The sequence below is a fragment of the Janthinobacterium sp. SUN118 genome, from assembly GCF_030397695.1.
Lineage (GTDB): Bacteria > Pseudomonadota > Gammaproteobacteria > Burkholderiales > Burkholderiaceae_D > Janthinobacterium.
Genome location: NZ_JAPUBV010000001.1, coordinates 2807588 through 3038273 on the forward strand (window position 1 = coordinate 2807588; position 230686 = coordinate 3038273).

Here is a 230686-nt window from a genome sequence, read left to right on the forward strand (position 1 = left end):
CGCGGATGCGCGGCGCGCGCTCCGCCAGCCAGGCATGGCGCTCTTGCGGCGCGATTTGCCAGGCGTGGTGGCACGTGTAATCGTGCTCAAGCTGCGCGTTGACGGCAGCCGAGGGGCTGGGAGCGAGGATCAGGAGTTCGGGGGGCATGGGCGTCCAGGATGGTGTCGGCATAGGGGAACGGGAAACAAACGCAGACGCAACTTAGCATATTTGACGCCCTGCCGGGGCCGCCTGCCCCGTAAATGCCCTCAAAACCCTGATCGCAACGCGGGCTTTGCCTCGCTCTTCAGCCCGGGCAAGCCACGCGTTTCAGCTTGCCGCCCGTCTTGAACGGGTCGGCGCCCGCGCCGGGATTGTCGCCCATGGCAAAGCAGGTCGAGCCGCCCGGCGTGCGCACGCGCGAGGCGGGCCGGCCGTCGGCCGTCAGGTAGTCGTCGACCGCCAGCACGGCGCCGCCGCGCCGGGCGGAGGCGACCAGCTTCTGAAAGGTCGTCTGGCTGTCGATCTCGGGCGCGGCCAGCCACGGCTTGTCTTTCTGCAATTCGGCGCGCAGGGCCTTGTCGGCGGCGCCCGCCGCCAGCCTGGCGCGCGTGCGCAAGTCTTCCGTGGGCGCGGCAGGCGGCGCATCGACGGGCGCGGTGATGGTTTCCGCCGGCGCGGCGACGGATTCGGCCAGGACGGGCGGCAAGGCGGGCGGCGCCACGGGCGCAATCGCGCGCGCGCGGGGCATCGGCAAGGGCATCGGCGGCGTGCGCGGCAAGGGCCGGGGCGGCATCAGGGTCAGGAAGGCCACTTCCGTGTATTGCTTGAGCTGGCGCGCCGGCAGCAGCAGGAAATACAGGCCCAGCGCATGCATGGCGAGGATCAGCGCGACGGCGGCGCCTTTCAGGCTGAGCCAGCGCGGCAGGCGCGTGCGCGGCGCATCAGGCGGGGAATGGCGAAGCATGGGCATGCGGTGTCCTGTGGGCGCAAGGCGCGATGCTGCATTTTAGCGGGAGCGCCTGGCATGGGTTGATGAATTCGCAAGGTATCGTCTGGCGCGCCTTTTTCATGCAGAATCCGGTGCCTGATGCGTCAAGTGTTGTGCTACGCACCATTTTTTGACTGCCAGGCGCACGATTTTGCACGCTATCCCGCGTGGCGGAATATAATGATAATCATTCTCATTACTATCCAAACAACATCATGCGCAAGTTCCACCTCGCTCCTACCCCGTTCGCCCTGGCCGCCTTCCTGCTGGCCAGCACCGCCGCCCACGCCCAAACCAGCGCTGCCGCGCCAGCCAGCGGCGACGCGCAAAGCATGCCCACCGTCGTCGTGAATGCATCGGCCGATGCGTCGGCGGAAGGCTTGTCGAAGGCGTATGCGGGGGGACAGGTGGCGCGCGGCGGGCGTCTGGGCTTGCTGGGCAACGTGGACATGATGGATACGCCGTTCAGCAGCACCAACTACACGCAGGCGCTGATCCAGGATCAGCAGGCGCAAGGCGTGGGCGACGTGCTGCAAAACGATGCCGGCGTGCGCGTCACGCGCGGCTTCGGCAATTTCCAGGAGATGTATGTGATCCGCGGCTTCGCCGTGAACTCGGACGATCTGGCATATAACGGTTTGTACGGATTGCTGCCACGCCAGTTTGTCGCCTCCGAGTTGCTGGAACGGGTGGAAGTGTTCCGGGGCGCCAATAGCTTCATCAACGGCGCCGCGCCAGGTGGCGGCGGCGTTGGCGGCACCATCAATCTGGTGCCCAAGCGCGCCACGAATGCCCCGCTCACGCAGATTACGGTGGGCACGGAAAGCGGCGGCCAGGGCTATGTGGCAGCCGACATCGGCCGTCGCTTCGGCCCCGACAACAATACCGGCATCCGCATCAACGCCGTGCGCCGCGATGGCGACACGGCCGTTGACCGCGAAAAGCGCGAACTGAGCGTATTCTCGATCGGCGCCGATTTCCGCGGCCGCGATTTCCGCCTGTCGGCCGATGCCGGCTACCAGGAACACAAGCTGCGCAATCCGCGCCCCAGCGTCAGCGTGGCCAGTGGCGTTGCCGTGCCCGCTGCTCCTGATTCCGGCAGCAATTTCGCGCAGAACTGGACGCAATCCAACGAGCGCGATACCTTCGGCACCCTGCGCGGCGAATACGACGTCGCCAAGGATGTCGTGGCCTGGGCAGCCATGGGCTTTCGTAACGGCGACGAGTCGAACGTGCTGGCAGCGCCCACGGTGAACAGCGTATCGGGCGCGGCCAGCTCGTATCGTTTCGACAATACCCGCCACGACAGCGTGCGTACGGGCGAAATCGGCGTGCGCGGCAAGCTGCGCACGGGCGCCGTCGGCCATACCGTCAGCGCCACCGCATCGACGTTCTGGTCGCAATCGAAGAATGCCTATGGCATGAGCGATTTTGTGACGGGCTTTGGCACGAACATCCATGCCCCCGTGCAGGTAGCCGCGCCTGCGCCAACCTGGTTCATGGGCGGCGACCTCGCGCATCCGCTGGTGACGGCGCGCACCATGCTGTCGAGCTTTGCCATCGCCGACACCATGGCCTTTGCCGATGACCAGGTATTGCTGACCGTGGGCGCGCGCCGCCAGACCATCAAGGATGATTCCTACGACTACAACACGGGCGTCCGTTTTGCGGACAGCAGCTACAGCGAAAGCATTACCACGCCTGTGCTGGGCCTGGTGTATCGCCCCGTCAAGGAAGTGACCGTCTATGCCAACTATATCGAAGGCCTGCAAAAGGGCGCTGTCGCAGGCGGCGCGGGAGTGACCAATGTCGGCGATGCATTCGCTCCCTACAAGTCGAAACAGAAGGAAATCGGCGTCAAGTATGACGGCGGCCGCATCGGCGCCAGCCTTGCCCTGTTTACCACCAAGCAGCCATCGGCCTATGTGGAAAACGGCATCTTCGGCGTCTTTGGCGAACAGCGCAACCGTGGCATCGAATTGTCGGTATTCGGCACGCCGGCCCGGGGCCTGCGCCTGCTGGGCGGCCTGACCCTGCTCGACACGAAGCAGATCAGCGCCAAAGAGCCCGCCAACGTGGGCAAGGATGCGATCGGCGTGCCTGGCACCCAGCTGAACTTCGGCGCGGAATGGGACGTGCCGGGCGTCCGCGGCCTGGCCTTGACGGGGCGCACCTTGTACACGTCGAAGCAGTACCTCGATGGCGCCAATGCGCAGAAAGTGCCGTCCTGGACGCGCCTGGACCTGGGAGCACGCTACCTGACCACCATCGCCGACCGCGCCGTCACCTTGCGCGCGCGCCTGGACAACGTGACCGACAAAAACTACTGGGCTTCCGCCGGCGGCGCGTCCGGCGCTGGCTATCTGGTGCTGGGCGCACCGCGCACCGTCGTGGTGTCAGCGTCCGTCGACTTCTAAGCCTCCTCACGATAAAGCTGCCCGTCCCCGTGGCAGCTTTTTTTTCGCGTGCGCGCCTGTGCCGGCACGCCCGGTTCGGCGACAATGCCCGCATGAAACTCTCCCCTGCCCTGCTCGTGTCACTGGCCCTGTCCCTGCCCGCAGCTGCCCAGCAGCAAGTTGCCTGTCCGTATGCTGCCTGGAAAAGCGGCTTCAAGGGCGATGCGCGGGCCCAGGCCACGTGCTTGCTGCGCCCCGTCAAGCTGTATGCGCGCCTGGGCGCCAGCGCGCCGCTGCCCGCCTTTCTCGACAGCCACGTCGGCCAGCACACGGACATCGCCCCGGCCAGCCTGCGCGCGTATCTGTCCACGCACGGCATCGATGAAATGGACGTCGGCGGCGCCGTCGACGCGCCGCTGTCGCGCGCCGTGGGACGGCTGGTGGCGCCCGTGGCCCGCTATTTCGTCATCCACGACACCAGTTACCCGAATTTCCTGCTGGACGCGATTCCCGCCCACGTCAACGACGCCAGCTGGGATTTCAACGACTTTACGCTGCGCAATCCCGCCCTGGGCGGCGGTCCGAAAGGCCATGTGTATGTGAACCGCCTCGGCGATTCGCTGGCGGTGCGCGACTTTGGCACGGCCGGCTACGCCAGCAAGCTGGAAAAGGACAAGCCGTCGCTGACGGGCCTGTTCCTGCACGTGGAGCTGGTGCAGCCGCGCCGTTCCGTGCCCGCCGGCGGCAAGGGCAACGATGGCCTGGCGCCCGACCCCGGTTTCACGCCGGCGCAGTATGACCGCCTGGCCCTGCTGTACCTGGCCGCCAGCGTGCGCAAGGGCACGTGGCTGATTCCCGCCTTCCACGCCGTGCTCGACACGGGTTTTGCGAACGGTCATGATGATCCACAGAACTTTTCCCTGGCCGATTGGTCAGCCTCGCTTGCGCGCCTGGAGGCGGCCCTGCGCCAGGCCAATACTGGACAATAATGCGTTTCCCTGACGGCTGATTTGGCGCATACTATTAAGCGCATAGCCATTCCTGCCAGGGAGTTCAGGTGAGTAACACCACGCATCATCACGCGGATCGTCGGGCAGCCGCAGGCCCGCCGCTGGCGCGCGCGCAGCGCATCTTTGCCATGCGCGACGCCGTCCTCACTGCCTGGGAAGACCGCGTGCGCGCCTGCGTGCGCGGCGCCGACCAGCTGCTCACGCCCATCCTCATCAATACCTTGCCGGCCTTTTTCGACAACCTGGCCGAGGCCCTGACGCCCGGCCATCCGCGCGAAAACGCCGCCAGCAACAGCAATGTGCCGGCCGTGCATGGCAACGAGCGGGCGCGCATGACCAATTACGGGCCGGAACAGGTGATCCAGGAATACCAGATCTTCCGCGACTGCTTCGCCGCCGTCGCCCACGAGTCCGGCATCACCTTGCGCCGCAAGGACTGGTGCGTGATCAACGAATCGATCGACGTGGGCATCCGCGAATCGATACGCGAATTTACCAGCATGCATGAAGGCTTCCGCCGCCGCATCGCGGCCGGCCTGTCGCACGACATGCGCAATCCGCTGGCCGTGATCAGCACCAGCGCCCAGTTGCTGCTCAGGCCAGCCGAACCGGAACGGGTGGCCGTGCTGGCGCACAAGATTGCCGAACACAGCAAGCGGCTCGACAGCATGATCGAGGAATTGCTCGACACCCTCAGCTACCACCAGGGCCAGCAGCTGCCGCTGGTGCTGAGCCAGTTCGACGTGCTGCCGCTGGTGCGCGCCGTGGCCAGCCAGGTCAACCTGCAGCGGCCCGATAAATGTATTGTCAATGGGCAATCTGTCGTCGGCTGGTGGTGCGAGAATTCGCTGCGGCGCGCGCTGGAAAACCTGCTCAGCAATGCCCTCAAGTACGGCGATGACGCCGCCATCGGCTTGCATGTGGAACAGACGCACGAACGCATGATCATCACCGTGCACAATGGCGGCCACCCGATCGCGCCGGAACAGGCCGAGCGCATCTTCGACTACCTGCGGCGCGAAAACCATGGCCCGGCGCCAGGCTGGGGCATCGGCCTGCCCTTCGTGCAGAACGTGGCCGAAAGCCATGGCGGCAGCATCGCCGTCGACAGCTCGCCCGAGACGGGCACGAGCTTCATCTTCGACTTGCCCGTCGATTGCCGGCCCTTCGTCCATCCGGCCGACTTCCCCATAAACTGACAAGTAACGCACCAATACGGTGCAGATGACGGATTTACGCCACAAAAGTGGTCATTTTTTACACAATTTCACGCGTGCGGCATTGCTGCGGCATTGGCACACTTCCTGCTGAGCTATAGTCAGACCAAGGCTCAAGGGGAAATCACAACATGGCAAATTTTTTCAATGAAATGACTGCAGATGACGTGGGTACGGACGGCAAGGTACGTGAACACTATCGTGAATTTAATAGCTGGCTGGAGCAGCAATCCCCCGACACCATCGCCCGCAAGCGGGCCGAAGCCGACCTCACCTTCCGCAGGGTCGGCATCACTTTTGCCGTGTATGGCGACGATGCCGGCACGGAACGCCTGATACCGTTCGACACCATCCCGCGCATCATCCCGGCCGCCGAATGGGCGCAGATGCAGACGGGCCTGGTGCAGCGCGTGCAGGCGCTGAACATGTTTATCCATGATATTTATCATGAACAAAACATCATCAAGGCCGGCATCATTCCCGCCGAGCAAATCTACAAGAATGCCCAGTACCGCCCGGAAATGCAGGGCATCGCCGTCGCTTCCGACATTTACGCCCACATCGCCGGCGTCGACATCGTGCGCGCCGGCCAGGGTGAATTCTATGTGCTCGAAGACAATCTGCGCGTGCCATCCGGCGTCTCCTACATGCTGGAAGACCGCAAGATGATGATGCGGCTGTTCCCGGAACTGTTTGCGCGCAACCGCATCGCCCCCGTCGACCACTATCCGGACATGCTGCTCGACAACCTGCGTTCCGTGGCGCCGATGGGGATCGATGATCCCACGGTCGTCGTCATGACGCCCGGCATGTACAACTCCGCCTACTTCGAGCACGCGTTCCTGGCCCAGCAGATGGGCGTGGAACTGGTGGAAGGCAAGGATTTGTTTGTCAACGATAACTCGGTCTACATGCGCACGACGCGCGGCCCGAAGCGCGTCGACGTCATCTACCGCCGGGTCGACGACGATTTCCTCGATCCGCTGGCGTTTCGGTCGGACTCGTCGCTGGGCGTGCCGGGCCTGCTGTCCGTCTACCGCGCCGGCAGGGTGACGCTGGCCAACGCCATCGGCACGGGCGTGGCCGACGACAAGTCGGTCTACCCTTTCGTGCCCGACATGATCAGGTTTTACCTGTCGCAGGAGCCGATCCTCAACAACGTGCCCACCTACCAGTGCCGCAAGCCGGCCGATCTGTCCTACGTGCTGGCGAACCTGGCGCAACTGGTCGTCAAGGAAGTGCATGGCGCCGGCGGCTACGGCATGCTGGTGGGCCCGGCGTCGAGTGCCGCGCAGATCGAGGACTTCCGCCAGCGCCTGCTGGCCAATCCGGGCGGCTACATCGCCCAGCCCACCCTGGCCCTGTCAGCCTGCCCCACGTATGTCGAGGCCGGCATCGCGCCGCGCCACATCGATTTGCGTCCATTCGTGCTGTCCGGCAAGACGATTTCCATGGTGCCCGGCGGCCTGACCCGCGTGGCGCTCGGCGAAGGTTCGCTGGTGGTCAATTCCTCGCAGGGCGGCGGCACCAAGGATACGTGGGTGCTGGAACCATCGTCCGTCTTTGCAGGAGAAAAAACATGCTGAGCCGCACCGCCGATCATTTGTTCTGGATGGCCCGCTACACGGAGCGGGCGGAAAACACGGCGCGCATGCTCGACGTCAACATGCAGACCTCGATGCTGCCGCAGTCCGAGCAGGATGCCGAACAGGGCTGGCGCGCCACCCTGGGCATTTCCGAACTGCAGAGCGCGTATGACCACAAATATGGCCGCTTCCACACGCGCGACGTGCTCGACTTCATGGTGCGCGATCCGAACAACCCGTCGTCCATCCTCGCCTGCCTGACGGGCGCGCGCGAAAATGCCCGCGCCGTGCGCGGCACCCTGACGACGGAAGTGTGGGAAATCCAGAACGCCACCTGGCTCGACATGCAGAAACGCCTGAAAAGCAATCTGCTGGAAACGGACCCCAGCCAGTTCTTCGAATGGGTGAAATACCGCTCGCACCTGTCGCGCGGCGTGACCCTGGGCACCATGCTCAAGGATGAGGCCATCCATTTCATCCGCCTCGGCACCTTCCTCGAGCGGGCCGACAACACGGCGCGCATCCTCGACGTGAAGTTCCACGGCGCGCGCGACACGTCGAAAGACATCACGCAGCGCGATTTTTACTACTGGGCGGCGCTGCTGCGCTCCGTCTCCGGCTTTGAAATCTACCGCAAGGTGTACCGCGACGTCATCACGCCGGCCAGGGTGGCGGAATTGCTGATGCTGCGCGGCGACATGCCCAGGTCCCTGCTTGCCTGCATGGAAGACGTGGTGGAAAACCTGAAACATATCCGCAACGATGTCTCGGCCGATACGGAGCGTTTCGCCGGCAAGCTGCATGCGGAGCTGAAATTCGGCCATATCGACGACATCATGAAGGCGGGCCTGCACCTGACCCTGACGGAGTTTCTGGAAAACATCTATGACCTGGGCAACCGGGTCAGCCGCGACTTCCTCGTTCCCCTGGCGGCCTGATGCAGCTCACCATCCGCCACGAAACCCATTACGCCTACAGCGCGCCGCTGGCCTACACCATCCAGCAGCTGCACCTGACGCCGCGTATCGAGCCGCAGCAGCGCGCCCTGTCCTGGCAGATCACGACGCCGGGCCGGTGCCACGCCTACACGGATGCCTACGGCAACCTGTCGCACATGCTGACCATCAATGGCAGCCATCATTCGCTGAGCCTGGTGGCCCAGGGCGTGGTGGAAACCATCTACCCGCACAAGGGACGGCTGAACCTGGTCGATACCCTGTCGCCGCTGTTGTTTACCATGCCGACGCCGCTGACGCAGGCCAACCCGGCCATCCTGGAGCTGGCTTGCGCCAGCCTGCCGGACCGGCGCGTGACGGCCGGCACGGGCCACTTGCTGCGCCTGGCCGAAAGCATCGTCGGCAAGGTGGCCTATGAAAGCGGCGCCACCATGGTCACCACCACGGCCGGCGACGCCCTGGCCCTGGGCCGCGGCGTGTGCCAGGACCACGCGCACCTGTTCCTGGCCTGCTGCCATGCGTGGGGCATCCCGGCCCGCTATGTCTCCGGCTATATCGACCCGGAAACGACGGGCCACGCGGCCAGCCACGCCTGGGTCGATGCCTGGGCCGAGGACACGGACTTCGCGGGCTGGGTCAGCATCGACGTCACGCATGCCCGCCTGATGACGGATGCGTATTGCCGGCTGGCCATCGGCCGCGACTACGATTCGGCCGCCCCCGTGCGCGGCGTGCGCCAGGGTGGCGGCACGGAAACGTTGCGCGTCGATGTACAGATTGTGCCCGTGTAACCCTGCAGGAATGAGGCTGGCCGGGCCTTGCGGCGGATCGCCTGGGCCCGGCTGGTGTAGAATGCTTCCCCTTTTACTCGATTTGCTACGATGACTTATTGCATAGGCGTGCGCCTGAACGAAGGCCTGGTCTTCCTGTCCGACTCCCGCACCAACGCTGGCGTGGACCAGGTGGGCACCTTCCGCAAGATGAGCGTGTTTGAAAACCCGGGTGACCGCATGCTGGTGTTGATGACGGCAGGAAACTTGTCGATCTCGCAAGCCATCCGCCAGCTCGTGTCCGAGCACGTGGATGCGGACGGACGCAGCATCTGGAACGTGGCCAGCATGTACGACGCGGCCCGTATCGTGGGCGAAGCCGTGCGCACCGTGCACCAGCGCGAAGCGAAGGCCCTGGCCGAGTGCGGCATCGACTTCAATGTCAGCATCATTTTAGGGGGCCAGATAGGCGCCGAGCGCTGCCGTTTGTTTCAGGTGTATTCGGCCGGCAATTTCATCGAATCGCACGATGAAAACACGTATTTCCAGATCGGCGAAGCCAAGTACGGCAAGCCCATCATCGACAGGGTCATCAACCCGACCACGCGTCTGGACGAGGCGGCCAAGTGCGCACTCATTTCCATGGATTCCACCTTGCGCTCGAACATTTCCGTCGGTTTGCCGCTGGATCTGCTCGTCTACGGGACGGACAGCCTGGCCGTCACGCGCTTCGTCACCATCGATGAAAAGAACCAGTATTTCCGCATGATCCGCGACACGTGGGGCGAGCAATTGAAACATGTGTTCGAAGGCATCGCCGATCCCGTATGGAATGCCACGCCGGAAACCACCACCAACGTGCTGTCGTCGACGAATATGCACAGCAAGCCCGTGCGCGTCAGCATTCCCGGACACGTCAGCCGTGGCGGCCTGAGCGTGGCGCCCCTGCAATCGCTGGCGCAGCAATTCAGCGACGACAAGCAGCATTGATCTGCCGCGCACCGCCTGCGCGCGGTGCTGGACAAGTCGCCTTCCGCGTGCTTTTATGGCAATATGGCTAGCTAGGCTATCCATATTGCATAGAGAGGCAGGTGGCGCATGGACTTGATCACTTCCGCCGTCGTCGCGGCCATCGGGCATGGCGCCCCCGGCCACGCCGCCGAGGCCATCAGCAGCCGCTACCGGCAGCTGAAGACGGCCATCGCAAAGTTCGACGGTGCGGCTACCATCCTGGCCGCCATCGCCGCGCTCGAGGCGGACCCGGCCCATCCCCAGCTGCGCCTGGCGCTGGCGGCCGCCCTCTCCACGGCGAAGGTGCCGGACGACATGGAAACCCTGTTCGCCGCGCAAGGCTTGCTCGATGCCCTGCAACGCCCCGTCACCGCCATCGACATCACGCCGGCCAGCGTGCCCACGCCCGCCGACAAAAGCGCCGTCGTCTCCAACTATGCCGTCGTGAAAGTATATTTCGCCACCGACCGCCAGCGCGACGTGGGCAAGCCGGCGGCCCTGCGTTTCAGCGGCGAACGCAGCACGGGCGGCGGCGATGCCCCGCTCAGCTATGGCAGCTGCGACATCAGCATCCCGCGCGACCACCGCATGGGCCAGCTGGAATCGCCGTCGCTGTGGCGCCTGGAATTGCGCGAAGACCCGGCCAAGCACGTCGTGCTGCTGGAAACCGAGGTGCAGGACCGCGATAATTTCTTTGCGGCATTGAGGACGCAAGTGCGCGCCTCGGCCGGCAAGAGCGCCTTTGTCTTTGTGCACGGCTACAACGTGACGTTCGAGGACGCGGCGCGGCGCACGGGGCAGATGGCCTACGACCTGGGCTTCGATGGCGCGCCCGTGTTCTACAGCTGGCCGTCGCGCGGCGAACTGGCGGCCTACACCGTCGATGAAAACAATATCGAATGGAGCACGCCGCACATCGCCGCCTTCCTGGCCGATTTCCTCGCGCACAGCGAGGCGGCGCACGTCTATCTGGTGGGCCACAGCATGGGCAACCGGGGCCTGGCGCGCGCCGTGGCCGAGCTGATGGGGGCGCAGCCGCAGCTGGCGCAAAAGATCACGGACATCATCCTGACGGCGCCCGACATCGACGCCGCCATCTTCAGGCACGATATCGCGCCGAAACTGGCCGGCGCGCGCAACCCCGTCACCCTGTACGCCTCGTCGCAGGACCTGGCCCTGGCCGCCTCGAAAACCGTGCACGGCTACGCGCGCGCGGGCGACAGCGGCGCCGGCATGCTGATCATGGCCGGCGTGGAGACCATCGACGCCAGCGGCGTCGATACCAGCTTCATCAAGCATTCCTACTTCGCGGAAAAGCGCTCGGCCCTGTCCGACATGTTTTATTTGATACGCAACAATGCGCGCGCCGACCAGCGCTTTCTCGACCCCGTCGATACCGTGGCCGGCCGCTATTGGACATTCAAACCGTGACGCGGCTTCATGCACGGGGGCACGCATGCTAAGATACGGCCATGAGGGTGCCAAAGGCACGGCGATGACGCCGCCAGCCCGTCCACCCGTAAGCAGGCCATATCATGTTGACATCTTCTTTTACACCGCAAGCCGAGTCGCTGATCCGCAACACCAACGCCCGCGTCACCAAGACGCGCGTGAAGGTGCTCGACTTTTTAATGGCGCAAAGCCGCTCGCTGACCCACCATGAAATCCAGCAGGCGCTGTCGCAGGACAGCGATATCGATTCCGTGACCCTGTACCGCGTGCTCGAGTGGCTGACGGAAAATGAACTGGTGCACCGCATCGCGGGTGCCGACCAGGTGTGGCGCTTCAGCGCGGGCGCCGGTCACCAGGCGCACGAACACGCGCACTTCCAGTGCACGAAATGCGCGAACGTCACCTGTTTCAACGAGGTCAAGCTGCCCACGCCCGTTGCCCTGCCAGAAGGTTTCAGCGGCGACGAGGTCGATTACCTGATCAAGGGCCTGTGCCCGCGCTGCAAGTAATTTCCCAAAAGACATCACCTGTAGACATCACCTGAGCAGCAAGGCCAGGTGATGCTCGTCATAGAACAGCTCGCCGACGCGCATCGAGCGCGGTTCCGTGCCATAGCCGATAAAGCCCAGCGATTCATACAGGCGCAAGGCGGCATTGTTTTCCGCGTTCACGCTCAGATGCACTTGCAGGATGGCGGGATCATGCTCGGCCAGCGCGATGCAGGCATTGACGAGGCGGCGCGCCACGCCCTGGCCCCGGTAAGCGACGTCCACGAAGACGCCCCACAGCAGGGCCTTGTGCGACAGCTGGCGCATCGGCTCGCGCCGCAAGCCCGCAAAACCGACGAGCCGTTCGCCGTCGAAGGCGCCAAACGCCCGCTGCATGGCGCCGCCGGCGATGCGCTGCACGTGTTCGTCTGGCGTGCGGGCCAGTTCATCCTCGCGCGACGAGGAAAACGCACTGGGCGCCTCCTGGATGGCGCGCAGGCGCAGCGCGCAAAAGGCGGTGGTGTCGGCCGGCGTCAGCAGGCGGATGGCGATATCGTGGGCGCTGGCGTTTGTCATGGCGGGATCCGGCTGTTTTTGCCCATTATACCCACGCCGCCCGCCCCTGCAGCGCACGCCTAGTGCACCTTGTCCGCGCGCAAGCCGTACAGGGTCCAGCCGTACAGGACCGCCATCAACAGCACCATGGCCGCGCCCAGCGCCACGGTCCAGCTTTCCGGCATGGACCACGCAGGCTCCAGCTTGCCGGCCGCCATGTAGCCGGCCATGGCCACGCAGATGGCGACGATGGGCCAGCCCAGGCGGCGCCGGAATGCGCGCACGATATCCTCCTTGCCGGTGCGCATGACCCTGGCCGTCACCCAGCCATCGAAGGTATCGGTCACGCCCATGCCCACGGCAAACACCAGCGCCGTCAGCAAGGCCGGCCCCATGCCACCGAGGGCCACGGCCGCATAGCCCCAGGCGGCCGCCTGCAGGGCCGTATCGAAGACTAGCGCGAACAGCATGCCGACGAGGATGCCGCCCAGCGGGCCGGCAGCGCCTTTCAGCCATCCGGGCAACATCCGGGCGCGCACATTGGCCAGTTGCGCGCCGGCCAGCAAGGTGCGCGCATTCATGGCGGCGATGAGCAGCAGCAAGGCGATGGGCAGCCACTCGAGCCAGCCGAACACAGCTTCCGACGGCGTGAACTGTTCCGCCGCCAAGGCGGCCACGGCAACGATGACCAGCACGGTGATGCCATGCCCCAGCGCAAACATCGCGCCCATCCACGGTGCCCAGCGCGGGTGCGCGGGCAGGCTGCGCAGGGTCAGGCCATCGACGGCGGCCAGGTGGTCCGGTTCCAGGCCGTGCCGCATGCCCAGCAGGAAGATCAGCGCCAGGGCGGGCAAGCCCGCTTCCACGCTCATGCGGCCACCCCGACTGCCGCCCCCGCCACGACCTCGGCCATCATGCTGGCCGGACTGGCGGCGCCAGCCACGCAGCGGTCCAGGCCACGGATCAGCATATCCTGCGGCAAGTCGCGGCCGATGAAGATCATGGTGCTGGCGCGCGTTTCATCCTCGCGCCACGGCGCACCCAGTTCCGAGCCCATCAGCATGTGCACGCCCTGGAAGACGGCGCGGCATGGCAGGTCGGCGACATGCAGGATACCCTTGTAGCGCATCAGCTGGGTGCCGAACAGCTGCACCACGGCATCGAGAAAATTTTCCACCTGCAGCAGGTCGAGGGCCTGGGACTGGTGATACACGAACGATTGCACGCCGTCGCCATGGCGATGGCCCAGTTCGCCGAGGAAATCCGGCTCCAGCTCGACGATGGCGTTCAGGTTGAAGCCGCGGATGTCCAGGATGTCGCGCAGCGGCACGTTACCAAAACTCAGCTTTTGCATGCCGGCGCGGCAATTGATGGCCGCCAGGCGCTGGCGCAACGCGGCCAGCTCGGCCTTGCTGACCAGGTCCGTCTTCGACAGCAGCAGGCGATCGGCAAAGCCCACCTGCTCCTGCGCCTCCCTGTGCGCCGTCAGTTGCTGCTGCGCGTGGCGCGCGTCGACCACGGTCAGGATGGCGTCGAGCATGTAAAACTCGCTGACGGATGGTTCCGCAAAGAAGGTTTGCGCCACGGGACCCGGCGCGGCCAGGCCCGTCGTTTCGATGATCACGTGGTCGAAATCGATGGCGCCCGCCGCGCGCCTGGCGTGCAGTTCGCCCAGGATGCGGATCAGGTCGCCACGCACGCTGCAGCAGATGCAGCCATTGTTCATTTCCACGATCTGCTCGTCGCTGTCCTGCACCAGCAGTCCATGGTCGATGCTTTCGGCGGCGAATTCATTTTCGATCACGGCGATGCGGTAGCCGTGATCGCCCTGCAATATGCGCTTGAGCAAGGTGGTTTTCCCGCTGCCGAGAAAACCCGTGATGATGGTGACGGGGATCAGTTCTGTCATGCTTTTTTCCTCTTCAAGGTTAGTCTTCCAGTTCTTCCATGCGTTGCCATTGGGGAAACGGGTCGGGCAAGCTGCGCCAGGCCGCCATGCCCTTGCGCGTTTCCGTATAGTTCAGTTGGCATTTTTTCAAGTCCGCCTCGATCGCGGCCTGGTCCATGTCCTGGCCGATGAAGACGATTTCCTGGTAGCGATCGCCATACGTCTCGTTCCAGCCCGCCTGCATTTCCGCCAGCGACTCGGCGTCCGTCGGCCAGCGCTCGCGCGGCACGGCGGCCCACCACAGGCCCACCGGTTCGATATTCATCAGCTTGCCCGCGCCGGACAGGCTGGCCACCCATTCGGGGCGGTTGGCCAGCCAGAAATAGCCCTTGCTGCGCACCACGCCGGGTATCGGCCGGGAAATGTAATCGTGCAGGCGCTGCGCGTGGAACGGTTCCTTCGCCCGGTAGACGAAGCTGGCTATGCCATAGGCTTCCGTTTCCGGCGTATGGATGCCCGCCAGCTCTTGCGCCCAGCCCGGCATGCTGGCCGCCTGCTCCAGGTCGAACAAGTTCGTGCCAAGGATGGCGTCCAGCGGTACGACGGACTGGTTGGTTTCGATGACCGTGGCGCCCGGATTGAGGGCGTGGAGGATGGCCAGCACGCGCCGGCGCTCGTCGGCCCCCACCATGTCGACCTTGTTGAGCACGATGACATTGGCAAACTCGATCTGTTCCGTGAGCAAGTTGGCCAGCTGGCGGTCGTCGCCCTCGCCCGCGATTTCGCCGCGCTGCTCCAGGCTGTCTTCGCTGTGGAAATCGTTGAGCAAGTTGGCGCAGTCGACCACGGTCACCATGCAGTCGATGCGCGCCACGTCGTTCAGGCTGTCGCCATGCTCGTCCTCGAAGTCGAAGGTGGCGGCCACGGGCATCGGCTCGCCCACGCCCGTCGATTCGATCAGCAGGTAGTCGAAGCGGTCTTCCGCGGCCAGGCGCCGCACTTCCAGCAGCAGGTCGTCGCGCAGGGTGCAGCAGATGCAGCCGTTCGACATTTCCACCAGTTTTTCTTCCGTGCGCGACAAGGCCGCGCCGGCCGCCTCGGCGCTGTCCTTCACCAGCGAAGCGTCGATATTGACGTCGCTCATGTCGTTGACGATGACGGCCACGCGCTTGCCTTCGCGATTGCGCAGTATGTGGTTGAGCAAGGTGGTCTTGCCGGCGCCGAGAAAGCCGGACAGGACGGTGACGGGGAGTTTGCGCTGGGTCATGGGTATCTTTCGGATGGGGGTGTTGATAGGGGCAAGCAAGGGCTGCAATGGACGCGGATTTTTAAATGCAAGTCTATTGCGTTTTGAATTATAATGCAGCTCACTTGCATTTGTGCGGCAATCTTCGTTTGTTTGCTACCGGAAAGAGAAACCATGCTCCACCTCGCCTCACTGACGTACGGCTATGACGACGCGTGCCCCGTGCTCGACATCGCCGCCTTCCACTTGCCGGCCGGGCGCCACGCGCTGCTGCTGGGACCATCCGGCTCGGGCAAATCGACCTTGCTGCATCTGCTGGCAGGCATCCTGGCACCGCAGCAAGGCCGCCTGGAAGTGGCGGGCACGTCGCTGGCGGGCCTCTCGCCGCGCCAGCGCGACAGCTGGCGCGGCAGCACCGTCGGCTTGTTGCCACAGCAACTGGCGCTGGTGCCCAGCTTGAACGTGCTCGACAATGTTTTGCTGCCCGCCTATGCCAGCGGCAAGCGGCCCGACCGGAACCGCGCGGCCAGCCTGCTGGGCCAATTGGGGCTGGCCGACAAGCTGGCCGCCTATCCGCACGCTTTGAGCGGCGGCCAGCGGCAACGAACCGCCATCGCGCGCGCCGTCTTCATGCGCCCGCGGCTAATCCTGGCCGACGAGCCGACGGCCAACCTCGATGACGGCGCCTGCGCGGCCGTCGTCAACCTGCTGGCGCGGCAGGCGGCACAGGCTGGCGCCTCGCTCGTCATCGCCAGCCACGACGCGCGCGTGCTGGCCGCCTTGCCGGACGCCGCCGTGCTGCGCCTGCCTCGCGCCGGGCTGGCGCCATGAACGCGGTGACGCTGGCCTGGCGCGCCCTGCGCCACAAGCCGCTGGCATCGGGCCTGAATCTGCTGCTGGTGGCGATCGGCATCGCCATGATGACCTTCATCCTGGCCGTCTCCAGCCAGCTGGAGGAGCACGCCGGGCGCGATGCGCAAGGCATCGACCTCGTGGTGGGCGCGAAAGGCTCGCCGCTGCAGCTGATCCTGTCGTCCGTGTATCACGCTGACATTCCGACCGGCAACATTCCCGAGACCACGCTGGCGGCGGTCGCCGCGCAGCCCTTGGTGAAGTCGCTCATCCCCCTGGCCCTGGGCGACAATTTCCACGGTTTCCGCATCGTCGGCAGCACGACGGCGCTGCTCGATCATTACGGCGCACAACTGGCGCAAGGCGGGCCGCCCTCGCAAGCGATGCAAGCCGTGTTCGGCGCCCGGGCGGCGCGCGCCACGGGAGCGACCCTGGGCGCCACCTTCGCCGGTTCGCACGGGCTGGCGGCGGGCGGCGAACTGCATGACCACGCGCCCTACACGGTGGCGGGCATCCTCAAGCCGACGGGCACGGTGCTCGACCGCCTGATCGTCACGCCGGTCGCGTCCGTGTGGCGCGTGCACGAAACGGACCCCGACGAGCAGCCGGCCGAGCCAGCCGCGACGGCCCCCGGGCGCGAACTGACGGCCGTGCTGCTGCAATACGCATCGCCGCTGGCCGCCATCAGCCTGCCGCGCTGGGTGAACGGCCAGCCAGGATTGCAGGCCGCCCAGCCGGCGTTCGAGGCGGCGCGCCTGTTCAACCTGCTGGGCGTGGGCATCGCCGTGCTGCGCGCCATCGCCGCCGGCGTGCTGCTGGTGGCGGCCCTGTCGCTGTTCGTTGCCCTGTATGGCGCGCTGGAAGAACGCAGGATGGATCTGGCCATCCTGCGCACCCTGGGCGCCTCGCCCGCCAAACTGCTGGGCCTGCTACTGATGCAGGGCTTGCTGTTGTCATCGACAGGGGCGGCGCTGGGCTGGCTGCTCGGGCATGGCGGCGTCGCGCTGTTGCAGTGGAGCATGGATGGCGAGCAAACGCTGAATTTGCAGGCCTGGCGCCTCGCGCCCGATGAAGCGTGGCTGCCCGTCATCGCCGCGGCCGTGGGCTTGCTGGCGGCCGCCCTGCCCGCCGCGCGCGCCTACCGCACCGATATCGCCGCCACCCTGGCGCGCCCGTGAAAGGAAAATGCAATGTTGCATCGCCTCTTGTTGAAACGCCTCGTACTGGGCGCTGGCGCACTGGCCGGCGCCAGCCTGCTGGCCAGCGCCTCCGCTTCCGCGCTGGCCGGCGCGCTGAACGAGCCGCCCTCGTTCTTCGCCCCCTTGACGGATATCCCGGGAGTGGTCTCGTGGAAACTGCTGGGCAAGGCCACCACCGTGAAGGCAAGCAAGGGCCGCATGGTGCCGAAGTACACGCCGGACATCCGCGCGCTCGACAACACGGACGTGAAAGTGCAAGGCTTCATGATGCCCCTGGAACCGGGCCAGAAGCAGAAGCATTTCCTGCTGACCGTCACTTCGGCCAGCTGTCCCTTTTGCCTGCCTGCCGGCCCGGAAGGCGTAGTCGAGATCAAGAGCCGCACGCCGGTCAAGTTCAGCTACGCGCCCTTCATCCTGCAGGGCAAGCTGACAGTGCTGGCCAGCGACCCCATGGGCCTGTACTACCGCATGACGGACGCCACCGTGGTGCCGCCATGAAAGCGTGGCTGCTGCCGCTGCTGATCGCCGGCAGCGCGACCGCCGCGCCGCTGCGCTTCGACCTGCCCCGCCTCGATGCGGACGGCAGCCTGGGCCTGCGCCAGTACCGGGGCCAGGCCGTGGTGCTCAATTTCTGGGCCAGCAACTGCCCGCCCTGCGTCCGGGAGTTGCCGATATTGAATGCCTACGCCGCCAGCGCGCCCCGGCAACGTCTGATCGGCATCGCCATCGATACGCGGGCAGCCGCGCAAGCGTTCCTGCGAAGCCACCCTGCCAGCTATCCCCAGGCCTTGGCCTGGCCAGACTTGTTGCCCATCTTTGGCAATCAAATCAAGGGCTTGCCGTACACAGTGATTCTGAACTCTCAACATCAGGTCTGCACGCGGCGGCTGGGGGCCGTCGATGCGGCCTGGCTGGCCGGCGCCGTGGCCGCCTGCGCGCACCCCTGATTCCATGCGCCCCGCGCGGCTGTCATGGTGGCGTCACATGGCGGCGTTACAGTCGCGTCCTTTGAATCTTTCCGAGGGCGGTAATGAAAACAAATTGGGTCATGCTGGCGGCGCTGGCAAGTGTGGGTCTCGTCGGTTGCAACGGCAGTTCGAATACGCCGGCGGTGCCGGCCATTCCCGAAGGCACGACGGTCACCGTGGCGCTGCTGGAAACGACGGACATCCATTCGAATGTCCTCAGTTACAACTACTATGCGCTGGCCGAGGACACGAGCCTGGGCCTGGAGCGCACATCAACCCTGATCCAGGCGGCGCGCGCGGAAAATCCGAACAATGTCTTGCTCGACGATGGCGACGTCATCCAGGGCACCCTGCTGGCCGACCTGCAGGCCGTGGCCGCGCCCGTGCCTTGCAGCGGCACCCTGGCCGTGCACAAGGCCATGAACGCGCTGAAATACGACGCGGGCGGCATGGGCAACCATGAATTCAACTATGGCCTGGTTTACCTGAGCCAGATCACCAATACGGACTTCGGCATCCCCGGCGTGGTCAAGCCGACGGGCACTTGCGGCGCTCCCGCCTTCCCTTCCGTGCTGAGCAATGTCGTCGGCGTGGCCAGCGGCAAGCCCATCTTCCAGCCCTATACCGTGCTGCCCCGCGATTTCGATGCGACCGCGCCCGATGGCAGCAAGCTCAAGGTCAAGATCAATGTGGGCGTGCTGAGCTTTGTGCCGCCGCAAATCCTCGAATGGGACCAGAAGGTGCTGGCTGGCAAGGTCAGCGTAACGGGCGTGCAGGAAGCGGCGAAACAGTACGTGCCGGAACTGCGCAGCAAGGGCGCCGACCTGGTCGTGGCCCTGTCGCATGGCGGCCTGGACACCAGCGCCTACAGCCCGAAGATGGAAAACGGCAGCTATCACCTGACCAGCACCGGCATCGATGCGCTGATGATCGGCCACTCGCACTTGATCTTCCCGAAAGGCAAGGAAGTGGGCGCGGCCGCGCTGGACGCCTCGTTTGCCGCCTTCCCCGCCAGCGCCAAGATCGACGCCGTCAACGGTTTCGTCAACGGCGTGCCCACCGTCATGGCGCAAAGCTGGGGCCGTCGCCTGGGCATCATCAAGCTGACGCTCGCCTACCAGGGCGGCAAGTGGGTGGTGCAGCCGGCCAAGACGACGGTCGAGTCACGCGGCTTCAAGTACACGGATGGCACGACCCTCGTGAAAGCCGACCCGGCCATCGCGCCGCTGGTCGCCACCGAGCACGCGGCCACCATTGCCTACGCCAGGCAGCCGCTGGGCATCAGCACGGACTTCGAGATGTCGGCCTACTTCGCGCTGGTGGGCGATGTCAGCGCCATCCAGCTGGTGAACCAGGCGCAGCTCGACTACGTGAAGAACTTCATCGCCACCAGCACGGACGCCACTTTGTCGAGCTACAAGGACATCCCCGTCATCTCGTGCAGCGCGCCGTTCAAGGCGGGCCGCAACGGGCCGTCGGACTTCACGGACGTGGCCGCTGGCGCGACGCCGGCCGCGCCGATCGGCTTGCAGGTGCGCAATCCGGGCGACCTGTACTTATATAGCAACAACAACTTGCAAGCCGTGAAGATCAAGGGGGCGGACTTGAAGGCGTGGCTGGAAACGTCGGCCAAGCAATTTGCCCAGATCGACCCGGCCAAGACGGCCGAGCAGGACCTGGTGCCGTCGTATGGCACGATCTATAACTATGACGTGTTCTATGCGGAAAACAATGCCCTGACGTACCAGATCGACGTGACGAAACCTGCCGGCAGCCGCATCGTCAACCTCAGCTACAAGGGCGCGCCCGTGGCCGACAGTGCCGACTTCATCGTCGCCACCAACGACTACCGCGCCGGCGGCGGCGGCGCCGTGCCCGGCATCGACGGCAGCAAGACCATCATCAAGTCGCCCGATGCCAACCAGGCCGTGGTCAGCAACTACCTGGCCTCGCTCAGCACCAAGGGCGGCAAGGTGACGCTGGCGGCGAACGGTAGCGCGCGCAGCTGGAGCTTCGTCAAGACGGCCACGGCCGGTCCCGTGATCCTGCGCTCGGCGCCGGGCCACCTGGCGCTGGCGCAAGGCAGCGGCATCGTCAACGTGGCGTCCGAAGGCGGTCTCGACGCCAGCGGCTTTGCCAAGTACAAGATCGACCTGTCTAAATAATCCGTTGTGCAACTCAGGCGGGCCGGGACAGCAGTGGTTCCGGCCCGCCTTGATTGAAGGTGATCATGATGAAACACGCACTCTCCCTGCCCGCCGTCGTGCTGGCCGCAGCGCTGGCCGCCTGCCAGGCGTCGCCGCCGCCCACCTCGGCCGAGATCGAAGCCGTCGCCATGCATGCGCGCCAGGCGGGCGACCACAAGGCCGAGCGCCGCGTGCGCGGCTGGGCCAGCAAGGACATGCCCGTCGCCGAGCGCGAACTGGCGTTGATTTACCAGGCCAGGCCCGAGCGCCGCGCCGATGCCCTGCCCCTGTTCGAACAGGCGGCCCGCGCCGGCGACACGGAAGCCGCGTTCGAACTGGGCCAGATGCTGCGCGCGGCCGCGCCGGAACAGGCGTGGCCATGGTACCGCCAGGCGGCGCAGCAAGGCCACGCGAAAGCTGCGCTGATGCTGGGCCTGCTGGCGGCGAATGGCGAAGGCGTGCCGAAAGACCAGGCGGAGGCGGCGCGCTGGCTGGACAAATCGAGCGCGCTGGGCAATGCACACGCCATGTTTTTGCTCTACAACGCCTACCGCGAAGGCCGCGGCGTGGCGCGCGACCCGGCCAAGGGCCGCGAGCTGCTGGAAGAAGCGGCCCACCACGAATACCCGCCCGCCATCCAGGAACTGGCCATGACGCTGCAGGCCGACGATGCGCTGCGCGCCGGCCACCTGATGAAGGAAGCGACGGAACACCGGCACAACAACTGGAACCGGTTTTAAGCCGGCTCAAGGCCAGGCCGCATTTCCAAGTGGAAGGCAGCTTGCAGGCATAAGCTGGCCCGGCACGCGCAGGTGTCCGTGCGCCATCGGATCGCGAGGCAAGCATGGCAGACCATCGGACGGGCCCGATGAAGCATGGCGACTTGCCATTCAGCTATCCAGACGGCCCGGTCCCGGGCGACGACCCGGCACGGCGCGCCATCCGCGACAGCGCGCTGCTGAACCGCCACCATGGCATGCGGTGCGATACAGCGGCAACAGCTGGTCGGGCGGCAGCCGGCAGACGGCATTGAAATGCGAACGCCTGATCCGGCGCCACTTGCCGGCAGGAATACACGGCCATGCGGGCGTGCCGGACTGGCTGCGAACGAACTGGGCCAACTATCGCCGACACGGCAGGAATGCTGCTGCAGCTTTGCGCTGCGTCAATGGTGTTGGGGTAGACATTGCCGAAGGGCTATGATGGACGCGCCGCCTCCACGGAGGCGGCGGGGCTGCTGCCGGCCCCGAAATGGATTACACTGAATTTGCTTTTTAGAAATTGATTGCTCTGGACCAGCCTCGGTGAGTCGGTACGTATCAGTACCGCATGCTCAACCCAGCCAGTGTTTGGGTAGGCGCCTTGGCTCGTCCGTTGACCTCCCTATAAAGAAAGAGTCCAATGAAAAAGCTGACCACCGCCTTTGGCGCGCCTGTTGTAGACAATCAAAACATCCAGACGGCCGGCCCGCGCGGCCCGGCCCTGTTGCAAGATGTCTGGTTCCTGGAAAAGCTGGCCCACTTCGACCGCGAAGTCATCCCGGAACGCCGCATGCACGCCAAGGGCTCGGGCGCACACGGCACGTTTACCGTCACGCACGACATCACGCGCTATACGCGGGCGAAAATCTTTGGCGCAGTGGGCAAGAAAACGCCGATGTTTGCGCGCTTTTCCACGGTGGCCGGCGAACGGGGCGCGGCCGATGCGGAACGCGACATCCGCGGCTTCGCCCTGAAGTTTTACACGGAAGAAGGCAACTGGGATCTGGTCGGCAACAATACACCCGTCTTCTTCATGCGCGACCCCTTGAAATTTCCCGACCTGAACCACGCCATCAAGCGCGACCCGCGCACCGGTTTGCGCAGCGCCAACAGCAACTGGGACTTCTGGACCTCGCTGCCGGAAGCCCTGCACCAGGTCACCGTGGTGATGAGCGACCGCGGCCTGCCGCGCAGCTTCCGCCACATGCACGGCTTCGGCAGCCATACCTTCAGCTTCCTGAATGCGCAAAACGAGCGTTTCTGGGTCAAGTTCACGTTTAAAACCCAGCAAGGGATTCAAAACCTGACGGATGCCGAAGCTGAGGAACTGGTGGGCAAGGACCGCGAAAGCTCGCACCGCGACCTGTATGAAAGCATCGAGAACAAGGACTTCCCGCGCTGGACCCTGTACGTGCAGATCATGCCGGAAAAAGAGGCAGGCACTTACCACATCAACCCGTTCGACCTGTCGAAAGTGTGGCCGCACGGCGACTATCCATTGATCGAAGTGGGGGTGCTGGAATTGAACCGCAATGCCGACAACCACTTTGCCGAAGTGGAACAGGCAGCCTTCAACCCGGCCAATGTGGTGCCCGGCATCAGCTTTTCGCCGGACAAGATGCTGCAGGGCCGCCTGTTCTCGTATGGCGATGCGCAGCGCTACCGCCTCGGCGTCAACCACAGCCACATTCCCGTCAACGCGCCGAAGTGCCCGTTCCACAGCTACCACCGCGACGGCCAGATGCGCGTCGACGGCAACCAGGGCGGCACCCTGGGCTATGAGCCGAACAGTCAGCAGGAATGGGCCGAGCAGCCCGATTTCCGCGAGCCGCCGCTCAGCATCGAGGGCGCGGCCGATCACTGGAACCACCGCGTCGACGAGGATTACTATTCGCAGCCGCGCGCCCTGTTCCGCCTGATGACGCCGGCACAGCAGCAAGCCCTGTTCGAGAATACGGCGCGCGCCATCTCGGGCGCATCCGACGAGGTCAAGCAACGCCACATCGGCAACTGCACCCTGTGCGACCCGGCCTATGGCGCCGGCGTGGCCGAGGCGATTAGCCGCCTGAGCAAGTAAGACCCGCACGCAAGACCCGTACCTCCTGCCGCGGCGACAGCCTGCGGCAGGAAATGCCTGCTCGCGCCTCGGGCAATACGGGACGGCGGCCAGGCAGCGATCGGATAAGCATCCGATGGATGGCGATTTGATAACGCGAGCTGGCGACGCGAGCTGACAACGGCCAGGCAAACACACGACAAGCTGCAGCGGCAGCCGCCGCGTGCGAGGACCCCAGTCCGGAGCCTGACCAGGCGCCCGCGCACGCCATGGTGCCGGAATGCCGCTTACCAGCGCTGGATATCGATCTGGCCCGTGATGCTCGTTTCCACCGGATAACCTTCTACTTGCAGCGGCACGCGCGGCTTGACGGACGAGTCGCGCAGGTACACGACGATGGCTTCCCGGCCGATGGCCGTTTGCCCAAGGCTGACGCCTTCGACGCCGTCGATGGCCATCAGTGCCCGCTCATTGCGCCGCTTTGCCGCTTCCAGCCGGCCGTGCGGCTGCGTTTGCCCGCCCAGGCCGCCGCCCGCCGCGGCCTGTCCGCCGCCGTCCGGCAGGTAAGGCATGGCCGCATCTTCAAAGACGGCGTACGGCGCCTGTACGAATTTACTGTTTGACATGACAAGCCCTCCTGATGCTGTCCATGATACACCCGGCAAACCGGCGTCGCCACCGCCGCCGCCTGCCGGGCAGCAGCATGCGCGGCAGGCGCCACTGACAAGTTCATCATCGTGCAAGGAGCGGCGTTATGCAAGGTGGCGTAACGCCGCCGCGTCACTGCATTCAGGTGTACAGGTTGATGTCGAGGGCCACCACCACCCGGCGCATCTGGTTGGCGAACGTGATGTTGCCGCCGCCGGCAAACAGCAGGCCGACGGGATTGCGCTGCTGGTTCCAGGTCCAGATGGACGAGCCGGAATCGCCGCCCGCACTGAAGGCCCCGCTGACGCCCGTGATGGCGATCTGGTCCTGGAACAGCGCGATCCTGCCGCCGCCATAGTTGACGTTGATGGTGGCGCCCAGGCCCGTGATGCGGCCCTGCGTCAGTTGCGTCGTGCGCCCTGACTTGCCGACAAGCATGCCCAAGGCGGGCGCCACCAGCGCGTTGCTGATGCGGAAATAGGCAGGCACGCCGCCGCTGAGGAAGACCAGTTCGGGGCGCACGCGGTCTGGCCAGGCCCAGCCGGTGGCACAGTCGACGAAATTGACGCCGCCGCTGAAATTGATGGGCACGAAGCGCTCGAGTACCGCCACCTGGTCTTGCGGACACCTGCCGCCATCGATGGGGCCAGGCTGCACGATGCAATCGTTGAACACGGCATTGTTCGAGTTGGCCAGCACGTGATTATTGCTCAGTATCATCAGGCGGTTGTTGCGCGGCGCGCTGCGGCCCACGGCCAGGCAGCCGATGGTGCCGGCCGTGATGCGGAAATGCCCGACCGAAACCCCGCCCGGCGCCGGGCGCAGGCGGAAACGGTGCGGCTGCGCATCGATGATGCCCGTGACGACGATATTCACGGGCACACTGTCGCTGGCCACGGCGCGCACGCCCATGGCACCCACGATGGCCGCCTTGGCGCGGTCGACGGAGGTCGGCTCGGCTACATACAGGGTCAGGGCCGGCATGCCCGGCTCGCCGGACGAACTGTCGCTGGCGCCCTCGCCCAGGCCGATCGACACGCCCTGGATATTGCCCGAATCGCTGAAGGCGTCGGCGGCGCGCACGCCCCCCGCCTGCAGGATGGCCTGGCGCATGCCGTCCTCGATGCTGCGCTTGATTTCCAGTAACTCCATGCTGACGCCGCTCAAGGCATCGGATGCTTCCGATACGGACGCGCTCTCGATATTGCCGTCGCCGTCGCCGGGATCGGCAAACTGGTTCACTGCCTCTTCGTCGTCCGCACTCTGTCCCTTGCCCGCCGCGCCGCCCGGCGGCGCGCTGAAACCATTGTCATTGCCGATCATGTCGTTCTCCTCGTGGGTCGCTCTGGAAGTCCAGTGTGGGCCGGCCACGGCACCCGGTATTGATCTGGATTCAACTGTGCTGCGCAGGAGCGCCGTGCGCCACCTGTGTTCAATGCGCCGGAAATAGTTCCGTTTTTAAGCTTGAGCGAGATCAGGCGTGCGGCTAGAGGCTGCGCCGTATACTGGGTCAATCAACTAGCCGCAGCGCCACCGCGTGACGGCAGGGATGGAAAAACAATGACGAGCCCAGGCAGCACTCACCAGCCTCCCGACGATGCGCGCAAGTCTGCAACGCCGGCAATGGCACCGCTACTCGATGGCGCCCCACAGGCGGGACATCAGGACGATGCGCCGCGCGCCCGCTTCGCCCATGACATGGCGGCCTATGCGGCGCAACACCGCATCACGCCCTGGCGCGGCCAGTTTGCCGATTTTCTCGAGCAAATCCTGCCCACGGGCGCCACTCTGCTGGCACGCAACGCCCACCAGTACCTGTGGGACATGATGCGCTGGAACGGCCAGACGGATGGCGGCGGGCGCTTCCGATGCCGCCTGTTCGACGACGAACTGTTCGGCATCGACGAAGCGATCGACCGCGTTGCCGCCTATTTCAAGGCGGCCGCCGCCGGTTCCGAAGTGGGCCGGCGCATGCTGCTATTGCTGGGGCCGCCGTCGGGCGGCAAGTCGACCATGGTGATCCTGCTCAAGCGGGGACTGGAGGAATACAGCCACAGCAGCGAAGGCGCGCTGTACGGCATCGATGGCTGTCCCGTGCATGAATCGCCGCTGCACCTGGTGCCGCACGGCATGCGCGCCGACTTTCGCGCCAGCTACGGCGTCGAGCTGCAGGGCGAACTGTGCCCCCATTGCCGCGCACGGCTGGAAGAACAGTATGCGGGCGACTTCCTGCGCATGCCCGTCGAACGCATCCACATCTCCGAGGCGGGCCGCTGCGGCATCGGCACGTATGCGCCGCATGACCCCACCACGGCCGACCTGGCCGACCTGGTCGGTTCCGTCGACCTGTCGAAGGTGGCGCAATACGGCGACGAAGGCGATCCGCGCGCCTGGTCGTGGTCGGGCGCCGTGTACGCGGCCAGTCGCGGCATGCTGGAAATGATCGAAATCCTCAAGGTCAAGCGCGAATTCCTGTACACGCTCGAGCACTTCCCGAACCACCACCGGGCGCTGGCCTCGATGGCGAAGCTGGGCTTGCGCCAGAAAAGCGCGCAGCCGGGCGGCGCCCGCTACACGGTCAGCTGCTTTTTCGAGCGCGCCATCGCCTACGCGCCGCACGACGTGACGGCGCGCATGGTGTACGGTAACTACCTGCTGGCCACGGGCCAGGACACGGCCGCCCTCGAGCAGCTGGACGCGGCCAGCCGCCTGGCGCCCGAGCAGGCCACCATCCAGTACAACCTGGGTCTGATGTATGTGAAAAAGAAGGAATACGAGAAGGCCGGCGTCCATGCGCACAAGGCCTATGCGCTGGGCTTTCCGCTGCCCGGACTGAAGAACAAGCTGAAGGCGGCCGGCAAGTGGCGCGAAGCGCCGCCGGCGCCGCCCGCCACGGAAGCGGCGTCCGTGCCCGATGCCGTGGCGCCGCCCGCCAGCGCCGCCGAACCGGCGGTGGCGCCGGTGGAGGAAACCGTGCCGGCGCCGCCTAGCGGGGCATGACGGCAGCGCGGCCAGCCACGCTCAGATGGCCCGCCGGCGACGCGGCCAGCGCGGCGGCCAGGTCGCGGCGCGACTGCGCCTTGTCGTCGGCCTCGCTGATGAAGGCCAGTTCCGCCGGCTGCAGCACGGTGGCCGTCAGCAGCAGCACTTCGCCATACGGCGTGTCGAACGATGGTGGAATCGTGCTTGCCGACTGGTGCAGCAGCACGCCCACCTGTTCGTTCCCGTCTTCCAGTCCGGCCGGCGCATCGCGCAGGTCGAGCACCATGGAGACGCTGCCATGGCGCTGCAGCAGCAGGTCGATGGAGCCGTGATCGGCCGCGTTCTGGCTCACCTGGTAGATCAGGTCGAACAGCCAGGAGCGCGACACGTCCGCGCCGTCGAAGGCGGCCAGCGGCGCTTCCACGCACACTTCCAGCAGATGGCCGCGCGGCACGAAGACGTCGTCGTCATCCTCGAACGGGTCGCTCAAGCCATCGCTGGCGAGGAGGATGGAGCCGGGCCGGCGGATCACGCGCCAGGCCTGGCGCAGCGACGGCCAGCGCGGACCGCCCATGAAGGCGGGATTGATCGCCGGCGCCAGCACGTCGGCGTCTACCGTGCCCAGCGTGGCATAAAAAGCGTCGCGGGCGGCGCAGGCCGCGGCCAGCATCTGCGCGCCCGCTTCCTTGCCGACGACGGCGTCGTCCGGTTGCGGTACTTGCGGAATATCGTGTTCGTTGTCAGTCATGCCTATGCTCTTTGCTTATTAATTAGTCAGCAGGTGGAAAGTCATCATAACTGCGCGGCAAGTAGCCCCAGATGCGCGCCACCCTGTCGCGCACCTCGAAATCGAAGCCGATGCGTTCCAGCTCCGGCACGATCCACGCGCCATGGTCGATGATGGTCTTCGGCAGCAGCATGCCCACGTGTTCTTCCGAGTACAGGCCGATGTCGAACCACTCCACGCCCATGAAGGGAAACGGCGGGTGGTAATCCCATTCCGTATCCCAGCGCGAGACAAAACCGGAGACGGAGCCATAACGGTACGACGGCACCCAATCGGTCCGTCCGCGCATGAAGGCCAGCAGTTCGTTCCACTTGCAGTCGTTGGCGGCGCCGGCCAGGTTGCGCCGCGCGATGTGGCCGCGCAGCTTGCGCTTGATGTCGTCGCCGCCGGCGTCGGCCAGCGGCAGGCTGGGGTCGGCCATCAGCGGGCGACCGGCTTGACTTTCGAGGCGGCCAGCACGGCCCGTTCCCGCGCCGTGGCAATATCGTCGGCCGTGGCCAGCGCCACGCCCATGCGGCGGCGCGCGAACGATTCCGGCTTGCCGAACAGGCGCAAGTCCGCGCCCGGCACGTTCAGGGCGTCCGCCACGCCTTCGAAGGCGATGCCCTTCGCTTCGACCTGGCCGTAGATGACGGCCGAGGCGGCCGGCGAGCGCAGCGCCACGTTGACGGGCAGGCCGAGGATGGCTTTGGCGTGCAGCTCGAATTCGCTCTGCACCTGGCTGGCCATGGTGACCATGCCCGTGTCGTGCGGACGCGGGCTCACTTCCGAGAACCACACCATGTCATCCTTGACGAACAGCTCGACGCCAAACAGGCCCAGGCCACCCAGGTTGTCCGTCACCTTGCGCGCGATCTCGCGCGAGCGCTCGAGGGCCAGCGGCGCCATGCGGGCCGGCTGCCACGATTCCACGTAGTCGCCCTGCACCTGCAGGTGGCCGATCGGCTCGCAGAACTGCGTTTCAATGTGGCCCGAGGCGCCCACGGCGCGCACGGTCAGCAGGGTGATTTCGTAATCGAAGTCGATGAAGCCTTCGACGATCACGCGGCCCGTATCGACCCGGCCGCCGCTGGCCGCATACGCCCACGCCGTTTCCACGTCGTGTGCGCCATCGAGCTTGGACTGGCCCTTGCCCGACGAGGACATCACGGGTTTCACCACGCACGGGAAGCCGATTTCCTGGCACGCCAGCTGCAATTCCTGCAGGCTGCTGGCGAAGCGGTACGGCGACGTGGCCACGCCCAGGGTTTCGGCCGCCAGGGTGCGGATGCCTTCGCGGTTCATCGTCAGCACGGCAGCGCGCGCGTTCGGGATGCAGGTGATCTGCCCGGCCGCTTCCAGCGCGGCCAGCGTGTCGGTGGCGATGGCTTCGATTTCCGGCACGATCAGATCCGGCTTTTCCAGCTCGATCAGGGCGGCCAGCGCCGCGCCGTCGCTCATGTCGATCACGTGCGAGCGGTGCGCCACCGGGTGGCCCGGCGCGTTCGGATAGCGGTCGACGGCGATCACTTCCACGCCCAGGCGCTGCAGCGAGATGATCACTTCCTTGCCCAGCTCGCCGGAACCGAGCAGCATGACCTTGATGGCGGTGGAAGACAGGGGCGTGCCGAAGGTGCGGGGCGCGATGGTGCTGCTGGTAAGGGTGCTGGTCGTCATGGCGGTTCAGTCAGGCGGTGGAAAGATGGCTGGGACTATAACAAATGCCGGCCATCTTGGACAGGGCGCGCGACTGCCGTGCGCCCGCACGCGGACGCACTCCCCCCTGCGAAACCTGTCCGGCGGGCAAGCTAGCCCGCGTAGGCGCGCTTGATCTGCTCGATGTCGATCTTTTTCATGCCCATCATGGCTTTCATCACGCGCTGGGCCTTGACGGGATCGGGATCCGTCAGCAGCCGGATCATGATGGTGGGCACGATCTGCCACGATACCCCGAACTGGTCCTTGAGCCAGCCGCATTGCTGGGCTTCCTTCGGCCCCCCTTCGGACAACTGCTTCCAGTAATGGTCGACCTCGTCCTGCGTCTCGCAATTGACCTGGAACGAGATGGCTTCGGAAAACTGGAACAGGGGGCCGCCATTCAAGCCGGTAAACGTCTGCCCGTCCAGCTCGAACGCCACCGTCAGCACGCTGCCCGGCTCCTGACCGTGGATTTCCCTGCCTTCCTCGCCATAGCGCAGGATTTGCCCGATCTTCGAATTGGGAAAAATCCCCGTATAAAACAGGGCCGCCGCCTCCGCATGGCCGTTGAACCATAAACACGGGGTAATCTTTTGAACGCTGTGCATGATGTCTCCCTTGGTCAAAATAGCAACACCTCCCCGCGCGGGAAGGACCAGCCTCAATATAGACATTTTCACACCGTCGTGGCGCGCACTAGCCGCCCCGGGATGGCTAGTGCGGCGCATCCCGGCCCGCGATGGCGTCGCGCCCCAGGATGCCGGCGCTGGCCAGCAGCCGCAGCCGGGACGCGCGCCATTCCGCCTGGCAACGGACGCGCTCCTGCCGCGCCTCGAGCAGCGCGGACTGCGTGGCCAGCATTTCCAGGATGTCGGCCGCACCGAGGCCGAACTTGCGCTGCACGCTGGCCAGCGCTTCCTGCGCCGCGTCCTGCCACGCCTGCGCCGCCGCCAGGTTCCCCAGCGCCGTGCCGGCTTCCGCATGCGCCTTGACGAGGTCCATCAGAGTCTGCTGCTGCGCTTCCTCGGCCTCGGCCTGGCTTTGCTCGGCCTGCGCCAGCGCGCCGCGCACCTTGTAGTTGCGCGCAAAACCGTCGAACAGCGGAATGTTCAGCGACACGCCGACCAGCGTTTCGCGCGTCGAGGCCGGCGACAAGCCCTGGTTCGGACGGCCATTCTGGTAGATATTCGCCGTCAGGTCGATGCTGGGGCGGCCCTCGGAGCGCGCGATGGCCACCCGTTCGCGCGCCGCCTGCAGGCGCGCCTGCGCCGCGACGATGGCCGGATGCCGCTGCCGGGCCATCGTCAGCCAGGCGTGCAAGTCGTCGCGCAGTCCCGCCGTCGCGCCGCCGGCATCCGCCTCCTCGTTCAGCACCACGTTCGTGCTGGCCGGCAAACCGAGCGTGTAGACGAGGACTGCCCTGGCCTTGCGGTAATCGCCATCGGCGCGGCTGGCGCCCAGCGTCGCCTTGGCCAGGGCGCTCGTCGCCTGCAGGGTGTCGCTGTGGGAACCCAGCCCGCGCTGCGCCCGACGCTGCGTGGCCGCCACCGTTTCCTCGGCCAGGGCCTGGTATTCCTGCCGCACGCGCACGCCGGCCAGCGCCGTCTGCGCATCGAAATAGGCGCCGATCACGGCTGCCAGCGTCCGTTGCAGCACCGCGTCGCGGTTGGCCAGGGCGGCATCGAGCAGCGCGCCGGCCGCACGCTGGCCCGCCGCGCGGCCGCCGAAATCGAACAGGCGCCAGGACAGGCTCAGCGAGCCGGTATTGCTGCTCAAGCTGCTGGCGCCCGTGCGTGAACCGGGATAGGCCGTGCGGTCATGCACGCGGCTCACTCCCCCGTTCACGGTGGGCAGGTAGGCGGCCCTGGCCTCGCCCAGGCTGGCCGCCTGCAGCTTGATGCCGGCCCAGGCGCCGTGCACCTGCGCGTTGTGGCACAGGGCCAGGTCGACGGCCGCCGGCAGGGTCAGCGGCGCGGCCGCGTCGTAGGCGGGCGGACACGGCGCCACGCCCAGGTCGCCCGGCAGCGGCAAGCCGCCCGCCGGCACGGCCGGCTGCGCGCGCAGCGGGTCGTCCGGCTGCCCGGGGAAATCGCCGGCCTGTACCGAAACGGCGCTGAAAAGCAAGCCGGCGGCGATGGCCATGGCGCGGTCTCTAGCGTTCATGCAGGGCCTCCTTCTGGTGCCGCACCAGCGGCGAGAGCACGTATTCGATCACCCTCCTCGTCCCCGTCCGGATCTCGGCCCGCACCGCCATGCCGGCTGACAGCGGCACGCGCCTGCCGTCGATGACGATGGCCGGCTGCCGCACGCTGATCTTCACCGCATACACGAGGCCCTTCTTCTCATCCTCGATGGCGTCGCGCGAGACGCTCTTGACGACGGCCGGCACGGTGCCGTATTTCGTGTAGTCGAAGGCGTCGACCTTGATGGCGACCGCCTGCCCCGCCTGGACGAAGCCGACGTCGCGGTTGTCCAGCACGGCGTCGATTTCCAGCGTGCTGGCGCGCGGCACGATCTGCATCAGCGCCTGCGCGGCCGGCACCACGCCGCCCAGGGTATGCACCTTGAGCTGCTGCACCGTGCCGTCGACGGGCGCCGTCAGGCGCAGCAGGCTGCCGCGGGCGCCGGCGCGGCGCGCATCCTGGCCGCTGGCGGCCGCCACCCGCGCGCCCTCCGTCAGCGCGTCGTACGCGTCTTTCCTCGTTTGCGCCAGCAGGGCCGCGCGTTCGCTGCGGGCCGATGCCAGCTGGCCGGCCAGCTCGATGCGCGCCTGTTCCTTGTCCAGCCACGCGTGTTCGGACACGTCGCGCGCCTGGGCCAGCGCCTGGTAATCGCCGGCGCGCTGCGTGGCCAGCGGCAGCGCCTGGGCGTAGCGGGCGATTTCACCGTCGAGGTGGGCGAGCCTGGCGCGGAAGCTCGCGTACTGGCCATCCACGTGCGCCTGCGCGGCCGCGCGGTCGGCGGCGGGGATATCCTTGAGCGGTCCCAGCACCGGCGGCGTCAGCGTGCCGATGGCGGCGATCAGCGCGCGCGAGCGCGCCACCTGCAGCGCGGCCGCCACGGCGTCGCCTGCCGCCTTGTCGCGCTCGGCGTCGGGGCCACGGCTGTCGAGCTCAATCAGCAGCTCGCCCGCCTGCACGGCCTGGCCTTCCTGCACATGCAGGGCGCGCACGGCCGCCACATCGACGGAGGCGATGGTCTTGGTATTGCCGGAAGGAATGACCTTGCCGGCCGCATTGACGATGATGTCGACCCGGCCGAAGACGGCCCACAGCACGACGCAGGCGACGAGCAGCATCAGCACGCGCGCCGTGATGCGCAGCGACGGCGACACGGGCCGCTCCTGCAGCGCCAGCGCGGCCGGCAAAAAGGCCGCCTCGTCCTCGCTCAGCACGGGGCCGCCCAGCGAGGCGCGGATGCGCCAGCAATGCCGCAACACCTGGCCGTAGCGGTGCAGCAGGTCGCCATACGCGGCGAAACGGTGGCCGGCGCTCATGCTGCGCTCCCCGCCGCGCCCTGCTGCAGGCTGTACAGATGGGCGTAGATGCCGCCCGGCTGCGCCAGCAGCGCGTCGTGGCTGCCCACCTCGGCCACCTGGCCCCGCTCCATGACGACGATGCGGTGCGCCTCGCGCACGGCCGACAGGCGGTGGGCGATGATCAGCACGGTGCGCCCGGCGCAGATGCCGCGCATATTGTCCTGGATGATCTTTTCCGATTCGTAGTCGAGCGCGCTCGTGGCTTCGTCGAAAATCAGGATGCGAGGATTGGCGATGAGGGCGCGGGCGATGGCGATGCGCTGGCGCTGGCCGCCCGACAGGCCCGTGCCGTGCTCGCCCACGATGGTGTCATAGCCTTCTGGCAACTCGCAGATGAACTCGTGGGCGCCCGCCAGTTTCGCCACGGCGATGACGGTTTCCATCGGCAGCGCCGGGTCGCTGAGGGCGATGTTGTCGCGCACGGAGCGGTTGAACAGTATGTTTTCCTGCAGCACCACGCCGATCTGGCGCCGCAGCGAGGCCGTGTCGATGACGGCGATATCCTGCCCGTCGACCAGCACCTTGCCCCGCTCGGGGAGGTAGAGGCGCTGCGCCAGCCGCGTCAGGGTGCTCTTGCCGGAACCGGAACGCCCGACGATGCCGATCACCTCGCCCGGCGCGATGCGCAGCGACACATCGCGCAGCACTTCGGCCGCGTCGGGCCGGTAGCGGAAACCCACCTGCTGGAATTCGATGGCGCCGGCGATGCGCGGCATGCGCGCCTTCTGGCTGCCCGCTTCCGTGCGGGCGTTGAGGATGTCGCCCAGGCGGCTCATGGAGATGCCCACCTGCTGGAAGTCGTTCCACAGCTGCGCCAGGCGCAAAATCGGCGACGCCACCTGCCCGGCCAGCATGTTGAAGGCGACCAGTTCGCCCACCGTCATCTTGCCGTCGATGACGAGGATGGCGCCCCACCACATGATGGATGCCGTCACCAGCTTGCTGACGAGGGTGACGCCGCCGCCGGCCAGCATGCCGATGTGGTTGGCCGACAGGCCCGCCGAGACATAGCCGGCCAGCTGTTTTTCCCACTGCTGCTGCCAGCGCGGCTCGACGGCCATGGCCTTGACCGTGTCGACGCCGCTGATCGTTTCGACGAGGAAAGACTGGTTTTCCGCGCTGCGGTTGAATTTATCGTTCAGGCGCGCGCGCAGGATGGGCGTGAGCAGCATCGACAGCGCCGCGTAAACGGGAATCGAGGCCAGCACGACGACGCTCAGGGTGGCGCTGTACCACAGCATGGCGGCGATGAAGATGAAGGAAAACAGCACGTCCAGCACCAGGGTCATGGCGTTGCCGGTCAAAAAGGAGCGGATGTTTTCCAGTTCGTGGATGCGGGCCACGGAATCGCCCACGCGGCGCGCCTGGAAGTAGGCGATCGGCAAGGCCAGCAGGTGGCGGAACAGGCGCGCGCCCAGTTCCACGTCGATCTTGCTGCTGGTGCGCGCGAAAACATAGGTGCGGATGGCGCCGAGCACGGCTTCGAAGACGATGGCGCAGACAAGGCCGATGGCCACCACGTGCAAGGTCTGCATGGCGTGGTTGACCAGCACCTTGTCCATCACCACCTGGAAAAACAGGGGCGTGGCCAGGCCGATCAGCTGCAGCACGAAGGAAATCAGCAGCACTTCGCCCAGCAGCCTGCGGTATTTGACGATGGCGGGGATGAACCAGCTGAAGTCGAAGCGGGCCGTCTCGCCGGCATAACTGGCCTTGCTGGTGAAAAAGATCAGTTCGCCCGTCCAGGCGGCGAGGAATGCGTCGCGGCCGAGGATTTGCGGCGGCTGGCCCGGATGCTGGATCAGCACCTTGCTCACGCCGTCATCGCCCGTGTCGACCTTACCAAGGATAAAGAAACGGCCGGCCGTATCGATGGCGATGGCCGGCAGCGGCGCCTGCGCCAGCCGTTCGGGCGCCTGGCGCACCAGCCTGGCCGTCAAGCCCAGCTGCCTGGCGGCCAGCACGATGGTTTGCCGCGTGAACACGGTCTGGCCAAAGGCATGCCGGAGCTGCGCGCCGTCGGCGGCGACGCCGTGCAGGCTGGCCATCAGCAGCAGCGACAGCAAGCCCGTGTCGGGCGGCGCGCCTGTCTCGGCGGTTGCGGTGGCTGGGGCGTGCGGCGTATCGTTGCGGTATGGGAGTGCGGTCATCGGGCGATATCAAAAAGTCTATGGCGCAGCCAGGCCGGGCATGCGACCCCGGCCTGGCTGCGTGATGGTGAAGCTAGCTGCTCACGCTATCAGTGCGCCGCCGCCAGCTGGATCTGCGTGGCAGCGCCGCCCTGGGCCTGCCAGTGCGCCAAGGCCGACGCCGGCACGGCAAAACCGGCCATCGCCTGCACCAGCTGCGCGGAATCGGCTTGCAAGGCGCCGTAACCGCCCTGGCTGGCGGCAAGCGCTTGCTGAGGGACGCGCCAGTTCTGCGCCATGGCCGGCGCCAGGCTGGCAGCCGTGCCGGCAGGCAAGGTCAGCTGGCCGGCCGGCGGCGGCGTCAGGCCCGCCATGGCCTGCACGAGGTTTTGCACATTGGAGCCCAGCAAGACGCGGCCATCGGCCATGCGGAATTCCTCGATGCGCACCGGCGTGTCCGCATACCAGTTGTTCACGGTGATCTTGTCCGTGGTGCCGATGGTGCTCACTTCCAGGTGCGCGCCCGCCTGGCGGAACCACAGCTGTTCGGCACTGACGCCGGCCAGGAAGGATACGACGTCGTGGCTGCCCGCCTCCACCACCTCGGCGATGATGTCGGCGCCGTCGCCGCGGCCAAAGATATAGGTATCGTTGCCCAGCGCGCCAGCGAGCGTATCGTCGCCCTTGCCGCCCTGCAAGGTGTCGTTGCCGAGGCCGCCAGCCAGGATGTTCTTGATCTCATTGCCGATGAGCACGTCATCGAATTTGCTGCCGATGACAATATTGAAATTGGCCAGCACGTCGGCGCCCGGACGCCCAACCATGGGGCCGCCGACCGGTGCGAAGGCGGCCGTCACGCCTGTCGTGGCGCTGGCGTAATTGAGCGTGTTGCCGGCGCCACCGCCGTCGAGCACGTTGCCGCCAGCGGTTTCCACATAAAACATATTGCTCGTGTAGGCGCTGCCCGTCACGTCAGGCCGGCCGCGTTCAGGCGTACGATCTCGACGTTGTCTGCCACCTTGTAGTTGACGCTGGTGTACACGGTATCGCTGCCGCCATTGCCCCGCTCGACGATGAAGTCGCCGCCGTGGTTGACGTAATACGTGTCGTCGCCGCCCAGGCCTTCCAGCAGGTCGGCGCCGGCCGTGCCGTTGATGACATCGGCGCCCGTCGTGCCGACAAAGTGCTGTCCGGTCGGTTGCGTGGGGCCGTTGAAGTGCCAGGCCTGGGCCAGCGCGGGCGCCAGGGCGGCGGCCGTGCCGGCCGGCAGGGTCAGCTGGCCCAGCGGCGGTGGCGTCAGGTTCGCCATCGCCTGCACCAGCAGCTGCACGTCGACGCCGCGCATGACGTGGCCGGCGGCCGTGCGGAATTCCTCGATGTTCGGCACGGCCGCGTTCCACGAGCGGATGGTGATCTTGTCCGTGGTGCCAATGGTGCTCACTTCCAGGTCCGCGCCCACCTGGCGGAACCACAGCTGGTCGACATTCACGCCGGCCAGGAAGGCGATGGCGTCGTAATTGGCGTCGGCGGACGCTTCGGCGATGATGTCGGCGCCGTCGCCGCGCGCAAAGACATAGGTATCGTCGCCGAGGCCGCCAACGAGCACGTCATCGCCCTTGCCGCCTTGCAAGGTGTCGTTGCCGAGTCCGCCAGACAGGGTGTTGGACAGTTCGTTGCCGAACAGCACATCATCATAGGCGCTGCCTTCCACGCGGCCGATGTTGAGCAGCACATCGCTGCCCGGGCGTGGCGCGGGGTTATCGTTGCTGGAGATCATGCTGGCCGTCACACCGGCCCTGGCACCCGCATAGGTGGCCGAAACGTTCGTTCCGATGCCGCGCAGCACATTGCCGCCGGCGACATCGACGTGGAATACGTTGTCGTTGCCATTGCCCGTCACCGTCAGGCCGGCCGCGCTGAGATGCACCTCTTCGATGTGGCTGGCCAGGGAGTAATCGACCGTCGTATACACCGTGTCGCGGCCGCCGCCGGCCTGCTCGATGACGACGTCGCCGCCATGGTTGACGTAATAGATGTCGTCGCCGGCCAGGCCCGCCATCACGTCGGCGCCGGCCGTGCCCTTGATGATGTCCGGGTTTGCCGTGCCGACATAGGCGCCATTGCTGGGCTGGTTCGGGCCCTCCGTGCGCCAGTTCTGCGCCAGCGCCGGCGCCAGGATGGCGGCGATGTTGGCCGGCAGGGTCAGCTGGCCGGCTGCTGGCGGCGTCAGGCCCGCCATCGCCTGCACCAGGTTTTGCACGTCGCGCCCCAGCAGCACGCGGCCGTCGGCCGTGCGGAATTCCTGGATGCGCAGCCCCGTTCCCGCATACCAGCCGTTGACGGTGATCTTGTCGGTGGTGCCGATGGTGCTTACTTCCAGGGTCGTGCCCACCTGGCGGAACCACAGCTGGTCGGCGCCGACGCCGGCCAGGAAGGAAACGACATTGCGGCTGCCCGCCTCCTCCACCTCTGCAATGGAGTCGGCGCCATCGCCGCGGGCAAAGATATAGGTATCGTCGCCCTGCATGCCGGCCAGCAAGTCGTCGCCCTTGCCACCGCGTAAGGTATCGTTGCCATAACCGCCGACGAGGGAGTTCCTGAGCTCGTTACCGGTCAGCACGTCGTCGAACTTGCTGCCGACGACGTTGCTGAAATTGACGAGCACATCGCTGCCCGCCGTCGCCGTCGGGGCGCCATTCACCGCCACCAGGCTCGCCGTCACGCCCACGCTGGAACCGAGGTAATTGACCGAGTTGCCCGTGCCGCCGCCATCGAGTACATTGCCGCCGGCCACGTCGACATAAAAGAAGTTATTGGTGTTGGCGCTGCCAGTCACCGTCAGGCCGGCGGCCGTGAGACGTACATTTTCAACGTTGTCGGCCACCGTGTAATTGACGCTGGTATACACGGTATCGGTGCCGCCGTTGGCCAGCTCGACGATCACGTCGCCGCTGTGGTTGACGTAATACGTGTCGTCGCCGGCCAGGCCTTCGAGCACGTCGGCGCCCGTGGAGCCGTTGAGCACGTCCGCGTTCGGCGTGCCGGTGTAGCGCTGCGGGGCCGCCGCGATACTGTTCAGGTAAGCCTCGAGGGCGGACACGCCGTCACCCGCAGCGGTGGAAGTTTGCGATGCAGATTGTTGAGTCATGTTGCAGTTTCCTGTCGTTAAACGTCAAAACCATGATGGAATATGTCGGCGCAAGCTGACATGCAAGGCAAAAGTCCCGGCCGCCGCCACTTGCAGTCCAGCGTGCACCTTCAACGGTCCGGCACTTTCGGCGCATGGACGGCGCGCGGTTGAGCGTCGCCTCGCATGCACCCCCTACTGACGTTCGGACGCAAGAAACACTGTTATTTGTCATGCAAATGTCACACTGCACGCAGGTGGACGGGGAATGGCAGGAGTGGCAGGAATGGCAATGCCGGGCCCGCCTGTGCGGCCGGGCCGGGGCACGGCGGCGACGCGGGGGAGAAGGAAGCGGGCTGCTTACTTGCCAGGCGCTGCGGCCTGCAAGGCCCGCAAGGTGGCCATGCGGGATGTAAATGCCGCGAGCGCCTCATCCAGCGCCAGGCCCGGCCGGCTGGCCGTGAAATCGGCCCAGGCTGGCGCATGCCGCGCCGCCGCGTCGGTGCCGTTCTTGTCGTCAAGATAGGCGATGGCGGCCATCGCCTGCGCCTGATCAAAGTGCAGCTGCGGCTGGCGCAAATAATGTGCGAGATAGCGGTGCAGGTAGGCGCGGCTGTCCGGCGTGTCGAATGCGGCCAGCGCCAGGCAGTAGGCGCTGCCCGCATAGCACACCTCGCTGGCCAGCAGCAGGCCGCCCAGCTGCGCCGTGAAGGCGGGCCGCTCCTTCAATGCGGCCAGGTAGGCGCCCGCCGTGCGGCTGCGCCAGTCGAACTGGCCCAGCAGGCGCGCAATGACGGCGTCGTCGGCCTGCGCCAGCCGGTGCGCGCACGCCTGCGCCTGCGGCTGGTGCAAACCCATGTACAGGGGCCGCACCCAGTCGTCGCGCAGCGCCGGCGTCAGCGGCGGTAGCGGCATGGCTGAAGCATCGCCGAACGGATGCGCGTGGCGCACGGTGGCGCCCGCCACGTGACGCTGCAAGTCGGTGAGGCGCGGATCGTCGCTCAAGGCCAGGCTCCAAAAGTACGGTTCTGAAATTGTTCTACCAGGAAGTCGATGAACACGCGCAGGCGCGGCGGCATGTGGCGGCTGGCGGGCCACAGCAGCCAGAAGCCCGTTTGCTGCTGCGTGTGCTCATTGAGCAGGCTGATCAACTGCCCCGCCGCCAGTTCGCGCTGCACGGCAAACGCGGGCAGGTAGGCGATACCCTGTCCCTGCACGGCCAGGTGGACGCGCATTTCCACGCTGTTGCAGACCATGCCCGGCGCCGGCGGCGTGCCTTCCATCGTCAACGGCCACTGTTCCAGCCGCCCCGTGGCGGGAAAACGGTAGTGCAGGCGCTGGTGCTGCGCCAGGTCGGCCGGATGGCCAGGCTGGCCATGGCGCGCCAGGTACGCTGGCGAGGCCACGAGCAGGCGGCGAAACGTGCACAGTTTGCGCCGCGTCAAGCCCGAATCGTCGAGCTCGCCCGTGCGCACGGCGGCGTCAAAGCCGTCGCTGACGATGTTGACGAGCGCATCGGAAAAATCGAGGTCGAGTTCGATGGCGGGATAGGCCAGCATGAAGGCGGCGATGACGGGCTCGAACAAGCCGCTGTAGCGCGGCAGGCTGATGCGCAGGCGTCCGCTCGGCGCGCCGGTGGATTCGCCCAGTTCGCGCTCGGCCGCTGCCACCTCGGCCAGGATGCGCTTGCAGCGCGCGAGAAATTTTTCACCCTCGTCCGTCAGCGCCAGGTGGCGCGTGCTGCGCTGGAACAGGCGCGCGCCGAGCCGCGCCTCCATGCGCGCCACGCTCTTGCCGACGGCCGATGACGACAGGCCCAGCAATCGGCCCGTGGCCGAGAAACTGCCGCTGTCGGCCACCTGCACGAACATGGCGATGCCGCCCAGACTATCCATATCACGCCTTATTGAAGACAAATTTGTCCGATATGTTCGTCAGTTTAGCCTGTTTTTCTTTAATCGGCGGCACGCCATACTCGTCCCTCCTTCTTTTCGAGTTGCTGTCCATGCCCTTTTCTTCCAAGCTGATGCTGACCCTGCAAGTGCTGGCCGCCTGCCTGACGGGCTTGCTCATCCCCCTGTGTTTCACGGGCCCGGCCGTCGTGCTGCCCGCGCTCAGCGCCGAATTGCACGGCAGCGCCTCGGCCCTGAACTGGGTCATCAACGCGTATATCCTCAGTTATGGCAGCGCCATGATGGTGGCCGGCAGCCTGACGGACGTGCTGGGGCGCCGGCGCGTATGGCTCAGCGGGCTGGCGCTGTTCTGTGTGGCGACCCTGGCCATCGCCTGGGCGCCCACGGTGGCGTGGATCGCCGTGCTGCGCGGCGTGCAGGGACTCGGCGGCGCGGCCGCGTTTGCCGCCGCCATGTCCTCGCTGGCGCCCCTGTTCCGGGGTGCCGCGCGCAACCGCGTGATGAGCTTGCTGGGCACGACTTTCGGCCTGGGCCTCGCGTTCGGCCCGCTGGCGACCGGCGCCATGCTGGAGCTGGCCCGCTGGCCCGCCATCTTTTACGCGACGGCCTTGCTGGGCGCCATCGGCGCGCTGCTGGTGGCGGCCAGCGTGCCGGCCGATGCGCCGCAGGCCGGTGGCCGCCTGGACTGGCCAGGCGCCATCAGTTTCAGCGCCGCGCTGGCCTTGCTGACGGTGGGCACGCTGCTGGCGCCCGAACACGGCTGGCGCAGCGCGGCCGTGCTGCTGCCGCTGGCCCTGGCCGGGCTGCTGTTCTGGGGCTTCATCGTGATCGAAGGCAAGGCGCGGCAAGCGATGCTGGACTTGCGGCTGTTCCGCCAGCGCCGCTTTGTCGGCGTGCAAGTGCTGGCCGCCTCGCCCGCTTTTTTGTTCATCGTGCTCATCGTCATGCTGCCGGGGCGTTTCATCGGCATCGATGGCGTCTCGGCGCTGGCGGCGGGCCGCCTGATGATCGCGCTGGCCGCGCCGCTGCTGGTCGTGCCCGTGCTGGCGGCGCTGCTGTTGCGCTGGTTCAAGGCCGGCACCCTGTGCGCGGCGGGACTGCTGCTGGTGGCCGTCGCGCTGGCCTGGCTGGCGCAGGTGCTGGGCACCGGCAGCGGCGCGGCGCTGGCCTGGCCATTGCTGCTGGTCGGCATCGGCATCGGCTTGCCGTGGGGCTTGATGGATGGCATGGCCCTGAGCGCGGTGGAAGCGCAGGGGGCCGGCATGGCGACCGGCATCTTCAACACGGTGCGCATCAGCGCCGACGGCGTGGCGCTGGCCGTGGCCGGCGCCGTGCTGGCCGGCCTGATCGGGGCGGCACTGGCGCGCCAGTTGCCGGCCGGGCTGCCCTTGCTGGCGGCCGCCAGCCGCGCCGCGCTGGGCGACCTGCAGCAGGCGGCGCAACTGTTGCCTGGCCACCAAGCCTTGCTGCGGGCCAGCTATGACGACGCCTTCCGCCACCTGCTGCGGCTGTTGGCTGGCCTGGCCGTGGCCCTGGCCGCGCTGCTGCTGTATTTGTTCAGGAAGGAAGCGGCTCAGGCGTCGAGGCCGTAAAACACGGCAATGAGGATGGCGATGTTATTGCAGGCGCGCGAAAAGGCCGTCGTCGTGTAGGCGGCGGCCACGCCCGGGGCGCGGTAGCGCAGGTAGACAAAGCTGAACATGGCGCCCGAACCCAGCGCGACGATGGCGTGCAGCAAGCCGCCGCTGATGTAGTGCACGACGCCCCACAGGATGGCGCCGGCAGCGATGCTCAGCTGGCGGCTGGCGCCCAGGCGCCTGAGGATTTCCAGCGGCAGCAGCTGGCCGAGGAAGGTTTCCAGGATGGGCGAATAGATGACCACCCAGAACACCAGCAGGGGCAGCGACATTTCGCGCTTGAACTTGGCCAGGCCCGTGTGCGCGCCCCAGTATACGGGCGGCAGCAGCCATTTGGTGAGGAACAGGATGGCAAAGCACAGCACGCACGTCAGCAAGCCCCAGCCGAGGCCGGCCAAGGCCTGGTGCAGCACGGGCGGCGCCGGCGGGTCGTCATCCGGGCTGGAAACATCGTGGCTGCTGTGCACTTGCATGAGATGTCCTGGCGGTGATCCAGCTCTCATTGTAGCGCGGAATATGGCGCTTGGCGCGCCGCGCCACTGCACGGCGGGACGTCAGGCGGTCAGGCGCAAGGGGCTGTTGGCCGCCTTGGCCAGCTTGAAGATGCCCACTTCCTGCTCCAGCTGCGCCGCCTGCTGCTGCAATTCCTGCGCGGCGGCCGCCGCCTGTTCCACCAGAGCCGCGTTTTGCTGGGTCACCCTGTCCATGTCGACGATGGCGCGGTTGACCTGCTCGATGCCGGCGCCCTGCTCCTGCGTGGCGTGGCTGATCTCGGCCATGATGCCGCTGACCCGGCCGATGCCGGCCACCACCTCGTGCATGGTGGCGCCCGCCTGCTCGACGAGCAGGGTGCCCGTGCCCACCTTGCTGACGGAATCGTCGATCAGCACCTTGATTTCGCGCGCCGCGGCGCTCGAGCGTTGCGCCAGGTTGCGCACCTCGGTGGCGACGACGGCGAAGCCGCGCCCCTGCTCGCCCGCGCGCGCCGCTTCCACGGCCGCGTTCAGCGCCAGGATATTCGTCTGGAAGGCGATGCTGTCGATGACGCCGATGATGTCGACGATCTTGTTCGACGAGGCATTGATCAGGCCCATCGTGTGCACCACTTCGGCCACGGCCTTGCCGCCCTGTTCCGACACGGTGGAGGCGTCGCGCGCCAGGCGGTTCGCCTGCTGCGCATTGTCTGCATTCTGGCGCACGGTGGAAATCAGTTCTTCCATCGACGACGCCACTTCTTCCAGCGAACCGGCCTGCTGCTCCGTGCGTTGCGACAGGTCGCGGTTGCCCGAGGCGATCTCGGTCGAGGCCGTGGCGATGCTTTCCGTGCCGTGGCGCACCTTGCCGACGATGGCGGCCAGGTTGTCGCGCATGGTCTTGATCGCAAACAGCAGGCTGCTGTCGTCGCCGTGGCGCGTGTGCACGTCGATGGCCAGCTCGCCCAGGGCGATGCGCCCGGCGATGGCGGCCGCATACGCCGGTTCGCCGCCCAGCTGGCGCAGCAGGCCGCGCGTGATGACGGTGGCCACCGCGATGCAGATGAGCACGCTGAGCGCGGCCAGCACGCCGATCCAGCGCAGCGACTGGCCATAGATGGCGCGCGCGGCCGCGCTGGCCTGCTCCGATTCGCGCTGCACGCTTTTCAGGACGGCATCGATGTCGGCCACGATCTGGCGCCGCAGGGGGCTGCACTCCTCGACGAGGAAGGTGCCGTACTGCTCCATCTGCCCCGCCGCGCGGAACTTGCGCGGACGCTGCAGTTCCTGCGCCATGGTTTTCAAGCCGGCGCTGACTTTCTCGAACTGCGCATCGCCGGCGAATTTCGGCGCCAGCGTGGCCAGCGCTTCCAGGTACAGCGCCTTCTGGCTGTCGAGGATGGCCAGCTCTTTCTCGGCGGCTGCCTGGTCGTGGAAGATATACGCGTTGCGCGCCGCCAGGCCCGTCTGGTCGAGCGCTTCGCGCGCCACGTACAGCGGTTCGAGTTTTTCTTGCTGGACTCTTTCCTGCGCGTCCATGGCGTCGGCGATGGCGCCGATGCGCAGCAGCGCGAAGGCGGCCAGCACCAGCATCAGGATGACCAGCGCGGCAAAGCCCGCGCTCAGGCGCGCGCCTATCGTCAAGCGATTGAATGACTTCATTGTTGTGAATGCCCTGTTAAAAGTTGAATGTTGCCGGTTCCGCTAGAACCGGTAATGCCTGTTCGCCGTCGTGTTGCCTTTCCTGCATGGCGCAGGATGGGTATCTAACTGGCGTTTTTTGGGCAGTCAGCTTCTATTTCGGGCAATGTGTATGCACGCGGGCCACCCCGCGCGGCACATAAGCGCACTGAATTATAAGCGAACAGCGTTATTTATAATTCCACGCGTTCACTTTTAGTGCCTTGACGCATGTCAATAACGACAATATCAGCCCGCGCCAGGGGCGTCGATGACGGCCATGGTGATGCGCGAGATGCAGCACAGTTTGCCGTCATCGTCGACGATGCGGATCTCCCAGACCTGGCTCGTGCGCCCCCGGTGGATGGGCGTGGCGCGCCCCGTCACATGGCCGCCGCGCACGCCGCGCACGTGGTTGGCGTTGATTTCCTGTCCCACGCTCACCTGCCGGCGCCCGTCGAGGCAGGCATTTGCGGCCATGCTGCCCAGGGTTTCGGCCAGCAGCACGGAAGCGCCGCCATGCAGCAGCTTGAACGGCTGCATGGTGCGGTGGTCGACGGGCATGGTCGCCTCGATCCAGTCGGGGCCGAAGGCCGTGAAGACGATGCCCAGGTGGCGCATGGCCGTGCCTTCGCTGGCCGCGTTGAGGGAGGCCAGGTCGAGCGCTGCGTGCCAGATTTCCATTGCTATTCCTTCAGTGATGAAATGAAGCTATTGTAGGGCAGCGACGGCGCGCGCGCCGCTTCATGATTCCTTCACCTGGGTGCGGGGTGGCGATGTCATTAACTGGTTATAATTGCCCCATTCTTAAAAAACGAGGTTGTGTATGAAGTGGGCCTTGCTGGGCATTTTTGTGTTTTCCGTTTTACATATTCATTTTCGTGGCAAGGTGCGCCTGCCGTTCCGCCGCCAGATCTTCGATCACTCCTCGTTCATGGCGCCGCTGAACCTGTTCATGCACACCTTTTCCAAGGTGCCGGCCACGCCATACCTGTCCGTCGAGCAATTTCCGGAACTGGCGCCGCTGCAGCAGAACTGGCAAATCATCCGCGATGAAGCGCTGCGCATGCAGGAAATGAAAAAGATCAAGGCGGCCGAAAAGAACAACGACGTGGGCTTCAACTCCTTCTTCAAGTATGGCTGGAAGCGCTTCTACCTGAAATGGTATGACGCCAACCACCCGTCGGCGCAACAGATGTGCCCGCAAACCTATGCGCTGCTGCAATCGATCCCCTCGATCAAGGCCGCCATGTTCGCGGAACTGCCGCAGGGCGGCAAGCTCAACCCGCACCGCGACCCGTTCGCCGGCTCGCTGCGCTACCACCTGGGCTTGCAGACGCCGAACGACGACCGCTGCTTCATCGACGTCGATGGCGAACGCCACAGCTGGCGCGACGGCCAGGCCGTGATGTTCGATGAAACGTATATCCACTGGGCCCGCAATGATGCCGACAGCGACCGCATCATCCTGTTCTGCGACATCGAACGCCCGATGCGCTACCGCTGGGCGCAAGGGCTGAACCGCTGGCTGGGCCGCACCCTGATGACGGCCGCCGCCTCGCCCAACGAACTGGGCGACCAGGTCGGCGGCGTCAGCAAGCTGTTCCAGATCTCCTGGACCATGGGCCAGTACCGCCGCCGCTTCAAGGCGTGGAACAAGACGGCTTACCAGGTCACCCGCGTGGCGCTGGTCGTGGGCATCATCGCGCTGATTTACTTTATCTAGTTGCGGCATGGCTGCTTTGATCAAAACCGCCTTCGGGCGGTTTTTTTATTGTGCATCGCTATCGCCGCCCCATGCGTTACAGTGCCGTGCACCTGTCCGGAATCAGCACCTTGAAAGCGAGACTAGAAAAATGACCGAACGCGACCGCCAGTACGATCTCCAGATCGACGATGATGAATGGATCGAACACATCAGTATCGAGGCACGCTATGGCCAGGCCGTGGACATCGATGCCCACCTCGCAGGGCTGGGGCCGCTGATCGACCGCCTGGAAAGCCATTGCGTGGCCGGCTGCTGCGGTTTCGACGCCTTCGATTTCACGCGCGACGCCATCGACGCGGCGCTGCCCGGGCTGGATCAGGCGCCATTGCTGGCAGCGTGCGCGTCGGCCAGGAACGCCGTGGCAGCCATCGCCAGCGGCGTCGTCCTGAGCAACAGAATGAACAACGCGTGCGACAGCCGCGTCTTCCTGCGCCTGCTTGAGCATATCGCAAGCCGCATCGCCGGCCATGCCAGCCCGGTTTGACGGCGGCGCCTGCATCGGCGCCGGCAAATCGGCGATAATATCGGCTTACACCACTTTCCCCTTCTATTTATGCGCGACATCATTGCCGGATTTTTACGATTCCAGAAGGAAGTCTTTCCCGAACGCCGAGAGTTGTTCAAGACACTGGCAACGGGACAGACGCCGAAGGCATTGTTCATTTCCTGCTCCGACAGCAGGATGGTGCCCGAGCTGGTGACGCAGCGGGAACCGGGCGAACTGTTCGTGATCCGCAACGCGGGCAACATCGTGCCCTCGTTCGGCCCCGAACCGGGAGGCGTGAGCGCGTCCGTCGAATTTGCCGTGGCGGCCCTGAACGTGACCGACATCGTCATTTGCGGCCATTCCGACTGTGGCGCCATGAAAGCCATCGCCACCTGCACCTGCCTCGATCACATGCCGGCCGTCAAGAACTGGCTGCGGCACTCGGATGCGGCGCGCATGATCAATGAATCCATCGAGCATGCAACGGAACAGGACCGCATCGATGGCATGGTGCGCGCCAATGTGGTCGCGCAACTCAATAACATCCGCACCCATCCCTCGGTGGCCCTGGGCATCACGCAAAAGCGCCTGACCCTGCATGGCTGGGTGTATGACATCGAAAACGGTTCGCTGGACGCGCTCGACGAATCTACGGGCCAGTTCGTCCCGCTGGCGGAACACCCGGCATCGAAGCTGTGACGACCTGCGACGAATGCGGCAGCGCCTACCGTGGCGCAGCCTCGGCCATGGCCAGCCTGTGTCCCGCCTGCGCGCATGCGCTGTATGGCTATCCGCGGTGCGAGCACGAGTTCGAGGCGGGCCACTGCCGGAAATGCCTGTGGGATGGCAAAACCAGCGATTTCGTGCGCAAGCTGGCGTCGCGCTGATCAGAAAGGGGCTTGACCTTGCCGGTGCGGGAAGGTCCAAGGTGACGGTATTCAAGCGACTCAAGGAGAATCCCGTATGCCCAGAATCACCGTCCTGCCCCATCCCGAGCTGGCTCCCGACGGCGCCGTCTTCGACGCGCCCGAGAAAATGAGCATTTGCGATGCATTGCTATTGAACAAAATTGACATGGAACATGCCTGCGGACAGGTCGGCGCCTGTTCCACCTGCCACGTGGTCGTGGTGCAGGGTTTCGACTCGCTCAATGCACTGGGCGACAACGAGGAAGACATGCTCGACCAGGCCTGGGGCTTGCAGCCCCACTCGCGCCTGTCCTGCCAGGCGCGCCTGAACCAGGAAGACCTGACGGTGGAGCTGCCGAGATACACGCTGAACCACGCCAAGGAATAATCCCCGGCGTGGCTGTTGCCAGGCAGCCAGGGCATGCCTGGCCGCCCTATTTCCTTACCACATGATCACGCGCTGCTCGGGCGGCAGATACATCGGGTCGCCCGGCTTGATGTCGAACGCCTCGTAGAAGCCGGGCTGGTTCTTCACCGTGCCCTTGGCGCGGAATTCGCCCGGCGAATGGGGGTCGCTCTTGATCTGGGCGATCGCCGCCTCCGGGCGCAGCTTGGCGCGCCACTTCTGCGCAAAGCCGATGTACAGGCGCTGTTCGCCCGTCAAGCCATCGAGCACGGGCGACGGCTTGCCGCCGAGCGAACGCTGGTAGGCCTTGTAGGTGATCGACAGGCCGGAATTGTCGCCGATGTTCTCGCCCAGGGTCAGCTCGCCGTTGATGTGGTAGCCCGGCACGGGGCTGTAGGCGCCATATTGCTTGACGAGGCCGGCGGCCAGCGCCTTGAAGGCGGCACGGTCCTCTGCCGTCCACCAGTTGCGCAAACGGCCCCTGGCGTCGTACTGGCTGCCCGAATCGTCGAAGGCATGGCTGATCTCATGGCCAAACGTGATGCCCAGCAAGCCGTAATTGACGGCATCTTCCGCTTTCACGTTGAAGAATGGCGGCTGCAGGATGGCGGCCGGGATCGTGATGGCGTTGAGCGACGGGCTGTAGCTGGCGTTGACGGTTTGCGGCGTCATCGACCATTCGTCGCGGTCGACCGGCTTGCCCAGCTTGTCGACGTTTTGCTGGCGGCTCCACGCGCGCGACGCGCGCACGTTGGCGATCAGGTCATTCGGCTGCGTCCGCATGGCGCTGTAATCGCGCCATTTATCGGGATAGGCGATCTTCGGCTTCAGGGCGGCCAGCTTGAGCTGGGCTTCCTTCTTGGTTTCCGGACCCATCCAGTCGAGCTGCTCGATGCCATCCTTGAACGAGGCGACGAAATTGTCGAACATGGCCATCACGCGGGGCCGGGTTTCCGGCGGCAGATACATCTCCACATAGCGCTTGCCGATGGCGTCGCTGATGGCGCCATCCGTGAAACGCAGCGCCAGCTGCCACTGCGGTTCGCTTTGCGGCACGCCGCGCAGCACCGTGCCTTCGAAGCCGAAGCGTTCCTTGACGCTGGCGCTATCCAGGTAGGAGGCATAGCTTTCGATGATGCGCCAGTTGAAATAGCTCTTCCAGGCTTCCAGCGGCACGGCGGCCACCGTCTCGGAAAAACCTGTGATGAAGCTGGGCTGGCGCACCACGGCCGAGCTTTCCTTTTTCGCCAGGCCGGCGGCCGCAAAGTAGGCGTTCCAGTCGAAGGCCGGCGCCAGCGCCGCGAATTTGTCGAAACCGACGCGGTTGTACGATTTCACGGGGTCGCGCATCTGCACGCGCGTCCACTGCACGGCCGCCAGGCGCGTCTCGATGTCGAGGATCTGGCCCGCATGGGCAGCGGCGGCCTTGTCACCGCTCATGGCCAGCATGGCTTCGATATGCTTCAGGTATTTCTCGCGCACGGCCTTGAGCTTGGCGTCGTCGTCCTTCAGGTAATAGTCGCGGTCAGGCAAGCCCAGGCCCGACTGGCTGATATTGATCGTGTATTGCTCGGGATCCTGCGCATCGGGCGCAACATAGGCCGAGAACGGCGTGGCGATGCCATTGCCTTGCAGGTAGGCAAACAGTGCCGGCAAGTCCTGCTTGTCCTTGAGCGACGCGACGCGGGCCAGTTCGGCCTTCAAGGGCTTGAAGCCGGCCGCGTTGCGCGCCTTGTCGTTCATGAAACTCGTGTACAGGTCGGCGATCTTGTGCGCATCGCTGCCGGGCTTGCCGGGGTGCTTCAAGGTGTCGGCGATCAGGCCGCGCAGCTGGCCTTGCGCGATTTCGCGCAATTCGATATACGTGCCCCAGACGGATTTGTCGGCCGGGATTTCCGTATTGCGCGTCCACACGCCATTGACGTAGCCGTAAAAATCATCTTTCGGGCTGACGGCCGGGTCCAGGGTTTTCAGGTCGATGCCGGAAACTGGCGCGGCGGCGCCCTGCTGGGCGTACAGCGAGGGCGAAGATAAGGCGAACAAGGCGCAGCAGGCGGCGCTGATAAGCGAACGTTTCACGAAGATTCCTTTAATAATTATGGTCTGACTTCATCTTGCGTCGCATGCTGTCTCCAGGCATGCGACGCAAGATTATAGTCCGCCCATCGCCAAGGCAACAGCCCCCGCTCAGGAATCGCCGTGCCGGGGCGCTACGCCATGCTTTGTATAATCGGCACAGCCGGTGCCAGGCAAGCGGGCGGCAATCCATTCAATAACTGGGAGTATTTTCATGCAGGAATGTCGATTCAATGTGTTTGGCACGCTGATTGCCGTCAGGGGGAGTCCGGGCGCCTGGCGCGCATGCTATCTCGGCGCGGAAGGCAAGCGCCGGCCCGCCGATTTCATTATTCCCGATGATATCCAGGCCGATGCGCTGGGCGAATATCTGGCCGACCTGTTCCACGAGGATGCGACGCCGCGCAATAACACGACAACCCGGCTGTTTCCCTGACTCCCGCGCCTGACGCAGAGCCGGCCCTGGCGCCGCCGGCACGTGTTCCCGCGCCCTATTTCACCGGCTCGAACGTCACCGTCAGCCCGTTGCCCGTGGTCCTGATCTGCGTCGGCACGAATTGCACGCCTGCATAGCGCAGCTCGTCCGGCTTGAAGGTGTAGATCGGCGTTTCATGCATGAGCTGGTCGGCTACCAGGCTGGCCACCTTGGCGAACTGGCGCTGCTGCGACGCATCCATGCCATCGATATTCACCGTATCCACGCTCGCTTCGCTCAGGTAGACGGCGTTGCGCTGGGCGTCGAGCACGAGGCGGCCCGACATGGCCAGCTTGCCGCGCCAGGTCTGGCGGATGAAGGGCGGCATCACGCTGGCGTCCACGCTGAGGGCCACTCTGTCGCGTTCGGGCTGCAGCGACAGCTGCGGCTGCGTCAGCTTGACATCCAGCACGGACAGCACGCGCTTGTCGATGGGAAAGCGGCGCTCCAGCCCTTGCTGCATCTTGCTGAGCGACACGTTCACGTCGCGCGGGCCGATCAGGGTGGAGCACGAGGCCAGCACGGTGCAGGCAAAGGCGGCGATGGCGGCGGTTTTCAGCAAGGGACGGATGGCGGTCGCATTCATGGAGAGTCTCGGTGGAAGGATCGCGCCATCTTACACATGGAGCCGCTTCAACACAAACGGCGCCCGGCTTGCGGCGGGCGCCGTTACTTGCGTCAACTTCTTAATGCACGAACAGGGCGATCAGGATGACGATGGGCAGTGGAATACCGAGCAACAGCAACAGGATGGAACGCATGGCAGACTCCTTTATAGATATGTGAGGGTTCAGATGGTGACGTGGCGCAGCACGCGCTCATGGTCGCGCTGGCGGCCGCCGAAGGTTGCCGCCAGGCTCGCAACGAAGGCGCCCAGCAACAGGGCCACGAACATCCACAGGGCCGTATGGGCACCGGCCTTGCGCGCCGTGTCGGCCGCTTGCTGCGCGGCAGCCTTGGCGTCGGCGGCGGCCTTGGCGGCGCGGCCGTATACGGCGTCGACGCGCGCTTCCGCTTCGGCCTGGGTCAGGCCCGTGCGTTTGGCGACGAGCTGGCCCAGGTAGGCGCGGTCATCGGCGGCCAGGCTGCCCGTGGTCAGCCCGGTGGCGAAGATCTTGCCGATTTCCACGCGCTGGTCGGCAATGGTGACGCCCGCCTCGGCCACCGGTGCGGCAGGCATGCCCGCCGTGCCATTGGCGGCGGCCGGCGCCGGCGTGGCGCGCAGCAGCATGTCCGAGAAGTAATCGAGCGGATTGGCGCCGCCACCCTCGCCCGCCTTGGCGCCCGCCGCCCCGGCGCCCGCGGCTGCTGCCGGGGCCACAGCCGCGGCCACGCCGCTGCCCGCGTCGATGGCGCCGCTGAGCACGGCGCGCGTGCCGCCGGCCAGCACGGCCACCGTGACCAGGGTCGCCACGGCCCAGGCCAGCAAGCCATGCGCCGTGTCGCGGAAATGCACCTCATCCGTGTGGATAGCACTCCATTTCACGCGCAGCCGGCCCGCCATGTAGCCGCCGATGCCGGATGCGGCCAGTTGCATGAAGGCCAGCCAGGCGATGGTCGACACGCCGATGGCCGTCGCGTTGAACGACCATGGCGACACGGACGACAGGCCCAGGCCCACGCCGAGGATCAGCAGGATGAAGGACAAGGCGGCCGCCGCGGCCGCGCCCGCCAGTACGGCGCCCCAGGAAACGCCCGGTTGGTTGATGTCCGAGACGGACAGTTGCGTAGCTTGCATGAAGTTCTCCCTTGGTCAGTTGTTGTCAGTTGTTGTATGACGCGGTCAGGCGGCGGCGCCCGTCAGCTGTAGCTTGCGCGCGGCCATTTCCTCGCCCAGCGCATCGAGGTCGACGCCCGTATGGCGCACCTTGGGGAACATGTCGCCCTCTTCTTCCTTGACGTGGTGTTCGATCTGCTCGGACAGGACCTTGACCTTGGCGTCGTACAGGTCGTCGGCCGGGTCCATCGCTTCGATCTGCGCGATCAGTTCCTTGGCGCTCGCGTGCTCGACGACGGCTTCATCCATCAAGTCGCCATCGTGGATGGGCCGGCGCACGGCCGGATAGAAGATTTCCTCTTCCAGCTGCGTGTGCACGGTCAATTCCTGGCAGATCTGGTCGGCCAGCTTTTTCTTGGTGGCAAAGGAGCGGTCGCTCAAGCCTTCATATTGCGCAAACAGGGCCTTGACGGCCTTGTGGTCCTTCATCAATAAACTGATCGCGTTCATGGCGCCTCCTCGTTGTGGATGAGGCTAGGATGCGCCGAGGCGGCGCCAGCGTATGTGCGACGCCATACACAATCTTGATATTTAATCCATATCAATACAGCGGCCTACCTGATGCCGTGGTGCCCCATCAAGTCATACAGGGTGGGCCGGCTCACGCCCAGCAGTTCGGCCGCCTTGGCGATATTGCCGTCGGCGCGGGCCAGCGCGCGCACCATCACCTTGTATTCGGCCGCTTCGCGGGCCTGGCGCAGGTTGATGGCGTCGTCCACGGGCGCGGCCTGGGCGCTGGCAGGCAAGCCCAGGTCGTCGGCCGCGATCTGCGGCCCGTCGCTCATGATGACGGCGCGCTTGATGCAATTCTCCACCTCGCGCACATTGCCGGGCCAGCCATACGCTTCGATCAGCTGCAGCGCGCCGGCGCTGAAATGCAGGTTGCTGCGACCTTCGCTGGCGCAAAATTTATTCTTGAAATGGTGGGCCAGCAAGGCCGCGTCGCCGGCCCGCTCGCGCAGGGGCGGGATGCGCAGCACGATTTCGCTGAGCCGGTAAAACAGGTCTTCGCGGAAGCGTCCCTGTTCCGCCAGCACCTTCAGATCCTGGTGCGTGGCGCAGACGATGCGCACGTCGACGGCGATCTCGCCCCGTCCGCCCACGCGCTCGATGACGCGTTCCTGCAAAAAACGCAGCAGCTTCGCCTGCAGCGCCATCGGCATGTCGCCTATCTCGTCGAGAAAGAAGGTGCCGCCGTGGGCCAGTTCGATCTTGCCCAGGGTTTGCCGCGCCGCGCCCGTAAACGCGCCCCGCTCATAGCCGAACAGCTCGCTTTCCAGCAGGTTTTCGGGGATGGCCGCGCAATTGATGGCGACGAAGCGCTGCGCGTGGCGGCTGGACAGCGCGTGCAAGCCGCGCGCCACCAGTTCCTTGCCGCTGCCCGAGTCGCCCAGCAGCATCACGCTGGCCGACGAAGGCGCCACCTTTTCCACGCTGCGGCACAGTTTCAGCATGCCGGGATCGCGGCTGACGATGCCGGCCAATGGCGAGTCGGCCTGGGTTTGCAGCATGCGGCGGTTTTCCTGCTGCATCGCGTGCAGATAAAAGGCGCGGGCGATGACGAGGCCCAGCATGTCGGCGTCGAACGGTTTCTGGTGGAAATCGTAGGCGCCCAGGGCGATGGCTTTCAGCGCATGGGCGCGTTCCTGGTTGCCCGAGAGGACGATGACCTTCGTGTCCGGCGCCAGCGCGAGGATCAGCTGCAAGGTGGCCAGCCCTTCCGTGGCGCCGTCGGGGTCGGGCGGCAAGCCCAGGTCCATCGTCACGACGGCCGGCTGGTGGCGCCGCACCAGCGCCAGCGCCGCCTCGCGCTCGCCCGCCAGCAACACCTCGTAGGCATCGAAACTCCAGTGCAGCTGCTTTTGCAGGCCGGGGTCGTCTTCGATGACGAGTAATTTCTGCTTGGCCATGCTTGTCCTTTCCATTCACGCGGCATGCAGCGGCAGGATCACGCGAAACGTCGTGCCCACCTGCGGCGCGCTGCGCACTTCCAGGCTGCCGCCCACTTCGCGCAGGTATTCGCGGCTTTCGAACACGCCGATGCCCATGCCGGCCGTCTTCGTCGTGTCGAACGGCTTGAACAGGCGCTCGCGGATGAACTGTTCGCTCATGCCCTGCCCCGTATCGTCGAGCTCGACCACGGCCGTCTGGCGCTCGCGCAACAGGCGCACGGCCACCTGGCCATCGCTGGCCGTGGCCTCGATGGCGTTCTGGATCAGATGACCGAGCACCCGCTCAAGGCGCGCGCGGTTGGCCAGCACCGTCAGTTCGCCATCGACGATCTCCAGCCGCGGCGCGGGCGCCAGGCTGGCCTTGGCCGCCACGGCCTGGCGCAGCAAGCCGTCGAGGCGCAGCGGCGCCGGCGCTTCCGGCGCCTCGCCGCGCGCCAGCTTTTGCAGCAGGGTCTTCATTTTCTGCACGGAATGGTCCAGGGTGCCCAGCATGTCTTCCTGGAAGGCGGGATTGGCGCGGTGCTTTTCCGCATTGCTTAACAGCAAGGACAGCTGGAACACGAGGTTTTTCAGGTCATGCACGATGAAGGTCGACATGCGGTTGAACGATTCGAACTGGCGCGACACCATCAGCGAGTCGAGCGATTCGCGGTGCGCCAGGTAACTGGCGGCCTGGCTGCCGGCAATTTTCAGCACGTCGCGGATTTCCCAGTTCAGGCCGATGGCCGTGCGGGGCCGCGCCAGCGCCACGAAGGCGAACAGCTGTCCATGCAGGGTCAGCGGCACCAGCAGCCACACATTGGGCAAGGCCAGCAGCGCCGGCGGCAAGGCCAGGCCGGCGTACTGGCGCGGATTGCCCTGGCAGTCGGGCACGTCGATCACCCACTGGCGCGCCTCGAGGAACTGGCACAGGCTGCCCGCCGCCGGTTCGCTCCAGGCCGGCGGCGGCCAGTTCCAGCTGGCGGCCGGCGCGAACAGCCCTTGCTCGCGCAAGATCCACAGCGCGCCGGCCGGGCTTTCCACCAGCTGCGCCACGGCCTGGATGGCCCGCTCGCCCAGCGCCGGACCATCCTCGGACAGGGCGCGCGTAAAGCGCAGCCATTCCTCGCGGTAATCGAAGATGGCGTTATAAAAATGCTTGTTGATGCTGACCTTGAGCTTGGCGCGCAAGCTGCCCGAAAACAGCACGCCGGCCAGCAGCAGGCCTGCGCCGCCCAGGTAAGCCATCTGCATCAAGGAACCCCAGGTGCCGCCGAAATAGCGCAAATAATAGGCGCTGGCCGCCATCGCCAGCAGATAGATGGCCGAGCCGAGCAAGGCGGCCGAGCGGTACAGCATCTGGCGCGAGACGGACAGGCCCAGGGCCCAGCCCGGATTGCGCGCGGCGGATACGGCCAGCATCGGCGCGCACAGGGCGTCGACGATGCCGCGCGCGGCCCAGATATCGTCGTTAATCGTGCGGAACAGCAAGGCATCGCTGTACAGGTAGAAATCGTAGGCAAACAAGCCGCCCACGCCCAGGCAGGCGAACTTGATGCCCCAGCGCTTGAGCGGCGGCGTATTGCGGTACCACTGTTCCACCAGCAGCATGCCCAGCACGGCCAGCAACAGGCGGCTGACGCTGGCGATGATGCGCGCCGGCAAAGGCAACGCCAGCCACGACGAGGCCAGCGCGGACAGCGCGGGCGCCAGCGCCGTGAGGACGACGCCGGCCAGCACGAAGCGCAGGCGGGGGCGCGACGGTTCGATCAGCAACAGCACGAACACCAGCCAGGCCAGGGTGCGCAGCATTTCCAGCGCATCGCCGGCCAGCACAATGCGGTGTCCCAGCAGCACCAGCACCACCGTGCCCGTCGCCCACGCGCCCGTGGCTAGGCAGGCGACGAGCAAGGCGCGCACGTTCTGCCGCGCGCGCCAGTTGCTGATGAGCAGCAAGGCCAGCGCGAAGAAGGCCAGCGACGCCAATCCATGGCTGAGCGCTGCCGCATCGGCCGCCGCCAGCCACGCCGACTGTTCCCGCATCATCGGCCGCCCTTGCCAAACAGCACCACCTGCACCGTGTCGAGCAGGATCAGCAGGTCGAGGAACAGGCTATTGTTTTTGACGTAATACAGGTCGTATTGCAGCTTTTTCACGGCATCGTCGACGGAGGCGCCATATTGGTAGCGCACCTGCGCCAGGCCCGTGATGCCGGGCTTGATGCTGTGGCGAATGTTGTAGTACGGAACCTGTTCCTTGAGCTGCTCGACGAAGTAGGCGCGCTCGGGACGCGGTCCCACGAAGCTCATCTCGCCGCGAAACACATTGAGCACCTGCGGCAGCTCGTCGATGCGCAGCTTGCGGATGAACTGGCCCACGCGCGTGACGCGGGCATCGTTGGCCAGCGCCCAGAGGGGCGTCCCGTCGCGCTCGGCATCGCTGCGCATGCTGCGAAATTTCAGCACATGGAAGGGCAAGCCGTCGCGCCCCACCCTTTCCTGCTGGTAAAACACGGGGCCGCCGTCCTCCAGGCGGATGCAGGCGGCCGTCACCAGCATCACGGGCAGCGCGGCCAGGCAGATGACGCTGCTGGCGGCCAGGTCGAACAAACGCTTCGAGGCGGCGCGGAAAAAGCTCTGGTCGAAGCCGCCGCCATAGATCAGATAGCTGGGCTGCAAGGAATCGATGCGGATCTGGCACGCTTCGCGCTCGAAAAACGTGGCCGCGTCGATCACTTTCACGCCGCCCAGCGCGCATTCGAGCAATTGCTTGCCGGGAAACGCGCCATTGCGCCGGTCGCTGACGGAGACGACGATCTCGTGCGCGTCATGGCGCTGCGCCATGGCCAGCAGCGACGGTCCGGATGGCAGCAGCGCCGAGGCCGGCACGCAGCATTGCTCACCGGCCACATCAATGCATCCCACCACCGTGAACTGGTGGAAACCGATCTTGCTGGCCGCCAACTCCATGCATTCGCGCGCCAGCGCCCCGCCGCCCACCAGGATCAGCCGGCCTTCCATCAGCGCCGATTGCGAGGACTTGAACACGACCAGGCGCGCCAGCAGCACGCCGATGGCGCCCAAGCCGAAGATCAGCACGCCGCCGCGCCCGAAATGCAGCGCGGGGATGAAGCGCACCAGCAGGCTGAGCACGGCAAAACCCAGCGCGAACGAGGGCAGGATGCGAAATAAAGTGTTGCGGATGTCGTCGCGCGAGCGGTGCTGGTACATGCCCAGGGTGCTCATGCTCAGGACGATGACCAGCGCGAAGATCGACGACGACAGGTACACCTCGCTCAGCCTCACCAGGCGGCTGCCATCCGCCAGCCACAGCAGGGACGTCAGGGTGGCCGACAGCAGCAGGATCAGGATTTCCAGCAACAGCAGGATGAATGCCGTTTTTGACACGTAATGGCTGAAGATGCGGATCATGTGGTCCCCCCTGCGGCAAGAAGCGGCCCGGACCGGCAAGCCATGCATGCGGCCATGCGCGCGGCGGTCCGATACCCGTCTTCTCATCATGGCGGACTGTTCCGCGCAAGCATTGATGCGCCACAAGCTACGGCTGCGGCTATCTTTCGCTTGCAGAATTTATCTCAACACATTACCGAATGGGGGGAAATGGAATATAGTATGCTTCCCCTAAAAAAAGATAAATGTCATGAAATTTGATGTAGCGATTGTCGGCAGTGGCCTGGCGGGTTTATCGGTTGCACTGCATTTAGCTGAGACGCGCACCGTCGCGATCATTTCCAAACGCGCGCTGCTCGATGGCGCCAGCAACTGGGCGCAAGGGGGCATCGCGGCCGTGCTGGACTCGGGCGACAGCCACCAGCAGCACATCGAAGACACCCTGATCGCCGGCGGCGGCCTGTGCGACGAGAGCGCCACGCGCTACATCGTCGAACACGGCCGCGAAGCGATCGAATGGCTGATCGAGCAAGGCGTGCCGTTCACGCGCGACGCCACGGCCGAACTGGGCTTCCACCTGACCCGCGAAGGCGGACACAGCCAGCGTCGCATCATCCACGCGGCCGACGCCACCGGCCACGCCGTGCAAATCACTTTGGAAGAAAAGGTGCGTGCCCACCCGAACATCACCTTGTTCGAACACCATTGCGCGATCGACCTCATCACCTCCGACAAGCTGGGCATGAAACCCACCCAGCGCAACGCCCAGCCCCATTGCCACGGCCTCTACGTGCAGGATGAGCAAACGGGCAAGGTCCTGACCTTTGCCGCCGAGCACACCGTGCTGGCCACGGGCGGCGCCGGCAAGGTGTATTTATATACAACGAATCCCGACACGGCCAGCGGCGACGGCATCGCCATGGCCTGGCGCGCCGGCTGCCGCGTGTCGAACATGGAATTCATCCAGTTCCACCCGACTTGCCTGTACCACCCGTACGCCAAGTCCTTCCTGATCACCGAAGCCATCCGTGGCGAAGGCGGCTTGCTGAAGCTGCCGCCTGAAGCGGGCGCGGCAGCCGGCCAGCGCTTCATGCTGGCCCACGACGAGCGGGCCGAACTGGCGCCGCGCGACGTGGTGGCGCGCGCCATCGACTTCGAGATCAAGAAGCGCGGCCTCGATTACGTACACCTGGACATCAGCCACAAGCCGGCCGAATTCCTCATCGAACACTTCCCGACCATTTACGCGCGCTGCCTGGAACTGGGCATCGACATCACCAAGCAGCCGATTCCCATCGTGCCGGCAGCCCACTACACGTGCGGCGGCGTCGTCACGGACCTGTCCGGCCGCGCCGACCTGCCGGGTCTGTATGCCGTGGGCGAGACGGCGTGCACGGGCTTGCATGGCGCAAACCGCCTGGCGTCGAATTCCCTGCTGGAATGCATCGTCATCGGCCGTGCCTGCGCGCAAGATATCGAAAGCAAGGAAAAGCTGGGCACGCCTTACCTGCCCGACTGGGATGAAAGCCGCGTCACGGACGCGGACGAGGAAGTGGTGATTTCCCACAATTGGGACGAGCTGCGCCGCTTCATGTGGAATTACGTGGGCATCGTGCGCACGACGAAGCGCCTGGAACGGGCCCAGCACCGCATCGCCCTGCTGAAAGAGGAAATCGACGAGTACTACCGCAACTTCCGCATCACGCACGATTTGCTGGAGCTGCGCAATCTCGTCGACGTGGCTTCGATGATCGTCAACAGCGCCCTGTCGCGCCGCGAAAGCCGCGGCCTGCACTTCAGCCGCGATTATCCGGAAACCTTACCCAAGGCGATTGCCAGCGTGCTGACGCCGCCGCACCGGTAAATGCAGGGGAATGCGTGCCGACCGCACGCATTCCCTCACTCTTGCGGCTGCTCAGGCTGCTCCGGCATCACCACCTCAATCCCATCTTCCGTGTAGGAAAACTTGGCGGACTCGCCCGTGCAATCCCCCTGCGGCTCGTCGGCCACATAGCGGCATTCGCTTTCCACGCTGCCATCTGCGCGCCAGTGCCGGGTCCAGCCCTGGCGCTCGCCATCGACATATTCGATCAGCTGCTTCGGCTTGCCATTCGCATGCCACGAGCGCAATGCGCCCTCCTCGCGTCCGCCGGCGTTCCACTGCTTCTGCACGAGCAACACGCCCTGGGGGCTGAACAGTTGTTTGCTGCGCAACACGTAGTGACCGCTGTGCGTGTGCCTGCTGGCCACCTTGCCGTCCGGATAATACTCGACGCTCTCGCCCGCCGGCTTGCCATCGACATAACTGCCCGTGCTGCGCACCTTGCCATCGGGGAAATAGTCTGTGCTTGGCCCCGTGATGATGCCGTTGACATACTGCCTGCGGCTTTCCACCTTGCCATCGGGATAAAACAGCAGCAGTTCGCCATCCGTCTGGCCCTTGAGCTGCGTCATGCGCGTGCGCAGTTTGCCATCCTGGTCGAACGTTTCCACCAGGCCATCGGCACGGGCACCGTTGCGGTAGGTGCGCGATTCGATCAGCTTGCCGCTCTGGTGGTAAGCCTGTTCCTCCCCCTCCTGCACGCCATTGCGCCACGTGCTGCGCATGGATATCTTGCCATCCGGATAATAACGGGTCTGGATACCCTCCTGCACGCCGCGCCCGTCCTGCTCCACCTGCATTTCCAGCTGGCCATGCGGGTAATACATGCTGTAGTTTCCCACCAGCTTGCCGCCCAGGTAATCGGGGGCATTGACCTGGCCCGTCAGCCGCTTCGGCTCGCCTTCGCGCACGTGATAAATCTCGACTTGCCAGGTGCCGGGCGTCTTGCCTGGCGGCAGCGGCACGACCAGCGCATAGCGCGCATGTTCCATGGCCTCGCCGCGCGACAGGTTGTGGTTCAGATAGAGACGGGCCTTGCCATCGGCACAGTGTGCATCGCAGCCGCGCAGCATGTGGATGACGGGGATGGCAGTGGCGCCCGTCCGGTCGGGCGCCGGACAGGCACGCAGGCGTACCAGCAGCGGGTTTCTGTCGCGTATCATGTTGGCCAGCTCGACCTTCATGACAGCATACTGTTCCTCGCTCAGTCCGATCGACGCGGCATCCATGCGCAGCTGTCGGCCGCCGCAGCCCGTGTCGTCGTCCACGGTCAGCACGTCGCCACCAATGTTGCCGGGTGCGGCCTTGAGCGCCGTGATCACTTGCCGTTGCACGATCTCGGCCTGGGCCAGCGCCGGCAACAGCAGCATGACGCCAACAAGGTGATTTAATTTAAGGCACGCCATGCCTGCTCCTTTCGCACGATTTCCGGGGATGGCGACGCTTCGCCGCAGCCGTCCTGCGCCTTGCCGGCCACATACCGGCATTCGCTGTGCAACGTGCCATCCGCGCGCCAGCTGCGGCTCCAGCCGTCGCGCCGGTCATTCACGTAATCGATGGATTGCTCGGGCTTGCCATTCTCGTACCACGAGCGCGATGTGCCCTGCTCGCGCAGCTGCGCATCCCATTGCCGTTCCAGCACCAGCACGCCCTGGGGGCTGTAGCGCTGGACGCTGAGCAGCCCGCCCTTGTCGCCATACTGCTGGCGGCTTTGCACCTTGCCGTCCGGATAGAACTCCAGCGCCTCGCCCACAGGTAAATCGTTGACCTGCGTCATCCTGGCGTGCACGGCGCCATCGGGATAATAATTCGTGCTCACGCCACTGAACTTGCCCTGCCGCATTTCCGCGCGGCTGGAAATTTTCCCATCCGGGAAGTATGTGAGCATCTCGCCTTCCATCTTGCCGTCACGCAAAGCGTAACTGCTGCTCAGCTTGCCATTTTCATCGAAGGTTTGCACGGGCCCGTCGAGCTGCTTGCCATCGCGGTAGCGGCTCGTCTCGCTCAGCTTGCCCGTCGCGTGATAGCGCTGGTGCTCGCCTTCCGGCAAGCCATGGCGCCAGTTGCCGCGCAGCTCCAGGGTGCCATCAGGAAAGTACTTGCTGCCGATACCGTCTTGCTGGCCTTTGGCATCCTGCGCCACCTGCTTCTCGATCTTGCCATTCGGGTAATACGTGACATAGCCGCCCACCAGCTCGCCCTGCGCATAGTCGGCGCGGTTGACCTGGCCCGACAGGCGCAGCTTGTGGCCGGCCACGCTGACAATCTCCACCTTCCACGTCCCCGGCAGTTTGCCTTTCGGCAAAGGCAACAGCAGCACGTTGGCGGCCTTTTCCTGCTCGACGGGGAAGAAGTTCTCGTGCAGGTACAGGCGCGCGCGGCCATCGGCGCAGGCGGCTGGCGTGCAGGCGGCGATCTCCCGCACGATGGGCACGCTCGCATCCTCCGGGCATTTTTTCACGGTCACGAGCATGGGCGTCCTGTCGCGGATGCGCCGGGCCAGCTCCGCTTTCAGCGCTGCGTACGGCGCCTCGTCCAGGTTCACCGAGCGCGCATCCATGCGTATCTGCTTGCCGCCACAGGCCGTCGTGCCCGCAATGGTGTACACATCGCCGCCTTCGCTATCGGGCTCGCCAGCCATGCTGGTCACCACCTGGCGCTGCACGATGTCCGCCTGCGCCATGCCTGGGCACAGCAAGGAAGCACCAAGCACGGCGCATATCGTCTTGATTTTCATGGTATTCCTCTAATTTTCCGCCGTGACGGCGACACCGCCCGGCACGAAGCTGACCCGGCCATCGCGGTAACGCACCAGTACCACCACCTTGGCGTCCAGCAATTGGCCGTGCTGCACGGCAGGCAGATAGGTCCAGCGTTTCACGCTATCGAGCAGCACCTTGTTGAGCATGGGTTCCATCGGCAATTCCGCCGCCGCGTACGTCAGGCTGCCGTCGGCGGCAATGGTCAGGGTCAAACGGTTTTCGCCCGTCGCGTGCTGTTTGTCGAGCACGCCATAGTCGACCGTCGTCATCGTCTCGCGCTGCACGCCGCCGACCTGGTCCCGCAGGGGCGGCATGGCCTGGAGTTTTTGCGCCAGCAGCACGCCCTCGGCCAGCGTCTTGTCCCAGCGCTTCTGGTAGGCGCCCGGTTGCGCCAGGCGCAACACCCTGGCGGTCAGGTCCATGCGCTGCATCGTGCGCGCGACGCCATTGTCGGCCGGCTCGCCCGGGTCCGCCGGCAAGGCGTTCTGCACGGCATAACGGTAAGCCGTCAGCCGCGCCAGCGCCACCAGATTGACGGCATCGCGCTCGTCGCCACCGCGCAGCTGTGCAGCCGCCGCGATGCCCAGCCAGGCCGTGCCATCGGTCGGGCGCGCCCACACGGCTTGCTCGAAGTACTGGCGCGCCGCCTGCGGTTCGTTCAGGCTCAGGTGCATGCGGCCCATGGCCGCCGCCACCAGATGGTCGCGCGGGTTGGCTTGCAGCAGATCAAGATAACTGGCGACCAGCGCCGGCTCATAGCCGGGCACCCAGCCCAGGCCTTCCAGCAGCGAGGCGCGCAGCTGCGCCTGCGTGCGGTCGCCACCGTAGCCGGACTGCTTTTCTTCGCCGGCACGGTACAGCAGTTGCAAGCCCCGCGTGACGGCATCGTCGTCGCCCTTGCTGATCGCTTGCGACAGGCTGCGCACGGCCTTGCGCGCGTCGGACGGCTGGAAGCCGGCCGTCCTGCGCGGACGCCAGGAAAATACTTCCAGGCCTGCCGCCTGGTCGGCTTGCGCCTGCAGGCTGGCCTTGTCCTTCACTGCATCGGGCGACGAAGTCCAGGCCGTAAAGCCGATCAGGAACAGCACGATCAGCAGCACCACCACGGCCCAGCCCTTGCCGCTGATGCCGCCGCCAGTGTTGGCCGCCACGGGGATGGCGGCCGGGGCCTGCCCCGGCGCCGTGCGGCGCGCGCTGCGTTGCAGCGGCAACGATTGCTGTTGCCGTTGCAACTGTTGCGCCTGCACGGATGCCTGCGCGGCCGCGGCGATGACTTTCTCGCGCGCGCAGGCCGCGCAGCCATGGCCCGCAAAATGCTGGTGTTCGGGATTCGCGGCGCAAATGACGAGCTTGCCGCCGCTGCGCTGCGCATAACCGCGCAGCAACTGCGCCCAGTCGGCCGCTGATGGCCGCTGCGGTTTCGGTGACGGGGAAAAGGCGCGGTCGAACATGGCCCGCAACTCGGGCGGCATCAGCGCGTGGCCGCTGGTGGCGTTGGGCGCCAGCTGCTTGTGGCGCTTGACGCCATACGCATAGCAGCCGTCGCGGATGCGGCCGGGAATGTCGCTGGCTACTTGCGCATTGCCGGGCCGCCCGCTGTACGGGTGGATGCCAAAGTTCAGCAGCTGGAAGATGACGACGGCCAGGGCAAAGCGGTCTTGCGCCATTTCCGTGCCCGCCGGCATGCCCTTGCGCTGGAACTCGGGCGCCAGGTAGTCGGCCGTGAATTGCTCGGCAGGAAAGCGCTCGGCATGGCCCTGGATGCTGAAACCATCGCAGTCGAGCATGGCGATGTACAGGGAATCGCGGTAAAAGCGCAGGTTCACGGGTTTCAGGTCGACCACGTAATGCTGCTGCTGGTGCAGCGCGTCGATCACGGCAGCCAGGTTGGCGGCCAGGGTCAGCTTGGGACCGAGTCCCGTCGGCAAGCCGGCCGCGCGCGCCTGGCGCTCCTGCATGACCTGTTCCAGCTCGGCCGTTTGCGCCATGTCCAGCAGGGGCATGACGAAGCCGACAAAGCCGCCCTGGCCGTCGAACACGGCCGCCTGCGGCCAGGCGATCTGCACGTAGCGCTTGCCGTTTTCCAATTGGTCGGGCAGCTCGGGCGACAGTTCCAGCATCGCTTCGAGCTTGCGCCGGTTGGCGGCGCGGTCCAGGTGCGGATGGTAGAGCTTGGCGACCTGGGCGGGCGCATCGGGCAACAGGTAGACGCTGCCCGCGCCGCCGCTTTTAATTAGTTTGCCCAGGATCAGACTACGGACTTTGTCCAGCCAAATTTTCCCACCCGGACTCAGGCCCGGCGTCACGCCCTGCTTCCGGCTCATGTGCGCAAGGCCAGCAGCAAGGTCTTGTCGTCGCCCGTGATCTGGTGGGTGCGCGGGTCGGCCAGCGTGGCCGCCAGCGCCGCATTGCCTGATTCAACGCTGTCGACCGTGCGCAGATAGCCTTGCACGGCATCCATGAACGGCGCATACAGGGCCGCATTGTTCTTGCTCATGGCAAACGGCATGCAGCCGTCGGACATCAGCACCACGCCGCGCACGGCTTGCGGAATCGCAAGCAGGCGCAGCTGTTCGCGCCAGTGCTCGCCGCTGAGAAAATAGGTTTCGTTCGCGTATTCGCCATTGGCCGGCAGCGAGATCAGTTCGCCGCCATCGTCCAGCTGCGCCACGCCCAGGCCATCGCCGAGGTGGAAGAAGAAACCGCTGTCCTTGCCCATGACCACGCCCACCACGGTGCTGGCGTAGTCGTCCAGCGTGGCGCCGGCAGCGCTGGCGATGTCGTCCAGCGCGGCGCGGATCTGCGCCAGGGTGCCGGCCAGCGCGCCGTCCTTTAAATCCTGCACGGTGGCGCCCTGCTCCAGCCGTCCGGCCAGGGCCTGCACGGTGTGTGCGGCAACAAACTGCGCGCCCTGCTGGCTCAAACGGGCCGAACCGGCGCCGTCGCAGACGATGGCGAGCAAGGTATCGTTGACCACGGCATGCGCGTGCGCATCCTGGCACGGGATATCCTTGTCCAGGTGCGCCTTGCCCGTGACGGCGGCGCCGAACACGCGCCAATGCTTGTTTACTATCGTCATGGATCAGCGGGCGTTCACGTATTCACGACGGACCAGCCGTCCGTCGACGCCAGCTGCGCCTGCGCGCCCGGACGCGATTGCGACACCACTTGCATGCTGGCGCTCAGCCACAGGAACAGTTCGCGGAACTGCAAGCCTTTCAGCTGTTTCACGCCCCGTTCGCCACGGCTGGAAAACTGTCCCAGCGAGTCGATGTTCGCATTGTCGCCGACGGCGATGGGGAAGATCGCCACTTTATTGGCCTGTTCGGCCGCGCGCGCCTGCTCGGCGCCGTGCTGCCAGCGGTCCGTCGGCTCGCCGTCGGACATCAAAAACAGCCATGGCCGCGTGTAGGCCACGCCGGCCTGGCGGAAACGCTGCTTTTCCTGCTCGATCTCGGCCAGCGCCAGTTCCACGGCCGCGCCCGTTGGCGTGGTGCCGTTCGCTTCCAGGCGGGGCGCCGTGAAATCCATGGCGTCGCACCAGTTGCTGGCGACCACCGCTTCATCGTGCGCGCCGTACTGGATCACGAGGATGCGCACGCGCTTGGAGGCGATCACATCGGACTTGAGTTCCTGTTCCAGCAAGGCCAGGCCTTCGTTCAGCAGCGCGACGGGCTCGCCATCCATGCTGCCGGAGCAGTCGAGCACGAGCACCAGCGGCGTGCGTTGTTCGGTGTTGTCGACCAGGGCGACGTCGGGAATCATTATTGAACTCATGGGTAATGGGTAAATGTAAAATCAGACACAGTGCGAATCTTACATCACCCGAGTGTTTTTCTCGTGCAAGTTTCCTACAGAACACTATAGCGCTCCCCTCGCAGCCGCCATTGCGGCAGCCACGCCTTTGGTCTATCTTGATAGATGCCCAGGCCAGATACCAGCGGCGAGCCCGTCCCACACGAAGGCGGCCCGGCTCCCGTTGCATCACCGCCCTTACCCAGCCACGCAACCGCATGCCCTGGCAATACTGTGCAACGAGCGAAGGGGGAAAGCATGACGGCGCCAGGCCAGGTCCGGTGCGTTTCGGGTGAGCTGATCGGCAAACTGCTGGACGCGGCCGGCGATGATGCTTGCTGGCCACAATTGTGCGACGATATCGCCCGCGCCTTTGACGCCGCCTGCGCCACCCTCACCGTCTGCGGCGATGCGCCGGCCGGCCAATTGCTGGGAGGCATCGCGCCCCCGGCCGACACGGGCCAGTTGCTGGGCGCCATCGTGCCCATCTGTGCGCACCACACGGCCGTGCTGGCCATCTATGGCCACCGGACCCCGCAAGAAATCGAGTGGCGCGCCAGGCGGCAATTGCAGGCTTTCCTGCCGCACCTGCAGCGCGCCCTGCGCCTGCGCCAGCGCTTGCAGGACGACAGCCTGGCCAGCCGCTGCGGCATGGCGGCGCTGGAAGCCATGGGCGCGGCCGTGCTGCTGCTCGACGCCCGCCTGGGCGTGCTGTTCGCCAATTCCGGCGGGCACGCCCTGCTGGACGCTCCGTTGCGGATCGGGCCGCCACCGGCGCTGGCGCGCGCCGTGCGCGTGGTGATCGCCAGCATGGACGGCGCCGCGCAATGCCAGTCGCTGCGCCTGCCGCGCAGCCAGGCCTGCGCGCTGGTGCTGACGGTGGCGCCCTTCCCCGCATGGCACGTCCCCTGCGCCATCGTCATCGCGCGCGACCCGAGCTTGCAGAGCACATCCGTTCCCGCGCTGCGCCAATTGTTTGACTTGACGCAAGCCGAGGCCCAGGTGGGCCAGGCGCTGGCGCAAGGGGCCACCATCGTGGAAATCGCCACCCGCTGCGGCATCAGCGTCAATACCGTCAAGACGCATCTGCACCACACCTACCTGAAGACCGATACGCGGCGCCAGGGCGAGCTGATCGCCCTGATCCACGGCGCCACGGCGCATCTGGCCAACCTTGACGCCTGAGTCCGTGTCATCCGATCGGATGATTCGCAAGGCAACTTGTCTGCCTACACTGGCAAGACCGGCTGGCAGCGCCTTGCCAGCATGACCGCAGCGTCGCTGGCAGGCCGGCCCGACTTTCCCGTGGCACCCACATCAACCTCGCCGCGCCAATACGGCACGGCTGCAACATGCAAGGATGGGCTGAAAAATGAAAACATGGATACTCGCCGGCACCCTGGGCGTCTGCGCCCTGCTGGCCAATGCGCAATCGCTGCCCGACAGCCAGACCGTCACCATTCCCGGCGGACGCCTGCACACGATCGAACTGCCGGCCCATAAACACTTCATGAGTCCGGAAGCGTTTGGCCAGTTCCGCGGCGCCTATGAACTGTCGAACGGCCAGGTGCTGTACCTGCGCAATGCCGGCGCCATCAGCACCATCATGTATGCGCGCATCGACGACCAGGATGAACACCGCATCATCGCCACCGACAGCGACAGCTTCGTCGCACTCGACCGGCAGCTGGCGATACGCATCGACCTGCGCGACAACGGCGGCGTGGGCGGTGAAGTGCTGATGCAGGTACCGGCAGAGAAACTGGCCAGCGGCGCCATCGTGCCGGCCCACGTGCAAAGCCTGAGCCTGGCTGCGCGCTAGGGCGGCGGGCTGACGCGGCAGACAGGTGCCGGGCCAGTGCCATCATTGCCGGCCCGGCCCTCTTCCCCATGCGTGGCAGCCATGAGCAAGCAATATTGCGTCCAGCAGCAAAACGCGCTGACCCTGGCGGCCATCCGCCAGACGGCGGCCTGGTGGCGCGCGCGTCCCCTGCCCGACGCCCTGTGCGAGTGCGCGGCCAGCCACGGCGTGGCGCTCGAGGCGGCCATCATGCTCGACCTGCAGCTGGCGTTTCCCGGCATGCCCGCCGTGTACGGCAAGCTGCTGAGCGCCGATGGCCACTTCATCCACTTCGAGATGGATCTCGACGACGCCCTGCACCCCCTGCCCGGCAGCGTGGAATGGCGCGACATCAGCGCCAGCTATGACCTGGCCGAGCACAAACGCGGCACCGGCGTCGGCTACGGAGTGCTGTGCAAAAAGGTTTTGCAAGAAATGAATCACTGCGTGACTGCATAGCCCCGCTGACAGCCGGCGCGGCATAAACCTCAGCCATGCGGTGGCCCGCCATGCAAAATATTCAGGCCTTTCTCCATCGAATGGAGGATGCGCAGCGCCAAACCCGTGTCTAGACTGGTTCCTGCCCCATGCCCGCCCGCATCATGCGTCAGAGCTCATCAATCATCGAGGAAGACACCATGAAAACCATCATCCTGGGCACACTCCTGTGCCTCGCTGCCGCCAGCCCGGCAGCCACCGCACAGACCCTGCCGCCGGAGCACACCGTCACCGTGCCGGGCAATTCGCTGCGCATCGATGTGCCCGACCACCCGCGCTACATGATGCGCCAGGATTTCAAGAAATTCGTCGGCGCCTATGACCTGTCGAATGGCGACACCCTGGAACTGCGCCTCGCTGGCGCCGTCATGTATGCGCGTATCGGCAAGCAGGACGAGCACCGCATCGTCGCCACCGACCGCAACGCCTTCGTCGCGCTGGACCGCCAGCTGAAGGTACGCATCGACCACAACGATGACGGCAGCGTCGACGGCGAACTGGTGATGGTGGTGCCGTCGCAGAAACTGTCGGGCGGCGACATCGTGCCTTCCCGCGTACAAAACGTCGGCCTGGCATCGCGTTGAGGCGGCAGGGTAACGCGGCAGGCGCGGCGCGGGCCACGGCCTGCCGTGTAAAAAAGTCCTGCAAGAAATGAATAGCGCTACACCGTAGCGCAGTTCCAGGGAGTCGCGCGCCGCCATCGCGTGCTATCATCGCCGCCAAATTCCTTGAACGAATGGCAACGGCCCATGGAGCGCAATGCAGACACCTGGCAGTAACCCGATATTCACCGTGCTGCGGCGTGGCCTGCGCCTGCTGGCCTGGCCCCTGCTGGCCCTGGTCAGCGCCGCCTGCACCAGCACCATGCGCCATCCTGCCAGCGAGCCCACGCAAGTCATCCTGCGCTTTACCTTTGACGACGGCAAGCCGATGCGGCATGAAGATCACATGGTCATGGCGCGCCAGCAAACGTATATCAAGTACTGCAGCAAGATAGGCAGCACCCGTGTCTGCGATGTCGGCATAGATATACTCTATGCAAGCGCCGACGCGCCGCTCGATGCCACTGGCGAAGTGCGCGTCACCCTGCGTTCGACCGGCCCCATCGGCGACATGCCGACCGAACGCTGCATCAACGGCAAGTCCTACCTCTTTAATTCCGGCGACTGGATACGCGGTCCGTTTCACCATGGGCAGGTGATCGAGATCCGCTACAAGATAAGTGCTTTGAAGATGGCATGCCCGAGGTCGGAGAGCGCGCCGCCGTGGTGGGATAAAGACTAGCAGCCAGTCTCATGCCAACACCAGCGGGCTGGCAAGCGCTGGCGGCGGCCGCAAGCCGATGCGCGCCGCCACCTGCCCTGACTGACAATAAATTTACTGCAACTCGAACTCGCCGGGAGTCAAGCCCAGCTCGCGCGCGATTTTGCCGGCCACGCGCTGCTCGTTGGCATCGAAATTGCCGTCCGACGAAGCCACCGCGATAATCATGCGCACCAGCAAGCGCGACGCCTCCACATTCGACTTCATCTTGCCCAGCGCCTGGTAGGCCTTGGCTTCGCCGATATCCTTGTCGAACTCCAGCTGGCCGACATATTCCTGGAAAGCCTTGATCACGTCCGTGGTGGTAAACACCGAGAGCGCGTCATTGCTTTCAATAAACTTCACCATCTTCTGCTTTTCTTCCGCACTGACGCTGCCGTCGGCCATCGCGATCAGGGCCGACCCCGCCATGGCGGCGTTCAGGAAATCCTTGTTCTTGTACTTCAAGGCCTCGGTTTTCAGTTCGCTGGCTTTGGTCTTCAGTTTGGACAGAAAGGAATCGAAACTCATGGTACACCTCCGGGTTGGCGTGGATGCGGCTGCAATACGAGCGGCCACTTCCAGTCAACTGGGGGCGCATGCCTGGAATACAAGCGATGCGCCGCCCACCGTCACTGCGGCCAGCGGGCCTTGGCGCGCGCCTTGATCTTGCTGGCGACCGCTGCCAGGTCGTCATATTTGCCATTGTCGACCCAGGTGGTGTACATGAAGCCATCGACGCCCGTCACGCCGTCCGCTTCCGCCGCATCCAGGTTGTCGAGCCATTCGTCCGTCAGCGGCAAGTCGTCGTAATACAGGGCGATCACCTGCTTGAGGTTGCGGTCGTGGAAAAATTTCAACGAAGACTGCTGCAGCGGGATCGGCGGCGCTTTGACGTACACGTTCCTCTGCGTCCAGTTGACGATGACGGTATTCGGGTGGATGCCATCGGCAGCCCCCAGCAGGCTGCCATTGACCATGAAATACTTGTCGACGGCATTCATGTCGGGATCGAACATGTCGTTCCACACATACAGTTCCACGCCCGGATTGACCTGCTTGAGCATGGCCTGCATGGCCGTCATCGTGCCGGCCAGGTAGGCACCCGCGCTCGCGTACTGGCAGCTCGGGTCCCAGTTCATGATGCGCCATTCGTCATAATTGATAAAGAATTTCTTGCTGGATGGATACAGTTCCTTGATTTTTTCATAGCCCGTCCTTTGCCAGGCCATATACTCGGGCGGGCAAGCGCTGGCCGGCGCCGTCCAGACGGGCATCATGTTCTTCGCTTGCTGATACCACGATACCAGCAGCTGGCTTCCATCGGGAATGCGCCCGTTGAGTATGTTCAGCGACTCGTTGGCAACGGTGAAATCGAGCCCCTCCTTGTACACGGTGCCCGTGGTTTTCGACCGCACGCTGACTTCCAGGTGATTGCGCACGACGGGATGGGCCAAACCTGTTTCCCGGATCTGCATATCATCTATCCACGCTTCCCCCGGCTCGTCATTCTTGGCGTTGCTCCACGCGCCCACATAGAAATTAATGTTGCCAAACTCCCTGGTATTGAAATCGATGGTGATATTTTTCCACTCGCCATAGGCCCCCAGTGCATTCGGCTTGGCGTTCCACGCGCCATTGCTGCTTCCCCATCCCAGCGGATACAGGCTGTCATACAGGGGAATGGTGCTTGTATCGTCCAGTACCTGGACCTTTAATGGCGCCTTGTAATTTTTAACCATGATCCAGAACGAGGCGCGGTAGGACGTGAATGGCTGCAAATTGACAAAGCGGCGGTGCAAGCGCGTTTGCTCGTGCCGCTTTGGCTGGGCGCCTGCGGCGACCGGGTCAAAGCCGTTGGGTTGCACCAGCTTGAGCGATCCTGGCCCGTTGTGTCCTTCCGTCGGATCATGCTGGATATTCAGGTCCCACAGGTCCCAATCGCTTTTTCCTGCGGCAAAATTATCATTTGCCAGCCAATGGGTGGCGACCCTGGCCACGCCATTGGCAACGACAAACGGCGTATCCACCACGGGAACCGCTTCGGCAAGTTCCGGTTGCAGCTGTGCCGGTATCTGCGGATGGCCGCCCATCGGTATCAGTTCGATGCCTTTATCCAGCGCCAATTGCTTGATGGCCGCCAGGTTGCCGGCAAAATCGGGCGCATCGCGCGAGTCGGAAATATATGAGTCTTCGCCGCCGATATTGACGACGATGCCGTTATAGCCCAGCGCCGCCGCGTTGACGATCAGTGCCGACAGCTTGTTGAAGTCCGCGTTCGCGGTTTTTGTACCCCAGGCAATGCCGCCATAAAAATAGATCCAGCGTTTGGTAAAACAGTTCGTCACGCAGGCGGGCGCCAGCTGCACCGTCACTTGCTGCGACACGCTGGCCCCGCCACCCTGGCACGTCACCGTATAGCTGGTGGCCGCCTGCAGCGCCGGCGGCGTGTACGACCCCGTCAGGGGCAGCGACGGCGCCCACGACGAAGCGCAGGATTCGGCGCCCAAGGCATCCCAGGCAATCGAGGTGCTCGTCCCCTTGGGCACCACCTCCGGGCTGGCAGACAAGTGCACGGTGGGCGCCCCGATGGCCAGCCCTGTCAGGCAAGTGCCCATGAGTACGGCGATACGGCTGAAAGCGAGCTGGCGCATGGCATTCCTTATCAAAGTAGAATTTTTATTTTAATAAATTTTTGTAATTTTTGCAATTAATTCGATATGAAATAATTTAATATTGACAATATAAGGTGAGATATATGCAAAAAAAGCCGCTGTCTCCCGACAGCGGCTTTTTCATTCCTATCCCAACAGCAGCGCCCTGGACCCAGACGCCACGCCGTAAATAACTTAATTACCCCACAAACTTCCGCGCATTCCTGAACATGCGCATCCACGGCGAATCCTCGCCCCATGCTTCAGGGTGGTAGGACTGTTGCACCGAGCGGAACACGCGCTCCGCGTGCGGCATCAGCACCGTGAAGCGGCCGTCTGGCGTGGTGACGGAGGTGATGCCTTCCGGCGAGCCGTTCGGGTTGTACGGATAGGCTTCGGTGGCGGCGCCCTTGTTGTCGACGAAGCGCATGGCTTTCGTGACCTGGGTGATGTCGCCCGTTTGCGAGAAGTCGGCGTAGCCTTCGCCGTGGGCGATGGCGATGCCGGCCTGGGTGCCGGCCATGCCGTTGAAGAAGATCGATGGGGAATCCATCACTTCGACCATGGCAAAGCGGCCTTCGAATTTCTCCGACTTGTTGCGCGTGAACTTGGGCCAGGCGTGGGCGCCGGGGATGATGGATTTCAAATTGCTCATCATCTGGCAGCCGTTGCAGATGCCGAGGCCAAAACTGTCCGTGCGGTTGAAGAAGCGCGCGAACTGTTCCGCCAGGCTGGCGTTGAACAGAATGGTTTTCGCCCAGCCTTCGCCCGCGCCCAGCACGTCGCCGTACGAGAAGCCGCCCACGGCGATGACGCCCTGGAAGTCGTCCAGCTTGACGCGGCCTGCAATCAGGTCGCTCATGTGCACGTCGACGGCCGTGAAGCCGGCCTGGTGCATCACGTAGGCCGTCTCGATGTGCGAATTGACGCCCTGCTCGCGCAGGATGGCGACGCGCGGACGCACGCCGGTGGCGATGAATGGCGCGGCGATGTTCTCGTTCTGGTCGAAGGTGACGATAGGCGACATGCCCGGGTCTTGCACGTCCAGCAGGCGGTCGTATTCGGCGTCCGCGCAGGCAGGATTGTCGCGCAGGCGGGCGATGCGCCAGCTCGTTTCGCTCCACAGGCGGTGCAGGTCCGCGCGCGGCTGGGTGTAAATCAGCTTGGCGTCGCGCGTGAATTCGATCACGTCGCGGTCGTTCAATTTGCCGATGATATGGCTGCAGGCGCCCAGGTTGAAGGTGCGCAGCACGTCCATGACCAGCGACTTTTCTTCCGCACGCACCTGGATCACGGCGCCCAGCTCTTCGCTGAACAGGGCGCGCAGGGTCAGTTCATTGCGGCGTTCCGCCACCTGGCCGGCCCAGTTCTTGGCGTCGCCCCAATCGCTCGAATGCTCGCCTTCCATGGTCAGCATGTCGAGGTTGACGGACATGCCCGTGTGGCCGGCAAAGGCCATTTCCGTCAGGGTGGCGTACAGGCCGCCGTCCGAACGGTCATGGTAGGCCAGCAACTTGTCGTCGCTGTTGAGCTTTTGAATGGCGGCGAAGAAGCCCTTCAAGTCTTCCGCGCTGTCGACGTCTGGCGTGGCGTTGCCCAGCTGCTGCACCACTTGCGCCAGCGCCGAGGCGCCCAGGCGGTTCTTGCCGCGGCCCAGGTCGATCAAGATCAAGGACGTGTCGCCCTGGTCCGTCTTCAGCTGCGGCGTCAGCGACTTGCGCACGTCCGTCACTGGCGCGAACGAGGACACGATCAGCGACACCGGCGACGTGACGGATTTCGCCGCGCCCGTACTCTCGTCTTTCCACGTCGTGCGCATCGACAGCGAATCCTTGCCGACGGGGATGCTGATGCCCAGCGCCGGGCACAGGTCCATGCCGACGGCTTTGACCGTGTCGTACAGGGCCGCATCCTGGCCTGGCTGGCCGCAGGCGGCCATCCAGTTGGCGGACAATTTGATGTCGGAGATGTCGCCAATGGCCGCGGCGGCGATGTTGGTGACGGCTTCGCCCACGGCCATGCGGCCCGAGGCGGCGGCGTCGATGACGGCCAGCGGCGTGCGTTCGCCCATGGCCATCGCTTCGCCCAGATAACCTTCAAAGCTCATGGTGGTGACGGCGCAATCGGCCACCGGCACTTGCCATGGTCCCACCATCTGGTCGCGCACGGTCATCCCGCCCACGCTGCGGTCGCCGATGGTGATCAGGAAGGATTTGTCGGCCACGGTCGGCAGCAGCAGCACTTTTTGCGCCACGTCGACCAGGTCCATGCCGGTGAGATCGATGGCGGGGAAATCGTTGGCCACGTGGACCACGTCGCGCTGCATCTTCGGCGGCTTGCCCAGCAAGACGTCCATCGGCATGTCGACCGGCTCGTTGCCCAGTTCCGGGTCGATCAGCTTCAGCTGGCGTTCCTCGGTGGCCACGCCCACGGCGGCGAACAAACAGCGTTCGCGTTCGCACATGGCTTTGAACAGGGGCAGGCTTTCCGGCGCGATGGCCAGAACGTAGCGTTCCTGCGACTCATTGCTCCAGATTTCCTTCGGCGCCATGCCCGATTCTTCCAGCGGGATCTTGCGCAGGTCGAAAATCGCGCCGCGCTTGGCGTCGTTGGTGATTTCCGGGAAAGCGTTCGACAGGCCGCCCGCCCCCACGTCGTGGATGGAGATGATCGGGTTGTCGGCGCCCATTTGCCAGCAGGCGTTGATGACCTCCTGGGCGCGGCGTTCCATTTCCGGATTGCCGCGCTGGACGGAATCGAAGTCCAGGTCGGCCGTGTTGCTGCCGGTGGTCATCGACGAGGCGGCGCTGCCGCCCATGCCGATGCGCATGCCCGGGCCACCGAGCTGCACCAGCAGGCTGCCGACGGGGATGTCGTTCTTGTGCGTGTGCTGCGCCGAGATATTGCCGATGCCGCCGGCGATCATGATCGGCTTGTGATAGCCGAACACCGCGTCAGGGGCGCCCGCTTCTTTCGCGCCGACGTTCTGTTCATACGTGCGGAAGTAGCCGCCGAGGACCGGGCGGCCGAATTCGTTCGAGAACGCGGCGCCGCCCAGCGGACCTTCGATCATGATCTGCAGCGGCGACGCGATGCGTTCCGGCTTGCCGTATTGCTCCGCGTCGCTACGCGCGGCCAATGGCGCCGTCACGGAGGCGGCCGTTTCCCAGCTGCGCACGGCGTCCGGCAGCGACAAATTCGATACCGTGAAACCCGTCAAGCCGGCTTTCGGCTTGGCGCCGCGGCCCGTCGCGCCTTCGTCGCGGATCTCGCCGCCCGCGCCCGTGGAAGCGCCGGGGAATGGAGAGATGGCCGTCGGGTGGTTATGCGTTTCCACCTTCATCAGGGTGTGCGTCAATTCCGTCGATGCCGCGTATTCGTGCTTGTCGCCGCGCGGATAGAAGCGCGACACCGTGGCGCCTTCCATGATCGAGGAATTGTCGCTGTAGGCGACGACGGTGCCCTTCGGCTGCAGTTCGTGCGTGTTCTTGATCATGCCGAACAGCGACTTGGGCTGCGCCACGCCGTCGATGGTCCAGTCGGCGTTGAAGATCTTGTGGCGGCAATGCTCGCTGTTCGCCTGCGCGAACATCATCAGTTCCACGTCCGTCGGGTTGCGGCCAGCCTTGGTGAAGGCGGCATCCAGGTAGTCGATTTCGTCTTCCGACATCGCCAGGCCCAGCTCCGTGTTCGCCGTTTCCAGCGCAAGCTTGCCCTGCCCCAGCAAGTCGATCGATTCGAGCGGGCGCGCTTCCAGGGTGCGGAACAGGTCCTTGGCGTCGTCCGCGCTGCGCAGCACGGATTCCGTCATGCGGTCGTGCAGCAGGTCGGCCACGGCCTGTACCTGCTCGTCCGTCAATTTGCCGGCGCCGATGGCGCTGCCCAGGATGCCCGATTTCAGGTTGATGCGGAAAGCGATGCCGCGTTCGACGCGCTTGATGTGCGCCATGCCGCAGTTGTGCGCGATATCGGTGGCCTTCGAGGCCCACGGCGAAATCGTGCCGAAACGGGGGATGACGAAGAATTCTTCGGCAGCGCCTTCCGTATTGTCAGCGTGGGCCGGCTCGCCGTACGTCAGCAAGGCGCCCAGGCGCGTGCTGTCGTCGTTGGTGAGAGGCGCGCTGGCATCGATGAAATGGACATAGCGTGCTTGCACGGCAACAATCGCAGGCGAAACGGCTTGCAGTTGGCTTAACAGACGGTGGCTACGGAAAACGGACAGGGCATTGGAACCCGGCAGTATCAACATGATTGGAAGGTGGTTGATGCAGCGTGGCTGCGGGTTAAAGGTAGGTATGACAATATCTTTCGTACGGCAAATTTCCTTTGCGCGCATTATACCCGTTTTACCCCTGCTTTATGACCGGAACTTGTGGCTTTGCCCCCGGAAAGCGGCAGTTTTCCCCAACTTGCAACAACAGCGTCAGACGATCACATAGCGGTTCTTGCCCTGGCGCTTGGCCAGATACAGCGCTTCGTCGGCCAGCCGGTAACTGTGACCCAGCTCCTTGCTGCGGTCCAGTTCGGCCACGCCCACGCTGATCGACACGAACTGGACAGCCAGGAAACCCTGGCTGACGGCCTCGACCAGGGAGCCGGCAAAGGCGCACACGGCGTCGCGGTCGCCTGCGTAGACGATGCCGAATTCCTCGCCGCCCAGGCGCCCGCACAGATGGCCTTGCGCCTTGTCGGCGATGATGGCGGCCGTGCGCATCAGCACCTCGTCGCCCGCATCATGGCCCTGCTGGTCGTTGATGACCTTGAAATTGTCGATGTCGATCATCAGGAAATGCAGCATGCCGCCATGCGGCGCGCCATGCATCTGCTGCGCGCGCTGCGTGAACATGCGGCGGTTGTTGATGCCGGTCAGGCTATCCTGGAAGGCCAGCCGCATCAGCTCCTGCTTGGCGTGATAGTTGCGCAGACGCAATAAACTGAAGCTGACGTTCAGCGCCAGCCCGAACAGCACGCTGACGGCGATCATCAGCGGCGCCCACGATTCGTCGGGCAAGCCCGCGTTCACGGGATACAGGCCGTGGCCCACGTTCCACCACACGCCGGCCACCACGGCCAGGTAGCTGAGGCCGCCATTGAAGATGGAGGCGATGGCCAGGGTCATGAAGACGCCCACGGGCAAGACCCAGAAGCTGGCGTGCTGGACGGCGTCGGCCATGGTGCGCAGGCCGAAAGTCAGCGCCAGCACGGCGCAGGCGCCCGTAATCGTCAGCACGGGCAAGGTGGTGCAGCGGTAGCGCACCACCAGGCTGGCCAGCATGCCCAGCAGCGCCAGCACGGCATGCGTGAGGTTCGGCTGGAACGGCGCCGGCATCAGCAGCCAGGTCAGGCTGTAGGCGATGATGCCCAGCACTTGCGTGACCATGCCGACGCGGTGCAGTTCCGCGAAATACGTGTGCTGCTGCTCGCTGTTGCCGCCGAACGCGAGGGGGACGGCAACGCGCCGCAGGGTACTCATGGAAGGAAGGCGCATCACGAAGGCTGGATTTTCTCTGGTAAAGGTGAAACGCCAGCGGTCACGTTACGGTGAAACTCTGCGTCTGCGCCACATGTCGCCTGCCTGCGGCTGATATATTAATACAAACAGAATACCCGCTCCCCGGCGCCTCCGCAAGACTCATGTGCATGCCGTCAGGCGATGACATACCGGTTCTTGCCCTGGTGTTTGGCCTGGTACAGCGACGCATCGGCCACGCGGTAGCTGTGCGCCAGCTCCGTGTCACAGGCCAGCTCGGCAATGCCTACGCTGATCGACACGGCCTGCGCCGGATTGAAGGCCAGGTAGACGGCATCGACCAGGCTGGCGGCGAACTGGCAGACGGCGCGCCGGTCCCCCAGGTAGACGATGCCGAACTCCTCGCCGCCCAGGCGCCCGCACAGGTGGCCGCCGCAGGCGTCGGCGATGATGTGCGCCGTCTTGACCAGCACCACGTCGCCCGCGTCATGGCCCAGGGTATCGTTGATTTTCTTGAAATTGTCGATATCGATCATCAGGAAGTACATGGGTTGCCGCTGCTGCTGCAATTGCTGCGTCAGTTCGGTAAAACGGCGGCGGTTATTCAAGCCCGTCAAGCCATCCTGGTAGGCCAGGCGGGTGAGCGCCTCCCTGGCGCGAAAGTCGCGCAGACGCAACAGATTGAAACTGATGTTCAGGACCAGGCCGAACAGCATGCTGTAGGCGATCAGCAAGTTCGCCCAGGCCGCATGCGCCATGGCAGGGTCCAGCGGGAAATGACCGTAGCTCAGGATCAGCCAGACGGCGGCGGCGACGAGCAGATACAGCGCGCAGCCGTTGAAGATCGGCGCCGCCAGCAGCACCATGAACACGCCCACGGGCTGCATCCAGAATTCCGCCTGGCCCGCCGCCTCCGCCAGCAGGCGGAAGCCACAGGCAATGGCGCACATGCCCGCCGCGCCCCCCAGTTTCAGCACCCAGATGGCGCGCGCGCCCACATTGATGCCGATGGCCAGCACGATGCCGGCCAGCGTATAGAGCAGCGCGCCCATGTCAAGCGTATTTACATGCGGAATAAAGGCCCACACCAGCAACATGCTGACCAGGGCAAAAGACTGGCTGATGACGGCCATGCGGCGCAACTCCGGGAAGTACTTTTCAGCGTGGGCCCGTCCACCGCCGAAGAGCAGATGATGCAGGGTTTGCTTGCGCGTCTCGTTCAAATACATGGCGGCTTTCCAGGCGAAGTGTCCAGCATGGTCAAACGTAAAAGGTTGCCTTCAGGATACCCCGCGCCTGCCCTGCCCGCAAGCGTACGCGCCTGCCGTGTCGCGCCGTGCGCGTTCGCCTGCATTTTGTTAGCGATTTGCACCAGCTTTGCAGTATGCTGACAAATAATAATATTATTAGGCAACTACGTTGCACCATCGAGCCGCACAGCCATATACAGATGAACGAGAGCTGAACAATGCCAGAATATAGCGACTTATCTGTCCTGATCGTCGACCCGAACCCCAGCATGCGGGGCAATCTGCACAATATGCTGAACCAGGCCGCCATCACCAAGGTGGAATACGCCGTCAATTCCGGCACGGCCATCCGCCTGCTGACGAAGAAACCGTTCGACATCATCCTGTGCGAATACGATCTTGGTAGTGGCACGGACGGCCAGGACGGCCAGCAGTTGCTGGAAGACTTGCGCCACCATAAGCTGATCGGCCTGTGGACCATCTTCATCATGCTGACCTCCGAAGCCATCCACAGCAAGGTGATCAGCGCGGCCGAGCTGACGCCGTCCGACTACATATTAAAGCCGTTTACCGTCGACGTATTGAGCGGGCGCATCGAGCGCGCCATCGAACGGCGCGCCATCTTCCTGCCCGTCTACCAGCAGATCGACAAGGGCGATTTGCGCGAAGCCGTGAAAACCTGCCGCGCGGCCGAACTGCAGCACCCGCGCCTGGCGGCCGATTTCGCCCGCCTGCGCGCCGAGCTGCACATCACGCTGGGCGAATGGAAGGAAGCGGAACAGATCTACGCCGACACGCTGGCCACGCGGCCCATGGCCTGGGCCCACCTGGGACTGGCGCGCGCGCTGTTCGAGCAGCAGCGCCACGAGGATGCGCAGGATGCGCTGCTGGAACTGGTGGAAGTCAATCCCCGCTACATGGCCGCCTACGACCTGCTGGCGAAGAACCACGAAGCCATGGGCCAGCAGCTGCAGGCGAAGAAAATCCTCGAAGACGCCGTGGCCATATCGCCGCACATGGTGCGCCGGCTGCGCCACCTGGGCGGCATCGCATTCGACACGGGCGACATCGGCGCGGCCGAGCGGGCCTACAAGCAGGTCGTCACCAAGGCGAAGTATTCGGAATTCCGCGACCCGGAAGACCACGTCAACCTGGTGAAAACGCTGGTGAAGAAAGGCGACGCGCCGCAGGCGAGCGGCGTGCTGCGCGACATGGAGCGCTCGCTGCGCGGCGGCGCCAACGTGGAAGCGTGCCGCGCCATCTCGGCCGCCATGCTGCATGAACTGTCGGGCAACGACATCGCCGCCGCCAGCGAGCTGCAGCTGGCCGCCGCCGCCCTCGACGGCGCGCGCGGCCTGTCGACGCAGCTGAAGGTGGGCCTGGTGCAGAGCTGCCTGAAGAACAACCTGGAACAGGCCGCGTCCGACGTCATGATGAAACTCGTCAACGAAGCCGACAGCGAAGTGACGATGGAAGCAGCCGTGGACGTGTTTGAAAAAGCGGGACGCCATGACCTGGCGCAAGGCATGGGTCAGCAGATCACGAACCAGGTGCAGGAACTGATGCAGGATGCGGCCAGCAAGTCGGAAAGCGGGGAACTCAAGGGCGCCGTCTTCGTGCTGCGCCAGGCCCTGCGCAAGACGCCGGGCAACCTGCCCGTGCTGTTCGCCTCCGTCGACGCCATTTTGCGCCAGCTCAACATGCTGGGCTGGGAAGCGCCGCTGGCAGAACAGGCGCAGCACCAGATGCAGGTGATCCGCAAGATCGATCCCAAGCATCCGAAGCTGGAGTCGCTCAAGCAGCAATATGCGGCCACGCAGCATAAATACGGTATCGCTACCTGAACCTGTCGCAAGCCCGTGACTGCCGGGTGTATTGGACGCAAGCAGAAGTGCTTGCTCTCCAGACCGCTGCCAGCGAATTTTTCTACAATATATTGCACAATATATTGTATGCTCGAGTTTCACCGAGGGGGTAACATCAGAATGCGCCATCACCTGTTTCTGCTTCAAACGCTGTCGGCACTGTCCATCATGTGCGCATCGAGCGCTTTTGCCGGGGCGCCGGGCATCTCACAGAACGAGAAAGGCGCAATCATCGCCTCCCTCGATAGCACCCTGAATGCAAACTACGCATTTCCGGACATCGCACGAAAAATTAGGCCGGTGCTTCAGGAACATCTGAAAAAGGGAGCTTATGACTCGGCGACCACGAAGGCGGAGTTTGCGAGCAAGCTGACCGACGATCTCATCAAAGTCAGCGGCGACCTGCATTTCCTGGTGGCGACTGACCCGGAATGGATCGCGGAATTCAAGGCAAAGGCCAACCCGGCGCTCAAGGCCAAGATACGACAAGAAGAATCGAGCAGGCTGGAGGAGACCAATTTCGGTTTCGACGAGGTCTCTCGCCTGAAGGGAAATATCGGTTATCTACGATTCAGCTATTTTGCCGATCCGGAACTCGCCTATGATACGGCGGCATCCGTCATGCGCTTCCTGGGCAATACGGATGCCGTTATCATCGATTTGCGCTATAACAATGGCGGACATCTGGAAATGGCGCAGTTTCTAGCGAGTTATTTCTTCTCCAGCGAGAAAGACCAGCTACTCTTCGACTACTATTACAACGAGGACGGCAAGCGTATCCAGCGCGGGCAATGGGTACTGCCAGGCTTGCCAGGCAAGCGCATGGTGGACAAGCCCGTCTATATCCTCACCGGCTCCACGTCGTTTTCCTCCGCAGAATGGTTTTCCTGTGCGATGAAGAAGCTTGGGCGAGCCACCCTGATCGGGGAGCGGACCGCCGGTGGCGCGCATCCGGTGGCACGCAAGCCGCTCAACGATGATTTTTTCGTGCAAGTGCCGATCGGCCAGATCCAGGATCCCGTTGACCATGGCGACTTCGAAGGCGTCGGCGTGCAACCCGATATCCCAAGCCCCTCCATTCGCGCGCTGCCTCTGGCACACAAGCTGGCGCTTGAAAATCTGGCGAAGACCGATGACGCCAGACGAACCGAATTTGCCTGGCTGCTCCCCAGCCTGACGGCAGCGATCGAGCGCCCGCACATCGATGCCGCGATGTTGACGAGAGCGGCCGGAAAATATGAAGGCCGCCAGATCATCCTGGACAATGGCATTCTTTACTATATCTGGCGCGATCGGTTTCGGGTCGCGCTTGAGCCGATAGGTCCCGACCTGCTCGCGGTAGAAGGCGTGTCGGATTTTCGATACCGCTTGAATACTTTGGATGGAAAAGTGACGGCGCTGGAACGCGTGAATAAGGACGGCAGCATCCAGAGGTACCAGCGCCTTGACTAAGGAAACGCATTCCCCGGCCGCGATCGATGACGCCGTGTTTCTCGGCCGCGCTGTCGAACGGCTGAGCGTCCTCATCGCCGAACAATCCAAGCTTGTCTTCGATACGATGGGGATCGTCATCCCCGTTCGTTCGTGTTCGCTGATGACTGTTCTTGCAACGCTAGGCGCGGCATCAGCGTCGGATCTGGCGCGCGAACTCGGACATTCGCACCAGTTGGTCATGCAAAAGATACCAAAGCTGCTCCGTCTGGGCCTCATACAGTATCGGAACGATGACAATGATGCGCGGCGGCGGTTATTTATGCCCACGGATGAAGGCTTGTCGCAGCTTGCGAAATTCGAGCAGTGCACGGTGCTGATTCGGGAAGCCTATGCCGGCTTGTTTGCCGAGGTGGGGGACGTCAGGCAATACGTGGACCGGGCCACCGATGCGCTCAACGGGAAGCCGCTGCACAAGCGCATAAAATCCCAGGCCTGACGGCGACGCTGGCCACTTGGGACCCATACTGGCGCCTGGCCGTCCAACGCCTTGAATTCTTCCCTATACCGCTTCCCACCCATGATCTTCTGAGCCTCGATTGTGGCTCAAAAGTGTCGACAGGACCTGTTGCGGTATCGGGCCGGCGCAGGGCGATGATCATCGGCGCGCAGGTATTCGATCACCGCCACGAGCGGCTTTTGCTGACTGCCGAAGTAGCGACAGGCGGTGACGTTTTAGCCGCCTGCCTCGGCCACGAGAGCACCATGCCCCTCATAGATTTAACCTGGAAACTCCCCTTGCGTATAGCTTTTCCAAAGATTATTAATAAATTCAACATCAAGCTTATTCTTGAATGCCAGGGCGATCAGGCCCATATCGTCCGATACGCATGCAGCAAGATCAGCATTTTCAGTTATTCGATAAACCTTCTTGTATGCAGCCTCCCTTACCTCCCTGACCGAGCCATCTTCAGGCGGGCAAGATGAAGTTACTGTTTCATGGCTAACACTCCATGCCTTATCAAACTCAAAAGAATCCCTGGCGTCTAATTTTTCATCCCAGTCGGTGGCTTTCTTGAAAATAGGCTCAAGTAGCATATCGTCATTGATTTTGGTAACAATCTCACTGGTGGCGGCTATCGCGCTATTGTCGACACTCACTTGTTTCATCACTTTTCCCCATCCTTCATCCAATCTCCATGCGGTGATTGTACTGGTGAATCCGCCACCGGTAGTGCAGGCACTGCTGGAGCATGGCGTCATGCATGACCAGGGCTTCGAGGCTATCGACGGCCGCCTGTGGAACCTGGCCTGGACGGAGCCGCAAGCCTGATGCGCTGAGCTGGCGCCAGCAACGTTGTCGGATGACGGCCCTGCGAGGGCTGATCCGGCCCGCGTCCCTCGCTTACTTGCGCGCCACCCGCGCCACCACCAGCTCGATCAGCTCCGCGATCAGGGGACGGAAGGTGGCCGCGTCGCCGCCCTGCCCCAGCATCACGGTGCGCGTCGTCAGATGGGAGAAAACGGCGTCAAACAGGATTTGCGGCAGGTTGGAAAACGAGGCATCGGGGGCGATGCGGCCTTGCGCGCGCTGCTGTTCCAGCAGGCGCAAAATCAGCGCGTGCCACACTTGCGGGCCGTGCTCGTACCAGGTGAGGCCGACGGCCGGCACGGCGGCCGCGCCCGTGACGACGAGGCGGTAGAAATCCGCGTGGCGGGGGCTGGTGACGACGGCCACCAGTTCATCGAGGATCAGCTGCAAGCCCTGCTCCAGGCCCGCCTGCGCCGTATCGAGCTGGCGCAGCGCGATGATGAAGTCGGCGCACAGGTACTCGACTACCGCCACCAGCAGCTCCTGCTTGCTGCCGAAGTAGCGGTAGGCGGTGGCTTTCGAGCCGCCCGCCTCGGCCACGATGGCGTCCATGCTGACGCCATCGTAGCCCGAGGCGAGAAAAAGGTCCGCCGCCGCCACCAGCAGCTTGCGCCGCCGCTCCTCGCTTCGAGTACTGGGGGAAGCCGGAACGGTGCGCAACTGGGGCATGAAGCAAACTCTTACTGTGTCTTGGGAAGCGCGTATGCTATCACGTAATCCCCCCGGTCCGGGCTCTGGCGGGCGCCGCCGGCCACCACCACGACATACTGGCGCCCCGACTTGGGCGACACATACGTCATCGGCGTGCCTTGCGAGCCGACCGGCATGCGCGCCTTCCACACTTCACGGCCGGTGGCGATATCCATGGCGCGCAGGTAGTAATCCTGCGTGCCCGCATAAAACACGAGGCCGGACGCCGTGCTGACGCCGCCGCCCAGGGTCGGCATGCCCAGCGGGACAGGCAGCCGCGCGCGCACGCCGTTGATGACGGCGTCCTGCACGGTGCCGGCCGGACGCTCCCACACCTTGGTGCGCGTCTTGAGGTCGATGGCGGCGAACACGCCCCACGGCGGGCTTTGGCAAGGAATGCCCAGCGGCGAGTTGAAGGCCTTGTGGTCGATGACGAATGGCGTGCCATCCATCGGATAGGTGCTGCCCACGCCATGGCCCGACGTCAGCTTGGCCACGTCCACCGTCTCGCGCGGCACCAGCTTGACCACCTGCGGCATGCGGATATCGTTGACGAACAGATAGCCGTTGCTTTCATCGACGGCCGCGCCGCCCCAGTTGAAGCCGCCGTAGTAGCCAGGGTAGATCAAGGTCTCTTTCGTGCTGGGCGCCGTGAACTCGCCCTGGTAATTGAGCTTGCGGAAGCTGATGCGGCAGGCCAGCTGGTCGAAGAAGGTGGCGCCCCACATGTCGCGCTCCGTCAGCGTATCCGCGCCGAGGGCCGGCATGCCGGTCGAATACGGCTGCGTTTTCGACACCCAGTCGCCGGCCGCGTGCTCCTGCGGCACGGCTTTTTCGATGACTTCGGCAATCGGCTTGCCGGTGCGGCGGTCCAGCATGAAGATCTGGCCGCGCTTGGTCAGCTGCACCAGCGCCGGGATCTTGCCGCCCTTGCCGTCCGGGACGTCGTACAGGGCCGGTTGCGCGGCCACGTCGTAATCCCAGATATCGTGGTGGACGGTCTGGTAGGTCCAGCGTTCGCGGCCCGTGGCCATGTCGAGGGCGACGATGGCCGATGCGTATTTTTCCGTCAGCGGCGGACGCTTGCCACCCCAGAAGTCCGGCTGCTCATTGCCCGTCGGCAGGTAGACCAGGCCCAGTTCGTCGTCGAACGCGGGCGTGGACCACATGTTCGGCGTGCTGCGCGTGTAGGTCTGCCCTTCCGGCGGCAGCCTGGTGATGGCCGGATTGCCCAGGTCCCAGGCCCAGGCCAGTTCGCCCGTGTCGGCGCTGTAGGCGCGCACGACGCCGGACGGCTCGTCGGTCGAGCGTCCGTCGAACACCCAGCCGCCGAGGATGATCAGGTTGCGCGCGATGGTCGGCGCCGACGTGTAGGCGTAGTACGGCACGTTCATCTTCACCTTGCCGAGGCCGACGGTCAGGTCCACCTCCCCCCTGTCGCCGAAGCCTGCGCACTGCTTGCCCGTCTGCGCGTCGATCGCGATCAGGCGCGCATCCATGGTCACTTGCACGATGCGTTTGGCGCACGCGCCCGCATCAGGCGCGCTGGCCGCCTGCATGCCCTCAAAACGGAACGGCTTTGCCACCTTGGCCGGCTCGTAATAAGCCACGCCGCGGCAGCGGTTCCACGTCTTGGTGTTGGCCGGTTTCGGGTCGAAGGTCCAGCGCTCCTTGCCCGTGTCGGCGTCCAGCGCGATGACCTTGCTCGTCGGCGTGCACGTATAGACGGTGTCGCCGATCTGCAGCGGCGTATTCTGCGACTCGGACGCGCCCTCGGCCAGCTCGCCCGTGCGGTAGCGCCATGCCACTTGCAATTGACCGACGTTGGCCTTGTCGATCTGCGTGTATGGCGCGAAGCGCGTGCCTTTCGGCCCATAGCCATAATGCGCCCAGTTGGCGCTGCCGTCATTGACGGCCGTCACGGCATCCTGCTGCGGCTGCACCGCGGCTTCCTGTACGCCATGCGGCTTGAACATGGCAGCGAAACCGGCGACCAGCAGCACGGCAAACAGGGCCGCGAAGCCGCGCGACTGTCCCGATTGTCCCTGCTGCGGCGCGCTGCCCGCCAGCCACGGATGCACGAGGGCGGCAAGCAGGCCGATGACGAGGAACGGCGCCAGGCGCGGCACCATGGGCCAGAAGGCGAAGCCGATCTCCCATACGGCCCAGATCAGGGTGGCGATGAGCAGCACGGCGACGATGGCGCTGGCCAGCCGTTTGCGGCGCAGATACAGCACGCCGGCGAGAATCAGGCCGAGACCGGCCAGCAGGTAGTACCAGGAACCGCCGAGGGTAATCAGTTCGATGCCGCCCGCCGCCAGGGCCAGGCCGGAGAAGCCGAGAAAAACGCCAAAAACCGTAAGGGCAAGCCGCTTGCCCCTGAAGACAGCCGGGATCGCCGGCGCTCCTTTATTTGCTGAAGTGTCCATTTTTTATCCATGACGCCTCCCCTGCCCAGGCCAACACGCCGGGGATGGCTGATTTTTTAAAGCTACGTAGTGAAACTGTACTGTACGGTTTCATTTTATGCCGATTTTTGACGCAAGGAAAGAAAAATTGATGCGGGTGCTTGATTTTTGGCGCGGATGGCGGATGGACAGGGTGGTCGGATTACGCGCTTGCGCGCGAATCCGGTCTGCCGGACCGCCCGATAGGCGTCGGTTGGATTAGCCCAAAGCGCGTCATCCCCGGACCGCCGGATAAGCGTAGGTTGGATTGGCGCAAGGCGCGTAATCCAACGCGCGCAGACAGTAGACGGTTGTGCTTTTAAAGCTTACCGGTTGAAGCGCCCGAAAACTGCCCAGGACCAGGCGCCGCGTCGAAGACAGTACGAAGAGTACGGCGAGACGCGGCAACAACGCCCTGGGCTTTTTCTCGGCTGTTACAAAGACGCCATATCGATGACGAAGCGGTAGCGCACGTCGCTCTTCACGACGCGCTCGAACGCCTCATTGATATCCTGGATGCGGATGATCTCGATGTCGGACACGATATTGTGCTTGCCGCAGAAATCCAGCATTTCCTGGGTTTCCTTGATCGAGCCGATCATGGAGCCGGACAGGCTGCGGCGCGCACCCACCAGGCCGAAGGCGCTCACGGGCGGCACGGCGCCGTCCGGGATGCCGACGATGACCATGTTGCCATCGACTTTCAGCAGGTTGATGTACTGGTTCCAGTCGATGGACGCGCCCACGGTGCAGATGATCAGGTCGAAGGTGCCGGCCAGCTTGCTGAACGTTTCCGCGTCGTTGGTGGCGTAATAATGGTCGGCGCCCAAACGCAGGCCGTCTTCGCGCTTCGACAGGGTCTGGCTCAGCACCGTCACTTCGGCGCCCATGGCGTGGGCGATCTTCACGCCCATGTGGCCCAGGCCGCCCATGCCCAGGATCGCCACCTGCTTGCCAGGGCCGGCTTTCCAGTGGTTCAGCGGCGAGTACAGGGTGATGCCGGCGCACAGCAGCGGCGCGGCGGCGTCCAGCGGCAGGTTGTCGGGAATCGACAGCACATAGCCTTCCTTGACGACGATGCTGTCCGAATAGCCGCCCTGCGTGGCCGTCTTGCCGTCCGCTTCGACGCCGTTGTAGGTCTGGATCAGGCCTGGCATGTACTGTTCCAGGTCCACGTTGCGCGTCTTGCAGGTGGTGCACGAGTCGACGAAGCAGCCCACTCCCACGTGGTCGCCCACCTTGAACTTGCTGACGTTGGCGCCGACGGCCGTGACGACGCCGGCGATTTCATGGCCGGGCACCATCGGGAAGGCGGCGCCGCCCCATTCGTCGCGCGCCTGGTGGATGTCGGAATGGCACACGCCACAGTATTTGATCGAGATGGCGACGTCGTCTTCGCGCGGGGCGCGGCGTTCGAACGTAAACGGTTGCAGTGCGGAAGTCGGGCCCAGTGCGGCGTAGCCTTTGGCGATGGTGGTCATGAAAACTCCTTGAGTGGTGATACTTGCGGGAACGCGTGCCATGCATGCGATTGCACAAGTGTGCCTCAGATGCCCGCCCGCCGTTACCGCGATCCTGCAAGACCTTTGCACGATCCTCCAAATCTGCGTAAGATCAGCCCCTGCCCTCCCTCGCCTGCCGCATACTGCCAGCCATGCCTACCTTATCCTTGCCCCAAGACGAAATCGCCGCCCTGATCAGCCGCCACGCGCCGCGCACGGGCGACTACGTGACGGCCATCGGCAACCTCACCTTTCACCGCCAGTCCTCGGTCACGGAATCGCTGTTCCATGCGGCGCGCCCCAGCGTGGCCCTCATCGCGCAGGGCGCGAAGGACGTCACCCTGGGCAGCGAAACCTTCCATTACAGCCGCATGCAATATCTGCTGACGTCCGTCGACCTGCCGGTGCAGGTGCGCGTGGTGGAAGCGAGCGAGGAAGCGCCGCACCTGTGCGTGGTGCTGGGCATCGACATCGCCGACGTGGCCGCGCTGCTCGACGGCGAAAGTGGCGGCAGCGGCGCGGCGGCGCAGAAAATCACTGCCGCCACACGCGGCATTTCCGTCAGCGACGTCTCGCCCGAGCTGCTCGATGCCATGCTGCGCCTCGTGCGCCTGCTCGACAAGCCGGAAGAAATCTCCGCGCTGGCGCCGCTGATCCGCCGCGAGCTGACCTTCCGCCTGCTGAATGGCCCCGTCGGCGCGCGCCTGCGCCACATGGCGCTGGCCAGCAGCCAGTCGCACCAGGTGGGGCAAGCCATCGACTGGATCAAGCACCATTACGCGCAGCCGCTGCGCATCGAGCACCTGGCCGGCATGGCGAACATGAGCATGTCCTCGCTGCACCACCACTTCAAGGCGATTACCGCCATGACGCCGATGCAGTACCAGAAGCTGCTGCGCTTGCAGGAAGCGCGGCGGCTGATGCTGGTCGAGCAGATCGACGCCGGCACGGCCGGCTACCGGGTCGGCTACGCCAGCGAATCGCAGTTCAGCCGCGAATACAGCCGCCAGTTCGGCCGCGCGCCCATGCGCGACGTCGGCCTGGTGCGCGCGCAGCTGAGCGGCGCGGGCGCCGGCACGGCTTACTCCAGCTTGCCGTAGCCGCCGCCGCCCGGCGTCTCGATCACGAACACGTCGCCCGCCCGCATGTCGGTCTTGCCGATATGCGCCAGGTGTTCCACCGTGCCGTCCGCGCGCTCCACATAGTTGCGCCCCAGCGCGCCCGCCTCGCCGCCGTCCATGCCGAACGGCGGAATGATGCGGTTGTTCGACAGGATGGCCGCCGTCATCGGTTCGAGGAAGCGCACCCTGCGCACGCCGCCATTGCCGCCATGCCAGCGCCCCGCGCCGCCGGAACCGGCGCGGATGCCGTAGCTGTCCAGGCGCACGGGGAAGCGCCACTCGAGGATTTCCGGGTCCGTCAGGCGCGAATTGGTCATGTTCGTCTGTACCACGTCCGTGCCGTCGAAGCCGGGACCGGCGCCCGAGCCGCCCGATATCGTCTCGTAATACTGGTACTTCTCGCTGCCGAACGTAAAATTGTTCATCGTCCCCTGCGAGGCGGCCATCGCGCCCAGCGCGCCATACAGGGCGTTGGTGATGCAGGTCGAGGTTTCCACATTGCCCGAGACGACGGACGCCGGATACTGCGGGTTGAGCATGGAGCCGGGCGGGATGATCACCGTGAGCGGCTTCAGGCAGCCCGCGTTCAGGGGAATCTCGTCGTCGACCAGGGTGCGGAACACGTACAGCACGGCCGCCATGCAGACGGCGGAAGGCGCGTTGAAGTTGTTTGGCAGCTGGCTTGAGGTGCCCGTGAAGTCGATGATGGCGCTGCGCTGCGCCGCATCGACCCTGATCGCCACCTGTATCCGCGCGCCGTTGTCCAGGTCCAGCGCATACGTGCCGTCCTTCAGGGTGCCGATCACGCGGCGCACGGCTTCCTCGGCGTTGTCCTGCACGTGGTGCATATAACTTTGCACGACATCGAGACCGAAGTGCGCGACCATCTTGTGCAGTTCCTCGGCCCCCTTCTGGTTGGCCGCCACCTGGGCGCGCAGGTCGGCCAGGTTTTGCCGGGGATTGCGCGCCGGCCAGCTGGCGCCCGCCAGCAGGGCCAGCGTTTCATCTTCCGCCATCCGCCCCATGGCGCCGTCGACCAGCTTGAAATTGTCGATCAACACGCCCTCTTCCTCGATGCGCGTGGAATCGGGCGGCATGGAGCCGGGCGTGGTGCCGCCGATGTCCGCATGGTGGCCGCGCGAGCCGACGTAGAACAGGAGGTCCGCGCCTTCTTCATCGAAGACGGGCGAGATCACCGTCACGTCGGGCAAATGCGTGCCGCCGTGGTACGGGTCGTTCAGCATGAACACGTCGCCGGGCCGCATCGCGCCCGCATTGCGCGTCATGACGGTGCGGATGCTCTCGCCCATGGACCCCAGGTGCACGGGCATGTGCGGCGCGTTGGCGATCAGATTGCCTTGCGCGTCGAAGATGGCGCAGCTGAAGTCGAGCCGCTCCTTGATATTGACGGAATGGGCCGTGTTTTGCAGGCGCAGCCCCATCTGCTCGGCGATCGACATGAACAGGTTATTGAAGATTTCCAGCATCACGGGATCAGCTTTTGTCGCTGTTTGCACACCCTTGGCGCGCTGTTCGGGCACGGCGGCCATCCTGCGCAAGATCAAATGGCCGTGCGCCGTGACGCTGGCGCGCCAGCCCGGTTCGATGACGGTGGTGGCGTTGGCGTCGCTGACGATGGCCGGGCCGTCGATGGCATCGCCGGGGCGCAGCGCCGCAGCCGCATACAGGCCGCTTTGGCGCCAGGCGCCGGCGCAGTACATGGCCACCGTCGCCAACGGCGTCAGCTCGCCAATGCGGGCCGCATACGCGGGCGCGGCCGGCTGCGGCGCGCTGGAGGCGCCGATGGCTTCGACGGAAATGGCTTCGACGATCAGCGCGCGCGCCGGCATCAGGAAGGAAAAACGTTTTTTATACGCCGCCTCGAACTGCGCCTGCATGCTGGCCAGCGTATCGAACAGCACGACGAGGGCCGAATCCGTGCCCTCGTAGCGCAGGTGCACGCGATGCACGAGCGCGATGCGGTCCGCATCCACGCCCTGGCGCAGCAGGTCGTCGCGCGCCTGCGCGCCCAATGTCGCGAAATGGCGCGCCAGGTCGGCCCCCAGTTTCGCTTCGATGGCTTTTTCGCGCATGGCGCTCTGGTCGGCCAGGCCCATGCCATAGGCCGACATCACGCCCGCCAGGGTATGGATGAAGACCGTGCGCATGCCCAGCGCGTCGGCCACCAGGCAGGCGTGCTGGCCGCCCGCGCCGCCAAAGCTGGTCAGGGTGTATTCGGTGACGTCGTGGCCGCGCTGCACGGAAATCTGCTTGATGGCGTTGGCCATGTTGCCGACCGCGATGGCGATATAGCCTTCGGCCACCTGTTCCGGCGTCGAGTTCACCGTGCGCGCCAGCGCCTCGAACTGGGCGCGCACGGTGGCCACGTCCAGCGTCTCGTTGGCGTCGGGGCCGAAGACGCGGGGGAAATGCGCGGGCTGCAGCTTGCCCAGCATGACGTTGCAGTCGGTGACGGCCAGCGGGCCGCCGCGCCGGTAGCTGGCGGGGCCGGGGTTGGCGCCCGCGCTGTCCGGCCCCACCTTGTAGCGGGCGCCGTCGAAATGCAGGATGGAGCCGCCGCCGGCGGCCACCGTGTGGATGCTCATCATGGGCGCGCGCATGTGCACGCCGGCGATCTGCGTCTCGAACACGCGTTCGAACTCGCCCGCATAGTGCGACACGTCGGTGGACGTGCCGCCCATGTCGAAGCCGATCACCTTGTCGAAACCGGCTAGAGCGCTGGCGCGCACCATGCCGACGATGCCGCCGGCGGGACCGGACAGGATGCTGTCCTTGCCCTGGAAGGCGCGCGCGTCCGTCAAGCCGCCGTTCGACTGCATGAATTGCAGGTGCACGCCGGGCAGTTCCTGCGCCAGCTGGTCCACATAGCGGCGCAAAATGGGCGACAGGTAGGCGTCGACCACCGTCGTGTCGCCGCGCGCCACCAGTTTCATCATGGGGCTGACCTCGTGCGACACGGACACCTGCGTAAAGCCGGCCGCGCGCGCCAGCTGCGCCAGCCGCGCCTCGTGCGCGTGATGGCGGTAGCCATGCATCAGCACGATCGCGATGGCGCGCAGGCCGCGCGCATGGGCGTCTTCCAGCGCCGCCTGCGCGGCCGCCTCGTCGAGCGCCTCCACCACCTCGCCGTGGGCGCCCACGCGTTCATTGATCTCGATCACTTCGCCATACAGCAGTTCCGGCAGGATGATCTGGCGCGCGAACAGTTGCGGACGGTTCTGGTAAGCGATGCGCAAGGCATCGCGAAAGCCCCGCGTGATGGCCAGCACGGTCGGCTCGCCCTTGCGCTCGAGCAGCGCGTTGGTGGCCACCGTCGTGCCCATCTTGATGGCCCCCACCTGCTCCACGGGCAGCGGCGCAGCGGGCGCAAGTCCCATCAGGTGGCGCATGCCGGCCAGCGCCGCGTCGCGGTACTGGCCTGGGTTTTCCGACAGCAGCTTGTGCGTGGCCAGGCTGCCGTCGGGACGGCGCGCCACGATGTCCGTAAAGGTGCCGCCCCGGTCGATCCAGAATTGCCAATCCATGTGCCGCGCCTCCGCCAATGATGATGACTATGTGAGATGGCTATTGTAGCCGCACAATTTGCGCCGCACTTCAGGCGTGCGCACCTTGCCTTCCGCGTGGATCGGCCTTATGTTGACAGCATACTGACTAAGGAAGCCCCCATGACACTGATCGACTCCGCCACCCCGCTGTACGCCATCGCCGACATCCGCGCCATCGAGCAGGCCGCCGCGCAAGACTTGCCGCAAGGTGCCTTGATGCAGCGCGCCGGCCAGGCCGCCGCCAGTGCCGCCCTGAAGCTGCTGCACGCGCAGGAAGACGCCGCCAGCGCGGGCCACATGCGCGTGCTCGTGCTGGCCGGTCCCGGCGACAATGGCGGCGACGCGCTGGAAGCGGCGGCGCACCTGGCCGGCAGCGGCATCGAGGTGCTGGTGTGGCTGGCGCCCGAGGCGCAAGCCACGTCGCCGGAACGCGAAGTGGCCCTGAGCCGCGCCCGCAACAGCGCCGCGCGCTTCATGGACGCCGGCACCAGCACGGCCTCGGCGGCCGTCGGCGCGGCGCCATGGGACCTGGTCATCGACGGCCTGTTCGGCATCGGCGCGACGCGTCCCCTGGCGGGCGAATGCCGCGAGGTGGCGCAGCTGGTCAACAATCTCGATTGCCCCGTGCTGGCGCTCGACGTGCCCAGCGGCCTGCACGCGGACACGGGCGCCATCGACGGCGTGGCCATCCGCGCCACGCACACGCTCACCTTCATCGGCGACAAGCCCGGCCTGCATACGGCGAACGGCCGCGACGTCGCGGGCGAAGTGGAAGTGGCGTCGCTGGCCATCGCCCCCGCCCCGCTGCCGCCCGCCAAAGCCCAGCTGAGCGGCCTGCACCTGTTCGCCCGCCATCTGCTGCCGCGCCGGCAAAACACGCACAAGGGCAGCTACGGCAGCGTGGCCATCATCGGCGGCGCGCAAGGCATGGCCGGCGCGCCTGTCCTGTCGGCCCGCACGGCCCTGCATGCGGGCGCGGGCAGAGTCGTCGTCGCCTTCCCCGAGACGCCGCCCGCCTTCGACAGCGGCCAGCCGGAGCTGATGTGCCGCCGCGCGCAGGACGTGGATTTCTCGGGCTTTCACTTTGCCGCGCTGGTGGCGGGCCCCGGCCTGGGCGAGCAGGCCGACACGGTGGAATTGCTGCAGCGCGCGTTCGACAGCGACAGTCCGCTGCTGCTCGACGCCGATGCGCTGAACCTGATGGCGGCCGAACCGGAACTGCAATCGGCGCTGGCCCTGCGCGCGGGCGCGACGATACTCACGCCGCATCCGCTGGAAGCGGCGCGCCTGCTCGACATGACGGTGGCCGAAGTGCAGGCCGACCGCCTGGGCGCGGCGCGCCAGCTGGCGGCGCAGCTGGGCGTCATCGTCGTGTTAAAAGGTTCGGGCACGGTGATCGCCGCGCAGGATGGCGGCGTGGTGATCAACAATACGGGCGGCCCCGCGCTGGCCACGGCCGGCACGGGCGACGTCCTGGCAGGCTTGTGCGGCAGCCTGCTGGCGCAGGGCTGGCCCGAATGGGAAGCGGCCGTCGGCGCCGTCTGGCTGCACGGCGCGGCCGCCGATGCGCTGGTGGCGTCCGGCAGTGGCCCTATCGGCCTGACGGCCGGGGAGTTGATCCCGGCGATACGCAAGCTGATCAATGCCTTGTCGGCATAAGCATGCGGCACTGGGGCGTTGGATTACGCTGCGCTAATCCAAGCTACGGCAAAGCAAGCAGGCCGGATTAACGGCACGCGTAATCCGACAACCACCGGCAATCACACCAGCCGACCCGCCGCAATGGTGATCGTGCGGCCGCAGCGCGCCGCGATCGAGCTGTCATGCGTAACCAGCACCAGGGTCGAGCCGCGTTCGCGGTTCAGCTCGAACATCAGCTGGATCACGGCTTCGCCCGTGGCGGCATCGAGGCTGCCCGTCGGTTCATCGGCAAACAGCAGCGGCGGCTCCGTCACAAACGCGCGTGCCAGCGCCACGCGCTGCTGCTCGCCGCCGGACAGGTATTTCGGATAGTGCTTCAAGCGGCTGCCCAGGTTGACCCGGCCCAGCATCGCTTGCGCCTTCTCCTTCGCGTCCGGGTCGCCGCGCAATTCCAGCGGCAGCATGACGTTTTCCAGCGCCGTCAGGTGCGCCAGCAGCTGGAACGACTGGAACACGAAACCGAGCTTTTCCTTGCGAAAACCGGCGCGGCCGTCTTCGTCGAGGGCGAAGATATCGGTGCCGTCGAGCATGACCTTGCCCTCGCTGGGCGTATCCAGGCCGGCCAATAAACCCAGCAAGGTGGACTTGCCGGACCCGGAGGCGCCGACGATGGCCAGCGTCTCGGCCGTTTGCACGGTAAAATCGACGCGGTGCAGGATGGTCAGCTCGCCATCGGCATCGGGTACGCGCTTGGCCAGCTGGACCACTTCGATGGCCGGCTGGCCGTTTTGGCTGTTGGTTGCGGCAGGCCGCTGGGCAGCTGCTTCGGACGGAAGGAAATTGGTGGAAGTCGCTTTAGGGAATTCGGGCATGCTGATCTATCTTAAAAAAATTCGTGAACAAATAAAGGTCAACGCCAGTGGCGATGCGAGCGTGAAAGCGCTCCACCGCACGCGGCGGCGCACCCTCTCCTTGCTTCCTGCGGCAGCCCTGCTCCTGGTGGCAGGCATGGCGAACGCCTATTCTGCACCAAAAACGCTGCTGGTGCTCGGCGACAGCCTGTCGGCCGAGTATGGACTGGCGCGCGGCACGGGCTGGGTGGCGCTGCTGGAACAGCGGCTGAAAGCGCAAAAGAACGATACGCGCGTCGTCAACGCCAGCATCAGCGGCGAGACCACGAGCGGCGGACGGGTGCGCCTGCCCGCCCTGCTGACGAAGCACCAGCCCGACGTCGTGCTGATCGAGCTGGGCGCCAACGACGGCTTGCGCGGCTTGCCCGTGGCGGCGGCCGAGGCGAATCTGCGCGCCATGGGCGAAGCGGCCAGGAAAGCTGGCGCACAAGTGGTACTGGTGGGCATGCGCATGCCGCCCAATTATGGGCGCGCCTATGGCGAGCAGTTTTATGGCGTGTACGGCAAGCTGGCGCGGGAATGGAAGGCGCCGCTCGTGCCGTTCATGTTCGAAGGCATCGCCGACCAGCCGCAGCTGTTCCAGGCCGACCGCATGCATCCGAATGCGCAGGCCCATCCGGCCATCCTGAAAAACATCTGGCCGCAGCTGGCGCCGTTGCTGAAAGCCAAGTAAGCAGCCCATGCAGCGAACACCTGATAAAACGGTCGCGAGCGGAAGTGCATGGTGGATGAGAAGCGGCGCCGTGCTTTGCTCGGGGCCGCCAAGGCGGTGAGCATCGCCAGACCCAAGTCACGACGCGCAGTAAGTTTTAGCTGGCGCTCAAAAAAAATAGCCGCTCGAGAGCGGCTATTTTCATGCCTGGAAGCCCAATCTTATGGCGCTTCCGGTGCGGCGGCTGGGGCGGTGACCGGTTTGACGATCTTCACCTTGGCCTTGTTTTTCAGGTACTCGACGTAATCGAACATTTCCTGCTGCGCCAGGATGCCGCTGATCTGGTCTTTCTCTTGCTGGCGGCGCGCAGCATCGACTTGCGCTGGCTGCTGCACCTTGGCGATGCGGTAGATGCCGTAGCCCAGGGCTGGCAGGTCCACGCCCACATAGGCTGGCAGCTTGCTCGTATCGGCCTTCATGACTTGCGCGATGGCGGCGCGGTTGATGCCGTCGAGCTTGCTACGCGAGACCCACTGTGCGGCGCCGAAGCCGGTCGCGTCGCCCGACGCTTTCAGCGCGGCCAGTTTGGTTTCGCCGGCTTTCTTCGCCAGTTTTTCCGCTTCTTCCATCGTCACGCGCTGACGGATCATCGCTTCGACTTCGGCCAGCGGACGCTTCGATGCTGGCTTGAATTCGATCACGCGGCCGGCGATCAGCGTATTCGGCGCCACTTCCACGGCTTCCGTATTGCGTTTTTCTTTCAGCGAATCGTTGGAGAAAATCGCCTTCAGGAACTTGACGTTGTTGAACGGCGCATTGCCCAGGGCCGGCGACGGCGTGCGCGACAGGTTGGCGGCGCTTTCCACTTTCAGTTTCAGCTTGTCGGCCACCGGCTTCAGGCTGTCCGATTGCTCGTACACGGTGTTGGTGAAGGTTTCCGCCATTTCCGAGTACTTCTTCGCGGCGAACTGCTTGCGCAGGTCGGCCGTGATTTCGCCGCGTACTTCGTCCAGCGATTTCACGTGCTGCGGCTTGAGCGAGGTCACGGTCAGGATGTGATAGCCGAAATCGGAAGCGACGACGTCGCTGATTTCACCTTGCTTGAGCTTGAAGATGGCCGCTTCGACTGGACCAGGCAAGGCGCCCTTGGCCACGACGTCGAGGTCGCCGCCGAGTTCGGCAGAGGCCGGGTCTTCCGACTTGGCCTTGGCCACGGCGGCAAAGCTTGCAGGCGCCTGGCGCACTTCGGCCAGGATGGCTTCGGCCTTGGCCTTGGCGGCAGCCTTGTCGGCGGCGGAAGCGTCCTTCTTGACGGCCAACAGGATGTGGCTGGCGCGGCGCGCTTCTTCGCTGGTGTAGGCTTTCTGGTTCTTCGCGTAGTAGCTGGCCACGTCCGCGTCGCTGACATCGACCTGTTCGCCGGCAGCCGTGCCATCGAGCACGACGTATTCGACTTTGGCTTGTTCCGGGATTTCGAAGAACTTGCTGTTCTTGTCGTAGAACGCTTTCACCATGGCGTCCGTGACCTTCACTTCCGGCACGAACTGGGCGATCGGCAACAGCAGTTCCTGCACTTCACGCTCTTCCGAGGTGATGTCCGACAGGCGCTTGGATACGGTGTTCGGGGCGAAGGCCGTGCCTTGCACGGCGCCGGCCAGTTGCTGCAGGGCCAGGTCGCTGCGGCGGCGCGCATCGTACATCTGCGGCGTCATGCCCTGGGCAGCCAGCATGGCCTTGTAGCGTTCGAGGTCGAACTTACCGTCTGGCAAGGTCAGGCCGGGAATCTCCAGCACTTCCTTTTGCAGCACGGCATCGCTGATGACCAGGTGGCTGCGGCCCACTTCGGCGGCCACGGCACGTTCGGCGATCAGGTTGTCGAGAATGCTCTTGCGCGCTTCCGGCGTGTCGAACATTTTCTGGTCGAACTGCTCGCCCATCATCTGGCGATAGCGGTCGATATGCTGGCGTTGCGCTTCTTCATATTGCTGCTGCGTGATCACCTGATCGCCGACCTTGGCGATGGTGTTCGCGCCGTCGCCGAAGCTTTGGTAGCCGCTGATACCGACCAGTGCAAAAGACGGGACGATGACCAGCATCAAGAGAAACTGCATCAAGCGTCGATGGGTACGAATAAATTCAAACATGGTCAGCCAATTCGGGATGAGTGGATCACTATAAAAAAAGGCGAACATGCGTTCGCCTTGATTTCTTCGGCGGAATGGACGGGACAGATGTCCACTTCCCCTTTAGATTCAACAACTTGGCGCTGGAACTAAAGCAGGATTCTGACGCCCAAGCCATTATCTCCTGATTCTACAATGCCCATAGCGCTATAGCAAGAGTAAATCAGGACCCGCGCCCTGCCCCGGCGCCGCATGCTGCGCCGCAAAACGGCGGATGTGCTGCAAGGCGGACAAGGCGCCAGCCTGGACATTAAACCCGGCAAAGCTTAAAGGGGATTTAAATACCCGCGCCGGCCATTTAAAAACGGCAGGCGGGGAATTGAAAATGCAGAGGCGCAAAGATAATCGCGCGCATAAAAGAAAAACCCGCGCTGCTTATTCAGCAGCGCGGGTTTCTATATTCTGGCGGAGCGGACGGGACTCGAACCCGCGACCCCCGACGTGACAGGCCGGTATTCTAACCAACTGAACTACCACTCCTTGAGAGCGTATTTTTTTGGCGGAGCGGACGGGACTCGAACCCGCGACCTCCGACGTGACAGGCCGGCATTCTAACCAACTGAACTACCACTCCGAAAAATACACAGTACTACTTGCATTTGCATCCAGGATCGTCATTCGAGGAACGTCGATCCTGAAATCGCGGCACCCGGAGGCGCCGCCAAATGTTTCCGGTGATTGTCACCTCACCGAAGTCCGTTAGTTTACAGCATCCTTCAAAGCTTTACCAGCTTTAAATTTTGGAACTTTTGCAGCTTCGATCGTGATCGCTTCTTTGGTACGCGGATTGCGGCCGGTACGCTCAGCGCGTTCGCTGACCGAGAAGGTACCGAAACCAACCAGCGTCACGCTGTCGTTGTTTTTCAAAGTTTCCGTCACGCCGCCGATAACAGCGTCGAGTGCGCGCGCAGCGGCGGCTTTGGAAATGTCAGCTTTTTCAGCAATGTGGTCGATCAATTCAGTCTTGTTCACTAGCATCCCCAATTACAAAGGTATAAAACGTTTACCGTATCGTTGCGGCACTTTTGGCACCACAGCTGTCCGGCGAAAAAAATGTGCAGGCGTATTAAACAAGCCACACTGTATATGTGTCAAGCGCTTTGGGGGCGCAATTCACGTTTCAATATAAAACAAGCGCTCTAAAAGCGCTTGTTTGGGGAAAAACAGGGTAAAACGTTAGTGTTTTACTACCTCGCCGGCCGCATCAGGCTTCGCCGCGGCGGCCGTGACGGCCTCCACTGCGGCCACTTCGGTCAGCGCTTCAGGCATGCGTTCGAGGGCAATTTCCAGCACTTTGTCGATCCAGCGCACCGGCACGATCTCCAGCTTGTTCTTGACGTTGTCCGGAATTTCGGCCAGGTCTTTCACGTTCTGCTCTGGAATCAGGACCGTCTTGATGCCGCCGCGATGGGCCGCCAGCAGCTTCTCTTTCAGGCCGCCGATCGGCAATACTTCGCCGCGCAAGGTGATCTCGCCCGTCATCGCCACGTCGGCTCGCACGGGGATGCCAGTGAAGACCGACACCATCGCCACCGTCATGGCCGCGCCAGCCGAAGGACCGTCCTTCGGTGTCGCGCCTTCCGGCACGTGGATATGGATGTCGCTCTTCTCGAACACGTCCGGCTTGATGCCCAGGCGCGCGGAACGGCTGCGCACAACGGTGCGGGCCGCCTCGATCGATTCCTTCATGACGTCGCCCAGGGTGCCCGTACGGATGACATTGCCCTTGCCCGGCATCGACACGGCTTCGATGGTCAGCAGATCGCCGCCCACTTCCGTCCATGCCAGACCGACCACCTGGCCTACCTGGTTTTCCTTCTCCGCGACGCCGAAATCGTAGCGGCGCACGCCGAGGAACTTGTCCAGGTTCTTCGAGTTGACGATGACTTTCTTGTCGGACTTCTTCAGCAGCAGCATCTTGACCACCTTGCGGCAGATCTTCGACACTTCGCGCTCGAGCGAACGCACGCCGGCTTCCCGCGTGTAGTAGCGGATGATGTCGCGCAGCGCCGATTCGGCCACCGAAATTTCGTCTTCCTTCAAGCCATTGTTCTTGATCTGCTTCGGCAGCAAATAACGCTGCGCGATGCTGGTCTTCTCGTCTTCCGTGTAACCGGACAGGCGGATCACTTCCATGCGGTCGAGCAAGGCTGGCGGAATATTGTACGAGTTCGACGTCGCCACGAACATCACGTCCGAGAGGTCGAAATCGACTTCGATGTAATGGTCGGAGAACGTGTGGTTCTGTTCCGGATCGAGCACTTCCAGCAGGGCCGACGAGGGATCGCCACGGAAATCGGCGCCCATCTTGTCGACTTCATCGAGCAGGAACAGAGGATTGCGCACGCCGACTTTCGACAGCGATTGCAGGATCTTGCCCGGCATCGAGCCGATGTAGGTGCGGCGATGGCCGCGGATTTCCGCTTCGTCGCGCACGCCGCCCAGGGCCATGCGCACGAACTTGCGGTTCGTCGCGCGGGCGATGGACTGGCCCAGCGAGGTCTTGCCGACGCCCGGAGGGCCGACGAAGCACAGGATGGGCGCTTTCAGCTTGTCGACGCGCTGTTGCACCGCGAGGTACTCGAGGATGCGTTCCTTGACCTTGTCGAGGCCGTAGTGGTCGCCCTCGAGCACTTTTTCCGCATTCGACAGGTCGTTATTGACCTTGGATTTCTTTTTCCACGGTAAATTGACGAGCGTGTCGATGTAGTTGCGCACGACGGTGGCTTCGGCCGACATCGGCGACATCAGCTTGAGTTTTTTCAGCTCGTTGGTGGCCTTGTCGAGCGCTTCCTTCGGCATCTTGGCCGAAGCGACTTTTTTCTCCAGCTCGTCGAGGTCGGCACCATCCTCGCCCTCGCCCAGTTCCTTCTGGATCGCCTTGACTTGCTCGTTCAGGTAGTACTCGCGCTGCGATTTTTCCATCTGGCGCTTGACGCGGCCACGGATGCGTTTTTCCACCTGCAGGATGTCAAGCTCGCCTTCGAGCTGGCCCAACAGATGCTCGAGGCGCTTGGCCACGCTGAAAATTTCCAGGATGACTTGTTTTTGCTCAAGCTTCAGCGGCAGATGCGCAGCCACCGTGTCGGCCAGGCGGCCGGCATCGTCGATGCCCGACAGCGATGCGAGGATTTCCGGCGGGATTTTTTTGTTCAGTTTGACGTACTGGTCGAACTGCTGCACGATCGCGCGGCGCATGGCTTCGACTTCCGACTCGTCGCCCGGCTCGGATTCGAGCGGCGTCAGGTCGGCGATGAAGTGCGTCGGCGCATCGCTGATATGGTTGATACGGGCACGCTGCGCACCCTCGACCAGCACCTTGACGGTGCCGTCGGGCAGCTTGAGCATTTGCAGAATATTGGCAACGCAGCCAATTTCATAGATATCCGAAGGCGATGGCTCGTCCTTCGCGGCTGCTTTTTGAGCGGCAAGCATGATGCTCTTGCCCTGCTCCATCGCAGCTTCCAGCGCCTTGATCGACTTTGGACGGCCAACGAACAGCGGTATCACCATATGCGGGAAAACGACGACATCCCGCAACGGCAATAACGGCAGTTGAGTTTGCTCAGTTAATTTGGAAGTTGTCATGGCGTACCTTATAGAAAGCGTGTTTACGATGTTGGCGCTCGCTGCCAAAACACAAGACCGGCGAGAATAAATAATTCTGTGAAACAAACATTTTGTTCATTTCGCAAAACACACCCGCATGACTGTAACAAGTGCAGTTGTAACAGTAAAAAAGCCACGCGCAGCTAAGCGCCGCGAGTGGCTTTCCGATTGAAGCCTGCACTCATTGATTTAAATTGTACTGCCATGCATTAAGGAATCAAAACCCTTTTTATGCATTTGTCTCGGCAGTAATCAATTTTCTCCGGAGGCCTTGGCAGTCTCTTGGTAAATCAACAAAGGTTTGGCGCCGCTGGTAATGGTATTTTCATCGATGACGACCTTCACCACGTTCTGTTCGCTCGGCAGTTCGTACATGACGTCCAGCAAAGCGTGTTCCAGGATGGAGCGCAGGCCGCGGGCGCCGGTCTTGCGCGCCAGCGCCTTCTTGGCGATCGCATGCAGGGCGGCCGGACGAATCTCCAGTTCCGCGCCTTCCATCTCGAGCAGCTTCGAATACTGCTTGATCAGCGCATTCTTCGGCTCGACGAGGATCTGGATCAGCGCCTCTTCCGTCAATTCCGCCAGCGTGGCGATGACGGGCAGACGGCCCACCAGTTCCGGGATCAGGCCGAACTTGACCAGGTCTTCCGGTTCCGCTTGCAGCATCAGTTCGCTGGCCGAGCTTTGCGACTTGCTGCGCACGGTGGCCGAGAAACCGATACCGCTCTTTTCGGAACGGTTGGCGATCACTTTCGACAGGCCGTCGAAGGCGCCGCCGCAGATGAACATGATGTTGGTCGTGTCGATCTGCACGAAATCCTGGTTCGGATGCTTGCGGCCGCCTTGTGGCGGCACGGAAGCCATCGTGCCTTCGATGAGTTTCAGCAAGGCTTGCTGCACGCCCTCGCCCGACACGTCGCGCGTGATGGACGGATTGTCGGACTTGCGCGAAATCTTGTCGATCTCATCGATGTAAACGATGCCGCGCTGGGCTTTCTCGACGTCGTAGTTGCAGCTTTGCAGCAGCTTCTGGATGATGTTTTCCACATCCTCGCCCACATAACCGGCTTCGGTCAGCGTGGTGGCGTCGGCGATGACGAACGGCACGTTGAGCATGCGCGCCAGGGTCTGCGCCAGCAGGGTCTTGCCCGAGCCGGTAGGACCGACCAGCAAGATGTTGCTCTTGGCCAGTTCGATGTCGTCTTTCTTGCCCAGGTGCTTGAGGCGTTTGTAATGGTTGTACACCGCCACCGACAGGATGCGCTTGGCAGTCTGCTGGCCGATCACGTACTGATCGAGCAAGGCGGCAATTTCTTGCGGCGTCGGCAGGTCGGATTTGGTACCGGTCACCGTCTCGATGCTCGACGTTTCATCACGGATGATGTCGTTGCACAAGTCGATGCACTCGTCGCAAATGAACACGGACGGGCCGGCGATGAGTTTCTTCACCTCGTGCTGGCTTTTGCCGCAGAACGAGCAATACAGTAATTTTTCGCCGCTAGAGGATTTTTTGTCTGACATAAGGCATTTTGGTTGGAACTGCATTAACAATATTGCTAAATCGCAAGCCGGAGTGCGGTAGTTGCCCGCAAAGACAGCCACCCATGGCGCAAGTCAACAACGTGCACAAGCTCCATGCTACCCGAAATAAAAGCGAAACGCCCGAACGTTTGATCGCCCGGGCGTTTACTTACTTGCTTAGCAATACCGGTAGGGGCTCATCAAGCGCGGCTGGTCAACACTTTGTCGATCAAACCATACTCGACGGCCTCGTCGGCGGACATGAAACGGTCGCGGTCGGTGTCCTTGGCGATCTGTTCGATCGACTGGCCCGTGCGCTCGGCCATGATGCCGTTCAAGCGGGTACGCAGGTAAAGGATTTCCTTCGCCTGGATCTCGATGTCCGACGCCATGCCTTGCGAACCACCGGACGGCTGGTGAATCATGATGCGCGAGTTCGGCAGCGAGAAACGCTTGCCCTTGGCGCCGGCGGCCAGCAGGAAGGCACCCATCGAGGCGGCCATCCCGGTACACAGGGTCGAGACGTCCGGCTTGATGAACTGCATGGTGTCGTAGATGGCCATGCCGGCCGAGACCGAGCCACCTGGCGAGTTGATGTAGAGCGAGATTTCCTTTTCCGGATTCTCGCTCTCCAGGAACAGCAGCTGGGCGACGACCAGGTTGGCCATCTGGTCATTGACCGGGCCGACCATGAAAATCAAGCGTTCCTTCAGCAGGCGCGAGTAAATATCATACGAGCGCTCGCCGCGACCGCTTTGTTCCACCACCATCGGCACCAGGCCGAGCATCTGTGTGTCCAGCGCTGGATTACGGTTCATACCTGTCATTTCATTTCCTTGTGAAGCAGTTAGGGGATGCCGCATATACCTTACGGCAAGAGGCGGCATCCCAATACCAACTGGTTTACGCTTGTGCGTTGCTTCCCATCAGTTCGTCGAAAGCAACTGCTTTCGTCGTGACTTTCGACAGGCCCAACACGTAAGTGACGACGTTTTCTTCCAATACAAGGGCTTCGATCTCACCCAGGCGACGACGGTCGCTGTAGTAGTACTTCAGCACTTCGCGCGGATCTTCGTAGCTTTGGGCGAAATCTTCGATCTGCGCCTTGACTTGCTCAGGCGTTGCCTGCAGGTTGTTGTCGCCCACCAGTTGCGACAGGATCAGGCCCAGACGTACGCGACGCTCGGCTTTTTCCGCGAACAGTTCTGCTGGGAAAGGCACGTCCTTGACGTTCATGCCGCGCTGCGCCATGTCCTGGCGGGTCATTTCGGCCAGGCGCTCGGAATCCTGAGCGATCAGCGTTTTTGGCACTTCCAGCTCAGCAACTTTGATCAGCGCGTCCATGACGGCTTCCTTGTTGCGCGCTTTTACGCGGCCAGCGACTTCGCGCTGCAGGTTGACTTTGATGTCTTCGCGCATTTTGGCCAGGTCGCCATCGGCAACGCCCAGGGACTTTGCGAATTCGGCATCGACTTCCGGCAGGTGCGCCCATTCCAGCTTTTGCAGCGTGATGGTGAACGAGGCGGTTTTGCCGGCCACGTCCTTGCCATGGTAGTCCTCAGGGAACGACAGCGGGAAAGTCTTCGATTCGCCCACTTTCAGGCCCAGGGTCGCTGCTTCGAATTCTGGCAGCATGCGGCCTTCGCCCAGCACGAAAGCGTAGCCTTCAGCTTTGCCGCCTGGGAACTCAACGCCGTCGATCGAGCCGACGAAGTCGACGGTCACGCGGTCGCCGTTGGCAGCGATCGGCTCACCGCCGTCGCCGTGTTCGCCAGCTTCGCCCTTGGTGTGGAAGTGCACGCGCTGCTTGCGCAGGATGTCGATGGTCTTGTCGATTTCGGCTTCCGAGACGTCGGCTTGCACGGTTTCGATTTCAACGCCGGCCAGGTCGCCGATGACGACTTCCGGGTACACTTCGAAGGTGGCGTCGAAAGCCAGCTGGCCTTCCGCGGCGTCGTCTTTCGACACGATGTTCGGGTAACCGGCGACGCGCAGGTTGTTTTCGTTGGCGGCGTCGTTGAACGCGCGGCCGACTTTGTCATTCAGCACTTCGGATTCGATTTGGTAGCCGTATTGTGCTGCGACCATTTTCAACGGCACTTTGCCCGGACGGAAGCCCGGTGCCTTAGCCGTACGGGCTTGCACTTTCAGGCGCTTCTCAACTTCCGTGCGGACGTCCGTCAGCGGGAAGGAGATCGTGATACGACGTTCGAGTTTGCCCAAGGTTTCGACTGCAGTTGCCATGTAAAAAATCGTCCAAAAAATAAGATACTGTTGGTGCGAGAAAAGAAGACCCGACCCCTTGCGCCATTAATGACGACAAGACATGGGTCCAGCTTCACTCGCTCGCATATTCATCTGTAACGTACTGCAAGCAGGATGATGGACCTGGTCTACCCGGCATGGAACAAGCCACCAGGCACCAAACAATCCGCCGCTTCCAATACTGCGACAGGGCTCCGAGCGTCCAGCCATGCTTCAAGGTAATCGCAGGGCCGGCCATCATTCGGTAAAGCGTGGCATTATAACAAAGGACTTCGGAGAAGTGGCTGGCTTTGCGGCCCGGCCACAGGGGATGCCAGCGGCGGCGAACGAGTCGCCACAGCCTGGGTCTGCCCTGTCTTTACTCTTGCCCCGGCATACTTCATTTCGCCAGAGACAGGCTTTCCAGCCTGCTTCGTTCATTAGTATATGCGAACTGTCGCTCCGTCCGAAACAAAGAAATGCGCTGACAGCGAAGTTTTCGGGCAAAAAACCATTGATTTGCCTCAATTTGGCCATTTTTCAGGCAAAACCCCGGCGGCGCCCTGTCCTGCCCGGGCATTTCAGGCGAAAAACAGCACGGGCGCAGGCGTGCCGGATAGCGGCTACGGGCGTAAATCTGTCGAAAATAAAGGGCCGGGCCGGCGCTGCCGGCGGCGCGGCGGCGCATATGGCGCATGAAGAAACATGAGAACAACTCGATGGTGCTGCACCCGCGGGCTGGAGCAGCCCGGGCTGGTGCGGATGGGGAGACTCGAACTCCCAAGCCGAAGCACTGGCTTCTAAGACCAGCGTGTCTACCAATTCCACCACATCCGCATATTTGTACGCAGCTTGTACATACCACTTGACTGCTGCCCCCGATTTTAACAACTCGGGAGCATTCTGGCTACCTTGGACTTGCACTGCAAGCCGGCGGTAAAGCAAAGGCGGCATTCTACTGGATTTCCCAGAGGAATGCCGCCTTTTTTATGCCGCTAGTTTACTGCCGCATCCTAGCCCGCTTTTGCGCTCGCCGGCTCCGGCTTCCTGACCCGGAACCAGGCCGCGTACAGGGCCGGCAGGAACAGCAGGGTCAAGGCCGTCGCCAGGATCAGGCCGCCCATGATGGCGACGGCCATCGGCCCCCAGAACACGGAGCGCGACAGCGGTATCATCGCCAGCGCGGCGGCGGCGGCCGTCAGCACGATGGGGCGGCAGCGGCGCACGGCCGAGTCGATGATGGCGTCCCACGGCGCCGAGCCATCCTTGATGTCTTGCTCGATCTGGTCGACAAGGATCACCGAGTTGCGGATGATCATGCCGAACAGCGCGATGATGCCCAGGTTGGCCACGAAACCGAGGGGCCGGCCCAGCGCCAGCAGGGCAAATGCGGCGCCCGCCACGCCCAGCGGCCCCGTCAGGAACACCAGCAAGGCGCGCGAGAAGCTGTGCAGCTGCAGCATCAGCAAGGTGAAGATGATGAAGATGGCCAGCGGCAAGTTGGCCGCGATCGACGCTTCCGCTTCGCCGCTGTCGGCCGCCACGCCCTTCACGGTGATGCGGTAGCCGGCCGGCAGCTTGGCGCGCAAGGCGTCCAGCTGCGGCGCCAGCTGCGTCGACACGGTGGCGCCCTGAATGCCGTCGACCACGTCCGACTGCACGGTAATGGCCCATTCGCGCTTGTCGCGCCAGACGACGCCCGGCTCCCACACGAAGTGCGCGCGGGCCAGCTGCGAAATCGGCACGGACTTGCCCGTTGCCGTCGGGATATTCGTGTCATTCAACACGGAAATCGTCGCCCGCTCTTCCAGCGGCTGGCGCACCTGGATGTCGATCAGCTTGTTGTCTTCGCGGAACTGGCCGATGACCGTGCCCGACAGGATGGTATTGGCCGCCTGCATCACCGTTTTCGAGGTGACGCCCAGCGCGCGCATCTTGTCCTGGTCCAGGTCCAGGCGCAGCACCTTCACCGATTCATTCCAGTTGTCGTTCACGCCCAGCGTGTTCGGGTTGGCGCGCAGGATGTCCTTGACCTGGTCGGCGATGGCGCGCACGCCCTCCACTTCCGGCCCCGTGACGCGGAATTGCACGGGATACGGCACCGGCGGTCCGTTCGGCAAGAGTTTCACGCGGCCCCGCACTTCCGGGAAGTCTTTCTTGAAGACATCGACGATTTGCTGGCGCAAGCGTTCGCGGTCAGCCAGGCTCTTCGGCAAGACCACCACTTGCGAGACGTTGGTCTGCGGGAAGATCTGGTCGAGCGGCAGATAGAAACGGGGACTGCCGGTACCCACGTAGCTGGTCACGCTTTCCACGCCGTCGAGCTTGCCAACGAAGGCTTCGAATTTCTTGACCTGCTTTTCATTCGCGGCAAACGTCGTGCCTTCGGGCGACCACAGCTCCACCATCAGTTCCGGCCGGCTGGAATCGGGGAAGAATTGCTTCTCGATGAAATTGAAGCCATAGATGCCCAGCGCGAAGATGGCCAGGGTGGCGGCGATCGTCGTCTTGCGCCATTCCACGCACCAGGTGACGGCGCGGCGGAAGCGGCGGAAATTCGGCGTATCGAACAATTCATGGTCGTCATGCGCGTGCGGCTTGACCTTGAGCAAGATGTAGCCGATGTATGGCGTGAAGACGACGGCCACCACCCAGGAAATGATCAGGGCCAGCGCATTGACGGAGAACAAGGAAAACGTGTATTCGCCCGCGGCCGACTTGGCCAGGCCGATGGGCAGGAAACCCGCCACCGTGATCAGGGTGCCCGTCAACATGGGCATGGCCGTCGACGTGTAGGCGAACGTGGCCGCGTCGAAGCGGGAAAAGCCCTCTTCCATCTTGCGCACCATCATCTCGACGGCGATGATGGCGTCATCGACCAGCAAGCCCAGCGCGATGATCAGGGCGCCCAGTGAAATCTTGTGCAAGTCGATGTCGAGCATGCGCATGCACAGGAAGGTGACGGCCAGCACCAGCGGGATGGTCAGCGCCACCACCAGGCCCGGCCGCACGTCGATGCGCAGCGGCTTGGTGTGCAAGCCCAGCGCGACGAAGCTGACGGCCAGCACGATCAGGATGGCTTCGATCAGGGTATGCACGAACTCGCCCACGGAGGCCGACACGGCTTCCGGCTGGTTCGACACGCGCTGCAGCTCTATGCCGACCGGCAACTCGCTCTTCATGCGCGCCACCGTCTTTTGCAGGGCCTTGCCCATGTCGATGATGTTGCCGCCCTTTTCCATCGACACGCCCAGGCCGATCACTTCCTTGCCGTTGAAGCGCATCTTGTCCTTCGGCGGATCGACGAATTCGCGCCTGACCGTGGCGAAATCACCGAGGCGGAAGGTGGTGCCGTTGGCGCGCAGCTCGAGGTTTTCCAGGTCCTTGACGGTCACCATGGCGCCCGTCACGCGTACTTGCAGGTTGTCCGTCGGCGTCACCAGCACGCCGGTGGCGTTGATCGAGTTTTGCTCGGACAGTTGCTGCACGATGGCCGAGAAAGGAATGCCCAGCTGGGCAAATTTCTTGTGGGAAAAGATAATATTGATCTTTTCATCTTGCACGCCGAATAGTTCCACCTTCGACACCTGCCCCACGGCCAGCAGTTCCTGGCGCACCTTGTCCGCGTAATCCTTCATTTCCGCATAGGTGAAACCGTCGCCGGAGAGGGCGAAGATGGAGCCGTAGGTGTCGCCGAACTCGTCATTGAAGAACGGTCCCACGACGCCGGCCGGCAAGGTGCCCTGGATGTCGCCGATCTTCTTGCGCACCTGGTACCAGGCGGCCGCCGTTTCCTTGGGCGGCGCCGATTCGCGCAATTCCAGCAGGATCAAGGTCTCGCCAGGCTTCGAATAGCTGGTGATTTCGTCGATATACGGCGTTTCCTGCAGCTTCTTTTCCAGCTTGTCCGTGACTTGCTCGGCCATCTGCAGGGCCGTCGCGCCCGGCCAGTACGCTTGCAGCACCATGGCGCGGAAGGTGAATGGCGGGTCCTCGTCCTGGCCCAGGCTGGCGTAGCTGAGCATGCCGCCGATCAGCAGCACGGCCATCAGGTAGCGCGTCAGCGGAATGTGTTCGAGCGCCCAGCGCGACAGATTGAAGCCGCCCTTCATTTGGCGGCCCCGACTGTAATGGCGCTGGCGGACGCGGCTGCCGGCGCGGCCGTTTCCGCGCCCAGGATCGTGACTTTCTGGCCTGGTTTCAGCAGGTTGACGCCGGCCGTGACCACCGTCTGCCCCGCTTTCACGCCCGAGCTCAGCAGCAATTCATTGCCGGCCACGCCACCGACCGTCACCGGCACCAGTTTCACGGCGCCGTTCTCCACCACCCACACGGAGCTTTGCGATTTCTCATTGAACAGGGCCGTCAGCGGCACCTTGATCTGCGGCGTGGCCGTCTGCGAGGCGAACTGCACCACGGCCGTCATGCCCAGCCGCGCTTGCGGCGCGTCGGGGATGCTGACCTTGGCCACGTAAGTACGCGTGGCGGGATCGGCCACGGGCGACACTTCGCGGATCTTTCCTGGCAGCGCCTGCTTCGGGTCGGCCCACAGCCGCACGACGACATCCTTGACCTGGCGCAAGGTATCGACCTTGTCTTCCGGAATGCCGATCACGACTTCCTTCTCGCCGGACTTCGCCACCACCACCACGGGCGTGCCGGGCGCCACCACCTGCCCCACTTCCGCCTCGATGCGCGTGACGACGCCATCGACATCGGCGACCAGGCTGGCATAGCCGGACTGGTTGGCCTGGCCACGGTAGGCGGCCTGGGCCGCTTCCACATTCGATTGCGCCGCCTTGTAGCTGGCATCCTTGCTATCGAGCACGGCCTGGCTGACGAAGTTTTTCTCGCGCAAGTCCTTGTAGCGCTTCAGCTCGGCGCGTGCCAGGTCGCGGTTCGTTTCCGCGCTGACCAGCGCCGCCTTCGCCTGCGCCTGCGATAATTGCAGGTCGACGGGGTCGAGCTGCATCAGCAGCTGCCCCTTTTTCACCACGGCGCCCACGTCGACCTTGCGCGCGACGATCTTGCCGCCCACGCGGAAACCCAGCTGCGACGCCACGCGGGGCACGACCTCGCCCGCCAGCTCCGCATTCACATCGATATTGGTACTAGACAACACAATCGCGCGCACGGGGCGCACGTCCTCCACCTTGGCCGCAGGCTTGGAACAGGCCGCCATGGTCATGGCAAGGGCCGCGGCGGCGATCAGGCGCAGGGCGGGAAGAGCTGGCGCGCCGGTCTCGCGGCGCAGGGTTTTCAGGGCAAACAAGGTATTTTCCTTTACTATGCGGGCTGTTAGATTTTTACGTGAGGAAACTTTTCGCTTGGCGGCTGGCTCGAACGAAATTTTTTCGCACGCGATATCCTTAAATTTGTGACAATATCAGCTTGGTCATGGCGGAGGCTTAGGCACCGTTAATGACTTTCTGGTTAGTAATTATAATCGCGGCCAAAAGTTTTTAGTGACTTTTGCGTCATTAATCTTGAGATGTACAACGTCCGGCAAAACCGCGGGTTTGGACGGCGTTCGACATCACTGCAAGACTAGAGAAGTGTGTTCATGCCTGTAGATCATTACGAAAATTTTCCTGTAGCATCATTTTTACTGCCGCGCCGCCTGGTGCCCGCCGTCGAAGCCATCTATGCCTTCGCCCGCAGCGCCGACGACCTGGCCGATGAGGGCGACGCCACGCCGGCCGAGCGCCTGGACGCCCTGCACGCCTATGTAGCGGCGCTGGCCCGGATCGAGCGCCAGGAAAGCCACACGGGCGAAAGCGCGGCCATCTTCGAGCGCCTGGCCACCATCATCGCCAAATTCCAGCTGCCAATGAAACCGTTTTACGATTTATTGTCGGCCTTCAAACAGGATGTGGAAACGACGCGCTACGCCAGCTACGAGGATGTCCTCGACTATTGCGCCCGCTCCGCCAATCCCGTCGGCCTGTTGATGTTGCACCTTTATGGGGCGGCCGATGAAGAGAATGTACGCGATTCCGACGCGATATGTTCAGCTTTGCAACTAATTAATTTCTTGCAAGACGTTGCCATCGACCAGCAAAAGGAGCGCATCTACCTGCCGATGGAAGATCTGACCCGCTTCGCCGTCTCGCCGGCCGCCTTCGAGCGCCCCGAGGCGCACGGCAAGTGGAGCGCCCTGATGCGCTTTGAAGTGGCGCGCACGCGGGCCCTGATGCTGTCCGGCGCGCCGCTGGCCCTGCGCCTGCGCGGGCGCATCGGCTGGGAACTGCGCCTCGTGGTGCAAGGCGGCTTGCGCATCCTCGAGTGCATCGAGGCCGTCAATTACGACGTCTTCCGGCGCCGGCCGAAGCTGGAGAAGCGCGACTGGCTGATCATCTTCTGGCGCGCCTTGCGCATGTCGCGCAAAAGCCTGCGTCAAGAGACGCAAGTAAAAACGGCTTTTCCCCCGTCGCCCACTCTGTAAGACGATAGAATAGCGGCTTCGATCTGCAACCCTTGCTCTTTTGACTATGTCTCCCGACGAATACTGCCAACAAAAGGCCGCCCAGAGCGGCTCCAGCTTCTACTACAGCTTCCTGTTCCTGCCGGCCGAACGCCGCAAGGCCATCACGGCCCTGTACGCCTTCTGCCGCGAAGTCGACGACACGGTCGATGAATGCACGGACGAAGCCGTGGCACGCACCAAGCTGGTCTGGTGGCGCAAGGAAGTCAAGGCCATGTACGAGGGCAACCCGACGCATCCCGTGATGCGCGCGCTGCAGCCGCACCTGGCCATCTACACGCTGGAAGAAAAGCATTTGCAGGCCATCATCGACGGCATGGAAATGGATTTGAACCAGACCCGCTACCTCGACTACCAGGCCATGAGCCGCTATTGCTGGCACGTGGCCAGCGTGGTCGGCATCTTGTCGGCCAGCATCTTTGGCGCGACCCGCCCGGAAACCCTGCTGTATGCGGAAAAACTGGGCCACGCCTTCCAGTTGACCAACATCATCCGCGACGTGGGCGAAGATGCGCGCAAGGGGCGCATCTATTTGCCGATCAGCGAGTTGCAGCAATTTAACGTGACGGCGGCCGACCTGCTGAACGCGCGCCACAGCGACAACTTTGAAAACCTCATGCGTTTCCAGGTGGCGCGCGCGCAGAAAGCGTATGACGAGGCGTTCGCGCTGCTGCCGGCCGAAGACCGCCGCGCCCAGCGCCCGGGCCTGATCATGGCCGCCATCTACCGCACCCTGCTCAATGAAGTCGAGCGCGACGGTTATCACGTGTTGAAACAGCGCATCTCGCTCACGCCGATCCGCAAACTGTGGCTGGCCTGGAAGACCTGGGTCCGTGGCTGAGCATAGCGTGAAGCAACGCTACGCCGTCATCGGCGGCGGCTGGGCTGGTTGCGCGGCCGCCATGGAACTGACGCGCGCCGGCCATGCCGTCACCGTGTTCGAAGCGGCCCGCACGCTGGGCGGCCGCGCGCGCCGCGTCGAGAAGGACAATGCCGTACTCGACAATGGCCAGCACATCCTGCTCGGTGCCTACACGGAAACCTTGCGCCTGATCAAGCTGGCGGGCCAGGATCCACGCGAACTGATCCTCACCCTGCCCCTGCAGATGCGCTATCCGCCCGGCGCGGGCGGCATGGATTTCATCGCGCCGCGCCTGCCCGCGCCGCTGCACCTGGCGTGGGCCTTGCTGCGCGCCAAAGGCTTGCAGCGCGCCGACAAGCTGTCGCTGATGCGCTTTTCCACCGCCATGCGCTGGATGGGCTGGCAACTGTATAACGATTGCACGGTCAGCGAACTGCTGCAGCGCTTCGACCAGACGGACACCTTGTGCCGGCTGATGTGGCACCCGCTGTGCCTGGCCGCGCTGAATACCCCGCCCGGGCGGGCCTCGGCCCGCGTCTTCATCAACGTGCTGCGCGACAGCCTGGGCGCGCGCCGCCGCAGCGCCTCCGACATGCTGATCCCGAAGGCGGACCTGAGCGCCGTGCTGCCCGACGCGGCCGCCCGCTACGTGGAACGGCATGGCGGCACCGTCAAGCTGGGCGCCAAGGTGGACGCCATACAAGCGCTGCCCGACGGCCGCTGGCAACTCGACGAGGCGGCCAGCTTCGACGGCGTCATCGTCGCCACCTCGTCGGTACAGGCGGCCGCCCTGCTGCAAGGCGTGCACGATGCGCGCCTGGACACCGTAATTAGCCAGATGCAAGCGTTCACGCCGGAAGCCATCAGCACCTGCTACCTGCAGTACGACGCCGGCGTGCGCCTGGACTTGCCGTTTTACGCGCTCGCCGATGCGCCGGACAGCCAGCACTGGGGCCAGTTCGTCTTCGACCGGGGCCAGCTCGACAGCAGCCAGGCGGGCTTGCTGGCCGTCGTCATCAGCGCTTCAGGCGATGCCGCAGAGCAAGGCCATGCGCCGTTGGCGCAAGCCATCGCCGCCCAGCTGGCGCAGGTGCTGCAGCGTCCGGCGCTGGCGCAGCCGCTGTGGAGCCAGCTGATCACGGAAAAGCGCGCCACCTTTGCCTGCACGCCGGACCTGGCGCGTCCCGGCAACGCCAGCGGCCTGCCAGGCCTGGTGCTGGCCGGCGATTACACGGCCAATGACGACCGGACGCAAGACTATCCGGCCACCATCGAAGCGGCCGTGCGCAGCGGCGTGGCGGCGGCGCTGGCCGTCCGCGCCGGCAGCCAGACGGGGCGGACGCCAAAGTAGACTTGACGGTGCATCCCTCCCTGGTGTCGCTGGACCCCGTGAAATTGCATTCTGTCGCACCGCGCTGGTGCACCCGCGTGCGCTTGGGTACAGTCCGACCATAGCCAACCACCATGCCACGAGGAAGACCATGCACACCACCCTGCACTTGAAAACCAGCTTGAAAGCCGTGGCGCTGCTGGCGGGCGTGGTGCTGGCCATGCTGCTCGTCATGGACGGACAGCAAGTACAACAGGCGCAAGCAGCACCGCTGCCGCTGAGCCAGGCAAGCATGCTGCTGCCGGCACTCGGCTGATACGCGCCACGCAACGGACATGACAACCATGAATAAACAAGATTATCTCGAGGCGCTGCGGCGCGCACTGGCAGGCTTGCCACCGGACCTGGCGGCCAAGACGCTCGACTATTACGAACAGACCTTCATCGAAGGCGCGGCGGCCGGCCGCAGCGAGCAGGAAATCGCCGACGACCTCGGCGATCCGAAGAAGATCGCCCTGACCTTGCGCACCAGCACCCACCGCCAGGCCTTCGAACAGAAGAAGACGCCCGTCAACCTGCTGCGCCTGCTCATCTCGCTGATCGGCCTGGCCATCTTCAACCTGTTCATGGTGGTGCCCGCCGCCGTCTACGCGGCCCTGCTGGCCACCCTGTATGCCGTCGGCCTGAGCTTTTACCTGGCCGGTATCGCCATCACGGCCAGCGGCTTGTCGGGCGCCAACGAACTGGTGCTCGACGGCCCGCTGCGCCACATCTTCATCCACGACGACGATGGCGGCGACGGCGACGACAGGCGCGAGACGCGCATCATCATCGGCGACACGGGCATCGAGGTGGACCACGTGCCCGGTCCCGTGCAGCGCGAGCCGGGCGAGACCGAGGCGCAAAATACCTCGTCGCGCATGATGGAGCGGGCCGAAGCGCTGGCCGGCAGCGGCATCCGCATCTCGACCGACATGGACCGCGATGCGCGCACCACGCAAACCGTGTTCGGCGTTGGCATGTTGCTCGGCGGCATAGTCATTTTCCTGCTCAGCCTGGTAGTAACGCGCTATACCTTGATCGGCCTCAAACGCTATATCGCCATGAATATTTCCCTGCTCAAAGGTCACTAAGAAAGGCTGTCATGAAACGCTTACTCAAAGTCGGTCTGAGCATGTTCCTGCTGGCCCTGGTCCTGATCGCCATGTCGTATGCGGCGCTGCGCGCCAAGGGCATCAGCAGCCCCAGCAGCGCCGCCGGCCGCGCCGTGCGCAGCGAAACGCGCCCCATCCCCGCCGATATCACCAGCATCGACCTGGCGGGTCCCATCGACCTCGTGCTGCGCCGCGGCGCCACGCCATCGCTGAAGGTGAGCGGCGAGCAGCGCCTGCTGTCGAATGTCGACACGACGGCCGACGGCACGACCCTGCATATCGGCCCGAAAGGCATGCTGTTCCACCATCGCCAGCCGCTGCAGGTGGAACTGGTGCTGCCGGCCCTCGTCCGCGTGGAAGTGCACGGCAACGGCGACAGCCGGATCACGGGCTTTTCCGGCGACAGTTTCATCCTGGAATTAACGGGTTCGGGCGACGTCAGCTTCACGGGCCGCTACAAGCAGGTGCAAGCGACCGTCAACGGCAGCGGCGACCTCGACATCAATGGCGGCAACAGCGACAGCGTGGTGCTGGAAATGGTGGGTTCGGGGCGCATCGCCGCCAGCGGCAATACCAAGTTCCTGCGCGCCGACCTGAGCGGCTCGGGCGATATCGACGCCGAGCACCTGGCCGCCGACAAGGCCAGCGTCAGCCTGCAAGGCTCGGGCCAGAGCACGATCTTCGTGCGCGACGCCGCCAACCTGAGCCTGCGCGGCAGCGGCGACATCCACGTCTACGGCAACCCGCGCCAGCGCGATGCGCAAAAGAGCGGCTCAGGCGACATCATCTGGCATTGATGTTGACAGCCGCGCCTCAGGCGCGGCGCTCTTCCAGCCACGTCACCGCCTGCTCGCCGGCCGCCTTGCCTTGCGCCAGGCAGGCCGTCAGCAGGTAGCCGCCCGTCGGCGCTTCCCAGTCCAGCATTTCCCCCGCCACGAACACGCCCGGCATGGCGCGCAGCATGCTGCCGTCCACGCCGTCGAATGCCACGCCGCCGGCGCTGCTGATGGCTTCATCGATGGGGCGCGGGCGCCGCAAGGTGACGGGCAGCAGTTTGATGGCGGCCGCCAGCCTGGCTTCGTCGGCAAAGTCGGCCGCGCTCAGGCATTCGCGCAGCAAGCCCGATTTCACGCCCTTTATTCCCAGCCGGCTTTGCAGGTGGCTGGACATCGAACGGGCGCCGCGCGGGCGCGTCACTTCCTCGAACACGCGCGCATGGCTGTGGTCGGGCACCAGGTCGAGCCAGATGGTGGTGCTGCCCTCGGCCGCGATCTGCTCGCGCAGGGCGGCCGACAGCGCGTAGATCAGGCTGCCCTCGACGCCGCCCGCCGTGATGACGAACTGCCCCTGGCGCTTGATCGTCAAGCCATCGATGTCGCGCGCCGTGACGGCCACCGTGGCCAGGTGTTCGCCCGCATGACGGCTGCTGAAATGCCCGCTCCAGTCCACGTCGAAGCCGCAATTGGCCGGCGCCAGAGGCGCCACGGCCACGCCCTGCCCTTGCAGCAGCGGCACCCAGGCGCCGTCCGAACCCAGGCGCGCCCAGCTGCCGCCGCCGAGCGCCAGGATCACGGCGTCAAAGGTGAAGCGGCGCTCGCCGTCCGGCGTGGCAAACGCCAGCTGGCCGTCCTGCCAGCCCGTCCAGCGGTGGCGCATGTGAAATTGCACGCCCGCTTCGCGCAGGCGGTGCAGCCAGGCGCGCAACAGCGGCGCGGCCTTCATATCGGTGGGGAAGACGCGGTTCGACGAGCCGACAAAGGTCTCCACGCCCAGGCCGTGCACCCAGTCGCGCACTTTTTGCGGGCCGAACTGGTCCAGTGCCGGTTTCACGCGCTGCGCCTGTCTGCCGTAGCGCGAGACGAAGGGCTGGTAGCCTTCCGCATGCGTGATGTTCATGCCGCCGCGCCCTGCCAGCAGGAATTTGCGGCCGACGGACGGCATGGCGTCGAACAGCTCCACCCTGCCCCCCCGCTCGGACGCCGCCTGGGCGGCCATCAGGCCGGCGGGACCGCCGCCGATGATGGCGATGTGGAAGGGAGGAAGGCTGGAGTTGGACATGGCAGGCTGGGAAACGGTGAAAACCCCGGCATTTTAGTCGAGATTGACGGTGTTCAGGCTGCCCGATGACGATCGAGCCCAAAAATGAGGCATACTGCTAGCGCATGCTGCAACGATCAGCAGTTTCATATCACCAGACGACGAGACACGAGAGGAGAAACACATGGGCGCAGGATTCTGGATTTCCCGCTATTTGCTGGCCAGCTCGATTTTATTCATCATCCTGATGGTGGTCGAGTACAGCAAGGGCACGACCAGCCAGGCCGATATCCTGAGCGCGCTGGCCTGGTCGCTGGTGGCGTCGGCCATCTTCATCGGTTCGAAGTACTGGCGCTACAAGAAAGCCGTCGCGTGTGCGACGTGCAGCGACGCCACGGGCGGCAAGCCGAAAAACAAGGCCTCATAAGACAATGGCCGCTCCAGGGAGCGGCCACTTTCAAGGCGCCGGCATCAGCCGCCCGTCACGGGCGGGAAGAACGCCACCTCGTCGCCATCCGATACGGGCGTATCGGCATCGCACATCACCTGGTTGTGCGCCATACGCAGCGAACGCGCCTGCGCCAGCGCATATTCCCAGTTGCCGCCACGGGCGATCAGCTGGGCGCGCACGTCGCCCACGGTACGCAGCGGCGCGGCCCCCTCTTCCACCACCAGCACTTCCTGGGCCGTACCCACCAGCTCGCGCACGCTGGCGAAAAATCGCAGATTGATCTTCATCAAGACTTCCTTAGTACAGCAATTCGTTAAACGGGATAAAGCGCAGCATGTCGCCGCGCGCGATGGACAGTCCCGGCGGGCAGTCGATCAAGCCGTCGCCCCACACGGTGGAGGTCAGCACGCCCGAACTCTGATTGGCGAACAGTTCCAGCGCGCCGTCGTCCGTCACTTTGGCGCGCAGGAATTCATTGCGCCTGTCCGCCTTCAGGCGCTCGAAATTGGCCGGCAGGCGGTAGCTGCGCGGCGCCACACTGCCTTCCACGCCCTGCAGGCGCAGGATGAAGGGGCGCACGAACAGCAGGAAGGTGACGAAGCTGGAAACGGGATTGCCGGGCAAGCCGACAAAGAACGCGTCCTTCACTTCGCCGAAGGCCAGCGGCTTGCCCGGTTTGACGGCGATCTGCCACATGTTCAGCCGCCCTTCCGCTTCCACGGCCGGCTTGATATGGTCTTCCTCGCCCACGGATACGCCGCCCGAGGTGATGATCAGATCATTGCCCTCGGCCGCCTGGCGCAGCACGGCGCGCGTCGCTTCCAGGCTGTCGGGCACGATGCCCAGGTCCGTGATCTCGCAGCCGAGGTTTTCCAGCAGGCCGCGCAAGGTAAACCGGTTCGAGTTGTAGACGGCGCCCGGCGCCAGCGGCTCGCCGGGCATGGCCAGTTCGTCGCCGGTGAAAAACACGGCCACGCGCAGCTTGCGCAGCACGGGCAGCTGCGCCAGGCCCACCGAGGCGGCCAGGCCCATTTCCTGGCTGCGCAAGCGCCGGCCGGCGCCGAGGATCACGCCGCCGGCGCGGATATCCTCGCCCTGGCGGCGCACCCATTCGCCCGCCTGCGGCACGTGGTTCACCGTCACCACGCCGTCCGTCACCGTGCACTGTTCCTGCATCACGACGCAGTCGGCGCCGTCCGGGATCAGGGCGCCCGTGAAGATGCGCGCCGCCGTCCCCGGCTGCAGGGGCTGGCCCACGTGGCCGGCCGCGATGCGCTGCGACACGGGCAGGCTGGCCGCGCCGCTGGCGCAGTCCTGCGCGCGCACGGCATAGCCATCCATCTGCGTGTTGTCGCGCTCGGGCACGTTCAGGGTCGAGGTCTGCTGCGCCGCCAGCACGCGGCCGTTGGCGCGCATGGTGTCGACCTGCTCCACCTGCGTCACGGGGCGCGCCGCGCCCAGCATGAAGGCTTGCGCCTCGGCCACCGACAGCATGGGCTTGCGTTCTGCAGTAGGAGCGCTCATCACAGGCCCGTGTTGGCGGCGATATACGCCTTCATTTTTTCCACGTCGGCACCCATCACGACGAACTTTTGCGGCAAGTCCTCGATGTTCTCGAAGCCGGCCGGGCGCTCCGCATCCACGCCCAGCGCTTCGAGGATGGTTTCGTTGAACTTGGCCGCCAGCGCCGTTTCCAGCACGATCATCGGCACATTGGGCTCCAGGTGCTCGCGCGCCACCTTGATGCCGTCGGCCGTGTGCGTGTCGATGGTGATGCCGTAGTCGTCGGCGACGTCGCGGATGGTGTCGAGACGGTCCTGGTGCGTGGACTTGCCCGACTTGAAGCCGTAGTTGGCCACCAGCTTGAATTCGTCGCCGTCGCTGCCAGGCTTGCCGGACAAGTCGAAGCCGCCATGCGTTTCCACTTTCGTGAACAGGGCGCGCACGCGGTCGCTGTCGCGGCCCACGAGGTCGTAGACGAAACGCTCGAAGTTGGACGCTTTCGAGATATCCATCGACGGGCTGCTGGTATGGTAGGTTTCGGCGGACTTGCGCACGCGGTACACGCCCGTGCGGAAGAATTCGTCGAGCACGTCGTTTTCATTGGTGGCGGCCACCAGTTTCGAGATGGGCAAGCCCATCATGCGGGCGATATGGCCGGCGCAGATATTGCCGAAGTTGCCCGATGGCACCGTAAACGACACTTTCTGTTCGTTGCTGGTGGTGGCCGCCAGGTAGCCGCGGAAGTAGTACACGACCTGCGCCACGACGCGCGCCCAGTTGATGGAGTTGACGGTGCCGATCTTCTGCTTCGCCTTGAACGGCAGGTCGTTCGACACGGCCTTCACCATGTCCTGGCAGTCGTCGAACACGCCTTCGACGGCGATGTTGTAGATGTTCGGGTCTTGCAGGCTGAACATCTGCGCCGTCTGGAAGGCGCTCATTTTCTTGTGCGGCGACAGCATGAAGACGCGGATGCCCTTCTTGCCGCGCATCGCGTATTCGGCCGCGCTGCCCGTGTCGCCCGAGGTGGCGCCGAAGATATTGAGTTCGGCGTCGTGCTTGGCCAGCGTATATTCGAACAGGTTGCCCAGCAGCTGCATGGCCATGTCCTTGAAGGCCAGGGTCGGGCCGTTCGACAGCGCTTGCAGGATCAGGGTGGTCTGGCCGCCCTTGACGACGTTTTCTTCGAGCACGCGCAGCGGCGTGATGTCGGCCGCGTTTTCGCCGGCGCGGGCGTTCTTGTAGACTGCCTTGGTATAGGTTTTCGCCGTCAGTGCCTTCAGGTCCGCGGCCGGGATATCGGTGGCGAACTTCTTCAGGATTTCGCAGGCCAGATCGGCATACGACAATGTGCGCCAGGCGTTGAGCTCGGTACCAGTGACTTGCGGGTAGTGTTCAGGGAGATACAGTCCGCCATCGGGGGCCAGGCCGCCCAGGAGGATGTCGGAGAATTGCTGCAAAGATGATTGTTGCGACTGCAATGGCGCTGTATCAGCGCGGGTAGACACGTAATGCATAGATTTGAAGAGTCCAGTTGAGCTGAGAGCGGTTGATCATGAATGGCAGCGGATATTATAGTGCCAGCCGCCGTCCAAGGCGAATCGCGTGGCGCGGACCAGGGCAGGATGTGACAATTGGAGAGCCTGACTATTATCAAACAGGCCATAATGGCATGAGATCAAGCCAGGCGAACATGGCCGGCGTACGCACTGGCGCGCGCCGCCGATTTGCGCCACACTGTGCTTTCTGCCCTGTACCGTGCCAATGATGGAATCGAGAACCATGGAGTCGAAAACCGGCCATGCCGATCAGTAAAAAACCGTACCTGCAAAGCGCCGCGCTGCGCCCTGACGCCGTCGTCGACCTGGACCGCTATCCGTTCACCATCCCCGCCATCCGCGATTTCGTGCACATCGATTTCCACCGCGACGTGACGTTTTTCGTCGGCGAGAATGGCAGCGGCAAGTCGACCATGCTCGAAGCGCTGGCCGTGGCGCTGGGCTTCGGCAAGGATGGCGGCACGCGCAGCGTGCGCATTGCGCAGGAATCAGACCAGGAATCGGGCCTGCACGCGCATCTGCGCCTGAGCAAGAGCTACAAGAAACCGGACGACAGCTATTTTCTGCGCGCCGAGAGCTTTTTCAATGTCGCCACGTATATGGACGACATGCCCGAATACCTGGGCAGCTATGGCGGCAAGTCGCTGCACGCGCAGTCGCACGGCGAAGCCTTCATGGCCACCCTGATCAACAAGTTGCGGGGCAAGGGACTGTATCTGCTGGACGAACCGGAGGCTGCCCTGTCGCCGAGCCGCCAGCTGGCGGCTTTATCGGTGATCCACCAGCTGGTGCAGGACGATTCGCAGCTGATCATCGCCACCCACTCGCCCATCCTGCTGGCCTACCCGCACGCGAAGATCCTGATGTTTACGGGCGGCGGCATCCACGAAGTGGCATATGAAGACACCGAGCACTTCGCCGTGACGCGCGATTTCCTGAATAATTATCCAAGAAGGCTGGAGCAGCTGTTCGAGGAAGAGTGAGGGTGATGGCTTGCTGCCGTGGTGATGTCGGCTTACGCGCTTTGCGCTAAGCCGACCTACGCGATGTTAAAGAGTCGCATGGGACGTCGCGGCGACGCGATGGACAATGTCGGCTTACGCCCTGCGGGCTAAGCCGACCTACGTACACTACGCCGACCGTGGCGTATCGTAGGTCGGATTAGCGCTCCGCGCGTAATCCGACACTACCAGCAACACATCAGCAAGCCGCATGATTCACCGTGATCACGTGGACCGCCAGGCCGCCCAGCGACGTTTCCTTGTACTTGTCCTGCATGTCCGCGCCCGTCTGGCGCATGGTTTCGATGACTTCGTCGAGGCTGACGAAATGCGTGCCGTCGCCCTTCAGCGCCAGCGAGGCGGCCGTGATGGCTTTCACGGCGCCCATGCCGTTGCGCTCGATGCACGGAATCTGCACCAGGCCGCCGATCGGGTCGCACGTCATGCCCAGGTGGTGTTCGATGCCGATTTCGGCCGCGTTCTCGATCTGTTCATTCGTGCCGCCCAGTGCCGCCACCAGGCCGGCCGCCGCCATGGCGCACGCCACGCCCACTTCGCCCTGGCAGCCCACTTCGGCGCCCGAGATCGAGGCATTGCGCTTGCACAGCATGCCGATGGCAGCCGCCGTCAGCATGAAACGGCGCACGCCGCCCACCGGATCGCTGGGGCGGCAGTCCTGCGCGTAGTAGCGCAGCACGGCCGGGATGATGCCGGCGGCACCGTTGGTCGGCGCCGTGACGACACGCCCGCCGGCCGCGTTTTCCTCGTTGACGGCCATCGCGTACAGGCTGACCAGGTGCACGGCGTCGTGCGGCAAGTCGTTGGCGCGGTTGTCCGACGCCTTGGCGTCCTGTGCCAGCCGCCATAATTTGGCGGCGCGGCGCTTCACGTTCAAGCCGCCCGGCAGGTTGCCCGTCGTTTCCAGGCCGTGCGCGATGCAGTCGCGCATGACGTGCCAGATGCGGTCCAGGCCTTCATTGAGCTCCGCGTCGCTGCGCTTGACGCATTCGTTCGCGCGCAGCATTTCGGGGATCGACAGGCCGCTTTCCACGCCATGCGCCAGCAGCTGCTCCATGGTGTCGAAAGGGAAGACGACGCGCGCGGAAGCGGCCGATTCCACTGCCGCTTCGGCCTGCGCTTCGCCGGCCTCGCGGATAAAACCGCCGCCGATCGAGTAATACACCTTGTCGACGCGGCTGCCGTCCGCCAGTTTCAAGGTAAACAACATGCCGTTCGGATGCTCGGGCAGCGACTCGCTCTTGTGCCAGATCAGGCCCGTGGCCGCCGTAAACGGCACCACGTGCGTGCCCAGCAGCGCGATTTCACCGGCCGCCTCGATGGCGGCCAGCTTGCTGTCGACGGCATCGGGCGCCACGTGCTGCGGCGTTTCCCCCATCAGGCCGAGAATGACGGCCTTGTCCGTGGCATGGCCCACGCCCGTCAGCGCCAGCGAGCCATACAGGGCCGCTTCGACGCCCACCACCTGGTCCAGCGGACCGTATTCGACCAGAAAACGCCGCGCCGCCACCATCGGCCCCACCGTGTGGGAACTCGACGGCCCGATGCCGATTTTAAACAGGTCAAATACGCTCATGTCCATATAGTGTCTCTTTGCTTGTGTTTTAGTTATTTATATTGTGTTCGTACGACTTCAGGCTGCCTTGGCCGCCTGCCCGGCGTCGACATTGGCCAGCATGTCGGTGACCATCTGCTCGACGCCGATTTGCGCTTTCCAGCCCCAGTCCGCGCCGGCCGTGCTGTCGTCCAGGCTTTGCGGCCAGCTGTCGGCGATGGCCTGGCGGCTGTCCGGCTTGTAGCTGATCTTGAAGTCCGGGACCATGTGCACGATGGCCTTGGCCAGCTGCTCGGGGTTGAACGACACGCCGGCCACATTGTAGGACGAACGGATCTTGATGCGCGCCGCCGGCGCGTCCATCAGCTCGATGGTGGCGCGGATGGCGTCAGGCATGTAAATCATCGGCAAGGTGGTGTTCGCGTCCAGGAAGCAGTCATAGCGCTCGCCGCGCAAGGCCGCATGGAAGATGGCGATGGCGTAATCGGTGGTGCCGCCGCCCGGAGGCGACTTGTAGCTGATGATGCCCGGGTAGCGGATGCTGCGCACGTCCACGCCATACTTGTTGAAGTAATACTCGCACAGGCGCTCGCCGGCCAGCTTGCTGATGCCGTACATCGACGTCGGGTCCATCACCGTCATTTGCGGCGTGTTGACCTGCGGCGTGTTCGGGCCGAAGGCGGCGATCGACGATGGCCAGAAGATGCGCAGGGGTTTGCCCGCCTCGCCCCGTTCGCGCGCCAGCTCCAGGATGTTGAGCAAGCCATCCATGTTCAGGCTCCACGCCTTCAATGGCGCCGCCTCGCCCGTGGCCGACAGCATGGCCGCCAGCTGGTACACCTGGGTGATGTTTTCGTCGGCGATGATCTGCGCCAGGCCGTCCTTGTCCAGCACATTCAACTGCGCATAGCGCTTGGCCTGGTACAGATTGTTGGTGCCGATGTCGCTGGCGATGACGTTGTCCGCGCCGTGCTGCAGCGCCAGTGCGCCCACCAGTTCACTACCGATTTGGCCGTTTGCGCCTATGACTAAAATGCGTTCCATCTTCTTGTCCTGAGTTCTTGTTAATTAGTAGTGGTGGTCAGCAGACCGAGTTCCTTGCCGGCCTGCTCGAAGGCGGCCAGCACTTTCACCAGCTGTTCGCGGGTGTGGGCGGCCGACAGCTGCACGCGCACGCGGGCCTGGCCCATCGGCACGACCGGATAGAAGAAACCCGTCACCAGCACGCCCAGTTCATACAGGCGGGCGGCGAATTTCTGCGCCACGGGAGCGTCGAACAGCATCACCGGCACCACCGGATGCGTGCCCGGCTTGATGGTAAAGCCGATGCGCTCGATCTCGCTGCGGAAGAACGCCGTGTTCTCATGCAGGCGGTCGCGCAGTTCCGTCGACTTGGCCAGGCGCTCGAGCACCGACAGCGAGGCGCCGGCGATCGATGGCGCCAGGGTGTTCGAGAACAGGTAGGGACGCGATTTCTGGCGCAAGGTGTCGATGACTTCCTTGCGCGCCGACGTAAAGCCGCCCATGGCGCCGCCCAGGGCCTTGCCCAGGGTGCCCGTGATGATGTCGATGCGGCCCATCACATTGTGGTGTTCGTGCGTGCCGCGGCCCGTCGCGCCCATGAAGCCGGAAGCGTGGCATTCGTCGATCATCACCAGCGCGCCGTACTTGTCGGCCAGGTCGCAGATCTTGTCCAGTTGCGCGATCGTGCCATCCATCGAGAACACGCCGTCCGTGACGATGACCTTGTGGCGCTTGCCGGCGGCAATGGCCGCCTGCAGCTGCACTTCCAGGTCGGCCATGTCGTTGTGGGCGTAGCGGTAGCGGCCAGCCTTGCACAGGCGGATGCCGTCGATGATGGAAGCGTGGTTCAGCGCGTCCGAGATGATGGCGTCGTTTTCATCGAACAGCGGTTCGAACACGCCGCCGTTGGCGTCGAATGCCGCCGCGTACAAAATCGTGTCTTCGGTGCCGAGAAAAGCGGAAATCGCCTGTTCCAGTTCCTTGTGCACGGTTTGCGTGCCGCAGATGAAGCGCACGGACGACAGGCCGTAGCCGTATTTTTGCGTGGCGGCGATGGACGCCTCTTGCGTCTGCAGGTCGCCGGACAGGCCCAGGTAATTGTTCGCACACATATTGATCAGGGTACGGCCATCGTCGCACACCACTTCGGCGCCCTGGCGCGAGGCGATCACGCGCTCGGGCTTGTACAAGCCTTGCTGGCGCAGTTGATCGAGGTTCTGTTGCAGACCGCTGAAAAAGGTGTTCTTCGCTTGCTCGCTCATGATGATCCTTGTGTGTCCCTGTTGTATGCGTGTTTGTTGTATCCGTGTGACCTCTGCCGCCATAGGGAAAAGCCGTCGCTTGACCGGTGCGCGCAGTATGCTGTACCGTGAAGCGCTGTTTGAAGTCTACACGTTTCCGTGATTTCCTTCAAAATCCACTATTTCGAACTGAAATTCAATATAGTGGATATTACCCAAGCCTTTTGAACTTTGCAAGCCACCTGCCGATGAAAACCAGCGTTTCGACCAATTCTCCCCCTGAAGTAGGTGCCACCCTGCAACGCCTGCGCCTGGCGCGCGGCCTGACACTCGAGGATTTGTCGCGCATTGCCGGTGTCTCGAAGTCCATGCTGTCGCAAATCGAGCGCGAAAAGGCTAATCCCACCATCGCCATCACGTGGCGCCTGGCCAACGCGCTGGGCGTGCAGATCGGCGAATTGCTGTCGAGCGCGGAAAAAGCCGTGGAAACCATCCGCATCACGGACGCCCACGAAACCCCCACCCTGCCCGGCGACCATGCCGGCTACGTGCTGCGCATCCTGGGGCCGATGGAACTGGCCGGCAAATACGAATGGTATGAAGTGACCCTGGCGCCAGGCGGCGAACTGGCGTCGCAGCCGCACGACCCGGGCACCACCGAGCATTTGACGGTGATCCATGGCAACCTGGAGCTGGAAGTGGGCGCGGCGAAGAAAAAGGTCAAGAACGGCGGCACGGCGCGCTATCCGGCCGACCAGCCGCATATCATCCGCAATCTGGGCAAGACCGAGGGCAAGGCTTTGCTGGTGGTCATACACCGCTAGAAAGCGAATGGGACAGGCAGGCGAAAGCGCGGCCATGGCTGCGCCGCACGCCCTCGCCGTGCCGTACTATTTGTACTCTTCGTACTGTCTGTACTGTCTTCGGGCACGTGCCTTGCCCTGACCGTTTTTCATCCGGCTTCGACTGCACACGGAAAAGCCGCGATACCCTACGGCAACGTTCACACTCCTGCGGTGCGCAATATGCATAGATGCCTATGCTAAGATTTTAGAATAAACAAGATTTCCAGGCCTGGATGTCTTCGCAGAGCGCCGCAGCACATCCCGGCTCGTCCCAGCGTCACGGCGCGGCCGCTCGCGTGGCATCCAGGCATCCACCGCTTACACGGAGCCCAGCGCGATGACCATTTCCGACAGCACCACCACCTTCCACAACAAAAAAGTCGTTCAGTACGATCCGGACCTGGCGTTTGACGCGTCGCCAGGCATCGTCTACCGCCTGTCGCTCGAATACGACGACAAGCGCAAGATGGCGGAACTGATCGCCGGCTTCCTCGACAAGGCCGACAAGGGCGCGCTCGAGGCGCTGATCATCGGCATGTGGGGCGACCCGTACGAAGCGGGCGCCGACGAGGTGATGGCCGCGCTGATCGCGCACGCCGCGGAACTGCCCAGGTTGCGCGCCATTTTCATCGGCGACATGACGTACGAGGAATGCGAAATCTCGTGGATCGTCCAGGGCAGCTACAAGCCCCTGCTGGACGCCTTCCCGCAACTGGAGGAATTGCGCATCCGCGGCGGCAATGAACTGGTCATCGAACCGTTCGCGCACCAGCACCTGCGCAAGCTGACCATCGAATCGGGCGGCCTCGATCAAAAGATCGCCGAGGCGCTGGCGCAATCGAGCATGCCGCAGCTCGCGCACCTGGAGCTGTGGCTGGGCACGGAAGAATACGGCTTCTCGGGCGACGTCGACCTGTACCGCAAGGTGCTGGCGCAGCTGACCGTGCCGACCCTGCGCTACCTGGGCCTGCGCGACGCGGAAATCGCCGACGACCTAGCCGTCTGGCTGGCGGAAGAAGCGCTGGTGGCGCAGCTCGACACCCTGGACCTGTCGCTGGGCACCATCGGCAACCTGGGCGCCGTGGCCGTGCTCAATCACACGCAGCTGGGCAAGCTGAAGCGCCTGGACCTGTCGCACCATTACATTTCCGAGGAAAACCAGGCCAAGCTGAAAGCGCTGCCATTCGACGTGGTGCTGGACGACCCGCAGGAAGAGGACGAAGACGACGGCGAAACCTACCGCTACGTGGCCGTCGGCGAGTAATCGTGGGCCAATAAGCGGAGTTTCATCCCTTGCATACGCAACTCACCCTGCTGGCCACGGCCGGCAGCAAGCGCGTGCGCCTGATGCAGGCGGCGCGCGCGCAACTGCGCCTGCCGCCGGCACGGGTGCTGGAATGGCGCGACTGGCTGGCGCAACCGGCGCTGCTGGAAGAGTCCTTGCGCCAGCCCGGCCGCTTGAAGATCGAGCCGCCCGGCGACGATGCCGCCGCCCATCTGCTGTTGCTGCATGCGGGCTGCCGGCTGCAGGACCGCCCTCCCGTGCCTGCGCCCGACCATGGCGAGCTGCTGGCGATGGATGCCTGGTTTGCCGGCTTCGCGGCCGCCATGCAGGCCGTGGCCGCGCAGCTGGCCGTCCAATCGCACGTGCAGGTCTACAATGCGCCAGCCGAGATCATTCTCATGACGGACAAGCTGGCCTGCCAGCGCCACCTGGCGGCGCACGGCGTGCCCATTCCGACTTTGCTGGGGCCCGTGGCAGGCTACGCGCATTTGCAATCGCTGCTGCATGAACACGACCTTGACCGCGCATACCTGAAACCGCGCTACGGCTCGTCCGCGTCCGGCGTCGTCGCCTATCGCCGGAACCGCGCGGGCAGGCAGCAAGCCACCACCTCGGCGGCATTGTCGCAGGCGGAAGGCCGGACCCGCTTGTTCAACGTCAAGCGCATGGCGCGCTACGAGACGGAGCGCGACATCGCGGCCCTCGTCGACGCGCTGGCCGCGCAAGAACTGTACGCGGAAGCGTGGCTGAACAAGCCGCGCTGCGGCGACAGCCATTACGACCTGCGCGTCGTCACCGTGGCCGGCCGGCCCGCGCACCGCGTGGCGCGCATCGGCGACCGGATGATGACCAATCTGCACCTGGACAACCGGCGCGGAGACGCCGCCGGCTTGTTGAACGCGGCCGACCTGGCGGCGCTGGAGGAAACCGCGGCCCTGGCCGCGCGCGCCTTCCCCGCCAGCCACGTCACGGGCTACGACCTCGTGGTGCGCCACGGCCAGGCCCACGCGCTCGAGGCGAACGCCTTCGGCGACCTGCTGCCAGGACTGCTCTGGCAAGGCGCGGACACTTACGCGGCGCAACTGACACATGTTTAACGACACAGCAATCATCCCCGACATGCACGGCGTCGTGGGCAGCCACGACATCGTCTTCATCACGCTCGACACCTTGCGCTACGATGTGGCGCAGGCGCTGTATGAGGCGGGCGAATTGCCCGTGCTGGGACGCTTCCTGCCGTCCGGCGGCTGGGAACGGCGCCACTCGCCCGCCACCTTTACGTATGCGGCGCACCAGGCCTTCTTCGCGGGTTTTTTGCCCACGCCGGCCGCGCCCGGCCGCCATCCGCGCCTGTTCGCCTCCGCCTTTGCCGGCAGCGAGACGACCTCGAAGCACACCTACGCCTTCGCGGAGGCGGACATTCCCGCCGCGCTGGCCGCGCGCGGCTACCGCACCATCTGCATCGGCGGCGTCGGTTTCTTCAACAAGCAGACGGCGCTGGGCACGGTGCTGCCGTCGCTGTTCCAGGAGAGCCACTGGAGCGCCGGCATGGGCGTGGCCAGCCGCCATTCGACGCAAAAACAGGTGGCGCTGGCCATCGAACGCCTGGCAGACGGCGAACAGCGCACCTTTTTGTTCATCAACGTGGCCGCCCTGCACACGCCGAACCGCGCCTACCTGCCGGGCTGCCGCGCCGACAATCTGGACAGCCACGCAGCAGCCCTGCGCTATGTGGACGGCGCGCTGGCGCCGCTGTTTGCCGCCTGCGCCGCGCGCGCGCCCACGTTCGCCATCATCTGTTCGGACCACGGCAGCGCGTATGGCGAAGACGGCTACCGTGGCCACAGAGTGGCGCACGACAGCGTGTGGAACGTGCCGTATGCGCACTTCTTCATCGCGCCAGCCCCATAGACCTTACACCCGCATTCCCAGGAAACCCCACCGTGAACCCATTCGTAGCAACGGACACCCTGGCGCAGCGCATGCGCCACACGCCCTACCAGGCGTATTCGTATTCCTATCCGCACAAGGCGGCCTACCGTGGCTTGCCGCAAGCGGCGCCACTGGCGCCGCTGTGGGCGCGGCAGGACCGCTCCGCCCTCTTCGCCTACATCCACATCCCGTTTTGCGAGATGCGCTGCGGTTTCTGCAACCTGTTCGCCATGGCGCGACCCGGCGCCGACATGGTCGAGCGCTACGTGCAGCAGGTGCTGGTGCAGATGCGCGCCCTGGCCGGCGCGCTGGGCGAACGCCGCTTTGCCCGTTTCGCGCTGGGCGGCGGCACGCCCACCTATCTGTCGCCGGCGCAGCTCGACACCCTGCTGTGCGGCGCGCGCGACATCCTCGGCATCGATTTGCAACGCACGCCGGCCGGCATCGAAGCGTCGCCGGAAACCATCACGGCCGAACGGCTTGCCGTGTGCCGCGCCCATGGCATCGACCGGGTCAGCCTCGGCATCCAGAGCTTTGCCGCCGGCGAAATGCGCGCGCTGGCCCGTCCGCAGCAGAACGCCACCGTCCATCACGCCATCGGCCTGATACGCGCAGCGGGTTTTCCCACGCTGAACCTGGACCTGATCTACGGCATCGCGGGCCAGACCATCGCCAGCCTGCTGGCCTCGATCGACAGCGCGCTGGCCTTCGCGCCCGAGGAGCTGTACCTGTACCCGCTGTACGTGCGCGAGCAGACGGGGCTCGGGAAAGTGGCGCGCCGCCAGGGCGCCGCCACGCTCAACCCCATCATGCTGGCGCGCGACGGCGACAGCCGCCTGGCCCTGTACGCGGCCGCACGCGACCATCTGCGCGCGCGGGGCTACGTACAAGTCTCGATGCGCATGTTCCGCGCGCCGCATGCGCCGGAACAGGACGGTCCCTCGTACTGCTGCCAGAACGACGGTATGGTGGGACTGGGCGCGGGCGCCCGCTCGTACACGGCCAACCTGCATTATTCGAGCGAATACGCGGTGGCGCGCACGGAAACCATCGGCATCATCGAGCAATACCTGGCGCTCGACGAGGCGCGCTTCGCCCAGGCGGAGCACGGCTATGTGCTCGACGCGGCGGAACAGCGGCGCCGTTACGTGATCCAGTCGCTGCTGACGGAGCCGGGACTGGACCGCGACGCCTACACGGCCCGCTTCGGCACGGCGTGCGAGGACGACTTGCCGCAGCTGGCCGAGCTGCATGCGCTGGCCCTGGTGGAGTACGACGGTGCGCTGCTGCGCCTGAACGACCGCGGCTACGCGTATGCCGACACCATCGGCCCGTGGCTGGCGTCCGATACGGTGCGCGCGCTGATGGCGGAAAGCGGCCAGGCGTGCTGACAGCGCCGCCCGGTTTCGCGCAGGCGGGAACGCTGTCCCTGCTGTACCGGGGCACGCTGGCCAGCTGCAACTACGCCTGCGGCTACTGCCCGTTCGCCAAGAAACGCGACAGCCGCGCCGCGCTGGCCCGCGATGCGCGCGAAGTGGCGCGGTTTGTCGACTGGGTGGCGCGCCAGACGCGCCCCATCGGCATCCTGTTCACGCCATGGGGCGAAGCGCTGGTGCGGCGCCACTACCGCGCGGCCATGCAGACACTGGCCGCTTTGCCGCACGTGCGCCAGGTGGCGCTGCAGACGAATCTGTCCGGCCCATTGAACTGGCTGGATGGCATGGATGGACGGGACAAGGTCGGCCTGTGGTGCACCTACCACCCGGACCAGACCACCCTGGCGCGCTTCCTCGAACGCTGCGCGCGCCTCGACGCCATGGGCGTGCGCTATTCCGTCGGCGTGGTGGCCATGCAGGCGCACCTGGACGCCATCCGCGTCCTGCGCGCGGCCCTGCCGGCCCACGTCTACCTGTGGCTGAATGCGTATGACCGCCGTGGCCCCGGCTACTACAGCGCGGAAGACCTGGCCTGGCTCGACGCCATCGACCCATGGTTCGCGCAAAACCGCCGCCCGGCCCCGTCGCGCGGCAAGCCCTGCCTGGCGGGCGAAGCGTCGCTATCCGTCGACGGCGACGGCGAACTGGCGCGCTGCCACTTCGTGCCCGAGCGGCTGGGGAATTTATACACAGACGAACTGGCGGACATCCTGCGCGAAAAACCATGCCCGCGCTTCAAGTGCGACTGCTATATCGGCTACGCGCAGCGCAAGGACTTGCCGTTTCAGGCGATGTTTGGAATGGGGGTATTGGCGAGGATTGCCCCACTGCCATGACCTTGACCGTCCCCAAATAGCCAGCCACTCGATCTTTAAACTTTAAACTATTGCTCAATTGCCTGGAACGGGAACAAACGTTCCAATATATACATAAGGCGCCAGGTCGAATACCTTCGCCAATTCAGCCGCATCATAGACATTGATATCCGGCGTGGCCGACAATGCAGATGTGACCATGGCAAGGCGCCAGGATGAATTGGATTGCAGACCTTTTCTGTGCTCATTTCTGGTAAGAAAGAACTGGGGCGAAGCACCGGCCGTGCCTTTCACTTCCACATGCAGAGTCAATTTCCCTTTTGTAAAAGCGAAATCATAACCACACGGCAGGTGCGTGACGCGTTCGCATGTATATCCCAATTTTGCATAATGTGCTATAGCGACACGCTCCGCTGCCTTCTCCACTTTTTTCCGATGCTCTGCTGTACCAAATCCTTTCAAGGGATCAGCAGCGTCAAGCTCGGGATTGGGCAGATTTTGCTCGTTAGGATTTTTGACCGCCAATGGAGCCAACTCCTTTACTCTGCCTTCAAGGAGATGAAGAACACGCTTCTTGCTGTCGTTTGTATCGACGTCTGGCCCCGCTAAAAAAGAGTATTTCCCTTGCCTTACGGTAGGATCAGAGAATGGCCTGGTTCGGCATTCTGGAGGGATGATATGTACGGTCTTACTGCTTATGCAATATGACCAATCGTAGCCTGGGCTTCCAGATTCACCGCGCTGCCTCATGACGCCGTCCGGTGGCGCAAGCCATTCTCCATGCAATGTAGCATTCTCATACCAACCGACAATATGAATACCCTTATGTTTCGGATTTTTCGCCAAACAAATGACAGTCCAGCCATGTGGATCATTATTTGATGGCGTATATTTCTTATTCTGTGGCGGAACATAGCAGTAAAATGTTCCGTCGGGGCTCGGGTTAAAATTGAAAGCTTCATGTCCCGGGCCTCTTGTCTTGCTATTTTTCTTGCCTTTCAGCCAGCTAAAATTTCCGTCAACTGGTTCTCCGCGATAATAGTCAGACCAACCGAATTTTACCCACAAAACTTTCTTCATTATTCAAGCCCTCGCGCATTTTATCTTTATTCAAAAATTCAATACCGAGGATACATTATTTATTTTCACAACACCATCTTGCCGAACAAGTTCCAAAAAAATAAAATTTTTAAAATATCATTTTTCAGAAATAACATAAAACCAGAAGACAGATGCAGGACCCTGATACTGTCAGGCTGCGCTAACAGAAATACATGCGTCTTCTCATGCGTCCGATTGAAAATCAAATAAGCAAAAAAAAGCGCGGACCGATTGGCCCGCGCTTTCCATTGTCAAGCAACTACCTGATTACTGCGCCGCCACCTTGGCCGGTTCCGTATTCACGGCTGGCGTCATCTTCAGCGAACGGCTGAGGAAGCCCCAGCGGTCGGCCACTTCCTCGATCTGCTTGGCCGTCGGCTTGCCGGCGCCATGGCCCGCCTTGCTGTCGATGCGGATCAGCACGGGCGACGCGCCGCCTTGCGCCGCCTGGGCGGCGGCGGCGAACTTGAAGCTGTGCGCCGGCACGACGCGGTCGTCGTGGTCGGCCGTCGTGATCATGGTGGCCGGATAGCAGCCGCCCGCCTTCAGGTTGTGCAGCGGCGAGTATTTCACCAGCGCCTTGAACTGCTCGGCGTCGTCCGACGAACCATAGTCAGGCACCCAGCCCCAGCCCACGGTGAACTTGTGGAAGCGCAACATGTCGAGCACGCCTACCTGCGGAATCGCTGCCGCGAACAGGTCGGGACGCTGCGTCATGGCCGCGCCCACCAGTAGGCCGCCATTGCTGCCGCCGCCGATCGACAGTTTCGATGGCGACGTAACCTTGTTGGCCACCAGCCATTCGGCCGCGCCGATGAAGTCGTCGAACACGTTTTGCTTGTTCAGCTTGGTACCGGCCTGGTGCCAGGCTTCGCCGTATTCGCCGCCGCCGCGCAGGTTGGCCATCACGTAAACGCCGCCCATTTCCACCCAGGCCAGATTGGCCACGGAGAAGCTCGGCGTCAGCGAAATATTGAAACCGCCGTAACCGTACAGGTAGGTCGGGTTCGTGCCATCCAGCTTCATGCCTTTTTTCGAGACGATGAACATCGGCACCTTGGTGCCGTCGCGGCTGGTGAAGAATTGCTGGCGCGTTTCAAAGGCGTTCGGGTCGAAATCGACCTTCGGCTGGCGGTACACCGTGCTCTTGCCCGATTTCATGTCGTAGCGGTAAATGGTCGCTGGCGTCGTGAAGCTGGTAAACGAGTAGAACGTTTCCGTGTCACCACGCTTGCCGGCGAAGCCGCCCGCCGAACCGATGCCCGGCAAGGCCACTTCGCGCACCAGCTTGCCATTCAGGTCGACGATCTTGATTTGCGTTTGCGCATCTTTCAGGTAGTCGAGCACCAGCTGGTTGTTGATCAGGTTGACGGCGACGAGGGTTTCCTCGCTTTGCGGCACGATTTCCTTCCAGTCCGCAGGCGCGGGCTTGCGCGTATCGATGGCGATCACGCGCGATTTCGGCGCCTTGTTGTCCGTCTTGAAGAAAAACACGGGGCCGTCGTTGTCGATGAACGAGTAGGAGGCGTCGAACGCTTCCAGCAAGCCCACAACCTTGGCGTTCTTCTGGCGCAAGTCCTTGTAGAAGACGCGGTTCTTGCGTTCCGTGCCCTGCGTGGCCGTGATGATCAGGTAATTGCCGTCGTCGCTGACGGTGCTGCCGCCAAACGCCCATTCCTTCTGGTCGGGACGGTCGAAGACCAGCACGTCATCGCTTTGCGGCGTGCCGATCTTGTGGAAATACAATTTCTGGAAGTAATTGATATCGGCCAGCTTGGTCGCCTCGTTCGGCGCGTCATAGCGGCTGTAGAAGAAGCCGGTATTGTCCTTGGTCCACGAAGCACCGGAGAACTTGGCCCACTTGATGTGGTCCGTCAAATCCTTGCCCGTCTCGATATCGCGCACTTTCCACTCGTTCCAGTCGGAACCGGAAGCGGCCGTCGCGTAGGCCAGGTATTTGCCGTTCGGGCTGATCGAGGTGCCGGCCAGCGCCACCGTGCCATCGGTGGACAGGGTATTCGGGTCGAGCAGCAGGCGCGGCTCGTCCGTCAGTTTCTTCACCGTGTACAACACGGCCTGGTTCTGCAAGCCATCGTTGCGGCTGTAGAAATAACGGCCGCCCTGCTTGGTCGGCGTAGAGAAACGCTCATAGTTCCACAGCTTGGTCAGGCGCTGCTTGATCGCTTCGCGCTCGGGGATGGTGCCCAGGTACGCTTGCGTCAGCTTGTTTTGCGCCGCGACCCACTCGCCCGTCTCGGCACTGTTGGCGTCTTCCAGCCAGCGGTAAGGATCGGCGATGGTGGTGCCGAAATAGCTGTCCTGCTGGTCGACCTTCTTGCTGACCGGATACGTCACGGCAGCGCCGTCGCCTGCCGGGCACGATGGCGTGGCGGCGCTTTGCGCCAGGGCATTGCCACCGAAGGCGGCCATCAAGCTGAATATGAGGGTTGCACTACGTAATTGCATGGGTTTTTGTCTCATTGTTGGATGTCGAGGAAAGCAGGCCGCTCAAGTACGGCTGCCCATGTTGACTTTCGCCAAGAGAAATCATAGCGCGGATTGCCACTTTTAATGCACAGTTATCCGGCCGCTTTACCGACTTTTGTTTGGGAAATTCCCGGTAATGACCATGATTTATCTCGCTTTCACCGAAATCGACAAACGGACGTTCATGCAAGCAACATTATCAAAAACAAAGTCGTTTCATCAAGCGGTCATAAATCTTCTTTACTATCGGCAACATGTTCATGGCCCGTCCAGCGGCCGTGCCGCCACGTCCGCCTATGCACACTCTCGCCCTCCCCGCCGCCACCTGCGCGCCCGCCGCCCCGCCGTCGAACGTGGCCTACCTGAAGCCGCCATCCACACCCATGAACATCGAAGGGACGGACGCCTTGCACGAGATCCTCGCCGGCCGCAAGCTCAGCGCCCTGTTCCAGCCCATCATCCACATGCAAAGTGGCGACATCATCGGTTATGAAGGCTTGATACGGGGCCCGTCCGACAGCCCCCTGCATGCGCCGATGAACCTGTTCAAGGTGGCGCGCGCGAATGACCTGACCCTGGAAGTCGAGCACCTGTGCCGCCAGGTCGTGCTCGAGCGCTTTGCCGAACTGCAGCTGCCCGGCAAGCTGTTCCTCAATGTCAGCCCCGAATGTTTGTTGTTGCGCAATGCGCGCCATGGCGAAACGCTGGAATACATCGAGCACATCGGCATCAATCCGGACCGGGTCATCATCGAGCTGACGGAAAACCAGCCCACCTACGACTACGAACTGATGCGCGAAGCGGTGCTGCATTACCGCAATATGGGTTTCCAGATCGCCATCGACGACCTCGGCGAAGGCTTTTCCAGCCTGCGCCTGTGGTCGGAACTGCGGCCCGAATACGTGAAGATCGACATGCACTTCATCCAGGGCATCAATCACGATCCCGTGAAACTGCAGTTCGTGCGCTCGATCCAGGAAATCGCGGAAAAATCGGGCACCCTGGTGATCGCCGAAGGCATCGAGGCGCAGACGGAACTGCTGGTCCTGCGCGACCTCGGCGTGGCGTTCGGCCAGGGCTACCACCTGGGCCGTCCGAATATGGTGCCGGCGCGCGCGCTGCCGGCCGAAGTGGTGCAGGCGCTGGGGCGCCATGGCGTGGCCGTGTATCCGCAGCGTAGCAACCTGGAGAAGAATGGCGCCAGCATCCGCAAGCTGCTGCACCGCGTGGCGGCCGTCTCGCCCGAGAAAAACAATAACGAGGTGTATGACATTTTCCTGAAAGACCCGAAGCTGATGATCATCCCCGTCGTCGACGCGGGCGTGCCGCTGGGCCTGATCAGCCGCTTCGAGATGATCGACCACTTCGCCCGCCCCTACCAGCGCGAACTGTACGGCAAGAAATCATGCAGCCTGTTCATGGATGCCACGCCCCTGATCGCCGACCACGAGACAAGCTTGCAGGAACTCAGCTACACCATGGTGCAATCGGATGCCCATCACCTGTTCAACGGTTTCATCATCACCGAGCACGGGCGCTATCTGGGCATGGGCACGGGACACGACCTGATGCGCGAAATCACGCAGATGCAGATCAACGCGGCGCGCTACGCCAATCCCCTCACGCAATTGCCCGGCAACGTGCCCATCAACGAGCACATCGACCGCCTGCTGCACAGCGGCAGCCGCTTCTGGGTCTGCTATTGCGACCTCGACCACTTCAAGCCCTTCAACGATGTGTACGGCTACCGCAAGGGCGACGACGTGATCCAGCTGACGGGAGAAATCCTCAGCGGCCATTGCGACCCGAACCGCGACTTCATCGGCCATATCGGCGGCGACGATTTCATGATCCTGTTCCAGAGCGAAGACTGGGAAACGCGCTGCCAGGCCATGCTGAACGATTTCGCGGCCGCCATCCTCGCCTACTACAGCACGGGCGACTGCGAACGGGGCGGCTACATCAGCGAAGACCGGCAAGGCAAGAAAGTGTTTTACTCCTTGATCAGCCTGTCGCTGGGCGTGATCAAGGTGGAAGCGCACCAGTACTACACGCACCATCAAATTGCGACGCAGGCGGCGGAAGCGAAGAAGCAGGCCAAGAAGATCCACGGCAACAGCCTGTTCCTGGACCGGCGCCAGGGCGCGGGCGTGGCGCGCATGGATGCGTAGCGAGCCCGGGCAGTAAGCAGGCCGCTAGATACGCAGCAGTTCGCTGAACGCATTCGTACCGCAGGCATCGGGCAGAAAAGCCAGCGCGATGCGATCGCCAGCGCGCCGCGCCTGCACGCGGTAGCTGCCCACGGGTAGATCCACGAACAGGCCGCCGTACGCCGTGTCCGGCTCCAGACCGCCGCCCGTGACATCCTCGCCGGCGCCGATGAAGACGCGGCCCGAAACGACGGCCAGATGCACGCTGGCGTGCGGCGCGGCCAGTTCGGCGAGCAACTCGATCTCGTACGCGCCATCGCTGCCCAGATTGAAGAACGCCACCTGTCCCGCATTCACGGCCGCAAGTTCCGCGCCGGGTATACTCCACCAGTCGCAGTCATCGGCCAGCTTGTGGCGCACGCCTGCGGGATCGAACACGCACACGGTGGCCGTGTCGGTCGACAGCGTGAACGTGCGGCCTGCCACCGCTGGCATCAGGCCAGCCGCGGCGCGGGGCCCAGCAGCGGCTGGCTGGCGATATACGCCTCGCCGGCCTCGGCATCCCACGGGAAGTGGCCGTCGCGCGACGGCCAGACGATTTGCTGCAAGGTAAAATCATTGCCCTGGTAATACCAGCGCGCATAGCCGACGTAGTCGCGGTATTGCGCCTCGGGCACGCGCACGAACGCGCATGGATGGCCTTTCAGCAAGGCGTCCGTGGTGCCGGTGAAATCCGTGATGGCGCCGCTGCGCGCGGCATCGAGCGCCACGTCGAGTATCTGATGGGCCGTCGCCTGCGGCAAGCCCATGATCAGGAAGTCGGGCAAGCCGAAGCTATGGTAGACGCCGATCGTGAAACTGTAGCCGGGGCCTTCTTCATCGCCGCTGATATGCACGCAATGCCAGCCATGCGTGGCAATGTCATCGATGACTTTTTGCTCTGATGCATCTTCGCCTGCCTTCCTGACCATCGTCCACCTTTCACTGTACTGTATCGCAATCCATGCCCCACGCGCCGTGCTCGCTTGACACGACGGACATACTGAGCGGCAATTATCGCATGGCTGCGGCAGCGCCGCATCAGGCGTGCGGTGGCGCCGGCAAGACGTGCGCCTGGCGCCATTGCCGCGTCAATTCCTGCGCCGCCTGCAAGGCTTCGGGCGCCAGCTTGCCGGCGCTGGCTTCGCGGGCGCTGCCGGCCGCGCCATCGCCGCCTTCGGCCGCCAGCTCCAGCCACATGTAGGCGCGCACGGGGTCCTTGCCCACGCCGCGGCCGCTGTTATACATGCCGCCCAGGTTGTACTGGGCCAGTGCATGGCCTTGCTCGGCCGCGCGCGCATACCAGTGCACGGCCAGGCCGTCGTCCTGCGGCACGCCGTGGCCATTCGCGTACATGACGCCCAGGTTGTTTTGCGCGCTGGCATCGCCCTGCTCGGCGGCCGTGCGGTACCAGCGCACGGCGCAGACCTCGTCGCGGGCCACGCCGTGGCCGTTGGCATACATCACGCCCAGGTTGAACTGGGCGTTCGACGCGCCCTGGGCCGCCGCCCTCGCATACCAGTCGAGCGCCTGGCGCAAGTCGCGGACGATGCCGCGCCCTCCCGCATACATGCCGCCCAGGTTGTATTGCGCCATGCAATGCCCTTGCAAGGCGGCGCGGCGGTACCAGGCGACGGCGCGCGCCTCGTCCTTGTCCACGCCCTGCCCGCGCGCCAGCATCAGGCCCACGTTGAACTGGGCGTCGGCATCGTCCTGCTCGGCCGCGCGCTGCAGCCACGCATACGCGCGCAGCTGGTCGGGCGCCACGCCCAGGCCCTGCGCATACGCCACACCGAGTTGCCGTTGCGCCACGGCCAGGCCCTGGGCGGCCGCCTGGCGGAACCAGGCCAGCGCCTGCGCATCGCTTTGCGCCACGCCCTGGCCCCGCTTGTAGACGAGGCCCAGGTTCAGCTGTGCCTGGGCATCGCCCTGCAAGGCGGCCTTGCGGAACCAGGCCAGGGCCAGCGCATCGTTCTTTTTCGCGCCCAGCCCCTGCGCATACGCTTCGCCCAGCAGCGATTGCGCGCTGGCCACGCCCTGCTCGGACGCGCGGTAGAACCAGGCCAGGGCCAGCTCGTCGCTTTGCAGCACGCCGCGTCCCTTGCGGTACATCTGCCCCAGGTTCTGCTGGGCCGAGGCATCGCCCTGGGCCGCCGCGCGGCGGAACCACAGCACGGCCTCTTCATCGCTCTGCGCCACGCCACGGCCGTGGTAATACAGGGCGCCCAGGTGATTCTGCGCGAACGCCAGGCCCTGCAGCGCCGCCAGGCGCAGCCAGACAAACGCGCGCGCGTCGTCATGCACGACGCCTTCGCCCTTCTTGTACATCAAGCCCAGATTGAACTGGGCATAGGCATTGCCCTGCTCGGCCGCCGTGCGAAACCAGATATACGCCTGGTGGCTGTCTCTGGCAGTATGGTGCTTGTCCATGTGCGCCCCCATCCACATTGCGCTTGCCGGCAGCGCGCGCAAAACGGCGGCCCAGGGCGGCGAAATCGTGTGTGTTGCCTAAATTTTAAATTCGATGCGGGCGAAGGGCTTGAGCGAACTCAAAGAAAATAACAAAATTATATCGTTTTGATGAGTCCGCTTTTGGGCACGCGCGATGGCATTGACGCTACGCGTCTTCCGCGTCTTGCTGGCCGAAAATGTCTCGTTGAAGGATCGTGCCCGTCTGGGCTGCGCGCCAGGGCGGCGCGCGGCGGGAGGCAGGCGGCCGTCAGCGGCGCGACGGATGTTTCTGCAGGAATTGCGGCACTTTCGCGGCCGCCAGCTTGTTCAGCGACACGAGCAGGTCCGCATCGACATCGGTGATGCCGTAGTTGCTGCGCAAATGGCGGCCGATATGGATCAGCACTTGCGCCGCCACTTCCGCATCGGACTCGGCCCTGTGGGCCGCGCTCTTGAAAGCGATGCCCAGCTGGCTGGACAGCAGCCCCAGCTTGTAGCTGGACATGCCGGGAAACACGCGGCGCGACAGTTTCAGCGAGCACACGAGCGACTGGTGCGCGGGCGCCAGGTTCAGGCGGGCGCTTTCCGCGCGCAAAAACTTTTCATCGAAGCTGGCATTGTGCGCCGACAGGGCGTCGCTGCCGATGAAGTCGAGCAATTGCGGCACCACGTCGGCCACGGGCGGCGCCTTGTCCACCATCGCCTGCGTGATGCCCGTCAAGCCCGTGATGAACGAGGGAATGCGCGCATTGCAGTTGATCAGGGTCACGTAGCGGTCCGTGATCTGCCCGCCCTCGATGCGCAGCGCCGCCACTTCCGTGATGCGGTCGCCCATGTCGGGCGACAGACCGGTCGTCTCGAAGTCGATCATGACGATCGGTTTGTCAAACACATTCATGGAGCGCTCTTTCGTGGGTACGGCCAAGGGGTACGACTAGGATATCGATAAAATGCCCAGGGCAAGGCGCGGCAACGCCGCCATGGGCATTGTATCAGCCGAACTTGCGCACGGCGTCCAGCGCCAATCCCGCACCGATGCTGCCGAACAGGTCGCCTTCGACCTTGCGCGCCGCCGGCACCAGGGCCGCGATCTTTTCGCGCAGCAGGCGCACGCCGCTCGAGCCGCCCGTGAAGAACACCGTGTCGACGGCTTCCGGCGCCACGCCCGCGTCGCGCAGCAGGCGCAGCACGGTTTCTTCCACGGAACCGCACAGGTGGCCGATGGCTTCGTCGAACTGCGCACGTTTCAGCAACAGGCTTTGCGCGGGCGACAGGCGGTCCAGCTCCAGCTGCACTTCGGCCGCGTCGGACAGGGCAATCTTGCCTTCTTCCACTTTCATGGCCAGCCAGTGGCCGGCCCGTTCGTCGATCAGCTTTTGCAGGCGGCCCATCTTGTCTTGCTCACGCGCATCGCGGCAGACGTCGGCCAGCTGCACCCAGATCTTCTTCGTGTACGCGAGGTTGATCGTGTGCCAGGTGGCCAGGTTGAAATAATAGCTCGATGGTACTTCGCTATTGTTGTGCAGGCGGCTGCCATAGCCCAGCAGCGGCATGACGGACGACAGGCTCAGGTATTTATCGAAGTCCGTGCCGCCGATGTGCACGCCGCCGGTGGCGAGGATGTCGTCGCGGCGCTCGGCCTTCTTCGCCCGGTCGGGCGACAGGCGCACCAGCGAAAAGTCGGACGTGCCGCCGCCGATGTCGGCGATCAGCACCAGCTCTTCCCTGGCGATCTGCGACTCGTAGTCGAAGGCGGCGGCGATCGGCTCGAACTGGAAGGCCACCTCCTTGAAGCCGACGGAACGGGCCACTTCGGCCAGGGTGTCCTGCGCCAGCTGGTCGGCCTGGGCGTTGTCGTCGATAAAGAAGACGGGACGGCCGAACACGGCGGACGAGAATTCGCGGCCGGCCGACTGTTCGGCGCGGCGCTTCACTTCACCGATGAATTGCGCCAGCAACATGCGGAACGGCAGCGCGCGGCCGCCCACTTCCGTCTGGCCATCGATGAGGCTGGTGCCCAGCAGGCTCTTGAGCGAACGCATCAGGCGGCCCTCGTAGCCGGCCAGATAGCCGGCCAGCGCGGCGCGGCCAAAACTGACTTCCTCGTCTTCCGCATTGAAGAAGACGACGGATGGCAAGGTCGTCTTGCCATCTTCCAGGCCGAGCATGGTGCTCTGCCCTGGACGTGCCCAACCTACCGTGGAATTTGACGTGCCGAAATCGACGCCGCAAGCATTGGCCATGTCGACCCTTCCCTGAATAAAGGGGCGTTATGTTATCAGAACGGGCGCCATTGCACCAGAAAAATACGTCCGGCACGGTCAAGACAACAAGCTTGCTCTGCATCAAATACCCGCGGCGCGCAAAAGCTACTCTTGGGAAATTGACGCCGAGCAATTCGGCCAGCTCCCGGAGACCCATCGTGCCCCTCGTCCGCCTGCCCCATCCACTCTTGCCAGCTGGCTTGCTGGCTGCCGTCCTCATTGTCCTGGCCGGCTGCGGCGGCGGTGGCGGCGATACCCAGGCCGGCGCCGGCTGCTCGCTGCACGGCACGGCCGGCTGCGGCGGCAGCCGGCCGCCGCCCATCGTGCCGCCCGTCACCCCGCCGGTGACGCCACCGGTCACGCCGCCCGAACCGGCCAGCCTGGCCAGCGCCGTCACGCTCGTCTTTTCCAGCACGGAACTGGCCTCGGCCGGCCTGGCCGGCGGCGAGGTGACCGTCACGGCTCTCGTCAAGGATGGCGCCAACCTGGCCTTGCCGAATGCAAAGATATCGTTCAGCGCCGATTCCGGCATCCTTGGCAGCGTCGATGCCGTGACGGACAAGAATGGCCGGGCACGCGCCCTGCTGGGCACGGGCGGCGCGAATGCCAACCGCAGCATCACGGTGACGGCCACGGTCGGGCCGCGCACGGGCAGCGGCACGGTGGCCGTCACCGGCAGCACGCTCGAACTGCAGGGACCGGCGTCCCTGATGCTGGGCCAGGGCAGCGACCTGACCGTCACCGTGCGCGACTCGGCGCGCAAGCCCGTGGCCGGCGCCGCCATCGCCTACAGCACGGGCACGGGCAACAGCGTGCGCGTCAAGGGTGACGGCGCGGCGCTCAGCAATGCGCAAGGCCAGCTGGTGCTGCGGCTGAGCGCTGGCAGCCTGGGCAGGGATACCGTCTCCGTCAGCGCGCTGGGCGCCGCCGCCACACAGGCGTATGTCGTGGCCGGCAGCGACCTGCGCCTGAGCCCGGCCGTGGGCCAGGATGCGGGCGGCGCCGATGTCCTGCCGGAAGTGGCGACATTAGCCTGCCAGCCCATCGATGCGCGCTATGAGAAGGCGGGCGTGGCGCAGTCCGGCAGCGCCAGCCTGTCCACCTCGCGCGGCAGCCTGTTCAGCGACAGCGTTTGCGGCCAGGCACTGCCGGCCAGCCTGATCTTCAACAATGGCAACTTGCCGCGCAGCTATATCCAGTCCGCGCACGCGGGCGTGGCCACCGTCACGGCGGCCGTGGCGGGCGGCCCGACGGCGCAGACGCGGCTCGAATTCGTCGCGCCGCTGAGCGGTGCCAGCAAGCTCGCCGTGCAAGCCGAGCCGGCCGTCCTGCGTGCCAATCCCGGCAATGGCGCGCCTGCCGACAACGTCAGCGTCATCAGTGCCGTCGTGCGCGATGGCGCGGCGAACAACCTGGTCAAGAACGCGCCCGTCGTGTTTACCATCTTGAGCGACCCCAGCGGCGGCTACCTGCGGCAAACGGGCCGGGTCTTCAGCGGCAGCGACGGCCTGGCGCGCAGCGTGTATGTGGCCGGCCCGGCCGACAGCGGACGCGACGGCGTAGTGCTGCAGGCCCGCATCGAGGGCGCCGCGCAGGCCGCGGCCACGGGCCTCGTGCGCCTGACGGTGGCCAGGCAGGCGCTGTCGATCAAGCTGGGCACGGGCAACCTGGTGCGTGAACACTCGGCCAGCGTGCTGCAGAAGGAGTTCGCCGTTTTTGTTTCCGACAGCGCCGGCAATGCCGTCTCCGGCGTGGCCATCACGGCAGCCGCCTGGCCCAGCCGCTATGCCAAGGGCTATTATGTGTGGCAGGCGGACAAGCCCGAGTTCCCCGACACGGGCGTGTGGCGCCTGGCCCTGCCCCATTACAGCTGCGCCAACGAGGATGTCTTGCGCAACGGCATCTATGACGCCGCCTACGACAGCAATGGCAATGGCGTGCTCGATCCGGGCATCCCGCTGACCGTCAGCGCCAGCGACCTGAGCGATGCGCTGGGCATGGCCACCGTCACCGTCAGCTATCCGCGCAATTACGGTTCCTGGGTGCAACTGGCCCTTACCGTCAGGGGCACGGTCAGCGGCACGGAAGCGAGCGCCACGGCGGAATTGCCGCTGGCGACCGTGGCCAGGGATTTCAGCGAGCGCCGCGTGGCGCCGCCAGGACAGACCAGCCCGTATGGCAGCGGCGCCTGCGACAGCGCCGATTAGGGGCTGGCGGCGGCCATATCCCTTGCCAATCAGTCATATTTTTTGCAACATGAATAAGAAAACAGTCTTGCCATAAGGCAATCTTTTACGCTATGCTCAGCTTTCCCGTCCCGGCCGCCACAAGCGGCCGGGCCTGCAGGAATACTTTGAGACAGGTTGCTTGCCAGACCGCTATGCGAAAAAAGAATACTGTAGCCAGGAACCCCGGCGCGGCCCCCGCCAACCGCAGCGTGCCCGGTGCCGGACGGCGCGTCACCTCGTATGACGTGGCCCTGCTGGCCGGCGTCTCGCAGTCGGCCGTGTCGCGCTGCTTCAAACCGGGCGCCAGCGTCTCGCCCGCCACGCACGCCAAGGTCATGCAGGCGGCCATCACCCTCGACTACATTCCCAACGCGGCCGCGCGCAGCCTGATCACGCGCCGCTCGAACCTGGTGGCGGTCATCACTTCCAACCTGGCCAACCTCTACTATCCGCAAGTGCTGTCCGAGCTGAGCCAGCAAATCGCGCGCCTGGGCAAGCGCCTGCTGCTGTTTACCCTGGAGCGCGAGGCCGACATCGGCAAGGTCCTCGGCGACGTCTGGCAATACCAGGTCGACGGCGCCGTCGTGGCCGCCAGCCTGTCGGACGAGCAGCTGGTCGAGTTCGGCCGCCGCGACGTGCCGCTGGTGCTGTTCAACCGCAGTCCGCGCGAGCACGCCGTGCATGCCGTGCTGTGCGACCAGGCCGAAGCGGCGCGCCTGCTCGTGTCGCGCCTGGCCGAGGCGGGCCACCGCCAGTTCGCCATCATCGACGGCCCCGGCGATTCGGCCGTGGCGCAGGAACGCAAGGCCGGCGTGCTGGACCGCCTGCTGAGCCTGGGCTTGCCTGCCCCCATCGTCGTCAGCGGCAACTACGATTACGCCAGCGGCGGGCGCGGCTTGCGCAAGGTCATCGACCGCCTGGGCCGCGTGCCCGATGCCGTCATTTGCGGCAACGACATCATGGCCATCGGCTGCCTGGACACGGCGCGCCACCAGATGGGCATCCAGGTGCCGCTGCAGATGTCCGTGGCCGGCTTCGACGCGCTGGAAGCATCCGGCTGGCTCAGCTATGACATCACCACCTTGCGCCAGCCCGTGCAAAAGATGGCCGCCGACGCCGTCGCCATGCTGGGCGAACTGATGGAGCGGCGCGGCGGCCTCGCCGAGCGGCGCCGCTATTGCTCGTATCTGGTGGAAGGCAGTACGGCACGACTGACCTGCGAGCCGGCCTACATGGCACAGCGCCTCGGCATGATGGCCGCCGCCTAGAACGCCTGAGAAAACGCCTGTGGCGTTGTTGCCGGGTCTACGCTGGTCTTGCGCCGTACTCGCGTACTGTCGTCGGGGCGGCGCCCCGCCCGGGGCATTTTTCAGCCGTCCTCGTTCTCGGAGGCATAAAAAAAACCTCGCACGAATGCGAGGTTTTTTCACTTCCACCACCAAACGATCAACCGAAGATCTTGCCCTTCAGCATGTTCAAACCCTGGCTGACGAGGTCATTGCCTTCCGGTACCTGGCCATCCGGCGTCAGCTTGTCGATCAGCTGCGGCAGCAGGGCCGCCAGGCCGCCGAGGGCGGCGTCCGGGGCGACGCCGGCTTTTTCCGCGATTTGCGTGACCGTGTCGCTGCCCAGTGCATCCTTGATCTGTTCGCCGGACACGGGCGCGTTCGCGCCGGTGCCGATCCAGCTGGCCACTTGATCGCCGAGGCCGCTTTCCTGGAATTTCTGCAGCAGCCCGGGCAAGCCGCCATGCTGGTTGACCAGGTCCATCACGCTACCCAGCAGTCCCGATTGCGCGTCGCCATCCGTGCCCTTGTTGCCCAAAGCGCTCATCGCCTGTCCTGCAAGTTGATCTAGCAAACTCATCGTATTCTCCTGAACGCTATCCATTAGTGCCGCGTGATTGCGGCATTCGTCAAGGCCGGCACTCATTCTCCGACACACATAACCATTATACTATGAATAATAAAAATGCTATAATTACAATTTAACAGGAAGCCAAAAACAGGCTCGACTACAAGTTCGCCCACCTCCATCATATTTACTTCGGCACAACTTGCAAGCGTAAATTGACGGTTCACAAAAACGTGTAGAATTAATTTTCCTACTTACTGAGGAGTATCAAGAGATGAACATCAATAAAGCGGTAGACAAGGCCTACGAGAAAAAGACGTTCAAGGAAATCGCCGATGCGCCCGTCGATGCGCTGCAAGGCGTGAGCGAGAAGGATGCGGAGCTGCTCAAGCAGGCCTTCAATATCAAGACCGTGCGCGACCTGGCGAACCTGAAATACTCGAAATGGGCGCGCGCCATCGTCACCCTCGCCGATACGGAAGAATAAGACAGGGACATGCCCGAGGCATACCCGTCAGCACAGCCCGCCTCCGTCGGCGGGCTTTTTCATTGTGGCGCGCCAGCGGCTGGCAAGCCGATAGCCACGCGGAGGCGCGCTTGGCGACGCCATTGACCCTGCCCGGCATCTGCTGGCCATTGCAGGCAAGCACGGGCCATCTTGCCATGACGACACAGCACATCACGGGCCACTTCCGCGCCGGCGCGGGCCTGGACGCCATCGTCCTGTGCGATGTGCAACCCGCCGGCAAGTTTCGCAACGGCGCGGCGCGCCACTGGTGCCGCACCCATCAATGCTACTGGGGCACGCGGGCGGACGTCGACGGCTTGCAGGCAACGCGGCAGCTGCGCTGCCGCCAGCACGCCAGCCCCATGGGTTATGTGCTGTATCCGGAACTGTTCGACACCAGCCAGTTTCACGCCATCACCGTGCGCCAGGCTGCAACAGGCCTGCTGCAGCTGCGCGCCCGCGCCGGTGCCGGCGGCGCCCTGTTCAGCCGCGACGTGCCGGCCCTGGCCATCGATTGCCGCACCCTGCCCGGCCTGTTTCACCCCGACATCGTGCAGCTGAACATCACGCCGCCGGCCGCGCACGCCTTCGCCGCCGCGCTGCAAGCCGGCGTGCCGCTCGGCTGCAGCGACTGCGCCCGCTGCGGCCACCCGCACCTGGACCTGGGCGATTTCGCGCTGGCGCCGCACCGCCGCCATACGTGCGGCCACTGCGGCCACGACGCCACGCACAGCCCCGGCGCCATCGTTTCGACGCCCCTGTGGCGCTTGCGCGAATACGCCAGACGCGCGCCCGCACGCATCGCGCAATGCTTCTGAAGGTGCGCTTGGCCACAGTCAGGGCTGGCGCCAGCGCGTAGACTGGCCGCATCACCACCACGAGGACAGCCCCATGCCACACGCGCAACACCAGGACGAGGACGGCCAGTCAGGCGACGCAGGCGATTTGTCCGATCTGCTCAGCGAATTGCGCATCCTCCTGCCCGGTGCGCAGATGCTGACGGCCTTCCTCATCATCCTGCCATTCAATGGCGGCTTCGCCAAGATCGTGCAGGCGGAAAAGATCGTCTTCCTGCTGACGTTTTTTCTTTCCATGACCAGCCTGGTGTTGCTCAGCGCGCCAGCCATCCAGCACCGCGTGATGCGCCCGCTGCAAGACCGCGAACGCTTCAAGCGCGTGGCTGACCGCATCATGATGGCCGGGGCGTTGTCGCTGGCGCTGGCGTTTATCCTGGGCACGAACCTGGTGATCTCGGAAGTCTTCGGCCACATCGCCGGCATCGTCGCCTGCGCGCTGATGGGCTCACTCATCATCTGCATGTGGTGGTGGCTGCCCCTGCATTTGAAGCACGCCAGGAAAATCTAGGCGGCTACGCCCGCCTGTTCCAGCAAGGTTGCGCGGAAAATTCCCACCAGCGGGCGCAGGTTGACCTTGTGCCAGGCCAGCCACAGCGGCGTGCGATAGCTGAACCATGGCAAGGCGCGCACGACGACGCCGGCCGGCGCGTGCTGGCGCAGGCTATGCTGGATCATGGCCATGCCCAGCCCGGCCGCCACCAGGCCCAGCGCCGTCAGCGGTTCCGTCGCTTCCAGGCGGATATCGGGCGTGAAGCCGGCGCGCGCGCAGGCGGCGACGAAATTATCGTGTTTCAACGCGCTTTCCTTGTGCAGCACGGCAATCCATTCCTGGCCCGCCAGATCGGCGGGGGTCAGCTCGGCCTTGGCCGCCAGCGGATGCGTCTCCGGCAAGGCCAGCAGCATGGGGTCGCTCAGCACCTGCGCGCAATCGAGGTCGGGGTCATTCGGCAGCGGCGGTTCGCACAGCAGGGCGATGTCGAGGCTGCGCTGGCGCAAGCCTTCGATCTGCTCGGCCGAATGCAGGTTGTACAGGGCGATGTGCACTTGCGGCCGCGTGGCGCGCAAGGCGCGCAGGCCGTCCGGCAAGACGCCCGCATGCATGGCGTTCTCGATATAGCCGATGCACAGCCCCCCTTCATCGCCGCGCCCCAGCCGCTTCGCCAGCGCTTCCAGGCGGTTGCCATGGGTAATGAAGGCGCGCGCTTCGGCCAGGAAGGTGTGGCCGTCGCGCGTCAAACGGATGCGCTGGGCGCTGCGCTCGAACAGGGTCAGGCCCAGCTTGTCTTCGAGCTGGGCGATCTGCCGGCTCAGCGGGGATTGGGAAATATGCAGGCGCTCGGCGGCGCGCCCCACGTGTTCTTCCTCGGCGACGGCGATGAAGTATTGCAACTGGCGGATATCAAGCATGTCAGACCTTATAGGACTCAAGTTGCGCCAATTATGTCTTGGACAGGCTTAACTTGTCCAGCTATTCTGTCTCTACTCCTCCACACATTGAAAGAAAACACCATGACAATCAAACACTTACTGACAGGCAAACTGGGTTTCGGCACGGCGCCGCTGGGCAATATGTTCCGCAACATTCCTGAAGCCGAGGCGCTGGCCACCGTCGACGCGGCCTGGGACAGCGGCATCCGCTACTTCGACACGGCCCCGTTCTACGGCGCCGGGCTGGCCGAACTGCGCCTGGGCGCGGCCCTGAAACAGCGCCGCCGCGACGATTATGTCTTGAGCACCAAGGTCGGCCGCCTCATCCTCGATGAACTGGAAGACCCGGCTGCCCGCGAACTGGGCGAAAAAGGCGGCTTGTTCGAATTCGGCCGCAAGAACAAGATCGTCGACGATTACTCGGCCGACGCCACCCTGCGCTCGATCGAAGACAGCTTGAAGCGCCTGGACACGGACCGCCTCGACATCGTCTGGGTGCACGACATCGCGCAGGATTTCCACGGCGACAACTGGCTGGCGCAGTTCGAGATTGCCCGCACGGGCGCCTTCCGCGCGCTGACCCGCTTGCGCGAAGAAGGCGTGATCAAGGCCTGGGGCGTGGGCGTGAACAAGGTGGAACCGCTGGAACTGACCCTGGGCCTGGCCGAAGCGCAGCCCGACGCCTTCCTGCTGGCCGGGCGCTACACCCTGCTCGACCATGAACGGGCGCTGCAGCGTCTGATGCCGGCCGCGGCAGCGCAAAACGTCGACATCGTCGTCGGCGGCCCCTACAGTTCGGGCATCCTGGCCGGCGGCGCGCATTTCGAATACCAGAAGGCCTCGCCCGCGATCATCGCCAAAGTGGAACGCATCAAGGCCATCGCCGCGCGCCATGGCGTCAGCGTGAAGGCGGCCGCCCTGCAATTCTCGCTGGCCAACCCGGCCGTGGCCGCCGTGATCCCCGGCGCCAGCCGCCCGGAACGCCTGGCCGAAGACCTGGCGGCATTGAACAGCGTCATCCCCGCCGCCTTCTGGCAAGACATGCGCGCCGAACAGCTGGTGTCGGCCTTCGCCCCGCTGCCAGGCGACGCCATCTAATTAATATAGACACAAGGAACTCAGCATGGCACATACCACCACTTCGATCGACATCGCCGCCACGCCGGCGCAAGTATGGCAACTGATAGGCGGCTTCAATTCGCTGCCCGACTGGCTGCCCTACATTCCCAGCAGCACCCTCAGTGAGGGCGGCCGCATCCGCCACCTGGCCAACCCGGCCGGCGACGTCATCGTCGAGCAGCTGGAAACGTACGACAATGCGGCGCGCAGCTACAGCTATTCCATCCTGCAGGCGCCGTTTCCCGCCAGCGATTACTTATCGACCTTGCAAGTGGAAGCACTTGCCGGCGGCGATGGCGCCAGGGTCACTTGGTCGGGCCGCTTTACGCCCGTCGGCGTGAGCGAGCAGGAAGTGACGGAGCTGTTCCACGGCATTTATGCGGCCGGCCTGGAAGCGCTGCAGCAATCGTTGCGCAAGTCATCCGGCAACTAGCGGCAATTCCGCCACAGAGCGATTTTCTTCACCGCCTCTGTGGCGGAATCCGGCGCTTTCCGTGTTATCGTTAACAACAAGGACAAGCGATAGCATGTGCAGTGCAGCATATTTTGGCCGGCCGCCGGCAGAACTTGCCCGAATCTTTTACAATATTGTCTGTGGGCAGCTATTCCAGCCCGAAATGCCGGGCGGTTTCCTGCTCCTTGCCTTTCTTCACTTCGCATCCGGTGGCGCATTGCCATCCCTGCGGCTGAGCCACAGCACGCTACTTCACCCGGTTCCACCGTTACCCTACCAATAAGAACATGCACGCATCCGTAGATCCCCTGATTCCGCGCGTCACCGCGCCTTTTGGCGCCGGTTACGCCGACCTGGCCCTGGCCATCGGCGGCCTCGCCATCGGCACGGGCGAATTCGCCTCCATGAGCATCCTGCCCGTGGTGGCCGACGACCTGGGCACCACCTTGCCGCAGATGAGCCACATGATCAGCGCCTACGCGCTGGGCGTGGTCATCGGCGCGCCCCTGATCACGATCTTCCTGGCGCGCATGCCGCGCCGGCTGATGCTGATCTGTCTGATGCTGATGTTCGCTGGCGGCAACTTGCTCAGCGCCATCGCGCCCAACTACGGCTTGCTGGTCGTCGCCCGTTTCGTTGCCGGCATCCCGCACGGCGCCTATTTCGGCGTGGCGGCGCTGGTGGCGGCCGCGCTGGCCGAACCGGACAAGCGGGGCCAGGCCGTCGCGCGCGTCCTGATGGGCTTGACTGTGGCAAATATCTTCGGCGTGCCGCTGGCCACCTACATCGGCCAGACCCTGGGCTGGCGCTCGGCCTTTTTGCTGGTCGCCGCGCTGGGCTTGCTGACCATGCTGATGGTGCGCATCTTCGTGCCCATGGTCGCCGCCGGCGACTCGAGCCCGCGCCGCGAACTGGGCGTGTTCCGCCGCCTGCAAGTGTGGCTGACCCTGCTGATGGTGGCGATCGGCTTCGGCGGCATGTTCGCCGTCTACACCTTCATCACGCCAACCTTGCTGGAAATCACGAAAGTCTCGCCCCTCGTCATTTCCATCTTGCTGGCCATCATCGGTATCGGCATGACGGTGGGTAATCTGATCGGCGGCTGGCTGGCCGACCGCTCGCGCCTGTGGACCATCTTCGGCGTGCTGCTGTGGAACGTGGCCGCGCTGGCCGCCTTCACCTATACCAGCAGCAATGTGTGGTTGACGGCGATCAACCTGTTCGCCATCGGCGCCGGCATCGCCGTCGCCCCGGCCGTGCAGACGCGCTTGATGGACGTGGCCGGCGACGCGCAAACCGTGGCCGCCGCCCTCAACCATTCCGCCTTCAACATCGCCAACGCGCTGGGCGCCTGGGCCGGCGGCATTGCCATCGCCATGGGCATGGGCTTGCGCTCGACCGGCTGGGTCGGCGCCATGCTGGCCTGCGGCGGCATCGTCGTGCTCGGCATTTCCGTGCTGGTGGAAAATCGCAGCCGCAACCTGGGCGGCGCACAGCCGGCCTGATGAGTTAAGCGGGCGGCGGCCTGATCAGGCTGCCGCGCATTTGCCTGCGGCTAGCTGGCCAGGGCAAACGCCACCGCCGCCTCGCAATGAATGGCCGTCGTATTAAATAGCGGCACATCCACATCGCCCTGCCGGATCAGCAGCGGTATCTCCGTACAGCCCAGTATCACGCCCTGCGCGCCTTGCAGCCGCAATTTCTCGATGACGTCCAGGAAAATTTTCCGGCTGGCGTCGGTAAAGATATTCTGCACCAGTTCCGTGTAGATAATGTCGTGGAGGATGTCCTGGTCGGCCGCATCGGGCGTCACCGTGGCGATGCCCAGCTGCTCCAGCGCCTGGTGATAGAAACTGCCTGCCATCGTCTGCTTGACACCCAGCAAGCCCACCGTACGCAGGCCCGACTGTCGCACTGTTTTCGCCGTTTCCTCGACGATGCTGATGAACGGCAAGCCGATCCGCGGCACGATGGCCGGCGCAAAGCGGTGAGCGCCATTCGCGCACAGCAGGAAGAAATCCGCGCCCATGCCTTGCAAGCGCCGTCCTTCGCCAATCAGGAATTGCTCGATGGCGTGGGAGTCCGCTTGCGCCGCATGCGCGACGAAATCGGCCTGGTCGATACTGACCAGCAGGATGCGGGCGCTGTGCGCGGGCCCGATGCGCGCCACCAGCATTTCATTGATGAGCCGGTAGTATTCCAGCGTCGAGGCCCAGCCGATGCCGCCGATGAGCCCTATCGTCTTGTCTTGCACCGTGTTTCCCCTGCGAGATGAGTTGCGCAAATTATACGGCGGCCAGCGCCGGTCATGCGCTGCCCATCAAGCGTCCAGCCACAGGAACAAGGCCTTGTCCGGCGTGGCGCACTGCTGCCATTTCGATTGCAATTCCAGCAGGAATCCGGCCAGGTCGACGGGATTGACCTCCAGGCCGGCCCACGGCGCGGTCTGCGCCCATGCCACGGCGATATCGGCCAGGTTGTCGGCCGTCATCCGCTCGAACGCCAGCGCAATCGCGGCGTTGCACACGTAAAGTTCGCGTCCCGGGATAGGCACGGGCCGGATGGCAGGTGCCGCCGAGTGGGTCAGCAATTGCCCCAACGACGCAAAATCGAGTTCGCCGGGCAAGGTGATGCCGGTGACGGGAAAGGAATCGACGGCCTCCTCCCAGCTGGCACATGCGTGCATCCCGGCGTGGGAACAGACAAAAATATCGATTTTCTTCATGTATTCAAATCATGCATCAGTACAACTGTTTGTTGATAAGCTCAGTCAATTGCGCATCGACTTTTTCCGCCTCCAGCACAATGGCATGTAAGTCCACCAATGCATACCGGACTTCATCCTGATGCCCGCCTGGATAGCCGCTGACGTGCACCACTTGCTGCGTGTACGGAAGGATGGCCCAGCGGCCATGGGCAAAACGGTTCCGCTTGAGACTGATCGACTTCGCTGCCGCATGCCACGCATGGCACTCCAGCAGAAAATCGGCGCGCTCCTGATGCAGTACGTCGACGAAGCACAGGAAAAAATCCAGCTTTTTTGCAAAATGGCAGTGCGACAATGCCGCTTCCGATGTTCCCATCCTGGCAGTGACAGCCATCACCACAAGATTGAGCGTCAGATTCAATTCTATGCGGGAGAAAACAAAAAACAGCTTGCCCAGGCAGCGGCTGGCAAAATCTTCCAGATCTTCAGCGGTCAACTCCCCTTCGGGTATCGGCAACAAGGCGGCTCTCCTTCCTTTCATTGTGTTGCATGGCACTCGCGGCGCTCAAGCGCAAGGCACACCCTGCCGGTTCGACTTCTCGCGGTCATACAGCCGTTCAAAGGTGCCAACATCGCCTGCTTCTGCCCACAAGCTTGCGATGTAGTCAAATTCCCGCTCGAACGGCTGCTGAAAATCGGCCACGTCCGTCGCATACTCGCAATTGCGGCTCAGCATGACCAGCCAGTCGGGATAGCCCAGCGCCGGATACAAGCGGGTCAATATGGCATCGAGCGACTGCACGCTTTCCCGGCCCGCCAGGTAGGCGGCGCGCAGTTCGGCGATGTATTTGCCCGCCAGAAATTGCGCATTCAGCCGCCCGGCACCTCGGTAGCGCTCGATGATCGCCTCGGCCAGCGGCAGCACTTCGCCGGCCCCCCTTGCGCTGGCCAGCAGCACGATCTCCAGGTCGTCGCCTTCCTGGTCCAGGCCCAGGCGCTGCACGGCCCAGTCCACGCAGCGGTCAGCCTGGGCAAAGCCCATGCTGAGCTGGAAAGCGGCAATTTCAAGTTCTGTCAGTTGTTCCATGTTTTTTCATTCGAGTGCAGTGACGGCCATGCCGAGTCCGGCCTTACGCGAGATTCAGCATCTTTTGCAACACCGCATCGAGCTCATAGAAGTCCACGGGCTTGGTCAGGTGCAAGTCAAACCCCGCGTCGGAGGCCATCTTGCGGTCCTTGTCCTGGCCCCAGCCTGTCACGGCGACGAGGATGGCATCTCGACCGCACGGCTGGGAGCGCAGCAGGCGCGCCACCTCGTAGCCATTCATGTGCGGCAGGCCGATGTCGAGCAGGATGACTTGCGGCAGAAACGTTTGCGCCGCCGCCATGCCGGCCGCGCCGTCGTAAGCCGTCTGCACTGCGTAGCCGAGGATGTCGAGCGCCAGTGCCAGGCTTTCGGCGGCATCGGCGCTGTCGTCGATGACGAGTACCTTGCCTTCACGCGTGCCGGCCAGCAGGCGCCGGTCGACAGGGGGCGGCGGCGCCAGCGGCACGGCGGGCAGCGGCAGGCGCAACTCGAACGTGCTGCCCTGCCCCACGCCATCGCTGTGCGCGCTGACACTGCCGCCGTGCAATTCGGCCAGGCCGCGCACCAGCGACAGGCCGATGCCCAGGCCGCCCTGGGCGCGCGACAGGGCCGGCTCCAGCTGGGAAAACATGTCGAAGACGGTTTCCAGGTGCTCGGGCGCAATGCCGATGCCCGCGTCGCGCACGCTGATGCACACCTCGCTGGCCGTGCAGCCGACAGCCAGCCAGATCGCGCCGCCCGGCGGCGTGTACTTGACGGCGTTGGTCAGCAGGTTGGCGATCATCTGGCCCAGGCGCGTGGCGTCGGCGTCGAGCCAGATGGCTTGCGGCCATTGCTCCACGTGCACGCTGTGGCCGGACTGCGCGACCAGGCCCGCCACGCTGTGCAGCGCCGCCTCCACCACGGGCGCCAGTTCCACGCTGTCGCGGCGCAGTTCCAGGCGGCCGCGCGTGATGCGCGACACTTCCATCAAGTCATCGACCAGGTGCGTCATGTGGCCCACCTGGCGCCCCAGCACGTCGCGCGCCCAGCACAGCTGCGGATCGTCCAGCTGCGCCAGCCGCAATACTTCCAGCACGTTGCGCATCGGCGCCAGCGGGTTGCGCAGCTCGTGCGCCAGGGTCGCCAAAAACTCGTCCTTGCGCCGGTCGGCGGCCGCCAGCTGCTCGTTGAGCACGCCAGCCTCGGTGCGCGCCAGTTGCAGTTGCTGCTCGTATTTGCGGCGGTCGCTGGCGACAAAGACGGCGATCTCGTCGTAGCGCACGCCGTCGTGCACCCGGCGCACGGCGTTGAACAGCATGGGGATGGCTTGCCCCTGGCGCTGGCGCATGTCGAGCAGCACTTCCGAGACGCTGCCCTGCACCTGCATCAGCGGCAGCCAGTGCGTCTGGTGGAACACCCGCCCGCCGATGGTCAGCAAGTCCTGCAGTTTCTTTTTGCCGATCAATTCCCCTGCGCCATAGCCGAGCCAGCCGCAAAAGGTGGCGTTCGCCTGCACGATGGTGCCGTCGCTGCTGCACAACAGCAAGCCGCAGGCGGCATGCTGGAACAGGGTATGGGCGTCAGGCAAGGAAGGCATGGCGTCGCGCATCACAGGTGCAGTCCGTCGAGAAAGTGGCGGATGGCGCGGTAGCTGGCGTCAGGCGCACTCATATGCGGGCAATGGCCCACATTCTCGACCACTTGCAGGCTGCTGAGCGGCAACATCTCGCGCAGGTAATGTCCCACGGACGGCGGCGCGATGAAGTCGTCGCTGCATTGCACGACCAGGGCCGGCGTGCTGTTGCGCGGCAAGACGGCGCGGTGGTCGGACAGAAAGGTCGCTTGCGCGAAATGCCGGGCGATGGCGGGATCGGTGCGGCAAAAGCTGCGCGCCAGGTCGTCGCCCAGCGCGGGCTGCCCGGGCGCGCCCATGATGGCGGGCGCCATGCCGGCGGACCAGCCCAGGTAATTGCTGTCCATGGCATTGAGCAAGTCGTCGATATCGGCGCGGCTGAAGCCGCCACGGTAGCCGGCCGCTTCATCGTCGATATAGCATGGCGATGGCGCCAGCATGACCTGTGCGGCAAACAGCGGCGGTTCGGCGATACTGGCCAGCAAGGCGCTCATGGCGCTGACGGAATGGCCGACGCAAATGACGGGGCCGCCGCCGACGGCATGGATGACCCGGCGCAGATCGGCGCCATGGGCGTCGAGCCGGGCATAGCTATCGAAATCATAGGCGCCGAGGTCGGACGCGCCACTGCCGAGCAGGTCGAACAGCACGGTGCGGTAGCGCGGGCGGAACAGCGGTTCCAGGTAACGCCACATGGTCTGGTCGCAGCCAAAGCCATGCATGAATACCATGGTGGCTGCCGCGCCCGCTTGTGGCGCCTGCGTGGCCTCGCTGACGCGGACATTGTGACGATCTTCTATGCGCATGCCGGTTCAGCCTTGAATATTTCCATGTGGAATGTAAGTTAGCATCTTGCTAGTATCTTAGCATGCGCATTTTATGCAAGGCCAGCAGCATCGCTGCTGGACAAACGGGGCGCCTCGGCGGATAATGAGAACGATTCCCATTATCAAACTACCGGACCTGCGTCCGGTGTAACTCTGTGCGCCGCGATGGCGCCCGCTGGCGGCAACAAGCCGGTTTTATTTTGAAGGTTTGTACCGCATGCGCGCTTTCTGGACTGTCATACACCGCTGGGCCGGCCTGACCATCGCCCTCTTCCTCATCGTTGCCGGACTGACGGGCGCCATCACCTCGTGGGACCACGAACTCGACGAATGGCTCAACGCGGACATCATGGAAACGCCGGGCCGTGGCCCCCTGCAGCAGCCGTTTGCGCTGGCGCAAAAAGTCGCTGCCGCCGACCCGCGCGCGCAAGTCAATTACATGACCCTGGGACTGGAAGAAGGCCACGCGGCCGCCTTCATGGTGCGTCCGCTGACGGATCCGGCCACCAACAAACCGTTCGTGCTCGACTACAACACCGTCTACATCGACCCCGTCACGGCGCAGATCACGGGCACGCGCGACTCGACCGCCATTTCCCTGTCGCGCCGCAGCCTGATGCCCTTCCTGCGCCATCTGCACTACAGCCTGCACGTGCCCGCCTTCTGGGGCACGGACCGCTGGGGCTACTGGCTGATGGGCAGCGTGGCCCTGATCTGGCTGCTCGACAGCATGGTGGCGTTGTACCTGACCACGCCGCGCCGTTTGCGCCCGCGCGCGCACGACGAGGCGCCGCGCCACCGCGACGCCGCCGGCTGGTGGCAGCGCTGGAAACCGTCGTGGGTGGTGCGCTGGGCGGCCGGCGGCTACAAGCTCAACTTCGATCTGCACCGCGCGGGCGGCCTGTGGGTGTGGATCATCCTCATCGTCGTCGCATTCACGTCGTTCTCGCTGAACCTGTACCGCGAAGTGTTTTACCCCGTCATGTCGCTCGTCTCGACCACCACGCCGGGTCCGTATGAAACGCAGACGCCGGCACCGTACGGCACGTATATCGAGCCCGCCATCGGCTTCGAGCAGGCGGTAGACATTGCCAAAAAACAAGCCGTGCAGCGCGGCATCACCGCCCCTATCGGCGGCATTTATTACGGCGGCAATTATTCGTTCTACAACGTCTCCTTCTTCGACCCGGCCGACGAATTCGGCACGGCCGGCATGGGCTTGTCGAACCTGTACGTCGATGGCATGGACGGCACCATCATCGGCCAGCACAAGCCGTGGGAAGGCACGGCCGCCGACGTCTTCGTGCAACTGCAATTCCCGCTGCACTCGGGCCGCATCCTCGGCATGCCGGGGCGCATCATGATGTCCTTCATGGGCGTGATGGTGGCGATGCTGTCGGTGACGGGCATCGTCATCTGGGAACGCAAGCGGCGCTCGCGTCGGCTGCAGGCGAAGAAGGCCATAAAATCCGCCTGAGCCTGAAACAGCAACTTCATCAGGGCACAAACGGCCTGGCCCTCTCCCGCGCGCCAGCCCGTGCCGCCACAGCTTGCCACCGGCATGCATACGCCCGCGACGGGCGAGACCATCGCACCTCTGCACTTTGCTACACGGTAGCTGGCACATGCCGGCTGCTGTGCGTCCGTCATCCAGACAACTGACCATTCCCCGCGCAGCACCCTCAAACGCAGTTAACTTGCATTAACATTGGGTGCCAGCTATTATTGCAACTCAATTGCATTTATAACGCCACGCGTCTGCTATTTCTGCCGCCAGCAACGCTTTCCACCCCTTTTCAGAGAGACCTATGCGCCATCACGTATTCGCAGCCGCCATGCTGTCCACCGCCCCGATCGCCTACGCGGCGGACGACGTCACCCTGCAAACCATCAAGGTGCGGGCGGACCGGCCATCATCCATCGACAGCGTCGTCACCGTCGAGAATGACCAGCTTCAGAACAGGACCCTGGGCGGCATGCTCGAACATGTCTCGGGCGTACAAAGCAGCGCCTTCGGGCCGAATGCCGGCGCGCCCGTGATTCGCAGCCTGAGCGGTAGCCGCGTGCAGATCCTGGAAGACGGCCAGTCCATCCTCGGCATGAATGCGCTCAGCGGCGACATCAACATCCCTTTCGATCCGCTCTTCGTGCGCAGCGTAACCGTGAACAAGTCGTCGGATAGCGTGCGTTACGGCGGCAATGCCATCGGCGGCAGCGTCGACGTCGACTCCGGCATCGTGTCCAGGAAGATGGAAGACAAGGAGAAGGACCTGGAACTGGTCCTGCGCAAGGGCGTCAACGATGCCGATGCCCAGGGCTTGCGCATGAACTTCAACGATGGCAAGCACTTCTCGACCAATCTGCAGATGTCATTCCAGAAGATCGGGCATTACGCTATTCCGGGCAACAGCAAGGCAGGCGTGTGCAACAGCGGGCTGTTCCCGGTGAAAGGCGGCGTGAATACCTTCCTGGCCGACAGTTGCCAGAAGGAGGCGCGGATCCAGCAGATCTATAACAAGTCCTCGCAACCGTATATCGACCAGTTCATGACGGAAAATCCGGACTGGGCGGACGGTGATTTTTCCTTTTACACCAATCACCCGACCTCCGTCTGGCAGCGCAAGACCTACGTCAATCCCGCCAACCCCGCTTACGTGCCGGGCACGCCCATGACGGTGCAGAACAAGATCAACAAGGATGTGACCCCCGATTACCACAAGAAACTGGGAAACAGCTACGCCAGCAATTCCCATTTCGCCGTCGGCACGACCTACTTTTTCGAGCGGGGCTACGTGGCCGCCAGCCTCGATACCAAGGACAGCAAGTACGGCGTCCCGGGCTTTTCCATGGAAAACCAGTCGTTCGGCTCGAATTACGCCGAGGGCCTGCCGGTCGGCGTCGTCATCAAGCAGGATAAATATGCGCTGGAAGCGCTGCTGCGCGATCCCCTTGCGTATCTTGAAAGCGCGCAGCTGCGCGTGTCGCGCCTGAACAATGCATCGGGAGAACGCCTCGGCGCCGCCACGGCGAATGACTACCAGTTCGACACCAATCAGGCCGAACTGCTGCTTGCGCAGCGGCGCGCTGGCCCGTTGAGCGGCTTGCTTGGCCTGAGCCATCGGGTCCGGGAGATCACCGGCAGCGGCCCGCAGCTGTACCTGCCCGATACGAGCACGGTCAGCAGCGCGCTATTCGTCAAGGAAAGCCTCGACTTCGACTGGGCCACCTTCGATGCCGGCTTGCGCCATGAAAAAGTGGAGCATGAAATACGCAAGAGCCAATTCAAGACGTCCAGGAATGCGAGCAACTCCAAACTCGAGGACAAGGCGTTCAGCCTGAACAGCTATAGCCTGGGCACCTCGGCCAAGCTTGGCCCGCTTTTCGGTGCGAAGATGCGCTATGCAGCGTCGGAACGGGCGCCCGATGTCAATGAGCTGTATGCGAGCAACCGGCACTATTCGATCATGACCCAGGAAGAGGGAAACCAGAAACTCAAGGCTGAACGCGCCAGGAATACCGAGCTCACCGCCTTGTTCGGCCATCGCGGCTTCAACCTGTCCGCAACCGGCTACGTCATGAAATACGAGAATTATCTCTACCTTGGCCACTCGGGTGCCCAGATGGCGAATCGCCTGCCCTTGAAGTACTGGAAGCAGACCGATACGACGGTCAGGGGATTCGAGGTCGACGCTTCCCAGGCGCTGCGGCTTGGCGGCTACGGCAAGCTGGACATCTCCGTGTTTGCAGACCTGGTCAAGAACAAGGCGGACAATCCGGACAAGCTGCGCGCACACAATGACGGCGCCTACCTGCCCAATATGCCCACCAACCGCTACGGCGCCAATGTGCTGTGGGAAAACAAGGGCTGGAAAACCAGGCTTTCCGGCACCCGCTACGACAAGCAGCAGTACCTGGGCAAGAGTGTCAGCGAGGAAGTCCCGCTCGATGGCTACACCATGGTGAACTTCCAGGTGAGCCGCGAGATCCGGGTGCCGAATGCGCCGTTTGCCGGCATCGAGGTATTTATCAGCGGCACCAACCTGCTCGATGCAGATGCCCGGCCGCATAATTCGCCACTGAAATACATCGCGCCCTTGCCAGGCCGGGGTTTCCAGCTTGGAGTGAATGCCAGGCTGTAACGGGCCTTGGCGCGGTGCAACATGCGGGGGTGCTGCGCCCGCGCGGGCGTGCGGGCGCAGTCGGCACGAATCTGCGACACGCCCAGGCAACGCCGCCCTGGGCGCCTCTCGGGCCCGCGATCGCGACCCCCACCGGGACGCTTAAATGGCGCTGTCCCACGGCGCTGACAGCCGCACGGCGCAGTTGATCAAGCCCACCATCGAATACGTCTGCGGAAAATTGCCCCACATCTCGCCCGTCACGGGGTGCGTGTCTTCCGACAGCAGGCCCAGGTGATTGCGCGCCATCAACATCGTTTCAAATATCTTGCGCGCCTCGTCCTTCCTGCCGATGCGCGCCAGCGCGTCGATGCGCCAGAAGGTGCAGATATTGAAGGCGGTCTCGGGCTTGCCGAAGTCGTCGGGCGCCTCGTAGCGGCGCATGTAGGGGCCGTCGCACAGCGACGCTTCCAGCGCATCGACGGTGGCGATGAAGCGCGGGTCCATGGGGTCGATGAAGTTGACTTCCGCCATCAGCAGGACCGAGGCATCGAGGTCGCGCCCGCCCAGGCTTTCCGCGAACGCCTGGCGCTCCTCGCTCCACGCTTCGCGCAGCAGGCGTTCGCGGATCAGCACGGCGCGGCTGCTCCAGTGCTCGGCCCGGTCGGGCAAGCCCAGCTTGTGCGCCACTTTCGCCAGGCGGTCGCAGGCGGCCCAGCTCATCAGCATCGACGAGGTGTGGACGCGGGCCCGCGTGCGCAGCTCCCACATGCCCGCGTCCGGTTCCGCATGGAGGCGGAACGCCTGGTCGCCCACGGCTTCCAGCGCGGCAAACTCCGCCTTGCCGGCCCGGTGGAACAGCCGGTGGTCGAGGAAAGCCTGCGCCGCACCGAGCACGATATTGCCGTACACATCGTGCTGGAAGTGTTCCTGCGCCTGGTTGCCCACGCGCACGGGGCCATTGCCGCGGTAGCCGGGCAAGTGGTCAAGCATGGATTCGGGCAACTGCTCTTCCAGGCCGATGCCGTACAGGGGCTGGATGTGGCCGCCCTTCGAGCGGGCGACGATATTCGTCAGCCAGCGCAAATACTCTTCCATGGTGCCCACTTCGGACAGGCTGTTCAAGGCGCGCACGACGAAGAAGGCGTCGCGCAGCCAGCAGTAGCGGTAATCCCAGTTGCGGCTGCTGCCCGGTGCTTCGGGGATGCTGGTGGTCATGGCGGCGATGATGGCGCCCGTGTCTTCATACAAGGACAGCTTCAAGGTGATGGCGGCGCGGATGACCACGTCCTGCCATTCCAGCGGCACGGCCAGCCGGCGCGTGTAGGTGCGCCAGTAATTGATGGTGTCCTTTTCGAAGATGCGCGCCGTCTCGTCGATGCCGCCGGCCAGGGTTTCATCGGGACCCAGCAGGAAGTTGGCGGTGCTCCCCAGCACGAAATAGGTTTCGCTCAAGACATAGTTGAGCGACACGTCCGTGTTCAGGCGCAGGGTCTGTTCCGGCCCCACATAGCGGATGTGGTGGCTGCCCTGCGTGATCTGCGGCGCCAGCCGGCCCCAGTCGTAGCGGGGACGCAGGCGCACGCGGATGCGCACGGCCCGGTCCAGCGGACGCACGCGGCGGATCAGCATCAGCGGGCGGAACATGCGGTCGCGGCTGAGGAAGCGCGGCGCGAAATCCGTGATTTCCACGCCGCGCCCGTCCGTGTCGTACAGGCGCGTGCGCAGCACGGCCGTGTTCGGCTCATAAAACTGTTCGCTGCGGGCAAAGTTTTCAATATCGATGCCCCACACGCTGCCGTTTTCCGAGGCGTCCAGCAAGCTGTTGAAGACGGGGTCGCCATCGAAACGGGGCAGGCACGACCAGACGACCTGCCCTGCCTGGTCGATCAGGGCGCTGAACGCGCAATTGCCCACCACGCCGCAATTCAGGCTGGCCTGGATGGGCGTGACAGGTGCCGACGCGGCCGTGACCGTGACCGTGACCGCGGCGGCCAGTGTGCCGGCGGCGGCGCTGGGCGTTGCATGGGACTGCTCATGGGATGTCGTCATCGGCTACTCCTGAATGGGGGATGGGGCGGCCGGCAAGGCCGCTTGCAGCAAGATCGCGCGCAAGGCAGCGGGGCTGGTCAGGCGCAGGACGGCGGCGCTGGGGCCGCTGCCCACTTTCACGCCCTGCCCGCCCGCCTGTTGTACATGGGCAAAGCCGGCCTCGTCGGTGGTGTCATCACCCGCGAACACGGGCTGGCGGCCGGCAAACGGCGCTTCCGCCATGAAGGCGGCGATGGCGCCGCCCTTGTCGGTGGCGGCCGGCTTGGCTTCCAGGACCATTTTGCCATGCAATAGCAAAATCCCGGGGCACGCTTGCACGGCCGCCGTCATTTCCTGCACGCACAGCGGCTCCAGCTGCGGCGCCAGCCGGTAATGCAGGGCCACGGCGCCGCGTTTCTGCTCGACCAGCAAACCCGGGTGGCGCTCCGCCAGCGCCTCGGCGCGCGCCAGCACGGGCGACACCTCGGGCGTGGGCGCCAGATGCAGGCGGCCGTCGGCGCTGCGCCGCTCCACGCCATGCACGCCAGCAACCGGCAGGCGCAAGGGCGCCAGCATGGCGTCGATCTGCGCCACGGGGCGACCGGAAATGATGGCCAGCGCGCCGCCGTGGCGTTCGGCCAGCAGCGCCAGCGCGTGCGCCACGCCCGGCGCCACGCGCACGCCGTCGGGCGTGGGCGCCAGGTCGACCAGGGTACCGTCGAAATCGAGGAAGACGGCACTACCGGACGCGCTCAGCAGCTGCAACAGGGCGGCGCTATCGTCGATGAGAGGCTCCATCAGATCCCCTTGCGCCGCTTGATGCGGCTGTGGGCGTCGATCTTGGTCATGACCTTGTCGCGCTGGCGCAGGCGGGCCGCGTCGAGCAGCATGCGCCCGGCCCAGCGGTAGACATTGAAATGCTTGACTCTGGCCCGCATGCTCTTCATGCGCTCGCGCTGCTCCACGGGCGGCATCACGAGGGCGCGGTACAGGGCGTCGGCGCCCTGCTCGATGTGATACGGGTTGATGATCAGCGCCTCGTGCAGCTCGCGCGCGGCGCCCGTGAATTGCGACAGCACCAGCACGCCCATCTCGTCGTCGCGCGCGGCAATGAATTCCTTGGCCACCAGGTTCATGCCGTCATGCAAGCTCGTCACCATGCACACTTCGGACGCGCGGAAATAGCGCTGCAAATCGTCCTGGCCGTGGTGCTCGGCCTTCAGCAGGATGGGCACGTAGTTGCCGCTGCCGAAACGCCGGTTGATGCGTTCGACCATCTTGCGCACCCTGGCATCGAAGCTTTGATATTCATCGAGCGAAGCGCGGCTGGGCGCGGCGATCTGCACAAACGTGAAGTTCCCCACCATGCCAGGCTGCTGTTCCAGCATGCGCTCGACGGCCTGGAAGCGCTCGACGATGCCTTTCGTGTAATCGAGGCGGTCGACGCCGATGCCCAGCAGGTGGTCCGATGCCACGCCCAGTTCGCCGCGAATCTGCGCACGGCAGGTGGCCACGTCGGGCTGTCCGGGACTGTCGTCGGGCCAGGCGATGGAAATCGGGTAATCCTCGATCTGCGTCATCTCGCCGCCGTAGGAAATCACCGACGCTTCCGGCTCGATGCGCGTTTCCAGGTAGCGGTCCACCGTTTCGAGGAAATTCTTGCGGTGAAATGGCGTGTGGAAGCCGAGGATGGTACTGCCCAGCAAGCCATCGAGGATTTCCTCGCGCCACGGACAAATGCCGAACGATTCCGAGTTCGGCCACGGGATATGCCAGAAAGTGATAATCGTCGCCTTCGGCAAGGCTTCGCGCACCATGCGCGGCAGCAAGGCAAAGTGATAATCCTGCACCAGCACGACGGGATTGTCCGTCTTCGCCTCGGCGATCACGGCGTCGGCGAAGCGGCGGTTGACCTTCACGTACTGCTCCCAGTCGGACGAGCGGAACACGGGGCGCACGTGGGCGATATGGCACAGCGGCCACATGCCTTCATTGGCGAAACCATAATAATAGCCCTGCTCTTCCTCTTCCGTCAGCCACACGCGGCGCAAGGTGTAGCTGGGGTTGTCGGGCGGCACGGGCACGTGGTCGAGCTTATCCACGGTCTCGCGGTCGGCCGAGCCGGCGCCGTGCGCGATCCAGGTGCCGGAACAGGCGCGCATCACCGCTTCCACGGCCGTCACCAGGCCGCTGGCCGGGCGCTGCACGGCAATACCAGCTTCCGTTTTGGTGTGGATATACGGTTCGCGGTTCGACACCACCAGCACCTGGTCGCCCGCCAGGTCCGCTTCGAGCAGGGCGCGCAGCTTTTCCGGCGTCCAGTCCGACGACCAGCCATTGTCGCCCTGGCGCTCCAGATGGTATTCCTGCAGCAATTCGCGCAGGTCGCCGATCAGCGGCTGCATTTCCGGCGGCGGGGCCGGCGTGGCGGCCGGTGCGCTGGCCGCATCGGCCGGCGCGGCCAGGTTCTTTTTCGTCAGCAATTCACCGCGCAGGATGTCCTTCACGGCCGCCAGCCAGCCGCGCCAGCTCAGGTGCGCCACGAACACGGTCATCAGGGAAATCAGCACGGCCAGCACGGCCAGGAAGGCAAAGATGAAGCGCTTGGTATCGGTATTGCGGCGCTCGACAAAGCTCATGTCCTGCACCAGCACGAGGCGGCCCAGCTGCGACGCATCCTGCATGACGGGCGTTTCGCTGATGTGGACCTGGCCTTGCGGCAATTGCGCGAGCGATTTGTACAGGCCGCCCGTCGATGGCGTGCTCCAGCAGCCGATCGAAGCGGGGTACTCGAGGGATTGGTAGAGCAAGTGGCCCGCGTTGTCGCAAAAGCCGATGGCGATCAGGCGTTCGTCGCGCGTGGCGCCCTGGAACAGTTCGCCGATGCGGCTGGCGTCGTGGGCGGGCAGGTATTCGGTGAGCGAGGGTCGGAGGGTGCCTGCGAGCAATTCCGCCCGGCTGTCGAGGTCGCGCACATACCAGCGCAGGGTGATATTGTCCAACAGGGGTACCACGATATAAGCAAACAATCCCAGCACCAGGGCCAGCGGCAGGATGAAGCGCAAGGACATTCGGAGTGATCGTACTATCATCGTTTTCCTTTGCAAACACAAAAAGCATGGCAAGTATGACTATGTTTCCAGTACGGCGACGCCCGTTTGCTTTCCGTATCGAAACGTCAGCGTGGGATGGCGCACCGCAGCAATTGCTTCCAGTATCTACCTGCATGGCGACCTTATCCGTTCGGCAACGCACGTCCCCGCTTTCTCGTCTGCCCGTAAAATAGAACGTTCCGACATCCATTTCACTTAACTACAAGGAGTTTTCGCCTATGGATCTCAGCACGTTTCACTCGCTGATGGGAGGCCCGCTGCGCTCGGCGCTGACCGTGCTCGTTTCCGCCCTGCTCGTCACCCTGGTCGCCATCGGCGTGCACCGGGCCGGCATCGGCTTGCTGAAAAGACTGGCCAACGGCCGCCCGTTCACCACCAACGCCACGCGCGTGGCCTTCCGCGCCAGCCAGCTGTGCGTGATCGTCTTCGGCCTGCGCATGGTGCTGGCCGGCGCGCCCGACGACACGCCGGGCTTGCTGGCCATGTCGCATGTCACCAGCGTGGCATTGATCATCGCGCTGACCTGGCTGGCCATGCAATGCATCCAGGCACTCTCCATCACGATTTCCGAAGTCAACCCCGTCGACGTGGCCGACAACCTGCGCGCGCGCCGCCTGATCACCCAGGCCCGCGTGCTGACGCGCAGCGCGCACGCCATCGTCGTCATCCTGGGCCTGGCTTTCGTCTTGCTGACCCTGCCCGGCGCGCGCCAGATCGGCGCCAGCCTGCTGGCGTCGGCCGGCGTGGCGGGCCTGGTGGCCGGTATCGCCGCCCGCCCCGTGCTCGGCAATTTCATCGCCGGCCTGCAGATTGCGTTTTCGCAACCGATCCGCATCGATGACGTGCTGATCGTCAATGGCGAATGGGGCAAGGTCGAGGAAATCAAGGGCACGTACGTGGTCGTGCGCGTGTGGGACGAGCGCCGCCTGATCGTGCCGCTGCAGTGGTTCATCGAAAATCCGTTCGAGAACTGGACGCACAGCTCGTCGACCCTGCTGGGCACGGTGTTCCTGTGGCTCGATTTCAGCATTCCGCTCGAGCCGCTGCGCGCCGAACTCGCGCGCATCTGCGAAGCGGCGCCGCAATGGGACCGGCGCGTCTGCACCGTGCAGGCGACGGACTCGAACGAACGGGCCGTGCGCGTGCGCTTCCTGATCAGCGCGCAAGATTCGGGCACGGCCTTCGAGCTGCGCTGCATCGTGCGCGAGCAGATGCTGGCCTTCATCACGGCCAACTATCCGCACGGCCTGCCGCGCCTACGCTCCACGCACGATCCGATCGAGGTGCGCGAGATGCAGGCGCAGAACGATAGCGTCTCGCTGCACAAGGCCTGAAAAACCTGCGGCGCGCTGCCCGCGCCCACCTGCCGCTAGAATAAGGCGCATGAGCACCACCGCCTGGTTCATCCTGATCGGCTGCATGATGCTGGCGCGCGGCCTCGGGGCCGCCAGCATCGCGCGCCTGCCGTTTACCTCGGCCATGGCTTACCTGGGCGTGGGCCTGCTGCTGGGTCCCATGTTCCTCGGCCTGTTCTCGCTCGACCTCGTCAAGCAGGCGCCGCTGCTGGAAACCCTGGCGGAAATCGCCGTCCTCATCTCCCTGTTTTCCGCCGGCGTGCAGATGCCCGTGCCGTTCAGCCTGGCGCGCTGGCTGCCGTCGCTGCGCCTGGCCTGGCTGTCGATGGCCATCTCCGTGGCCCTCGTGGCCACGTTTTCCTGTTTGGTACTGGGCTTGCCGTTGGGCGCCGGCGTGCTGCTGGGCGCCATCCTCGCGCCCACCGACCCCGTGCTGGCCACCGACGTGCAGGTGCGCCACGCGGGCGACAGCGAACAGCTGCGCTTTACCCTGACCAGCGAAGCGGGCATGAACGATGGCAGCGGCTTTCCCTTCGTCATGCTGGGCCTGGGCTTGCTGGGCCTGCATGAACTGGGGCCGGGCGGCGGCACCTGGCTGTGGCACGACCTGCTGTGGGCCAGCGCGGGCGCCATCGCCCTGGGCGCCGCCGGCGGCGCGCTGCTGGCCTGGCTGGGCTGGCAGGTGCGCGGCAAGGAGCCGAAACACGAAGTGCTCGACGACTTGGCGGGACTGGGCTTGATCGCCCTCGTGTATGGCCTGGCCACGTGGCTGCACGCGTGGGGCTTCCTGGCCGTGTTCTTCGCCGGCGTGGCCCTGCGCCAGACGGAACTGGTGCTGGCCGGCGCCCCGAAAGACCGCCAGGGCTTGCTGCAGGCCGAGGACGTGCATGGCGGTTCGGCCGTCAAGCCGCACGACAACGCGGCGCCGCTGACCGTCAGCGGCGAATCGCTGGTATTCAAGGAACACCTGGAGCGCCTGTCCGAACTGACCTTGGTGCTGTTGCTGGGCGGCGCCGTCACGGCCGCCGCGTGGAGCTGGCAGGCGTGGAGCGCGGGCCTGTTCCTGCTGCTGGTGGCGCGCCCGTGCAGCGTCATGCTCGGCCTGCTGGGATCCGGCACCAGCCTGCGCCTGCGGGGCCTGGCCGCCTGGTTCGGCGTGCGCGGCATCGGCTCCATGTACTACCTGTGCTATGCGATCGCCCACGGCTTGCCGCCCCGGCTGGCGCACGAACTGGCGAATATCACCATCGTCGTCATCATCCTGTCCATCGTCGCGCACGGTCTCACCGTCAAGCCCCTGTTCGCGCGCTACTGGCGCAAATAGGCCGTCATGCGGCGCCATTGTCATTGCTTCACAGCAATAATTTGCCAATTAGACCTATATCTTGCGGAAATGTTGTTAAGATAATTAAAAACGGCAAAGAGAGAAGCAATGAAACGTAGAAGCGTGCTGGGACTGGGCGTCTCGCTGGCCCTGCTGCAAGGCGGCTGCGCCACCGATCCGGCCAGGCTGGAATGGGAAAAGGAATTTGACAGCTTCATGCACGACGGCCTGGCGCGCACGGAAACGCCGGGCATGAGCGTGGCCGTGGTGCGCGGCGGGCAAACCCTCTTCGCGCGCGGCTATGGCTGGGCCGACATCGAGGCCGGCAAGAAGGCCGATGCCGACACGGCGTTCCACGTGGCGTCCGTCAGCAAGCTCGTCACTGCCACGGCCATCATGATGCTGCTGGAACAGGGCGCCTTCCAGCTCGACGACAAGGTCTCGGCCTACCTGGACTTCCCGCTCATGCATCCGAAGTTTCCCGACGTGCCCATCACCTTCCGCCATTTGCTGAGCCATACCTCGGGCATTTCCGACGCCGTGTATGAAAAGACGACGGCGTTTGCCGTGCAGGGCGACCCGCGCCTGCCCTTGCGCGACTTCGTCAAGGGCTATCTGTCGCGCGGCGGCGCCTGGTATGACGCGGACCTGTCGTTTGCCGCCCGCCCCGGCACGGAATGGCGTTACAGCAATGTCGGTGTGGCCCTGCTCGGTTATCTGGTGGGCCGCCTGAACCCCGACGGCCTCGACACCTACGCCTACGAGCACCTGTTCGAGCCGCTGGGCATGGACCGCACCGCGTGGAGCCTGGCCGGCTTGCCGCGCCGCGCCGTCGTGGCCCAGCCGTATGCACACAAGGAACCGGGCCTGCAACTGCTGCCGCCCGTCGGCTACCCGGACTGGCCGGCCGGCCTGCTGCGCAGTTCCGCGCATGACTACGCCCGTTTCCTGGCCATCTTCAGCAATGGCGGCCGGGTCGATGGCCACCGCTATTTGCAAGATGCCACCCTGCAGCTGTTCTTTGCACCGCAAGCGGCCGCGATCACGCCTGCCGATCCCGCGCTGCGCCAGGCCCTGGTCTGGCAATTGCGCGATGTCGACGGCGCGTCGCTGGCCACGCACAGCGGCGGCGACCCGGGCGCGGCGTCCATCGTCTGCGTCGACCGCGCCAGCAAGACGGCCGTGCTGGCCTTCGCCAACATCAGCGCCGACAAGGAGTTCCGCTCGTTCCAGAAAGAAGTCGTGCGGCGCCTGTTGGCGCACGGCGCCGGCAAACCGGCCAGGGTCTAGGAAGCTCGCGCTATGTGGGGCGGCGCACGGTGATCGGTGGTCGAGCCGGTATGCTGGGTCACACCGACCAATCACAGGAGAGCGGCATGACGAATCGCATCGGCAACAAGGACGTGGCGCAACAGCGCAGCAAGAGCGAAAAGGCCCGCATCAAGGCGGACAACATCGCCCGCGAAGCCGTGAAGAAAGCCGAAGCCAGGGCCAGGTACCGCAATGCCGTCAAGGGCCAGCCGGCAGCGGCCGCCTAGCCAGGGCCGCCCCGGCTAGGCGCCGAACCAGCCGCGCAGCTTCTCGGCCGCGCGGTGCTTGACGTCGGCCGTGATGTAGGTGGCCACCGTGGCGACGGCCGCCGCCAGCACGGCCAGGTCATCCGCATAGCCGACCACGGGCGTGATGTCGGGAATCGCATCGATGGGCGAAATGAAATAGCCGAGCGCGCCATAGATGGCCGTCTTGGCCCACAGCGGCGTATTCGGCTGCTGGGCGGCGTAGTACAGCCACAAGGCCTTTTCGATGACTTCGCGCCCTGCCGTCTTGGCGAACTTGACCACCTTGTCCCAGAAGCTGTCATCCGTATATTTCTTTTCATACTGCTTGTCGGCCTGGGGGGCGTGGTCTTGTTCGAGATTTTTTCTTCTGCCAAACATCTGCTGCTCCTGTCTGCCGCGCACGGCTTTACGAATGCGCACCTTAGCATAAGAGCGCGCCAGTTGCGCGACACCCCGGCAACGCATGCATAGGAAAAACATGGATATCTCCGCCACCACCACCGCCAGGGCCGCCGGCCTGCGCTACACGGGCGACCACCAGCCCGGCCTCGTCCGCCTGGGCAAACCGGGCAAGTTCCGCTATGTGGACGCGGACGGCCAGGCCGTGCGCGACGACGACACCTTGACGCGCATCAAGGCGCTGGCCATTCCGCCCGCCTGGACCGATGTGTGGATCTGTGCGCGCGCCAACGGCCACCTGCAGGCGACGGGGCGCGATGCGCGCGGCCGCAAGCAGTACCGCTACCATGCGCGCTGGCGCCAGGTGCGCGACGAAGTGAAATATGAACGCATGCTCAGCTTTGGCAAGGCCCTCCCCTCCATCCGCGCCGCCGTCGCGCGCGGCATGCAGCTGCCCGGCTTGCCGCGGGAAAAAGTGCTGGCCACCATCGTACATCTGCTGGAATTGACGATGATGCGCATCGGCAACGAGGAATATGCGCGCACGAACAAGTCGTTCGGCCTGACCACCTTGCGCACGCGCCACGTGCAGGTCGATGGCAGCGCCGTGGCCTTCCATTTCAAGGGCAAGAGCGGCGTGCGCCACGATATCCGCCTCAGCGACCGCCGCCTGGCCAGAGTGCTGCAGCGCATGCGCGACTTGCCGGGGCAGGAACTGTTTCAGTATGTCGACGACGCGGGCGAGCGGCACGGCGTCGATTCGGGCGCGGTCAATGACTACCTGCGGGAAGTGACGGGCGAGGACTATACGGCCAAGGATTTCCGCACCTGGGCCGGCACCCTGCTGGCCGCGCTGGCGCTGCAGGCATTCGAACTGGTCGATTCCGATGCGCAAGCCAAGAAGAACATCGTGCAGGCGATCGAGTCGGTGGCGAAAAAGCTGGGCAACACGCCGACCATCTGCCGCAAGTGCTATGTGCACCCGGCCGTGCTGGAAGCGTATCTGGATGGCAGTCTGTTGGAAGGCATGCGCGCGCGGGCGCGGCAGCAACTGCAGGAGGACTTGCCGGCGCTGGCGCCGGAAGAAGCGGCCGTGCTGGCCTTGCTGCAACAACGCTTGCAGGGCGAGGCGAAGGACCAGGCCGGCGTCAGGCCGCGCGCCGCGGCTGGCACTGCGCCGACAGCTTGAACGCGTCGCCGTTGCACAACGGCATGGCGCCATGGCCCGCATCGCGCGCCACGGGCGCCGGCGCGCTCTCGCCTTCGGTCGGCTGCGTTTCGTCCGTATTGATCAGCGTGGCGGCCAGGGTCGACACCGTAAACAGGCAGATCAGCAGGAATGGCTTGTTCAAATGGCTTGGCTCGGCTCGCTTGTGCATCGCATACTCCGTCGGAATGGTTGGCTGTTGCAGCATGAACACGATCATCGCGTGTTTCCGCAAGGCATACAATCAGACGATTTCGACAAGCTGGGTAGGACAGCGCTGACAGCACCCGGCCATCGTGACAGCCCGCGAGCGCCGCGCCGCGGCCATGCGTGTCGGCACAATTGACACGCTCATGCGCAGCACGCCTCCACCAGCCTTCAACCCCTTGTTTCAGAAGGACTTTTTATTCAGGAACGCTTCCTGCTTGACCTCTTGCCTGGGCACGCTTGGCGCCAGCAAACGGGGGAACAATCATGAACGTCATCAAACAAGCGCTGCTGGCGCTGCTGCTGTGCGCGATGAGCGCCGCGCATGCCACCAGCATCGGCTACACGGCTACCGCCCTGGGCGGCACGCAGTGGCGCTACGACTATACCGTCAGCAATACCACGCTGGCCGTGCCCATCGAGGAATTCACCGTCTTCTTCAGCGTGGGCCCCTACATCAACCTGCAAAACGTTTCCACGGCGCCCGGTTGGGACTTCTTGCTGGTGCAGCCCGATCCCGCCATTCCCGACAGCGGCTACCTCGATGTGCTGGCGCTGGCGGGCGGCATCGCTCCCAGCGCCACGGCAACGGGCTTTTCCGTCACCTTCGATTATCTGGGCGTAGGCAGTCCCGGCCCCCAGCTGTTCGTCGTTCTCGATCCCGTTTCCTTCATCGAACTCGACACGGGCAGCACGCAAGCGGTGCCCCTGCCCGCCACGCCCTGCCTGCTGCTGGCCGGCGTGCTGGCCATGCTGTGCCTGCGGCGCCGGCAACTGGCCGTCGTCGCGCTGGCGGCGAGCCTGTGCGCCTGCGGCGGTTCCAACGATCCGACGCAGCCGCCCACGCCGAAAGTCATGCTGGCGGCGGACATGGAGGCGGCAGCGGACAAAGATGCGCTGGCAGACAAGGATGCGGCCGCGGCCGCCATGGAGGCGACGACTGCCACGGCGCCCAGCGTTGCCGTCGGCCCCTTTGACGTCACCTCGTTGCGCAAGACGGCGGAGCGGCGCATCAACCGCAGAATCTACGAATACACGTTTCGCATCAGCATCCGCAACAATGGCAGCGAGACGGCAAACAATGTGCACGCCGTCCTTGCCGGCATTCCAGCCGGCGCCACCGTCGTCGACGGCGACGTCCAGGCCGGCAGCATCGCGGCAGGCGCGACGGTCACCGCCACCGACGTCGTCGTGCTGCGCATCAACCGCACGCGTCCGTTCGAGCTGGGCGGCCTCATCTGGAATATCACGGCCGTCGACAGCGTGGCGCTCGATGCCGTGCGGCCGGCGCAGGTGGTGGTCCTGTCGCTGGCCGAGCTGGGGTTGCCGGACGGTGCAGACAGCGTCAAGGCCAGCGGCGCCATCAGCGACGTACTGCTCAGGGATGGCACCCTGCGCTTTTCCACGCCCGGCGATACGGGTGTCGACCAGCACGCGCAATTGTTCATTAGCAGGGGCGGCGCGGTCTCGGTCTTCGATGTGCTGATCCAGACAGAATTGCCGACGGCAGTGGACACCTATGTCGAGCCGCTCGACGATGGCAGCCTGCCGCCCACCCCGCCCCAGCTGGCCATCACGGGCCTGGGAGCGAACAATACGCTGCTGGCGGATGGCCTGGCCTTCCGCCTCAGCGGCGCGCCGGCGATGGCCCTGCAGAATGACAGTGACGGTTTCCTGGCCGCACCCGGCGGCCCCGCCATCAGCCTGAAGTCCTACTGGGTCTTCCATCCCGACACGGGCAGCTTCACCATCGGCGCTACGGCCATGCAGCTGCTGCTGGCCGTCCTGCCGTCCGGCGCGCTCGACATGAATCTCAACTTCGTGTCGGAGGATGGCGAATTTTCCGTGTCGTACGCCTTGAGCGTCATCAAATCCAATACCGTGCTGCTGGGACAGATGCGCACGCCGGCGGGCGGCAATGCGACGGGCCTGGCCGGCAAGAAAATCTTACTCACCGGCTATAATTCCCACCAACGCCGCGTGGCCGTGATCGACGCCACGGGCGCCTTCCGTTTCGACGGCGTCATCCCGGACACCTACCAGCTGACCTTGAACGACCTCGAGCATCCGAACGTGGTCAGCATCAGCGCCGCCGTCTTTCCTGGCAGCACAACGGTCAACGTCGGCATCGTCTATCCGTTCGCGACGGCCCTGGCGCCGCCGGCCGCCGCGAACACCTATACGGCCGGCACGGTGACGCAGGATGGCGCCGCGCCGTCGGCGCGCGGCGGAACGGACGCGGGCGCGGGCGCCGCGCCGCCGGACGCCACGCCGCTCGATGACGAAGGCAGCCAGACCTTCAGCGCCACGGCGGCCGCGCAAAACAACACCATGACCACGCCCATCGTCTACACGGTACCGAAGGGCACGAAAAACGTGGGCGTGAAGATCACCGTCAGCACCGCCGAATATCCCGTGTACACGACGCAGCAAAGCCGCTACAACGATACCTGGTCGTATTCCGTGGTCGGCTTGCCCGGCGCCAACCTGGCGGCGGCCGGCGCCGTGAACCAGTCGCACTTCACGCAAGGCACCATCGTCAGGACCGATTGCATCGATGTCAGCAAGCAAACGCAGAATGGCCCGCTGGCCGTCGGCGGCGGTGTCAGCGCCACGAATATCGGCGACAACCTGCTGCCGACGGTTACTCGGGTGGAGCTGAGCCTGGTGTGCAAGGGCCTGAAAATCACCAAGGCAAGATTCCTGTCGCCGAACAAGGATGCCCATCCCATCTTGCAACCGATCAGGGTAGCGGGCAACTTGCCGGGCCCCTATGTCTCCGTGTCGCAGGGAGCCACCACGCCCACCCACACGGTGCCGCTGGAACTGCAGTACACGCCGGCGGCGGCCACCATTACGGAAGTCAACATCGGCATTTCCGCCAGCGGCGGCAACCCGTCCTTCAGCGCAGACAACCTGTTGGCCCAGGCAAACACCAAGAATCCCGGCAAGGTCAAGTTCCCGGGCCTGGTGCTGCCCACCTTTGCCGGCGCCAAGATCGACAAGAAGGCCGTCGTCACCATCCGCCTGAAGGGGCAGATCAACGGCACCGAAGCGACGTCCGATCCGAACGAGGGCGGACAGGTGGACTTGAAGGGCGACACGGCCTTCATCCCGCTGTACCTGGCCAACAACGAGGCGGCGCTGGCGGCGCGGCGCTACGGCTCGCGCGATGCCGGCGGCGATTCCTGGGCCACCCGGCTGACGATCGCCTGGCTGCTGAACAAGCCCTACCGTTTCGACGACATCAGCGGCCAGCACGTGACGCAAACGGCGGCAGGCCGCTCCATCCTCGGGCACAGCGGCCACAGCGATGGTCAGCAGATCGACATGCGCTACGCGGACGGCGCGGGCGGCTACGCCGATACGCTGGGCGGCCAGGGCAACGGCGCCGGCATTCGCAAGCTGATCGATGATGCACAGGCGGAAGTGGCGGCCGGCCAGGTGAACAAGCCGAGACTGGCCTTGCTGGTGGCGTGGATCACGGCCAACCGCGCCATGCTGACGCTGGAAGCGGCGGCCGCCGACACGCGCGTCATCTACATCGGCCACAGTTTCGTCAAGCTGGCCCTCGTCGATGGCCGCTTTGCCAACCCGCCCAAGGGCTTGATACCGGGCGCGGGGGCCTGGGCCAAGCCGGCCAAGGTGAGCATCGATCCCGCCCACCTGAGCCATTGGCACCTGAGCCTGACGGCCCATCCCTGAGCGACCCGGCGGCGTCTGGCATGTTCAGCCAGGCAAGTCGGACAATTCGAGTTCCGAGAACCCGGCCCGGCGCCGCGCTTCCAGGTTGAACGGGCCGCGCAGGGTCGGCGCCTCATAGCGCAGCGCCAGCTCGGCATAGGTGGCGCGCAATTCCAGGCCGCGCTGGTCGCACAGGTAGCCATACCAGCGGTTGCCGATCTCGACGTGGCCCACCTCGTCGCGCAGGATGATGTCGAGGATGGCGGCGGCCGCCATATCTCCCGCCTGCGCCAGCTTGGCGCGCAATGGCGGAATCGCGTCCAGGCCCCGCGCTTCCAGGGTGCGCGGCACCAGCGCCATGCGCGCCAGCACGTCGCCGCGCGTCTTGTCGACCATTTCCCACAGGCTGTCGTGTCCGGGAAAATCGCCATACGTGTGACCGAGCACCTGCAGGTGCGCCTGCAGCATGGCGAAGTGCGTGGCTTCCTCCTTTGCCACGCGCAGCCAGTCCGTGTAGTACTCGGCCGGCAGGTCCGGGAAGCGCCACAGGGCGTCGAGCGCCAAGTTCATGGCATTGAACTCGATATGCGCGAGCGCGTGCACGAGCATGGCGCGCCCTTCCGGCGTAATCATCGAACGCCGCCCCACCAGGCGCGGCGGCACCAGTTCCGGGCGCTCGGGACGGCCCGGCACGGGTCCGCCTGGCGCCAGCGGCGACTGCGCATCCAGCGGGAGTGGCGCCTCGGCCATGGCCGCCACCATCGCCACCTTCGTCGCCGGGTCCGGTTCGAGCAGGCAGGCGAGCGCATACGCGCGCAATTCCTGCGGCGGCGTGGGGATCAGTGGAGATGGCTGCATGGGACTACTTTCTGGCGCGTGTCTGAGTAAGGGGCGCAGTGTATCAAATTGCCTGCCCCACCAGCCAGTCCAGCAGCGCCTGCACGCGTGCCGGCAACGGCGCGCGCGCGCTGTGCACGAGATAATACGCTTGCGGGCTGGGCAAGGCAAAACCGCCGAACGGCAAAACAAGCTGGCCGCTGGCCAGCCACGGCTGCACCAGCTGGCGCCGGCCCATGGCCACGCCCGCATGGTGGATGGCCGCCTGCGCGCACAGGTCGGCGCGGTCGAAACGCAGGCTGCGCGCGGGCAAGGCCACTTCCGGCGCCTGCACGTCCAGCCACAGCCGCCACTCGGCGTCGGGCGCGCAGGCGGGCCAGGCCAGGGTGTCGTGCAGCAGCGTTGCGCCTGGCAAGTGTTGCGGCATATCAAGCAAGCCGTGCTGGCGCGCATACGCGGGACTGCAGACGGGTGCCAGCCATTCGTCCATCAGCTTGCGCGCCGCCAGGCCGGGAAAGTTACCGTCGCCATAGTGCAGCGCCAGGTCCACCTGGCCGGCGCGGAAGTCCACGGCCTCATTGCCCACGCGCAAGTCGATGCTCAAATCAGGAAACTGCGCCGTGAAGCCGGCCAGGCGCGGCACCAGCCAGCACTGGGCGATCGATGGGCGCGCATGCACGGTGATGCTGCCCGCCAGCGCATCGCCGCCGGTTATGGCCGCATGCAGGCCGTCCCAGCCCGCCTGCAGGGCGGCAAAGATGCGTTCGCCATCGCGCGTCAGTTTCACCCGCCGCGTCAACCGTTCGAACAGCCGCATGCCCAGGCTGTCTTCCAGCCGCGCGATGCGGTGGCTGACGGCGCTGGGCGTGAGCGCCAGTTCCTGCGCGGCCAGCGCGAAGCTGGCGTGGCGCGCCGCCACGAGAAACGTGTGCAGGTTGGCGAACTGGCTGGCCGTGAGCGTGGCCCTGGGCGGCGCGCCGGCCGGCATCAATCGGCTCCGGCCGCCAGCAGCGCGCGGCCACGCGCCACGTAGGCCGCCATTTCCTCCTGCGGCACCATGCTGCCGCCCGTGCCCCACACCAGGTGCGTGGCATTCCCCAGGTGTTGCCGGTATTGCGGCGCGGCCAGCACGGCGTCGATGCCCGCGAAACCGGCCACGGCGGACGGTTCCAGGCGCGGCTGCTGCGTTTGCTCCAGCAAGGCCAGCAGGCGGTACAGTTCTTCATCGCTGACGGTGGCGTAGCCGTCGATCAGCCGCTGCATGGCGCGCCCGACGAAGCCGGACGGCCGGCCCACGGCCAGGCCATCGGCCGCCGTCACGTTGTCGATGCCGATGTCTTGCACGCTGATGCGCTCGTGCAAGCCCGTATGCACGCCCAGCAACATGCACGGCGAGTGGGTCGGTTCGACGAACACGCAATGGACGTCGTCGCCAAAGGCCAGCTTCAAGCCAAACGCCACGCCGCCGGGGCCGCCGCCGACGCCGCACGGCAGGTACACGAACAACGGATGCTGGGCGTCGACCGCCACGCCGGCCGCTTCCAGCTGACGCTTTAGGCGTTCACCGGCCACCGCGTAGCCGAGGAACAGATCGTGCGAGTTTTCATCGTCGACGAAATGGCAGGTCGGATCGCCCTGTGCCTGCCGGCGCCCCGCTTCCACGGCCACGCTGTAATCGGTCGCGTACTCGACGACGGTGACGCCGTGGCTGCGCAATTTATCCTTCTTCCACTGCCGCGCGTCGGCCGACATGTGCACGGTGGCGCGAAAGCCCAGGCGCGCGCTCATGATGCCGATCGACAAGCCCAGGTTGCCCGTGGAGCCGACGGCGATCGCGTATTGGCCGAAAAACGCCCGTACGGCGTCGCTGGCCAGCACGCCGTAATCGTCGCCCTCTTTCAGCAAGCCGGCATCGAGCGCCAGCGTTTCCGCGTGTTTCAGCACTTCATAGATGCCGCCGCGCGCCTTGATCGAGCCGGAAATGGGCAGATGGCTATCCTGCTTGAGCCACAGCTGGCCCGGAATCGGTGCTTCCGTGCGCGCCGCCAGTGCCGCCTGCATGGCGGGCAGCGGCACGACGGGCGATTCGATGACGCCGCCGCTGGCCTGGGTTTCCGGGAAGGCCTTGGCCAGGTACGGCGCAAAGCGGGCCAGGCGCGCACTGGCGTCGGCCACGTCGGCCGCCGTCAAACCGACGTCAGCGAGAGCCTCGGCCGCCGGCGCGATGCCGGGATTGAACCAGCTCAAGGGCCGCAAGGCCATCAATTCTGTAATCAGGGGAAATTGCTCGCGCAGCGCGGCGATGGCAGGTGTGGGCAGCATGGCAACCTCGTCAAGGAACAAGCCATGATTAGACCCCATCCGGGCGCGGCTGGCAAAGGATGGTTAATCAGGCAATGGGTGACGGGAGGTCATGTGTGCTGCCGCTGGTCTACCTGGCTATCCGATGGTGCCATCCCATTCTCGATCTCAGCAACATTACGCATCAAAAACTGCCTGCCATCGGCCTTGGCCAGCAGTATATATTCATGCAAGTTCCGGGATTTGAGCTCTTTCAGCACCCACAGGACCATGATGCGTTGATATTCATGATTGCTTTCCCATGCGCGTACGCACAGGGGTTCCGCATGGGGCGATGCCATGCGGCCGAGTCCTTGCAGCGCCATCCGGCGCACATATTCATGTTCGTCCTGCACCAGTTTCAGCAAGGCTGACTCCGCAGCTACAAAAGGAAAGGCTCCCACGCCCAATTGCACGGCAAACTGCCATTTCACGTCTGGATCGTTGACCGCAAGCGCATGTGGCAGGAGGAACAGGAACCAGTCTTCGCGCCCGGCCAGTTCCCTGACCAGATATGCGGTTTCATTGTCCCTGCCAATCGCATACAGCAGGTCTGCAATGTCGCCTGCCGTGGAAGCGTGCGGAGGGCCGGTCTTGATATGCGTCAGAAAAGCAGCGTTTATTTCAGGCCATTTCGCATAGTCGCATTCCCACTCGCCACTTCTTTCATCGACAGGACGCTCCGACGCCCAGCGTCGAAATGCATTTACGGCGGTGCTCAAGGCATGGTGCATCGATTAACTCTTCAAAAATTGTTGCTGCCATCTGCATCCGCCACGGGCCAGTTGCTGTCGTATGCGGCCTGCGCCTCGAAGACACTATGAGTGGCGCCAACGTTTTCCACCTTAGACCGGAAAACGAGGCTCACGCGAATTCCCCATGGCGGGGACACAATATGCGCCCGGCACTCCCGGCCGACCATCCTGAATCGGGGGCCAGCCCTGCCCTTTTTGACGCCCAATCCACCACGGGATCAATCGCCGGATCCTCCAGGCTTTCTTGAAATACATGCCAACAGCCTGCCATTTGGCATGCAATCAATGGCTCGGCATAGGCAAGGGCTACGATGGCATCGCCAGGAAAAATCATGTTTGATCGGCTGCACCATGCACAGGCGCCGCCGCTGCCTCGCCTTGCACAAGGGCGCGCCAGGCGCGCAATTCCCCGTCCGTCAGCGCCGGCCCCCAGCCGTTGCGGAGCGCCGCATCGTGCTGCGCATAGTGTCCCAGCGCCGGCACGGCGACAGCATGTCGCCCGCAGAGGCGGAACACGGCTTCCAGCTGCCGCCGGGTCGCTGGCAAGTCATCGCCATGCCACGTGCAGGCACTCGTTTCCTGTACGTGCTGCAAAAGTTCCGTCAAGGTGCCAAGAAGTGTTGTCGGTATTGCCGTGCTGACCTCTTCCGGCCAGGGATCGCCCATGCCGCTGACAGGCAAGGCGGCGAAGCCGCATTCCCAGGAGGCAAAATTGCCAGATTCGACCTGCGCCACTTTCCAGACGTGCTCGACGAAAGCCGTCAATGCCGGATGCTCAATGGCATGACGCTGGCAAAAGCGCTGGAGACAGGTCACGGCGATACATTGCCTGGCAATAATGGAGAGCGCGTCTATCGGTATCGTCTGCATGAATCGGGAAGGTTTTCAGAATAATATTTATCCACATCAACTATAACCGCCCGCTCGATATCTGTCGCCTATTTTGCGCCCGGCAAGCGCCTTCCTCCTTAGGCATCAAGGCCGAAGGCGCTCTATTCCTGCTCGGCCTTAGAACTGCAGCTGCAAGCCCATATCAATCGACCTGCCCTCGGCCGGCAAGGCTTGCAGCGCCCCGCCGTTCGCCTTCAGTCCAGACAGGTAGACGCCGCCGAGCGGGTCCGCATACGCGCGGTTGAACAGGTTGCTCACGCCCGCAGTCAGGCTGGCCGTCTTGCCCAGCGCCACGCTGGTGCGCAGGTTGACGAGGGCATAGCCGCCCGTTTCCCGTTCCAGCCGGCGCGCATCGACCCTGTCCTTGCGGGCAACGATCTTGGTCTCGATGCGGCTGCTCCAGGCGCCCAGCTTGTGCTCGACGGCCAGCAAGGCGTTGAACGGCATCATCCGGTACAGGTCGCCGCCATCGCTGCGCTTGCCCCGCGTATAGGCGGCGTTGCCCGTGGCCATGAAGCGGCCCCAGCGCGCGCTGCTGGCCAGCGGCAGCTGCCAGGCCAGGTTGGCGCCGTACAGCTTGGCGTCGTGGTTGGCGAAGCGCAGCAAGTTGCCGTTGGCGCCCATCTGCATGTACGGGTGGAAAGATGACAGCACGTCGACGTCGATGTAATTGTCGACCTTGCTGTAATACGGATTGACGCGCACGAACCAGCCCTCCTCGCCGCCGCCATGCCAGTCCGCCGTGAACGCCGCCGTATATGCCGTTTCAGGCTTGAGGTCGATATTGCCCACATAGCCGTTGCCATCGCCAAACCAGTTGGTCATGGTCATGGCCATCGAGCCGCGGCCCCACGAGTAGCGCTCGTACAGGTTGGGCGAGCGCACCTTGCGCGCCAGCGCGAATTCATAGCTGCTGGCCGTGTCCGGCGTGTAGGTCGCTTGCGCCGAGGCATCGATATTCGTGTCGCGCTGGCGGCGTTCGCGCGCATTGAAGGCGGCCGCCGCCATGCTGTCGGCCATGTTCATCATGTTCGTGCCATACGACTGCACCTTGCCCGTATCCATGCGCACGGATTCGGCGCGCAGGCCCAGCACGCTGCTCCAGCGCGCGGCATGGCGCGTGTCCAGTTCGGCAAACAGCACGGTGCGCTCGCGCTTGCCGTCGTTGATGTTCAGATAGCTGCGCGGCCCCATCATCATGGAACCGGGCACGGCCGGCCAGTAATCGTCGAGGCGGAAACCGTGCCATTCCTGGCCCAGGCGCAATTCGCCCGTGCCCGTGGGCAGGCTGGCCTGCAAGGCGTAGCCCGTATTGCGCCCGTGCGTGAGCATCGGCATGGTGCCCGTGCGCTCGGGCGTGAAAAAGCCCATTTCATGGTCGGTCTGCTGCCAGTAGGCGCGCGCGTCGAGCACGCCCCAGCCGAACTCGCCCCGATAGGCCAGGTTGGCGAACTGGCCGTGGTTGTCCGTCATGTCCATGTACTGGTTGGGAAAACCCTGGTACGGGATATGCTGCACGCCGGCGCGCAGGGTCAGTTGCTGGCCCTTGCCCTTGGCCGACAGCACGATGGCCTGGTTGATGCTTTCCACCATGCTGGCCAGCACCGTGTTGCCATGGCCATCTTCATAACTGTGGGCGCGCGCATAGGCGCCGCTGTAGCCGATGCTGAGCACGTCGCTGGCCGCCGACGCGTTCACGCTGGTCGACACGCTGTTGTTGACGCTGCGTCCCGACACGGCAAAGCTGCCTTGCGTGTGCAGGGCCGCGCCGGGCTGGGCAAACACGGGCGCGTTTGACTGCACCTCGATGGTGCCGCCGATGCTGTCGCCGCCGGCACTGACGGGCGTCACGCCCGCGATCAGGCGTATGCGCTGCACTTGTTGCGGATCAATGTACGACAGCGGCGCATTCATATGATTGGCGCAGGCGGACGTCAGTTCCATGCCGTCGATGCGGATCTTCAGCCGGTCATCGGCGAAACCATTCACGACGGGCAAGCCGGACACGCCGCCGCCGGCCGCCACGCTGTAGCCTGGCGTGCTGCTGAGCATTTGCGCCGTGTCGGCGGCGGGACGGTAGCCATCCTTGACGGCCGTGACGATGACTTTCAGTTCAGGCAGGACGGCCGTGTCGACGTCGCTGCGGGACTGCGCCACGGCGGGCATGGCGGACATGGCAAGGGCGAGGGAAATCAATAAAGGGAAATGGTTCATGCTGCTGCTTTCGAATTCTGTATGGACGAGGCGAACGGCCACGGACGCGCAAGCGGCGCGGCGCGGGGCGGTTCACGGACGGGATGGCAGTATCAGAAAGCGGCAGGCGGGCCGCGGGGCTGGACGGGCGTCCAGGCGAACAGCCGTGTGGGGGATTGGTAGAACAGCAGCGGCAGCAAGCCGGCGATCAGTTCGCCGGAAGCGAGCACGAGGGCCGTGGGCGCGATGTCCAGGGTGGCCGCATGCATGCTGCAGCACGGGCAATCGCCCATGTTCATCGCCGGCTTTTGCGGCGCGGACGGTTCCTGCACGCTCGATTTCATCGGCAGCATGCTCATGCCACCGGCCACCGAGCAAATCTCGAAGCTGGGCACGGCCCGGCCGCTGGCGACCGTGAACGCGCGCGACACGGTCGGGGCGAGCGCAGCCAGGAGGATGGCGATACACGCGATCCACAGGACGATGACGGCGCGGCCTTGGCTGATGAACATGCCACAATTATAACCGCCGCCCTGCCCCGCGGCCAAGGCCCAGGGTCAAGTCAGCCGTTCAGGCTCAGGCCAGCAGGCAAGCCGTCGGCTCAGGCCGTCCTGCCTGCTAGCGGCGCGTCTTACAGGTCGACCTTCATCGACAGCTTGATGGCGCGCGGCGCGCCCGAAGCCAGGCGCGTGCCGGCGCCGGCCCAGTAGCGCTTGTCGGCCGCGTTTTCCACGTTCAGCTGCCACACGGCGGCTTTGTTCATCAGCGTGCCCGCATAGCGGGCGCCGGCGCTGAAGAGCGTGACGCCGCCGAGGAAGGCCTGGTTCAGGTCGTTAACGGGACGGGCGCTGTAGTAATACGCGCCACCGCTCAGCGACAGGCCCGGCAGCCCATCGAAGGCATACGCCAAAAAGACGCTGGCCGTGCGCTTCGACGCATTTTCCGGCGCCTTGCCGTTGTAGTCGGCGTTGATGTGCGCAAAGGTCGGGTCGAGGAACTGGGCCGACGTTTGCCACGACAGCTGGCGCGTCAGCTTGCCCTGGGTCGACAGTTCCAGGCCGCGGTAGCGCTGTTCGCCATCCGACGTGAAGACATTGCTGCTATTGGTATAGTAGCCGGGACGCGTGATGTCGAACAGCGCGGCGGAGACCAGGGTGCCGCCCGGCGCCAGCCAGCGCGCGCCCAGTTCCTTCTGCTTGCTCACGCCGGGCGCCATCTTGACGCCCTGGTTGGCCGTGCCCGTCGGGCCCGTCTCGCCCTCTTCCAGGCCGCGCGCCGTGGACGCATAGAACGACAGCTCCGGCGTCAGCTTGTAGATTAATGACGCCATCGGCGTCGTCTTGCTGACGTCGTAATGACTGGCGCCCTGGTCGCTTTGATAACTGCTGCGGCGCACGCCGACCACGCTTTGCCATTGCGGGCTGAAGACCATGCGGTCGAGCGCGTACAAGCCCGTGTCGCGCGTATCGAGCGCGGCCGTCGTCGGCGCCGTCGGCTTGGGGCCGAACACGACATTCGTCACGGGCACGGGCTTATACAGGTTTTGCGCGGCGATCGTGTAGTTGCTCTGGTAGATAGGATCTTGCGACTTGTCCGTGCGCGACACGCCCAGGGTCAGTTCATGCGCAATGACACCCGTATGGAAGTTGCCCGCCAGCTCAGCGCGCAGCAAGTCCGAGGCCGTCACGCTGTGCTGGATATTGCCCGTGATGCGGCCAGCGCCCGTGGCCAGCGCCGCCGCGTTATTCAGGCGGAAGATCGCCAGGCGGCGGTCGCGCGCCGTTTCCGAGTGGCCCGCTTCCACCGTCAGGGCCCAGCCATCCGTGATGGCGTAATCGGCGCGCAGCTGCGCGTTTTTCGTCTGCGCCTCGAAATTCGACCAGTCCGGGCCGATCAACTGGCGCGGGTCGACGGCGCGCGGCAAGCTGATCACGCCTTTCACGGCCGCGGGCAGGGCCACGCCCGCCTGCTCCGTCACCTTGCGGCGGTCGTACTCCAGGTCGGCCTTCAACAGCAATCTGTTCGTCACGCGCCAGTCCAGCGCCGCGGAGAGGAAGCTGCGGTTGCCATTGCCGACATGGTCCAGGTAAGAACCGAGCGTGCCGCCGGCCGCGTTCACGCGCACGCCGACTTCCTGCTCGGCGCCAAACCGGCGCGCCACATCGACATTCGCCACCGCGCTGCCACGGTCGTCGATGCTCAAGCCCAGGCTGGTGACGGGCTTGCTGCCGGCCCGCTTGGTGACGAAGTTGACCACGCCGGCCGGCGACGTGAAGCCGTAGTACAGGGCCGAGGCACCCTTCAGCACTTCCACCCGTTCCTTGTTTTCCATGGGCACTTGCGAGAAGTTCATGATGGGCATGGAACCGTTGAGGCGGTAATTCGTGCGGTTTTCCACGGCGATGCCGCGTATCACCAGCTGGTCCCAGGTCTCTCCGCCGTTTTGCTGGCGCGTCACGCCGGCCGTGTTGCGCACGGCATCGTACAGGCCGGAAACGGCTTGCTGCTCCAGCAATTCGCGCGTGATCACGTTGACGGTCGAGGGCACGTCCATGATGCTGGCGCCGCGAAAACTGCCCGCCTCCGTGGTGAGCGGCACCAGGCCCTGCGCGCGGGCGCCCGTCACCTGCACGGCCTGCATGACTTTCTCATCGCCAGCCGTCAAGTCGTCCTGGCCATGGGCTGCATTGGCGGCCAGCGCGGCGTGCGGGGCAAAGGCCAGCGACAAGGCGGCGGCCACAGGAAGTAGTTGCAAAGAAGAAAAAGCTACGCGCATAAAGACAGGACTTTCTACAGAGAAAATAGACAGAAGGAAACTTCAGGTTACCCTGCATGATAACCGTAACGAGAATCATTCGCAATAATAAGTGAGATTGCGTGAGTTTTGGCGCAATAAATAGCGCGCGAGGGACTCTGTTATCACATGAGCACGTTTGAATTTTGCAGATGAGCTGGCAAAGAGGCATACTGACAGTCACGGCGCGCAGGACGCGCCGTCCAACAAGATACTAAAAGGTAAGTTCGTGAACACAATCGACAAGAAAAGCGTGCAGACGAAAACATTTCGCTGGAAACGCTGGCAGCGCTGGGCCATCGGCTCCGGTTGCGCCCTCGCCGCCTACAGCGCGGCCGGCTTCTGGCTGGTGCCGCAAGTCATCAAAAACCAGCTGCCCAAATTTGCCGACAAGGAACTGGCGCGCCAGGCCAGCATCGCCGACGTGCGCTTCAACCCGTTTACCCTGCGCCTGGAAGCGGACAAGATTGCCTTGCAGGAAGCGGCCGGCGCGCCGCTGCTGTCCATCGGCGCCGTGGCCGTGCAGCTCGAATGGAAATCCATCGTGCGCCGCGCCTGGAGCCTGGCGGAAATCCGCATCACGGCACCGCAGGCCCATCTGACCATCACGCCGGACGGCAAGTTCAACCTGGCCGAAGTGCTGGCCACCTGGCAACGCAACCACCCGGACAAGAGCGAGGGCGGCATGCCGCGCCTGATCATCGGCCACTTTGCGCTGGAACAAGGCAAGGTGGCGTGGCAAGACCAGAAGGCGGGCTATGCGGACAACTTCACGCCGATCGCCTTCACGCTCGACAATATTTCGACCCTGCCCGACGCCAACGGCAGCTATACCTTCAGCGCCGATGCGGCGCGCGGCGGCAAGCTGCACTGGCGCGGCACGGCCTCGCTGAACCCGATCCGCGGCGAAGGCGAACTGGTCCTGACTGACGCCTCCCTGCCCGGCCTGGCCGCCTACCTGAAAGCCTATACGCGCGCCGAAGTGACCAGCGGCAAGCTGTCGGCGCGCCTGCCCTATCACTTTTCCTATGCCGACGGCACGCTCGACGCCAAGCTGGCGGGCGCCGGCCTGGCCCTGCGCGACCTGGCGCTGGTGCGCGACGGCAAGGGAGAACCATTTACGGCCATGACCACCCTGGCCGTCACGGGCGCGAACGTGGACCTGGCGCGCCAGAGCGTCACGGTGGAAAAGATCAGCCTGGACGGCGGCAAGCTGGCCATCCGCCGCGACAGCAAGGGCGAGATCGACCTGGCGAACCTGATGCTGCCTGGCAAGCCAGCAGCGGCGCCGGTCGCCACCGCGGCCCCTGCCGCGCCCTCGAAGCCGGGCAAGTGGAAGGTGGATTTGAAACAGGTGGCGCTGGCCAATGTGGACGTATCCGCCATCGATGAAACCGTCTCGCCGGCCCTGCAGCTGAGCGCCAAACAGCTGCAACTGCAATTACAACTGGCCCTGCAGCAAGCGCCATCCGGCATGACTACCGTCATCGACGGCGCCAGTTTCGCGCTGGCCGATCTCGCCATGCAACGGGGCGCGCAAACGCCGTTCAAGCTGGCCCAGTTGGGGTTTACAGAAGGCAAGATTGACGTGGCGGCGCGCGCGGTGCACCTGGGCACCGTGACGGCCAGCGGCGCGCAGATCGACCTGGCGCGCAACCGCCAGGGCCAGTTCGCGATCGCGCAAAAGCTGCCCGTGTTTGCTTCCAGCAAGGCCGACACCGTCGCCGAGGCGCCGTCCGCGCCGTGGTCCACCAGGATAGACAAGGTAGAACTGAGCAAGTTCGGCGCCCGCTTCGACGATGCGGGCACTGGCATCAAGGGCAACTTGCAGGACGCCCGCCTGTCGCTGCAGCATGTCAGCAACGACATGAAGCAGGCGTTGCCGTTCGAGCTGGGCGTGGGCTTGCGCGAAGGCGGATTGCTCACGGCCAACGGCAAGTTCGTGCCGGGCACGGGCGCCGTCGATGCGCAGCTGAACCTCAAGCAACTGGCGCTGGCGCCCGTGCAGCCGCTGCTGGCGCAACATCTGAAGCTGAAGCTGGCCGGCGGCGCCATCTCCGGCGGCGGCCGCCTGACGACAGGCGGCGGCGCGCCCAAGTCGCCGAAGCTGCGCTATGAGGGCGGCGTGGACATCGCCGGCCTGGTGCTCAATGAAACGGATGGCAAGCGCTTTGCCTCCTGGAAAAGCGTGCGTGCCGACAAGCTGACGGCCAGCGTGGGGCCCGACTTTGTCGACATTGCCGAATTGCGCGTGGTGGAACCGAACGCCCAGCTGATCATCGAAGACGACCGCAGCCTCAATGCGCAGCGGCTGCTGGTCAAAGCCCCGGAACCGGCAGCCAAAGCGGCACAGCCGGCGACGCCGGCAACGGCGACATCCACGGCCGCCACGGCGGCGTCGCCGGACGCCGCCTTCCCCGTGCGCGTGCGCCGCGTGCGCCTGCAGAATGCCAAGCTGGATTTTGCCGACCTGAGCCTGCGACCGCAATTCGCCGCCAAGATCTATGAATTGAACGGCGTCGTCACGGGCCTGTCGACGAAACGCGATGCGCGCAGCCAGATCGAGCTCGATGGCCGCATCGACGAATTCGGCCTGGCCCGCGTGCGCGGCCAGCTCAACCCGTTCGCCCCGACCGACAACACGGACTTGAACGTGGTCTTCAAGAACGTCGACATGGTTTCCGCCTCGCCGTACACGATGAAGTTTGCCGGCTACAAAGTGGCCGAGGGCAAGATTTCGCTGGACTTGCAGTACAAGGTGCGCAACCGCCAGCTCGACGGCACCAACCAGATCGTGCTCGACAAACTGACCCTGGGCGAGCGCATCGACAGCCCGGACGCCCTGAAACTGCCGCTGGAACTGGCGCTGGCCATCCTCAAGGATAGCGACGGACGCATCGACCTGGGCTTACCCGTGTCGGGCGACATGAACGATCCGCAATTCAGCTATGGCGCGCTGATCTGGAAAGCCGTCGGCAATGTGCTGACCAAGATCGTCACGGCGCCGTTCCGCGCGCTGGGCAGCTTGCTGGGCATCAGCGCCGACAAGCTCGAATCGATCGACTTCGATGCGGGCAGCGCCGTGCTGCTGCCGCCGGAACGGGAAAAACTCAAGCAGGTGGCGCAAATCCTCGGCAAGCGCGAACAGCTGAAGCTGGCCGTGCCGGGCCAGTACAGCGACACGGACGCGGCCGCCCTGCGCGCCCAGGCCGTGCGCCGCGCCGTCGCCGCCAAGGCCGGCATCAAGCTGGAAGCGGGCGAGGAACCGGGACCGTTGAACCTGGGCGAACGCAAGATACGCGGCGCCCTGCGCGAGCTGTACGGGGAACGCTTCGGCAAGGCCGAGCTGGACAAGCAGAAGAAGGCGGCGGAATCCGCCTCTCCTGCCGCGGCATCGGCAGCGGCGGCGTCCGGGGCATCCGCACCGGCCGCCGCGGCGAAGATCCCCGTCTGGCAACGCCTGGGCAAGCTGATCGAAGGCGAGCCGCAAGTTGCCGACGCCAGCGCGTTTTATACCGGCTTGCGCGAGCAGCTGGAAGCCAAGCAGCCCCTGCCTGCCGATGCGCTCGCTAAACTGGGCGCCCAGCGCAGCGCGGCCATCCTCGCTGCCCTGCAGCAGGATGGCACGCCAGCGGCCCGGGTCAGCGCGGGCGCGCCGGAAAAAACGGACGCCGCGCCGGGCAAGCTGGTGGGATTGAAACTGGGATTGGCGGCACAATAAGGGCGCCTGACCAAACCGTCGCGAGCGGCAGTCGGCTCGGCGCCCCCTCTTGGCCAGGCAGCGCAGCTGTGCGCGCGGGGACGCCGAGTCAGCGGGCATCGGCGGCCCCAGATCGCAAGGCGCGGCAGCTTATGCTGGATGCGCCAAGACACGGAGATAATCTGACGTATGAAAAACCTCGACAAGGTAGCGCCCTATACTGCGTCTATTACACAGGGCAACTTGGGTACGATGACAACGCTGCTTGCGAAGACAGCGATATCAGCAAAGGATAGCATTTCATTTGGTGAAAAAACGCTGCTGACGAGCTATGTGTACGAAAAAAATGGCACGTATCAGCTGATTTATACGACGATTGAGATTGACGGCAATATCGACAACTATGTCGAGGATGACGGGATCTTGCCGACACTGTTCTTGAGCCCGGATAAGGAAAACTATGTCTCCATCATTCCCTATCATCCTGATAAGGAACTGGAAATCAGCATTCCCATCTTTCATCGCGAGGATGTGGAAATGCCAAAGGGCAATCGGCCATACACGGGAAACTTCATTGGCACGACGGCAGCCTGTTCGATATTTCACGATGTGGACTTCTACGATAACAAACCTGACAAAATATTGGCCATCGAATTTATCAATGGAAAACTGAAAAAGAAAAACACTATCAAAGTTCCATTACCTGCAAATAACAGAATCACCATTTCCAACAAGGCGATTCATTTGCTGGCCAATGATGGCAGCCTGCTCCAGCACAGAGAGATCGATGATAAAGGCAATGTGACGCGCCAGCGGGAAATCGACGCGAAGGGTATAGATGTTTTGCAGATATTAAGTTCATCCTTCGACAAGGAGTCTTATCTGCTGGCGCAAGAAAAAGATAAAATCATCATCAAAAAAATAGATGCGAATGGGGCAAGCGACACCATTGAATTGGCGGTCTTTGCCGATCCATTTTTCAATACCTGGCAGCCAGTCCAAATCGCTGACGACACTTTTGTCACGCGTTTCAACAGCGAGTTTGGAAACGGCTGGCTGACCACGAAAAATGATCAGTTATTGGAATTATTCTATAGCAAGGGTGAGCAAGGCTACAGGAACTTGCTGACAAACGAACTGCTGCCGATACCCCGTGACAACCTGGTCATTGCAAGCATCAACAAGACGACGGACCATGCTTATGCGGTCGTGCTCTACCCGATGACCGACGATCAGGCGGCTAATGCCGAACTCATCGTCTTGAATCGCCGCTTGCAGTAGCGCCGGGCGCCAACATGGCTGCTGGCCATGTTGGCGCGCATCCGCGGCATTGCCGGTGCATGCCGCGGTGAGCATCGCTACTTCGCTTTCCCCGCCTCCTTCACCGCTTCGTCCGGCAAGGCAAACGCCACCAGGCTATCGCCCATCTTCGTGCCCAATGAGCCGTGGCCGCCAGCCATCACCACCACATATTGCTTGCCCGTCTTGTCGGAGACATAGCTCATCGGCGTCGCCTGGCCGCCTGCCGGCAGGCGGGCTTTCCACACGGTTTTGCCATTGCGCACGTCGTAGCCGCGGATGTAGTAGTCGAGCGTGCTGCTGAGGAATGCCACGCCGCCGCCCGTGGTGCTGATGCCGCCCAGGCTGGGCACGCCCAGCGGCAAGGCGATGGGCACGGGAGCGCTGTCGCGCGTGGTGCCGTTCTTGTGCATCCACACTTTTTTCATGGTGCGCAGGTCGACGGCGGCGATATAGCCCCACGGCGGCGCCTGGCAAGGGAAGCCCAGCGGCGACAGGAAGGGCTTGATTTCCACGGCGAACGGCACGCCCGTCTGCGGCTGCAAGCCCATTTCCGACCCCGTGCCGCCCTTCGCGTTGGCTTGCGCGCGCGGCACCAGGCGTTCCAGAAAGCCCATGTAGTCTGGATTGACCAGCAACAATTGCCGGCCAGGATCGACGGCCGCCCCGCCCCACTCGAAGATGCCGAGCGGGCCAGGCGAGATGATGGCGCCCTTGATCTTGCCTTCGGCCACCGTCTGCGGCGTGAACGGGCCTTCATAGCGGTGCTGGCGGAAGATGATGCGGCACGCCAGCTGGTCGAATGGCGTCGTGCCCCACATGTCCGTCTCGCTGATATTTTTCTCGGGCAAGAAAGTCAGGGCCGAGAACGGCTGCGTGGGCGACAGGCGGTCGCCAGGGGCGGCGTTGGCTGTCGGCACGGGTTTTTCCGGCGCCGGCACGACCAGGCTGCCGTCGCGACGGTCGATCACATAGATGTCGCCGCGCTTGGTGGTGGCGACGACGGAAGGGATTTTGCCTTTCGGCGTGTCGATGTCGACCAAGGTGGGCTGGCCGCCGATATCCATGTCCCAGATGTCGTGGTGTACGGTCTGGTACACCCAGCGCACCTTGCCGGTGGCCAGATCGAGCGCGACGATGGCGCTATTGTATTTCTCGCCATGGGGATTGCGGTTGCCGCCCCAGGTATCGGGCGTTTCGTTGCCCATGGGGATGTACACCATGCCCAGCTTTTCATCGACGCTGGACACGCCCCACGAGTTGGGCGAGTTGTTGGTGTAGGTCTTGCCATCGGCGATGGGCGCCGTGTCGTCCGGGTTCGAAGCATCCCAGTTCCACATCAGTTTGCCCGTGACGGGGTCGTAGCCACGGATCACGCCCGAGGGTTCTTCCGTGGAAAAGTTGTCGGTCACGCTGGCGGCCATCACCACCACGTTCTGCGCCACGGCCGGCGGCGAGGTCGGCATCAGGAAACCGCGCTTCTTCATGCCCATGCCATGGTACAGGCCGATCACGCCATTTTCGCCAAAGCTCTTGCACGCTTCGCCCGTATCGGCATTGACGGCGATCAAGGTCGCATCCATCGTGGGCGCGAAGATGCGGCGCGGACACTCCATGCCGGCCGCTTCCGGCGCCGGGCTGTCCTTGGCGCGGCCCGCGTTGACGTCCCAGTACGCCACGCCGCGGCAGATCATGTGCTGGTAGCTCGAGGCGTCGCGGTTGATCTTCGGATCGTGGCGCCAGAGCTCCTTGCCCGTGTCCGGATCGAGCGCGATGACGATGTTGTGCGGCGTGCAGATATACAGCATGCCGTTGACCTTCAGCGGCGTGACTTCGTTGGCGATCTCGCCCGGGTCGTTCGGCCCCTTGAAGTCGCCCGTATGGTAGACCCACGCCTCCTTCAGCTGCGAGGCGTTGGCCGGCGTGATCTGCGCGGCCGGCGCGTAGCGGTCGCCATAGCCGGAGCGGCCATACGCGGCCCAGTCATTGGGCGCCACGCCCGGCGCGTAATCGCCTTCGGGGGCGGCCGCCATGTTTTCGGCCGGCACCTCGCCATGCAGGGTGTAATAATCCTGGAACAGCGAAAAGACGCCCACGGCCGCCGTCGCCACGACGGCAGCCAGCAAGGCACTCTTGCCCGCGTCGCGCGGTTTCGCCCCGGCACGCAAAGGCGGATCAAGGCGGCGGTCGATGAACGGCAGCAGCAGCCAGACGGCGGCCGCGAACCAGATATCCAGGCGCGGCAACAATTGCCACCAGTCGAACTTCACTTCGATCACGGACCAGATCAGGGTGGCGAACAGCAGCAATGCCAGGAAAGGCTGGGCGCTGCGCCGTCCTTTCCACACGAGCGCACCGGCAACTATCATGCCGATACCGGCCACGACGTAATACCAGGAACCGCCCAGGCTGACGAGCCAGGCGCCGCCGCCGGCAAGCGCCAGGCCCAGCAAGATAAAGATGACTGCGGTGAGTAGCAACAATGGTCCAGGCCGGGATGAGGCAGTCATGATGCTCCTTTACAAGGATGTGTCGGCGGCGCGCGCCTGCGCACCGGATTGAGGGCGATCAAGAACGTTTCATTTTTTCACTAATTTGCAAAGCGTGGCACACGCCAGAAAGCAATTTTTGCGAGTGTTGCTTTTCCCCACAGGCGCGCTTGCCCTTGCCCGCTAATTTATATCCACAAAGAAAAACAAATTTCCCAAATAAATCAAATATTGCTCTAAACTGACTATATCGTGATTTTTGTTAAAAACGTTTCCTCCGCTGCCGGCACCGGGCAGCGCGACGTCTTTCAACAGGAGGTCCAGCATGCCACGCGCTTCTTCCCGCCGCGACGCCATTTGGCAGCCACTGCCATGAACGCCTTCATCTACACCTATTTATTGGCTTGCTACGACGGCATGACCTTGGTACGCCCGGGCCTGGCCTTGACGGGCCTGGCGCTGCTGCTGGCCGCCCTGCTGTGGCGGCGCCCGCGCCCACGCCGGCGCCAGCGCGCGTCCGACAAGCTGGCCGACGCCTGGCCACACGCGGGCTTGCCGGAATTGCTGCGCGCGCGCAGCGCCGTACCGGCCGGCCCCATGGCCGGACAGGCGGCGCCAGCGGCGCCCAAACCGGCGGAACGGCGCGCGCTGCCGTTCGAGCAAGCCCGCCTCGACGCGATGTTTGGCGAAGACCGGCAATTGCAGGGCGAAATCCTGGCCCTGTTCGTGGCCGAGACGCGCGACCGCCTGGCCGGCATCGCGCATGCGCTGCGCTGCGGCCGCACGGCGCCGGCCCGCGTGCTGGCACAGGAAATCTTCGACACCGCCACGGCCCTGGGCCTGGGCCAGCTGAAGCGCCTTGCAGGCGCGGCCGTGCATGCCAGTTTCACCGAGGATATCGAAACGCAGCGGCGCCTGCATGCAGACTTGCTGATGGCGCTGGAAGTGCTGTCGACGGCCGTCACGCAGCTCCAGCAGCCGCAGCGTCGCGAAGAGCGGCGGCGCGACGCGGAAAGCCTGCCCTGAGCCAAATTCATCAGATTTGCCGGATTTGATTTTCTGAACGGACCCGCATATGCTCTCCTCACCCTCACCGACTCTTTATTCCATGCAAGCTGATGACGTCTGCACCACGCAAAAAGCCGCCGAATTGCTCGGCATTTCCGTCACCTCGGTGCAGCAGCTGGTGGAGGCGGGCGTCATCGAGGCGTGGAAGACCAAGGGTGGCCACCGTCGCATCCCCCTGTCGGCCGTGCACGCCTACAAGAGTGGCTATACACAACATAGTCAGGAGTCGCGCGCGCCGCGTCCCGCGCGGCAGGACGGCGGCCTGCGCGCGCCTTCCATCCTCGTGATCGAGGATCATCCGATCGAGCGTGCGCTGTATCAAAAGCAGATTGCCTCATGGGGCTTGCAGGCCAGCTTGCGCTTCTGCGAAAATGGCTACCAGGCATTGCTGGAAATCGCCCGCGACCAACCCGATATTTTATTGAGCGATATCATCATGGAAGGCATCGACGGCTACGAAGTGATACGCACCATCCTGGCCGACCCGCTGCTGGCGGACATGCACATCGCCATGCTGTCGAGCCTGTCGCCGGAAGCGCTCGATGAAAGGGGCGGCGTGCCGCCGGGCGTGGTGTTCTTCTCCAAGCCCGTCAACTACGACGAATTGCGCGGCTACCTGCGCGCCTGCTGCGCCAGCCACGCGCGGCACGGCACCGCCTGAAGCCGTCCAGCCATGCCAGCCTACCGCCATATCGACCCCGCTCTGCTGCTGCACGCCGCCTGCCAGGACGTGCCGCTGTTCCTCACGCTGTGCCAGACCTATCTCGATACGGCGCCGGCCATGTTTGGCCAGCTCGCGCAAGCCGTGCGCAGCGGCACGCCGCAAGCCATCGTGCACGGCAGCCATGGCTTGCGCGGCAGCGTGGCGCTGCTGGGCGCCACGGCGCTGGTCAGCCGCCTGGCCGAGCTGGAACGGCTGGCGCGCCTGCAGGAGCGGCCGGCGCCGGGCTGGCTCGATGAAACGGCGCGCCTGCTGGCGCTCGTGGAAGCGGAAGTGCGGCGCGGCATGGCCGAGTACCAGGAAACGCAAGCATGAATGGCGCAGCTGACTTGCTAATTAAAAATCAATTCCTTATTGGAAATGTTATACTTATCCCAATCAACCATGGAGCCTGCGATGATCGTGTGCCGTGACCTTCTGCTGAGAGCCTTCATGCTGGGCATGCTGCTCTTCGTCGTCGGCGAATCGCTGTCCTACTGGACGCCGGAAGTCAAGAAGCTGCTGGCCTGGCGCCCGTCCTGAGTTCCCTCAGCCTTCACGCCCATCGACGCGCGCGCGCCACAGGTAAGGCGCATACACCAGCACATACAAGGCAAACGCCAGCGACCAGCACAAGCCTGCCGCCCACAGCGACGGCAGCACCGATGGCGTGGGGCCGACGGCTGCCAGCAGCCGCGCCAGTGCGCCCAGCTGCACCAGCCAGTACATGCCCGCTTCCGCCCTGCCCGCCTTGAGGGCGCGCCCCGTGTGGCCCAGGGTCGTGCGCGTCATCATGCCGATGATCAGACCCGCCATCGACCCCACGGTCAGCGCGTGGAATGCGGCGCTGGCCGGCAGCAGCTGCCAGCTGGCCAGCGCCAGCAGCGCAAAGCCGATGCCTATCCACGCGTACGACAGGTGCAAGATCCACAGCAGCGGTACGCGCAGGGTGCGCCGCGGCTGCCAGGCCAGCAGGTTGGCCAGCGACATGGCGCTTGCCGCCAGGGCCAGCGGCGCCGTCGCCCAGGCCGGCGCGCCCGCCAGCCAGGCGATGCTGGCCAACGCCATGCATCCCACGGCCATCAGCGCCCGCTTCGGACTGGCCACGGGCGTGCTGCCCGGTGCGCCATTGCGCGTAAACATGGGGATGACGCGCGCGCCGATCACCGATTCGATCAGCACGATAATCAGAATGGCCGCCTGCACGGGCAGAAACAGCGACAGCGACAGCCAGCCCAGCGCGGCCGCGTGATACAGGCCGTTGGCCAGCGCCAGCAGGGCCAGCAAGCCGACGAGGAACAGGTTGCGCGTATTGCCCGAGCGGCGCAGCACGCGGTACAGCGGATACGTGGCCAGCGGCAGGAACAGCCAGTCCACCAGCGCCGCCATGGGCGCCAGCGGGCCGTTCAGGCACAGCATGGCCATGCGTCCGGCCAGCCACAGCCCCGCCAGCGCCATCAGCGGCGCGCCGTGCGGCGTGGGCAGCCCCGTCCAGTTGCGCCCCGCCGTGTACAGGAAGCCGACGATGACGGCCAGCGCGAAGCCGAACACCATCTCGTGCATATGCCAACCCAGCCCGACGTGCAGACCGCCCTGCAGCAGGCCGGCATGGCTGGCCAGCCACAGGGGAATGCTGACAGCCGCGAACAGTGCGGCCAGCAGGTAGAACGGACGAAAACCCAGCTGCCAGACGGCATGGCGGGCATGCCACGGTGCGGCACCGGGAGCGGCGGCAGGAGAAGATGGTTCGCTGATGGGAGTAATGGCCATGGTGGACTCGCGCTCAAAGATATATTTAATATACTACTTTAAAAGCGCAATGGCGGCCATCGGCAAAAAGGACTAGAAGGACGGGAAGGATGGCGCGACGGCCATGGGGCCCGAGCCGGCGGGCCAGCCCCCGGCATCGCGCTGCCGGCTACCTGCCCTGGCGGTGCTCGACCGCGTACACGGCCGCCTGCACGCGGCTGGTCAGGTTAAGCTTTTTCAGCACGTTCTGCACGTGGATCTTGACCGTGCTTTCGGCCAGGTCCAGCGTGCGCGCGATGCCCTTGTTGCTCTCGCCGCGCGACAGGCAGTCGATGATCTCCTTTTCGCGCGGGGTCAGCTTGTCCAGCTCCGACACGGGTTCTTCGCGCCGCGTGCCCGCCTGCAGCTGCGCCACCAGCTTGCCCGTCATGGCTTCGGCGATGACGACTTCGCCGGCGGCCGCGCGGCGGATGGCGCGCACCAGGTAATCGGCGTCGATATTCTTGATCAGATAACCGCAGGCGCCCGCGCGCAGGGCCGTGGCCAGGTCTTCGGCGTCCTCGGAAACGGTCAGCATGACGATGGCCGTGTCCGGGCAATCGTGCTGCATCAGCTGCAGCGCTTCCACGCCGGACATGCCGGCCATGTTCAGGTCCAGCAGCACCACGTCGGGCTGCAGCTGGATGGCGCGCTTGATGCCTTCCACGCCGTCGGCCGCCTCGCCCACGACGGAAAAATCCGTATGCCGCTGCAGCAGCGAGCGTATGCCGCTGCGGAACAGCGCGTGGTCATCGACCAGCATGACGGTGATCGGTTTGACGGGAGTCTCCATTTTTTATGCTTTCAGGTGCTTGCGCGATGATGGTTCAAGTGATGGCTCATGCGGCGCGCCGCTGCGCGCGCGGCAGGTGCAGCTCGACCGTGGTACCCCGCCCTGGCGCGGCATGCACCTCGAACGTGGCCTCGATGCGCTGCGCGCGCTCGCGCATGATGTGGATGCCGACATGGCTGTCGCCCTTTTCCAGCACGGCCGCGGCATCGAAACCGACGCCGTTGTCGCTGATCGTCAGCGTAAAGTCCTGGTGATCGTCCAGCCGCACCTCGACATGGCTGGCCTGGGCGTGCTTGCGGATGTTCGACAGCGCTTCCTGCACGATGAATAATAGCTGCAATTGCTGCTCGCGTGGGAATGGCGCGCCATCGACATCGGCCAGCAGTTCGGCGTCGATGCCCGTCTGGCGACGGAATTTCTCCAGCGCCGCGCGCAGGGAGCCGATCAAGTCGTCTTCCATCAGACGGCTGCGGAAGTTCGCCAGCAGCTCGCGCACGTCTTCATAGCTTTCCTTCACGCCCGCATGCAGGGCCGGCACGATGCCGGCCACCTCGTCGAAACGCGCATTGCGCACGGAGTCGTCGAGCATCTGCACTTGCAGGTTGAGGAAATTGAGGCTTTGCGCGATGCTGTCGTGCAGTCCCTGCGCCACCAGGTTGCGCTCTTCGGAAATGGCCATCTCGCGTTCGCGCGCAGCCAGGCGCAGGTTTTCCAGCGCGATGCCCAGCAGCTGGCCCAGGGTTTCCAGCAAGGCCAGCTCGCGCGCGGAAAACACGCGCGCATGGCGGAAATGCAGGTTGAAGAAGCCCAGGTGCTGTTCGTGCGCATGGATATGGAAGACGGAGACGGTGGCGAAGCCTTCGCGGTGGCAGCGCAGCTCGTGCGCCTTGTCGATGCGGCGCATGTCGTGCACCTTCGCCACCTTCATTTCGACGGCCGTGCCGCACAGGCAGTCGCCCACCTTCAGGCAGTGTTCGGACGCCACCAGTTCCTCTGACAGGCCCGTGTGCACCACCATGTGCAGGTTGCCGCGCTCGGCGTCGAGCACGCGCACGGTGGAGCCATCGGCCTCGAAATAATCGACGATGCGCTGCATGAAGCCGCCGCAGATGTCTTCCAACGGCTGCGGGCGCTGCAAGAAGGCGGCGCTTTCGTACAGCAGCGCCAGTTCGCGGTTGCGGTATTCGAGGGTGGCCGTCTTGCTGCGCACGCCCTCTTCCAGGTTGCCGTACAGGGCTTGCAGGCGGTCGGCCATCTGGTTGAAGCCACTGGCCAGCTGGCCGAATTCGTCATTGCTCTCGACGGCCAGGCGCACGCTGAAATCGCGCTCCTTCATGCGCTGCATGCCCAGGCGCAGCCGCGTCACGGGCTCGATGATCAGCATGAACATCAGGAAGATCATGCTGACCGTGCCGAGTATCGCCATGGCCAGCAAGACCAGCTGCGAGGCACGCAGCCAGAACGTGCGCTGCTCGCTATCGTGCTCGATCAGGCGCACCAGCTGGTCGACCTGGCCGACAAAGGTGTCGGCCTCATGCTCGAACTGGCGCGCGCGCGCCGTGCTGTCGGCGGCCAGGGCGGCCGGGCGCAAGCCATCGCGCCAGGCGTCGCCGATGCGCTCGAATTCGGACTTGATGGCGGTGCTGGGCGGCAGGAACAAAGGACGCTGCGGGTCGCCGTGGGCGATCTTGGCCAGGGTTTCGTCGATCAGCAGCGCCTGCTGCTGCGCCTGCACGCGGGCATCGCTGGCGATCAGCAGGGTCAGACGGTAGGTCTGCATGCGCAGCCGCCCCGTCTCGTTGATGGCGGCCGAACTGCCTTCCAGCTGCCACGACAGGAACAGGGTGCAGCCGATGGCCGTCAGGGCCAGGACCAGCATGAGCAGCAGCGCGCCGACGATCTTGGTCGACAGTTTCTGCCAGGAGGAAAACATCGCTTTAAATTTCATACATCCTTTACTTGGCACCGCACCGTTCAGCCTCCGGTTTGGGCCATGAAACGGATAATCTTGTCCGGCTGCGTGTTGAAATCATGCTGCTGCGGCTTCAGTTCGATGGCCGCGCGGATCGCCGCTTCCAGCTCCGCATCGGTGGCGCCGCCACGCAGCATGGGACCGAAGGCGAATTTCTCTTCCTGTCCCAGGCACAGGTACAGGGTACCATCGACGGACAGGCGCACGCGGTTGCAGCTGGCGCAAAAATGCTGCGACATGGGCGTGATGAAGCCGATGCTCGAGCGTCCATCGGGCGTGGCCAGGTAGCGCGCCGGCCCGCCGCCCAGCTCCTGCGCCTGCGGCACCAGGCCGAAGCGGGCCGCCAGGCGCTCGCGCACGGCGGCCAGCGGCATGTAGTGGGCATCGCGGCCCGTGCTGCCCATGGGCATGGCTTCGATCAGGCGCAGGATGAACTGCTGCTCGATGCAAAACGCCGCCATGGCCTCGATCTGACCGTCATTGACGCCGCGCATGGCCACCATATTGATCTTGATCGGGTCAAAACCGGCCGCCTTGCCCGCCATCAGGCCATCGAGGATGGGTTGCAGGCTGTCGCGCCCCGTGATCTGCTGCATGCAGGCGCGGTCGAGCGAATCGAGGCTGACATTGATGCGGTCCACGCCCGCCGCGCGCAAGGCCGTGGCGTGCTTGCCCAGTTGCGTGGCATTCGTCGACAGCGACAGGTCCTGCAGGCCGGGCAGCGACGACAGCTTGCGCGCCAGCTCGGGCAGCTTGCGCCGCAACAGCGGCTCGCCGCCCGTCAGGCGCACACGGCGCGTGCCCAGGCGCACGAAAATGCCCAGCAGGCGCTCGATTTCATCGAACGTCAGCCAATCCTTCGGTTCTTCGAAGCCGCGAAAGCCCTTGGGCATGCAATAACTGCAGCGCAAGTCGCAGCGGTCGGTGACGGACAGCCGCACATAATCGATCGAACGGCCAAAACGGTCCTGCAACTTGACGCTACTCATGACGCTACTCCTGTTTCTTCCTCGATTGTAAAGGCTGGGGCACGATCTGACTGTGCCCCAGAAGGCCTAGCGGCCTACGCCTTCCGGTCTATTGCACTAACGGACTGGCTGTGCCTTCCAGCTCGATGCCGGCGATCTCGGCGCGGCCCACCAGCAAATGCAGGTACTGGTGCACGGCGCGCTGCCAGGCCGCGCGCGACAGGCGGTCGGCGATCTGCGCCTGCACCGCCTCGTAGGGAATGGCCTGGCCTTCGACCCGGCGCAGCACCTGCACCACGTGGTAGCCGAAGCGCGTTTCCAGCAAGTGGCCGGCCAGCGCGCCCTCTTCCAGGCGAAACAGCAGCGCATCGAATTCCGGCACGCTCTGGCCCGGCGACAGCTGGCCCAGATTGCCCCCCAGCGCGCCGGACGGGCAGTTCGAGTACTGCTCCGCCAGTTCCGCAAAGCGCTCGGGCGCCAGTTTCAAGGCATCGAGCACGGCTTGCGCCGTGGCGCGCAGCAGCTCCAAAGGCGCCTCGGGCGTCACCTGGAACAGGATGTGGCGCGCCTCCACCAGCGCGCCGCTGCGAAACAGCTGCGGGCGCTGCGCGTAAAACGTGCGGCAGGCCGCATCGTCGGCGGGCGGCACGCGCACTTCCTGCGCGAACAGCGCCTCGATGCGGTCATCAATACTGGCGCCCTGCACGCCGAGGCGCTGCGCCTCGTCCAGCAGCAGGCGGCGCAGCACCAGTTCATGCACGGCCTGTTTCAGCGGATTGCCGGCCCTGTCGTGATGCGGCAGTTCCTGCGCGATGTCGGCATCGTCGATATCGATGCCATTGACGGAGATTCCCATCTTACTTTCCTTCCATAAATAGCCTGAAAAATCGTCGCGAGCGGAGATGAGTTGCGGCTGAGAAGCGCAGCTGTGCGCATGCGCAGTGAGCATCGCAGGCCGAAAATCGCTACGCGCAGTAGATTTTTCATGGCGTTTTTTTTAACGGCGGCGCACCAACTGGTAAGCGCGGCCCAGGTAGCCGATGGCGCCAAAGCCGCTCCACACGTGCACCAGGCGGGTGAACGGGAAGATGACGAACAGTGACATGCCCATGAACAGGTGCAGCTTGAAGACCAGCGGCGCGTCGACGATGAAGCTGGCCGCGTCGGCGCGGAAGGTGACGATGTGCTGCGCCCATTGCATCAGCAAGACCATCATGTGGCCATCCATGTGCGAGGCGGAGACAAAGATCGACGACAGGCCCAGCAGCAAGGTCAGCAAGATCCACAGCATCACCAGCTTGTCGCCGGCCGTGGTGACGGCGCGCAGCCGGTCATTGGAAAAGCGGCGCGCCAGCAGGATCAGCAGGCCGACCAGGCACAGGCCGCCCATCACGCCGCCGGCCGCCATGGCCACGCCCTGCTTCAGGCTGTGCGACACGCCCAGGGTGTCCCACACCCAGACAGGGGTCAGCAAGCCGGCCGCATGGCCAAACAGCAGGCCAATGATGCCGATATGGAAAAGGATATTGCCCAGGCGCAGGCTGCCGCGGTGCAGCAGCTGGCTGGAATCGGACTTCCACGTGTATTGCTCGCGGTCGAAACGGATCAGGCTACCGAGAAAAAAGATGGCCAGCGCGATGTACGGATAGATGCCGTAGACGAATTGATGCAGGTAATGACTCATGATGTACTCCTCTTCATGCGGACGCCGTTCAGGCGGCGCGCCGCGGCTGCGGGTGAAAATGCACGGGATGGACGCCGCCCGCGACCTGGCCATGGCCTTGGCGCAGCAGCGGCTCGACGCCGTCCGCACCGGGACCGAAGGTTTCCAGCGCTTCGTCCATGTCGCGCACCGGCGGTTCGGCCAGCGTTTCTGCCGCCACGGGGCTCAGGCGTTCGAGCAGGGTGAAGACAGGCGCATACGGGCTGCCGTTGGCCGTCAGCTTGCGGCCGATATGCGCCAGCACGTGGACGGCGTCGCCCAGCAATGGCGCGGCGGCCGCCTCGTCGAGCTGCGCCAGGAACTCCAGGAACAGCGGCACGAAGTCGGGCAAGTCGTCGCCCACCATCTGCAGGCCGTGGCGCTTGTATTCCTCCATCAGGTCGACCATGGCCTGGCCCCGGTCGCGCGATTCGCCGTGGATATGCTCGAACAGGTGCAGCGAGTGCGAGGGATTGCGGTCGAAGGTGGCCACGTACTGCTGCTGCAGGTCGATCAGGCTGCTGCTTTCCAGGTGCGCCAGCAAGGGCCGCAGCAGCGCGTGCTGTTCCGGCACGGCCGCCAGCGCGGCATCGAGCTGCGGCAGGTGGGCGATCAGCTCGGGCTCCGGATACAGCAACAGGCGCGAGAGGATGTGATAGTGATTCATAGCGTAGTCCATATGAGCTCCTTAAGCGCCTGGCGCCGTTTTGCGCGACTTCGGCATCTGCATGAAGATGGCCGAACCGTGTTTTTTCTTGCCGAACAAGGTCGGCTCGCTGACTCCGTCCGAGCAGCCATTGCCGAAGCTGAAGCCGCAGGAACCCTTCTCGTTGAAGCTGTCCTCGGCCATTTCCTTGTGGCTGCTGGGGATGACGAAGCGGTCCTCGTAGTTGGCGATGGCCATGATGTGGTACATGTCCTCCACCTGCGCCTGGGTCAATCCCACCTGCTTGAGCACCGTCAGGTTTTCCACCTTCTCGACGGTCTTGCTGCGCATGTAGGCGCGCATGGCCAGCATGCGGTCCAGCGCCGAGACGATGGGCGGCTGGTCGCCGGCCGTCAGCAGATTGGCCAGGTACTGCACCGGAATGCGCAGGCTTTGCGTATCGGGCAGCATGCCGTTCACGCCCAGCTTGCCCGATTCGGCGGCCGCCTGGATCGGCGACAGCGGCGGCACGTACCACACCATCGGCAAGGTGCGGTATTCGGGATGCAGCGGGAACGCCACCTTCCACTCGACGGCCATCTTGTAGACGGGCGACTTGACGGCAGCTTCCAGCCACAGGTCGGGGATGCCCTGGCGGCGCGCCTCGGCGATGATGGCCGGGTCGTGCGGATCGAGGAACAGGCCGAGCTGCGCCTGGTACAGGTCCTGCTCCTGCGGCACGGAAGCGGCGGCCTCGATCCTGTCGGCGTCATACAGCAGCACGCCCAGGTAGCGGATGCGGCCCACGCACGTTTCCGAGCACACGGTAGGCTGGCCCGCTTCGATGCGGGGGAAGCAGAACGTGCACTTCTCCGCCTTGCCGGACGACCAGTTGTAGTAAATCTTCTTGTACGGGCAACCGGAGATGCACATGCGCCAGCCGCGGCACTTGTCCTGGTCGATCAGCACGATGCCGTCGTCTTCGCGCTTGTAGACGGAGCCGGACGGGCACGACGCCACGCACGTCGGATTGAGGCAATGCTCGCACAGGCGCGGCAGATACATCATGAAGGTGTTCTCGAACGTGCCGTACATCTCCTTCTGCATGTTGTCGAACAGCTTGTCCTTGCTGCGCTGGGCAAATTCGCCGCCCAGGTCATCTTCCCAGTTCGGGCCCCACTCGATCTTTTCCATCTTCTTCCCCGTCAGCACGGAGATCGGACGGGCCGTCGGCGGCGTCTGCGACAACGGCGCGCTTTGCAGGTGCTCGTAGTCGTAGGTGAACGGCTCGTAGTACTCGTCGATGGCGGGCAGGTTCGGGTTGGCGAAGATATTCGCCAGGATTTTCAAACGGCTGCCCTGGCGCGGCTCGATCTTGCCTGCATCCGTGCGGCGCCAGCCGCCATTCCACTTGTCCTGGTTTTCCCACTGCTTCGGATAGCCGATGCCCGGTTTCGTCTCGACGTTGTTGAACCATGCGTACTCGACGCCGTCGCGGCTGGTCCACACGTTCTTGCACGTGACGGAACAGGTGTGGCAGCCGATGCACTTGTCCAGGTTCAGCACCATGCCGATTTGCGCTCTGATTTTCATACTATGCTCCTTCTTCCTGCAACGGGCCTTCGAGCCAGTCGACCTTGTTCATCTTGCGCACCAATACGAATTCATCGCGGTTGGAGCCCACCGTGCCGTAATAATTGAAGCCGTAGGCCAGCTGGGCGTAGCCGCCTATCATGTGCGTCGGCTTGGGCACGGCGCGCGTCACCGAGTTATGGATGCCGCCCCGCTTGCCCGTCATCTCCGCGCCGGGCACGTTGATGATCTTTTCCTGCGCGTGGTACATCATCGTCATGCCGGCCGGGATGCGCTGGCTGACGATGGCGCGCGCCGTCAGGGTGCCGTTCACGTTGAAGACTTCGATCCAGTCGTTGTCGACGATGCCGGCCGTCTTGGCGTCGATTTCCGACAGCCACACGTGCGGTCCGCCGCGCGACAGGGTCAGCATGCGCAGGTTGTCCGAATACGTGGAATGGATGCCCCACTTCTGGTGCGGCGTCAAAAAGTTCAGCGCCAGCTCCTTGTTGCCGTTCGGCTGGGTGCCCAGCAGCGCTTCCGTCGTCTTCGTGTTGATGGCCGGCTTGTACACGCACAGCCCTTCGCCGAAGTCGCGCATCCACAGGTGATCCTGGTAGAACTGCTGGCGGCCCGTCAGGGTGCGCCAAGGGATCAGTTCATGCACGTTGGTATAGCCGGCCGTGTAGCTGACTTCCTCGCTTTCCAGGCCCGACCACGTGGGCGAGGAAATGATCTTGCGCGGCTGCGCCTGCACGTCGCGGAAGCGGATGCTGTCATGCTCGCGCGGCAGCGCCAGATGCGTGTGCTCGCGTCCCGTGATGGCGGACAGCGCGGCCCAGGCTTTCACGGCCACGTGGCCATTCGTTTCCGGCGCCAGCGACAGGATCATCTCGGCCGCATCGATGGCCGTATCGAGGCGCGGCTGGCCCTGCGACACGCCTGCTTCCAGCACCGTGCGGTTGATACCGCGCAGCACGTCCACTTCATGGCCCGTTTTCCAGGAAATGCCCTTGCCACCATTGCCGATGGTTTCCAGCAGCGGGCCGATCGACGTGAATTTCTTGTAGACGTCGCGGTAATTGCGCTCGACCACCGTCATGTTCGGCATGGTCTTGCCGGGAATCGCCTCGCATTCGCCGGCGCGCCAGTCCTTGGGATCGAAAGGCTGGCCCAGTTCGCCGGGCGTATCGTGCATCAGCGGCGTGAGGATGATGTCTTGCTGGGTGCCCAGCAGCTCGCCGCCGATTTCCGAGAATTTCTCGGCGATGCCCTTGTAGATTTCCCAGTCCGACTTCGATTGCCACAGCGGCTGCACGGCTTCCGACAGCGGATGGATGAACGGATGCATGTCCGACGTATTCAGGTCGTCCTTTTCATACCAGGTGGCCGTCGGCAGCACCACGTCGCCGTACAGGCAGGTGGTCGACATGCGGAAGTCCAGCACCACCAGCAGATCGAGCTTGCCTTCGGCGGCCGGGCGCACCTTCACCTGCTGCGGTTTCAGGCAGTCGTCTTCGTCGCTGAGCAAGCCGTTCTGCGTGCCGAGCAGGTATTTCAGGAAGTACTCGTGGCCCTTGCCCGAGCTGCCGAGGATATTCGAACGCCAGACGAACATATTGCGCGGGAAGTTGGCCGGATTGTCCGGATCGTCGCACGAGAACTGCAGCTGGCCCGCCTTGATCTGGTCGAGCGCATACGCGGCCGGCGCCTGCCCTGCCGCCCTGGCGGCCTTGGCCACTTCCAGCGGATTGGTTTGCAGCTGCGGCGCCGATGGCAGCCAGCCCATGCGCTCGGCCTTGGCGTTGTAGTCGAGCAGGGTCAGGTCGCCCGTGCCGCCGGCCGCCGATGGCGAGGCGATGTCGCCCGTTTCCAGCTTTTCATGGCGCCACTGGCTCGTGTGCGCATAGAAGAACGAGGTGCCGTTCATTTGGCGCATCGGGCGCACCCAGTCCTGGGCGAAGGCCAAGGGCGTCCAGCCCGTTTGCGGACGCAGCTTTTCCTGGCCCACGTAATGGGCCCAGCCGCCGCCCGACTGGCCGATACAGCCGCACATCATCAGCATGTTGATGATGCCGCGGTAGGTCATGTCCATGTGGTACCAGTGATTCAGGCCGGCGCCCACGATGACCATGCTCTTGCCGCGCGTCTGGTCGGCGTTTTCCGCGAACTGGCGCGCCACGGTGATGACGTCGGCGCGTTTCACGCCCGTATGCTTTTCCTGCCACGCGGGGGTGTACGGCACGTCGTCGTCATAGCTTTCCGCGACATTTTCTCCGCCGAGGCCACGGTCGATGCCGTAGTTGGCCAGGGTCAGGTCGAACACGGTGGTCACCAGGCCCGTCGTGCCGTCGGCCAGGCGGATGGTTTTCACGGGCACCTTGCGCAGCAGCATGTCGGCCGCGTCCTTGCCGCCGAAGTAGGCAAAACCCACTTCCGTGACGGCGTCGCTGTCGTTGATCATGGACAGCATCGGCACGATGGGCGCGCCGCTGCCGCCCGCCTTCTGTTCCAGGTTCCACTTGCCCGACTCGCCCCAGCGGAAGCCGATGGAGCCGGCCGGCGCCGTGATCGCCCCCGTGCTTTCGTCGATGACGAGGGTTTTCCATTCCGGGTTGTTGGTCTCGTCGAGGTTGTTGTCCAGGTGCGAGGCGCGCAGGAAGTAGTCGGGCACCAGGGTACCGTTATGCTCCTTGAGCAGCACCAGCATGGGGAAGTCCGTGTACTGGCGCGCATAGTCGCGGAAGTAGGCGCTCTGGCCTTCCGCATGGAATTCCTTGAGGATGACGTGGCCCATGGCCAGCGCCAGCGCGGCGTCCGTGCCCTGTTTCGGCGCCAGCCAGATGTCGCCGAACTTCACCATTTCGCCGTAGTCGGGCGAGATGGCCACGGTTTTCGTGCCCTTGTAGCGCACTTCCGTGTAAAAGTGGGCGTCCGGCGTGCGCGTCATCGGCACGTTCGAGCCCCACACCATCAGATAGGTCGAGTTGTACCAGTCGGCCGATTCCGGCACGTCCGTCTGTTCGCCCCATACTTGCGGGCTGGCCGGCGGCAAGTCGCAGTACCAGTCATAGAAACTCAGGGCCACGCCGCCGATCAGCGACAGGTAGCGCGTGCCGGAGGCATAGCTGACCATGGACATGGCGGGAATCGGCGAAAAGCCGACGACGCGGTCCGGGCCGTATTTCTTGATCGTCAGCGCATTCGCGGCGGCGATGATCTCGTTCGATTCGTCCCACGTGGCGCGCACGAAGCCGCCCAGGCCGCGGATGGACTTGTATTGCTGCGAGCGCACGGGGTCCTGGCTGATCCAGTCCCAGGCCGTGACGGGGTCCATGGTCTTGCGCGCTTCGCGCCACATTTCCATCAGGCGGCCGCGCACCATCGGGTACTTCACGCGCTGCGCCGAATACACATACCAGGAATAGCTGGCGCCGCGCGGGCAGCCGCGCGGTTCATGATTGGGCAGGTCGGGACGCGTGCGCGGGTAATCGGTTTGCTGGGTTTCCCAGGTGATCAGGCCATTCTTGACATACACCTTCCAGCTGCACGAGCCGGTGCAGTTCACGCCATGCGTGGAACGCACGATCTTGTCGTGCTGCCAGCGCTGGCGGTAGGCGTTTTCCCAGGTACGGTCTTCATCGACCACGGTGCCGTGGCCGTTGGAAAACGGCTCGGCGGGCTTGCTAAAAAATTTAAGGCGGTCCAGAAAGTGACTCATGCTACCTCCACATTGCGCCGCGGACAGCGGCGCCAGGTCTTAAGAAACGCTGCAAGCACGATGGCTCAAGCGTCGATACCAACAGTCTAGCGATGCGCCCTGCGCGGCGGTATTGGCAAGAAGTCGGTTTCCGGCACCAGGAATGCATAGGCGCGTAGTCACCCGGATAGTCACTATTGCCTATGGGCGGCACGCGCGCGCTGCGGTATACCTGTCGCCATCATTCAACCAGGAGAAAAGCCATGCCCATTACCGATTACGCCAGCCTGCTGCGCAGCGCCCGCACCCAGGAACAGCCGCAACGGCTGCTGTTCACGTTTACCCAGGCGCAGGCCCAGCCTGGCGGCCAGGGCAAGTCGCTCACGCCCGTGATGTGCGCCGACAAGCTGCCCGATGAACTGGACAGCTTTGAAAAACTCACGGAGGAATCGAAGCAGATGCAGACGCACTGGGACGTGGTCTTCGTGGCGGGACTGGCGGGCCGGGACGGCCAGCCGCCCGCGCCGCAGGAATGCGAGGCGCCGCTGCGCGCCATGGTGACGGCCATCGAGCAAGGCCGCATCGATACATTGCTGGCGTTCGACCGCAGCGGCGATTTGCTGCGTTTCAGCTGAAGGAACTTGTCGGATGACGCCCTACCGGCCAATCCGACCTGCCTTGCGTAATTGACGGAAGAATGTCGCGACGTAGGTCGGATTAGCGCGGCAACGCCGCGCGTAATCCGACACCTCTACCTGGCCGCATCCGGCCACGGCCGCTCGTGTAAATGGCGCGCCCGTTCGATGGGACAGACGAGGGGCAAAAACTGCTGCTGGCGCGCCGAATACGCCATCAGCGCCCCGCTGTCGATATCGAAATACCATCCATGCAGTTTCAGCACGCCCTGTTCGACCCGGCGCTTCAGCCAGGGATAGGTGAGCAGGTTGTCCAGCGACTGCAATATGCTGGCCAGCTCGCACGCATGATGCTGTTCCGCCGACGAGCGGTGTCCGAGGTCGCGCCGCACGCGCTGCGCCACCGGTTCGGCGATGCGCATCCACTGCCCCACGAAGTCCGTTTCCTGCCCCTGCGCGCGCGGCTGCGGCTCCAGCAGCGCGCGGATGCCGCCGCAGCGCGCATGGCCGAGCACGATGACCCTGGCCACTTCGAGCTTGCAGACGGCAAACTCGATGGCCGAACTGACGCCGGGCGGCGCATCGGGGGTACACGGCGGCACCAGGTTGGCGATATTGCGCACGACGAACATGTCGCCCGGGTCGCTGCCCGTCAGCAGCATGGGGTCAACGCGCGAATCGCAGCAGCCGATCAGCAGGGTCGAAGGCCGCTGCCCGTCGCGCAAGCTGTCGTACAAAGTCTGCGGCTCGCTGAAATACTGCTGCTGAAACAGGCTGAAGCCGTTGACGAATTTTTCCAGTTCTTCCATCACATACTCTCATTTCCTCAACGCCTGGCAAGACCGGCTTGCCAGGCATGCCAACTTTAGCAAGGCATAGGCGCATTCTTGCGCGCATAGCACCACCAGGTAATCGCGATGCAGCTGACGTAGAAGCCGATGAAGCACCACAGGGCCGCGTCGGGGCTGCCCGTCATGGCGATCGAGGTGCCGTAGCTTTTCGGGATGAAGAAGGCGCCGTAGGCCGCCACGGCCGACGTGAAGCCCAGCACGGCCGCGCCTTCCTTGTTGGCGTCGACGATGGCCTGCTCCTGCGCCGCCTTGCCCTTGCCGGCCGCGGCGCGCTGATGCTCGGTCAGGAAAATCACGGGGATCATGCGGAAGGTCGACGCATTGCCGATGCCGGTGCCGGCGAACAGCAGCATGAACATCCAGAAGAAGCCATTGAAGTTACCGCCAACGCCGCCTTGCGGCATGAAGTACAGCACGCCCAGCACGGCGCCTATCATCAGCAGGAACGACCACAGGGTGACACGCGCGCCGCCCAGCTTGTCCGAGATCACGCCGCCGGCCACGCGCGCCAGCGCGCCCACCAGGGGACCGAGGAAGGCGTAGTCGAGCGGATTGACGTCGGGGAACTGGATCTTGATCAACAGCGGAAACGCGGCCGAATAGCCGATGAAGGAACCGAAGGTGCCCGTGTACAGCCAGCACATGAGCCAGTTGTGCTTGCGCTTGAAGATCACGGCCTGCTCGGAAAACGAAGCCTTGGCCGACGCCAGGTCATTCATGCCGAACCAGGCCAGCAAGGTGGAGAGCGCAATGAACGGCACCCAGATGAAGCCCGCATTCTGCAACCACATGTCCTTGCTCACGCCATTCTTGACCCAGGTCAGCGCATCGCCGCCCCAGGCGCCGAAGACGGCAAACGTGATCACCAGCGGCACGACGAACTGCACCACCGACACGCCCAGATTGCCCAGGCCCGCGTTCATGCCCAGCGCGAAGCCCTTGCTCGCCTTCGGATAGAAAAAGCTGATGTTGGCCATCGACGAGGCGAAATTGCCGCCGCCGAAGCCGCACAGCAGCGCCAGGATCAGCATCGTCGGATAGCCCGTGTTCACGTCCTGCACGGCCAGGCCGATGCCGATGGCGGGGATCAAGAGCGAGCCGGTGGAAATGGCCGTCCAGCGCCGGCCGCCGAAGATCGGCACCATGAACGAGTAAAAGATGCGCAAGGTGGCGCCGGACAGGCCCGGCAAGGCCGTCAGCCAGAACAGCTGGTTGTTACTGTAGGTGAAGCCGATGTTGGGCAGGTTCACCACCACCACGCTCCACACCATCCACACGGCGAACGCCAGCAGCAGTGCGGGAATCGAAATCCACAGATTGCGCGCGGCCGTGGCCTTGCCCGTGCTTTGCCAGAAGCTCGGTGTTTCCGGCTCCCACGTATTGATCATGTAGCGGCTCATGTTTTTACTCCTGCAGGTTGATTGGTAGTGGCCGCGCGCAGCGGCTTGAACGAGAAATGCATCCAGACGAGCGAGACGCAGACGGTGCCGTACAACAGCATGAAGGCGCTCGAACGCACGCCGGTGAAGTCGACCAGGGCGCCGAACATCACGGGCAGGATGAAGCCGCCGAGGCCGCCGGCCAGGCCCACGACGCCCGAAACGGCGCCGATGTTGTCGGAAAAATCATCGCCGATAAACTTGAAGACGGACGCCTTGCCCACGGCCATGGCGATGCCGACGATGAACAGCAGCACGGTGAACCACAGCGGCGACAGGCCGATATGGAAGGCCAGCGGCCCCGTGACGGTTTCCACCACCATCTGCGTCTGCGGGTACGACAGCAGGAAGAAGCACACCCAGCACACCCACATCACGGCCCAGGTGACTTTCGCCGCGCCGTATTTGTCCGAAATCCAGCCGCCCAGCGCGCGCAGCACGCCGCCCGGCAGCGAGAAGCAGGCGGCCAGCAGCGCCGCGTGGCTCAGGTCGAAGCCGTATTCGGCCACGTAGTACTTCGTCATCCACAGCGCCAGCGCCACATAGCCGCCGAACACCACCGAGTAGTACTGGCAGTAGCGCCACACGCGCGGGTCCTTCAGCACCTTCATCTGCGCCGAAAAACTCTCGCCCGATGGCGCCAGGTGCGATTTGTCCGTGTACGAGAACAGCCAGAAGATGACGGCCGTGGCCAGCATGGCCACCGCATACACCTTGGGCAGCATCTGCCAGCCGAAGGCGGCGACGATGCCGGGCGCGACGAACTTGGTCAGCGCGGAACCGGAGTTCCCGGCGCCGAAGATGCCCATGGCCAGGCCGCGGCGCTCCTTCTCGTACCAGCGCGCCACGTAGGGCGTGCCGACGGAAAACGAACCGCCCGCCAGGCCCACGAACATGCCCAGCAAGAGGAAATGCCAGTAGGCGGTGGCGTAGGCGATCAGGTAGATCGGCACCACGCTGGCCAGCATCAGCAGGAAGAAGACGCGGCGTCCGCCGTATTTGTCCGTCCAGATGCCCAGCGGCACGCGCACGAGTGAGCCCGTCAGCACGGGCATGGCGGCCAGCAGGCCGAATTGCGTTTCAGTCAAGCCCAGGCTGGTCTTGATGGGGATGCCCAGTACGGCAAACATCATCCATACCGCGAAGCAGATCGTGAAGGCGAAGGTACTGCTGACCAGCACGGACGCCTGCTTGCGCCGCATGCCCGGTTCGGCTGCCTTGTTGTTGTTACTGTTCTTGTTAGTGCCATCTAGGGTAGCCACGATGTTTCTCCATGAATGCACTGGCCGTCTGGCCAGCCGTCCCGACCAGCTTACGTGCCAGCCGCGAAAGGCACTATCGGCCACAGGGTGATTCTGGAAAGGCAATCTGGATAGCCGCATCGGCAAAAGTGACTAGGCGATGCGGAATGGACCTAGCCTGGATGGCGGGGGGTTTTACAAAACGCCGCGTTTTTGGCACACTCGGCGCCTGGAGAACAAGGAGCCAAGGAGCGGCATGGAGAACAGCGGCGCAGCAGACGAGATCATCACCCGCGCGGCGGCATCTGGCGATGTGGAAGCCATGCTGGCCTGCGACACCTACGCGCAGGCGCACGCCGCCCGTGGCGAGGCCGTGCGCGCCGCCGTCGGCAAGGGACACTGCCTGCTCGCCCTGCGGGCCGGCCAGGTCGCCGGCTATGTGCTCGTGCACGACGACTTCTTCGGCTACGGCTTCATATCCCTGGTGGTGGTGTCGCCCGCGCACCGGCGCCTGGGCGTGGGAGAGCGGCTGCTGGCAGCCGCCGGGGCAGCGTGCCCGACGGAGAAAGTGTTCACTTCGACGAACCAGTCCAACCTGGCCGCGCAACGGCTGTTCGCCAGCGCCGGCTTTGTGCGCAGCGGCCGGATCGAGCATCTCGATGAGGGCGACCCGGAGCTCGTGTACGTCAAATTCCTGCGCTAGGCCCGCCTTATCCCGACGACGTATGGCGCGCAAGGCCAAAGGCGGCTATGCTGGCGCCACTCTCAATGACGGCAGCATACATACATGGACTATCTGAGCCTCAAGCATTTCCACATGGGTTGCGCCGCCGCCAGCGGCTTTCTGTTCCTCCTGCGCGGCGCCTGGATGCTGCGCGCCTCGCCCGCGCTGCAACAGCGCTGGGTGAAGGTGCTGCCGCACCTGGTCGACACGGCCCTGCTGCTCAGCGCCATCACGCTGGCCGTGTGGAGCGGCCAGTCGCCGGGCAGCCAGCCGTGGCTGGCCGCCAAGCTGTGCGCGCTGGTGGGCTACATCGTGCTGGGCACCATCGCCCTGAAACGCGGCAAGACGCCAGCCGCGCGCGGCGCCGCGTTCGCCGGCGCCGTGCTGCTGTTTGCCTACATCGTCGCCGTGGCCGTCACCAAGCAGGCCTGGCCATTCTGATCGATCAGAAGATGTAGCGCAGGGTGACGCTGGCATTGCGCGGCGCGCCCCAGTAAGCCTGGTTGTACATGCCGATCTGGCTGTAGTAATGCTTGTCGAACAGGTTGTTGATGTTCGCCTGCAGCGACAGCTGGCGCGACAGCGCGTATTTCGCCATCAGGCTGGCCACGGCGTAGCCGCCCTGCCCCACGCGTTCGACGCCCTGCGGTCCCGTGGCATCGCGGTAGGCGCCGCTCTGCCAGTTCACGCCGCCGCCCACCGACAATGCGCGCCAACCGCCAGGCAGCTGGTATGTGGAAAACACGCGCGCCAGGGTCTGCGGCACGTAGCTGTTCAGGCGCGCGCCCTTGTTATCCTTGGCCGCCGCGTGCGACACGCTGGCCGAGACGTTCCAGCCCTGCGCCAGTTCGCCCGACACGTCCAGTTCCACGCCCTTGCTGGTGGTGCCATCCGCCGCGTAGTAGGCCTGCGTCAGCGAATTGCCGACGAAGTGGCCCGTATCTTCCTGCGCCAGGCCATCCTGCGCGATGCGGAACACGGCCAGCGCCGCATTCAGGCGGCCGCCGAAGTATTCGCCCTTCACGCCCACTTCCACATTCTTGCCCTGCACGGGATCGAGGTAGCGGCCGAAGCGGTCCTGGTTGCCCTGCGGCTTGAAGATCTTGCTGTAGCTGGTGTACAGCGCATGCTGCGCGTCGATATCCCACACCAGGCCCGCATACGGCGTGACGGCGTGCTTGGCATAGGCGTAGCTGCCGCCCCAGTCGTCGACATGGTCCGCCTTGTAGCGGCTGTAGCGCGCGCCGACGATCAGCTTGAGCGGATCGGCCAGCGAAAAGCGCGCCGTGCCATAGATGCCGCGCTGCTGCACCGTGTCGAGCAGCTTCCAGCGGTAGAAAGCCGGATCGTTCCAGTCCGGCTCGGGTGCCACGCCCTGCCACCGGTCAAAATTGCCGTAGTCGACGCTGCCGCCCGAGATGCCGGGATTGCTGGCGAACTGGTTGCTGCCCGAGACGCCGAACGCCAGGTCGTGCGTGCGCCCCAGCCACTGGACGGGCCCCTGTACATAGGCGTCGACGCTGTCCTGGCGCCGCGTGCCCGCGTAAAAACCGGGGCTGCCCGTCACGCCCTGCCCCGTGGCCTTGTTCGGCCAGGTGTAGGCGAAGGTTTCGGCGGCCGAGTAGTTGCCCCAGCCGTGATTCAGCATGGCCGTCAGATTCCAGCCGCTGCCCAGCTCCTGCTCCAGGCGCAAGAAGGCCGTCTGGCTGGTGCTGAACCAGCGGCTCCAGGTGGCGGCCGTCGTCGCGGAGCGGGAAAACGTGGCCCGTTCACCATCCGCATACCACAGCGGCAAGCCGCCATACATGCCGCCGCGCGGGCGGTTGTCCTGGTATTCATAGCCGGCGATCAGCACGCTGCCGGGCGCCAGGTCCGCTTCCACGGTGGCATACGCCATGGCTTTCTTGCCGTGATACAGGCGCACATACGATTCGCTGTCCTGGTAGCTGGCCACGACCCTGCCACGCACCTTGCCGTCCGCGCTCAGGGGCGTGGAGAGATCCGCGCTGGCGCGCGCATTGTTCCAGGAAGCGAGGCTCAGGGCGGCCGCGCCGGCCAGCTGCGTCGACGACGCGCGCTTGCGCACCAGGTTGATGGTGGCCGACGGCTCGCCTGCGCCCGTCAGCAGGCCGGTGGCGCCGCGCACGATCTCGACCCGGTCGTAAGCCGTCATGTCCAAGGTGCTGTCGCCCACGTTATAGGCATTGTCGACCGTGGTGGGAATGCCGTCGTACTGGTAGCTGGCGATGGAAAAGCCGCGCGCGAAAAACGAGGTGCGGTCGCTGTCGTAGCGGTTGATGGCCACGCCGGCCGCGTTCTGCAGCACCTCTTCCACCGTCTGCAGGTTCTGGTCGTCCATCTGCTGGCGCGTGACCACGCTGACGGCTTGCGGCGTCTCGCGCGCGGATAGGCCCAAACGCGTGGCCGAGCGCATGGTCTGCGTCGTGTACGAGCCGCTGCCTTCCGTCGCGCCATGCGCATCGGCGCTGGCGGTGACTTTCATCTCCGGCATGGTCTGGCCCGCACTGGCCGGCGCCGCTTCCAGCACAAAGCCGCCATTCGCCTGCGCGACGGCGCGCAAGCCGGAACCGGCGACGATGGCGTCCAGCGCCTCGGGCACGCTGTAGCTGCCCGCCAGGCCGGCGCTGCGCTTGCCCGCCAGCGCTGCGGCCTGGTAGGAAATCATGGTGCCCGTGTCCTGGCCGAAGCGCACCAGCACCTGCTCCAGGGTGCCGGCGGGTATCGCCACCTGCATGCGGGCGGCATTGTTTGCGTTGGCGGCCATGGCGGCGGGCGCCATCGCCACGGCGCCGCCGGCGGCCAGCAGCCACAGGGCCTGGCTGACGGCCAGCGCGGCCACGCGGCGGCGGCATGGATGGGAAATGGAAGAAACGGAAGTCGGTGGTTTGCTCGGCATGCGGACTGTTTTCCTGAAAGTGAATGGAGGTTTCACTGTGCTTGTCACGCGAAAATCGAAAACCCCTCACTTTTTCTGGAAATATTTTATGGACGCTGGCGATGCGCCACCACCGTCACCCAGAAACGCGTGGTCTGGCGCACGTCGACGGGCAAGGTGCGCGTCAGCATGTCGAGCACTTGCCCCGTGTCGGCCAGCGGGTAGATGCCGGAGACGCGCAGGTGGGCGATGGCCGGGTCGCACGCCAGGCGGCCATGGCGGTAGCGGGCCAGTTCGCCGATGAACTCCGCCAGCGGCATGTCGTGCGCCACCAGCATGCCGGTCGTCCAGGCATCGGCGCCGGCCGGCAGGGTTTGTGCCGCAGCGATCTGCATCGACGTGAAGCTGGCCAGCTGGCCCGCGTGCAGCCTGCGCGCCACAGCGGGTGCACGCTCCGGTTGAATGTCGACGGCGCCTTCGAACACGCCCAGGCAGGTGCCGTCGCTGCCGGCGCGCACGGCAAAGCGCGTGCCCACGGGCTGCAAGCGGCCATGCGCCGTCTGCACGACAAAGGGACGGCCGGCCGGATCGCGCGCCGTGGCGACCATGATCTCGCCCTTTCGTACCGTCACCAGGCGCTGGCCCGCGTCGTAGCGCACGTCGATGCTGGACGCCGTATTGAGCGCGATGCGCGTGCCATCCGCCAGCACCAGGTGGCGCAGCTCGCCCGTGCCCGTACGGTAGTCGGCCAGCCAGGAAGCCGCCTGCTCGTCGCCGCCCGCCAGCCAGGCGCCGCCGCCCACGGCCAGCAGCGCCAGCAGCTTGAGCGACTGGCGCCGCGCGGCATTCGCCTGCGCATGGACGGGTTTACGCGCCAGGGTGCCGTGCGCCAGCGACGCGGGCAAGCTGCGCATGCGCGCCATGCACGCTTCCACATGCTGCCAGGCCAGTTCGTTTTCCGGATCGCTGTCGCGCCAGGCGCGCCAGGCTTGCTCCACCTCGGGCGCGCAATCGCCGGCCTGCAGGCGCACCAGCCACTCCACGGCTTGCAGGCTGGCCGCGTGCGGCGTCATGGCGCCCGTCACGGCGCCGGATGGGAAAAGAAGCACTGGTGCATGGCTTTCACCAGGTAGCGCTGCACGGTGGCCAGCGAGACATCCAGCTCCAGCGCGATGGCCGCCTGCGGCATGCCGTCGAGCTGCGACAGCAGAAAGGCGCGGCGCACGGGCGGCGCCAGGCCGTCGAGACGGCGGTCGATGTCGCACAGGGCTTCGAGCAGGATGGCTTGCGCCTCGGGATCGGGCGCGCACTGCGCCGGCAGGCTGGCCAGGGTTTCCAGGTAGGCCGCCTCCAGATCGCGCCGCCGGTACAGATTGCCCAGCACGCCCTTGGCCACGGTCGTCAGGAAGGCGCGCGGCTCGCGCGCGCCGATGGCGTCATCGCGGTTCAGCAAGCGCATGAAGGTATCGTGCGCCACGTCGGCCGCGTCGAAGGCGTTGCCCAGCTTGTGCCGCAGCCAGCCCTGCAGCCAGCGGTGGTGGTCGTGATACAGGCCGCCCACCTCCTGGTGGACGCCGGATTGGGCAGCCGACACGGCATTCCTCGCGCGCAAATAATAATGATTCGCATTCTAACTTGCGCAGCCCGTACCGTGCAACCGCCGCCATGGCCCGTGGCAGGCCGGCAACAGCAGCCCTGTCCGGCAATAGCCGTGACGGCGCGTGCGGCGTCCGTCGAAAAACGGCAAGGCCTGCACTTTTGACGGCCATTGCCGCCGGCCGTGGCGACAGGACACCCTCGTGCGAGGCGCCGCATCGGCGGGCATGGCGATCAGCGGCCTGCCCGCCTGCCATCGCGAACTGCGGACGCCGCCTGAGCGGCGCCCGCACTGCTGCCCGGCTCTCCGGAGCCGGAGAAGGTTATTGCATCGGCAGCGCCGTCACGTCGACGGCCGGCGCCTGGCCCGTCGCCGGCCGCGTGAAGTTCTGGTTGGTCTTCACGTAGTCGGCGAAGAAGCCGCCGTTATGCAGGTAGAACTTGCCGTTTTCCAGGCCGCCCGCGTAATCCATGCGCTGCGCATTGGTGGCCGTGGCGTCGCCCGTGAAGCGCCCCGCCGTCACTTCCGACCAGGCGCCAGCGCTATTGCGTGCCCACTGGTTGCCGAACTGGACGCGGCGCTCCGTGTACCCCAGGGTGTCGATGAAGTTTTCGAGGAAGGAATGCACGCCCGTCAGGTAAGTGCTGATCGCCGGCCGCTTCCAGGTGGCGATGTAGCGCCACTTGCCCGTCTCCGGCGCAAAGAACCATGCCGAGTAGTCGCTGCCGCCGTTGCCGTCGGGCCGCGCGCGCGTGATGAAGCGGTAGGTGGTCCCGGCCGCCCAGTTATACGACAGATAGGTCTGGCCGCCCGTGCCCTCGCCGCCGAACGCATTGTCGACCACGCCGGCGCCCTTGCTGACCAGGGTGGTCTTGGCGCCATTGTCCGCATCCCAGACGGAGAACAGGATCCAGCGCTCGCTGGGCGACTTGACCTGGATGCCCATGTAGCCCTGGCTGAAGCCATTGGCCATGAAGTACGAGCCGATGGCGTCCTGGCCCACGGGTATCGTCATCTCGTTGTAGAAATACTCGGTATTGGCCGGCACCGTGTAGCCCATGTGCACGGATGGTCCGCGCCGCGACCAGTAGTAATTTTCCGGGTCGTTGGCGTAATTGAGCGCGGCGCCGGACGTCACCTTCAGCGCGGCGACGTCGCCAAACGTGGCCTTCACGCGCGACAGGCCCTGCATGTCCACCTTCACATAGCCGGCTGCCGCCACGTTCACCGTGCCCACGGCATAGGTCTTGCGCGCCTTGCCGGCCAGCTTGACGTCGAACGGCGTGCCGTTGATCTTCACGCGGATGGTGCTGTTGCCGCCATCGGCCAGGCTGGCGTCCAGCGCCACCTGCACCGGCCCCGCCTCGGCGACGCGGAAATACGTGCTGGCGACGGCATTCGGATTGCTCCAGCTGGCCAAGCCTTTTTCATTGATGACGGCGCCGCCGGCGCCGCTGGTGATGAAGGCATTGCCGGCCAGTGCCACGGTCGCCGGCGCACCTTGCGCGGCCACGCTCATGGCCAGCAAGGCCGTGCCGCCCGTATCCGTGGCCGTGGCGGTGCTGCCGCCGCAGGCTGCCAGCAACATCGGCATGGCGGGAAGGAATGCATAGAGTAATGAACTTCTGTGTTTCATCAACGTCTCCTGGTGGTGCTGCTTGCGACGGGCGTACAGGGACCTGCAGCCTGCGCCGCGGTTGAAAAACTGGGGATAGATGAAAAAACCCGCTACGGCAGGTGGCGCGGTAGCGGGTTGTCGGTGCTTAGTACTTGCCGTCGAAGGCGAAAATCGGCTTGCGCGATTTCCACTGGCCGCCCGTGAAGTCGGGGAAGTCCAGGGTCTGGAAGTTGGCGGCGATCGATTGTTCGGACAACGGCGTGATGGCACTCCAGGTGACGGCATCGTAGATGTCGATCGGCATCGGCGCGTTGGCCTTCAGCGCTTCGACAAAGGCGTGGATGACGAAGAAGTCCATGCCGCCATGGCCGGCACCCTCGGCCTGCGCCGCGTACTTGCGCCACAGCGGATGCTCATACTTGTCCTGGTAAGCCTTGAAGTCATCCCACGCGTGCGGCTTGCTGACGCCTTCGATGTGGATGGAATTGTTCAAGTCCATCCACAGGCCGTCCGTGCCTTGCACGCGGAAGCCCAGCGAGTACGGGCGCGGCAGGCTCGTATCGTGCTGCAGGATGATGGTTTCGCCGTTTTCGCACGCCAGCGTGGTGGTGACGACGTCGCCCAGCCTGAATTTCACCTTGGCGTTCGCATGCTGCGCGCCGCCCGGCTGCTTGACGATATAGTCGTGCAAGCCGCGTGCCTTGGTGGCGAAGGCGTTGATGCGCGTGAAACGGTTGCCGCGGTTGACGTTGGTGTACATGGCGCATGGGCCGATGCCGTGGCTCGGATACAGCTCGCCGTTGCGCTCGACCGAGTGCTGCGTGCGCCAATGCGCTTCGGACCAGCCCTTTTCGCCGAATTCCACGCCGCCGCCATACGGCTTGGCCGGATTGCCGCTGTTGAATTTGACGGCGCGCAAATCGTGCTGGTAGCCGCCCTGCAGGTGCAGCAGTTCGCCGAACAGGCCGGCGCGCACCATCTGCAGCGCCGCCATCACGTCGCGGCGGTAGCACACGTTTTCCAGCAACATGTACGGCGTGCCCGTCTTCAGCTGGGTATTGAGCACATCCCAGTGGTCTTGCAGGGTGATGCCGGCCACCACTTCGCAACCGACGGGTATCTTCGCCTGCATGGCGGCAATCGCCATCGGCGCGTGGAATTCCCACGGCGTGGCGATGATCACGCCATCGAGGCCGCCCGCGTCGAGCATGCGCTTGTAGGCGTTCTGGTCGCGGTCTTCGCCGTAGGTGCGCGGCCGCGGCTTGCCGGCTTTCGCCACCTGGCCCAAAGCATGCTTGAGCATGATCGGTTCGATATCGCACAGGGCCACCACTTCCACGTCGTCGCGGCGCACCAGTTCAGCCAGCAGCACCTGTCCGCGCATGCCCGTGCCGATCATGCCGAGGCGGACCTTGTCGCGGCCGCCGGCGGGGGCGGCAACGGCGTCGCCGGGCAGCAGCGCGCTGCCGGCCATGGCGCCACCGGCCAGCGCTGCGCTGGCGGACAGGAAATTGCGTCGATTGAATTGTGTCGTCATTAGTCTCTTCTCACTCCGTTGGTAATTGCCGGGCGCCCGCCAGGCCGGCACGGGCGCCCATGGATCCTGCCTTACGGCAGATTAATACGTGTATTCCGCCGTGAAGCGCACCGAACGCGGCGCCGTGCGGCCGGCCACCTGCAGGTAATTGCGGGCGATGGCGCCATGGTCTTCTCGCGTTTCGTTGTAGCGCGTCACCGTCTGGCTGTTGAACACATTGAACACGTCCACTTTCAAGCTCAGGCCTTTGACGGCGCTGGGAGTATAGGCCACATTCAGGTCCAGCTGGGCTTGCCATGGCAGGCGGCCCTGGCTGCCGCGCGGCGCCGGCTTGCCGTTGCAATAGAAGTAGGAATCGCCGTAGTCGTTGTCGAACTTCAGGTCATCGGGCAGCGCGCCGATGCAGTTGCGCGGCGCACCCGAGATCAGCGACATGTTGGCGCCCACGGTCACGTCTGGCACGACCTGCATGAAGCCATACGCCTTGAACGCGTGGCGGTGGTCGCCCGGCAGGTAGCCATAGGCGTTGTACATCAGTTCCTTGTGGTCGTCGCTGACCGTCAGGCCCACGTCGCCGCCGCCGATGCTGTCGGTCTGGCCTTCCATATTGCCCTTCAGGCCGGACAGGGTGTAGGTCAGCTTGCCGTACCAGCCGTTCGTGTACGGGTGCTCGACGAACAGGTTCAGGGCGCGGTAGGTGCGCGATGGCAGCGGATTGCCCCACTCCGCCGCCGAGATGTCGACGCGGCGCAGGCCCTTGCCGTCGTCGAAGTCGACCATCAGGCTGTTGTCGCGGCCCGGGTTGATGATGGCGCACTGGAAGCCGCCCCAGTTGCTCGTGTCGACGCTGTTGCGCGTGGCCCAGGCTTGCAGCGGACGCGCGTCGCAGACGTCGTCGTTGGTGTCGTTCAGCTTGCGGTACAGCACACTGGCGCCGACCACCAGCTTCTTGCTCAGGGCGCGTTCGAAGCCCAGCGAGAATTCATCCTGCGACAGCGGCTTCAGGCCGATGGCCGTCACTTCGCGCGCATCGCGGCTCTGGCCGTAGGCATTGTTGGCCGAATACGGCTTGCTGATGGCGTGCAGACCCGTCGGCGCGCCCGTCACCGGATCGACGCCCGTGTACGTGTACATTTCGCTGGTGGCCAGGAAGGGGCTGGCCATGTTGCTCGACAGATTCGATGGCACCGGCAGGTGGTAACGGCCGCCATTGGCGAAGAATTTCAGGGTGCCGTCGCCCAGGTAATCCCAGGTGGCGCCCACGCGCGGGGCGATCATGTTGCGCTGCGAGATGAACGCCACGCCGTCGGTGCTGTAGTTGGTGAACTGTTCGCGGCGCAGGCCCAGGTCCAGCAGCACTTTTTCAGTGACCTGGTAGTGATCCTGGATGTATTGCGCCGATTGCACGCTGGTGGGACGCGCCAGGTTGGCGTTCAAGTCCTTGCTCACATAGTAACCCTGCGTGCCGTAACCGCCGCCCTGGGCCGGCGTTTCAAACGCGCCGTTGATCGGGCGGTTCGGATCGGCGGCCTTCTGGTAGCTCCAGCGGTAGCCGCCGGCCAGGCTCAGGCCCACCTTCGATTCCACGTCGATGCGGTCGATGCCGCCGCGCAGCGAGTGCTTGCCCAGCTTGTATTCCAGGTCCAGGCGCTTGGCCTTCTGGCGGTCTTCCGAGGACGGGTCGATCAGGGTGCCCGTCACCGTCTGCGGATTGGCATACGTCAGCCCTGGCACCTGGGTCGAGGAATTCGACGACGTCTGCGCCAGCAGCGGGTTGTAGCCGTTCGGCGTGCGGGTGTGCGAGGTGCGCGACTGCCCCATCATCGCCGTCAGCGTCAGGTTGTCGGTCAAATAGCCGGTGTACTTGAAGATGTCGATGTTCGCCCCCGGCGCGGCCGACGAGCCGCAGCAGTTGGTCGTCGTCTCGCCCTTGCCGGACTGGACGCCGTTGCTCGAATGCGTGTCGTAGCTGTAGCCATACGACTGGCTGTCCGTGCGGGTGCGGTCATACAGCTTGGTGTACTCGAAGTGATGGTCGTCCGTCAGGTTGTAATCGAGCTTGGCCATCATGCGGTCCACCTTGCTCTGGCTGGTGCTCCAGCCGCGCGCCAGCGCCGTGCCCGAGTCGGCGGCGGCCGCCACGGCCTGGCCGTCGGTGCGCGTCTGTTCCAGCGCGACGAAGGCGAACAGCTTGTTCTTGATCAAAGGACCGCTGCCATACAGGCCCACCACCTTGCTGGTGCTGCCATTGTCGCGGTTCCAGTACAGCAGATTGCCGTCCGTCTTCGGATTGGCGCCCGTGTTCGGGTAGTAGATGTTTTCCGGCTCGCCCTTCAGCGAGCGGGGAATGATGGAAACCTTGCCGCCGAATTCGACCTTGTTGCCGCCGCTCTTGGTGGTGATGTTGATCACGCCGCCCGTGGAACGGCCGAATTCCGAACCATAGCCGCCCGACAGCACCTGCATGTTCGAAATCGCGCCAAATGGCAGTTCCGACGCGCCCACCTGGGTCAGGATGTTCGTGATCGGGAAACCGTTGACGTAGAACGCGTTTTCCGACTGGCCCGAGCCGCCGATCGACGGCGCGTTGCCGTACACGCTGTTGGTGCCGCGCGAGACGCCCGGCGTCAGCTGCACGATGGACGCGACATCGTTGCCCACCGGCAGGGCCTTGAGTTCCTTGGCCGTGAAGATCACGCCATTGTTGGTGTTCGACACGTCGATCGGGTTGCGCGACGCCTTCACGACGACGGTCTGTTCCTGGCTGACGGGACCGGCCGCGCTGGCCGGGCCGAAGTTGGCCTCGGCGCCGGCGCCGATCAGGGCCTCGACTTCCTGCGCCGCCTCGACGGCGCCGGCGCGCAGCACGCGCACCGCATAGCGGCCAGGCGGCATGGAATTGGCCACATAGCGGCCCGACGCATCCGGCGTCAAGGTGCGCTGCACGCCTGTCGCCAGGTTTTCCAGCACCACGGTGGCGCCGGCCGGCGCGGTCACTTCGCCGAAAATGGTACTGGTGGCGTTCGACTGTGCCCAGGCCTGGCCTGGCACGCCTACCGCCAGCGCGATGACAATCGCGGCGGCGCGGCTGATGTCGCGCAATTTGAGTCGGGTGCTATGCATAATGGTCTCTCCGTCTATATATGAGGGTTGTAAGCGCCCCTCCCCGGTCCGAAGAGGGGTGCGTTTTTTTATTGTTGGTGGTAGTTCGGTCAGCGCGGCTTGACGGTCGCGCCTTCCGTGCCGGTCAGTACGGCGTTGGCCCAATTGCCGCAGACCTGGGCCGGTTGGGCGCCGCGCGCGCCCAGGGTGCGCAAACTGAGCTGGCTCAGGCCGCGTACATCGATTTCGGGTTTGACTACCCCGGGAGCCGTGACCAGGCCGCTGTCATACAGCAGCCGCTCACCGCTCCATACCTGGAATTGCAAGCCGCCCGCGCTGCGGCAGCTATCGTCCACGCCCAGGTCGGCGCGCAGCAGATTCCAGTTCCCCGCCAGCTGCAGGTCGATGCGGCTGGCAGGTCCCACGCCGAGGCCCTTGCGGAACCACAGCCCGTTCATGCGCATCTCGGCAGCCTTGCCGGCCGGCCGGTCGCGCCCGATGTTCTTCGGCAGCGCCAGGTCCGACAGGTAGCGCTGCACTTCCGCGCCTTCGGCCACGCGGTGCTCGAGCACGCGGAATTCGGACAGGGTGACGGGCGCCACGTCGGTCGCCAGCGCGGCGTCGAAGGCGCGCGCCACCGGTGCGGCCTGCGCCGCCGTGACCATCGGGTCCGTGCTTGCCGCGCCGTCGCCTTCCGGATTTTGCGTGCTCATGACGCGGAAGCGCAGCAAGCGCCCTGCCGTGGCCGGGAAATTGATCGTCTGCGTGCCCTGCGCCAGCTTGAGGGTGCCGCGCGCCAGCGGCGCGCCCCATTCGCCGTTGTTGTCGCCGATATAAATCTCGTAGTCGCGCACCTGGCCATGTTTCCAGTGCTGGTCGTTGCGCGGCGCCAGTTCGATGCCGTCCACCAGGCGCCGCTCCGTAAAGCCGATCACCCATTCATGCGGACCGCTCTTGACGGCCGGGCTGCGCACGGTGCGGAACCAGGTCTCGGGCTTGCCGTCGAAGGCGTTTTCCAGCGCATAGCCGCTTTCTTCAAGGGGACGCGCCACCACCTGCATGGCGTCGGCCGGCAAGGCGCGGCCCGGCACGGGGGCGGCCGGGAAATCGGCATCGGTCCTGGCCACGGCCAGCGCGCCGGCGACCTGCAACATCAAGGCCTGGCGGATATCCTGCGCCGCCACCTTCACGTGCAAGGTGCCCTGGCGCTCGGCCGCATCGAAGAACCAGCCTTCGGCCGCCCTGTCGTAGGCGGCGCGGTCGGCTGCGGCGGCAAGCAGGCGCTCGCCCGCATGCACGGTTGCCGGACGCTGGCCCGCCAGCATGCGCAGCGCATAGCCGCGGCGCGCTTCCTGGCCCTGGTACTTGCCGTCGACGGCGCCAATCTCCACGCGCACATCGGCGCCGCTGGCGTGCATGCGCATCACTTGCTGGCTGAAGGCGCCGCCCTGGTACTGGCGCGTGTTGCCATCGTCTTCATACAGGGTGTATTCCGAGTCGCCGTGCGGATAGATATCGAGCGTGAGTCGGTCCTTCGGCTTCTGGCCGTCGTACAGCATTTCCGGATACATGGGCAGGATGGCGCCGGCGCGCACGAACACGGGCAGCTTTTCCAAGGTCACCTGCAGGTCCAGGTCGCGCCCCCTGGCGCCGGCCGTGGCCTGGCGGCCATCCCAGTAGTCGTACCACGTGCCTTGCGGCAGGTGGATGCCCTTGCGCCAGCCGCCGCTGACGGCCTGGCTGCGGTAGACGGGCGCCACCAGCACGTCGCGGCCCAGCAGGAACTGGTATTTGTAGGCTTCCGTGTAGGCGGCCGGGTCTTGCGGGTAATCCCACATCAATCCCCGCACCAGCGGCGCGCCCGTCTGCTCCGCTTCGCGCGTCAGCGTATACATATACGGCGTGAGGCGCATCTTGAGCTTCAGGTAGCGGCGGTTGATGTCGCGGTACGGCTGCTCGAACCACCATGGATGCTTGCGCTCGGCCGCGGCCCAGCCGGACATGCCCATCAGCACGGGCGTGAAGCTCTTCCACTGCAGGTCGCGCAGATAGGTTTCCGGGCTGCCGCCGAAGATGGCGTCGACGTCGCCGGACGCATACGCCTGGCCGGACAGGCCCGAGCCGATCAGGGTCGGGATGTGCCAGCGGATGTAGTCCCAGCTGGCGCTCTGGTCGCCCGTCCACGCCACGGCGTAGCGCTGGATGCCGGCCCAGCCCATCACCGTCCACAGGAAGGGACGGCTGTCGGAATTGTTCAGGATGCCGTCGTAGGCGGACTTGTTCGCATCCATGGCGAACTGGTAGCCCTTGCCCGTCCACGCCACGTCCAGCTTTTGCACGCGGCTGCCGGCCTGGCCCACCTCCCAGGCGATCTTGTCGACGCCGTTTTCCGTCCACAGGCCCGTGCGGAAGCCATAGCCGGCCAGGCCCTTCACGGTTTCCGGCAGCTGCGTATAGCCGCAGCCGTAGCCGTCGTTGGGCAGGATCCAGCCGCCCGGCATGTCATGTTCGCGGTACTGGCGCGCCACGGTTTCCACCACGTCCGGCGTCTTGCCCGTCGGGCCATCGCTCCAGCCTTTCGGCACGGAGCCGGGCTTTTTCACGTTGTCGCCATCGTTGTAGCAATCGGCGTCGCCGTATTCCAGCGCCCAGCGGGGCAGCATGCGCGCGCGGCCCGTCAGTTCCGTGTAGCGGGCGACGACGTCGCGCACATCCTTGCCGACGAAGAAATAGGCGTCGAAACGGCCTTCCGCGTGCTGCAGCGAGATCTGTTCGTTGTCGCGCAAGTCGTAATTGCCGTCGGACCAGGTGTTGCGCAGCATGCCCCAGCCCCGTGAGCTCATGAGAAATGGCGCGGGATTCGGGCGGTCGCCCTCTTCCCAGCCGCCCGAATAGGAGACGGGCACCTGCCTGCCCTTGAATTCGAAACGGCCGTTTTGCTGGCCGCCGCCAAAATAACGTTCGCCGGGCGCGCTGGACAGCACCTGCACACCCTGCTTGGCGTCCAGCGACAGCGGCTGCACTTCGCGCCACAGCGGCACGCTGTCGCCGGCGCGGAACAGGGTAAAGCGCAGCGGCTTGCGGTCGATGCGCAGGCTCAGCGCCTCGGTGGAAATCAGGATATGGTCGGCCTGTTCGCTGACTTTATACGCCACCTGCGCGGCCGGCCGGCCGACGACGATGGGCGCGGCCTTGTCGCCAGGTCCCGTCAAGCCCGTTTTCGGCCCGGCCCAGATGCGCAGCACGTCCGCCTGCGGCAGGCTGATACGCAGCTGCACGCCCGTGTCGCTGCGCACATCCCAGCCCAGCCCTTCGCCCTTGGCCACGTCGGCCGCATGCACGGCGCTCAGTGCCTGCAGGTTGCCGATGGGAGCAGCATGCGCCCCGTGGAGTGCCAGGGTGGACAAGGCGGCAAGCACGCAGGCGGCGATGGCACGGCGGGGAAGCGGGAGTGGTTTCATCTGACAGGCTTTCAGAAAAGTGCGATGCGATGGGAATACTTTAAGAAGAAAAATAAACATCGTCAATAAAAAGAAAGTTATTGCGTGAAATTATTCTAAAAAAGCCCAAATATGGCGCATTTATCTTTCGATTCACCAAAATGTCACACTATGCACTTTCGTTATCGTCGTATATCGGCGACAAATCGTCTCGACATGGGCTTGTGCACTGCAAAAAACCGCCATTGCCGGACACATAAACGCAGGCATATCGCAAGACAACAAAGTATTTACTTTCGTTTTACTTTCGTATTTGACTTTTCGAAATTTAGTATTTATGCTTTATCACAACAAACACTTTACTGACACTTCCATGACTACCCTTCTTCAGCGTGACATTCAAACCTGGCGCGACATCGGCGGCCTGCATACGGCCGAGGAGATCGCCCATCAGCCAGCCATCTGGCGCGCGCTGGCCGGCATTTTGCGCGCCGAGCAAGCCAGCCTGGCCGCCTTCCTCGGCGACGCGCTGTCCAATCCCCGGCAGCGCGTCATCCTGACGGGCGCCGGCAGCTCGGCCTATGTGGGCGAGATCGTCGTCGATGAACTCAATGCCGCCTGGCCGGCGCAGATCCGCGCCATCGCCACCACGACTTTGCTGACCCACCATGAGCTGTACCTGGAAGCGGATGCGCCCACGCTGCTCGTGTCGTTTGCGCGCAGCGGCGACAGCCCGGAAAGCCTGGCCGCCGTGGAATTGCTGCGCCAGGTCGTGCCCGGCGCGCGCTTCCTCAATATCACCTGCAATGCGGACGGCAAGCTGGCGCGCCAGGGCGCCAATGACGCCCAAACCTACAACCTGCTGATGCCGGCCGGCAGCTGCGACCGCGGCTTCGCCATGACCAGCAGCTTTAGCAGCATGCTGCTGGCGGCCCTGGCGGTGCTGGGCAAGCATACGGACCTGGCGCGCCTGGATACCCTGGCCAGCCTGGGCGAACAGGCGCTGCGCGACTGGTCGGCGCCCGTGGCGGACCTCGGTTCGCAGCCGGTGCAGCGCGTGGTCTACCTGGGCAGCGGCCCGCTGGAAGCGCTGGCCAAGGAAGCGGCATTGAAAATCCTGGAGCTGACGGGCGGCCGCGTGATGGCGATGGCGAATACGGCGCTGGGCTTCCGCCACGGCCCGAAATCGGCCGTCACCACGGAGTCGCTGGTGATCCTGCTGCGCAGCAGCAAGCCGCTGGCGCGCCAGTACGAGGACGACTTACTGAAAGAACTGCAGCGCGACAGCGTGGCGCAGGCATGCCTGACCGTGGGCATCGGCGGCGACCTGTCGGCCGACGCGCCGGCCTGGCCCGACGCCTGGCTGGCCCCGCTGTGGCTGCTGATGGCGCAGCAATACGCGCTGCACCAGTCCGCGCTGCTGCAACTGCGCCCCGACAATCCATTCGCCGGCGGCATCGTCAATCGTGTCGTGCAGGGCGTCACCATCTATGGCCATGAGCAATTCTAATCCTGAGCAGCACGCGCAGCGGCGCGGCTACCACGGCATCGACATCGGCGGCAGCAAGATGGAGCTGGTGGCGTTTGCTGACCGCGATGGCGCGCTGGAAGAAGTATTCCGCGAGCGCGTGGCCACGCCCGGCGACGATTTCCCCGCCTTCGTGCAAGCCATCGTCGACCTGGTGGCGCATGGCGACGCGGCGCTGGGCAGCGCCGCGCCCGTCGGCATCGGCTTGCCCGGCGTGATCGACAGCGCCAGCGGGCGCCAGCTCAGCTCCAACGTGCCGGCCCTGAACGGCCGCCTGGTGGCGCAGACCTTGCAGCAAACCTTGCAGCGCCCCGTCGCCATCGGCAACGATTGCCAGTGCTTCGCCCTGTCCGAGGCGCAGGGCGGCGCGGCCGACCATGTCGCCAGCATGTTCGGCGCCATCCTCGGCACGGGCGCCGGCGGCGGCTATTGCGTGGACGGCCAGCTGCTGCGCGGCTTTAACGGCGTGGCCGGCGAATGGGGCCACTGGAGCCTGCCGGCCGCCCTGCTGGTGCAGCACGGCTTGACGGACTACGCCTGCCCCTGCGGCAAGCAGGGCTGCCTGGAGCGCTATGTCTCCGGTCCGGCCATGAGCAAGCTGCACGCGCATTTCGGCGGCGACGGCGCCGAGCCGCTGGCCATCATGGCGCGCGCCAACATGGGCGACGCCGTGGCCCAGCGCACGGTGGCCGTGCACCTCGACATCCTCGGCCACGCGCTGGCCGGCCTGGTGCTGGCCTACGATCCGCACGCCATCGTGCTCGGCGGCGGCCTGTCCAAGCTGCCGCACCTGTACGACAAGCTGCCGGCCGCCGTCAGGCGCCACCTGTTCCCCGGCGTGCACGTGCCGCCCATCCTGCCGCCGCGCTTTGGCGACGCCGGCGGCGCACGCGGCGCCGCCCTCCTGATCCGACAACATACGAAGGCTTGAGAACGATGAACCAAGTGGAAACCCCGTCTTTTACCTTATCGCCCGTCCAGCAAGTGATCAAGGCGCACCGCCGCGGCGAAGTCGTCGGCCTGTATGCCGTCTGCTGCAGCCACCCGAGCGTGCTGCGCGCCGCCATGCGCGTGGCCAGCGAATACGACACCGTGCTGCTGGTCGAGGCGACCTCGAACCAGGTCGACCAGTTCGGCGGCTACACGGGCATGACGCCGGCCGTCTTCCGCGACACCATGCTGGCGCTGGCGCGGGAACAGGGTTTCCCGTCCGAGCGCCTGGTGCTGGGCGGCGACCACCTGGGACCGAACGCCTGGCAGCACCTCGATGCGGCGACGGCCATGGACCACGCCGAAACCCTGATCGCCGCCTACGCGGCGGCCGGCTTCCATAAAATCCACCTCGATTGCAGCATGCGCTGCTTGGATGACCCCTTGCTGCTCGACGATGAAACCGTGGCCGCCCGCTCGGCGCGCCTGTGCAAGGTCGCCGAGGCGGCGGCCGCCGCGGCGGGCTTTACGCCGCCCGTCTACGTGATCGGCACGGAAGTACCGATTCCCGGCGGCGAAGCGTCGCTGGCGCAGGCCGGCGCCGTCACCAGCCCGCAGGCGGCGCGCCGCAC

Annotated in this window: 187 protein-coding genes and 3 tRNA genes (2 of these 190 cut by a window edge); 79 read left to right on the plus strand and 111 right to left on the minus strand. The window is 64.5% G+C overall.

Features of this window, described 5'->3' with window-relative positions:
• Together O0880_RS12740 and O0880_RS12745 are read right to left on the minus strand one after the other, a co-directional pair.
• On the minus strand, nucleotides 1-148 hold the beginning of the coding sequence (locus O0880_RS12740) for a 2-hydroxyacid dehydrogenase (protein WP_289886773.1). The gene continues 800 nt to the left of window position 1, outside the view; 148 of the gene's 948 nt are visible here — the first part of the coding sequence; it begins with the start codon at nucleotides 146-148; its stop codon lies beyond the left edge, outside the window.
• 139 nt (nucleotides 149-287) lie between these two features.
• A complete protein-coding gene (locus O0880_RS12745; protein ID WP_289886774.1) occupies nucleotides 288-947 on the minus strand; it encodes a hypothetical protein in 660 nt (219 codons plus the stop codon).
• 239 nt (nucleotides 948-1186) lie between these two features.
• Between O0880_RS12745 and O0880_RS12750 the strand changes: the two genes are divergently transcribed.
• From O0880_RS12750 to O0880_RS12790, 9 genes are all read left to right on the plus strand, one after another.
• Nucleotides 1187-3388 (plus strand): TonB-dependent siderophore receptor, encoded by a 2202-nt coding sequence (locus tag O0880_RS12750; protein ID WP_289886775.1) that lies wholly within the window; start codon nucleotides 1187-1189, stop codon nucleotides 3386-3388.
• Nucleotides 3389-3480: 92 nt separating this feature from the next.
• Nucleotides 3481-4356, plus strand: a complete 876-nt coding sequence (locus tag O0880_RS12755) for a hypothetical protein (protein WP_289886776.1) — start codon at nucleotides 3481-3483, stop codon at nucleotides 4354-4356.
• A 68-nt stretch (nucleotides 4357-4424) separates the two neighbouring features.
• A complete protein-coding gene (locus O0880_RS12760) occupies nucleotides 4425-5576 on the plus strand; it encodes a HAMP domain-containing sensor histidine kinase (RefSeq protein ID WP_289886777.1) in 1152 nt (383 codons plus the stop codon).
• Nucleotides 5577-5725: 149 nt separating this feature from the next.
• A complete protein-coding gene (locus O0880_RS12765) occupies nucleotides 5726-7180 on the plus strand; it encodes a circularly permuted type 2 ATP-grasp protein (RefSeq protein WP_289886778.1) in 1455 nt (484 codons plus the stop codon).
• Nucleotides 7174-8118, plus strand: coding sequence for an alpha-E domain-containing protein (locus O0880_RS12770; RefSeq protein WP_071323666.1), 945 nt, complete (start codon nucleotides 7174-7176; stop codon nucleotides 8116-8118). The genes O0880_RS12765 and O0880_RS12770 overlap by 7 nt, the downstream gene beginning before the upstream one ends.
• Nucleotides 8118-8927, plus strand: a complete 810-nt coding sequence (locus O0880_RS12775; RefSeq protein WP_289886779.1) for a transglutaminase family protein — start codon at nucleotides 8118-8120, stop codon at nucleotides 8925-8927. The genes O0880_RS12770 and O0880_RS12775 overlap by 1 nt, the downstream gene beginning before the upstream one ends.
• Nucleotides 8928-9017: 90 nt before the next feature.
• Nucleotides 9018-9896 carry a peptidase gene (locus O0880_RS12780; RefSeq protein WP_071323668.1) on the plus strand — a complete coding sequence of 293 codons (879 nt, stop codon included), beginning with the start codon at nucleotides 9018-9020 and terminating at the stop codon, nucleotides 9894-9896.
• Nucleotides 9897-10004: 108 nt separating this feature from the next.
• A complete protein-coding gene (locus O0880_RS12785; protein WP_289886782.1) occupies nucleotides 10005-11348 on the plus strand; it encodes an alpha/beta hydrolase in 1344 nt (447 codons plus the stop codon).
• A 104-nt stretch (nucleotides 11349-11452) separates the two neighbouring features.
• On the plus strand, nucleotides 11453-11878 hold the full coding sequence (locus O0880_RS12790; protein ID WP_071323670.1) for a transcriptional repressor: 426 nt from the start codon (nucleotides 11453-11455) through the stop codon (nucleotides 11876-11878).
• Nucleotides 11879-11905: 27 nt separating this feature from the next.
• Here the strand turns inward: O0880_RS12790 and O0880_RS12795 are convergent, their stop codons facing one another.
• From O0880_RS12795 to zigA, 4 genes are read right to left on the minus strand one after another with little or no spacing between them, the layout of a single operon-like run.
• Nucleotides 11906-12433 (minus strand): GNAT family N-acetyltransferase, encoded by a 528-nt coding sequence (locus O0880_RS12795; RefSeq protein WP_289886783.1) that lies wholly within the window; start codon nucleotides 12431-12433, stop codon nucleotides 11906-11908.
• 59 nt (nucleotides 12434-12492) lie between these two features.
• Complete coding sequence (locus tag O0880_RS12800) at nucleotides 12493-13284, minus strand: hypothetical protein (RefSeq protein WP_289886784.1); 792 nt, start codon at nucleotides 13282-13284, stop codon at nucleotides 12493-12495.
• Nucleotides 13281-14321 (minus strand): GTP-binding protein, encoded by a 1041-nt coding sequence (locus O0880_RS12805; RefSeq protein ID WP_289886785.1) that lies wholly within the window; start codon nucleotides 14319-14321, stop codon nucleotides 13281-13283. The genes O0880_RS12800 and O0880_RS12805 overlap by 4 nt, the downstream gene beginning before the upstream one ends.
• Nucleotides 14322-14340: 19 nt before the next feature.
• Entirely contained in the window at nucleotides 14341-15567 is a 1227-nt protein-coding gene (gene zigA / locus O0880_RS12810) for a zinc metallochaperone GTPase ZigA (RefSeq protein ID WP_289886786.1), read from the minus strand.
• Between the two features lie 153 nt (nucleotides 15568-15720).
• On the opposite strand from zigA, the gene O0880_RS12815 reads away from it, so the two are divergent.
• The 7 genes from O0880_RS12815 to O0880_RS12845 all read left to right on the plus strand — a co-directional run bounded on the left by O0880_RS12815 (nucleotide 15721) and on the right by O0880_RS12845 (nucleotide 23589).
• Nucleotides 15721-16377 carry an ATP-binding cassette domain-containing protein gene (locus tag O0880_RS12815; RefSeq protein WP_289886787.1) on the plus strand — a complete coding sequence of 219 codons (657 nt, stop codon included), beginning with the start codon at nucleotides 15721-15723 and terminating at the stop codon, nucleotides 16375-16377.
• A complete protein-coding gene (locus tag O0880_RS12820; protein WP_289886788.1) occupies nucleotides 16374-17576 on the plus strand; it encodes an FtsX-like permease family protein in 1203 nt (400 codons plus the stop codon). Before O0880_RS12815 ends, O0880_RS12820 begins: the two co-directional genes overlap by 4 nt.
• A 12-nt stretch (nucleotides 17577-17588) precedes the next feature.
• Complete coding sequence (locus O0880_RS12825) at nucleotides 17589-18095, plus strand: DUF3299 domain-containing protein (protein ID WP_289886789.1); 507 nt, start codon at nucleotides 17589-17591, stop codon at nucleotides 18093-18095.
• Nucleotides 18092-18544 (plus strand): TlpA disulfide reductase family protein, encoded by a 453-nt coding sequence (locus tag O0880_RS12830; RefSeq protein WP_289886791.1) that lies wholly within the window; start codon nucleotides 18092-18094, stop codon nucleotides 18542-18544. The genes O0880_RS12825 and O0880_RS12830 overlap by 4 nt, the downstream gene beginning before the upstream one ends.
• 83 nt (nucleotides 18545-18627) lie before the next feature.
• Nucleotides 18628-20730: a bifunctional 2',3'-cyclic-nucleotide 2'-phosphodiesterase/3'-nucleotidase gene (locus O0880_RS12835; protein ID WP_289886792.1), complete on the plus strand. Its 2103-nt coding sequence runs from the start codon at nucleotides 18628-18630 to the stop codon at nucleotides 20728-20730.
• A gap of 65 nt (nucleotides 20731-20795) precedes the next feature.
• Complete coding sequence (locus O0880_RS12840; protein ID WP_289886793.1) at nucleotides 20796-21491, plus strand: tetratricopeptide repeat protein; 696 nt, start codon at nucleotides 20796-20798, stop codon at nucleotides 21489-21491.
• A 661-nt stretch (nucleotides 21492-22152) separates the two neighbouring features.
• Nucleotides 22153-23589, plus strand: coding sequence for a catalase (locus O0880_RS12845; RefSeq protein WP_289886794.1), 1437 nt, complete (start codon nucleotides 22153-22155; stop codon nucleotides 23587-23589).
• A 266-nt stretch (nucleotides 23590-23855) separates the two neighbouring features.
• Here the strand turns inward: O0880_RS12845 and O0880_RS12850 are convergent, their stop codons facing one another.
• Together O0880_RS12850 and O0880_RS12855 are read right to left on the minus strand one after the other, a co-directional pair.
• A complete protein-coding gene (locus O0880_RS12850) occupies nucleotides 23856-24194 on the minus strand; it encodes a hypothetical protein (protein ID WP_071323681.1) in 339 nt (112 codons plus the stop codon).
• Nucleotides 24195-24357: 163 nt separating this feature from the next.
• Nucleotides 24358-25539, minus strand: coding sequence for a hypothetical protein (locus O0880_RS12855; protein ID WP_289886796.1), 1182 nt, complete (start codon nucleotides 25537-25539; stop codon nucleotides 24358-24360).
• 237 nt (nucleotides 25540-25776) lie between these two features.
• Between O0880_RS12855 and O0880_RS12860 the strand changes: the two genes are divergently transcribed.
• Nucleotides 25777-27216, plus strand: coding sequence for a tetratricopeptide repeat protein (locus tag O0880_RS12860; protein ID WP_289886797.1), 1440 nt, complete (start codon nucleotides 25777-25779; stop codon nucleotides 27214-27216).
• On the opposite strand, the gene O0880_RS12865 is transcribed toward O0880_RS12860, so the two are convergent.
• From O0880_RS12865 to O0880_RS12915, 11 genes are all read right to left on the minus strand, one after another.
• Nucleotides 27203-27946, minus strand: coding sequence for a hypothetical protein (locus O0880_RS12865; protein ID WP_289886798.1), 744 nt, complete (start codon nucleotides 27944-27946; stop codon nucleotides 27203-27205). The genes O0880_RS12860 and O0880_RS12865 overlap by 14 nt on opposite strands.
• A 22-nt stretch (nucleotides 27947-27968) precedes the next feature.
• Complete coding sequence (locus tag O0880_RS12870; RefSeq protein ID WP_071323714.1) at nucleotides 27969-28406, minus strand: DUF6678 family protein; 438 nt, start codon at nucleotides 28404-28406, stop codon at nucleotides 27969-27971.
• The gene (gene purT / locus O0880_RS12875; RefSeq protein WP_083411813.1) at nucleotides 28406-29641 is read right to left on the minus strand and encodes a formate-dependent phosphoribosylglycinamide formyltransferase; all 1236 of its coding nucleotides are present in this window, start codon (nucleotides 29639-29641) and stop codon (nucleotides 28406-28408) included. The genes O0880_RS12870 and purT overlap by 1 nt, the downstream gene beginning before the upstream one ends.
• A 131-nt stretch (nucleotides 29642-29772) precedes the next feature.
• On the minus strand, nucleotides 29773-30273 hold the full coding sequence (locus O0880_RS12880) for a VOC family protein (protein ID WP_198043972.1): 501 nt from the start codon (nucleotides 30271-30273) through the stop codon (nucleotides 29773-29775).
• A gap of 103 nt (nucleotides 30274-30376) precedes the next feature.
• Nucleotides 30377-31825 (minus strand): TolC family protein, encoded by a 1449-nt coding sequence (locus O0880_RS12885; RefSeq protein WP_289886802.1) that lies wholly within the window; start codon nucleotides 31823-31825, stop codon nucleotides 30377-30379.
• A complete protein-coding gene (locus O0880_RS12890; protein ID WP_289886803.1) occupies nucleotides 31815-33158 on the minus strand; it encodes an HlyD family type I secretion periplasmic adaptor subunit in 1344 nt (447 codons plus the stop codon). Before O0880_RS12890 ends, O0880_RS12885 begins: the two co-directional genes overlap by 11 nt.
• A complete protein-coding gene (locus O0880_RS12895) occupies nucleotides 33155-35350 on the minus strand; it encodes a type I secretion system permease/ATPase (RefSeq protein WP_289886804.1) in 2196 nt (731 codons plus the stop codon). Before O0880_RS12895 ends, O0880_RS12890 begins: the two co-directional genes overlap by 4 nt.
• 89 nt (nucleotides 35351-35439) lie before the next feature.
• A complete protein-coding gene (locus tag O0880_RS12900) occupies nucleotides 35440-36300 on the minus strand; it encodes a calcium-binding protein (protein WP_289886805.1) in 861 nt (286 codons plus the stop codon).
• Nucleotides 36297-38477, minus strand: a complete 2181-nt coding sequence (locus O0880_RS12905) for a calcium-binding protein (RefSeq protein ID WP_289886806.1) — start codon at nucleotides 38475-38477, stop codon at nucleotides 36297-36299. The genes O0880_RS12900 and O0880_RS12905 overlap by 4 nt, the downstream gene beginning before the upstream one ends.
• Before the next feature lie 339 nt (nucleotides 38478-38816).
• Complete coding sequence (locus O0880_RS12910; protein WP_289886807.1) at nucleotides 38817-39461, minus strand: DUF6000 family protein; 645 nt, start codon at nucleotides 39459-39461, stop codon at nucleotides 38817-38819.
• Nucleotides 39458-40351, minus strand: coding sequence for a LysR family transcriptional regulator (locus tag O0880_RS12915; protein ID WP_289886808.1), 894 nt, complete (start codon nucleotides 40349-40351; stop codon nucleotides 39458-39460). Before O0880_RS12915 ends, O0880_RS12910 begins: the two co-directional genes overlap by 4 nt.
• Nucleotides 40352-40461: 110 nt before the next feature.
• Between O0880_RS12915 and O0880_RS12920 the strand changes: the two genes are divergently transcribed.
• The gene (locus tag O0880_RS12920; protein ID WP_289886809.1) at nucleotides 40462-41961 is read left to right on the plus strand and encodes an MFS transporter; all 1500 of its coding nucleotides are present in this window, start codon (nucleotides 40462-40464) and stop codon (nucleotides 41959-41961) included.
• On the opposite strand, the gene O0880_RS12925 is transcribed toward O0880_RS12920, so the two are convergent.
• The 3 genes from O0880_RS12925 to O0880_RS12935 form a co-directional block, all read right to left on the minus strand.
• Nucleotides 41943-42479 (minus strand): CPBP family glutamic-type intramembrane protease, encoded by a 537-nt coding sequence (locus tag O0880_RS12925; RefSeq protein WP_289886810.1) that lies wholly within the window; start codon nucleotides 42477-42479, stop codon nucleotides 41943-41945. The genes O0880_RS12920 and O0880_RS12925 overlap by 19 nt on opposite strands.
• Nucleotides 42480-42560: 81 nt before the next feature.
• Nucleotides 42561-44141 carry a methyl-accepting chemotaxis protein gene (locus O0880_RS12930; protein ID WP_289886811.1) on the minus strand — a complete coding sequence of 527 codons (1581 nt, stop codon included), beginning with the start codon at nucleotides 44139-44141 and terminating at the stop codon, nucleotides 42561-42563.
• Between the two features lie 267 nt (nucleotides 44142-44408).
• On the minus strand, nucleotides 44409-44843 hold the full coding sequence (locus O0880_RS12935) for a hotdog fold thioesterase (RefSeq protein ID WP_289886812.1): 435 nt from the start codon (nucleotides 44841-44843) through the stop codon (nucleotides 44409-44411).
• A 142-nt stretch (nucleotides 44844-44985) separates the two neighbouring features.
• Between O0880_RS12935 and lpxO the strand changes: the two genes are divergently transcribed.
• The 5 genes from lpxO to fdx all read left to right on the plus strand — a co-directional run bounded on the left by lpxO (nucleotide 44986) and on the right by fdx (nucleotide 47710).
• Nucleotides 44986-45885 carry a lipid A hydroxylase LpxO gene (lpxO, locus tag O0880_RS12940; protein WP_046685160.1) on the plus strand — a complete coding sequence of 300 codons (900 nt, stop codon included), beginning with the start codon at nucleotides 44986-44988 and terminating at the stop codon, nucleotides 45883-45885.
• A gap of 130 nt (nucleotides 45886-46015) precedes the next feature.
• Nucleotides 46016-46411: a DUF6331 family protein gene (locus tag O0880_RS12945; protein ID WP_289886813.1), complete on the plus strand. Its 396-nt coding sequence runs from the start codon at nucleotides 46016-46018 to the stop codon at nucleotides 46409-46411.
• Between the two features lie 69 nt (nucleotides 46412-46480).
• The gene (locus tag O0880_RS12950; protein ID WP_099664103.1) at nucleotides 46481-47113 is read left to right on the plus strand and encodes a carbonic anhydrase; all 633 of its coding nucleotides are present in this window, start codon (nucleotides 46481-46483) and stop codon (nucleotides 47111-47113) included.
• Nucleotides 47110-47301, plus strand: a complete 192-nt coding sequence (locus tag O0880_RS12955; protein ID WP_198043925.1) for a hypothetical protein — start codon at nucleotides 47110-47112, stop codon at nucleotides 47299-47301. The genes O0880_RS12950 and O0880_RS12955 overlap by 4 nt, the downstream gene beginning before the upstream one ends.
• Before the next feature lie 76 nt (nucleotides 47302-47377).
• Nucleotides 47378-47710: an ISC system 2Fe-2S type ferredoxin gene (gene fdx / locus O0880_RS12960; RefSeq protein ID WP_071323727.1), complete on the plus strand. Its 333-nt coding sequence runs from the start codon at nucleotides 47378-47380 to the stop codon at nucleotides 47708-47710.
• Between the two features lie 54 nt (nucleotides 47711-47764).
• Here the strand turns inward: fdx and O0880_RS12965 are convergent, their stop codons facing one another.
• The gene (locus O0880_RS12965; RefSeq protein ID WP_289886814.1) at nucleotides 47765-49807 is read right to left on the minus strand and encodes a M13 family metallopeptidase; all 2043 of its coding nucleotides are present in this window, start codon (nucleotides 49805-49807) and stop codon (nucleotides 47765-47767) included.
• 211 nt (nucleotides 49808-50018) lie between these two features.
• Here O0880_RS12965 and O0880_RS12970 point away from each other — a divergent pair, with 211 nt between their 5' ends.
• A complete protein-coding gene (locus O0880_RS12970; RefSeq protein ID WP_071323729.1) occupies nucleotides 50019-50240 on the plus strand; it encodes a hypothetical protein in 222 nt (73 codons plus the stop codon).
• Nucleotides 50241-50295: 55 nt separating this feature from the next.
• On the opposite strand, the gene O0880_RS12975 is transcribed toward O0880_RS12970, so the two are convergent.
• From O0880_RS12975 to O0880_RS13000, 6 genes are all read right to left on the minus strand, one after another.
• Nucleotides 50296-50865 carry a DUF1439 domain-containing protein gene (locus O0880_RS12975; protein WP_071323730.1) on the minus strand — a complete coding sequence of 190 codons (570 nt, stop codon included), beginning with the start codon at nucleotides 50863-50865 and terminating at the stop codon, nucleotides 50296-50298.
• Nucleotides 50866-51069: 204 nt separating this feature from the next.
• Nucleotides 51070-52017, minus strand: a complete 948-nt coding sequence (locus O0880_RS12980; RefSeq protein ID WP_289886815.1) for a hypothetical protein — start codon at nucleotides 52015-52017, stop codon at nucleotides 51070-51072.
• 45 nt (nucleotides 52018-52062) lie between these two features.
• Nucleotides 52063-52506, minus strand: a complete 444-nt coding sequence (locus tag O0880_RS12985; RefSeq protein WP_071323732.1) for a hemerythrin domain-containing protein — start codon at nucleotides 52504-52506, stop codon at nucleotides 52063-52065.
• 104 nt (nucleotides 52507-52610) lie between these two features.
• Nucleotides 52611-53966, minus strand: coding sequence for a PEP-CTERM-box response regulator transcription factor (gene prsR, locus O0880_RS12990; RefSeq protein ID WP_071323733.1), 1356 nt, complete (start codon nucleotides 53964-53966; stop codon nucleotides 52611-52613).
• 15 nt (nucleotides 53967-53981) lie between these two features.
• Nucleotides 53982-56033, minus strand: coding sequence for an XrtA/PEP-CTERM system histidine kinase PrsK (prsK, locus tag O0880_RS12995; RefSeq protein ID WP_289886816.1), 2052 nt, complete (start codon nucleotides 56031-56033; stop codon nucleotides 53982-53984).
• Nucleotides 56030-57418 (minus strand): TIGR03013 family XrtA/PEP-CTERM system glycosyltransferase, encoded by a 1389-nt coding sequence (locus O0880_RS13000; protein ID WP_289886817.1) that lies wholly within the window; start codon nucleotides 57416-57418, stop codon nucleotides 56030-56032. The genes prsK and O0880_RS13000 overlap by 4 nt, the downstream gene beginning before the upstream one ends.
• A gap of 229 nt (nucleotides 57419-57647) precedes the next feature.
• Here O0880_RS13000 and nadB point away from each other — a divergent pair, with 229 nt between their 5' ends.
• Nucleotides 57648-59261: an L-aspartate oxidase gene (gene nadB, locus O0880_RS13005; RefSeq protein ID WP_289886818.1), complete on the plus strand. Its 1614-nt coding sequence runs from the start codon at nucleotides 57648-57650 to the stop codon at nucleotides 59259-59261.
• A 35-nt stretch (nucleotides 59262-59296) separates the two neighbouring features.
• Here the strand turns inward: nadB and O0880_RS13010 are convergent, their stop codons facing one another.
• Genes O0880_RS13010 through O0880_RS13030 form a run of 5 tightly spaced genes read right to left on the minus strand, consistent with a single transcriptional unit; the run spans nucleotide 59297 to nucleotide 65818 of the window.
• Nucleotides 59297-60685: a toxin-antitoxin system YwqK family antitoxin gene (locus O0880_RS13010; RefSeq protein WP_289886819.1), complete on the minus strand. Its 1389-nt coding sequence runs from the start codon at nucleotides 60683-60685 to the stop codon at nucleotides 59297-59299.
• Entirely contained in the window at nucleotides 60667-62016 is a 1350-nt protein-coding gene (locus O0880_RS13015) for a toxin-antitoxin system YwqK family antitoxin (RefSeq protein ID WP_289886820.1), read from the minus strand. Before O0880_RS13015 ends, O0880_RS13010 begins: the two co-directional genes overlap by 19 nt.
• Nucleotides 62017-62025: 9 nt before the next feature.
• Complete coding sequence (locus tag O0880_RS13020; RefSeq protein ID WP_289886821.1) at nucleotides 62026-64365, minus strand: hypothetical protein; 2340 nt, start codon at nucleotides 64363-64365, stop codon at nucleotides 62026-62028.
• Nucleotides 64362-65120, minus strand: a complete 759-nt coding sequence (locus O0880_RS13025; RefSeq protein ID WP_289886822.1) for a PP2C family serine/threonine-protein phosphatase — start codon at nucleotides 65118-65120, stop codon at nucleotides 64362-64364. The genes O0880_RS13020 and O0880_RS13025 overlap by 4 nt, the downstream gene beginning before the upstream one ends.
• A 14-nt stretch (nucleotides 65121-65134) precedes the next feature.
• Entirely contained in the window at nucleotides 65135-65818 is a 684-nt protein-coding gene (locus tag O0880_RS13030; protein WP_071323740.1) for a VWA domain-containing protein, read from the minus strand.
• Between the two features lie 276 nt (nucleotides 65819-66094).
• On the opposite strand from O0880_RS13030, the gene O0880_RS13035 reads away from it, so the two are divergent.
• From O0880_RS13035 to O0880_RS13055, 5 genes are all read left to right on the plus strand, one after another.
• Nucleotides 66095-67021, plus strand: coding sequence for a helix-turn-helix transcriptional regulator (locus tag O0880_RS13035; protein ID WP_289886823.1), 927 nt, complete (start codon nucleotides 66095-66097; stop codon nucleotides 67019-67021).
• A gap of 187 nt (nucleotides 67022-67208) precedes the next feature.
• Entirely contained in the window at nucleotides 67209-67658 is a 450-nt protein-coding gene (locus O0880_RS13040) for a hypothetical protein (RefSeq protein WP_289886824.1), read from the plus strand.
• 81 nt (nucleotides 67659-67739) lie between these two features.
• On the plus strand, nucleotides 67740-68135 hold the full coding sequence (locus tag O0880_RS13045) for a hypothetical protein (RefSeq protein WP_289886825.1): 396 nt from the start codon (nucleotides 67740-67742) through the stop codon (nucleotides 68133-68135).
• Nucleotides 68136-68314: 179 nt separating this feature from the next.
• A complete protein-coding gene (locus tag O0880_RS13050) occupies nucleotides 68315-68758 on the plus strand; it encodes a hypothetical protein (protein WP_289886826.1) in 444 nt (147 codons plus the stop codon).
• 175 nt (nucleotides 68759-68933) lie between these two features.
• The gene (locus tag O0880_RS13055) at nucleotides 68934-69458 is read left to right on the plus strand and encodes a hypothetical protein (RefSeq protein WP_071323745.1); all 525 of its coding nucleotides are present in this window, start codon (nucleotides 68934-68936) and stop codon (nucleotides 69456-69458) included.
• Nucleotides 69459-69551: 93 nt separating this feature from the next.
• Here the strand turns inward: O0880_RS13055 and O0880_RS13060 are convergent, their stop codons facing one another.
• The 5 genes from O0880_RS13060 to O0880_RS13080 form a co-directional block, all read right to left on the minus strand.
• Complete coding sequence (locus O0880_RS13060) at nucleotides 69552-70007, minus strand: tellurite resistance TerB family protein (RefSeq protein ID WP_071323746.1); 456 nt, start codon at nucleotides 70005-70007, stop codon at nucleotides 69552-69554.
• A gap of 101 nt (nucleotides 70008-70108) precedes the next feature.
• Nucleotides 70109-72130 (minus strand): hypothetical protein, encoded by a 2022-nt coding sequence (locus O0880_RS13065; protein WP_289886827.1) that lies wholly within the window; start codon nucleotides 72128-72130, stop codon nucleotides 70109-70111.
• Between the two features lie 199 nt (nucleotides 72131-72329).
• Nucleotides 72330-76379, minus strand: coding sequence for a phosphoribosylformylglycinamidine synthase (gene purL / locus O0880_RS13070; protein ID WP_289886828.1), 4050 nt, complete (start codon nucleotides 76377-76379; stop codon nucleotides 72330-72332).
• A 174-nt stretch (nucleotides 76380-76553) separates the two neighbouring features.
• Nucleotides 76554-77618: a GGDEF domain-containing protein gene (locus O0880_RS13075; protein ID WP_289886829.1), complete on the minus strand. Its 1065-nt coding sequence runs from the start codon at nucleotides 77616-77618 to the stop codon at nucleotides 76554-76556.
• Nucleotides 77619-77776: 158 nt separating this feature from the next.
• Complete coding sequence (locus O0880_RS13080; RefSeq protein WP_289886830.1) at nucleotides 77777-78829, minus strand: diguanylate cyclase; 1053 nt, start codon at nucleotides 78827-78829, stop codon at nucleotides 77777-77779.
• A gap of 239 nt (nucleotides 78830-79068) precedes the next feature.
• Between O0880_RS13080 and O0880_RS13085 the strand changes: the two genes are divergently transcribed.
• The 3 genes from O0880_RS13085 to O0880_RS13095 all read left to right on the plus strand — a co-directional run bounded on the left by O0880_RS13085 (nucleotide 79069) and on the right by O0880_RS13095 (nucleotide 82645).
• Nucleotides 79069-80694, plus strand: coding sequence for a tetratricopeptide repeat-containing response regulator (locus O0880_RS13085; protein WP_289886831.1), 1626 nt, complete (start codon nucleotides 79069-79071; stop codon nucleotides 80692-80694).
• 141 nt (nucleotides 80695-80835) lie between these two features.
• Nucleotides 80836-82167 carry a S41 family peptidase gene (locus O0880_RS13090; RefSeq protein WP_289886833.1) on the plus strand — a complete coding sequence of 444 codons (1332 nt, stop codon included), beginning with the start codon at nucleotides 80836-80838 and terminating at the stop codon, nucleotides 82165-82167.
• A complete protein-coding gene (locus O0880_RS13095; protein ID WP_156894819.1) occupies nucleotides 82160-82645 on the plus strand; it encodes a MarR family transcriptional regulator in 486 nt (161 codons plus the stop codon). Before O0880_RS13090 ends, O0880_RS13095 begins: the two co-directional genes overlap by 8 nt.
• A 281-nt stretch (nucleotides 82646-82926) precedes the next feature.
• Here O0880_RS13095 and O0880_RS13100 read toward each other — a convergent pair whose 3' ends face one another.
• The 4 genes from O0880_RS13100 to O0880_RS13115 form a co-directional block, all read right to left on the minus strand.
• On the minus strand, nucleotides 82927-83316 hold the full coding sequence (locus O0880_RS13100) for a hypothetical protein (RefSeq protein WP_083411821.1): 390 nt from the start codon (nucleotides 83314-83316) through the stop codon (nucleotides 82927-82929).
• Nucleotides 83317-83551: 235 nt separating this feature from the next.
• On the minus strand, nucleotides 83552-84187 hold the full coding sequence (locus O0880_RS13105) for a TetR/AcrR family transcriptional regulator (protein ID WP_083411822.1): 636 nt from the start codon (nucleotides 84185-84187) through the stop codon (nucleotides 83552-83554).
• An 11-nt stretch (nucleotides 84188-84198) separates the two neighbouring features.
• On the minus strand, nucleotides 84199-86637 hold the full coding sequence (locus O0880_RS13110; protein WP_289886838.1) for a membrane-bound PQQ-dependent dehydrogenase, glucose/quinate/shikimate family: 2439 nt from the start codon (nucleotides 86635-86637) through the stop codon (nucleotides 84199-84201).
• A gap of 452 nt (nucleotides 86638-87089) precedes the next feature.
• On the minus strand, nucleotides 87090-88136 hold the full coding sequence (locus O0880_RS13115; protein ID WP_071323754.1) for an NAD(P)-dependent alcohol dehydrogenase: 1047 nt from the start codon (nucleotides 88134-88136) through the stop codon (nucleotides 87090-87092).
• A 173-nt stretch (nucleotides 88137-88309) separates the two neighbouring features.
• On the opposite strand from O0880_RS13115, the gene O0880_RS13120 reads away from it, so the two are divergent.
• Nucleotides 88310-89257 carry an AraC family transcriptional regulator gene (locus tag O0880_RS13120; RefSeq protein WP_289886839.1) on the plus strand — a complete coding sequence of 316 codons (948 nt, stop codon included), beginning with the start codon at nucleotides 88310-88312 and terminating at the stop codon, nucleotides 89255-89257.
• Here O0880_RS13120 and O0880_RS13125 read toward each other — a convergent pair.
• Nucleotides 89239-92823 carry a hydantoinase B/oxoprolinase family protein gene (locus tag O0880_RS13125; protein ID WP_289886841.1) on the minus strand — a complete coding sequence of 1195 codons (3585 nt, stop codon included), beginning with the start codon at nucleotides 92821-92823 and terminating at the stop codon, nucleotides 89239-89241. The two genes, O0880_RS13120 and O0880_RS13125, sit on opposite strands and share 19 nt — an antisense overlap.
• Before the next feature lie 141 nt (nucleotides 92824-92964).
• Between O0880_RS13125 and O0880_RS13130 the strand changes: the two genes are divergently transcribed.
• Complete coding sequence (locus O0880_RS13130; RefSeq protein WP_289886842.1) at nucleotides 92965-94503, plus strand: NAD(P)H-hydrate dehydratase; 1539 nt, start codon at nucleotides 92965-92967, stop codon at nucleotides 94501-94503.
• A 101-nt stretch (nucleotides 94504-94604) separates the two neighbouring features.
• Here O0880_RS13130 and O0880_RS13135 read toward each other — a convergent pair whose 3' ends face one another.
• Nucleotides 94605-95252 carry an ABC transporter ATP-binding protein gene (locus tag O0880_RS13135; protein ID WP_251349224.1) on the minus strand — a complete coding sequence of 216 codons (648 nt, stop codon included), beginning with the start codon at nucleotides 95250-95252 and terminating at the stop codon, nucleotides 94605-94607.
• 103 nt (nucleotides 95253-95355) lie between these two features.
• Here O0880_RS13135 and O0880_RS13140 point away from each other — a divergent pair, with 103 nt between their 5' ends.
• Nucleotides 95356-96069 (plus strand): arylesterase, encoded by a 714-nt coding sequence (locus O0880_RS13140; protein WP_289886843.1) that lies wholly within the window; start codon nucleotides 95356-95358, stop codon nucleotides 96067-96069.
• 200 nt (nucleotides 96070-96269) lie between these two features.
• Here O0880_RS13140 and O0880_RS13145 read toward each other — a convergent pair whose 3' ends face one another.
• The 11 genes from O0880_RS13145 to O0880_RS13195 form a co-directional block, all read right to left on the minus strand.
• The gene (locus O0880_RS13145) at nucleotides 96270-98192 is read right to left on the minus strand and encodes a SurA N-terminal domain-containing protein (RefSeq protein ID WP_289886844.1); all 1923 of its coding nucleotides are present in this window, start codon (nucleotides 98190-98192) and stop codon (nucleotides 96270-96272) included.
• A 442-nt stretch (nucleotides 98193-98634) separates the two neighbouring features.
• Nucleotides 98635-98711 (minus strand) — tRNA-Asp (locus O0880_RS13150).
• A 17-nt stretch (nucleotides 98712-98728) separates the two neighbouring features.
• Nucleotides 98729-98805 (minus strand) — tRNA-Asp (locus O0880_RS13155).
• A gap of 125 nt (nucleotides 98806-98930) precedes the next feature.
• Nucleotides 98931-99203 carry an HU family DNA-binding protein gene (locus tag O0880_RS13160; protein ID WP_010398442.1) on the minus strand — a complete coding sequence of 91 codons (273 nt, stop codon included), beginning with the start codon at nucleotides 99201-99203 and terminating at the stop codon, nucleotides 98931-98933.
• Between the two features lie 204 nt (nucleotides 99204-99407).
• Nucleotides 99408-101819 (minus strand): endopeptidase La, encoded by a 2412-nt coding sequence (lon, locus tag O0880_RS13165; protein ID WP_071323759.1) that lies wholly within the window; start codon nucleotides 101817-101819, stop codon nucleotides 99408-99410.
• A gap of 273 nt (nucleotides 101820-102092) precedes the next feature.
• Nucleotides 102093-103361, minus strand: coding sequence for an ATP-dependent Clp protease ATP-binding subunit ClpX (gene clpX, locus O0880_RS13170; RefSeq protein WP_010398446.1), 1269 nt, complete (start codon nucleotides 103359-103361; stop codon nucleotides 102093-102095).
• 200 nt (nucleotides 103362-103561) lie between these two features.
• Nucleotides 103562-104188 (minus strand): ATP-dependent Clp endopeptidase proteolytic subunit ClpP, encoded by a 627-nt coding sequence (gene clpP, locus O0880_RS13175; RefSeq protein WP_035818544.1) that lies wholly within the window; start codon nucleotides 104186-104188, stop codon nucleotides 103562-103564.
• A 76-nt stretch (nucleotides 104189-104264) separates the two neighbouring features.
• The gene (gene tig, locus O0880_RS13180) at nucleotides 104265-105605 is read right to left on the minus strand and encodes a trigger factor (RefSeq protein WP_071323760.1); all 1341 of its coding nucleotides are present in this window, start codon (nucleotides 105603-105605) and stop codon (nucleotides 104265-104267) included.
• 754 nt (nucleotides 105606-106359) lie between these two features.
• A tRNA-Leu gene (locus O0880_RS13185) sits at nucleotides 106360-106442 on the minus strand.
• Nucleotides 106443-106618: 176 nt separating this feature from the next.
• Nucleotides 106619-109717 (minus strand): efflux RND transporter permease subunit, encoded by a 3099-nt coding sequence (locus O0880_RS13190; RefSeq protein WP_289886850.1) that lies wholly within the window; start codon nucleotides 109715-109717, stop codon nucleotides 106619-106621.
• Entirely contained in the window at nucleotides 109714-110877 is a 1164-nt protein-coding gene (locus tag O0880_RS13195; RefSeq protein ID WP_289886852.1) for an efflux RND transporter periplasmic adaptor subunit, read from the minus strand. The genes O0880_RS13190 and O0880_RS13195 overlap by 4 nt, the downstream gene beginning before the upstream one ends.
• Nucleotides 110878-111168: 291 nt before the next feature.
• On the opposite strand from O0880_RS13195, the gene hpnC reads away from it, so the two are divergent.
• The 6 genes from hpnC to O0880_RS13225 all read left to right on the plus strand — a co-directional run bounded on the left by hpnC (nucleotide 111169) and on the right by O0880_RS13225 (nucleotide 116232).
• Nucleotides 111169-112050: a squalene synthase HpnC gene (gene hpnC / locus O0880_RS13200; RefSeq protein ID WP_289886853.1), complete on the plus strand. Its 882-nt coding sequence runs from the start codon at nucleotides 111169-111171 to the stop codon at nucleotides 112048-112050.
• A 46-nt stretch (nucleotides 112051-112096) separates the two neighbouring features.
• Nucleotides 112097-112930: a presqualene diphosphate synthase HpnD gene (gene hpnD / locus O0880_RS13205; protein ID WP_071323763.1), complete on the plus strand. Its 834-nt coding sequence runs from the start codon at nucleotides 112097-112099 to the stop codon at nucleotides 112928-112930.
• A 7-nt stretch (nucleotides 112931-112937) separates the two neighbouring features.
• Nucleotides 112938-114302 (plus strand): hydroxysqualene dehydroxylase HpnE, encoded by a 1365-nt coding sequence (gene hpnE, locus O0880_RS13210; RefSeq protein WP_289886854.1) that lies wholly within the window; start codon nucleotides 112938-112940, stop codon nucleotides 114300-114302.
• Between the two features lie 130 nt (nucleotides 114303-114432).
• Nucleotides 114433-114597 (plus strand): hypothetical protein, encoded by a 165-nt coding sequence (locus O0880_RS13215; RefSeq protein WP_156894820.1) that lies wholly within the window; start codon nucleotides 114433-114435, stop codon nucleotides 114595-114597.
• A 28-nt stretch (nucleotides 114598-114625) separates the two neighbouring features.
• Nucleotides 114626-115414, plus strand: coding sequence for a DUF1700 domain-containing protein (locus O0880_RS13220; protein WP_289886855.1), 789 nt, complete (start codon nucleotides 114626-114628; stop codon nucleotides 115412-115414).
• A gap of 11 nt (nucleotides 115415-115425) precedes the next feature.
• Nucleotides 115426-116232 (plus strand): head GIN domain-containing protein, encoded by an 807-nt coding sequence (locus O0880_RS13225; protein WP_071323766.1) that lies wholly within the window; start codon nucleotides 115426-115428, stop codon nucleotides 116230-116232.
• A gap of 16 nt (nucleotides 116233-116248) precedes the next feature.
• Here O0880_RS13225 and O0880_RS13230 read toward each other — a convergent pair whose 3' ends face one another.
• The gene (locus O0880_RS13230) at nucleotides 116249-117493 is read right to left on the minus strand and encodes a TIGR03862 family flavoprotein (RefSeq protein ID WP_289886856.1); all 1245 of its coding nucleotides are present in this window, start codon (nucleotides 117491-117493) and stop codon (nucleotides 116249-116251) included.
• A 163-nt stretch (nucleotides 117494-117656) separates the two neighbouring features.
• Here O0880_RS13230 and O0880_RS13235 point away from each other — a divergent pair, with 163 nt between their 5' ends.
• Nucleotides 117657-117899, plus strand: a complete 243-nt coding sequence (locus tag O0880_RS13235; RefSeq protein ID WP_071323768.1) for a hypothetical protein — start codon at nucleotides 117657-117659, stop codon at nucleotides 117897-117899.
• Between the two features lie 44 nt (nucleotides 117900-117943).
• Here O0880_RS13235 and moaD read toward each other — a convergent pair whose 3' ends face one another.
• The 3 genes from moaD to thrC are packed head-to-tail and all read right to left on the minus strand — an operon-like array spanning nucleotide 117944 to nucleotide 120943.
• On the minus strand, nucleotides 117944-118210 hold the full coding sequence (gene moaD, locus O0880_RS13240) for a molybdopterin converting factor subunit 1 (protein ID WP_289886857.1): 267 nt from the start codon (nucleotides 118208-118210) through the stop codon (nucleotides 117944-117946).
• A gap of 10 nt (nucleotides 118211-118220) precedes the next feature.
• Nucleotides 118221-119447 carry a gephyrin-like molybdotransferase Glp gene (gene glp, locus O0880_RS13245; protein ID WP_289886858.1) on the minus strand — a complete coding sequence of 409 codons (1227 nt, stop codon included), beginning with the start codon at nucleotides 119445-119447 and terminating at the stop codon, nucleotides 118221-118223.
• The gene (gene thrC / locus O0880_RS13250; RefSeq protein ID WP_289886859.1) at nucleotides 119447-120943 is read right to left on the minus strand and encodes a threonine synthase; all 1497 of its coding nucleotides are present in this window, start codon (nucleotides 120941-120943) and stop codon (nucleotides 119447-119449) included. The genes glp and thrC overlap by 1 nt, the downstream gene beginning before the upstream one ends.
• A 284-nt stretch (nucleotides 120944-121227) precedes the next feature.
• Here thrC and O0880_RS13255 point away from each other — a divergent pair, with 284 nt between their 5' ends.
• Entirely contained in the window at nucleotides 121228-121968 is a 741-nt protein-coding gene (locus O0880_RS13255) for an AAA family ATPase (RefSeq protein WP_289886860.1), read from the plus strand.
• A gap of 217 nt (nucleotides 121969-122185) precedes the next feature.
• On the opposite strand, the gene O0880_RS13260 is transcribed toward O0880_RS13255, so the two are convergent.
• The 3 genes from O0880_RS13260 to kbl are packed head-to-tail and all read right to left on the minus strand — an operon-like array spanning nucleotide 122186 to nucleotide 125844.
• Nucleotides 122186-123586, minus strand: coding sequence for an L-serine ammonia-lyase (locus O0880_RS13260; RefSeq protein WP_071323773.1), 1401 nt, complete (start codon nucleotides 123584-123586; stop codon nucleotides 122186-122188).
• 51 nt (nucleotides 123587-123637) lie between these two features.
• Nucleotides 123638-124603 (minus strand): NAD-dependent epimerase/dehydratase family protein, encoded by a 966-nt coding sequence (locus tag O0880_RS13265; protein ID WP_071323774.1) that lies wholly within the window; start codon nucleotides 124601-124603, stop codon nucleotides 123638-123640.
• A 20-nt stretch (nucleotides 124604-124623) separates the two neighbouring features.
• Nucleotides 124624-125844 (minus strand): glycine C-acetyltransferase, encoded by a 1221-nt coding sequence (gene kbl / locus O0880_RS13270; protein WP_071323775.1) that lies wholly within the window; start codon nucleotides 125842-125844, stop codon nucleotides 124624-124626.
• Nucleotides 125845-126071: 227 nt separating this feature from the next.
• Between kbl and O0880_RS13275 the strand changes: the two genes are divergently transcribed.
• The 6 genes from O0880_RS13275 (at nucleotide 126072) to O0880_RS13300 (ending at nucleotide 132157) form a co-directional block, all read left to right on the plus strand.
• The gene (locus tag O0880_RS13275) at nucleotides 126072-126647 is read left to right on the plus strand and encodes an XRE family transcriptional regulator (protein WP_071323776.1); all 576 of its coding nucleotides are present in this window, start codon (nucleotides 126072-126074) and stop codon (nucleotides 126645-126647) included.
• 358 nt (nucleotides 126648-127005) lie between these two features.
• Nucleotides 127006-127932: an STM4015 family protein gene (locus tag O0880_RS13280; protein WP_289886864.1), complete on the plus strand. Its 927-nt coding sequence runs from the start codon at nucleotides 127006-127008 to the stop codon at nucleotides 127930-127932.
• Nucleotides 127933-127961: 29 nt separating this feature from the next.
• Nucleotides 127962-129050 carry an STM4014 family protein gene (locus O0880_RS13285; RefSeq protein WP_289886865.1) on the plus strand — a complete coding sequence of 363 codons (1089 nt, stop codon included), beginning with the start codon at nucleotides 127962-127964 and terminating at the stop codon, nucleotides 129048-129050.
• Complete coding sequence (locus O0880_RS13290; RefSeq protein WP_289886866.1) at nucleotides 129043-129864, plus strand: STM4013/SEN3800 family hydrolase; 822 nt, start codon at nucleotides 129043-129045, stop codon at nucleotides 129862-129864. Before O0880_RS13285 ends, O0880_RS13290 begins: the two co-directional genes overlap by 8 nt.
• Nucleotides 129865-129896: 32 nt before the next feature.
• The gene (locus tag O0880_RS13295; protein WP_289886868.1) at nucleotides 129897-131276 is read left to right on the plus strand and encodes an STM4012 family radical SAM protein; all 1380 of its coding nucleotides are present in this window, start codon (nucleotides 129897-129899) and stop codon (nucleotides 131274-131276) included.
• Complete coding sequence (locus O0880_RS13300; protein ID WP_289886869.1) at nucleotides 131270-132157, plus strand: STM4011 family radical SAM protein; 888 nt, start codon at nucleotides 131270-131272, stop codon at nucleotides 132155-132157. Before O0880_RS13295 ends, O0880_RS13300 begins: the two co-directional genes overlap by 7 nt.
• Nucleotides 132158-132211: 54 nt before the next feature.
• Here the strand turns inward: O0880_RS13300 and O0880_RS13305 are convergent, their stop codons facing one another.
• Both O0880_RS13305 and O0880_RS13310 read right to left on the minus strand, forming a co-directional pair.
• Nucleotides 132212-133216, minus strand: coding sequence for a DUF3883 domain-containing protein (locus O0880_RS13305; protein ID WP_289886870.1), 1005 nt, complete (start codon nucleotides 133214-133216; stop codon nucleotides 132212-132214).
• Between the two features lie 288 nt (nucleotides 133217-133504).
• Nucleotides 133505-135703, minus strand: a complete 2199-nt coding sequence (locus O0880_RS13310; protein WP_289886871.1) for a prolyl oligopeptidase family serine peptidase — start codon at nucleotides 135701-135703, stop codon at nucleotides 133505-133507.
• Nucleotides 135704-136107: 404 nt separating this feature from the next.
• On the opposite strand from O0880_RS13310, the gene O0880_RS13315 reads away from it, so the two are divergent.
• Nucleotides 136108-137895 (plus strand): GGDEF domain-containing protein, encoded by a 1788-nt coding sequence (locus tag O0880_RS13315; RefSeq protein WP_071323779.1) that lies wholly within the window; start codon nucleotides 136108-136110, stop codon nucleotides 137893-137895.
• Nucleotides 137896-137919: 24 nt separating this feature from the next.
• Here O0880_RS13315 and O0880_RS13320 read toward each other — a convergent pair whose 3' ends face one another.
• The 5 genes from O0880_RS13320 to O0880_RS13340 form a co-directional block, all read right to left on the minus strand.
• On the minus strand, nucleotides 137920-138369 hold the full coding sequence (locus O0880_RS13320) for a DUF6386 family protein (RefSeq protein WP_289886872.1): 450 nt from the start codon (nucleotides 138367-138369) through the stop codon (nucleotides 137920-137922).
• Nucleotides 138369-138845: a DUF4262 domain-containing protein gene (locus tag O0880_RS13325; RefSeq protein ID WP_289886873.1), complete on the minus strand. Its 477-nt coding sequence runs from the start codon at nucleotides 138843-138845 to the stop codon at nucleotides 138369-138371. Before O0880_RS13325 ends, O0880_RS13320 begins: the two co-directional genes overlap by 1 nt.
• 109 nt (nucleotides 138846-138954) lie before the next feature.
• Nucleotides 138955-140343 (minus strand): tetratricopeptide repeat protein, encoded by a 1389-nt coding sequence (locus O0880_RS13330; protein WP_289886874.1) that lies wholly within the window; start codon nucleotides 140341-140343, stop codon nucleotides 138955-138957.
• Nucleotides 140344-140632: 289 nt separating this feature from the next.
• Nucleotides 140633-141262: a 3'-5' exonuclease gene (locus O0880_RS13335; RefSeq protein ID WP_289886875.1), complete on the minus strand. Its 630-nt coding sequence runs from the start codon at nucleotides 141260-141262 to the stop codon at nucleotides 140633-140635.
• A gap of 94 nt (nucleotides 141263-141356) precedes the next feature.
• Entirely contained in the window at nucleotides 141357-142607 is a 1251-nt protein-coding gene (locus O0880_RS13340; RefSeq protein ID WP_289886876.1) for an Hsp70 family protein, read from the minus strand.
• Between the two features lie 179 nt (nucleotides 142608-142786).
• On the opposite strand from O0880_RS13340, the gene O0880_RS13345 reads away from it, so the two are divergent.
• Both O0880_RS13345 and O0880_RS13350 read left to right on the plus strand, forming a co-directional pair.
• The gene (locus O0880_RS13345) at nucleotides 142787-144835 is read left to right on the plus strand and encodes an Ig-like domain-containing protein (protein WP_289886877.1); all 2049 of its coding nucleotides are present in this window, start codon (nucleotides 142787-142789) and stop codon (nucleotides 144833-144835) included.
• Between the two features lie 173 nt (nucleotides 144836-145008).
• A complete protein-coding gene (locus O0880_RS13350; protein WP_289886878.1) occupies nucleotides 145009-146124 on the plus strand; it encodes a LacI family DNA-binding transcriptional regulator in 1116 nt (371 codons plus the stop codon).
• A gap of 178 nt (nucleotides 146125-146302) precedes the next feature.
• Here O0880_RS13350 and O0880_RS13355 read toward each other — a convergent pair whose 3' ends face one another.
• The gene (locus O0880_RS13355; RefSeq protein ID WP_335589269.1) at nucleotides 146303-146746 is read right to left on the minus strand and encodes a YidB family protein; all 444 of its coding nucleotides are present in this window, start codon (nucleotides 146744-146746) and stop codon (nucleotides 146303-146305) included.
• A 238-nt stretch (nucleotides 146747-146984) separates the two neighbouring features.
• Here O0880_RS13355 and O0880_RS13360 point away from each other — a divergent pair, with 238 nt between their 5' ends.
• The 3 genes from O0880_RS13360 (at nucleotide 146985) to O0880_RS13370 (ending at nucleotide 148583) form a co-directional block, all read left to right on the plus strand.
• On the plus strand, nucleotides 146985-147197 hold the full coding sequence (locus O0880_RS13360) for a hypothetical protein (protein ID WP_034751103.1): 213 nt from the start codon (nucleotides 146985-146987) through the stop codon (nucleotides 147195-147197).
• 110 nt (nucleotides 147198-147307) lie between these two features.
• The gene (locus O0880_RS13365; RefSeq protein WP_289886882.1) at nucleotides 147308-148036 is read left to right on the plus strand and encodes a hypothetical protein; all 729 of its coding nucleotides are present in this window, start codon (nucleotides 147308-147310) and stop codon (nucleotides 148034-148036) included.
• Nucleotides 148037-148109: 73 nt separating this feature from the next.
• A complete protein-coding gene (locus O0880_RS13370) occupies nucleotides 148110-148583 on the plus strand; it encodes a DUF6328 family protein (protein WP_289886883.1) in 474 nt (157 codons plus the stop codon).
• Here the strand turns inward: O0880_RS13370 and O0880_RS13375 are convergent.
• Nucleotides 148580-149482 (minus strand): LysR family transcriptional regulator, encoded by a 903-nt coding sequence (locus O0880_RS13375; RefSeq protein ID WP_289886884.1) that lies wholly within the window; start codon nucleotides 149480-149482, stop codon nucleotides 148580-148582. The two genes, O0880_RS13370 and O0880_RS13375, sit on opposite strands and share 4 nt — an antisense overlap.
• Nucleotides 149483-149584: 102 nt before the next feature.
• Between O0880_RS13375 and O0880_RS13380 the strand changes: the two genes are divergently transcribed.
• The 3 genes from O0880_RS13380 (at nucleotide 149585) to O0880_RS13390 (ending at nucleotide 152581) form a co-directional block, all read left to right on the plus strand.
• Nucleotides 149585-150601 (plus strand): aldo/keto reductase, encoded by a 1017-nt coding sequence (locus O0880_RS13380; protein ID WP_289886886.1) that lies wholly within the window; start codon nucleotides 149585-149587, stop codon nucleotides 150599-150601.
• 25 nt (nucleotides 150602-150626) lie between these two features.
• Nucleotides 150627-151055, plus strand: coding sequence for an SRPBCC family protein (locus O0880_RS13385; protein ID WP_289886888.1), 429 nt, complete (start codon nucleotides 150627-150629; stop codon nucleotides 151053-151055).
• 308 nt (nucleotides 151056-151363) lie between these two features.
• Nucleotides 151364-152581: an MFS transporter gene (locus tag O0880_RS13390; protein WP_289886890.1), complete on the plus strand. Its 1218-nt coding sequence runs from the start codon at nucleotides 151364-151366 to the stop codon at nucleotides 152579-152581.
• A gap of 50 nt (nucleotides 152582-152631) precedes the next feature.
• Here the strand turns inward: O0880_RS13390 and O0880_RS13395 are convergent, their stop codons facing one another.
• The 6 genes from O0880_RS13395 to O0880_RS13420 form a co-directional block, all read right to left on the minus strand.
• The gene (locus O0880_RS13395) at nucleotides 152632-153330 is read right to left on the minus strand and encodes an amino acid racemase (RefSeq protein WP_289886892.1); all 699 of its coding nucleotides are present in this window, start codon (nucleotides 153328-153330) and stop codon (nucleotides 152632-152634) included.
• A gap of 66 nt (nucleotides 153331-153396) precedes the next feature.
• Complete coding sequence (locus tag O0880_RS13400) at nucleotides 153397-153801, minus strand: hypothetical protein (RefSeq protein ID WP_289886893.1); 405 nt, start codon at nucleotides 153799-153801, stop codon at nucleotides 153397-153399.
• A gap of 16 nt (nucleotides 153802-153817) precedes the next feature.
• Nucleotides 153818-154303, minus strand: a complete 486-nt coding sequence (locus O0880_RS13405; protein ID WP_289886895.1) for a hypothetical protein — start codon at nucleotides 154301-154303, stop codon at nucleotides 153818-153820.
• Nucleotides 154304-154348: 45 nt separating this feature from the next.
• A complete protein-coding gene (locus O0880_RS13410; protein ID WP_289886896.1) occupies nucleotides 154349-154870 on the minus strand; it encodes a hypothetical protein in 522 nt (173 codons plus the stop codon).
• 43 nt (nucleotides 154871-154913) lie between these two features.
• A complete protein-coding gene (locus O0880_RS13415) occupies nucleotides 154914-156449 on the minus strand; it encodes an ATP-binding protein (RefSeq protein ID WP_289886897.1) in 1536 nt (511 codons plus the stop codon).
• An 11-nt stretch (nucleotides 156450-156460) separates the two neighbouring features.
• The gene (locus tag O0880_RS13420; protein WP_071323796.1) at nucleotides 156461-157291 is read right to left on the minus strand and encodes an alpha/beta hydrolase; all 831 of its coding nucleotides are present in this window, start codon (nucleotides 157289-157291) and stop codon (nucleotides 156461-156463) included.
• Nucleotides 157292-157529: 238 nt separating this feature from the next.
• Between O0880_RS13420 and O0880_RS13425 the strand changes: the two genes are divergently transcribed.
• Together O0880_RS13425 and O0880_RS13430 are read left to right on the plus strand one after the other, a co-directional pair.
• Nucleotides 157530-158789, plus strand: coding sequence for a PepSY-associated TM helix domain-containing protein (locus O0880_RS13425; RefSeq protein ID WP_289886898.1), 1260 nt, complete (start codon nucleotides 157530-157532; stop codon nucleotides 158787-158789).
• Between the two features lie 358 nt (nucleotides 158790-159147).
• On the plus strand, nucleotides 159148-161451 hold the full coding sequence (locus O0880_RS13430; RefSeq protein WP_289886899.1) for a TonB-dependent receptor: 2304 nt from the start codon (nucleotides 159148-159150) through the stop codon (nucleotides 161449-161451).
• Between the two features lie 141 nt (nucleotides 161452-161592).
• On the opposite strand, the gene O0880_RS13435 is transcribed toward O0880_RS13430, so the two are convergent.
• The 3 genes from O0880_RS13435 to O0880_RS13445 are packed head-to-tail and all read right to left on the minus strand — an operon-like array spanning nucleotide 161593 to nucleotide 166532.
• A complete protein-coding gene (locus tag O0880_RS13435; protein WP_289886900.1) occupies nucleotides 161593-163482 on the minus strand; it encodes a glycoside hydrolase family 15 protein in 1890 nt (629 codons plus the stop codon).
• Between the two features lie 3 nt (nucleotides 163483-163485).
• Complete coding sequence (gene otsB / locus O0880_RS13440; protein WP_289886903.1) at nucleotides 163486-164259, minus strand: trehalose-phosphatase; 774 nt, start codon at nucleotides 164257-164259, stop codon at nucleotides 163486-163488.
• Complete coding sequence (locus O0880_RS13445; RefSeq protein WP_289886905.1) at nucleotides 164259-166532, minus strand: trehalose-6-phosphate synthase; 2274 nt, start codon at nucleotides 166530-166532, stop codon at nucleotides 164259-164261. Before O0880_RS13445 ends, otsB begins: the two co-directional genes overlap by 1 nt.
• Nucleotides 166533-166792: 260 nt before the next feature.
• Here O0880_RS13445 and O0880_RS13450 point away from each other — a divergent pair, with 260 nt between their 5' ends.
• The 4 genes from O0880_RS13450 to O0880_RS13465 all read left to right on the plus strand — a co-directional run bounded on the left by O0880_RS13450 (nucleotide 166793) and on the right by O0880_RS13465 (nucleotide 170791).
• Nucleotides 166793-167908: a mechanosensitive ion channel domain-containing protein gene (locus O0880_RS13450; RefSeq protein WP_071323800.1), complete on the plus strand. Its 1116-nt coding sequence runs from the start codon at nucleotides 166793-166795 to the stop codon at nucleotides 167906-167908.
• A 49-nt stretch (nucleotides 167909-167957) separates the two neighbouring features.
• Nucleotides 167958-169253 carry a cation:proton antiporter gene (locus O0880_RS13455; protein WP_289886906.1) on the plus strand — a complete coding sequence of 432 codons (1296 nt, stop codon included), beginning with the start codon at nucleotides 167958-167960 and terminating at the stop codon, nucleotides 169251-169253.
• A gap of 108 nt (nucleotides 169254-169361) precedes the next feature.
• Entirely contained in the window at nucleotides 169362-170543 is a 1182-nt protein-coding gene (locus O0880_RS13460; protein WP_289886907.1) for a serine hydrolase domain-containing protein, read from the plus strand.
• An 86-nt stretch (nucleotides 170544-170629) separates the two neighbouring features.
• On the plus strand, nucleotides 170630-170791 hold the full coding sequence (locus tag O0880_RS13465) for a hypothetical protein (RefSeq protein WP_198043933.1): 162 nt from the start codon (nucleotides 170630-170632) through the stop codon (nucleotides 170789-170791).
• Between the two features lie 15 nt (nucleotides 170792-170806).
• Here the strand turns inward: O0880_RS13465 and O0880_RS13470 are convergent, their stop codons facing one another.
• Nucleotides 170807-171190, minus strand: coding sequence for a DUF1232 domain-containing protein (locus tag O0880_RS13470; RefSeq protein ID WP_289886908.1), 384 nt, complete (start codon nucleotides 171188-171190; stop codon nucleotides 170807-170809).
• Between the two features lie 100 nt (nucleotides 171191-171290).
• On the opposite strand from O0880_RS13470, the gene O0880_RS13475 reads away from it, so the two are divergent.
• Nucleotides 171291-172400: a DNA topoisomerase IB gene (locus O0880_RS13475; protein ID WP_289886910.1), complete on the plus strand. Its 1110-nt coding sequence runs from the start codon at nucleotides 171291-171293 to the stop codon at nucleotides 172398-172400.
• On the opposite strand, the gene O0880_RS13480 is transcribed toward O0880_RS13475, so the two are convergent.
• On the minus strand, nucleotides 172360-172590 hold the full coding sequence (locus O0880_RS13480) for a hypothetical protein (RefSeq protein WP_156894827.1): 231 nt from the start codon (nucleotides 172588-172590) through the stop codon (nucleotides 172360-172362). The two genes, O0880_RS13475 and O0880_RS13480, sit on opposite strands and share 41 nt — an antisense overlap.
• A 302-nt stretch (nucleotides 172591-172892) precedes the next feature.
• Here O0880_RS13480 and O0880_RS13485 point away from each other — a divergent pair, with 302 nt between their 5' ends.
• Nucleotides 172893-176330, plus strand: a complete 3438-nt coding sequence (locus tag O0880_RS13485; RefSeq protein WP_289886911.1) for a hypothetical protein — start codon at nucleotides 172893-172895, stop codon at nucleotides 176328-176330.
• Between the two features lie 24 nt (nucleotides 176331-176354).
• Here the strand turns inward: O0880_RS13485 and O0880_RS13490 are convergent, their stop codons facing one another.
• The 8 genes from O0880_RS13490 to O0880_RS13525 form a co-directional block, all read right to left on the minus strand.
• A complete protein-coding gene (locus tag O0880_RS13490) occupies nucleotides 176355-177167 on the minus strand; it encodes a ferritin-like domain-containing protein (RefSeq protein WP_289886912.1) in 813 nt (270 codons plus the stop codon).
• A gap of 43 nt (nucleotides 177168-177210) precedes the next feature.
• The gene (gene dsdC, locus O0880_RS13495) at nucleotides 177211-178134 is read right to left on the minus strand and encodes a DNA-binding transcriptional regulator DsdC (protein ID WP_289886913.1); all 924 of its coding nucleotides are present in this window, start codon (nucleotides 178132-178134) and stop codon (nucleotides 177211-177213) included.
• Nucleotides 178134-179468, minus strand: a complete 1335-nt coding sequence (dsdA, locus tag O0880_RS13500) for a D-serine ammonia-lyase (RefSeq protein WP_289886914.1) — start codon at nucleotides 179466-179468, stop codon at nucleotides 178134-178136. The genes dsdC and dsdA overlap by 1 nt, the downstream gene beginning before the upstream one ends.
• A gap of 89 nt (nucleotides 179469-179557) precedes the next feature.
• Nucleotides 179558-180208, minus strand: a complete 651-nt coding sequence (locus O0880_RS13505) for a HEAT repeat domain-containing protein (RefSeq protein ID WP_289886915.1) — start codon at nucleotides 180206-180208, stop codon at nucleotides 179558-179560.
• 363 nt (nucleotides 180209-180571) lie between these two features.
• The gene (locus tag O0880_RS13510) at nucleotides 180572-181111 is read right to left on the minus strand and encodes a hypothetical protein (RefSeq protein WP_289886916.1); all 540 of its coding nucleotides are present in this window, start codon (nucleotides 181109-181111) and stop codon (nucleotides 180572-180574) included.
• A 138-nt stretch (nucleotides 181112-181249) separates the two neighbouring features.
• Entirely contained in the window at nucleotides 181250-183346 is a 2097-nt protein-coding gene (locus tag O0880_RS13515) for a TonB-dependent receptor (protein ID WP_289886917.1), read from the minus strand.
• Nucleotides 183347-183438: 92 nt separating this feature from the next.
• Nucleotides 183439-183837 (minus strand): DUF2946 domain-containing protein, encoded by a 399-nt coding sequence (locus tag O0880_RS13520; RefSeq protein ID WP_289886918.1) that lies wholly within the window; start codon nucleotides 183835-183837, stop codon nucleotides 183439-183441.
• A gap of 119 nt (nucleotides 183838-183956) precedes the next feature.
• Complete coding sequence (locus tag O0880_RS13525) at nucleotides 183957-186080, minus strand: TonB-dependent receptor (RefSeq protein WP_354669884.1); 2124 nt, start codon at nucleotides 186078-186080, stop codon at nucleotides 183957-183959.
• A 268-nt stretch (nucleotides 186081-186348) separates the two neighbouring features.
• On the opposite strand from O0880_RS13525, the gene O0880_RS13530 reads away from it, so the two are divergent.
• Nucleotides 186349-189840, plus strand: coding sequence for a DUF748 domain-containing protein (locus O0880_RS13530; RefSeq protein WP_289886920.1), 3492 nt, complete (start codon nucleotides 186349-186351; stop codon nucleotides 189838-189840).
• Between the two features lie 168 nt (nucleotides 189841-190008).
• Nucleotides 190009-191100: a hypothetical protein gene (locus O0880_RS13535; protein WP_289886921.1), complete on the plus strand. Its 1092-nt coding sequence runs from the start codon at nucleotides 190009-190011 to the stop codon at nucleotides 191098-191100.
• Nucleotides 191101-191177: 77 nt separating this feature from the next.
• Here the strand turns inward: O0880_RS13535 and O0880_RS13540 are convergent, their stop codons facing one another.
• Nucleotides 191178-193598 (minus strand): membrane-bound PQQ-dependent dehydrogenase, glucose/quinate/shikimate family, encoded by a 2421-nt coding sequence (locus O0880_RS13540; protein WP_354669885.1) that lies wholly within the window; start codon nucleotides 193596-193598, stop codon nucleotides 191178-191180.
• Nucleotides 193599-193979: 381 nt separating this feature from the next.
• Between O0880_RS13540 and O0880_RS13545 the strand changes: the two genes are divergently transcribed.
• From O0880_RS13545 to O0880_RS13560, 4 genes are all read left to right on the plus strand, one after another.
• On the plus strand, nucleotides 193980-194633 hold the full coding sequence (locus tag O0880_RS13545; RefSeq protein WP_289886923.1) for a hypothetical protein: 654 nt from the start codon (nucleotides 193980-193982) through the stop codon (nucleotides 194631-194633).
• A gap of 82 nt (nucleotides 194634-194715) precedes the next feature.
• On the plus strand, nucleotides 194716-195336 hold the full coding sequence (locus tag O0880_RS13550; protein WP_289886924.1) for a response regulator: 621 nt from the start codon (nucleotides 194716-194718) through the stop codon (nucleotides 195334-195336).
• Nucleotides 195337-195348: 12 nt separating this feature from the next.
• Nucleotides 195349-195711 (plus strand): Hpt domain-containing protein, encoded by a 363-nt coding sequence (locus O0880_RS13555; protein WP_071323818.1) that lies wholly within the window; start codon nucleotides 195349-195351, stop codon nucleotides 195709-195711.
• Between the two features lie 81 nt (nucleotides 195712-195792).
• A complete protein-coding gene (locus O0880_RS13560) occupies nucleotides 195793-195918 on the plus strand; it encodes a hypothetical protein (RefSeq protein WP_257786887.1) in 126 nt (41 codons plus the stop codon).
• Between the two features lie 6 nt (nucleotides 195919-195924).
• On the opposite strand, the gene O0880_RS13565 is transcribed toward O0880_RS13560, so the two are convergent.
• From O0880_RS13565 to O0880_RS13605, 9 genes are all read right to left on the minus strand, one after another.
• Nucleotides 195925-197145 (minus strand): NnrS family protein, encoded by a 1221-nt coding sequence (locus tag O0880_RS13565; RefSeq protein WP_289886925.1) that lies wholly within the window; start codon nucleotides 197143-197145, stop codon nucleotides 195925-195927.
• A gap of 148 nt (nucleotides 197146-197293) precedes the next feature.
• A complete protein-coding gene (locus tag O0880_RS13570) occupies nucleotides 197294-197956 on the minus strand; it encodes a response regulator (RefSeq protein WP_289886926.1) in 663 nt (220 codons plus the stop codon).
• 46 nt (nucleotides 197957-198002) lie between these two features.
• The gene (locus tag O0880_RS13575; protein ID WP_289886927.1) at nucleotides 198003-199904 is read right to left on the minus strand and encodes a type IV pili methyl-accepting chemotaxis transducer N-terminal domain-containing protein; all 1902 of its coding nucleotides are present in this window, start codon (nucleotides 199902-199904) and stop codon (nucleotides 198003-198005) included.
• A gap of 26 nt (nucleotides 199905-199930) precedes the next feature.
• Nucleotides 199931-200917 carry a GTP 3',8-cyclase MoaA gene (gene moaA / locus O0880_RS13580; RefSeq protein WP_289886928.1) on the minus strand — a complete coding sequence of 329 codons (987 nt, stop codon included), beginning with the start codon at nucleotides 200915-200917 and terminating at the stop codon, nucleotides 199931-199933.
• A gap of 88 nt (nucleotides 200918-201005) precedes the next feature.
• Nucleotides 201006-201752, minus strand: a complete 747-nt coding sequence (locus O0880_RS13585; protein ID WP_289886929.1) for a peptidylprolyl isomerase — start codon at nucleotides 201750-201752, stop codon at nucleotides 201006-201008.
• 141 nt (nucleotides 201753-201893) lie between these two features.
• Nucleotides 201894-202580 (minus strand): respiratory nitrate reductase subunit gamma, encoded by a 687-nt coding sequence (narI, locus tag O0880_RS13590; RefSeq protein ID WP_071323824.1) that lies wholly within the window; start codon nucleotides 202578-202580, stop codon nucleotides 201894-201896.
• Between the two features lie 28 nt (nucleotides 202581-202608).
• Nucleotides 202609-203277 (minus strand): nitrate reductase molybdenum cofactor assembly chaperone, encoded by a 669-nt coding sequence (gene narJ, locus O0880_RS13595; RefSeq protein ID WP_289886930.1) that lies wholly within the window; start codon nucleotides 203275-203277, stop codon nucleotides 202609-202611.
• A gap of 9 nt (nucleotides 203278-203286) precedes the next feature.
• The gene (gene narH, locus O0880_RS13600; protein ID WP_071323825.1) at nucleotides 203287-204837 is read right to left on the minus strand and encodes a nitrate reductase subunit beta; all 1551 of its coding nucleotides are present in this window, start codon (nucleotides 204835-204837) and stop codon (nucleotides 203287-203289) included.
• A 1-nt stretch (nucleotide 204838) separates the two neighbouring features.
• A complete protein-coding gene (locus O0880_RS13605; protein ID WP_289886931.1) occupies nucleotides 204839-208537 on the minus strand; it encodes a nitrate reductase subunit alpha in 3699 nt (1232 codons plus the stop codon).
• 242 nt (nucleotides 208538-208779) lie between these two features.
• Here O0880_RS13605 and O0880_RS13610 point away from each other — a divergent pair, with 242 nt between their 5' ends.
• On the plus strand, nucleotides 208780-209151 hold the full coding sequence (locus O0880_RS13610; protein ID WP_289886932.1) for a ribonucleotide reductase subunit alpha: 372 nt from the start codon (nucleotides 208780-208782) through the stop codon (nucleotides 209149-209151).
• Nucleotides 209152-209267: 116 nt separating this feature from the next.
• On the opposite strand, the gene O0880_RS13615 is transcribed toward O0880_RS13610, so the two are convergent.
• The 3 genes from O0880_RS13615 to O0880_RS13625 are packed head-to-tail and all read right to left on the minus strand — an operon-like array spanning nucleotide 209268 to nucleotide 212643.
• Nucleotides 209268-209960 carry a carbonic anhydrase gene (locus O0880_RS13615; RefSeq protein ID WP_071323828.1) on the minus strand — a complete coding sequence of 231 codons (693 nt, stop codon included), beginning with the start codon at nucleotides 209958-209960 and terminating at the stop codon, nucleotides 209268-209270.
• Nucleotides 209961-210016: 56 nt separating this feature from the next.
• Nucleotides 210017-211402 (minus strand): NarK family nitrate/nitrite MFS transporter, encoded by a 1386-nt coding sequence (locus O0880_RS13620; RefSeq protein WP_289886933.1) that lies wholly within the window; start codon nucleotides 211400-211402, stop codon nucleotides 210017-210019.
• Nucleotides 211399-212643, minus strand: a complete 1245-nt coding sequence (locus O0880_RS13625) for a nitrate/nitrite transporter (protein WP_071323830.1) — start codon at nucleotides 212641-212643, stop codon at nucleotides 211399-211401. Before O0880_RS13625 ends, O0880_RS13620 begins: the two co-directional genes overlap by 4 nt.
• A gap of 295 nt (nucleotides 212644-212938) precedes the next feature.
• Between O0880_RS13625 and O0880_RS13630 the strand changes: the two genes are divergently transcribed.
• A complete protein-coding gene (locus tag O0880_RS13630; protein WP_289886934.1) occupies nucleotides 212939-213385 on the plus strand; it encodes a GNAT family N-acetyltransferase in 447 nt (148 codons plus the stop codon).
• An 84-nt stretch (nucleotides 213386-213469) separates the two neighbouring features.
• Nucleotides 213470-213847: a SirB2 family protein gene (locus O0880_RS13635; RefSeq protein ID WP_289886935.1), complete on the plus strand. Its 378-nt coding sequence runs from the start codon at nucleotides 213470-213472 to the stop codon at nucleotides 213845-213847.
• A 4-nt stretch (nucleotides 213848-213851) separates the two neighbouring features.
• Here the strand turns inward: O0880_RS13635 and O0880_RS13640 are convergent, their stop codons facing one another.
• The 7 genes from O0880_RS13640 to O0880_RS13670 all read right to left on the minus strand — a co-directional run bounded on the left by O0880_RS13640 (nucleotide 213852) and on the right by O0880_RS13670 (nucleotide 227617).
• Nucleotides 213852-216323, minus strand: coding sequence for a TonB-dependent receptor (locus O0880_RS13640; protein ID WP_289886936.1), 2472 nt, complete (start codon nucleotides 216321-216323; stop codon nucleotides 213852-213854).
• 86 nt (nucleotides 216324-216409) lie between these two features.
• Nucleotides 216410-217411, minus strand: a complete 1002-nt coding sequence (locus tag O0880_RS13645; RefSeq protein WP_289886937.1) for a FecR domain-containing protein — start codon at nucleotides 217409-217411, stop codon at nucleotides 216410-216412.
• Nucleotides 217384-217896: a sigma-70 family RNA polymerase sigma factor gene (locus O0880_RS13650; protein ID WP_289886938.1), complete on the minus strand. Its 513-nt coding sequence runs from the start codon at nucleotides 217894-217896 to the stop codon at nucleotides 217384-217386. The genes O0880_RS13645 and O0880_RS13650 overlap by 28 nt, the downstream gene beginning before the upstream one ends.
• Before the next feature lie 325 nt (nucleotides 217897-218221).
• Nucleotides 218222-219535 (minus strand): DUF3472 domain-containing protein, encoded by a 1314-nt coding sequence (locus tag O0880_RS13655; RefSeq protein ID WP_289886939.1) that lies wholly within the window; start codon nucleotides 219533-219535, stop codon nucleotides 218222-218224.
• Between the two features lie 127 nt (nucleotides 219536-219662).
• On the minus strand, nucleotides 219663-221054 hold the full coding sequence (locus tag O0880_RS13660; protein ID WP_071323837.1) for a Gfo/Idh/MocA family oxidoreductase: 1392 nt from the start codon (nucleotides 221052-221054) through the stop codon (nucleotides 219663-219665).
• Nucleotides 221055-221135: 81 nt separating this feature from the next.
• Entirely contained in the window at nucleotides 221136-224177 is a 3042-nt protein-coding gene (locus O0880_RS13665) for a TonB-dependent receptor (protein WP_289886940.1), read from the minus strand.
• An 89-nt stretch (nucleotides 224178-224266) separates the two neighbouring features.
• On the minus strand, nucleotides 224267-227617 hold the full coding sequence (locus O0880_RS13670) for a TIM-barrel domain-containing protein (protein WP_289886941.1): 3351 nt from the start codon (nucleotides 227615-227617) through the stop codon (nucleotides 224267-224269).
• 352 nt (nucleotides 227618-227969) lie between these two features.
• Between O0880_RS13670 and O0880_RS13675 the strand changes: the two genes are divergently transcribed.
• The 3 genes in view from O0880_RS13675 to O0880_RS13685 are tightly spaced (at most 5 nt apart) and all read left to right on the plus strand, a layout consistent with a single transcriptional unit that may run on beyond the window.
• A complete protein-coding gene (locus O0880_RS13675; RefSeq protein ID WP_289886942.1) occupies nucleotides 227970-229106 on the plus strand; it encodes an SIS domain-containing protein in 1137 nt (378 codons plus the stop codon).
• A complete protein-coding gene (locus O0880_RS13680) occupies nucleotides 229093-230055 on the plus strand; it encodes an ROK family protein (RefSeq protein WP_289886943.1) in 963 nt (320 codons plus the stop codon). Before O0880_RS13675 ends, O0880_RS13680 begins: the two co-directional genes overlap by 14 nt.
• Nucleotides 230056-230060: 5 nt before the next feature.
• Nucleotides 230061-230686, plus strand: the beginning of a protein-coding gene (locus O0880_RS13685) for a D-tagatose-bisphosphate aldolase, class II, non-catalytic subunit (protein WP_289886944.1). 718 nt of this gene lie beyond the right edge of the window; the window shows 626 of its 1344 coding nt (coding positions 1-626); it begins with the start codon at nucleotides 230061-230063; its stop codon lies off the right edge, out of view.

Excerpts from the sequence above, each read along its gene's own strand:
- O0880_RS12745 (WP_289886774.1), bottom strand. The coding sequence starts at position 947 with ATGCTTCGCCATTCCCCGCCTGATGCGCCGCGCACGCGCCTGCCGCGC.
- O0880_RS12750 (WP_289886775.1), top strand. The coding sequence starts at position 1,187 with ATGCGCAAGTTCCACCTCGCTCCTACCCCGTTCGCCCTGGCCGCCTTC.
- O0880_RS12755 (WP_289886776.1), top strand. The coding sequence starts at position 3,481 with ATGAAACTCTCCCCTGCCCTGCTCGTGTCACTGGCCCTGTCCCTGCCC.
- O0880_RS12765 (WP_289886778.1), top strand. The coding sequence starts at position 5,726 with ATGGCAAATTTTTTCAATGAAATGACTGCAGATGACGTGGGTACGGAC.
- O0880_RS12770 (WP_071323666.1), top strand. The coding sequence starts at position 7,174 with ATGCTGAGCCGCACCGCCGATCATTTGTTCTGGATGGCCCGCTACACG.
- O0880_RS12775 (WP_289886779.1), top strand. The coding sequence starts at position 8,118 with ATGCAGCTCACCATCCGCCACGAAACCCATTACGCCTACAGCGCGCCG.
- O0880_RS12780 (WP_071323668.1), top strand. The coding sequence starts at position 9,018 with ATGACTTATTGCATAGGCGTGCGCCTGAACGAAGGCCTGGTCTTCCTG.
- O0880_RS12785 (WP_289886782.1), top strand. The coding sequence starts at position 10,005 with ATGGACTTGATCACTTCCGCCGTCGTCGCGGCCATCGGGCATGGCGCC.
- O0880_RS12790 (WP_071323670.1), top strand. The coding sequence starts at position 11,453 with ATGTTGACATCTTCTTTTACACCGCAAGCCGAGTCGCTGATCCGCAAC.
- O0880_RS12795 (WP_289886783.1), bottom strand. The coding sequence starts at position 12,433 with ATGACAAACGCCAGCGCCCACGATATCGCCATCCGCCTGCTGACGCCG.
- O0880_RS12800 (WP_289886784.1), bottom strand. The coding sequence starts at position 13,284 with ATGAGCGTGGAAGCGGGCTTGCCCGCCCTGGCGCTGATCTTCCTGCTG.
- O0880_RS12805 (WP_289886785.1), bottom strand. The coding sequence starts at position 14,321 with ATGACAGAACTGATCCCCGTCACCATCATCACGGGTTTTCTCGGCAGC.
- zigA (WP_289886786.1), bottom strand. The coding sequence starts at position 15,567 with ATGACCCAGCGCAAACTCCCCGTCACCGTCCTGTCCGGCTTTCTCGGC.
- O0880_RS12815 (WP_289886787.1), top strand. The coding sequence starts at position 15,721 with ATGCTCCACCTCGCCTCACTGACGTACGGCTATGACGACGCGTGCCCC.
- O0880_RS12820 (WP_289886788.1), top strand. The coding sequence starts at position 16,374 with ATGAACGCGGTGACGCTGGCCTGGCGCGCCCTGCGCCACAAGCCGCTG.
- O0880_RS12825 (WP_289886789.1), top strand. The coding sequence starts at position 17,589 with ATGTTGCATCGCCTCTTGTTGAAACGCCTCGTACTGGGCGCTGGCGCA.
- O0880_RS12830 (WP_289886791.1), top strand. The coding sequence starts at position 18,092 with ATGAAAGCGTGGCTGCTGCCGCTGCTGATCGCCGGCAGCGCGACCGCC.
- O0880_RS12835 (WP_289886792.1), top strand. The coding sequence starts at position 18,628 with ATGAAAACAAATTGGGTCATGCTGGCGGCGCTGGCAAGTGTGGGTCTC.
- O0880_RS12840 (WP_289886793.1), top strand. The coding sequence starts at position 20,796 with ATGATGAAACACGCACTCTCCCTGCCCGCCGTCGTGCTGGCCGCAGCG.
- O0880_RS12845 (WP_289886794.1), top strand. The coding sequence starts at position 22,153 with ATGAAAAAGCTGACCACCGCCTTTGGCGCGCCTGTTGTAGACAATCAA.
- O0880_RS12850 (WP_071323681.1), bottom strand. The coding sequence starts at position 24,194 with ATGTCAAACAGTAAATTCGTACAGGCGCCGTACGCCGTCTTTGAAGAT.
- O0880_RS12855 (WP_289886796.1), bottom strand. The coding sequence starts at position 25,539 with ATGATCGGCAATGACAATGGTTTCAGCGCGCCGCCGGGCGGCGCGGCG.
- O0880_RS12860 (WP_289886797.1), top strand. The coding sequence starts at position 25,777 with ATGACGAGCCCAGGCAGCACTCACCAGCCTCCCGACGATGCGCGCAAG.
- O0880_RS12865 (WP_289886798.1), bottom strand. The coding sequence starts at position 27,946 with ATGACTGACAACGAACACGATATTCCGCAAGTACCGCAACCGGACGAC.
- O0880_RS12870 (WP_071323714.1), bottom strand. The coding sequence starts at position 28,406 with ATGGCCGACCCCAGCCTGCCGCTGGCCGACGCCGGCGGCGACGACATC.
- purT (WP_083411813.1), bottom strand. The coding sequence starts at position 29,641 with ATGACGACCAGCACCCTTACCAGCAGCACCATCGCGCCCCGCACCTTC.
- O0880_RS12885 (WP_289886802.1), bottom strand. The coding sequence starts at position 31,825 with ATGAACGCTAGAGACCGCGCCATGGCCATCGCCGCCGGCTTGCTTTTC.
- O0880_RS12890 (WP_289886803.1), bottom strand. The coding sequence starts at position 33,158 with ATGAGCGCCGGCCACCGTTTCGCCGCGTATGGCGACCTGCTGCACCGC.
- O0880_RS12895 (WP_289886804.1), bottom strand. The coding sequence starts at position 35,350 with ATGACCGCACTCCCATACCGCAACGATACGCCGCACGCCCCAGCCACC.
- O0880_RS12905 (WP_289886806.1), bottom strand. The coding sequence starts at position 38,477 with ATGACTCAACAATCTGCATCGCAAACTTCCACCGCTGCGGGTGACGGC.
- O0880_RS12915 (WP_289886808.1), bottom strand. The coding sequence starts at position 40,351 with ATGGATAGTCTGGGCGGCATCGCCATGTTCGTGCAGGTGGCCGACAGC.
- O0880_RS12920 (WP_289886809.1), top strand. The coding sequence starts at position 40,462 with ATGCCCTTTTCTTCCAAGCTGATGCTGACCCTGCAAGTGCTGGCCGCC.
- O0880_RS12925 (WP_289886810.1), bottom strand. The coding sequence starts at position 42,479 with ATGCAAGTGCACAGCAGCCACGATGTTTCCAGCCCGGATGACGACCCG.
- O0880_RS12930 (WP_289886811.1), bottom strand. The coding sequence starts at position 44,141 with ATGAAGTCATTCAATCGCTTGACGATAGGCGCGCGCCTGAGCGCGGGC.
- O0880_RS12935 (WP_289886812.1), bottom strand. The coding sequence starts at position 44,843 with ATGGAAATCTGGCACGCAGCGCTCGACCTGGCCTCCCTCAACGCGGCC.
- lpxO (WP_046685160.1), top strand. The coding sequence starts at position 44,986 with ATGAAGTGGGCCTTGCTGGGCATTTTTGTGTTTTCCGTTTTACATATT.
- O0880_RS12945 (WP_289886813.1), top strand. The coding sequence starts at position 46,016 with ATGACCGAACGCGACCGCCAGTACGATCTCCAGATCGACGATGATGAA.
- O0880_RS12950 (WP_099664103.1), top strand. The coding sequence starts at position 46,481 with ATGCGCGACATCATTGCCGGATTTTTACGATTCCAGAAGGAAGTCTTT.
- fdx (WP_071323727.1), top strand. The coding sequence starts at position 47,378 with ATGCCCAGAATCACCGTCCTGCCCCATCCCGAGCTGGCTCCCGACGGC.
- O0880_RS12970 (WP_071323729.1), top strand. The coding sequence starts at position 50,019 with ATGCAGGAATGTCGATTCAATGTGTTTGGCACGCTGATTGCCGTCAGG.
- O0880_RS12975 (WP_071323730.1), bottom strand. The coding sequence starts at position 50,865 with ATGAATGCGACCGCCATCCGTCCCTTGCTGAAAACCGCCGCCATCGCC.
- O0880_RS12980 (WP_289886815.1), bottom strand. The coding sequence starts at position 52,017 with ATGCAAGCTACGCAACTGTCCGTCTCGGACATCAACCAACCGGGCGTT.
- O0880_RS12985 (WP_071323732.1), bottom strand. The coding sequence starts at position 52,506 with ATGAACGCGATCAGTTTATTGATGAAGGACCACAAGGCCGTCAAGGCC.
- prsR (WP_071323733.1), bottom strand. The coding sequence starts at position 53,966 with ATGGCCAAGCAGAAATTACTCGTCATCGAAGACGACCCCGGCCTGCAA.
- prsK (WP_289886816.1), bottom strand. The coding sequence starts at position 56,033 with ATGATGCGGGAACAGTCGGCGTGGCTGGCGGCGGCCGATGCGGCAGCG.
- O0880_RS13000 (WP_289886817.1), bottom strand. The coding sequence starts at position 57,418 with ATGATCCGCATCTTCAGCCATTACGTGTCAAAAACGGCATTCATCCTG.
- nadB (WP_289886818.1), top strand. The coding sequence starts at position 57,648 with ATGAAATTTGATGTAGCGATTGTCGGCAGTGGCCTGGCGGGTTTATCG.
- O0880_RS13010 (WP_289886819.1), bottom strand. The coding sequence starts at position 60,685 with ATGGCGTGCCTTAAATTAAATCACCTTGTTGGCGTCATGCTGCTGTTG.
- O0880_RS13015 (WP_289886820.1), bottom strand. The coding sequence starts at position 62,016 with ATGAAAATCAAGACGATATGCGCCGTGCTTGGTGCTTCCTTGCTGTGC.
- O0880_RS13020 (WP_289886821.1), bottom strand. The coding sequence starts at position 64,365 with ATGAGCCGGAAGCAGGGCGTGACGCCGGGCCTGAGTCCGGGTGGGAAA.
- O0880_RS13025 (WP_289886822.1), bottom strand. The coding sequence starts at position 65,120 with ATGACGATAGTAAACAAGCATTGGCGCGTGTTCGGCGCCGCCGTCACG.
- O0880_RS13030 (WP_071323740.1), bottom strand. The coding sequence starts at position 65,818 with ATGAGTTCAATAATGATTCCCGACGTCGCCCTGGTCGACAACACCGAA.
- O0880_RS13035 (WP_289886823.1), top strand. The coding sequence starts at position 66,095 with ATGACGGCGCCAGGCCAGGTCCGGTGCGTTTCGGGTGAGCTGATCGGC.
- O0880_RS13040 (WP_289886824.1), top strand. The coding sequence starts at position 67,209 with ATGAAAACATGGATACTCGCCGGCACCCTGGGCGTCTGCGCCCTGCTG.
- O0880_RS13045 (WP_289886825.1), top strand. The coding sequence starts at position 67,740 with ATGAGCAAGCAATATTGCGTCCAGCAGCAAAACGCGCTGACCCTGGCG.
- O0880_RS13050 (WP_289886826.1), top strand. The coding sequence starts at position 68,315 with ATGAAAACCATCATCCTGGGCACACTCCTGTGCCTCGCTGCCGCCAGC.
- O0880_RS13055 (WP_071323745.1), top strand. The coding sequence starts at position 68,934 with ATGCAGACACCTGGCAGTAACCCGATATTCACCGTGCTGCGGCGTGGC.
- O0880_RS13060 (WP_071323746.1), bottom strand. The coding sequence starts at position 70,007 with ATGAGTTTCGATTCCTTTCTGTCCAAACTGAAGACCAAAGCCAGCGAA.
- O0880_RS13065 (WP_289886827.1), bottom strand. The coding sequence starts at position 72,130 with ATGCGCCAGCTCGCTTTCAGCCGTATCGCCGTACTCATGGGCACTTGC.
- purL (WP_289886828.1), bottom strand. The coding sequence starts at position 76,379 with ATGTTGATACTGCCGGGTTCCAATGCCCTGTCCGTTTTCCGTAGCCAC.
- O0880_RS13075 (WP_289886829.1), bottom strand. The coding sequence starts at position 77,618 with ATGCGCCTTCCTTCCATGAGTACCCTGCGGCGCGTTGCCGTCCCCCTC.
- O0880_RS13080 (WP_289886830.1), bottom strand. The coding sequence starts at position 78,829 with ATGTATTTGAACGAGACGCGCAAGCAAACCCTGCATCATCTGCTCTTC.
- O0880_RS13085 (WP_289886831.1), top strand. The coding sequence starts at position 79,069 with ATGCCAGAATATAGCGACTTATCTGTCCTGATCGTCGACCCGAACCCC.
- O0880_RS13090 (WP_289886833.1), top strand. The coding sequence starts at position 80,836 with ATGCGCCATCACCTGTTTCTGCTTCAAACGCTGTCGGCACTGTCCATC.
- O0880_RS13100 (WP_083411821.1), bottom strand. The coding sequence starts at position 83,316 with ATGAAACAAGTGAGTGTCGACAATAGCGCGATAGCCGCCACCAGTGAG.
- O0880_RS13105 (WP_083411822.1), bottom strand. The coding sequence starts at position 84,187 with ATGCCCCAGTTGCGCACCGTTCCGGCTTCCCCCAGTACTCGAAGCGAG.
- O0880_RS13110 (WP_289886838.1), bottom strand. The coding sequence starts at position 86,637 with ATGGACACTTCAGCAAATAAAGGAGCGCCGGCGATCCCGGCTGTCTTC.
- O0880_RS13115 (WP_071323754.1), bottom strand. The coding sequence starts at position 88,136 with ATGACCACCATCGCCAAAGGCTACGCCGCACTGGGCCCGACTTCCGCA.
- O0880_RS13120 (WP_289886839.1), top strand. The coding sequence starts at position 88,310 with ATGCCTACCTTATCCTTGCCCCAAGACGAAATCGCCGCCCTGATCAGC.
- O0880_RS13125 (WP_289886841.1), bottom strand. The coding sequence starts at position 92,823 with ATGGATTGGCAATTCTGGATCGACCGGGGCGGCACCTTTACGGACATC.
- O0880_RS13130 (WP_289886842.1), top strand. The coding sequence starts at position 92,965 with ATGACACTGATCGACTCCGCCACCCCGCTGTACGCCATCGCCGACATC.
- O0880_RS13140 (WP_289886843.1), top strand. The coding sequence starts at position 95,356 with ATGCTGATCTATCTTAAAAAAATTCGTGAACAAATAAAGGTCAACGCC.
- O0880_RS13145 (WP_289886844.1), bottom strand. The coding sequence starts at position 98,192 with ATGTTTGAATTTATTCGTACCCATCGACGCTTGATGCAGTTTCTCTTG.
- lon (WP_071323759.1), bottom strand. The coding sequence starts at position 101,819 with ATGACAACTTCCAAATTAACTGAGCAAACTCAACTGCCGTTATTGCCG.
- clpX (WP_010398446.1), bottom strand. The coding sequence starts at position 103,361 with ATGTCAGACAAAAAATCCTCTAGCGGCGAAAAATTACTGTATTGCTCG.
- clpP (WP_035818544.1), bottom strand. The coding sequence starts at position 104,188 with ATGACAGGTATGAACCGTAATCCAGCGCTGGACACACAGATGCTCGGC.
- tig (WP_071323760.1), bottom strand. The coding sequence starts at position 105,605 with ATGGCAACTGCAGTCGAAACCTTGGGCAAACTCGAACGTCGTATCACG.
- O0880_RS13190 (WP_289886850.1), bottom strand. The coding sequence starts at position 109,717 with ATGAAGGGCGGCTTCAATCTGTCGCGCTGGGCGCTCGAACACATTCCG.
- hpnC (WP_289886853.1), top strand. The coding sequence starts at position 111,169 with ATGCCTGTAGATCATTACGAAAATTTTCCTGTAGCATCATTTTTACTG.
- hpnD (WP_071323763.1), top strand. The coding sequence starts at position 112,097 with ATGTCTCCCGACGAATACTGCCAACAAAAGGCCGCCCAGAGCGGCTCC.
- O0880_RS13215 (WP_156894820.1), top strand. The coding sequence starts at position 114,433 with ATGCACACCACCCTGCACTTGAAAACCAGCTTGAAAGCCGTGGCGCTG.
- O0880_RS13220 (WP_289886855.1), top strand. The coding sequence starts at position 114,626 with ATGAATAAACAAGATTATCTCGAGGCGCTGCGGCGCGCACTGGCAGGC.
- O0880_RS13225 (WP_071323766.1), top strand. The coding sequence starts at position 115,426 with ATGAAACGCTTACTCAAAGTCGGTCTGAGCATGTTCCTGCTGGCCCTG.
- O0880_RS13230 (WP_289886856.1), bottom strand. The coding sequence starts at position 117,493 with ATGTCCAACTCCAGCCTTCCTCCCTTCCACATCGCCATCATCGGCGGC.
- O0880_RS13235 (WP_071323768.1), top strand. The coding sequence starts at position 117,657 with ATGGGCGCAGGATTCTGGATTTCCCGCTATTTGCTGGCCAGCTCGATT.
- moaD (WP_289886857.1), bottom strand. The coding sequence starts at position 118,210 with ATGAAGATCAATCTGCGATTTTTCGCCAGCGTGCGCGAGCTGGTGGGT.
- glp (WP_289886858.1), bottom strand. The coding sequence starts at position 119,447 with ATGAGCGCTCCTACTGCAGAACGCAAGCCCATGCTGTCGGTGGCCGAG.
- thrC (WP_289886859.1), bottom strand. The coding sequence starts at position 120,943 with ATGCATTACGTGTCTACCCGCGCTGATACAGCGCCATTGCAGTCGCAA.
- O0880_RS13255 (WP_289886860.1), top strand. The coding sequence starts at position 121,228 with ATGCCGATCAGTAAAAAACCGTACCTGCAAAGCGCCGCGCTGCGCCCT.
- O0880_RS13260 (WP_071323773.1), bottom strand. The coding sequence starts at position 123,586 with ATGGACATGAGCGTATTTGACCTGTTTAAAATCGGCATCGGGCCGTCG.
- O0880_RS13265 (WP_071323774.1), bottom strand. The coding sequence starts at position 124,603 with ATGGAACGCATTTTAGTCATAGGCGCAAACGGCCAAATCGGTAGTGAA.
- kbl (WP_071323775.1), bottom strand. The coding sequence starts at position 125,844 with ATGAGCGAGCAAGCGAAGAACACCTTTTTCAGCGGTCTGCAACAGAAC.
- O0880_RS13275 (WP_071323776.1), top strand. The coding sequence starts at position 126,072 with ATGAAAACCAGCGTTTCGACCAATTCTCCCCCTGAAGTAGGTGCCACC.
- O0880_RS13280 (WP_289886864.1), top strand. The coding sequence starts at position 127,006 with ATGACCATTTCCGACAGCACCACCACCTTCCACAACAAAAAAGTCGTT.
- O0880_RS13290 (WP_289886866.1), top strand. The coding sequence starts at position 129,043 with ATGTTTAACGACACAGCAATCATCCCCGACATGCACGGCGTCGTGGGC.
- O0880_RS13305 (WP_289886870.1), bottom strand. The coding sequence starts at position 133,216 with ATGAAGAAAGTTTTGTGGGTAAAATTCGGTTGGTCTGACTATTATCGC.
- O0880_RS13310 (WP_289886871.1), bottom strand. The coding sequence starts at position 135,703 with ATGCAATTACGTAGTGCAACCCTCATATTCAGCTTGATGGCCGCCTTC.
- O0880_RS13315 (WP_071323779.1), top strand. The coding sequence starts at position 136,108 with ATGAACATCGAAGGGACGGACGCCTTGCACGAGATCCTCGCCGGCCGC.
- O0880_RS13320 (WP_289886872.1), bottom strand. The coding sequence starts at position 138,369 with ATGCCAGCGGTGGCAGGCCGCACGTTCACGCTGTCGACCGACACGGCC.
- O0880_RS13325 (WP_289886873.1), bottom strand. The coding sequence starts at position 138,845 with ATGGTCAGGAAGGCAGGCGAAGATGCATCAGAGCAAAAAGTCATCGAT.
- O0880_RS13330 (WP_289886874.1), bottom strand. The coding sequence starts at position 140,343 with ATGGACAAGCACCATACTGCCAGAGACAGCCACCAGGCGTATATCTGG.
- O0880_RS13335 (WP_289886875.1), bottom strand. The coding sequence starts at position 141,262 with ATGAATGTGTTTGACAAACCGATCGTCATGATCGACTTCGAGACGACC.
- O0880_RS13340 (WP_289886876.1), bottom strand. The coding sequence starts at position 142,607 with ATGGCCAATGCTTGCGGCGTCGATTTCGGCACGTCAAATTCCACGGTA.
- O0880_RS13350 (WP_289886878.1), top strand. The coding sequence starts at position 145,009 with ATGCGAAAAAAGAATACTGTAGCCAGGAACCCCGGCGCGGCCCCCGCC.
- O0880_RS13355 (WP_335589269.1), bottom strand. The coding sequence starts at position 146,746 with ATGGATAGCGTTCAGGAGAATACGATGAGTTTGCTAGATCAACTTGCA.
- O0880_RS13360 (WP_034751103.1), top strand. The coding sequence starts at position 146,985 with ATGAACATCAATAAAGCGGTAGACAAGGCCTACGAGAAAAAGACGTTC.
- O0880_RS13370 (WP_289886883.1), top strand. The coding sequence starts at position 148,110 with ATGCCACACGCGCAACACCAGGACGAGGACGGCCAGTCAGGCGACGCA.
- O0880_RS13375 (WP_289886884.1), bottom strand. The coding sequence starts at position 149,482 with ATGCTTGATATCCGCCAGTTGCAATACTTCATCGCCGTCGCCGAGGAA.
- O0880_RS13380 (WP_289886886.1), top strand. The coding sequence starts at position 149,585 with ATGACAATCAAACACTTACTGACAGGCAAACTGGGTTTCGGCACGGCG.
- O0880_RS13385 (WP_289886888.1), top strand. The coding sequence starts at position 150,627 with ATGGCACATACCACCACTTCGATCGACATCGCCGCCACGCCGGCGCAA.
- O0880_RS13390 (WP_289886890.1), top strand. The coding sequence starts at position 151,364 with ATGCACGCATCCGTAGATCCCCTGATTCCGCGCGTCACCGCGCCTTTT.
- O0880_RS13400 (WP_289886893.1), bottom strand. The coding sequence starts at position 153,801 with ATGAAGAAAATCGATATTTTTGTCTGTTCCCACGCCGGGATGCACGCA.
- O0880_RS13410 (WP_289886896.1), bottom strand. The coding sequence starts at position 154,870 with ATGGAACAACTGACAGAACTTGAAATTGCCGCTTTCCAGCTCAGCATG.
- O0880_RS13415 (WP_289886897.1), bottom strand. The coding sequence starts at position 156,449 with ATGCCTTCCTTGCCTGACGCCCATACCCTGTTCCAGCATGCCGCCTGC.
- O0880_RS13420 (WP_071323796.1), bottom strand. The coding sequence starts at position 157,291 with ATGCGCATAGAAGATCGTCACAATGTCCGCGTCAGCGAGGCCACGCAG.
- O0880_RS13425 (WP_289886898.1), top strand. The coding sequence starts at position 157,530 with ATGCGCGCTTTCTGGACTGTCATACACCGCTGGGCCGGCCTGACCATC.
- O0880_RS13430 (WP_289886899.1), top strand. The coding sequence starts at position 159,148 with ATGCTGTCCACCGCCCCGATCGCCTACGCGGCGGACGACGTCACCCTG.
- O0880_RS13435 (WP_289886900.1), bottom strand. The coding sequence starts at position 163,482 with ATGACGACATCCCATGAGCAGTCCCATGCAACGCCCAGCGCCGCCGCC.
- otsB (WP_289886903.1), bottom strand. The coding sequence starts at position 164,259 with ATGGAGCCTCTCATCGACGATAGCGCCGCCCTGTTGCAGCTGCTGAGC.
- O0880_RS13445 (WP_289886905.1), bottom strand. The coding sequence starts at position 166,532 with ATGTCCTTGCGCTTCATCCTGCCGCTGGCCCTGGTGCTGGGATTGTTT.
- O0880_RS13450 (WP_071323800.1), top strand. The coding sequence starts at position 166,793 with ATGGATCTCAGCACGTTTCACTCGCTGATGGGAGGCCCGCTGCGCTCG.
- O0880_RS13455 (WP_289886906.1), top strand. The coding sequence starts at position 167,958 with ATGAGCACCACCGCCTGGTTCATCCTGATCGGCTGCATGATGCTGGCG.
- O0880_RS13460 (WP_289886907.1), top strand. The coding sequence starts at position 169,362 with ATGAAACGTAGAAGCGTGCTGGGACTGGGCGTCTCGCTGGCCCTGCTG.
- O0880_RS13465 (WP_198043933.1), top strand. The coding sequence starts at position 170,630 with ATGACGAATCGCATCGGCAACAAGGACGTGGCGCAACAGCGCAGCAAG.
- O0880_RS13470 (WP_289886908.1), bottom strand. The coding sequence starts at position 171,190 with ATGTTTGGCAGAAGAAAAAATCTCGAACAAGACCACGCCCCCCAGGCC.
- O0880_RS13475 (WP_289886910.1), top strand. The coding sequence starts at position 171,291 with ATGGATATCTCCGCCACCACCACCGCCAGGGCCGCCGGCCTGCGCTAC.
- O0880_RS13480 (WP_156894827.1), bottom strand. The coding sequence starts at position 172,590 with ATGCACAAGCGAGCCGAGCCAAGCCATTTGAACAAGCCATTCCTGCTG.
- O0880_RS13485 (WP_289886911.1), top strand. The coding sequence starts at position 172,893 with ATGAACGTCATCAAACAAGCGCTGCTGGCGCTGCTGCTGTGCGCGATG.
- O0880_RS13490 (WP_289886912.1), bottom strand. The coding sequence starts at position 177,167 with ATGCAGCCATCTCCACTGATCCCCACGCCGCCGCAGGAATTGCGCGCG.
- dsdC (WP_289886913.1), bottom strand. The coding sequence starts at position 178,134 with ATGCCGGCCGGCGCGCCGCCCAGGGCCACGCTCACGGCCAGCCAGTTC.
- dsdA (WP_289886914.1), bottom strand. The coding sequence starts at position 179,468 with ATGCTGCCCACACCTGCCATCGCCGCGCTGCGCGAGCAATTTCCCCTG.
- O0880_RS13510 (WP_289886916.1), bottom strand. The coding sequence starts at position 181,111 with ATGCAGACGATACCGATAGACGCGCTCTCCATTATTGCCAGGCAATGT.
- O0880_RS13515 (WP_289886917.1), bottom strand. The coding sequence starts at position 183,346 with ATGAACCATTTCCCTTTATTGATTTCCCTCGCCCTTGCCATGTCCGCC.
- O0880_RS13520 (WP_289886918.1), bottom strand. The coding sequence starts at position 183,837 with ATGTTCATCAGCCAAGGCCGCGCCGTCATCGTCCTGTGGATCGCGTGT.
- O0880_RS13535 (WP_289886921.1), top strand. The coding sequence starts at position 190,009 with ATGAAAAACCTCGACAAGGTAGCGCCCTATACTGCGTCTATTACACAG.
- O0880_RS13545 (WP_289886923.1), top strand. The coding sequence starts at position 193,980 with ATGAACGCCTTCATCTACACCTATTTATTGGCTTGCTACGACGGCATG.
- O0880_RS13550 (WP_289886924.1), top strand. The coding sequence starts at position 194,716 with ATGCAAGCTGATGACGTCTGCACCACGCAAAAAGCCGCCGAATTGCTC.
- O0880_RS13555 (WP_071323818.1), top strand. The coding sequence starts at position 195,349 with ATGCCAGCCTACCGCCATATCGACCCCGCTCTGCTGCTGCACGCCGCC.
- O0880_RS13560 (WP_257786887.1), top strand. The coding sequence starts at position 195,793 with ATGATCGTGTGCCGTGACCTTCTGCTGAGAGCCTTCATGCTGGGCATG.
- O0880_RS13565 (WP_289886925.1), bottom strand. The coding sequence starts at position 197,145 with ATGGCCATTACTCCCATCAGCGAACCATCTTCTCCTGCCGCCGCTCCC.
- O0880_RS13570 (WP_289886926.1), bottom strand. The coding sequence starts at position 197,956 with ATGGAGACTCCCGTCAAACCGATCACCGTCATGCTGGTCGATGACCAC.
- O0880_RS13575 (WP_289886927.1), bottom strand. The coding sequence starts at position 199,904 with ATGAAATTTAAAGCGATGTTTTCCTCCTGGCAGAAACTGTCGACCAAG.
- moaA (WP_289886928.1), bottom strand. The coding sequence starts at position 200,917 with ATGAGTAGCGTCAAGTTGCAGGACCGTTTTGGCCGTTCGATCGATTAT.
- O0880_RS13585 (WP_289886929.1), bottom strand. The coding sequence starts at position 201,752 with ATGGGAATCTCCGTCAATGGCATCGATATCGACGATGCCGACATCGCG.
- narI (WP_071323824.1), bottom strand. The coding sequence starts at position 202,580 with ATGAGTCATTACCTGCATCAATTCGTCTACGGCATCTATCCGTACATC.
- narJ (WP_289886930.1), bottom strand. The coding sequence starts at position 203,277 with ATGGACTACGCTATGAATCACTATCACATCCTCTCGCGCCTGTTGCTG.
- narH (WP_071323825.1), bottom strand. The coding sequence starts at position 204,837 with ATGAAAATCAGAGCGCAAATCGGCATGGTGCTGAACCTGGACAAGTGC.
- O0880_RS13605 (WP_289886931.1), bottom strand. The coding sequence starts at position 208,537 with ATGAGTCACTTTCTGGACCGCCTTAAATTTTTTAGCAAGCCCGCCGAG.
- O0880_RS13610 (WP_289886932.1), top strand. The coding sequence starts at position 208,780 with ATGCCCATTACCGATTACGCCAGCCTGCTGCGCAGCGCCCGCACCCAG.
- O0880_RS13615 (WP_071323828.1), bottom strand. The coding sequence starts at position 209,960 with ATGGAAGAACTGGAAAAATTCGTCAACGGCTTCAGCCTGTTTCAGCAG.
- O0880_RS13620 (WP_289886933.1), bottom strand. The coding sequence starts at position 211,402 with ATGAGCCGCTACATGATCAATACGTGGGAGCCGGAAACACCGAGCTTC.
- O0880_RS13625 (WP_071323830.1), bottom strand. The coding sequence starts at position 212,643 with ATGCGGCGCAAGCAGGCGTCCGTGCTGGTCAGCAGTACCTTCGCCTTC.
- O0880_RS13630 (WP_289886934.1), top strand. The coding sequence starts at position 212,939 with ATGGAGAACAGCGGCGCAGCAGACGAGATCATCACCCGCGCGGCGGCA.
- O0880_RS13635 (WP_289886935.1), top strand. The coding sequence starts at position 213,470 with ATGGACTATCTGAGCCTCAAGCATTTCCACATGGGTTGCGCCGCCGCC.
- O0880_RS13640 (WP_289886936.1), bottom strand. The coding sequence starts at position 216,323 with ATGCCGAGCAAACCACCGACTTCCGTTTCTTCCATTTCCCATCCATGC.
- O0880_RS13655 (WP_289886939.1), bottom strand. The coding sequence starts at position 219,535 with ATGAAACACAGAAGTTCATTACTCTATGCATTCCTTCCCGCCATGCCG.
- O0880_RS13660 (WP_071323837.1), bottom strand. The coding sequence starts at position 221,054 with ATGACGACACAATTCAATCGACGCAATTTCCTGTCCGCCAGCGCAGCG.
- O0880_RS13665 (WP_289886940.1), bottom strand. The coding sequence starts at position 224,177 with ATGCATAGCACCCGACTCAAATTGCGCGACATCAGCCGCGCCGCCGCG.
- O0880_RS13670 (WP_289886941.1), bottom strand. The coding sequence starts at position 227,617 with ATGAAACCACTCCCGCTTCCCCGCCGTGCCATCGCCGCCTGCGTGCTT.
- O0880_RS13675 (WP_289886942.1), top strand. The coding sequence starts at position 227,970 with ATGACTACCCTTCTTCAGCGTGACATTCAAACCTGGCGCGACATCGGC.
- O0880_RS13680 (WP_289886943.1), top strand. The coding sequence starts at position 229,093 with ATGAGCAATTCTAATCCTGAGCAGCACGCGCAGCGGCGCGGCTACCAC.